188 protein-coding genes and 2 pseudogenes (1 of these 190 cut by a window edge) are annotated in these 230,686 nt (G+C 58.1%); 90 read left to right on the top strand and 100 right to left on the bottom strand.

Annotated features, from left to right (window positions below):
* The 4 genes from VJ369_RS13970 to VJ369_RS13955 form a co-directional block, all read right to left on the bottom strand.
* Nucleotides 1-921: the 5' portion of a hypothetical protein gene (locus tag VJ369_RS13970; protein ID WP_324092675.1), read on the bottom strand. Its footprint begins 3 nt before the window's first position; only the first 921 of its 924 coding nucleotides appear in the window; its start codon is at nucleotides 919-921; its stop codon lies off the left edge, out of view.
* Entirely contained in the window at nucleotides 918-2,915 is a 1,998-nt protein-coding gene (locus VJ369_RS13965; protein WP_324092674.1) for a hypothetical protein, read from the bottom strand. The genes VJ369_RS13970 and VJ369_RS13965 overlap by 4 nt, the downstream gene beginning before the upstream one ends.
* Nucleotides 2,916-4,517: a KAP family P-loop NTPase fold protein gene (locus VJ369_RS13960; RefSeq protein ID WP_324092673.1), complete on the bottom strand. Its 1,602-nt coding sequence runs from the start codon at nucleotides 4,515-4,517 to the stop codon at nucleotides 2,916-2,918.
* Nucleotides 4,518-4,791: 274 nt separating this feature from the next.
* Entirely contained in the window at nucleotides 4,792-5,157 is a 366-nt protein-coding gene (locus VJ369_RS13955) for a hypothetical protein (RefSeq protein ID WP_324092672.1), read from the bottom strand.
* Between the two features lie 848 nt (nucleotides 5,158-6,005).
* On the opposite strand from VJ369_RS13955, the gene VJ369_RS13950 reads away from it, so the two are divergent.
* The 3 genes from VJ369_RS13950 (at nucleotide 6,006) to VJ369_RS13940 (ending at nucleotide 10,267) form a co-directional block, all read left to right on the top strand.
* Complete coding sequence (locus VJ369_RS13950; RefSeq protein WP_324092671.1) at nucleotides 6,006-6,167, top strand: hypothetical protein; 162 nt, start codon at nucleotides 6,006-6,008, stop codon at nucleotides 6,165-6,167.
* 337 nt (nucleotides 6,168-6,504) lie between these two features.
* Nucleotides 6,505-8,532, top strand: coding sequence for an AAA family ATPase (locus VJ369_RS13945; protein WP_324092712.1), 2,028 nt, complete (start codon nucleotides 6,505-6,507; stop codon nucleotides 8,530-8,532).
* Nucleotides 8,522-10,267, top strand: coding sequence for a UvrD-helicase domain-containing protein (locus VJ369_RS13940; protein ID WP_324092670.1), 1,746 nt, complete (start codon nucleotides 8,522-8,524; stop codon nucleotides 10,265-10,267). The genes VJ369_RS13945 and VJ369_RS13940 overlap by 11 nt, the downstream gene beginning before the upstream one ends.
* Nucleotides 10,268-10,718: 451 nt before the next feature.
* Here VJ369_RS13940 and VJ369_RS13935 read toward each other — a convergent pair whose 3' ends face one another.
* On the bottom strand, nucleotides 10,719-11,045 hold the full coding sequence (locus VJ369_RS13935) for a hypothetical protein (protein WP_324092669.1): 327 nt from the start codon (nucleotides 11,043-11,045) through the stop codon (nucleotides 10,719-10,721).
* A 103-nt stretch (nucleotides 11,046-11,148) separates the two neighbouring features.
* Nucleotides 11,149-11,595, bottom strand: a complete 447-nt coding sequence (locus VJ369_RS13930) for an SRPBCC family protein (RefSeq protein ID WP_324092668.1) — start codon at nucleotides 11,593-11,595, stop codon at nucleotides 11,149-11,151.
* Between the two features lie 107 nt (nucleotides 11,596-11,702).
* Here VJ369_RS13930 and VJ369_RS13925 point away from each other — a divergent pair, with 107 nt between their 5' ends.
* Complete coding sequence (locus VJ369_RS13925) at nucleotides 11,703-13,370, top strand: alkaline phosphatase D family protein (protein WP_324092667.1); 1,668 nt, start codon at nucleotides 11,703-11,705, stop codon at nucleotides 13,368-13,370.
* A 674-nt stretch (nucleotides 13,371-14,044) separates the two neighbouring features.
* Here VJ369_RS13925 and VJ369_RS19195 read toward each other — a convergent pair.
* Nucleotides 14,045-15,035: pseudogene (locus VJ369_RS19195) on the bottom strand (PDDEXK nuclease domain-containing protein).
* A 130-nt stretch (nucleotides 15,036-15,165) separates the two neighbouring features.
* Between VJ369_RS19195 and VJ369_RS13910 the strand changes: the two are divergent.
* The 3 genes from VJ369_RS13910 to VJ369_RS13900 all read left to right on the top strand — a co-directional run bounded on the left by VJ369_RS13910 (nucleotide 15,166) and on the right by VJ369_RS13900 (nucleotide 17,416).
* Nucleotides 15,166-15,426: a hypothetical protein gene (locus tag VJ369_RS13910; RefSeq protein ID WP_324092666.1), complete on the top strand. Its 261-nt coding sequence runs from the start codon at nucleotides 15,166-15,168 to the stop codon at nucleotides 15,424-15,426.
* Nucleotides 15,427-15,826: 400 nt separating this feature from the next.
* Nucleotides 15,827-16,132 carry a helix-turn-helix transcriptional regulator gene (locus tag VJ369_RS13905; protein ID WP_324092665.1) on the top strand — a complete coding sequence of 102 codons (306 nt, stop codon included), beginning with the start codon at nucleotides 15,827-15,829 and terminating at the stop codon, nucleotides 16,130-16,132.
* Entirely contained in the window at nucleotides 16,133-17,416 is a 1,284-nt protein-coding gene (locus VJ369_RS13900; protein ID WP_324092664.1) for a type II toxin-antitoxin system HipA family toxin, read from the top strand.
* 178 nt (nucleotides 17,417-17,594) lie between these two features.
* On the opposite strand, the gene VJ369_RS13895 is transcribed toward VJ369_RS13900, so the two are convergent.
* Together VJ369_RS13895 and VJ369_RS13890 are read right to left on the bottom strand one after the other, a co-directional pair.
* Nucleotides 17,595-17,951: a hypothetical protein gene (locus tag VJ369_RS13895; RefSeq protein WP_324092663.1), complete on the bottom strand. Its 357-nt coding sequence runs from the start codon at nucleotides 17,949-17,951 to the stop codon at nucleotides 17,595-17,597.
* 836 nt (nucleotides 17,952-18,787) lie between these two features.
* On the bottom strand, nucleotides 18,788-19,810 hold the full coding sequence (locus tag VJ369_RS13890) for an Ldh family oxidoreductase (RefSeq protein ID WP_324092662.1): 1,023 nt from the start codon (nucleotides 19,808-19,810) through the stop codon (nucleotides 18,788-18,790).
* 506 nt (nucleotides 19,811-20,316) lie between these two features.
* On the opposite strand from VJ369_RS13890, the gene VJ369_RS13885 reads away from it, so the two are divergent.
* From VJ369_RS13885 to VJ369_RS13870, 4 genes are read left to right on the top strand one after another with little or no spacing between them, the layout of a single operon-like run.
* Nucleotides 20,317-21,741 carry a GntP family permease gene (locus VJ369_RS13885; protein ID WP_324092661.1) on the top strand — a complete coding sequence of 475 codons (1,425 nt, stop codon included), beginning with the start codon at nucleotides 20,317-20,319 and terminating at the stop codon, nucleotides 21,739-21,741.
* Nucleotides 21,742-21,772: 31 nt separating this feature from the next.
* Nucleotides 21,773-23,017, top strand: coding sequence for a CoA transferase (locus VJ369_RS13880; RefSeq protein ID WP_324092660.1), 1,245 nt, complete (start codon nucleotides 21,773-21,775; stop codon nucleotides 23,015-23,017).
* On the top strand, nucleotides 23,014-23,976 hold the full coding sequence (locus VJ369_RS13875; RefSeq protein ID WP_324092659.1) for a hydroxymethylglutaryl-CoA lyase: 963 nt from the start codon (nucleotides 23,014-23,016) through the stop codon (nucleotides 23,974-23,976). Before VJ369_RS13880 ends, VJ369_RS13875 begins: the two co-directional genes overlap by 4 nt.
* The gene (locus VJ369_RS13870; RefSeq protein ID WP_324092658.1) at nucleotides 23,976-24,965 is read left to right on the top strand and encodes a D-glycerate dehydrogenase; all 990 of its coding nucleotides are present in this window, start codon (nucleotides 23,976-23,978) and stop codon (nucleotides 24,963-24,965) included. The genes VJ369_RS13875 and VJ369_RS13870 overlap by 1 nt, the downstream gene beginning before the upstream one ends.
* Before the next feature lie 27 nt (nucleotides 24,966-24,992).
* On the opposite strand, the gene VJ369_RS13865 is transcribed toward VJ369_RS13870, so the two are convergent.
* From VJ369_RS13865 to VJ369_RS13840, 6 genes are all read right to left on the bottom strand, one after another.
* Nucleotides 24,993-25,796, bottom strand: a complete 804-nt coding sequence (locus tag VJ369_RS13865) for an IclR family transcriptional regulator (protein ID WP_324092657.1) — start codon at nucleotides 25,794-25,796, stop codon at nucleotides 24,993-24,995.
* Between the two features lie 343 nt (nucleotides 25,797-26,139).
* Entirely contained in the window at nucleotides 26,140-26,538 is a 399-nt protein-coding gene (locus VJ369_RS13860; protein ID WP_324092656.1) for a VOC family protein, read from the bottom strand.
* 949 nt (nucleotides 26,539-27,487) lie between these two features.
* Entirely contained in the window at nucleotides 27,488-29,458 is a 1,971-nt protein-coding gene (locus VJ369_RS13855; protein WP_324092655.1) for an acetoacetate--CoA ligase, read from the bottom strand.
* Nucleotides 29,455-30,063 carry a cupin domain-containing protein gene (locus tag VJ369_RS13850; protein ID WP_324092654.1) on the bottom strand — a complete coding sequence of 203 codons (609 nt, stop codon included), beginning with the start codon at nucleotides 30,061-30,063 and terminating at the stop codon, nucleotides 29,455-29,457. The genes VJ369_RS13855 and VJ369_RS13850 overlap by 4 nt, the downstream gene beginning before the upstream one ends.
* Nucleotides 30,063-31,079 carry a fumarylacetoacetate hydrolase family protein gene (locus VJ369_RS13845; RefSeq protein ID WP_324092653.1) on the bottom strand — a complete coding sequence of 339 codons (1,017 nt, stop codon included), beginning with the start codon at nucleotides 31,077-31,079 and terminating at the stop codon, nucleotides 30,063-30,065. Before VJ369_RS13845 ends, VJ369_RS13850 begins: the two co-directional genes overlap by 1 nt.
* 130 nt (nucleotides 31,080-31,209) lie before the next feature.
* A complete protein-coding gene (locus VJ369_RS13840) occupies nucleotides 31,210-32,124 on the bottom strand; it encodes a LysR family transcriptional regulator (protein ID WP_324092652.1) in 915 nt (304 codons plus the stop codon).
* Nucleotides 32,125-32,226: 102 nt separating this feature from the next.
* Between VJ369_RS13840 and VJ369_RS13835 the strand changes: the two genes are divergently transcribed.
* From VJ369_RS13835 to VJ369_RS13825, 3 genes are read left to right on the top strand one after another with little or no spacing between them, the layout of a single operon-like run.
* Nucleotides 32,227-33,498 carry a cytochrome P450 gene (locus tag VJ369_RS13835; RefSeq protein ID WP_324092651.1) on the top strand — a complete coding sequence of 424 codons (1,272 nt, stop codon included), beginning with the start codon at nucleotides 32,227-32,229 and terminating at the stop codon, nucleotides 33,496-33,498.
* A complete protein-coding gene (locus VJ369_RS13830; protein ID WP_324092650.1) occupies nucleotides 33,489-33,848 on the top strand; it encodes a 2Fe-2S iron-sulfur cluster-binding protein in 360 nt (119 codons plus the stop codon). Before VJ369_RS13835 ends, VJ369_RS13830 begins: the two co-directional genes overlap by 10 nt.
* 12 nt (nucleotides 33,849-33,860) lie before the next feature.
* Nucleotides 33,861-35,117, top strand: coding sequence for an NAD(P)/FAD-dependent oxidoreductase (locus VJ369_RS13825; RefSeq protein ID WP_324092649.1), 1,257 nt, complete (start codon nucleotides 33,861-33,863; stop codon nucleotides 35,115-35,117).
* 306 nt (nucleotides 35,118-35,423) lie between these two features.
* Here the strand turns inward: VJ369_RS13825 and VJ369_RS13820 are convergent, their stop codons facing one another.
* The 7 genes and pseudogenes from VJ369_RS13820 to VJ369_RS13795 form a co-directional block, all read right to left on the bottom strand.
* Nucleotides 35,424-36,251: an ABC transporter substrate-binding protein gene (locus VJ369_RS13820; RefSeq protein ID WP_324092710.1), complete on the bottom strand. Its 828-nt coding sequence runs from the start codon at nucleotides 36,249-36,251 to the stop codon at nucleotides 35,424-35,426.
* A 20-nt stretch (nucleotides 36,252-36,271) separates the two neighbouring features.
* Nucleotides 36,272-37,303 (bottom strand): fumarylacetoacetate hydrolase family protein, encoded by a 1,032-nt coding sequence (locus VJ369_RS13815; RefSeq protein WP_324092648.1) that lies wholly within the window; start codon nucleotides 37,301-37,303, stop codon nucleotides 36,272-36,274.
* Between the two features lie 29 nt (nucleotides 37,304-37,332).
* Entirely contained in the window at nucleotides 37,333-38,271 is a 939-nt protein-coding gene (locus VJ369_RS13810; protein ID WP_324092647.1) for a VOC family protein, read from the bottom strand.
* A 56-nt stretch (nucleotides 38,272-38,327) separates the two neighbouring features.
* The gene (locus VJ369_RS13805; protein WP_324092646.1) at nucleotides 38,328-39,833 is read right to left on the bottom strand and encodes a bifunctional 3-(3-hydroxy-phenyl)propionate/3-hydroxycinnamic acid hydroxylase; all 1,506 of its coding nucleotides are present in this window, start codon (nucleotides 39,831-39,833) and stop codon (nucleotides 38,328-38,330) included.
* A 106-nt stretch (nucleotides 39,834-39,939) separates the two neighbouring features.
* Nucleotides 39,940-40,066, bottom strand: a pseudogene (locus VJ369_RS19190) (aldehyde dehydrogenase family protein); the annotation flags it as partial.
* A 388-nt stretch (nucleotides 40,067-40,454) separates the two neighbouring features.
* Entirely contained in the window at nucleotides 40,455-41,873 is a 1,419-nt protein-coding gene (locus VJ369_RS13800) for an MFS transporter (RefSeq protein WP_324092645.1), read from the bottom strand.
* A 367-nt stretch (nucleotides 41,874-42,240) separates the two neighbouring features.
* The gene (locus VJ369_RS13795; RefSeq protein ID WP_324092644.1) at nucleotides 42,241-43,617 is read right to left on the bottom strand and encodes an aldehyde dehydrogenase family protein; all 1,377 of its coding nucleotides are present in this window, start codon (nucleotides 43,615-43,617) and stop codon (nucleotides 42,241-42,243) included.
* 145 nt (nucleotides 43,618-43,762) lie between these two features.
* On the opposite strand from VJ369_RS13795, the gene VJ369_RS13790 reads away from it, so the two are divergent.
* The 3 genes from VJ369_RS13790 (at nucleotide 43,763) to VJ369_RS13780 (ending at nucleotide 46,060) form a co-directional block, all read left to right on the top strand.
* Nucleotides 43,763-44,776 carry an ornithine cyclodeaminase family protein gene (locus VJ369_RS13790; RefSeq protein WP_324092643.1) on the top strand — a complete coding sequence of 338 codons (1,014 nt, stop codon included), beginning with the start codon at nucleotides 43,763-43,765 and terminating at the stop codon, nucleotides 44,774-44,776.
* Between the two features lie 29 nt (nucleotides 44,777-44,805).
* Nucleotides 44,806-45,825 (top strand): dihydrodipicolinate synthase family protein, encoded by a 1,020-nt coding sequence (locus tag VJ369_RS13785; protein WP_324092642.1) that lies wholly within the window; start codon nucleotides 44,806-44,808, stop codon nucleotides 45,823-45,825.
* 82 nt (nucleotides 45,826-45,907) lie between these two features.
* Nucleotides 45,908-46,060, top strand: coding sequence for a hypothetical protein (locus tag VJ369_RS13780; protein WP_324092641.1), 153 nt, complete (start codon nucleotides 45,908-45,910; stop codon nucleotides 46,058-46,060).
* A 51-nt stretch (nucleotides 46,061-46,111) separates the two neighbouring features.
* Here VJ369_RS13780 and VJ369_RS13775 read toward each other — a convergent pair whose 3' ends face one another.
* The 3 genes from VJ369_RS13775 to VJ369_RS13765 form a co-directional block, all read right to left on the bottom strand.
* On the bottom strand, nucleotides 46,112-46,585 hold the full coding sequence (locus VJ369_RS13775; RefSeq protein ID WP_324092640.1) for a DoxX family protein: 474 nt from the start codon (nucleotides 46,583-46,585) through the stop codon (nucleotides 46,112-46,114).
* 451 nt (nucleotides 46,586-47,036) lie between these two features.
* Entirely contained in the window at nucleotides 47,037-48,413 is a 1,377-nt protein-coding gene (locus VJ369_RS13770) for an MFS transporter (RefSeq protein WP_324092709.1), read from the bottom strand.
* Nucleotides 48,414-48,434: 21 nt separating this feature from the next.
* Nucleotides 48,435-49,694, bottom strand: a complete 1,260-nt coding sequence (locus VJ369_RS13765) for a substrate-binding domain-containing protein (RefSeq protein WP_324092639.1) — start codon at nucleotides 49,692-49,694, stop codon at nucleotides 48,435-48,437.
* A gap of 122 nt (nucleotides 49,695-49,816) precedes the next feature.
* On the opposite strand from VJ369_RS13765, the gene VJ369_RS13760 reads away from it, so the two are divergent.
* From VJ369_RS13760 to VJ369_RS13745, 4 genes are all read left to right on the top strand, one after another.
* Entirely contained in the window at nucleotides 49,817-51,325 is a 1,509-nt protein-coding gene (locus tag VJ369_RS13760) for a sugar ABC transporter ATP-binding protein (RefSeq protein ID WP_324092638.1), read from the top strand.
* Entirely contained in the window at nucleotides 51,322-52,281 is a 960-nt protein-coding gene (locus VJ369_RS13755; RefSeq protein WP_324092637.1) for an ABC transporter permease, read from the top strand. The genes VJ369_RS13760 and VJ369_RS13755 overlap by 4 nt, the downstream gene beginning before the upstream one ends.
* A complete protein-coding gene (locus VJ369_RS13750) occupies nucleotides 52,278-53,300 on the top strand; it encodes an ABC transporter permease (RefSeq protein WP_324092636.1) in 1,023 nt (340 codons plus the stop codon). The genes VJ369_RS13755 and VJ369_RS13750 overlap by 4 nt, the downstream gene beginning before the upstream one ends.
* Before the next feature lie 181 nt (nucleotides 53,301-53,481).
* Nucleotides 53,482-54,801: an NADH:flavin oxidoreductase gene (locus VJ369_RS13745; RefSeq protein ID WP_324092635.1), complete on the top strand. Its 1,320-nt coding sequence runs from the start codon at nucleotides 53,482-53,484 to the stop codon at nucleotides 54,799-54,801.
* 142 nt (nucleotides 54,802-54,943) lie between these two features.
* On the opposite strand, the gene VJ369_RS13740 is transcribed toward VJ369_RS13745, so the two are convergent.
* The 3 genes from VJ369_RS13740 to VJ369_RS13730 all read right to left on the bottom strand — a co-directional run bounded on the left by VJ369_RS13740 (nucleotide 54,944) and on the right by VJ369_RS13730 (nucleotide 57,511).
* Nucleotides 54,944-55,357 (bottom strand): hotdog fold thioesterase, encoded by a 414-nt coding sequence (locus tag VJ369_RS13740; RefSeq protein ID WP_324092634.1) that lies wholly within the window; start codon nucleotides 55,355-55,357, stop codon nucleotides 54,944-54,946.
* On the bottom strand, nucleotides 55,354-56,574 hold the full coding sequence (locus VJ369_RS13735; protein ID WP_324092633.1) for an acetyl-CoA C-acyltransferase: 1,221 nt from the start codon (nucleotides 56,572-56,574) through the stop codon (nucleotides 55,354-55,356). The genes VJ369_RS13740 and VJ369_RS13735 overlap by 4 nt, the downstream gene beginning before the upstream one ends.
* 355 nt (nucleotides 56,575-56,929) lie before the next feature.
* A complete protein-coding gene (locus tag VJ369_RS13730; protein ID WP_324092632.1) occupies nucleotides 56,930-57,511 on the bottom strand; it encodes a TetR/AcrR family transcriptional regulator in 582 nt (193 codons plus the stop codon).
* Between the two features lie 294 nt (nucleotides 57,512-57,805).
* On the opposite strand from VJ369_RS13730, the gene VJ369_RS13725 reads away from it, so the two are divergent.
* Nucleotides 57,806-58,759, top strand: a complete 954-nt coding sequence (locus VJ369_RS13725; RefSeq protein WP_324092631.1) for a helix-turn-helix domain-containing protein — start codon at nucleotides 57,806-57,808, stop codon at nucleotides 58,757-58,759.
* Between the two features lie 47 nt (nucleotides 58,760-58,806).
* Here the strand turns inward: VJ369_RS13725 and VJ369_RS13720 are convergent, their stop codons facing one another.
* Nucleotides 58,807-60,546, bottom strand: coding sequence for an FAD-binding oxidoreductase (locus VJ369_RS13720; RefSeq protein ID WP_324092630.1), 1,740 nt, complete (start codon nucleotides 60,544-60,546; stop codon nucleotides 58,807-58,809).
* A 95-nt stretch (nucleotides 60,547-60,641) separates the two neighbouring features.
* On the opposite strand from VJ369_RS13720, the gene VJ369_RS13715 reads away from it, so the two are divergent.
* On the top strand, nucleotides 60,642-61,418 hold the full coding sequence (locus VJ369_RS13715) for an SDR family NAD(P)-dependent oxidoreductase (protein WP_324092629.1): 777 nt from the start codon (nucleotides 60,642-60,644) through the stop codon (nucleotides 61,416-61,418).
* Between the two features lie 5 nt (nucleotides 61,419-61,423).
* Here the strand turns inward: VJ369_RS13715 and VJ369_RS13710 are convergent, their stop codons facing one another.
* The 3 genes from VJ369_RS13710 to VJ369_RS13700 are packed head-to-tail and all read right to left on the bottom strand — an operon-like array spanning nucleotide 61,424 to nucleotide 65,423.
* On the bottom strand, nucleotides 61,424-62,833 hold the full coding sequence (locus VJ369_RS13710) for an alanine racemase (RefSeq protein ID WP_324092628.1): 1,410 nt from the start codon (nucleotides 62,831-62,833) through the stop codon (nucleotides 61,424-61,426).
* Nucleotides 62,833-64,434 (bottom strand): FAD/NAD(P)-binding protein, encoded by a 1,602-nt coding sequence (locus VJ369_RS13705; protein WP_324092627.1) that lies wholly within the window; start codon nucleotides 64,432-64,434, stop codon nucleotides 62,833-62,835. Before VJ369_RS13705 ends, VJ369_RS13710 begins: the two co-directional genes overlap by 1 nt.
* The gene (locus VJ369_RS13700; RefSeq protein ID WP_324092626.1) at nucleotides 64,431-65,423 is read right to left on the bottom strand and encodes a pyridoxal-phosphate dependent enzyme; all 993 of its coding nucleotides are present in this window, start codon (nucleotides 65,421-65,423) and stop codon (nucleotides 64,431-64,433) included. Before VJ369_RS13700 ends, VJ369_RS13705 begins: the two co-directional genes overlap by 4 nt.
* A gap of 278 nt (nucleotides 65,424-65,701) precedes the next feature.
* Between VJ369_RS13700 and VJ369_RS13695 the strand changes: the two genes are divergently transcribed.
* The 4 genes from VJ369_RS13695 (at nucleotide 65,702) to VJ369_RS13680 (ending at nucleotide 70,493) form a co-directional block, all read left to right on the top strand.
* Complete coding sequence (locus VJ369_RS13695) at nucleotides 65,702-66,934, top strand: CynX/NimT family MFS transporter (protein WP_324092625.1); 1,233 nt, start codon at nucleotides 65,702-65,704, stop codon at nucleotides 66,932-66,934.
* Nucleotides 66,935-66,968: 34 nt separating this feature from the next.
* Entirely contained in the window at nucleotides 66,969-67,151 is a 183-nt protein-coding gene (locus VJ369_RS13690) for a helix-turn-helix domain-containing protein (RefSeq protein ID WP_324092624.1), read from the top strand.
* Between the two features lie 102 nt (nucleotides 67,152-67,253).
* Nucleotides 67,254-67,892 carry a TetR/AcrR family transcriptional regulator gene (locus tag VJ369_RS13685; RefSeq protein ID WP_324092623.1) on the top strand — a complete coding sequence of 213 codons (639 nt, stop codon included), beginning with the start codon at nucleotides 67,254-67,256 and terminating at the stop codon, nucleotides 67,890-67,892.
* Between the two features lie 42 nt (nucleotides 67,893-67,934).
* On the top strand, nucleotides 67,935-70,493 hold the full coding sequence (locus VJ369_RS13680) for an MMPL family transporter (RefSeq protein ID WP_324092622.1): 2,559 nt from the start codon (nucleotides 67,935-67,937) through the stop codon (nucleotides 70,491-70,493).
* A gap of 432 nt (nucleotides 70,494-70,925) precedes the next feature.
* Here VJ369_RS13680 and VJ369_RS13675 read toward each other — a convergent pair whose 3' ends face one another.
* The 4 genes from VJ369_RS13675 to VJ369_RS13660 form a co-directional block, all read right to left on the bottom strand.
* Complete coding sequence (locus tag VJ369_RS13675) at nucleotides 70,926-72,254, bottom strand: HipA domain-containing protein (RefSeq protein WP_324092621.1); 1,329 nt, start codon at nucleotides 72,252-72,254, stop codon at nucleotides 70,926-70,928.
* Between the two features lie 3 nt (nucleotides 72,255-72,257).
* Entirely contained in the window at nucleotides 72,258-72,476 is a 219-nt protein-coding gene (locus tag VJ369_RS13670) for a helix-turn-helix domain-containing protein (RefSeq protein ID WP_188683557.1), read from the bottom strand.
* Nucleotides 72,477-72,981: 505 nt separating this feature from the next.
* The gene (locus VJ369_RS13665; protein WP_324092620.1) at nucleotides 72,982-74,007 is read right to left on the bottom strand and encodes an Ldh family oxidoreductase; all 1,026 of its coding nucleotides are present in this window, start codon (nucleotides 74,005-74,007) and stop codon (nucleotides 72,982-72,984) included.
* A 90-nt stretch (nucleotides 74,008-74,097) separates the two neighbouring features.
* Nucleotides 74,098-74,571, bottom strand: a complete 474-nt coding sequence (locus VJ369_RS13660; protein ID WP_096254391.1) for a hypothetical protein — start codon at nucleotides 74,569-74,571, stop codon at nucleotides 74,098-74,100.
* A gap of 219 nt (nucleotides 74,572-74,790) precedes the next feature.
* Between VJ369_RS13660 and VJ369_RS13655 the strand changes: the two genes are divergently transcribed.
* The 11 genes from VJ369_RS13655 (at nucleotide 74,791) to VJ369_RS13605 (ending at nucleotide 87,596) form a co-directional block, all read left to right on the top strand.
* Nucleotides 74,791-75,477, top strand: a complete 687-nt coding sequence (locus tag VJ369_RS13655) for an HD domain-containing protein (protein WP_324092619.1) — start codon at nucleotides 74,791-74,793, stop codon at nucleotides 75,475-75,477.
* 22 nt (nucleotides 75,478-75,499) lie between these two features.
* Nucleotides 75,500-76,336 (top strand): IclR family transcriptional regulator, encoded by an 837-nt coding sequence (locus VJ369_RS13650; RefSeq protein ID WP_324092618.1) that lies wholly within the window; start codon nucleotides 75,500-75,502, stop codon nucleotides 76,334-76,336.
* Between the two features lie 126 nt (nucleotides 76,337-76,462).
* On the top strand, nucleotides 76,463-77,743 hold the full coding sequence (locus VJ369_RS13645; protein ID WP_324092617.1) for a cytochrome P450: 1,281 nt from the start codon (nucleotides 76,463-76,465) through the stop codon (nucleotides 77,741-77,743).
* A 23-nt stretch (nucleotides 77,744-77,766) separates the two neighbouring features.
* Nucleotides 77,767-78,846: a PEP/pyruvate-binding domain-containing protein gene (locus tag VJ369_RS13640; RefSeq protein ID WP_324092616.1), complete on the top strand. Its 1,080-nt coding sequence runs from the start codon at nucleotides 77,767-77,769 to the stop codon at nucleotides 78,844-78,846.
* Between the two features lie 38 nt (nucleotides 78,847-78,884).
* Nucleotides 78,885-80,753 carry a PEP-utilizing enzyme gene (locus VJ369_RS13635; RefSeq protein ID WP_324092615.1) on the top strand — a complete coding sequence of 623 codons (1,869 nt, stop codon included), beginning with the start codon at nucleotides 78,885-78,887 and terminating at the stop codon, nucleotides 80,751-80,753.
* Between the two features lie 143 nt (nucleotides 80,754-80,896).
* Entirely contained in the window at nucleotides 80,897-81,643 is a 747-nt protein-coding gene (locus tag VJ369_RS13630; RefSeq protein ID WP_324092614.1) for an SDR family NAD(P)-dependent oxidoreductase, read from the top strand.
* 37 nt (nucleotides 81,644-81,680) lie between these two features.
* Nucleotides 81,681-82,001: a 2Fe-2S iron-sulfur cluster-binding protein gene (locus tag VJ369_RS13625; RefSeq protein ID WP_324092613.1), complete on the top strand. Its 321-nt coding sequence runs from the start codon at nucleotides 81,681-81,683 to the stop codon at nucleotides 81,999-82,001.
* 2 nt (nucleotides 82,002-82,003) lie between these two features.
* Complete coding sequence (locus VJ369_RS13620) at nucleotides 82,004-83,305, top strand: NAD(P)/FAD-dependent oxidoreductase (RefSeq protein WP_324092612.1); 1,302 nt, start codon at nucleotides 82,004-82,006, stop codon at nucleotides 83,303-83,305.
* An 8-nt stretch (nucleotides 83,306-83,313) separates the two neighbouring features.
* Complete coding sequence (locus VJ369_RS13615) at nucleotides 83,314-83,982, top strand: HD domain-containing protein (protein ID WP_324092611.1); 669 nt, start codon at nucleotides 83,314-83,316, stop codon at nucleotides 83,980-83,982.
* Nucleotides 83,979-85,472 carry an aldehyde dehydrogenase family protein gene (locus VJ369_RS13610; protein WP_324092610.1) on the top strand — a complete coding sequence of 498 codons (1,494 nt, stop codon included), beginning with the start codon at nucleotides 83,979-83,981 and terminating at the stop codon, nucleotides 85,470-85,472. The genes VJ369_RS13615 and VJ369_RS13610 overlap by 4 nt, the downstream gene beginning before the upstream one ends.
* A gap of 240 nt (nucleotides 85,473-85,712) precedes the next feature.
* Complete coding sequence (locus VJ369_RS13605; protein ID WP_324092609.1) at nucleotides 85,713-87,596, top strand: FAD-dependent monooxygenase; 1,884 nt, start codon at nucleotides 85,713-85,715, stop codon at nucleotides 87,594-87,596.
* Between the two features lie 487 nt (nucleotides 87,597-88,083).
* Here the strand turns inward: VJ369_RS13605 and VJ369_RS13600 are convergent, their stop codons facing one another.
* From VJ369_RS13600 to VJ369_RS13590, 3 genes are all read right to left on the bottom strand, one after another.
* Complete coding sequence (locus VJ369_RS13600) at nucleotides 88,084-88,509, bottom strand: hypothetical protein (RefSeq protein ID WP_324092608.1); 426 nt, start codon at nucleotides 88,507-88,509, stop codon at nucleotides 88,084-88,086.
* 25 nt (nucleotides 88,510-88,534) lie between these two features.
* Complete coding sequence (locus VJ369_RS13595) at nucleotides 88,535-89,038, bottom strand: hypothetical protein (protein ID WP_324092607.1); 504 nt, start codon at nucleotides 89,036-89,038, stop codon at nucleotides 88,535-88,537.
* A 744-nt stretch (nucleotides 89,039-89,782) separates the two neighbouring features.
* On the bottom strand, nucleotides 89,783-90,490 hold the full coding sequence (locus tag VJ369_RS13590; protein ID WP_324092606.1) for a nitroreductase: 708 nt from the start codon (nucleotides 90,488-90,490) through the stop codon (nucleotides 89,783-89,785).
* 395 nt (nucleotides 90,491-90,885) lie between these two features.
* Here VJ369_RS13590 and rarD point away from each other — a divergent pair, with 395 nt between their 5' ends.
* The gene (gene rarD / locus VJ369_RS13585; RefSeq protein WP_324092605.1) at nucleotides 90,886-91,785 is read left to right on the top strand and encodes an EamA family transporter RarD; all 900 of its coding nucleotides are present in this window, start codon (nucleotides 90,886-90,888) and stop codon (nucleotides 91,783-91,785) included.
* A gap of 26 nt (nucleotides 91,786-91,811) precedes the next feature.
* Here the strand turns inward: rarD and VJ369_RS13580 are convergent, their stop codons facing one another.
* From VJ369_RS13580 to VJ369_RS13550, 7 genes are all read right to left on the bottom strand, one after another.
* Nucleotides 91,812-92,483 carry a FadR/GntR family transcriptional regulator gene (locus tag VJ369_RS13580; protein ID WP_324092604.1) on the bottom strand — a complete coding sequence of 224 codons (672 nt, stop codon included), beginning with the start codon at nucleotides 92,481-92,483 and terminating at the stop codon, nucleotides 91,812-91,814.
* 163 nt (nucleotides 92,484-92,646) lie between these two features.
* Nucleotides 92,647-94,053, bottom strand: coding sequence for an aldehyde dehydrogenase family protein (locus VJ369_RS13575; protein ID WP_324092603.1), 1,407 nt, complete (start codon nucleotides 94,051-94,053; stop codon nucleotides 92,647-92,649).
* 20 nt (nucleotides 94,054-94,073) lie between these two features.
* Nucleotides 94,074-94,925, bottom strand: a complete 852-nt coding sequence (locus VJ369_RS13570; protein WP_324092602.1) for a CoA ester lyase — start codon at nucleotides 94,923-94,925, stop codon at nucleotides 94,074-94,076.
* Nucleotides 94,922-96,022, bottom strand: coding sequence for a zinc-binding dehydrogenase (locus VJ369_RS13565; RefSeq protein WP_324092601.1), 1,101 nt, complete (start codon nucleotides 96,020-96,022; stop codon nucleotides 94,922-94,924). The genes VJ369_RS13570 and VJ369_RS13565 overlap by 4 nt, the downstream gene beginning before the upstream one ends.
* 12 nt (nucleotides 96,023-96,034) lie before the next feature.
* The gene (locus tag VJ369_RS13560) at nucleotides 96,035-97,342 is read right to left on the bottom strand and encodes a TRAP transporter large permease (protein WP_324092600.1); all 1,308 of its coding nucleotides are present in this window, start codon (nucleotides 97,340-97,342) and stop codon (nucleotides 96,035-96,037) included.
* Nucleotides 97,339-97,857: a TRAP transporter small permease gene (locus tag VJ369_RS13555; protein ID WP_324092599.1), complete on the bottom strand. Its 519-nt coding sequence runs from the start codon at nucleotides 97,855-97,857 to the stop codon at nucleotides 97,339-97,341. The genes VJ369_RS13560 and VJ369_RS13555 overlap by 4 nt, the downstream gene beginning before the upstream one ends.
* Before the next feature lie 37 nt (nucleotides 97,858-97,894).
* Nucleotides 97,895-98,929, bottom strand: coding sequence for a TRAP transporter substrate-binding protein (locus VJ369_RS13550; protein WP_324092598.1), 1,035 nt, complete (start codon nucleotides 98,927-98,929; stop codon nucleotides 97,895-97,897).
* A 515-nt stretch (nucleotides 98,930-99,444) separates the two neighbouring features.
* Between VJ369_RS13550 and VJ369_RS13545 the strand changes: the two genes are divergently transcribed.
* The 6 genes from VJ369_RS13545 to VJ369_RS13520 all read left to right on the top strand — a co-directional run bounded on the left by VJ369_RS13545 (nucleotide 99,445) and on the right by VJ369_RS13520 (nucleotide 106,074).
* A complete protein-coding gene (locus VJ369_RS13545) occupies nucleotides 99,445-100,362 on the top strand; it encodes an LLM class flavin-dependent oxidoreductase (protein WP_324092597.1) in 918 nt (305 codons plus the stop codon).
* Between the two features lie 345 nt (nucleotides 100,363-100,707).
* A complete protein-coding gene (locus VJ369_RS13540) occupies nucleotides 100,708-101,391 on the top strand; it encodes a fasciclin domain-containing protein (RefSeq protein ID WP_324092596.1) in 684 nt (227 codons plus the stop codon).
* A gap of 142 nt (nucleotides 101,392-101,533) precedes the next feature.
* Nucleotides 101,534-102,181: a sigma-70 family RNA polymerase sigma factor gene (locus VJ369_RS13535; protein ID WP_324092595.1), complete on the top strand. Its 648-nt coding sequence runs from the start codon at nucleotides 101,534-101,536 to the stop codon at nucleotides 102,179-102,181.
* Entirely contained in the window at nucleotides 102,182-102,925 is a 744-nt protein-coding gene (locus VJ369_RS13530; RefSeq protein WP_324092594.1) for an anti-sigma factor, read from the top strand.
* A 73-nt stretch (nucleotides 102,926-102,998) separates the two neighbouring features.
* Nucleotides 102,999-104,384, top strand: a complete 1,386-nt coding sequence (locus tag VJ369_RS13525) for a deoxyribodipyrimidine photo-lyase (RefSeq protein ID WP_324092593.1) — start codon at nucleotides 102,999-103,001, stop codon at nucleotides 104,382-104,384.
* Nucleotides 104,385-104,508: 124 nt separating this feature from the next.
* Nucleotides 104,509-106,074, top strand: coding sequence for a molybdopterin-dependent oxidoreductase (locus VJ369_RS13520; RefSeq protein ID WP_324092592.1), 1,566 nt, complete (start codon nucleotides 104,509-104,511; stop codon nucleotides 106,072-106,074).
* 89 nt (nucleotides 106,075-106,163) lie between these two features.
* Here the strand turns inward: VJ369_RS13520 and VJ369_RS13515 are convergent, their stop codons facing one another.
* Both VJ369_RS13515 and VJ369_RS13510 read right to left on the bottom strand, forming a co-directional pair.
* Nucleotides 106,164-106,457 carry an antibiotic biosynthesis monooxygenase family protein gene (locus tag VJ369_RS13515; protein ID WP_105677132.1) on the bottom strand — a complete coding sequence of 98 codons (294 nt, stop codon included), beginning with the start codon at nucleotides 106,455-106,457 and terminating at the stop codon, nucleotides 106,164-106,166.
* Between the two features lie 70 nt (nucleotides 106,458-106,527).
* Nucleotides 106,528-106,983, bottom strand: a complete 456-nt coding sequence (locus VJ369_RS13510; RefSeq protein ID WP_324092591.1) for a DUF6069 family protein — start codon at nucleotides 106,981-106,983, stop codon at nucleotides 106,528-106,530.
* A gap of 122 nt (nucleotides 106,984-107,105) precedes the next feature.
* On the opposite strand from VJ369_RS13510, the gene arfB reads away from it, so the two are divergent.
* The gene (gene arfB / locus VJ369_RS13505; RefSeq protein WP_324092590.1) at nucleotides 107,106-107,528 is read left to right on the top strand and encodes an alternative ribosome rescue aminoacyl-tRNA hydrolase ArfB; all 423 of its coding nucleotides are present in this window, start codon (nucleotides 107,106-107,108) and stop codon (nucleotides 107,526-107,528) included.
* Nucleotides 107,529-107,563: 35 nt separating this feature from the next.
* Here arfB and VJ369_RS13500 read toward each other — a convergent pair whose 3' ends face one another.
* On the bottom strand, nucleotides 107,564-109,795 hold the full coding sequence (locus VJ369_RS13500) for a sigma-70 family RNA polymerase sigma factor (protein ID WP_324092589.1): 2,232 nt from the start codon (nucleotides 109,793-109,795) through the stop codon (nucleotides 107,564-107,566).
* 585 nt (nucleotides 109,796-110,380) lie between these two features.
* Nucleotides 110,381-111,253, bottom strand: a complete 873-nt coding sequence (gene purU, locus VJ369_RS13495; protein WP_324092588.1) for a formyltetrahydrofolate deformylase — start codon at nucleotides 111,251-111,253, stop codon at nucleotides 110,381-110,383.
* A 440-nt stretch (nucleotides 111,254-111,693) separates the two neighbouring features.
* On the opposite strand from purU, the gene VJ369_RS13490 reads away from it, so the two are divergent.
* Nucleotides 111,694-112,350, top strand: a complete 657-nt coding sequence (locus tag VJ369_RS13490) for a GntR family transcriptional regulator (RefSeq protein WP_324092708.1) — start codon at nucleotides 111,694-111,696, stop codon at nucleotides 112,348-112,350.
* A gap of 80 nt (nucleotides 112,351-112,430) precedes the next feature.
* Here the strand turns inward: VJ369_RS13490 and VJ369_RS13485 are convergent, their stop codons facing one another.
* The 3 genes from VJ369_RS13485 to VJ369_RS13475 form a co-directional block, all read right to left on the bottom strand.
* Nucleotides 112,431-114,293 carry a BCCT family transporter gene (locus VJ369_RS13485; protein ID WP_324092587.1) on the bottom strand — a complete coding sequence of 621 codons (1,863 nt, stop codon included), beginning with the start codon at nucleotides 114,291-114,293 and terminating at the stop codon, nucleotides 112,431-112,433.
* Between the two features lie 299 nt (nucleotides 114,294-114,592).
* Nucleotides 114,593-115,807 carry a formaldehyde dehydrogenase, glutathione-independent gene (gene fdhA / locus VJ369_RS13480; protein WP_324092586.1) on the bottom strand — a complete coding sequence of 405 codons (1,215 nt, stop codon included), beginning with the start codon at nucleotides 115,805-115,807 and terminating at the stop codon, nucleotides 114,593-114,595.
* 129 nt (nucleotides 115,808-115,936) lie between these two features.
* Nucleotides 115,937-116,875, bottom strand: a complete 939-nt coding sequence (locus VJ369_RS13475; RefSeq protein ID WP_324092585.1) for a LysR family transcriptional regulator — start codon at nucleotides 116,873-116,875, stop codon at nucleotides 115,937-115,939.
* Between the two features lie 152 nt (nucleotides 116,876-117,027).
* Here VJ369_RS13475 and VJ369_RS13470 point away from each other — a divergent pair, with 152 nt between their 5' ends.
* The 3 genes from VJ369_RS13470 (at nucleotide 117,028) to VJ369_RS13460 (ending at nucleotide 122,311) form a co-directional block, all read left to right on the top strand.
* Complete coding sequence (locus VJ369_RS13470; RefSeq protein WP_324092584.1) at nucleotides 117,028-118,332, top strand: aromatic ring-hydroxylating dioxygenase subunit alpha; 1,305 nt, start codon at nucleotides 117,028-117,030, stop codon at nucleotides 118,330-118,332.
* On the top strand, nucleotides 118,329-119,720 hold the full coding sequence (locus VJ369_RS13465; RefSeq protein ID WP_324092583.1) for an iron-sulfur cluster-binding domain-containing protein: 1,392 nt from the start codon (nucleotides 118,329-118,331) through the stop codon (nucleotides 119,718-119,720). The genes VJ369_RS13470 and VJ369_RS13465 overlap by 4 nt, the downstream gene beginning before the upstream one ends.
* Nucleotides 119,721-119,791: 71 nt before the next feature.
* Entirely contained in the window at nucleotides 119,792-122,311 is a 2,520-nt protein-coding gene (locus tag VJ369_RS13460) for a GcvT family protein (protein ID WP_324092582.1), read from the top strand.
* Nucleotides 122,312-122,730: 419 nt separating this feature from the next.
* On the opposite strand, the gene VJ369_RS13455 is transcribed toward VJ369_RS13460, so the two are convergent.
* The 9 genes from VJ369_RS13455 to VJ369_RS13415 form a co-directional block, all read right to left on the bottom strand.
* On the bottom strand, nucleotides 122,731-123,828 hold the full coding sequence (locus VJ369_RS13455; protein WP_324092581.1) for a peptidase C39 family protein: 1,098 nt from the start codon (nucleotides 123,826-123,828) through the stop codon (nucleotides 122,731-122,733).
* 53 nt (nucleotides 123,829-123,881) lie between these two features.
* Complete coding sequence (locus VJ369_RS13450; protein ID WP_324092580.1) at nucleotides 123,882-126,023, bottom strand: iron ABC transporter permease; 2,142 nt, start codon at nucleotides 126,021-126,023, stop codon at nucleotides 123,882-123,884.
* Nucleotides 126,024-126,035: 12 nt separating this feature from the next.
* Nucleotides 126,036-127,103, bottom strand: coding sequence for an iron-siderophore ABC transporter substrate-binding protein (locus tag VJ369_RS13445; protein ID WP_324092579.1), 1,068 nt, complete (start codon nucleotides 127,101-127,103; stop codon nucleotides 126,036-126,038).
* A 45-nt stretch (nucleotides 127,104-127,148) separates the two neighbouring features.
* On the bottom strand, nucleotides 127,149-127,946 hold the full coding sequence (locus VJ369_RS13440) for an ABC transporter ATP-binding protein (protein ID WP_324092578.1): 798 nt from the start codon (nucleotides 127,944-127,946) through the stop codon (nucleotides 127,149-127,151).
* Nucleotides 127,947-128,108: 162 nt separating this feature from the next.
* Nucleotides 128,109-128,942 (bottom strand): AraC family transcriptional regulator, encoded by an 834-nt coding sequence (locus tag VJ369_RS13435; RefSeq protein WP_324092577.1) that lies wholly within the window; start codon nucleotides 128,940-128,942, stop codon nucleotides 128,109-128,111.
* 329 nt (nucleotides 128,943-129,271) lie between these two features.
* A complete protein-coding gene (locus VJ369_RS13430; protein WP_324092576.1) occupies nucleotides 129,272-129,748 on the bottom strand; it encodes a GNAT family protein in 477 nt (158 codons plus the stop codon).
* A 222-nt stretch (nucleotides 129,749-129,970) separates the two neighbouring features.
* The gene (locus tag VJ369_RS13425) at nucleotides 129,971-130,717 is read right to left on the bottom strand and encodes a siderophore-interacting protein (protein WP_324092707.1); all 747 of its coding nucleotides are present in this window, start codon (nucleotides 130,715-130,717) and stop codon (nucleotides 129,971-129,973) included.
* A 1-nt stretch (nucleotide 130,718) separates the two neighbouring features.
* On the bottom strand, nucleotides 130,719-131,711 hold the full coding sequence (locus tag VJ369_RS13420) for an iron ABC transporter permease (RefSeq protein WP_324092575.1): 993 nt from the start codon (nucleotides 131,709-131,711) through the stop codon (nucleotides 130,719-130,721).
* Entirely contained in the window at nucleotides 131,708-132,775 is a 1,068-nt protein-coding gene (locus tag VJ369_RS13415; RefSeq protein WP_324092574.1) for an iron ABC transporter permease, read from the bottom strand. The genes VJ369_RS13420 and VJ369_RS13415 overlap by 4 nt, the downstream gene beginning before the upstream one ends.
* A gap of 61 nt (nucleotides 132,776-132,836) precedes the next feature.
* On the opposite strand from VJ369_RS13415, the gene VJ369_RS13410 reads away from it, so the two are divergent.
* Complete coding sequence (locus VJ369_RS13410) at nucleotides 132,837-133,787, top strand: iron-siderophore ABC transporter substrate-binding protein (RefSeq protein WP_324092573.1); 951 nt, start codon at nucleotides 132,837-132,839, stop codon at nucleotides 133,785-133,787.
* A 790-nt stretch (nucleotides 133,788-134,577) separates the two neighbouring features.
* Here VJ369_RS13410 and VJ369_RS13405 read toward each other — a convergent pair.
* Entirely contained in the window at nucleotides 134,578-135,465 is an 888-nt protein-coding gene (locus VJ369_RS13405) for a bifunctional 5,10-methylenetetrahydrofolate dehydrogenase/5,10-methenyltetrahydrofolate cyclohydrolase (RefSeq protein ID WP_324092572.1), read from the bottom strand.
* A complete protein-coding gene (locus tag VJ369_RS13400) occupies nucleotides 135,462-136,073 on the bottom strand; it encodes a cyclodeaminase/cyclohydrolase family protein (protein WP_324092571.1) in 612 nt (203 codons plus the stop codon). The genes VJ369_RS13405 and VJ369_RS13400 overlap by 4 nt, the downstream gene beginning before the upstream one ends.
* Before the next feature lie 297 nt (nucleotides 136,074-136,370).
* Between VJ369_RS13400 and VJ369_RS13395 the strand changes: the two genes are divergently transcribed.
* Both VJ369_RS13395 and VJ369_RS13390 read left to right on the top strand, forming a co-directional pair.
* The gene (locus VJ369_RS13395) at nucleotides 136,371-136,589 is read left to right on the top strand and encodes a DUF2945 domain-containing protein (RefSeq protein WP_324092570.1); all 219 of its coding nucleotides are present in this window, start codon (nucleotides 136,371-136,373) and stop codon (nucleotides 136,587-136,589) included.
* Complete coding sequence (locus tag VJ369_RS13390) at nucleotides 136,586-137,134, top strand: DUF488 domain-containing protein (RefSeq protein ID WP_324092569.1); 549 nt, start codon at nucleotides 136,586-136,588, stop codon at nucleotides 137,132-137,134. Before VJ369_RS13395 ends, VJ369_RS13390 begins: the two co-directional genes overlap by 4 nt.
* 12 nt (nucleotides 137,135-137,146) lie before the next feature.
* Here the strand turns inward: VJ369_RS13390 and VJ369_RS13385 are convergent, their stop codons facing one another.
* On the bottom strand, nucleotides 137,147-138,052 hold the full coding sequence (locus VJ369_RS13385; RefSeq protein ID WP_324092568.1) for a LysR family transcriptional regulator: 906 nt from the start codon (nucleotides 138,050-138,052) through the stop codon (nucleotides 137,147-137,149).
* Between the two features lie 272 nt (nucleotides 138,053-138,324).
* Here VJ369_RS13385 and VJ369_RS13380 point away from each other — a divergent pair, with 272 nt between their 5' ends.
* The 3 genes from VJ369_RS13380 to VJ369_RS13370 are packed head-to-tail and all read left to right on the top strand — an operon-like array spanning nucleotide 138,325 to nucleotide 143,230.
* Nucleotides 138,325-140,652, top strand: a complete 2,328-nt coding sequence (locus VJ369_RS13380; RefSeq protein WP_324092567.1) for a PrpF domain-containing protein — start codon at nucleotides 138,325-138,327, stop codon at nucleotides 140,650-140,652.
* 10 nt (nucleotides 140,653-140,662) lie between these two features.
* Nucleotides 140,663-142,831: a tripartite tricarboxylate transporter permease gene (locus VJ369_RS13375; protein WP_324092566.1), complete on the top strand. Its 2,169-nt coding sequence runs from the start codon at nucleotides 140,663-140,665 to the stop codon at nucleotides 142,829-142,831.
* Nucleotides 142,832-142,858: 27 nt separating this feature from the next.
* Nucleotides 142,859-143,230, top strand: a complete 372-nt coding sequence (locus VJ369_RS13370) for a universal stress protein (RefSeq protein WP_324092565.1) — start codon at nucleotides 142,859-142,861, stop codon at nucleotides 143,228-143,230.
* A gap of 536 nt (nucleotides 143,231-143,766) precedes the next feature.
* Here the strand turns inward: VJ369_RS13370 and VJ369_RS13365 are convergent.
* The 3 genes from VJ369_RS13365 to VJ369_RS13355 form a co-directional block, all read right to left on the bottom strand.
* Nucleotides 143,767-144,975, bottom strand: a complete 1,209-nt coding sequence (locus VJ369_RS13365) for an acyl-CoA dehydrogenase family protein (RefSeq protein WP_324092564.1) — start codon at nucleotides 144,973-144,975, stop codon at nucleotides 143,767-143,769.
* Nucleotides 144,976-145,070: 95 nt separating this feature from the next.
* Nucleotides 145,071-146,420, bottom strand: a complete 1,350-nt coding sequence (locus tag VJ369_RS13360; protein WP_324092563.1) for an MFS transporter — start codon at nucleotides 146,418-146,420, stop codon at nucleotides 145,071-145,073.
* Nucleotides 146,421-146,825: 405 nt separating this feature from the next.
* Entirely contained in the window at nucleotides 146,826-147,632 is an 807-nt protein-coding gene (locus tag VJ369_RS13355; RefSeq protein ID WP_324092562.1) for an oxepin-CoA hydrolase, alternative type, read from the bottom strand.
* A 172-nt stretch (nucleotides 147,633-147,804) separates the two neighbouring features.
* Here VJ369_RS13355 and VJ369_RS13350 point away from each other — a divergent pair, with 172 nt between their 5' ends.
* The 3 genes from VJ369_RS13350 to VJ369_RS13340 are packed head-to-tail and all read left to right on the top strand — an operon-like array spanning nucleotide 147,805 to nucleotide 149,741.
* On the top strand, nucleotides 147,805-148,458 hold the full coding sequence (locus VJ369_RS13350; RefSeq protein WP_324092561.1) for a histidine phosphatase family protein: 654 nt from the start codon (nucleotides 147,805-147,807) through the stop codon (nucleotides 148,456-148,458).
* Nucleotides 148,459-148,509: 51 nt separating this feature from the next.
* A complete protein-coding gene (fabG, locus tag VJ369_RS13345) occupies nucleotides 148,510-149,268 on the top strand; it encodes a 3-oxoacyl-ACP reductase FabG (RefSeq protein WP_324092560.1) in 759 nt (252 codons plus the stop codon).
* Entirely contained in the window at nucleotides 149,265-149,741 is a 477-nt protein-coding gene (locus tag VJ369_RS13340) for a MaoC family dehydratase (RefSeq protein WP_324092559.1), read from the top strand. Before fabG ends, VJ369_RS13340 begins: the two co-directional genes overlap by 4 nt.
* Nucleotides 149,742-149,808: 67 nt before the next feature.
* Here VJ369_RS13340 and VJ369_RS13335 read toward each other — a convergent pair whose 3' ends face one another.
* Nucleotides 149,809-152,592, bottom strand: coding sequence for a helix-turn-helix transcriptional regulator (locus tag VJ369_RS13335; RefSeq protein WP_324092558.1), 2,784 nt, complete (start codon nucleotides 152,590-152,592; stop codon nucleotides 149,809-149,811).
* A 291-nt stretch (nucleotides 152,593-152,883) separates the two neighbouring features.
* On the opposite strand from VJ369_RS13335, the gene VJ369_RS13330 reads away from it, so the two are divergent.
* Nucleotides 152,884-154,086, top strand: a complete 1,203-nt coding sequence (locus VJ369_RS13330; RefSeq protein ID WP_324092557.1) for an acetyl-CoA C-acyltransferase — start codon at nucleotides 152,884-152,886, stop codon at nucleotides 154,084-154,086.
* Nucleotides 154,087-154,248: 162 nt separating this feature from the next.
* Here VJ369_RS13330 and VJ369_RS13325 read toward each other — a convergent pair whose 3' ends face one another.
* From VJ369_RS13325 to VJ369_RS13265, 13 genes are all read right to left on the bottom strand, one after another.
* Nucleotides 154,249-155,466 (bottom strand): cytochrome P450, encoded by a 1,218-nt coding sequence (locus VJ369_RS13325; protein ID WP_324092556.1) that lies wholly within the window; start codon nucleotides 155,464-155,466, stop codon nucleotides 154,249-154,251.
* A 14-nt stretch (nucleotides 155,467-155,480) separates the two neighbouring features.
* Nucleotides 155,481-156,497 (bottom strand): PDR/VanB family oxidoreductase, encoded by a 1,017-nt coding sequence (locus VJ369_RS13320; RefSeq protein ID WP_324092555.1) that lies wholly within the window; start codon nucleotides 156,495-156,497, stop codon nucleotides 155,481-155,483.
* A 196-nt stretch (nucleotides 156,498-156,693) separates the two neighbouring features.
* Nucleotides 156,694-157,953, bottom strand: coding sequence for an acyl-CoA dehydrogenase family protein (locus VJ369_RS13315; RefSeq protein ID WP_324092554.1), 1,260 nt, complete (start codon nucleotides 157,951-157,953; stop codon nucleotides 156,694-156,696).
* On the bottom strand, nucleotides 157,953-159,011 hold the full coding sequence (locus VJ369_RS13310; RefSeq protein WP_324092553.1) for a phosphotransferase family protein: 1,059 nt from the start codon (nucleotides 159,009-159,011) through the stop codon (nucleotides 157,953-157,955). The genes VJ369_RS13315 and VJ369_RS13310 overlap by 1 nt, the downstream gene beginning before the upstream one ends.
* Before the next feature lie 5 nt (nucleotides 159,012-159,016).
* Nucleotides 159,017-160,126 (bottom strand): ABC transporter substrate-binding protein, encoded by a 1,110-nt coding sequence (locus VJ369_RS13305; protein WP_324092552.1) that lies wholly within the window; start codon nucleotides 160,124-160,126, stop codon nucleotides 159,017-159,019.
* Between the two features lie 47 nt (nucleotides 160,127-160,173).
* Entirely contained in the window at nucleotides 160,174-161,178 is a 1,005-nt protein-coding gene (locus VJ369_RS13300; protein WP_324092551.1) for an NADPH:quinone oxidoreductase family protein, read from the bottom strand.
* A gap of 3 nt (nucleotides 161,179-161,181) precedes the next feature.
* The gene (locus VJ369_RS13295; protein ID WP_324092550.1) at nucleotides 161,182-161,403 is read right to left on the bottom strand and encodes a biotin/lipoyl-binding carrier protein; all 222 of its coding nucleotides are present in this window, start codon (nucleotides 161,401-161,403) and stop codon (nucleotides 161,182-161,184) included.
* 2 nt (nucleotides 161,404-161,405) lie between these two features.
* Nucleotides 161,406-162,800, bottom strand: coding sequence for an acetyl-CoA carboxylase biotin carboxylase subunit (locus VJ369_RS13290; RefSeq protein WP_324092549.1), 1,395 nt, complete (start codon nucleotides 162,798-162,800; stop codon nucleotides 161,406-161,408).
* 11 nt (nucleotides 162,801-162,811) lie between these two features.
* A complete protein-coding gene (locus tag VJ369_RS13285) occupies nucleotides 162,812-164,371 on the bottom strand; it encodes an acyl-CoA carboxylase subunit beta (protein ID WP_324092548.1) in 1,560 nt (519 codons plus the stop codon).
* A gap of 40 nt (nucleotides 164,372-164,411) precedes the next feature.
* Nucleotides 164,412-166,595, bottom strand: a complete 2,184-nt coding sequence (locus tag VJ369_RS13280; RefSeq protein ID WP_324092547.1) for an acetate--CoA ligase family protein — start codon at nucleotides 166,593-166,595, stop codon at nucleotides 164,412-164,414.
* Between the two features lie 329 nt (nucleotides 166,596-166,924).
* The gene (locus tag VJ369_RS13275; RefSeq protein WP_324092546.1) at nucleotides 166,925-167,833 is read right to left on the bottom strand and encodes a LysR family transcriptional regulator; all 909 of its coding nucleotides are present in this window, start codon (nucleotides 167,831-167,833) and stop codon (nucleotides 166,925-166,927) included.
* 442 nt (nucleotides 167,834-168,275) lie between these two features.
* Nucleotides 168,276-169,130, bottom strand: a complete 855-nt coding sequence (locus VJ369_RS13270) for an ABC transporter permease (RefSeq protein ID WP_324092545.1) — start codon at nucleotides 169,128-169,130, stop codon at nucleotides 168,276-168,278.
* 38 nt (nucleotides 169,131-169,168) lie between these two features.
* Entirely contained in the window at nucleotides 169,169-170,005 is an 837-nt protein-coding gene (locus VJ369_RS13265; protein ID WP_324092544.1) for a glucose 1-dehydrogenase, read from the bottom strand.
* Between the two features lie 355 nt (nucleotides 170,006-170,360).
* Here VJ369_RS13265 and VJ369_RS13260 point away from each other — a divergent pair, with 355 nt between their 5' ends.
* From VJ369_RS13260 to VJ369_RS13240, 5 genes are read left to right on the top strand one after another with little or no spacing between them, the layout of a single operon-like run.
* A complete protein-coding gene (locus VJ369_RS13260; RefSeq protein ID WP_324092543.1) occupies nucleotides 170,361-171,257 on the top strand; it encodes an ABC transporter ATP-binding protein in 897 nt (298 codons plus the stop codon).
* Entirely contained in the window at nucleotides 171,247-172,062 is an 816-nt protein-coding gene (locus VJ369_RS13255; protein ID WP_324092542.1) for an alpha/beta hydrolase, read from the top strand. The genes VJ369_RS13260 and VJ369_RS13255 overlap by 11 nt, the downstream gene beginning before the upstream one ends.
* Nucleotides 172,063-172,108: 46 nt before the next feature.
* A complete protein-coding gene (locus tag VJ369_RS13250; RefSeq protein ID WP_324092541.1) occupies nucleotides 172,109-174,022 on the top strand; it encodes an NAD(P)/FAD-dependent oxidoreductase in 1,914 nt (637 codons plus the stop codon).
* Nucleotides 174,023-174,059: 37 nt separating this feature from the next.
* On the top strand, nucleotides 174,060-174,923 hold the full coding sequence (locus VJ369_RS13245) for an alpha/beta hydrolase (RefSeq protein ID WP_324092540.1): 864 nt from the start codon (nucleotides 174,060-174,062) through the stop codon (nucleotides 174,921-174,923).
* Entirely contained in the window at nucleotides 174,923-175,630 is a 708-nt protein-coding gene (locus VJ369_RS13240) for an SDR family oxidoreductase (RefSeq protein ID WP_324092539.1), read from the top strand. The genes VJ369_RS13245 and VJ369_RS13240 overlap by 1 nt, the downstream gene beginning before the upstream one ends.
* Before the next feature lie 465 nt (nucleotides 175,631-176,095).
* Here the strand turns inward: VJ369_RS13240 and VJ369_RS13235 are convergent, their stop codons facing one another.
* The 6 genes from VJ369_RS13235 to VJ369_RS13210 form a co-directional block, all read right to left on the bottom strand.
* Nucleotides 176,096-181,207, bottom strand: coding sequence for an SdrD B-like domain-containing protein (locus tag VJ369_RS13235; protein WP_324092538.1), 5,112 nt, complete (start codon nucleotides 181,205-181,207; stop codon nucleotides 176,096-176,098).
* 546 nt (nucleotides 181,208-181,753) lie between these two features.
* Nucleotides 181,754-184,063 (bottom strand): helix-turn-helix transcriptional regulator, encoded by a 2,310-nt coding sequence (locus VJ369_RS13230; RefSeq protein ID WP_324092537.1) that lies wholly within the window; start codon nucleotides 184,061-184,063, stop codon nucleotides 181,754-181,756.
* Between the two features lie 330 nt (nucleotides 184,064-184,393).
* Nucleotides 184,394-185,776, bottom strand: coding sequence for an allantoinase AllB (gene allB, locus VJ369_RS13225; RefSeq protein WP_324092536.1), 1,383 nt, complete (start codon nucleotides 185,774-185,776; stop codon nucleotides 184,394-184,396).
* A gap of 138 nt (nucleotides 185,777-185,914) precedes the next feature.
* Nucleotides 185,915-187,708 (bottom strand): glyoxylate carboligase, encoded by a 1,794-nt coding sequence (gene gcl / locus VJ369_RS13220; RefSeq protein ID WP_324092535.1) that lies wholly within the window; start codon nucleotides 187,706-187,708, stop codon nucleotides 185,915-185,917.
* 252 nt (nucleotides 187,709-187,960) lie between these two features.
* Nucleotides 187,961-188,845 (bottom strand): 2-hydroxy-3-oxopropionate reductase, encoded by an 885-nt coding sequence (locus VJ369_RS13215; RefSeq protein ID WP_324092534.1) that lies wholly within the window; start codon nucleotides 188,843-188,845, stop codon nucleotides 187,961-187,963.
* Between the two features lie 51 nt (nucleotides 188,846-188,896).
* The gene (locus VJ369_RS13210; RefSeq protein WP_324092533.1) at nucleotides 188,897-189,697 is read right to left on the bottom strand and encodes a hydroxypyruvate isomerase family protein; all 801 of its coding nucleotides are present in this window, start codon (nucleotides 189,695-189,697) and stop codon (nucleotides 188,897-188,899) included.
* Between the two features lie 353 nt (nucleotides 189,698-190,050).
* Here VJ369_RS13210 and VJ369_RS13205 point away from each other — a divergent pair, with 353 nt between their 5' ends.
* The 4 genes from VJ369_RS13205 (at nucleotide 190,051) to VJ369_RS13190 (ending at nucleotide 194,333) form a co-directional block, all read left to right on the top strand.
* On the top strand, nucleotides 190,051-191,502 hold the full coding sequence (locus VJ369_RS13205) for a cation:dicarboxylate symporter family transporter (protein WP_324092532.1): 1,452 nt from the start codon (nucleotides 190,051-190,053) through the stop codon (nucleotides 191,500-191,502).
* A gap of 250 nt (nucleotides 191,503-191,752) precedes the next feature.
* The gene (locus VJ369_RS13200; RefSeq protein WP_324092531.1) at nucleotides 191,753-191,878 is read left to right on the top strand and encodes a hypothetical protein; all 126 of its coding nucleotides are present in this window, start codon (nucleotides 191,753-191,755) and stop codon (nucleotides 191,876-191,878) included.
* A 166-nt stretch (nucleotides 191,879-192,044) separates the two neighbouring features.
* Nucleotides 192,045-193,574 (top strand): NCS1 family nucleobase:cation symporter-1, encoded by a 1,530-nt coding sequence (locus VJ369_RS13195; protein ID WP_324092530.1) that lies wholly within the window; start codon nucleotides 192,045-192,047, stop codon nucleotides 193,572-193,574.
* 15 nt (nucleotides 193,575-193,589) lie between these two features.
* Nucleotides 193,590-194,333, top strand: a complete 744-nt coding sequence (locus VJ369_RS13190; protein WP_324092529.1) for an aspartate/glutamate racemase family protein — start codon at nucleotides 193,590-193,592, stop codon at nucleotides 194,331-194,333.
* Between the two features lie 138 nt (nucleotides 194,334-194,471).
* Here VJ369_RS13190 and VJ369_RS13185 read toward each other — a convergent pair whose 3' ends face one another.
* Entirely contained in the window at nucleotides 194,472-195,062 is a 591-nt protein-coding gene (locus VJ369_RS13185) for a GNAT family protein (protein ID WP_324092528.1), read from the bottom strand.
* 329 nt (nucleotides 195,063-195,391) lie between these two features.
* Here VJ369_RS13185 and VJ369_RS13180 point away from each other — a divergent pair, with 329 nt between their 5' ends.
* The 6 genes from VJ369_RS13180 (at nucleotide 195,392) to VJ369_RS13155 (ending at nucleotide 203,116) form a co-directional block, all read left to right on the top strand.
* The gene (locus tag VJ369_RS13180; protein ID WP_324092527.1) at nucleotides 195,392-196,375 is read left to right on the top strand and encodes a siderophore ABC transporter substrate-binding protein; all 984 of its coding nucleotides are present in this window, start codon (nucleotides 195,392-195,394) and stop codon (nucleotides 196,373-196,375) included.
* A gap of 91 nt (nucleotides 196,376-196,466) precedes the next feature.
* A complete protein-coding gene (locus tag VJ369_RS13175) occupies nucleotides 196,467-197,447 on the top strand; it encodes an ABC transporter permease (protein WP_324092526.1) in 981 nt (326 codons plus the stop codon).
* 4 nt (nucleotides 197,448-197,451) lie between these two features.
* Complete coding sequence (locus VJ369_RS13170) at nucleotides 197,452-198,501, top strand: iron chelate uptake ABC transporter family permease subunit (protein ID WP_324092525.1); 1,050 nt, start codon at nucleotides 197,452-197,454, stop codon at nucleotides 198,499-198,501.
* Nucleotides 198,498-199,253 carry an ABC transporter ATP-binding protein gene (locus VJ369_RS13165; RefSeq protein ID WP_324092524.1) on the top strand — a complete coding sequence of 252 codons (756 nt, stop codon included), beginning with the start codon at nucleotides 198,498-198,500 and terminating at the stop codon, nucleotides 199,251-199,253. Before VJ369_RS13170 ends, VJ369_RS13165 begins: the two co-directional genes overlap by 4 nt.
* Nucleotides 199,254-200,543: 1,290 nt before the next feature.
* The gene (locus tag VJ369_RS13160) at nucleotides 200,544-201,656 is read left to right on the top strand and encodes a PrpF domain-containing protein (RefSeq protein ID WP_324092523.1); all 1,113 of its coding nucleotides are present in this window, start codon (nucleotides 200,544-200,546) and stop codon (nucleotides 201,654-201,656) included.
* An 11-nt stretch (nucleotides 201,657-201,667) separates the two neighbouring features.
* Nucleotides 201,668-203,116 (top strand): SLC13 family permease, encoded by a 1,449-nt coding sequence (locus tag VJ369_RS13155; RefSeq protein ID WP_324092522.1) that lies wholly within the window; start codon nucleotides 201,668-201,670, stop codon nucleotides 203,114-203,116.
* Nucleotides 203,117-203,302: 186 nt separating this feature from the next.
* Here VJ369_RS13155 and VJ369_RS13150 read toward each other — a convergent pair whose 3' ends face one another.
* Nucleotides 203,303-204,520, bottom strand: a complete 1,218-nt coding sequence (locus VJ369_RS13150) for an MFS transporter (protein WP_324092521.1) — start codon at nucleotides 204,518-204,520, stop codon at nucleotides 203,303-203,305.
* 188 nt (nucleotides 204,521-204,708) lie between these two features.
* Here VJ369_RS13150 and VJ369_RS13145 point away from each other — a divergent pair, with 188 nt between their 5' ends.
* From VJ369_RS13145 to VJ369_RS13125, 5 genes are read left to right on the top strand one after another with little or no spacing between them, the layout of a single operon-like run.
* Nucleotides 204,709-205,362, top strand: coding sequence for a TetR/AcrR family transcriptional regulator (locus VJ369_RS13145; protein ID WP_324092520.1), 654 nt, complete (start codon nucleotides 204,709-204,711; stop codon nucleotides 205,360-205,362).
* A 9-nt stretch (nucleotides 205,363-205,371) separates the two neighbouring features.
* On the top strand, nucleotides 205,372-206,982 hold the full coding sequence (locus VJ369_RS13140; RefSeq protein ID WP_324092519.1) for a carboxyl transferase domain-containing protein: 1,611 nt from the start codon (nucleotides 205,372-205,374) through the stop codon (nucleotides 206,980-206,982).
* Between the two features lie 15 nt (nucleotides 206,983-206,997).
* Nucleotides 206,998-209,058: a biotin carboxylase N-terminal domain-containing protein gene (locus tag VJ369_RS13135; RefSeq protein ID WP_324092518.1), complete on the top strand. Its 2,061-nt coding sequence runs from the start codon at nucleotides 206,998-207,000 to the stop codon at nucleotides 209,056-209,058.
* Nucleotides 209,055-209,579: a MaoC family dehydratase gene (locus tag VJ369_RS13130; RefSeq protein ID WP_324092517.1), complete on the top strand. Its 525-nt coding sequence runs from the start codon at nucleotides 209,055-209,057 to the stop codon at nucleotides 209,577-209,579. The genes VJ369_RS13135 and VJ369_RS13130 overlap by 4 nt, the downstream gene beginning before the upstream one ends.
* On the top strand, nucleotides 209,572-210,378 hold the full coding sequence (locus tag VJ369_RS13125) for a CoA ester lyase (RefSeq protein ID WP_324092516.1): 807 nt from the start codon (nucleotides 209,572-209,574) through the stop codon (nucleotides 210,376-210,378). Before VJ369_RS13130 ends, VJ369_RS13125 begins: the two co-directional genes overlap by 8 nt.
* 30 nt (nucleotides 210,379-210,408) lie before the next feature.
* Here VJ369_RS13125 and VJ369_RS13120 read toward each other — a convergent pair whose 3' ends face one another.
* Entirely contained in the window at nucleotides 210,409-211,599 is a 1,191-nt protein-coding gene (locus VJ369_RS13120) for an MFS transporter (protein WP_324092515.1), read from the bottom strand.
* Between the two features lie 245 nt (nucleotides 211,600-211,844).
* Between VJ369_RS13120 and VJ369_RS13115 the strand changes: the two genes are divergently transcribed.
* Nucleotides 211,845-213,821, top strand: a complete 1,977-nt coding sequence (locus VJ369_RS13115; protein WP_324092514.1) for an ABC1 kinase family protein — start codon at nucleotides 211,845-211,847, stop codon at nucleotides 213,819-213,821.
* 92 nt (nucleotides 213,822-213,913) lie between these two features.
* Here VJ369_RS13115 and VJ369_RS13110 read toward each other — a convergent pair whose 3' ends face one another.
* The 3 genes from VJ369_RS13110 to VJ369_RS13100 all read right to left on the bottom strand — a co-directional run bounded on the left by VJ369_RS13110 (nucleotide 213,914) and on the right by VJ369_RS13100 (nucleotide 215,177).
* Nucleotides 213,914-214,330, bottom strand: coding sequence for a DUF6069 family protein (locus VJ369_RS13110; RefSeq protein WP_324092513.1), 417 nt, complete (start codon nucleotides 214,328-214,330; stop codon nucleotides 213,914-213,916).
* Between the two features lie 137 nt (nucleotides 214,331-214,467).
* Nucleotides 214,468-214,797 carry a DUF202 domain-containing protein gene (locus tag VJ369_RS13105; RefSeq protein ID WP_324092512.1) on the bottom strand — a complete coding sequence of 110 codons (330 nt, stop codon included), beginning with the start codon at nucleotides 214,795-214,797 and terminating at the stop codon, nucleotides 214,468-214,470.
* Nucleotides 214,794-215,177 (bottom strand): YidH family protein, encoded by a 384-nt coding sequence (locus tag VJ369_RS13100; protein WP_105676890.1) that lies wholly within the window; start codon nucleotides 215,175-215,177, stop codon nucleotides 214,794-214,796. The genes VJ369_RS13105 and VJ369_RS13100 overlap by 4 nt, the downstream gene beginning before the upstream one ends.
* 205 nt (nucleotides 215,178-215,382) lie before the next feature.
* Between VJ369_RS13100 and VJ369_RS13095 the strand changes: the two genes are divergently transcribed.
* Both VJ369_RS13095 and VJ369_RS13090 read left to right on the top strand, forming a co-directional pair.
* Entirely contained in the window at nucleotides 215,383-216,429 is a 1,047-nt protein-coding gene (locus VJ369_RS13095; protein ID WP_324092511.1) for an MBL fold metallo-hydrolase, read from the top strand.
* Nucleotides 216,426-217,775: an MFS transporter gene (locus VJ369_RS13090; RefSeq protein ID WP_324092510.1), complete on the top strand. Its 1,350-nt coding sequence runs from the start codon at nucleotides 216,426-216,428 to the stop codon at nucleotides 217,773-217,775. The genes VJ369_RS13095 and VJ369_RS13090 overlap by 4 nt, the downstream gene beginning before the upstream one ends.
* 39 nt (nucleotides 217,776-217,814) lie before the next feature.
* Here the strand turns inward: VJ369_RS13090 and VJ369_RS13085 are convergent, their stop codons facing one another.
* The 6 genes from VJ369_RS13085 to VJ369_RS13060 all read right to left on the bottom strand — a co-directional run bounded on the left by VJ369_RS13085 (nucleotide 217,815) and on the right by VJ369_RS13060 (nucleotide 224,691).
* Nucleotides 217,815-218,732 (bottom strand): LysR family transcriptional regulator, encoded by a 918-nt coding sequence (locus VJ369_RS13085; protein WP_324092509.1) that lies wholly within the window; start codon nucleotides 218,730-218,732, stop codon nucleotides 217,815-217,817.
* A 196-nt stretch (nucleotides 218,733-218,928) separates the two neighbouring features.
* A complete protein-coding gene (locus VJ369_RS13080; protein ID WP_324092508.1) occupies nucleotides 218,929-220,161 on the bottom strand; it encodes an acyl-CoA dehydrogenase family protein in 1,233 nt (410 codons plus the stop codon).
* Between the two features lie 50 nt (nucleotides 220,162-220,211).
* Nucleotides 220,212-221,438, bottom strand: coding sequence for an acyl-CoA dehydrogenase family protein (locus tag VJ369_RS13075; RefSeq protein ID WP_324092507.1), 1,227 nt, complete (start codon nucleotides 221,436-221,438; stop codon nucleotides 220,212-220,214).
* Nucleotides 221,439-221,677: 239 nt separating this feature from the next.
* Nucleotides 221,678-221,926, bottom strand: coding sequence for a hypothetical protein (locus VJ369_RS13070; RefSeq protein WP_324092506.1), 249 nt, complete (start codon nucleotides 221,924-221,926; stop codon nucleotides 221,678-221,680).
* Nucleotides 221,927-222,012: 86 nt separating this feature from the next.
* Nucleotides 222,013-223,074 (bottom strand): CdaR family transcriptional regulator, encoded by a 1,062-nt coding sequence (locus VJ369_RS13065; RefSeq protein WP_324092505.1) that lies wholly within the window; start codon nucleotides 223,072-223,074, stop codon nucleotides 222,013-222,015.
* Between the two features lie 108 nt (nucleotides 223,075-223,182).
* Nucleotides 223,183-224,691, bottom strand: coding sequence for an aldehyde dehydrogenase family protein (locus VJ369_RS13060; protein WP_324092504.1), 1,509 nt, complete (start codon nucleotides 224,689-224,691; stop codon nucleotides 223,183-223,185).
* 208 nt (nucleotides 224,692-224,899) lie between these two features.
* Between VJ369_RS13060 and VJ369_RS13055 the strand changes: the two genes are divergently transcribed.
* The 7 genes from VJ369_RS13055 to VJ369_RS13025 all read left to right on the top strand — a co-directional run bounded on the left by VJ369_RS13055 (nucleotide 224,900) and on the right by VJ369_RS13025 (nucleotide 230,648).
* Nucleotides 224,900-225,904, top strand: a complete 1,005-nt coding sequence (locus VJ369_RS13055; RefSeq protein ID WP_324092503.1) for an ABC transporter substrate-binding protein — start codon at nucleotides 224,900-224,902, stop codon at nucleotides 225,902-225,904.
* Between the two features lie 70 nt (nucleotides 225,905-225,974).
* Entirely contained in the window at nucleotides 225,975-226,751 is a 777-nt protein-coding gene (locus tag VJ369_RS13050; protein ID WP_324092502.1) for an ABC transporter permease, read from the top strand.
* Nucleotides 226,744-227,571 (top strand): ABC transporter permease, encoded by an 828-nt coding sequence (locus tag VJ369_RS13045; protein ID WP_324092501.1) that lies wholly within the window; start codon nucleotides 226,744-226,746, stop codon nucleotides 227,569-227,571. Before VJ369_RS13050 ends, VJ369_RS13045 begins: the two co-directional genes overlap by 8 nt.
* Nucleotides 227,572-227,616: 45 nt before the next feature.
* Nucleotides 227,617-228,423: an ABC transporter ATP-binding protein gene (locus VJ369_RS13040; protein ID WP_188683712.1), complete on the top strand. Its 807-nt coding sequence runs from the start codon at nucleotides 227,617-227,619 to the stop codon at nucleotides 228,421-228,423.
* A 2-nt stretch (nucleotides 228,424-228,425) separates the two neighbouring features.
* Complete coding sequence (locus VJ369_RS13035; RefSeq protein WP_324092500.1) at nucleotides 228,426-228,959, top strand: alcohol dehydrogenase catalytic domain-containing protein; 534 nt, start codon at nucleotides 228,426-228,428, stop codon at nucleotides 228,957-228,959.
* On the top strand, nucleotides 228,919-229,536 hold the full coding sequence (locus VJ369_RS13030; protein ID WP_324092499.1) for a zinc-binding dehydrogenase: 618 nt from the start codon (nucleotides 228,919-228,921) through the stop codon (nucleotides 229,534-229,536). Before VJ369_RS13035 ends, VJ369_RS13030 begins: the two co-directional genes overlap by 41 nt.
* Nucleotides 229,537-229,634: 98 nt before the next feature.
* Nucleotides 229,635-230,648 (top strand): ABC transporter substrate-binding protein, encoded by a 1,014-nt coding sequence (locus tag VJ369_RS13025; protein ID WP_324092498.1) that lies wholly within the window; start codon nucleotides 229,635-229,637, stop codon nucleotides 230,646-230,648.
* Nucleotides 230,649-230,686: the final 38 nt, after the last annotated feature.

Genomic DNA, 230,686 nt, shown 5'->3' with positions numbered 1-230,686 from the left:
GATGCCTTTCTCAGGATCGAGCTTGAGATATTCAAATACAATTCTTGATAAAGATGAACTGACGTTGTCGAACCTGCGAGCGTTAGGTTCTTCAATCGGCAAAAGGCCTGAGCACAGAGTAAGTAACTGCTCCAGCTTCGCAGGAAGTGCAATCTTTCGGTTGAAGTAGAGCGATTCGGTTTTCTCGCAGTACCAGACAAGCCGTCTTTCCTCATGGTTTTCGCCGGAAATAGAACGCCACAACCACGGGCCGATCCCTCGGTCTGTTCGGTACCAGATACCGTTTGATTGGATCCAATACTTCAGAAGACCATTTACACGTTGCCTGTAAAGGCCATTCGAGTCACCGTGAAGGCAAGAATCATACGATAGATTTCCAAGTTCAAATCGTTCGAGCGTACCTGTATCATAACGAGGAGGCGCAGCAATCTTTGTCAGATGCAAACCTTCATTAGCTGAGAGTACCGACAGCTCCATCTCAACATCTACGAAGCCACACCCTGTAGCCCGCTGGTAATCGAAATATCCTCGAATTTCAGGAGCTTCTACATACATAGTCTTGGGTAAGAATCGTGCAATCTGAGGGTCGGTCGAAGCGGAAACGTAGGTTGGCCAAAAACCGTGATCGTCACCCTCCTGCGCTGCTACCTCCCGGTTAAAGCACCCAGTAAGCAGCGCGAGCCCATCTCGACCCGGAATAATGACCAACTGCTGGCCAACTGCTTCCCACCCGTCGTTGGTTGATGTGCGTCGAATAAATCCTAAGTTCTCCAGCCCATTAATCAATGACCATACAAACGAATCTTCGAAATTGTCCCAGCGAGTCATCCATCTAATACATTGTTTTAATTCGTAAATGGATCCACGGCTCTTATTAGCGACCCAGATCACCAGTGCTTCCGAGTCATGTACTGGCGTCACTTGCATATACCCTTCACCATAGATATAAGAATACTTATTTCATCGATCCCGCTAGATGGAACGAGATCGAGAAAAGTTTGCCAAGTATCTGCACATGCTAATACTGATTCCCTTTCAATTGTTATGTCGCGATCGCCGACTCTCTCTACAACGGGACGACGAGTTTCGTGTAGCCCAACAATCCAGACGCAATCGTCTGGAATACTTATGACAAAACTTTGAAAGTTCGTCTCAAATTCATCTGCTGAGCTTTCTTTACTTCGAAGACTTAACCACGTGGGCTGGCCATAGTATGTCATCTCTTCCACGTCTCCGGCTTCGGAAATCGCGAAATAGTAACGATCACGCCTAGCCAACATCTTCCCTTCGAATGAATGGCCCGTCACTGCCGATTCATCAACATCAATTCTGGAAAAATTCCAGGCTTCGTGCCCAGATATGACACGATACTTCTCGTTCCAAATTTCGGGCACACTCAATGACCGAGTTCCCCGACCGGAGCTAAAACGCGAAATCGGAAGAGGCTGACCAGTCGCCTTCAACCCACTCTGCTGCTTATCGCGGTCGAGTACCAAGGTGTAGGAACCAACAGAGGCATCAACTACAAGGTCTGGTTCATATCCTTCTAAGTACGTCCTTGAACCTGATAATGATTTGATCGAGATACCGCCGTTCAAGACGAATTTAGAAGCGTTCTCCATGCCAGCAGGAATCTCACTGGCACCACTAATCAACTTCAGAAAGTTCTCTTGCCCTTCACGCGGAATGTCTACATAGAAATCCCAGCCATCGAAAACATTCTGATAATGCGCGAGGCCCGACAAGTCGAGCGGATGCTTGTCCAGTAGCGCACGAATAGACGCAGAAGGAATTAGCAGTGAGAACTGCGCCTCCTCGACTGCACCCTTGAAGCTCATGACGGCTTCACTGGAACTGACGTCTTGAAAAATCCAATATTTACGTTTTGAAATTACGACAGAATTGTCCTCGTCCGTCCATGAATGTTCAGATTTCAGACTTTTCGCCGTGATCTTCGGCAGTGAATCGACTGTCCATATTTCCGAAAGATAACTGTTTTGGACACAAAGCTCATGCCCTTCTCGGTCTTTGCCAATAAAACCCCATAAATGAGAGTCCTTTGGCACCACCCAAGAGAATTCTTGAGACGTAAAGTCGTACCATATTTCCGCTTCCGTTCTGCGGCTACGTCGGACGATTCCGTCGTGTTCCAAAAATGGAGCAGAGAATAAGGCACGGATCAAGAATCCATGAACTTCTTTGTCATCCCCGTCAACTGAAGCGCGGAAGGCAGGGGAAAATTGAGAACCAGAGTTTCTGCCTGCCCACAGTCGTATTTCGTCTAATAGTTCATTGGTAGTCGATTGCTTAAAAAGCGCAGGCCCTATCTTAGTTTTGATTAGACTGAGTATTTGCCGATCGCGTGAATTGATAGTTGCCTGCGATCTAGAAAAACCAATTCGAGACTGTCCGCCAAGTGAAGAAATCATACTCGGACCCAACAACGAATTCTTCTCTATCCATTTATGCAGATCTTCCCACATCGACACGACATCGTCGAAGTCAGCACTCAATTGAGCGCTGGATATCTTATGTTCCAGTAAAACAGCTAGGCGTGGGTAGTAAGCATTCGCACTGAATTTATCATCACTATGCATATTCTGCGCGGCAAGTATAGATGCACCTATGATCGAGAGTACTGGTGGTGCCGACTGCTGATCTCCAATTTTCCAGCTCGCTAGCTTGCGCCTTAGCGAATAGAAAATATTCTTCGGCTTATTTAGATCCAGTTCTTCGATCACCTGCCGGCTGATTGCGGAAGCCACGCTCGATGGGTCAAGACCACGCGATTGCAGGAATTCATCTTCTAGGCCAAGGTATACCGGTTCATTTACGCTCCGATTGCCAAACCACAGTGCTCCGAGAGTTTCTTCAATATTTGATATAAGCGGCATACCGGCTAAGTCCACCATCATCTACTTGATTTCATTCATATCTAAGATGAAATCTGCAAGCATCTCTCGGTTCACGAAGGCAACGTTGCTTGAATGTGCATAGTCCCTAGGGAAGCTGTAGCCCTCTCCGAATTCTAAAAGTGCTTCTGCAGCCTTGTGATTGATACTTTGAATCCGGAGCACTATTCCTCCGTCTGAGTTTCGCCAAGTACGGCTTTCAGAATCGAAAATAGCTCCTTCACCTTCAGCAATTCGCTTAAGCTCGCTCAATAATTCTGTCTCGAATTCTTCCCCCTTTCGAATTGACTTCTGGATTCGACTAGGAATCTCCGTGGCAGCAGCACCCTGAGTAACGTTAGCTGCGATTCGCATGATATCTAGCAGTTCACCGATCTGAAGCGAAGCGCCAAAGAATTCTTTTACATACTCCCCAAGTTCGTTTTTGTCTTGAGCAGACTCTGTCGCTTTAGGATCGTCAAGCTCCTGATTGAGATCGTCGTAATCCGACCCAGTCTGGCTCGTCAAAGTCTCATAAACCTTTGTATTTTTAACGTCCGATTCAGGGTTCTCGGAGTAGGCAACGAGATTCAAACGCCGTTCAAAGAACCTAAACTGCTTCGGCCATCTCAATTGCATCGCAATCGAAGCTGTAAGAATTAGATTGCTACGTTCCTCTTGGTCGCCCACGACATGTCTGGCAACCAAATATGAGTTTAATAAGCGCTTGATCTGTCGCGGGTTTCCACGCAAAGCCAGCTTAAAAATAGTCTGTAAGTGTTTAGCCTCGACGCCAGCAAACCACTCATCGCGCAGTTCATCCCATCTTGGGATCAGCGAATTGAGCAAATCGTCGTCTTCGATACGTAAACTTGGAATCCAGAATGGAACTTGCACGATCTTTTCAATGAATTTTTCCGGATCAGCATGCTGGTACTTCTGATGAATTGCATCAAGGAGGACCTCATAATCGATCGCTAAAACGAACACAAACCCTTCAACGTCCATCAGCAATCGTATAGTTTCGATCAGTTCTACAACACGATCTGGAGTGCAACGGTCAAGGTCGTCTATAAGTACAACGATTCTCCCCGAAATGCTCTCACCGAGAATTTGAAGCTGGTTGAAACTTTCCATGTATTGCTCGGTCGCATTGATCGCGACGTTTTGATTATTAGCGGGAGAATCCGCGTTTTCTGGCATCCTCAGAGTTACTCCAAGAAGTCCGAATTCCATGCCACGGATCAGTTTCCCGAGCGCGGATGCAGCCTTCTTTGCACTTGCTTTACTTATTTTTTTCGAGGCAGGGAGTTCTTCAATGGATTTAACCGCCTCTTGAATCGTCCAAAGAAAAGGAAGCATGACATTTTCGACACGCTCATGTCTCCACGCGTCGAATTTAACCACCAATGGCGGCTCATCACTATTTTTCAGGAGCGCATCTAACGCATGCAAAATCGAAGATTTGCCAGTCCCCCACGGCCCGTACAACCCAATGGTGTAGCGGGCCGGCGTGCCACCCAACACCGCCGCTGCGAGAGCTTCCACATACTTCTCAAAACCAAGCTTTGGAGTGTTTACCGGTAAGTCAACAACTACCGGAATTCTTTTCATAGGGGCACTCACGTTAACTCCTTCAATCTTCAATATTCGACCATTTAAATGCAGCATATAGAACTTTTAGCCGCCTGGCATCATATTTTTGTTTTTGAAGAGAATGTTTCAAATGAGTTTTGATTTTTTAATTTAAGCGGATCTTCAGAATTCAGATTCTAAACACAGTATGCCCCGGTCCTCAGACGTGACAGTGAGGATAGGACGCCTAACGTTAGGTCTGACCTAACGATGGCCAGAGAGTGGTCGTCCTCCAGCGATCGAGTTCGGCAACCTTAAACCATGGCTACCTGCCGGCGCGTTTTTTACGAGCTAAGTTACTCCGAGCTCGCTTCAACGCGACACACTCCCGCGCTGCAGCGACCATCACGTCAACGATGATCCCGAACCGTTCATTTGAAGTGCATAGCCAGAACCGTCCCGGGAATGATGCCGCCAGTTTACTGGCAGCATCATCGGGTAACGAGCCACTCATTTCATCATAATAAAGTTCCTCGAATTCCACCGGAGTGCAATACCCCAAGGTCGAATGCAATCGGCCAAAGTCAAACCAATGAACCCAGTTCAGCACGACATCCGCCACATCAGATTTAGTACTCAAAGGCCCAGTTATCAAGAGTGAATCCTTGGCTACAGCTTCGTTTTTGAACAATCCCATCACCGTTTTGACGGCTGTATTATCGGATCCCCGGTAGTGCCGATCGAGGGAATGAGACCCTACGTGGCCAGCATCTGTGTATACCGCTGGGAGGTATATTTGCTACCCGCGTCCCACTGGTGGACCGTAACAAATACTCATCTCACATGAGGTTTCGCTCGCTGCGACGTTGCTGTAGAGCAATTTGGAGAGCTTTCTCCACAAATTCCCATGTCACGAGAGGTCGATGACGCTCAGGGCAATATTCTGCGGGAGAACAGGTCGATTACGAAGGACACGAAAGCGAACTCGCCGCGAATCGGAACATACGTAAAATCGGTAATCCAAACTTTGTTAGGGGGCATCGGTATAAAAGTTCGGGTTCAACAGGTCTTTCGCCCGAATCTTGTCCTTAGAACGGATCGTTGTGGTCGTTCTGAGGCCACGCACCAGTTCCTTCATTCCTGCGATGCGCATCAGTCGGTCCGCGGTGTGCTTCGAGATTTCGGGGAATCCGTTGCGCTGCAGTCAGGCCCGCATTTTCCAGCGCCCGTAAAGCACCTCCGGCTTAGGGTTACCTGTATTCGTATCGGGTATCTTCGGGTCATGTAATGCATTCAAAATGAGTGCGTCAGTCACGACTCGTGAAGCATGTTCATCTGCATTCCAGCTGCGACACGTGCGTGCGGAGACCTTCACACCCTGAGTGTTCAGGACATCACAGATCTGCTGGACTGCGTAGCCGCGTTCGCTTTGCTGGTCGATGAACTCGGTAATCAGTGCCGGCGAGGGTCCAGCTCCCGTAACTAAAGAAAATCGCTGATGCCTTCAAGATATCGTTGGCTTCTTCAAGGCCTCACACCTTGGCTTTCAATGCTTTGATCTCGACGAGTTCTTCACTGCTTGGTCCGGTCACCGGGATCGGCTTGGGCTTGGTGGACCCGGCGGCGCCGGGTTTCTTTGCCGACGTTGAGCTTTGGCACCATGTCAGCGCACGCGGCCTAGACCGATTTGTAACGATCTAGGCGTTCCATGGCGTAGTCCACTGCGCGGTTCTTGACTTCGGGGGTGTACTACTTGGGCATGTTATCCATCCTCTCAAAAGAATACGGCATGAAATCCGGGACGATTCAGTTGAGAGTATCTGCCTGTGGGATGATCCTATTTTCATGAATCCGCTTGGTTACAGGGTGAGATACGACTCCTCATCGGCCTACGCTCACTGCTCTCAGACCCCAAGGAATTTGGCGAGGCTCGACCAGCTCCCGTATAGCGCTCCCACATTTGTTCCTCACCTGCGCTATTCTGTGCAAAAGCCACAAGAAAGTAGTCAGAATTGGGAGAGCCTTGAAGATCACAAAAGTGTGCGTTCAAAACTTTCGGCTTCTTCGGGATGTGTCCGTGCGATTGGACGCAAGCTCCACAGTAGTAGTCGGCCGTAATAATAGCGGAAAGACTTCCCTCGGTGAAGTCGTCAAACGGATCTTCGGAAGCGGTAATGCCACGTTCCACATTGAAGACTTCTCCAGCAGCAGCTGGCAGATCTTCCAAGACGCCATAACCGCCTACGAGCCCAGTGGAGACAATACCAAAATCCTTGTAACGCTCCCCCGCGTCGAGATTAGGTTCCACCTCGACTACTCGGACGATGCCGACGACTATGGCCCATTGGCACCGTTCATTATCGATTTAGATGACACTCGGACCGATGCCCTAATTGTCATCAGTTACGAGTTGGCTTCCGCAAACTTGGGTCGCTTCTTCACCGGCCTCACCGCGCCGTTGACGAAGGAAGACCGAGCCGGATTTTTCAAGGAACTTAACCACCGAATCACCCAAAACTATCGCCGCCGTGTTTGGGCGGAGGATACGCAGGATGCAACAAATATTCGGCATTTGGATTTCACGGCCGTCGAGAAGGTCATACAGATTGGTCACGTGGGCGCTCAACGCGGGTTGGATGATATAACCACGAAAGACAGCGATGTACTTGCCAAGGTAATGGAGCGTCTTTTCAACACCTCCATTACGGATGGGGAGTCGGCGGAAAGCACAACCAGCAACCTGGTAGACCAAGCCCTCATGGATGTCCACAAACAGATCGACGATAATTTCAACCAAAACCTGACAGCCCTTGAACCCATCTTCGAACTGTTCGGTTTTCCTGGCGCCGCGGGCACACGTATAGCTACCAAAACCACGCTTAACGTGCAAAACATGCTGTCAAACTACACGAAAGTCAGTTACCCAAACGAGCAAGGTCCGGCTCTCCCTGAGGCGTACAACGGGCTCGGTACACGAAACATGCTCCATATCCTTCTGCAGATTGTTGGCCATCACCGCAAGTGGATTCAGGACGGCAACGAAGCCGGCCTTCAATTGGTATTCATCGAAGAGCCTGAGGCTCACTTGCATCCGCAAATGCAAGAAATCTTCATTCGACAACTCGGAGAAATTGTCAAAAAACTCTCAGCGGACTCGACGACACCGTGGCCCGTTCAATTTGTGGTCTCCACCCATTCATCCCACATCGCCAATGCGGTGCCCTTTAAGGCAATCCGCTACTTCCTTGATAGGCACGAGACGAACGGAATTCGAGAGACCTCGGTCAAGGATCTTCAGCACGCGGCGGAGAAAAACCGTGAAATTGACTCCCAATTTTTGCACCAGTATCTAACACTTACCAGTTCTGACCTGTTCTTCGCTGACAAGGCAATCTTGATCGAGGGAACCACCGAACATCTGATTGTCCCCAAACTCATTGCCGAGATGTCAGGGCCAGCCCGCACGAATTACGTCACTATCCTCGAAGTTGGTGGCGCCTACGCACACAAGTTCTTCCCTCTCCTGGATTTCCTAGAACTCAAAAGCCTCGTGGTCACCGATCTGGATGCCGTTGCACTAAGCGACGCTCATCGTTGGGTGGCCTCCACGGTTCACGAGGCAGGGGCTACGAGCAACGAGGCCTTGAAACACTGGTTCGGTTCTGATCCGCGTTTGACTCCCGCACGGCTGTTGGCACTCGAATTCGGAGAAAAAGTTACACTTCGACGACGCGTGGCTTTTCAAATTCCAGAGAGCAAGGATGGGCCCTGCGGGCGCACCTTCGAAGACGCATTCATTCTCGCGAACGCACCGCTGTTTGAGCTGGAAGCGGCCGGACCGGATGACCAGGAGACTGCTGCTCGAGAGCAGGCCATCAAATACAAAAAGACAGATTTCGCCCTGAAATTCGCAGTCGATCAGTTGGACTGGGTCACTCCGCGCTACCTAAAAGAAGGACTGGAGTGGCTCTTCGACTCAACAGCTGATTCGGAAAGGGTCATAACGAACGCTCCGCGATCCCAAAATGACCCTTCGTCAGACATGGAGCTCGTAGATGAGCACTGAACTTGTTGCAACTGATGCTTTACAGGTGGCTGCAGCCGCTCAATATCGCATAGCGGACTGTCTTTCCCGATCGCGTAACTTCCTCGTCGAAGCAGGAGCTGGAGCCGGAAAAACAGAGTCGCTCATCGAAGCTCTCCGCTTCCTACGATCTTCGCCACCCAAAGTCCTGCAACGCGGTCGACGCGTCGCTTGCATCACTTTCACAAATGTGGCCAAGAAGGAAATCTTGGCCCGCACTGACTCCGACCCGAGGTTCTTTGTAGCCACCATTCACGAATTCTTTTGGTCAGTCATCCAGCCCTTCCAGAACGAATTGCGGGAGATGCTGGATCCCGAGAAGTTCGAAAAAGCGCTGCAGAAATCAGAGATCGAAAACTTTTCAGACCAGAAAGTTGAATACTCTCTGGGTTACCGACAAGTCAACGAATCCATCATCTCGATCCACCACGACGACGTCCCCGCTTTGGCCGCGCAGCTTCTTAGCCGCCCCAAGTTCGTCACTCGGCTAAAGAGCGAGTACCCCATCGTTCTAATTGACGAGTACCAAGATACAAATGGTGTTCTCGCCAAAGCCATCGTCGCTCATTGCATCACCCCTGCTAAAGGCCCTGTATTCGGCTTCTTTGGTGATGTTTGGCAACAAATCCATCCTGACTCAGTGGGACAAATAAGCCACAACAATCTTGAAGTCATCACCAAGGGAACAAATTTCAGGTCAGGCGAGCCAGTCGTGCGGGCCCTAAACGCAATGCGTCCTGAGCTCATCCAGGCACTTCCCAGCACCAAAGTCGAGGGAGGAACGCATGTTTTCCATACAGATCAGTGGTTATCAGGCCGGGTCTCTGGCCCACATACTCAGAATGATCTGAATCCAGAACTGGTGGATCTAGCACTCGAAAAAGTTCATGAGTTACTCAAAAAAGATGGGTGGGACTTTTCACCGGATAAGACTAAAACACTGATTCTGACCCATAAATCCATCGCAGCGCGCCAAGGTTATCCCCAGATCGAGAACATCTTTAAAAATAGTGATGACTTTGCGAAGCTCAAAAATCCGATCCTGCGGTTTCTGGTCGAAGACGTGAAAGTAGCCTTAGATTATTTTAGTGCGGGCCACACGGGGCAGGTCTTTGAAGCTCTCGGTATGAAACGTCCAGAGTTACGTCGTGCCTCAGACAAGGCTCACCTTCGAGATGCATTGCTCCAAGTCATGAACGAGACAAAAACGGGAACAGTGGGAACTGTCCTCACCCTGCTAAACGACGACCCCCTAGATCTGCCAGCGGATGTCCGCCAACGACTCAACGAACTTGCCGACTTAGGCGAGGACGAGGAACGATCTCCGAGGCAGGTCGAGTTAGAGACGCTGCTCGGCGTGAACTATCGCGAGATCGGTGCCCTCTCCGAATATATAGGTCATCACTCTCCATATGAGACGAAGCACGGAGTCAAAGGATCTCAGTTCGAAAACGTATTGATCCTTCTTGGGGGCGGCTGGAACATGTACAATTTTCCGCGCTTCCTCGCATATGCAAGCGATCCGAGCGAGGTTACGAAGGCGCATCAGGCGGGCTATTCACGTGCTCGAAATTTGTTCTACGTTTGCGCTTCGAGGCCAAAGACAAATTTGGCACTTTTATTCACTCAACAACTAAATCCCGCAGCCCATGACGTGCTTGAGTCATGGTTTGGAGCAGGGAACGTGCATTCGCTCGCATCTCCGGAAACTATCTGAATCGATCTGGTGTTATTATCGCCGTTTTGCGGGCGACGCGAAAATCAAGACATTTGAGTGTTGCCGGCCCCGGTATCGCTATTCTTGCCTTGCGCCGACGCAATTCTGTCGACTCGTACGTGCAAGGGGCATTAGCCCCGAGAAGTAGGCTTGGCAGTCTTCCGGATGGCGCGACGAGTCAGGCTCGCGCATTTAACCGGCGTCACCGCGTTCGCAGTTACAGCATCCGGACTTCTTGGACCAGCGGGGCGGCTTCCCTGACCCGCAACCCACCCTTTTGATGGCACCACGCCACCGCATCACTGACCCACAGCAATGGCTCTTCTGGTGCATATACACGAGGTCCCGGTACCCGCTTGTGTGCAAGTACTCGGCGATGAGGCGGCGGTCGGCTGAGGTCAGGGAATCGTGCTGGTCGAGGACGAGGCGCCGCGCGGTGTAGGCACATAAGTCATCCATCAAGGCACCCGGACAGGCGGGCCGTCACCACGACCACCGTGATCCACAGACCCACCGGCAAAAAGAAGTTGAGGTCGAAGAATGACAGGGCCTTGTCGAATTCGGCGCCCGCGGCAAAGGGCGCGAACGCGTTCTCGGCGAACCCGCGGTCCCGAAGAGCGCGGTCCAGTCCGAATAGCAGGCCCAGGCGTAGGCGTTTGTGCCACCTCAGCCGTTGAGCCGGCAGGCGTTCTTGGAGGCGACAGTCAACAGTGCGTCCACCAATGTGGGGAGCACCGGAACTTGCTCGATCGTGAAGGAGCCCGCGTTGATTCGCCACGGACTGCTGTGTCTTCCCAGCGGACCGCCGATGAGCTCGGTGATGCGTGGCGCTGCACGCTGTTTTGACTTGTCATCGACGAGCTACTCAGGGCAAAAGACCCTTACTCGGAGGCGTCGGGAAACTGCGCGGCCAGCCGTTCCAGGGTGCGTTCCATATTGGGCCCGGTGCTCCGGGTGAAGCCCATCAGCCGCAACAGCCATTGGTGCCGCACCCGGCTCGCGTCCCAGGTTTCGCTGACCAATGTCCCGGACCCCACAGCTTCCAGCTCGTAGCGCCACCGATGCCCGCTGAAGTGCCGCCAGGCGATCTGCCGGTCTTGCTCGAATTCCACCACGGTATTGCTGATCCGGTACGGGACACCCAGGCGCATCTGCATGCCGAACTCGCTGCCCAGGGTGAGCTTGCTTCCCTGGGCGTTCGAGGCCCGCACCGTTCCGGAGCCGTCGATGACCGGGTGCATGGCCGGATCCCTGAGCAGTTCGAAGATCTCTCGGGGCGCGGCAGCCACGAGGCGGCGGCGGGTTTGCAGATACGGGGATTCACTCATCAGCCCATCCTAGGCAGCATCTGCTCCCGTGCCCGGCAGCCGGGCCTATCCCCAACGATGTTGTTGTGCCATTCTTGGTTGACCTGCACCCTCAGGAAAGGAAATCGATGAGCCACCGAAGCGATCAGGACCTTTTACTTGGCCCGATGCTCCGCCACGTGGATGCCACCTCCGCCAGTATCTGGGTGGAGACAGCTCGGTCTTGCACCGTCGAGGTCCGTTGCGGTGAAGACACCTGGCGTGCGCCGACTTTTCGTGCCCACGGCCACCACTATGCGTTAGTTGAGGTGACGGGGCTGGAAGTTGGAAGCATCAATCCCTACAGTCTGCATCTTCAGGGGAAAGCTATCTGGCCGCGCGAGGACGGCTTCCCCGAATCGATCATCGCCACCATCGACCCCGCCAAGAATCCACGGCTGGCCTTCGGGTCCTGCCGCACCAGCATTCCGCACGACGCGGCTGGCAACCGCAAGCACGGAGTGGATGCGATGCGCGCTTACGCCCTGTCCATGGCGGGCCCGGCGCACGGACCGTGGCCGGATTTGATGCTCTTCCTCGGGGATCAGGTTTATGCGGACTCCACCAGTGACCAGATGCGCGAGTTCATCCGCAGCCGGCGCGATATCAGGGAAGAACCCGGGGCGGAGCTGAAGGACTTTGAGGAATACGCCCACCTCTACCGGTTGGCTTGGTCGGACCCGGCCAACCGTTGGCTTCTTTCCACCCTGCCCAGCGCCATGATCTTCGACGACCACGACATCCGCGACGATTGGAACTCCTCGCTGCGTTGGAAGCAGGACATGGAGCAGAGAAGCTGGTGGCACGAACGCATTGTTGCGGGCCTCGGCTCGTATTGGATCTATCAGCACCTGGGCAACCTCTCCCCCGACGAGCGCGCGGCAGATCCACTGTGGCAACGCATCGCGGCGCACACCGGTCCCGAAGAATTGGATATCGCTGCCGACTTGGACCGGTTCGCCGAGCGCGTCGATGCCGCACCGGAAGAATACAGCTTCAGCTACTGCCGCGACTGGGATACGGTGCGGCTGATCGTGGTGGACTCCCGTGCTTCCCGCAGCCTGGACCCCGAAGAGCGTGCCCTGCTCGATCCACCGGAAAATGCGTGGCTCGACGAGCACATGCAAGGCGGATTCCGCCACCTGCTGGTCGCTACCTCACTGCCCTTCCTGCTGCCCATGGGCCTGCATCACGTGGAAGCGTGGAACGAGGTCTATTCCTCCGGGGAGCGCGGCCCGGCCCGGGCGTGGCTCGGCGAACGGCTGCGCCGGGCCGTGGACCTTGAGCATTGGGCGGCGTTCCAACAAAGCTTCCAGGATGTGGCCCGGTGGGCCACCGAGGTCGCCGATGGCAAGCGCGGCCCCGCCCCGGCGTCCGTCACGTTCCTCTCCGGGGACGTGCATTTCTCCTACGTCTCCGAGGTCGAACGCGAGACCGGGAGCCGGATCCTGCAAGCGGTGTGTTCGCCCATCCGCAACCCGCTGCCCCGGTTTATGCGCTACTTTGCCGCAGCCTTGGCCTTGGGGCCGGCCGTCCCGTTCGGGGCCTGGATGGCGCGCAGGGCACATGTGCCGGACCCGCCCTTTGACTGGAACCTCATCAAGGGTCCCTGGTTCGATAACAATCTGGCCATCCTTCAGGACACCGAAGGCGGGCTGGTGATCAGCTGGCTCTCGGGGGTGGTTGAGCACGGAGACCACCTGCACCCGAGGTTGGAAACCGTCGAAGTGGCAGCGATCGAGCCGCGCGAGGGATGACGCGACCGTCAGGTATCGGGGGTATCAGCGGATTGCTATTCGCCGCAATCATAAATTTCGGGCTTTCACTGCTCTTTTGGCTATTCGCTCTCAAACTCATGTTTTGGCACTGGTGGACTGGCCTACTCTCGTTGGCCGCAATCGCACTGCTATTCGTCACACTGGACCAATATCCTTGGCCGCTGGGGTCCGTGTCTTGATGCTGCCTCGTGGATAGGATAAAGGGCGGTCCGGGCGGGTAGTGGAGGTGCCGGTGCCCAATTTTGACGGCGTAAAGGCGCCCGGATTGTTGGCCCAAGGAGAATACCTGATAAGAAATTGGAGCATCCCAATGTTGCTTTAGATCACCGGGAGAGACAGAACTGCCACTATCGGCGCGATCAGTATGGAAATCGCGAATTTTCTTGATTCTGTAGCCCCGGTGGCGGGTTCTTGGATGCAGGAACCCGCCACCTCTGGCTTGCTCCTAGCCCTTGCCGAGCGTGGATCCGGCCTTAGATTTGGCTGGCTTGCTCGAGGAATTCGAGGCGAGTTTTGCCCCCGCCTTGGAAAGCGCCGCTTTTGACGGTTTCGCTGATTTGCCCATGTTTACCTCCCCCCTTCCGGTGTGCCCCTGCATCTGGTGCAGATGCCCCAGACCCTACACCGCGACTCCGACGCTTCGGGGCTGGACGCTATTGGGTATCGTCAGGGAGCGCGTCGAGGGCCGCAGTGAGTTGGTCCGCGGCCGGCACCAACTCACGGTCAGAGCTGGTGAGCTGGTCGTAAGTGTAGGCGGCCACGGCCATCGGCGAGGTAGAACGTCCGAGCGCGTAGCGGACGGTGTGATCGTTTTTGCTGCCACAGATCAAGATTCCCACGTTGGGCGCATGGGCTTCGCGGCGTAGCTTGTCATCAACCAACGCGACATAGAAATTCAGCTTCCCCGCGAACTCGGGCTGGAACTTCCCCGTCTTCAGCTCGATGACGAAGTAGCGCAGCTGCTCGACGTGGAAGAACAGCAGATCGATATAGAAATCGTCCCTTCCACTTCCATGTGGACATGCCGACCGACGAATGCGAACCCTGGACCCATCTCCAGCGGCGTTTCCACAATAAGGTCCATGAGCGCCTGTTCCAGATCCCGTTCGGCCACCTCGCCGGAGAGCCCCAGGAAGTCAAAAGCATAGGGGTCCTTGGCAACCTGTTGCGCCAATTCCGAGTCCGCGGCCACCAGATTCTGGGTGAAGTTCGTCGGTGCGGTCCCCGTGCGCTGCATGGATCGGTTCATCATCATGTTCAGCAGTACGTTGCGGGACCACCCGTACTCGACCGCAGCTGCCGCGTACCAATCGCGTTCCTCAGGGCTCTGGGCCTTGTCGAGGATGGTGCGAATATGCCCCAGGGCAATTGCGCCACAACCTGTGGCACAATTGCCTCGGGTCGCCACTCGTTGGCCATGGTGTGCATGTATTGCAGGTTCCGTTTAGAAAAACCCTTCATATGGGAGAACTCCGCACGCAGGTCATCGGCCAGCCGGCGGATGATACCAACGCCCCAGCCCTGGCGGTCTTGCCGGATCAGGATTTGCTGGCCAATGCCCCAGTACAGGGTAATCAGTTCCGTGTTGACCCTGCGTTGGGCCGTGAACCGTGCCTGGCGTATCTGGTTCTTCAACGAGGCCAACGCGTGAACTGCATGTCCATGTAACACCCGTCGAGCCGGAAATGCAGGAAACCGACGGCGCCGGAATGTAGGAGCTATATGACGAGATCGCCCACGACCAGGTGCGCAACCTTTTGAACTCATCAAAAAATTGAGTACCACCACCCCGGTGATCAATCTTCACGGCAAACCCAGCAAGAAGGAACGCCAAGCAATCGGCACGCAGCTGATTAGACGAATTCAGCGTAAAGATGACGCGCAGTCAGTGATCCGCATCCACGACTTCGTTGATGCGGAGGTTCTCGTCTTCGCGCATATGGCCCGAAGCAGGCACGGGGTCATCGTCAAGAAGGGATTCAAGATCATCGTCACGGACGGTGATCACTCACAGCCCGCGCTAGATACGCTGTAAAGAGTCAGATCGAAGTGGCGTGGTTGCTACTTTCTGGTTCCTTCTCATCAAGGGCCAAACGAATCCCCACCCGTAAACGAGCAACTTCATGAATACCATTGGCAGACAGCGTCGGACGTGAACTAAGCACATTCCACACCGTCAAATCCTTCATGACCAAGCCCTTCACAGTTGGATTGGTCAGCTCAAAACGATCAACGCTTCCCGATGCACTTTGAGGTAATTCTTGGTTGGTCCGGCGATGGCGACAGTAGCAAATACTAAAAGTTGCGTTTGCATGCTTTGGCACATGTATTGGGCAAAACAACTGCTTTAGCAATTTTAACAACACCGCCAGTAATAGTTGCCAACGGACTTATTATCCTACCAAATCATTGTAAAAGTTGCTAAGGTAAGAGTTATGGAAACCATCGGTGATCTAGAGCATCGCGTAGGCCAATTGATCCGCGAAGCACGGCTAGGTAGAGACACCACCCAATCTGAACTCGCACGCGACAGCGACCTGTCCCTCAGTGCACTCCAAAACCTTGAAAACGGCCGCGGAGTGAAACTTGAGACATTTCTACGCGCTCTGAGAGCGCTTGACCGTCTCGACATCATCGATTCACTCGACGAGGGCTACAGCGAACTAAGCCCGATGGAAGCCCTCCGCCTCTCCAAAAACAAACCAGCACGCCCACAACGCGCCTCAAGGAGAACACGTTAAATGGCTTTCGAACGCGTAAACGTCATCGAAGTCAAAGCTTGGGGCAAAACAATCGGCGCGCTAAACCGCGGCAACGTCCGAAACGCCTACACCTTCGAATTCGCGCCCGGCGCCGAACCTAACCGAAGCTTCTTCCCGCTGAGCATGAAGCCCTCGCCGAGGAAAAGGACTTTCACCTTCCCTGGTCTCAGCGAAAACACGTGGAGGCAACTACCTCCCGGGATCGCCGACTCGCTTCCAGACAGGTTCGGCAATGCGATCATCAACGCTGAAATGGCACGCCGAGGAGCCGACCCAAAAAATGTGTCCGTCCTTGACCGTCTTGCCTACACTGGCAGTCGAGCCATGGGAGCCCTCGAATTCGAACCAGCAACCAGCCCTAGAGCATCAAAAGCCACCGTCTTGGTCCTCAGCGACCTCGTAGTTTCAGCACGCAAGGCAGTTGCAGGCACCCTGAACGACGACATCGAATCAGAAGCCGCTCTAGCTCAAATATTGGCAGTGGGAACCAGCGCCGGCGGCGCCAGAGCCAAAGCGGTCATCAACTTCAACCCTGACAACGGGCATATCACCCCCGGACAGGAACCTGTTGCCGGAACCGAATCTTGGTTACTGAAATTCGACGGTGTCCAAGACGAGAAACTCGGTGACACCATGGGGTTCGGACTTATCGAATACGCCTATTCGCTTATGGCTAAAGCTGCCGGAATCACCATGCCTGAAACGCGTTTGCACCACGAAAACGGTCGTTCACACTTCATGATACGAAGGTTCGACCGCCCTGGAGGGCTGGAGAAACTGCACATGCAAAGCTTGTGCGCGATGAAACATCTAGACTTCAACTTGGTCGGTACCCACGACTACGCACAGTTCCTGCAAACCATTAGCGAGTTGAATCTAGGCCAAGAGGCTAAGGCCGAAGCCTTCCGTCGCATGGTGTTCAACTATGCCGCTTGGAACTGTGATGACCACTCCAAAAACCACTCGTTTCTCATGGACGAGCAGGGTAAGTGGTCGCTCGCGCCAGCCTATGACGTCACTTTCTCTTACCGCGAGGATAGTGAATGGGTTGACCAGCATCTAATGGGGGTCAACGGCAAGTTCCTGCACATCACTGCCTCACAGATGCACCAGTTTGGAGAGCAACACGGCATCGTTGGTTATAAGAGCATTATTTCAGAGGTCAATGATGCCATTGACAATTGGAGCCAGTACGCGACAAAAGCGAATATCCTCCAAGCCGACCGCAACCTCATCGAACAATACATTGGCCCCGTAGCCTAAGCGCAAACCTCGAGCCCCATCAAGGGAAAATGGGGCTAGTGACCAGAGGGCCGAGATTCTTACAAACGCGCGATACCATCTGCTGGCTCACACCCACATATCCTGCGATCTCCGACTGATGCATTGGCATATCAGCCAACAACAGGCACCGTTCGATCGCCCAACTCCCCCACGGCACTTAGCGCGGGTTCTTCCGCTGAACAGAAGCAGCCTGCTCGAAAGGCTCAGGAGTGAAAACTGTACCTTTGAGGATCAGCTGCAGCGACTGCTCCGTGAGCACGTCAATCTGCCCCGCGCGCGCTTGCTCAAGAACAACATCGGTGGCTGTTCGGCCCGCAAACAGGGGACGTACCGGAGAACCTTGATGAGCAATAGAAATACGAATGGTGCGCGCAGAGACTCGTTCCACCGATGACACCACCGCCACCAAAAAGATTGCGTTCTCCGGCGAGCGCAGCATCCATGACCGTTCGCTAGTTCCTTCATCGATACGGAAATCTATTTCGCGAAGTAGAGAGACTACATCAAGACCCATAACCCACCATCTGTTACAACTATCATCCAATACTATGGGTTGAGAGTTGTTAGACAAGGAAATAAAAAAGCGGTATAAGCAAAAGAATTGTTTCAAGGTGCAGCGGTTGCGCGGAAGCCGTTACAGAGGCGGAACGTACCACCGATGGCAAACCCAGATCTGAGATGCATTCCTTCACGGACGCCGCGCGCCGCATGACACTTGAAGGATTGCGCAGGCTGCGCATGGACAGGCCCTGACTTGGGTGAGGTGGAGTTGCAATGAAGGGCTCGTCTCACTCAACCCTGGCAGACAGGGAATCTCGAATCGATATCGATGGCACGTAAACGATCCACCAGCTCGCCAAGGTCACCATATTTTGTCATGGTGTCTCTACCTCTACTACTGTCACTATTCGCACTCCTACTCTAACTACTCACTCCTCGTGTTGCGAGTAAATGTTGTGAGTAGTGAGAGTCTGCATAGGTCTTCGCAAATAATCCGGAACGTTGCAACTACAGATTCACGGCCTTACCATCAGCGATACAGAAGTCTACGATGCGTAATCATGCGCTCCGCTAGGAAATACCTGCTCACTCAATAAACCGCTTCGGTGTTCCTTCTGCGCAATTCGTCGACCCTCGGTAGCAATCGGTCCGGCAAATACTCATCACGATGAAACCAGATCGAGCTGACTACATCTACCATCGCGAAGCGGCCCTCAACCGCTTAGCCCCAAATTTGCGCGCCGCCGATTTGAACGGCCGCGATCCCTACCAAATTGAAGGCGAACGCGGCTACTAGATTTCTCGTACTCCAAGGGCCTTTCCAAGAACGAATCCTGAACTCGGGCGAGGTTATTCTTGGGATTCCGCGGGCATTTCCACCTTTAGCACTACGGCAACGCGTTGCATGTTCTCCCAGGTCTTCAAGTTCAGCGTGATGGCCGTGGCAGCTTCGATCTGTGCCGAAGACGGTGCACGTTCGCCCGGCACCCTGATGGGTTCGGTCGCATCTAGCAGTTCGCTGCCTTTGACGTAGCTAATGAATTCTTCAATCTGCGCCGTGTACTCATCCAGGTCACGCAGCTGAGCCACATCGATGGCGATGATCAGTGTTCCCTGATGGTCTGCGGTTTTTCGCTCGGAGACCGTCTGCGAACCAGAGAGAGCTCCGCCCAGCGCCTCAACCAGCAACCCCAATCCGAAACCCTTGAACCCGCCGAAAGGCTTCAGCAATCCGTCGGCGCCTACCCAATCCGCGGACAGTTTATTTCCACGGTCCCGCTCTTCGGCAAGACGCCCGCTGGCCACCGCACTGGTCGCGAAGTCGATCACCAGATGAGGTGCCTCGGCGCGAGGCACCCCGGCTGCCAACGGGTTCGTTGAGAGCCGTGCTTGGGTTCCGCCGGGCGGCACCACGATCTGTCCTGCGCCATTGTTGTTGCCAAAGATCAGCGTCACTACGCCGGCTTCGGCGGCCTGTTCGCAGAAGGGCGCTAGCCGCCCGGCATATTCGCTGCTGTGCACGGCGACCGCGGAAATTCCGTACTTCTTGGATCGTTCTACGGCGAGCGCTGTCGCATCACGCAGCGCAAAGTGCCCATAGGTTTCGTGCGCGTCCAGCCGCACCAAGGCTCCGCTGTCCAGGTCCACGGTCGCCTGCGCACCAGGCTTGGCGTGTCCGGCGAGAGCCCGATCCACATATTCGGGAAGGCGACGCAGTCCGTGCGAGGCGTGCCCCGCCAATTCGGAAGAAATCAACTGCCCGGCCATGTACTCAGCGTCCGTAGCGGATGCGCCAACTGCTTGCATGCAATCGGCAATGAAGCGGTGCAATTGAACCGGTGAGCTGGTCACCGTTGGAAGCTGGTTAGACATGGATTCCTTAGGAACGTTGGTGCCACCGTGCGCCGTAGTTGGACTCTTGGACGCAGCAAGGCTCGGTTGACTGGTCCTTCTAGCGTACGTAGTCGGCACCGGTAATATCGATTGTCGCTCCGGTGACGTATCGGGAACGCCCTCCGGACCTCCCTGCCTCGCCGCGCCGGACTTATACAGGGTTATTGCCCTGCGTCTAAAACATTATGGGCAGGCAGCCCACGTTTTCTTTAAGGCATCTGGGAACTCCGGCGCGGCCAGGAAACAGCGAGCGTCATTCTAAAGCCTCGGCCGATATCAGCACGTGGGACCCGAGTCCCCGGATTACTGCCGGGGAAAGCCCGGCATTGCCTAGCCCTGAAATACATCCCCCACCCCACCCGCTCCCACGACCAATTCAACAACTAATGTTTACATCGTGAGCTTGAACCCATAGTATGAGTTTAGCGAAGTGGTGCAGATCACCACGAAGGCAGACTCCCCCTCCTTTACGATCGGATCAACTCATGTCAGAAACCGCGATTCTGATCAACACCGCGGTGGCCGTGCTGGCCACCGTGCTGCTGATCGTGAGATTCAAGGTCAATCCCGTCATCGCCCTTGTTCTCGGTTCCCTGTATCTGGGCCTGTCGACGGGACTGGGCATCACCAAGACCATCGAAACCATCACCGGCGGCTTCGGCGAGATCATGGTCGAGGTAGGGCTGCTGATCGCCTTCGGTGTCCTGATGGGCTCGATCCTCAATGAGATGGGAGCCATCAGACGCCTCGTAGAGCATCTGCTTCGCGTCTTCGGCCCCAAAGCCCTGCCCTACACCATGGCCTTGGCCATCGGCACGGCGCTGCAGTCGATCTTCCTTGACGTGCTGCTGGTGATCTCCGCGCCGCTTGCCCGGCGCATGGCGCCGAAGATCGGCAAGTTCGGCACGGCCCGCATGGCCGTAGCCATGGCCATCGCACTGGAGTGCGGCATTGTCTTCATGGTTCCCGGCGTAGCCTCGCTGGCCTTGGCTGGCTTGCTCGGGGTCCCCTTGGGAAAAATGCTGGTCTTCGGATTCCTTGTCGTGGTGCCCACCATCATTGCCTCCATCGCCATCATGACCTTCCTCTTCAAGCGCGGATTCTGGAAAGCAGACCGCGACGAGCAGCACCTCTTCGAAGAAGAGGACTACCCGCAGGCCCAGCCACGCAAGCCCCAGGACTCCGGGACGTCGCCCACTACCACCGAAGCGCTGGAGCCGGCGCCGGGGACAGGCCCCGTGGCAGTGGCCGAGCGCGCCAAGCCTGAAGCTCCGCTGCTCTTGCTCTTCACCCCGCTGCTGCTCTCGCTGGCACTCATTGCCGGCGGCGCACTGGTGGAGATCCTGGGCGTAGAAATTGCCGCGCTGCAATTGCTGGGCAACCCGGTGGTAGCGCTGCTGATCGGCTTGATCGGCACCACCCTGGTGGGCCGCTACGCCATCGGCCAGAAGTCCGTCGAGAACGCCATCGCCACGGGGTTCAAGGAAAGCGGCCAGATCCTGCTGCTCACCGGTGTGGGTGGCTCGCTGGCCGCCACCGTCGCAGCGGCAGGCCTGGGCGATATCCTCGGTGGCTTCTTCTCGGCGAGCGCCGTCGCTCCGCTGCTGGTCGTCTGGGCCATCGCCGCCGTCCTGCACATCGCCGTGGGCTCCGTGACCCTCTCGGCCATCACCGCCGCGGGCCTGCTCGCGCCGATCGCCCCGGCGCTGGGAATCGACCCGGTGCTCATCGCCCTGGCCGCCGGCGCAGGCTCGCTGTTCATGGTCCATGTCACCTCGAACACCTTCTGGCTGCTGCAATCGCTGCTGGGCCAATCGGTCAGAGGCGCGCTGAAGACCGTCACCTTCGGAGTTTCCGTTGCCTCAGTGATGGCCCTGCTCATGGTCCAGCTCTTGTCAGTCTTCATCTAGTCCTCCCCCGAATAACCAAGGAAGTTTCCACATGCCTGAACAAGACATTGCCCCCCTGGCCGGAGTCCGGGTCCTGGAGCTCGGCAACTACATTGCCGCCCCCACCGCCGGCCGGCTGCTCGCAGATTTCGGCGCCGAAGTCATCAAGGTGGAGCGTCCCGGCACCGGAGACGAGCTGCGCAACTGGCGGCTGAAGAAGGGCAGCGTGTCCATGCTGTACCGGACCATCAACCGCAACAAGAAGTCAGTGGTGCTGGATCTGCGCAGCGCCGCCGGACGCGCCGCCGTGCTGGAACTGGTCAAGCAGTGCGACATCCTGCTGGAGAACTTCCGCCCCGGCACCCTGGAGAAATGGGGCCTTGGCCCCGAAATCCTCAATGAGGCAAACCCCGATCTGGTGATCACCCGGATCTCCGCCTTCGGGCAGACCGGCCCGCTCTCTGAGCGCCCCGGATTCGCGGCGGTCGCCGAGGCCTTCAGCGGCTTCCGCAACCTCGTCGGGGATCCGGACCGCGCCCCGGTGCGCGTCGGAGTCTCCATCGGAGACTCCATCGCCGGACTGTACGCGGCCTTCGGCTCGGTCATGTCGCTCTTCCAGCGTGAGACCCGGCGCGGCAGCGCGGTGAAGGTGCCGCTGGGCGAACGGGTGATCGACGTGGCCCTGCACGAGGCCATGTTCTCCATGATGGAATCGCTGATCCCCGACCTGGGTGCCTACGGCGACAAGCGCACCCGCGTGGGCGGGCGCATGGAGGGAATCGCCCCGTCCAACGCCTACGTCTGCAAGGACGGAGCGAGCATCGTGGTGGCCGGCAACGGGGATGCGATCTTCCGCCGTTATATGGACACCATCGGACGCCCGGATTTGGGCAGTGACCCAACTCTGCAGTCAAATGCGCAGCGTTGGGAACGGCGCATTGAACTGGACGCGGCCATCGGCGTATGGACCGCAACGCTGCCTTCGGCTCAGGCGCTTGACCTGCTCGACGCCGCCGGCGTGCCAGCCGGGCCCATCTACACCGCCGAGGACATCGTGCGCGAACCGCAATACGCCGCGCGCAACATGATCCAGTCCTTCGACGTCTCCACCGGCGAGGAAGTCATCAAAGACGTCGGTTTCCCCGGGATCGTCCCCGTGATCGGCGGCACCTCGCTGCCGATCCGGACCCTGGGTCCGGACCTCGGCGAGCACACGCAGGCGGTGCTCGGCGGCCTGCTGGGCATGAACGCCGAAGAAATCGCCAACGCCTCAAACCCCGAAAGGACCCCGGCATGAGCTATACCCTGGAACCCCGCGCCGTACTGCGCGACGTCACCCTGCGCGACGGCTTGCAGCTGACCGGCAAGATGCTATCCACCGAACGCAAGGTGGCCACCGTGCGCGAGCTGATCGCCCTGGGCGTTCCGGAGATCGAGCTGGGCTCCATGGCCCGCGCGGACCTGGTCCCGGCCATGGCCAACACCCTTGAGGTCGCCGCGGCATTGACGCCTGCGGAACTGGACAAGTGCTGGATCTGGGTGGCGACCCCCGGGCACGTCGCCAAGGCCGCAGCGGCCGGCATCCGCAACTTCCAGTACTGCCTCTCCGCATCCGACGCCCATAACCAGGCGAACATCGGACGCAGCACCGAGGCCAGCCTCGCCGCCCTGCCCCAGGCCATCGAGTACGCCCGGGCCGTAGACGGCCGCATCCAGCTGTGCATCGCCACGTCCTTCACCTGTCCGTTCGACGGGCAGGTGCCCGAGCAGCGGGTCCTGGACATCGCCAACGACCCGCGCGCGGAGGGCACCTGCGACATCGTCATCTGCGACACCTTGGGCCAGGCGGTCCCCGCGCAGGTGGCTAGCCTGATCTCCCGGGTCCGCGACGAGACTCCGGCGCGCCGCATCGTCTACCACGGCCACGACACCTGGGGCTTGGGCGTGGCAAATACGCTCGCCGCCATCGGCGCCGGTGCCGGCGTGGTGGACGGGGCCTTGGGCGGGCTGGGCGGCTGCCCGTTCGCCCCAGGGGCCAGCGGAAACACCTCCAGCGAGGACATCCTCTTCGCCACCCGCCCCGAGTGGCTGGATCCGAAGGCCTTTGCAGGGCTGGTGGAACTCTCCGAAGACCTCTTGGACGAACTGGGCGAACCCAACCGCTCCAAGTCTGCCCAGGGCGCGCGGTCCAAGGCCGCCGCATTTGACTGGGTCATCACTTCGGACCAGGTACCTGCCTGCGAGGGATCCCTGTAGTGGGGGCACGGATCCTGCTGACCACGCCCCTGCCAAACCCCGCACCGGAACTGCTGGCCGCCGCCGGGGAGCTCACCATTCTGACGGCGCCGCCCAGTTATGAGGAACTTGACGCGCTCTGCGCGAGCGGGGACTTTGATGTGGTGCTCACCCAGCTGCGCGACAGGATCGATGCTCAGCTGCTGGCCAAGGCACAGCTCAAGGGCATCTCCAACTACGCCGTCGGCTACAACAACATTGACGTTTCGGCGGCCACCCGGCACGGCATCGCGGTGGCCAACACCCCCGGGGTGCTCACCGATGCCACCGCCGACATCGCCATGCTGCTCATCCTGGGCACCGCGCGGCGCGTGATCGAGGCGGACCGGCTGGTCCGCGAGGGACGCTTCACCGGCTGGGAACCGGAACTGCTGCTCGGTTCCGACGTTTCGGGCAAGACGCTTGGATTGGCCGGGTTCGGGCGCATTGCCCGGGCCACCGCCCGTCGGGCCCTGGGATTCGGCATGGAAATCCTCTTTGCCCCGCGCCCGCCCGGGGACCGGGTTGTCAGCCAGGAAGAACTGGGCGAGTTCTCCGGCAAGGTGCGCCAGGTTCCCTGGTCCGAGCTGGTGGCCTGCAGCGACTACCTGTCCCTGCATGTTCCGCTGAATGCCGACACGCACCATTTGGTGGACGCGGACGTGCTGGGGCAGATGAAATCCTCTGCCATCCTCATCAACACGGCCCGCGGCCCCATCGTCGATGAGCAGGCGCTGGTTGCGGCACTGTCCACGGGCCAGATCTCAGGGGCCGGGCTGGACGTGTTTGAGAACGAGCCGCGCCTGGCCAACGGGCTGGCACAGCTGCCCAACACCGTGCTGTTGCCGCATGTGGGCAGCGCAACGGTTCCGGTGCGCGCCGAAATGGCAAGGCTCAGCGCCCTGAACGCCATCGCCATGGCCTCCGGTCAGGTTCCTGCGCATCTGGTCAATCAGGAGCTCTACGCCTGAGCTGGCGCATCGTCCCGGACAGGTCCTCTAGCTGCGCGAGGCCACGGCTTCTCCGGGGAACCGTCCGCCGATGAGCCGGGTCATGCGCTCCGCGGTTTCCAGCAGCGGCTCTATCCACCCCTCGCACACTGAGCGGGGCATGCGCATCGTCGGGCCGCTGATGGTCACCGCCGCGACAAGCCCCGCCGCCGCATCGAACACCGGGGCGGAGAGGCCCGAGGCGCCGTTCTCCCTTTCCCCGGTGGTGATCGCAACACCGTCGGCGCGCGTACGGGCAATCGCTTCGCGCAGATCCTCGGTGCTGGTGATGGTCGCGTCGGTGAAGTGCTCCAGCGGGGCATCAAGCACCGTGCCCAGCAGGTCGGGATTCCACGCCAACAGCACCCGGCCGGCGGATCCGGCATGAAGCGGCGCAAGTTTACCGAGGTGCATTTCACGGCGCAGCGCGTGCCGGGTTTCGGCCATTCCCACGCAGACCCGGTACTGCGCCTCGGCGCGGAACAGGCAGGCTGTTTCGCCCGTGATATCCCGCAGGTCCGCCAGCAGCGGGTTGATCACATCAAGGATTTCCTTGCCCCGCGTGGCCGGGGCGGCCCAGTAGGCCATCTTCATGCCGATGCGGAAGGCGTCGCCGTCCCGATCCAGGAATCCCTGCTCAACCAGGTTCGCCACCAGGCGTTGCACCGTGGAGGTGGGAATCGAGGTGACTTCCCGAATATCCGAGAGCGTCAGGACCGGCTGGCGAAGCGAGAAAGAATCAAGGATTGCGCTGATCTTGCCCAGCACAAGCAGTGGGTTCTGGTTTTTCGTGGGCGCATCGGTCTTCGACATGAATTTGACGCTAGACCATCGGACCGGGCTCGTCCAATCATCTTGCTTCGGATTGCAGATTCGGCCTTCGCCAGCCCCGTGGCACCGGCAATAGCGGTTGTTGCTGCGATGATATGCCGCGGCCGCTGGCCAAGAATGCGGCCAGCTCGGCGACCTCTGGTGGCACGCTCTGCAAGCTGCCCGAAAGATTCTCTGCGATGGGTCAGGCGTGCCGGTGATGATGTTGATCGCTCCACCAAGCATGTGCTTTTTTGGGTAATGGCGTTACTGCATAGATCAATAGGAGGCTGCTGATTTAGATCAATGTTTCAGGCTCAGCATTGTGCCCATGTATCCACTTCCATTATGAACAACGCCAATATTCGCGTTCGGCGTCGCTGCGCAGAATGCAAAATTCGTTGCCCTCCGGATCGGCAAGCACCACCCACCCGGTTCCATCCGGACTGCGAAGATCTTCGACTTCACGCGCCCCCAAAGCCAGCAATCGGACCAGCTCCTCGTCGCGGGTGCCACTGTCTGGTTTCAGATCAAGATGCACACGGTTTTTGAGCTGTTTGGCATTGGGCACCTCAATGAACAGCAAACGCTGAGCACCGTCCGGGGAGAAAATCATGCACTCTTGCTCCCCGGGAAGATTCGGGTCATCGGGGTCTTGATGAAAACCGAGAACTTGACCCCAGAATACCGATTGGGCGTAAGCATCAATGCTGTCAAAAGTCGTATGGGAAATGAGAGCCGTCATGGGCTTCAGACTAACGCCCGCCAAACCGCGGTCTGCAAACCCAAATACCTCTGGGCCAAATCAACAATCATCAGATCATTGAAGCAGACAAGCCGATGAGCCATGTGAGTTCTTGATGAACTAGCTCATTTTTAACGGTCAACGGCTCGGGTAATTTCTTCGAACTCTTCAGGATTCAGAAAACCCTTAGCAAATGAGACCACTATTTTGTCCCATGTTCAGGGGGATGCGTCCCTCATGACGAATGACGGCGTCCTGACCCTCAGTGTAGGGGAATCAATGAGGGGTCGGATCAGTTCTGCTCCGCTGGTGCCATAGGTAAAAGCCCAGAGAACGATCTCCTCAGGACTTAGTTCTAAGTGACCTTCCCTGCGCTCAATTGCTTTGAGTAAGCGGTGCACCTTGGCTTGGCCGGTTTCCAGCAGTGCCGCGATTTCTTTCTGGGCCAGGCCTCGGCCTGTCGCGTTTTGAGCAGCTCTAAGCCAATGACGAGCATTTCATTCAGCTCTTATCCTCGTGCTGATCCCGTATTAATAGTTTGCTCCATTGATTCACTGTGAATCACGCAAAGTCTTGGCATGGTCATGCTTCCCAAGGCAGTTCAACATTGGTACACATACCTTCTAACGGAGCTGGCACGCACTTTCGAAAAAGTCCCTCGGTCCAGGCCTGCGGCGAGCGCCGTGTCCCGCATTTAGGGTTCAACGATCCACAGGCTGTACCGGGCGCGCAATGGTCTCCCCGCAGCCGACACGATGTGTGGAGGTCATTGGTGCAATCGTTCTTGTGGCATCACTTGGGTGTCCGCAGCCCGCGGATGCTCCTGCCTGCAGGAAACCGTTGGGCTTGACCCGAAAAAGCGCAAGTTGCTGGTGAACCAATACATGGTTCACCAGCAACTTGCGCCTTGATCGTACTCAGCGATGTCAATGTCACCATCTGGCACAGGCTAGGACATGGCCGCCTGTCTCTCCTGAGCAAAGCGGGCGTATTGCCGCAACAACTCAGGATCGTCCACCGAGCCGAGATCCGCGACCATTTCCAGCTGCGCTCCTTGCACAAGCCGCTTGACTGGCACCTCGAGCTTCTTCCCGGTGCGCGTATGCGGAATTCCGGGCATGAAGACAATCTCGTCGGGCAGGTAGCGCACTGAAAGATGCTCGCGGATGGATTTGGTAATCGCCTCGTGGCCGGCCTCCGGTGTGGTGCCCTCGGCCAGCTGGACGAACAATGGCATGTAGTAATCGGTGCCCAACTCGGCGCCAACCACCAAGGCCTCGGCGACTTCTGGCAGAGCTTCAACCACCGCGTAGATGTCCGCCGAACCGAGCCGCAGCCCATTGCGGTTCAACGTCGAGTCCGAACGTCCGTGGATCAGGATCCCGCGCTTGGTGAATTCAATGAAGTCGCCATGGCGCCACATTCCCGGATACATCCCGAAGTAGCTCTCATGGTAGCGGCTGCCATCATCACCCCAGAAGCTCAGCGGCATCGAAGGCATTGACGCGGTCACTACCAGCTCGCCCTTACCTCGGGTCGGGTTGCCCGCTTCGTCCCAGGACTCCACACGCACCCCGAGGGCCGGGGCCTGGATGTAGCCAACGTGCACCGGAAGTGTCGGGGATCCTCCAACAAAGATGGAGGCGATGTCGGTGCCTCCGCTCATGGAGGCCAGCCAGATATCACCCACATGTGAGTAGACCCAGCGATACCCGTCGGCAGAGAGCGGTGAACCGGTAACCTGCAGGGATTTCAGCGCGCGCAGATCGTGCTCGCGCATCGGCACCAGCTCGGTCTTCGCGCAGGAGTGGACGAATCCTGCGCCTACGCCGAGCACGGCAACCCGTTCGGAGGCGGTGATCTGCCACACCCGATCGAGCGACGGGAAGGTCGGGTTTCCGTCGACCAGCACCGCCGTTGCCCCGACACCCAGAGCGGAGACAATGGCATTCCACAGCACCCAGCTGGTCGAGGCCACGTTAAAGTAGCGGTCCCCGGGACGCAGGTCCGAGTGGATGAGGAGCATCTTCATTTCCTCAAGCAGCGCTCCTCCGTGCCCGTGCACGATACCCTTGGGGATGCCTGTGGTCCCGGAGGAGAACAGGACCCACAGCGGGTGGCTGAACTCGACATCTTCGAAGACAAGTTCCGCCGGCGTTGACACCGCCTGCGCCCAGTGCACGGCGGGGGCCTGGGTGGGAACGGTCGGCACAGAGGTATGGCGGTCCACCCAGATCACGTGCTCTACGGTGGGCAGCTGGGCAAGGATTTCCTCCAGTTCCGCTCGGCGATCCCGATCCTTGCCGCCGAGCATGTAGCCCGGCGCCGCGATGAGGACCTTGGGATCAAGCTGGGCGAACCGAGAAACGATCGCGCCTGGCCCGAACTCCGGTGCGCAGACAGACCACACGGCACCGAGCGAGGCAGCAGCGAGCAGTCCGGTCACGGCCTCGGTGACGTTCGGCAGGATTGCCACGACCCGGTCCCCGCGGCCCACGCCGCGGGAGCGAAGGTGCGCAGCCAGTGCGGCTACCTCGTGCCGCAACTGCTCGAAGGTGACCTCCTGCCGGGTTCCGTCTTCGCTGATGCCGATCAGTGCAAGGCCCTCGTGGCGTTGCAAAAGGTGCCGGGCGAAGTTCAGTGTGCGTCCCGGGAACCAGCGCGTGTGCGGCATCGGATCGCTAGTGCGCACAGGCCCTGCAACTCCGCCGAACTCGACACCGGCAAACTGGGCGAAAAGTTCCCAGAACCTTTCGGGCTCATCCACCGACCACGCCCACAGTTCGTCGTAGCTGGTGCCGGTGTTGATACCTTGCTCGCCGACGAAGGCCGCGAAGCGGCCCACTGCGGTCTGCGCAGCGTCTTCAGGCGCCGGTTGCCAGATCACTTCGCCGTCTGCGGCACGGGCGTCGGTGATCATGCGCTCTCCATGGATCGGGCGACAGCCTGGCGCTGCTCGGCGATCTGCGCAGCGGATTGCGGTTCGGTTCCGATGAGGACAAAAAGGACCCGGGCCGTTTGCTGCGTGCGGTTGGACCATGCGTGGCTGGTAGCGCGCTGGATTGCGACATCCCCGGCCCGCATGGTGGCCTCGCCCTCGTCAACCAGGAGAGTGATTTCGCCTTCCAGAACTACCGCATAATCCAAGGATTCGGTGCGGTGGAACCAGAAGTGCTTTCCACCGCTGCGTTCGGCACCCGCATCGGCTTCTTCGTGACCATCCAGTTCGTCAAAAATCGCCGAGTTGGCATCCTTGGGGTACACAGAATCCGGCGGAAAATCTGCGATCCGCATAATCGTCTCTCCCGGAGCCGGGAAACTTGGAATCTCGGTGTCGGCGCCGGCCATGTCAGTGTCGCTGACGTGGTCGATGATACCGGCTTTGGTCATCCACGGAACAGTGGCTCCAAAGCCTGGAATCGTGTCCGAGGAGAAATGGTGCGGTGCGTCTGTGTCCGACAGGATGACGGCGAGACCTTGGTCATTGTGGCCGGTAACTACCCGGCGAACTGGTGGGCGGGACATTACGCAACCCAGTTTTCGTGCGGGTACTGGCGTGGCTCTGGCCACCAGGGAGCCTTCTCGCGTTCCTTGGATATTGGGGTTCGCAGCGTGCCAACGCCCTCGAGCTCGAGCTCAATGACATCGCCCGGCTTGAGGAACGTACCGATTTCTACACCGGCGCCGAAGCCCATGGTGCCGGACCCGATGAGGTCCCCCGGCTGCAAGCGGTCCGAGATCGAGACGTAGGCCAGCAGTTCTGCGGGGGTGTAGACGAAGTCTTCGACCTTAGTCTCCGAGAGCACCTCGCCGTTGACGCGGACCTGGCCGCGCAGTCCCTCGAGGGAGTCGATTTCGTCCATCGTTGTGACCCAGGGTCCGATGCCGTAGCCGAAGTCCTTGCACTTCTGCGGGCCCATGCCGATGGCCATTTCCGCGCCCTGGATGTCGCGGGCGCTGAAGTCGTTGAAGACGGTAATGCCGAAGAGGTGCTCCATCGCGTTATCCGGGGTCAGGTTGCTACCGGACTTGCCCACGACGTAGCCGACCTCCAGTTCCCAGTCCAATTGTTCGGTGAAGTCAGGGTAGGGCAGTTCCTGGTTATGTCCGTAGGACATTGCGGTGGTGCCCTTGAAGAAGCCCGGGCGGTCGTAGATCGAGCGTGCCGGCTGCGCCTTGGCAACAATCCGGTGGAAGTTCTGGATGTGCTTCTCGAAGGTCAGCCCGTCGCGGATGACCGGGGAGTCAACGGCCGCGCGCCAAGAGACTTCATCAATGGCAAAAGAAGCATCATCGGCTGCAGCCAGGGCGTCGTGCGCGGCGTCAAGGAAGATGGAACCTCCCCCGATTCCCGCGGCCAGGCTTCCGGGAAGCACCGCCAGAGCAAGTGCGCGGGCGCGGTCCGGCTCCGCGGCCTTGCGCTGAAGCGTCAGGGCGTAGGCGCGGGCAAGGTCAATGACCCGTCCCTGTTCAGGCTGGGCCGCGACGAGGCGGATCTGTTCGCCGTCTGGCGTTGGCACTGCAATTCTTCCCAGTTTCACGTTTGCTCCTTTGAAAGTCATTCATACGATACGTACAGTATCGCATTGATGTGACGTAGTTGGCAAGAGGAGAGAATAACCATGACGCGCGCGGGATGTTCAGTGGGCCCGCGCAGCCGAGCGCCAGCTCCTAGTGGGGGTCGGCGGCTTCCAACACTTCGACGGCATAGTCCAGCACGGCAGCAGCCCGCTTGCTGAGTTTTGCGCCGGCCGGCCAGATGGCCACGACGGAGGTCACGCCGCTGCGCGGGCGCAACGGGCGAGTGACCAGCGGCAGGCCCTCACTGGAGACGGGGATCTGGTGGGGTCGGGACATCAGCAGGCTGTATCCCAGTCCGCGGCCCACCAGCGCCCTAACCAGATCGATCTGCGGAACAATCGACCCAATGCGGGGCGTCAGGTTGCGCTGGGAGAACATCAGCTCCGTGTACCCGGTACTGGGGGCGGTGTCGAGCATGATCAGCGGCAGCCCCGCGAGATCCGCCAGATCAATGTCGATTTCCTGCGCCAGTGGCGCGGAGGCGGCAAGGACGGCCAACACCTCGGTCTCGTAGACCACGCTGCGCTGCAGTGACGCCGGCAGTCCGATGTCATAGACGATGGCCAGGTCCAGCCGGCCCTCTTCAAGCGCTGCCAGCAATTCGGTGTGGTCTCCCACGGTGATGCCGATATTCACCTCGGGATGACGGCGGCCCGCACCCTCGAGTACCGCAGGCAGGATATTGCTGGCCAAACCCGTATAGCAGCCAAGTGCGACGGGACCACGCAGTTCTCCGCGCACCTGGGCAAGTTCGCCGACCAGCGTCTCTGCCGAGCGCAGGATCTCCCGCGCCCCGGCCGCGAAGTGCCGGCCGGTGGGAGTCAGGTGCATGCCCCTGGCCTTGCGGCGCACGCACAACTGCTCGCCCACCGCCGCCTCCAGCTCGGACAGGGAATGCGAGAGGGCGGATTCGGAGACATGCAGCGCCTTCGCGGCGGAACTCAGGGTGGAGTGGTCGGGCAAGGCGGCAAACAATTCCAGCTGCCGCAAGGTGAACCGAGCCAAAACAATTCCTACTCTCTCGAAGAAGTACCGCTAATATCCGCAGTTTACTGCAAGAACTTTCATTGTGACACTGGTTACAACCAATCGACAAGGAGCCTCCAGATGACCAGCCCAGCGGCCCAGTGCCCGTTCCGCGATCCCACTGCGTCCAACACCACCACAACCGCACCCGTGCCGCAGGCGGCGAGCTCGAGTTCCGACTATCCGGTGGCCGACTGGCTGGATGTCGAAAGCCTCGCCGCGGATCCCTACGCCGTCTACGAACGGCTGCGCGAAGAATCCCCCATAGCTTGGGTTCCCAAACTGCAGAAGTTCCTGGTAACCAGCTATTCCGGCTGCCATGGCATCGAGCAGGACCAGGAAATATTCAGCGCCAACGTCTCCGGTTCAACGATGAACCGTGCCATCGGCGCCCAGCCGATGCTGCGCAAGGACGATCCCGAACACGCCATCGACCGGGCTCCCATCAATCCGGTGCTGCGCCCCAAGTCAATCAAGGAGGCCTTGGCGCCGGTTTTCGCGCGCAATGCCGAGACCTACCTCGACGCATTGGAGGACAAGGGACCGCAGCATGCGGACCTGAACGCCGACTATGCCGCTCCGCTGGCCTCGCAGAACCTCATCGACCTGCTGGGTCTGCGCGACACCGACGTGCACCAGGTCCGCCGCTGGTCCCATGACTTCATTGCCGGAATGGGCAACGTCCTTGATGATCAGAAGATCTGGGCGCGCTGCGATGCGTCCACCGCCGAAGCGGACGCGCTCTTGGCAGAACTCATCGAGTTCTACCGCAGGCACCCCGACGCCTCCATGGTTTCCGCCCTGGCCAACAGCGGGCTGTCCGCGCAGAACGTCGCCGCCAATGTCAAGCTTGCGATCTCCGGCGGCTTGAATGAACCCCAGCACATGGTGACCAACATGGTGTGGGCGCTGAGCCGGCATCCGGCCCAGCGCGAGGCGGTGCTGGCCGACCCCGCGCTGTGGGCCGCGGTGTTCGACGAGACGGTGCGCTGGCAGTCCCCCATCGGGATGTACCCGCGCCAGACCACCCGCGCCACGGTTCTGGACGGTGTCCAGCTCCCGGCCGGCGCCGGCATCGGCGTCGTGGTTGCCTCCGCAAACCGCGATCAATCCCAGTTTGGCGACACCGCCGAAGACTTTGACATTCACCGGCCCAAGCGCCCCCACCTGGCCTTCGGGTCGGGCGTCCACCTCTGCGCCGGGCACTGGGCGGCCAAGACCGCCATCGGCCAGATCGCCGTCCCCAAGGCCTACGAGCGCTTCCCCTCGCTGCGCCTTGATGAGGACCGTCCCGAAGCCTGGGGCGGGTGGGTCTTCCGGGGCCTGACCAGCCTGCCCGTCACTTGGAACTAAAGAAACTCACGATACGAGGAACCACCATGCCAACCATTACCTTTACCCAGCCCGACGGGGCCGAGCAGATTCTCGACGTCGCCGATGGAACCACGCTGATGCGTGCCGCAGTATCCAACTCGGTCGATGGAATCGTCGGCGAATGCGGCGGCCAGGCCATGTGCGCCACCTGCCACGTGTACGTCCGCCCCGAATATGCCGCCCACCTGCCCGAGCTCGGCGAGGACGAGGACGAGATGCTTGACTGCACCACGGCCGAGCGAACCGGCAACTCGCGTCTGGGCTGCCAGATTGCCGTCGGCCCAACGCTGGGCAGCATCGTCGTCGACATCCCCGCGGACCAGGTCTAGGCGGTCAGGGTCATGAGCATCGTCATCATCGGAGGCGGCCAGGGAGGCCTCCAAAGCGCGGATTCACTGCGCACCGAAGGATATACCGGGCAAATCACGATTGTCGCCGACGAGCCGGGACTGCCCTACCAGCGCCCGCCGCTGTCCAAGGACTACCTGACACCGGGAAAGGAAGCGCTGCCGTTGCCCTTGCGCGGCGAGGCCTTCTTCAACGACAAGAACATAAGGATCGTGCGTGGCGTGGCTGCCACCGCCATCAACCGCCAAAATCGAACGGTGTCTCTGGCCGACGGAACGACGCTGGACTATGAGCAGCTGGTCCTGGCCACCGGCACCCGCAACCGCTCCCTGACCTGCGCGGGGTCGCAGCTGCCGGGCATCCATTCACTGCGCACCCTTGCCGACGCACAGGCCCTGCATACGGCCTTGCCCACCGCCAGGAACGTTGTGGTCATCGGCGCCGGATTCATCGGCCTCGAATTTGCCGCGGCAGCCCGCGCGCATGGATGCAACACCACGGTTCTGGAATTCGCACCCCGCCCCATGGGCCGGGCCTTGACCCCGGTTATGGGTGACTGGTTCGCCGGCGCCCACGCACGCCTTGGCATCGAGTTGAAATTATCCGAGGGAATCGACAGGTTCGAGGCCGGGGAGCACGGCCGAGTTGCCACCGCAGTGTCCACCACCGGGGCAAGCTACCCGGCCGACCTCGTCGTGGTGGGCATCGGGGTGCTGCCCAACGACTCGCTGGCACTCGAAGCGGGGTTGGAGACCGGCAACGGAATCCTTGTCGATGCGAACCTGAGGACCTCGGACCCCGCCATTTTGGCGGTAGGGGACTGCGCCAATTTCCCCCACCCCCTTGCCGGAGGCAACATCCGGCTGGAATCGGTGCAAAACGCCACCGACCAGGCACGCCACGTAGCGCGCAGCATCATGGCAGTGGAGCGCGGTCAAACAGAGGCAAATCCGTATACGGATCTGCCGTGGTTCTGGTCAACCCAGGGCCCGTACCGGCTGCAGATGGCAGGGCTGGCTCATCCCCAGGACGACACGCTGGTGCTGGGAGATCCGGAAACAGCGAGATTCTCCGTGCTGTGCTTCCGCGACGGGGTCCTTGCCGCCGTCGAGTCGGTGAACCTTCCGGCAGACCACCTGGCCGCCCGCAAACTGCTGGGCGGCTCCACCCGGCTCTCCCGCCAGGAGGCGCAGGCCGAAGGCTTCACGCTCAAGTCCGCCGCGAAATCACTGCTCGCCGCACCAGCATAGGGCGATTCGCCCGCGTCGGTACCCCACCGCCGGATTGAACTGGTGGCGGAGCACGCAAACCAGACCGGCCAACACCTTCCCAGCGGGAGCGTAGTGGCCGGTCTGGTGTGCCATCCGGGCCCCGGCAAATAGGCAGCCTGGGGAGGAGAACCGCGCGGTTGATCAGTACGGACAGAGAACCCGCCCCTGGGCAGGGCCACACGGGCAAGGAAACAACATACAGAAAAGGCAGGGGCAGGGTCGATGGATTCGACCCTGCCCCTGCCTTTTGCTCTGGCGAAAATCACCAATGCACAACGCGTGCGCTCAGTTGCCGACCGCCGCGGAGCCGGCGGCGCGGATCAGCGGTTCGGCGTCGCAGAGGGTTTCCAGGGCGATGCCTTTTGGAAGCATGTCAAGGCTTCCACGGATCTGCGTGAGCAGTTCCAGTCCGCGGTGATCCACCTCAAGGGTGCGGGCGCGTGATTCCCAAGCGCTTGCTGCCCCTGCCTGATAGCCGCAGCGTTCAAGCAAGGCGATGCCTTCGGCATCGGCCATTGATTCCCCGGCCGCAACCCCGCGCACCAGGGCGCTGAGGTAGCGTTCCAGCTCCTGTGATTCGAGGATCTCGGCACGGACCACCAGCCCTTGGCCCGGAAGATCCGGCAGCAGCGCGTTGACATCAACCACCCGGGTGAACCCTGCCTTTTCAGCCAGCTTGCTGAACGGCGGCCCGAGCAGGGTCGCGTCCACCTGTCCGTCCAGCAGCGCATCCAGGCGTTCGCGCACGCCACCGACCACCACAAAATCAACCTCCACGCCGGCGTCGCGCAACAACCGCTGGGCGATGAGCGCGAACCCATTATCGGGCGCATCCACCGCAAACCGGCGTCCTGCCAGCTCTGCCAGCGTTTTCACCTCGCCTCCTGCATGGATTCCGAGCGGCGTGGTTGCCTCAACCTGCGCCATCAGGCGCAGGTTGGCCCCGGCGCGGGTCCATTCGAAGAGGTTGTCAATCGCGGTGACGACCATGTCTTGTTCCCCAGCCAGCAATGCCCGCAGCTGCTCGGCGCTCGAGGTGGTCCGGGTGGGCACCACCTCGACGGAGCGCAGGAATCCCAGCTCGGCCGCCAGCAGGTAGGAGACCGGAGGCACGAAGTGGCTTTGGCGCAGGATCACGAGGCCGCCCCACCTGCCGCAGCAACCGCGACCGGGCGGTCGGCATACCAGGGAGGCAGCTGCCCCGAAGGTCCTCGGACGCTCGAACGCTGGGTTCCGAGGCCCGTGATCTCCGCCTCCATCACATCTCCATCACGCAGGAATCGGCCCCAGTGCGATCCGTTGCCCGCAGGCGAACCGGTGATCAGCACATCCCCGGGCTGCAGCACGGCCACCGAGGAGGCATAGGCGATCAGGCTCGGGATGTCGAAGAGCAGGTCATCGGCCAGGGCATCTTGCATCAGCGTGCCATTGAGGCTCAACTGGATCCGCAGCTTTGCCGGATCGGGCACAAACCGTTTGGGAACCACATAGGGTCCGGTGGGGAAGAATGTTGGCTGGTTCTTCGACCTGAACCAGTCGGTGCCCATCATCGCGATGTCGTTGCGCGGTACTAGTGCGCGCGCCGTGACATCGTTGACGATGGTGTACCCGGCCACGTAGTCGAAGGCCTCTGCCACAGAGACCCGGTGCGCCTTGCGGCCAATGACCACACCAAGCTCCAGCTCCCAGTCAATGCTGCCGCCGACATCGGGCAATTGCACCTCGTCATAGGCGCCACAGACAGCCGAGGGAATCCCGGTCCAGACATACGGGTCGCCCGTGCGGCCGCGTTCATCGATTTCGGCCGCGGCGTCGGCTGCCAATTGCTGCGCATCGGCACCTTCTTTCCCCAGCTTGTGGGCCACGCTCATCTGGATGACGTGCTCACGGTAGTTGGCCCCGGCGGCGATGATGGTGCCCACCGGCTGCACCGGCGGGTGCACCTTCAGGCCCTTGAGCGGGCGGGCGCCGGCGGCGGCCGGGTCCAGCTGCTCGAGCGCATCCAGGTGGGCATCCCAATGGGCGAAAAGATCCCCGATCCGCGTGATACCCGGCAGCACACTGCGCAGATCCACGACCTTGTCGCCGAAGACGGCCCCGGGAAATTGCTCCGCGCTGTCCTCGAAGGTGCCCAGCTTAAATCCACTGATGAGAGTTTCCTTCATGAGTCCTCCATGTTCCATGATTTTCTTCCCTATACCGGTGGCGGGACGAATAAGCCCTTGTCCTTGTCGTTGAACATTTCCTTGGCAATGAATTCATCCATATCCCCGCCGGTGCCCCACTGGTCCGAGGTCATCGGATCCTGGGTGTCATAGATGCTCGGGTGCCAGGTGTCCTCGTCGATCGAATCAAGTTCGGTGGTGAATTCCATGGTGTTGCCGTTGGGGTCGTGGAAGTAGGTGAAGGTGTTGTCCCCGGCGCTGTGGCGTCCCGGTCCCCAGATCTTCTTGAATCCCGAGCGCAGCAGCTTGCCGCTGCCGCGCATGTACTCGTCAATCCCGCGCAGTTCGAAGGACGCGTGCTGCAGCGAGGCGTGCGGGCCGCGGGCAATGGCGATGGAGTGGTGCTGCGAGTTGCATCGCAGGAAATAGAACAGATCCCCCATGTGCGGGTGGTTCAGGGTGTCCGAGAGCCGGAAGCCCAGGTGCTGCTCATACCAAGCGAGCATCTTCTCCGGTTCCGGGGAGTTGAGCACCACGTGGGATAGGCGCACCGGGATGGCTTCGCGTTCCTCGATTTTGCGGTGCTTGCGCACCTCGACATCCGAGGAGACCTCGATGGTTCGTCCTTCCAGGTCGAAGAATCGGAAGCCGTACCCCCCGCCAAGCGTTTTGAGGTCATCGGGTTCGCCAATGAGCTTCACCCCCTTGGCAATGAGGTCCGAGGCAAGCTGGTCCACCGCTGCATTGTCGGATGCGCCGAACGCGACCATGTCAAGGCGCTTTTCTTCGGCCTCGCGGACGCGGACAGAGTATTGCTCCGGGGAACCCTCGGCGGCAAAGTAGGTCACTCCGCCGTCGTCCTGCATCTCGGTCAATCCCCAGTGGTTCTTGTAGAAGTCAACCTGCTTCTTGTAATCGGGAACCGCGATGTCGAAGTGACGCAGGTGTGTGATCGGGCTGAAGGCCATAATTTTCTCCTGTAATTCTGTCCGCCTGGGCGGATGTGGGTGTGGCGAAGGTTGGCTTAGAGATGTGCCGGCAGGTCGTGGCCGACCATTGGGATGCCGGCAACGAGGCGTTCGAGTGCTTCGGCGGTGTCCCCAAGGCCCAGGATGTAACGGTCCGGGCGAACAACCACGACCTTGGCGCCGGCGGCCTCAAGAATTTGGCCGGCCTTGGCAGGATCGAACAAAACAACAACGTCGTCGTTGTCCTCGAGCTGGTTGCGCAGCGCAGCCGGGACGGCGGAATAGAGCTCGGGGGTGGTTGCCACCAGAAAGCGGGAACCCACCATGTCATCCAGGCGTACCCCGTCGGCGAGAATCGGCTGCATCCCGAGTCGGCCGGCACGTTCATCGGTGCCGCCCTCGTGCAGTCCCGGGCCCAGTGCCGGGGCGACGGGTGCGGAGGCCGCAGGGTTCGTCCGGATGAAGGCATCACGCTGCTTGGCAACCTCCGCGTCGGTGGTCTGCAGGAAGCCGGCAGCCTTGGCCGCCTGCTCAACCCAGAATCGTGCGTGCGGCAGGCGTTCGGACTCATAGGTGTCAAGCAGACTGCCATCAGCAGCGCCGCGCTTGACGGCGTCCAGCTTCCAGACCAGGTTGGCCACATCGCGCATGCCGGCGCAGAGGCCCTGCCCAAAGAGCGGAGGAGCCTGGTGCGCGGCGTCGCCGGCAAGGAAGATATTTCCGGCACGCCATTGGAGGGAGATTCTTCCGCGGAACGTGTAGGTTGCCAGGCGGTCCGCGGTGAATTTATCTGCCGGGAGCACGCCGTGGCTAATCCGCTCAAGGCCGGCGGGAGTAGTAATTTCCTCGGGGTCGTCCCCCGGCATCAACATGAACTCCATGCGCACCCGCTTGCCCGGGAGGCGGATCCACAGGGCGGGGCGGGTGTGGTGACCCAGGAAAATCATGTCTGATGACAGGCCCGGACTGTCTTCAAGGATCCCGTCGGCGACCAGCCACTGCGCATCCTCGCCGATTGATTCCGTCTCGATGTTCAGCGCCTTGCGGCTCTGTGAGCGGGCTCCGTCCGCTGCGATGGCCCAGCGGGCCCGGATGAGGGATTCCTCGCCGGCCGCATTTTGCACCGCCACCTCGACGCCTTCTCCGACATTGCGTACCGAGAGCACGCTCATGCCGCGGCGAAGTTCGACACCGGGAAGATCCTCGACGACCTCCTGCAGCAAGTGTTCGATGTCAGGCTGGTGGAAAGTGAGGTCATCGTGCCAGCCCTGGGCACCGATCTGCCCGGTTGGAACTGAAATGAGGACCTCGCGCTGCTCGTTTTCAATATGGAACGAGGCCATCGGCAACGTGGCCTTGGCGAAACGCTCGGCAACCCCCAAGGATTGAAGGGTGCGGAAGATTTCTCCGTCGAAGTGCACGGCGCGGGCTGTGGGCCAAGCCTGCACTTCGCGCTCCACGCCGATGGCGCTCAGGCCGGCACGGCCGAGCATAGCCAAAGCGGTGACACCTACGGGTCCTCCCCCGACCACCACTACGTCAACATCAACGATGTCTGCCATTTCACTCCTTGGTATTCAGTACGTATCGTTTCGAATAAATGTAACACTCATCACTTCACTGCGCAAGGGTTCTGAATGCACCCGAATGCGCGCCAAGCCTTGAGGCTCAGGCCTTCCATACGGTCTTGAGATTGCAGAACTCCCGGATGCCGTCAGCGGCGAGCTCACGTCCGAACCCGGAGCGCTTGATTCCCCCCGAAAGGCAGCTCCTGATTGGAGACGGTCATGCCATTGAATGAGTCCTCCGCGCTCGGGAACCACGCCGTCCTGGGACCGAGTCGAGCTTCGCAGCAAGCGCGCCAATTCGGCCGCTTCCACGAGCCATTCAAGGAATTCAGACCGGATGCGCTTCGGTGATTATTCCGCTCAATCCCATGCCCGACACCCGTACGATTCCAACGCCAGAATGTCCCCTCAAGAGTGAAAGAATTTCTCTCTCCGCCAGCGCCACCTAACGGATATGCCCCAGGCACCACTATGCCTACAGAGAAAGGAGGTCTTTTCAATGAGCCACTCCACTAGATGAACCGCAACGCATTTGCTCTGGAGAGCTTGCCTTGGCCAGCCGTTACAGACCAGTCTCAATTTGGGATGGCGTATCGGCTACCTGGATATTGCCGGCTACTGCGGGACGGTATGGTCCGCTGAACTGTCTGAACGGACTTGTGGATTCTCTCCTGCCGAATCGCTGATGCCGATTGCGGAGTGATGCCGCTTAGTTGCACTCATGGCGCCAACGACGCCGACCATCACCGCGACTGGCAGTGCCAACACCAAGAAGAATCCGGAAAATCCGAGGCCCGCACCGAGGAGAGTGCCCCCAGTGATCCCGCCAGCCACCGAACCCACTCGTCCGGCCAAGCTTGCCGATCCTACACCCGTGGCTCGCACCCGCGCCGGGTATTCAATGGTTGCGAAAATGTTTTGCGTACCACCCAGAATCGTCGGAAGAACCAGGCCTGTCAGGCTCATCATCAACACCAAAAGAGGGAACTCCATGGAGGGATTACTTCCAATGATGACTAGTGACCCTATTGACAGCACCAGGAATGTTCCCACCACTCCGAAACGGGAGTATTTCCTTAGCAGCATTCCCAACAGAATATTGCCCACCATGCTCCCTGCACCGTACAACCCGACAACGAGACTGCTCTGCGCCGTTGTCAGTCCGGGAACCGGGGCCTGCAGAAGTGTCGGCAAATATTGCACGATAGTCATTTGCACACCAAGCCCGATGAAAGCGTAGGCCCATATCAGGCCGGTCACGGCCACGAAGCGTCGCGAAAGAATGGTTTTGAACGCCCCCTTGTTTTTCTGGGCAACGGCGGGAGCCACGAGTTGCACTGTCGAGGGCAGACTGCCTGGTACGAGTTTCTCCAAGGCACGTCGAGCCCGGCCCATAGATCCCCGGGCCGCCAACCAGGCAGGTGATTCAGGAACTAGCGCAAGAAACGGGATGATCAGAGCAAGAGGAATGATGCCGCAGATTGTCATCAAGGTGCGCCAGCCGGAATCGGGGATGACGGCACCGGCTAGGAACGCACCGAATGTGGTCCCGAGTCCAATTCCCGCGGAAACGATGGCCACGAGTTGACCTCTGTTGGCAGAAGGAACCAAATCGGCCAACAGGGTCATGATCACCGGCATCACTCCGCCCAAACCGAGGCTGGACACGATTCGCCAAAAAATGAACATCTCCATATTTGGTGCCGTTGCCATGGCTATGGTGGTCACGCCGAGCAGGATCAGCGAGAGAACGGTCAGTATCTTTCGACCGAACCGGTCAGCCATCCGCCCTCCAATGATGGCACCGAGCCCCATTCCGATAAAGCTCACAGTGACGATGAAGGTAATCTGGGTGCCGGTCGCTCCCCATTCTTTGACCAGCGATGGGAAAACATGGCTCACAATCGTGATGTCCATCCCGTCGGCCATGAGGACCAAGGCGATCACGCCGAAGACCAGCCAGTGCCGTGCTTTAAGGCCCCCGCTATCTATGAATTCTTGCGGTGTGACGGTCGATGCTTTGACAGTATTCACTTTGATTCACTCCTTTCGATTAAAAATGCAGAGTCAAGGCTGTCCGAGAGGAACTCGAACTGCCTTTTCGCCATGCCAATAATTGGCTTGATCTTTTGTAGATCCCTTGCGACCAGACGGGGCTCCGGGCGGCCGCATTTCGCGAGCTTAGAAGAGCACATGCTCGCAGTGCGCATCCACCTGCTGCTAATACCCCAGGGCAACGGATTTACGAGATCAGTGAGCACTTGCCGATAGATCTCGACGCCTGGTGAATTTCACCTACCCGAACAACGTTCAACGCGCTTCTTTTCACGTGAAGGGTGGATTAGTTACGCTGCCAGGCAAAGGTTCAGAATGCACCCGAATGCGCGCCAAGCCTTGAGGCTCAGGCCTTCCATACGGTCTTGAGATTGCAGAACTCCCGGATGCCGTCAGCGGCGAGCTCACGTCCGAACCCGGAGCGCTTGATTCCCCCGAAAGGCAGCTCCTGATTGGAGACGGTCATGCCATTGATAAACACCGCGCCGGCGTCAATACCGGCGGTAAACCATGCTTCTTCCTCGGCGTCGTTGGTCCAGACCGCGCTGGAAAGCCCGAAAGTCGTCTGATTAGCGATGCGCAGGGCATCTTCGCGGTCACTCGCTCGGTACAGCGAGGCAACTGGACCAAAAGTTTCTTCCTGGATGATGCGCATCGATTCGGTCAGGTCGGCGAGCACCGTGGGCGCGTAGAAGAACCCCGGCCCCTCGGGAACGGTCCCGCCGGTGAGCACCTGGGCACCTAGGGCGCGGGCGTCTTCAACGAGTTCGACCAGATCGTCACGCCCGGACGCCGTGGCCAGCGGTCCCACCTGGGTCGCCGGATCCAACGGATCCCCGACAACAAGCTCCGACATCAACTTCGCGAATTCGGCGGCGAATGCGGCATAGACCTCGGTGTGGACGATGAAGCGTTTGCCGGCAATGCAGGACTGTCCGTTGTTGCTGATTCTTGCGCGCACGGCCGTGGCTGCCGCAGCGGCGACGTCGGCTGAGGGCATGACAATGAACGGGTCGGAGCCGCCCAATTCCAGCACCGACTTCTTCACATGGTCCGCAGCAATGGAAGCCACCGAGCGGCCCGCGGGCTCGGAACCCGTGAGGGTCACTGCCTTGACCCGGGGGTCGGCAAGCACTGCGCCAACTTCGGCGCCACCGATCAGCAGCGTGCGGAAGGAACCCACCGGGAAGCCTGCCCGTTCAAAGAGCGTGTCGAGGAAGATCGCGGCCTGGGGCACGTTCGAGGCGTGCTTGAGCAATCCGGAGTTGCCGGCCATGAGCGCCGGAGCGGCAAAGCGGATGACCTGCCAGAGCGGGTAATTCCACGGCATGACGGCCAGGACGGCGCCCAGCGGTTCGTAGCGGGTCCATGCCCGGCTGGCACCGACGCTCGACGGATCTGCCAGCGGGGCATCAGCCAGGAATCCCTCGGCCTGGGCGGCATAGAAGCGCATGGCTTTGACGCACTTGTGCACCTCGGCCACCGATTGCGCGATGGGCTTGCCCATCTCCACGGTGATCATTTCACCCAGGCCCTCGGCCTGGGCTTCCAGATTCTCCGCAGCGGTGAGCATCCACGCCGCTCGCTGGGCAAAGGTGGTGCCACGTAGCACGCGCGCCGCTTCGGCGGCTTCGGCAATGCGGTCCTGGACTTCCTGGGCCGAATGCGGCTCGATGATCATTTCGGTCGAACCTGTGGTCGGGTTGATGGTTGCGATTGCCATGGGATGGGATCCTTTTCTTCGGAAGTGTTCTCTGTCACGACTATATAGGATACGATTCGTATCGGATACCATTTGTTTCCAGCACATGAATCCACCCCCATCCGCAGCGCGGCCACCGGCTGCCCGACACGCAAGGAGTGCCCCCGTGAGCACCAATGGCGAGCTTCCGAAGAATCTTCCACTCTTTCTCACCGACGCCGATGTGGCCAGTCTTTCGGATTGGTCCGGGGCGATCGAAGCCATCCGCGCCGCCTACCAGGCGCCCGGCGACGAGGCCGGAACCCCCGGTCGGATTTTCGCCCAGACTCCGCGGGAATGGTTGCGGATCATGCCTTCGGTGCCGCCCAGCGGGCAGCTGTTCGGTGCCAAGTCGATCGCCGGGTCCTTCGCCGACGGCCTGCGCGTCAGCTACCTGATTTCCCTCTTCGACAAGGACACTGCGGATTTGGTGGCGCTGGTTGACGGAAATCGCGTCACCGGCCTGCGCACCGCAGCGACCACGGCAGTGGGCACCTCCACGATCGTGCCGCAACGGCCGCTGATCGTGGGAGTGATCGGCTCCGGCTTCGAGGCGCGCTCCCACCTGGAGGCTTTTTCCCACGTGCTCCAGTTCGCCGAGATCCGCGTTTACTCACCAACTCCGGCCAACCGCGAGTCCTTCGCCGCGCAGTTCGACGGCGCCTTCGGCGCTCCGGCACATGCCGTTGGCTCGGCCCGCGAAGCCGCCTACGGTGCGGATCTGATCCTGTGCGCAGCCCGCTCTCGCGATGAATCACCGACACTGCAAGCAGACTGGGTCGGCCCTGACACCGCAGTGGTTTCCATTGGTTCCACTACTGCAGCCCAGCGCGAGCTGCCAGCCGAACTCATCGCCCGCGCCGCGGTGGTTGTTGTCGATTCCCGAGACGAGGTAGTCAATGACAGCGGAGATATGATCGCCGCCCGCGCCCACGGCGTCGACGTCGATTCACTCGTTGCCACCCTCAACTCGGTCCTCTCCGGTGAAACCGACATCGATTCGGAGCACGGGATCAGGATCTACAAGTCAACCGGGTCCGGTCTGCAGGACATCGTGGTTGCCGAGATGCTAGTGGACCGCGCCCGCGCTGAGGGCATCGGCACTACCTTGCCCGTCGGCATCGTCACCAGCCGCAAATAACACCTCACAGAAAATAAAAGGAGTACACCATGGTGGATTACACCAAGTCCGAAGCCCGTGCCTGGGCCAAGCAGAACTTCACCGGCACCGTCGCCGTAACGCACCCGTCCTTCACCGCTGATTTCTCAGGCATCAACGAGAACGCCATCCGCCACGACATCCTGCTCCTCAAGGAGCGTGGCTACGCCGGTTCGCTGATCATCGCCGAAGCGAATGTCACCCCGGAGGAGAACGCCCGGATCACTGCCATCGCCCGCGAGGCCGCAGGCCCGGACTTCGCACTGTTCTTCCATGCCATCTTCGGCACCCTGGAGGAGAACATCCACGCGGCAAACCTGGCCACCGAAGCCGGTGCCGATCGTGCCCTGCTGGCCTACCCATCATCGTTCTGGCCGACTTCCTACGACGAGGTGTTCAACTACACCAAGCGCTTCACCGACGAAACCGATCTGGCCACCATGCTCTTCCCGCTGCCGGCCTGGGGCTTTGAACGCATCCACCCCGCCGGGATGAGCGTGGAGTTCGTGCGCCGCGTATTGGACGCGATGCCAAGCATCGTTGCCATCAAGGCAGAGCAGGGCTACCCCGGCATCCCCGGCGTCATGGAGATGTACCACCACTTCCGCGACGAAGTGGTGATCTCCTGCCCCATCGAGGCCGAGCTGATCCCGCTCATGTCGGTATTGGACGTCCAGTTCTCCGGCACTGCAAACACCAACTGGATGGGCGACTACTACCCCAAGGCCTTCGAGCTGGCCCGCACCGGGAAGTGGGAAGAAGCCATGAAGCTTTACTGGCAGGCCCAGCCCGCACGAGCCGCCAACATTGCTGTGTCTTCCTCTTCCACCCCGGGCACCAGCGTTATCAACCGCACCCAGTGGAAGTACCAGGAATGGCTCTCCGGTTATAACGGCGGTGCCCTGCGTTCGCCAGCGCCCCGGCTTCCGGACCGTTTCATGAAGCAGCTGCGCGCAAGCCTTGAAGCTTCAGGGCTGCCCGTCACGGACTCCCCCGACTCCGAATTCATGCAAGGACGCGTCCGCGCCTAGAAAAGGCCGCCGCTGAGCGGCGGACGAAAGCCCCTGGGAAGAACAAACCGGATTGGTTCGGTTTTCCCAGGGGCTTCTTTGCATGCGGCAAAATGCGCTGGAGAAGGATGCCGCATCAGGACCGCTGACGGCACAGCTGACGGCACAGCTGAAGCAGTTTGCCGAAATTGCGGGGCCGCACCGTGGTCTATCTTCCGCATCCGGGATTCCGGCCTGTTCCCCGCAGTCGCAGTGAAGCCCGTCAATCGGCAAAAGGGTCCTCGGTTTCGGTTCTCGAAGAGATAGGTCAGTTCATCGACGCAACTTTTCGTGAATCTTCAGCACTCTTTCGCGTCCATCCGCCGTCCCAGCCAATCAGGCGATCGAGCGATGCCTGCCCCGGACCTGTCACCAGGAGAACGAACAAGCCGGCGATCAACAACACAGGAACTTGCATGCCACCGCTTTCTGCGGGCGCAAACCCCCGATTGATTTCCACCATGAAAATCGCGAGGAGCATATGTACAATCAGCGGAATTGTCACCAGCCTGGTGAGGAATCCCAACGCGATGAAGCTCCCGCCAACAAACATTAGTAGCGTCACGTACCAGCCGATCAGAAGAGGGAACGGCAGCCCCCACGCGCCTTGAACAATCGCGGCAAATTTTTCCGGCGAGAACTGGAAACCGTGGGCAATGAGCGTGGCACCTATCGCGAGTCGCAAGAGCAAGGGAACGAATGGTTCAAGTCGATGTAAGGGCGAGAAAAATAAACGAAACATGGGTTGAGTTCCTTAGATTGTTTGCCGAGTTGGGTGTTTTGTCGATTCAAGGGGAGTTCAAGGCGATAGGTCCGGAATCGAATACCCGGGACCTCCGCTGGACAACGCCTTGACCCGGATTGATACGACGCGGATACGAGGCGTATCAAGCCTGCCTTCTCCGCGGCGGTCTATTCCGGCGCGCTCATGATCAACTGGCACGCGCCGTCGTTTTTCTTCGTCCGTGAAACCTGCGGCCCGGTTTTCAGGCGGCTTGACGCGTATCGCGTATCGCGTATCAGACCACCACAACGATGCTTTCCACGGTGGGTGCCGAATCGGCATCCACCGTGGAGAGTTGTCTTCCACTACCGGGAAGATCCGCAGAACGCGGCGAATCGCGCATAGCTGGACTGCTCTCCAGGACATCAGAAGATCGGTGGCTCTTGGCGGCCCTTCCGCAGGGACGCCATTACTCCATCGCGGCCGCGCGCTCGGCGGGTCCTTCCGCTGGCACGGGGCCATTTGAATCGACGTCCGCTTGCTCCGGCAGCTGGGTCCGCCGTGACTGCGCACGAAGCCCCGTCAGTGAAGCCAGAAGCAGGCCAATGGGCAGCAGCAGAACCAGGAATATTGCCGAAAGTCCCATTCCTCCTGCAATCAGGGTGCCGCCGGCAGCACCGCCGGCGGCGGCTCCCAGCCGCCCGCCGAATTCCGTTACGCCGATTCCCGCACCGCGCATGCTGGCCGGGTAAGCCATGGCGGCCAAGACGCTCCGCGTGGGGCCAAAGGCCGTGGGCAGGATGAATCCGGTGATCCCCAAGACAACGAGCAGGGAACCGAAACCCGGATCAGGCAGAAGATAAACTACGACCGCCATGACGGCAGCCAATCCCAGGACACTTCCGATAGCCAGGAAACGCGACACCTTGGCCAGGATGGCACCAAGGACCAGCCCACCCAAAACACTCGCCAATCCGTAGACACCGACTATGGTGCTGCTCTGCACCGTATCGAGCCCGGGTTTAGGCAGCTGCAGCAATGTCGGCAGGTACTGGGCTATCAGCAATTGGGTGCCCAGGGAGAAGAAGCCAAAAAGCCACAGCAACAGTGTCGTCGGCGCCAGCGGACGGGCCAAGACTCTGCCCACCGAAGCTTCAGCCCCAGGCCGCCTGGCCCCCAAGCCCTTGCCGGCCAGCGACGGGGTGCCGTTGACTCGGCGCTTGGCCGAGAGGAATGCCGGTGATTCGGGAACTACTGCGGCAAGCACAGCGATCACCGCCAACGGAATCAAGCCGGCTACCACCAATAGCACGCGCCATCCGGCGGTGGGAATCAAGGTACCAGCCAGAATTGCACCGACAGTTGTCCCCAGCCCCACCCCGGCGTATGCGGCGGCAACCAGCGCCGCGCGCCGCCGTTCCGGGACCAGATCAGCCAACAAGGTGTTTCCGGACGCCATCGCGGCGCCCATTCCCAGACAAGCCAGGATCCGCCAGAAGGCGAAGGCCGTGAAGTCCCCGGAGGTTCCCCCCAGAGCGGTGGCCCCTCCGAAGAGAATAACGCTGCCGATCAGGACAGACTTGCGGCCCCACCGGTCGGACAGTCCTCCTGCAACAACGGCGCCGAGTCCCATGGACAGAAAGCCCACGGCGACCACAAAGGCGATGCCGCCACCGACGGAAACACCCCAGCCCTTGATGAGCGTCGGAAACACATGGGCAACGATCGTGACGTCCATGCCATCACAAAGCAGAACCAGGGTGATCAGGCTGAAGTAGATCCAGTGCCTAGCGGTCAGGCGCTCGGAGAGCGAGCCTTCGGCAGATCGTGCTGGTTCATTGTTCATGCTCAAGGCTCGCTCCCTCATTTATTTGCCCGGGTTCACGAAGAAGTTGTTCAGGCGCTCGGTCGGCAGATAGTCCTCCGGCGCTCCGGCCAGGTCGGTGAGATCATTGACATCCCAAGCAGGGTCAGCGACATCGGCGAGGTTTTCACGGGTGACAACCACCGAGGGTTCAACGATCTGGTTGATCTTCGGCCCCTCGCCCTTCAGAATGCGCAAGGCCACATCGACCACCGCCTCACCGGTACGCACAGACGGAGTCGTGGTGCCGTAGAACGGGTAGTCAGAATGGGCAAGAGCCCAGGAAGAGAATCCTTGGCTAGAACCGTCGTCGGCGATCGGCGGGACCTCCATGCCCGATTCCTCGAAGGCGTTGCGAATACCCACACCCATCGTTCCGGCCTGAAGCACTGCGTCAACGCCGGCCGGGTTGGTGGCAAGGAACTTCTGAACCTCGGTCTGGGCCGTTGCCGGCTGGAAGAAGCCAGTCACCGTACCGGCGATCTTGACGTCCGGGCAGTTCTCCAGGACCGCGTCGAATCCCAGGTTCGCAAACGTCGAGGTCGGGATGCCCGGGATGCCTTCGACACGCAGGACGTTGCCCTTGCCTCCAATCGAGTGCAATGTACCGCCGGCAACCTGCGCGATCGCCAATGGAACATTGCGCGTGACGCTCACGGCGAATTCGGAATCGATGGGAACCTGCGCTGCAACCAGCGGGATACCCGCCGCATGGGCGGCCTTGGCCAGGTCCACGGAGGGTTCTGGGGCGATGGCGGTGTAGATGATGACATCCGGCTTCAGCGAGAGTGCCTCGTTGAATTGCTGGAGCTGGAGAGGGACGTTTGATGGATCGTCAGGGGCGAATTCGCCGACAATCTCGACGCCCTTGGCCTCCAGCGTCTTACGGATTGACTCCGACATGGAAGCGATGAAGGGGCTGGCTGGCGGCATGCCTACGATGGCCGCGGTGAATTGCCCGGTCTTCTTCGACTTGTAGTCGGCCCAGGCCGACTTGCGGATCTCGTATGGGTAAAGGTCGTAGCCCGCTGCGATTTCCTTGGGAAAAGCGGCCAGCAGTCCACTGGGATCCTTGGCCGTGCCCGTGGGTACGGACCCGCAGGTTCCCGCCGCGGCAGAGGCTGCCGGCGCAGGTGCGGAGGTGCCGGAAGCCGCGGGTTCCGCCGGGGCCGATGCCCCGCAGCCGCTCAGGACGAGGGCTCCGATGCCCAGCATCGTGGCGCCAACCGTGGTGAAACGTGGGAAAGAGGAGGTCTTCTTCATGGTTTATCTCCTTGGCGAGTGAAACGGTGCGTACCGTATGGAATTAGAGTGCCACATGCGATACGATTCGTCTAGTTTCAAATATGACCCATGACACATTTTCGCCAGCAAGGAGAACTGCCGTGAACAACCAACCACTGGGACTGGTGCTCACCGGGGTGAGTAAAAGCTTCGGCGCAACCCGCGCCCTCATCGACGGCGACCTGCACCTGCGTCCGGGCGAAATCCACACGCTCCTTGGCGAAAACGGCTCCGGGAAGAGCACCCTGGTGAAGATCATGGGAGGCGTCCACCGCCCGGATTCCGGCACGCTCACCCTTGACGGTGTCCCCGTCACCAGCCGCTCGCCCCGGGCTGCCATGGATCTGGGGATCGCCACGGTGTTCCAGGAGGTCCTCACCGCAGGGAGCCAATCAGTGCTGGAAAACGTCTGGCTCGGGTCCCACGGAACCTTCCGCCGCGCGCTGCCCCGCGCCGAGCAGCGCACCATCGCCGAGGATATCCTGACGCGCATCACCGGCGGGCTGCCGCTGGATCTTCCCGCCGGACAGCTCTCACTGTCCGAAAGGCAATCGCTGTGCATTGCCCGCGCACTGGTACGCAAGCCCAAGGTGCTCATCCTCGATGAGTCAACGGCCTCCCTGGACGTGCGCACCCGCGACCGGCTCTTTATTGAAATGCGCCGGCTGGCGGCCGAGGGAACGGCCATCCTGTTCATCTCGCACCGCATGGACGAGGTAGCGGAGATCTCGGACCGGGTCACCGTCCTGCGCTCCGGGCGTACCGTCTCCACCGTGGAACGCTCGGAACTTTCGATCAACAAGCTGATCTCGGACATGACCGGAAGCACCGGCCACGATCCGACCCGGCGGCAGCCACATGAACCCGGGGAGATCATCCTTCAAGGTGCGGACATCAGCCTTGCACCGGAATCAGCTCCCATCGACTTCGCACTGCGCGCCGGGGAGATTGTGGGCTTAGCGGGGCTCGAGGGCCACGGACAGGACCAATTCATCAAACGCCTTGCCGGTGTTGCAGCCGGGTCCGGGCGCATTGAGCGGCTCATCGATGAAGGCGCCACCGCGCTCACCGAGCGAAACGGGGACGCACTGGGTGTCGCCTACCTGCCGCGCGAACGCCGCGGCGAGTCCTTGTTCGAATCCATGTCAATCCGGGAAAACTTCGTGCTCCCGACCCTGGGCAAGCACCGCCGCGGCGGGTTGCTGAGCAACCGAAGCATCTCGCGGAAATTTGAGGCCTTCGCCCACCTGCTGTCTCTGCGCTTCGGCGCGGCGCACGATGCCATCTCAACGCTCTCGGGCGGAAACCAGCAAAAGGTGCTGCTGGCCCGCTGGCTGGCCACCGATCCGAAGGTCCTGCTGCTCAATGACCCCACCCGAGGAGTTGATATCGGGACCAAGCGGGAGATCTACGCGATCCTCGACCGGCTGAGCTTGACCGGCATGAGCATCGTGGTCCTCTCCAGCGAGGTCGACGAGCTTGTGGACTTGGTTGACCGCGCCCTGGTGTTCCGGGATCAAACAGTCTTTGCCGAAATTTCCCATGCGCAGCTATCCACCGAATCAATCGTCGCTGCCTACTTCGGCCAACAAACAGAGGTGCTCTCATGAACCGCTTCCTGACCCTCTTCCAGCGCTGGCCCTTCGCCTTTGCCCTATTGCTCGCACTCGTGTTGCTGGTGCTGAACCTGATCGTTTCCCCCTCGTTCCTCTCCCCCGCCCGGCTGCCCGGCACCCTGGCTACGCTGGCGCCGTTCGTGCTGGTGGGATTCGCCTCTACGCCTTCGATCCTCGCCGGCGGCATCGACATCTCGGTCGGCCCCCTGGCCACATTCATCAACTGCTTCTTTGTCGCCATCCTCATCCCCGCGGGACTGGGCCACTGGCAGGTGGCTGCTCCCATCATCCTGATAGTGGCCGCCGGCATCGGCGCCCTGAATGGAATTCTGATCGCCGTGGTGCGCCTGCACCCGGTGGTAGCGACCACCGGAATGCTGTTCCTGCTCGTGGGCATGTCGCTGACCATCGCACAGAACCCGGTGGCAGCACCGGATAACTGGACCGAGCTCTTTGCCGGAGGCATCGGCATTCTCCCCGGAGCCCTGCTGACCATCGGCGCCGCTGGACTCATCTGGTTCACCCTGTGCCGCACCGCGTTTGTCAGCAATCTCTTGGCCACCGGCGAGAGCGATGTCTCCGCCTACGGATCCGGAGTGAACATCAAGATGGTGCGCATCCTGGCCTACACGCTCGGCGGGCTCTTCGCCGGAATCGCCGGAATCGCCTTGACGGCCATTGTGCAGTCATCGCAGTCATCGCTAGCCACCACCTATGCGCTGCTGGGGCTCGCCGCCGCGGTGCTGGGCGGCACCAGCCTGGCCGGCGGACGTGGCGGATTGCTCGGCGCGCTCTTCGGCGCGCTGTCCATCTACCTGCTGCAGCAATTGCTCACTGCCTCGGGCGTGGCCCCAAGTCTCATCCAATTCGCCTACGGCTCCGTCCTGGTCCTTGGCGTCGTGCTAGGCGCGACGCTGCTGGCCCCCCGCTTGAAGAGGAAAGTATCATGAGCGCAGACACCCTGTCTCCGGCACCGGCACCCGCTGTCAAGATTCCCAAGCCCTTCGCCAGGTTCAAGGCCTGGGTCTTCGAGGTACCTGCCCTGCAGGTCCTGGTCATCCTGGCGCTTGCGATCTGGCTGCTCCTCACCATCCCCGCCATCGCAAACCCCCGGTCCGTCACCTCGATCCTGGTCATCACCTCCCTGCTTGCTCTGGCCGCTATGGGCCAGACGCTTGTGGTGATCCTTGGCGGACTGGATCTGGCAGCGCCCGGCTACATCCTCTTCGGTGCATTCATGGCGGCGAACGTCGCGGGCAAGCTCGCCGTTCCGGCGATCGTGGCAGTGCTGATCACGGTTCTGGTCTGCGGCGGCATCGGCGCCCTGATCGGCTGGATCTGCCACCGCTTTGCCGTCCAGCCGCTGGTTGTCACCTTGGGCACCGGCGCGGCACTGACCGGCGCGACACTCTTCCTCGCCGACGGGGATTATTCCTCCGCCCCGCCGGCCGCCCTGCGGTCCCTGGCAAGCCTGCGCGGTACCACCTTCGGCATGCCGTTCCCTCCGATCATCCTGATCGTGCTGCTGTGCGGGGTGGGCATGTGGATCTTCCTGAATCGCACCGCCGCGGGGCGCCGATTCCATGCAACGGGCGTCAACTTCCGGGCCGCCAAGCTGACGAGAATCCGAACCTCCGTGGTGTGGACACTGGTCTTCGCAGCCTCCGGCGCCCTTGCAGGCATCGCAGGCATCCTCATTTCCGCCTACGGATCGGGCTGGTCGCAGACCATCGGCGAGCCATATCTATTCTCCGGTCTGGCCGCCGTCCTGGTGGGCGGAACCATCTTTGGCTCGATCCGCGGCAGTTACACGCGGACATTGCTCGGAGCTCTGACCCTCACGCTGCTGTCCACCATCATCGTGAGCAATGGACTCTCCGAAGCGCAGAGCCGGATCATCTTCGGAATCATCATCTTGGCCGTGGTTTCGCTCTATGGGCGCGAACGCCACGTCCGAGACAGGTTCTAGGTTCGGATTCAGCAAATCGAATAAGACCGCCAAGGATGCCCCGGCCTGCTGGATGTGCCCAGGTCAATGCAGCGCGATGGCCAATGAATTTCCCGCAATCCATATCCACACGAACACCCACACCATGCAATAAGGGACGAGTCACCTCATCCTGATTCCATTAAAAATTCAAGGAGAACAAATGCCCACCGTGACCCCCACCGCAGCCGAGGTGCTTTCCACTTCCTGGAAAATCGACGGCCTGAGGATTAAGAACCGCTATGTACTCAGCCCCATGGCGGTGCTCCATCCCACCAAGGACGGGCACCCCAGCGACCAGACCATCGAGTTTCTCACCACGCGTGCACGCGGCGGCGCCGGACTCCTGATCATCGGCGGCACCGTTGCCACCGAGCGCGGCAATCAGGAAGCGCCGTTCCAGCCACTGATGCGTTTCGATGACGACAAGTTCATTCCGGGCCTCAAGCGCATGGTCGACGCCGTGCACGAATATGAAGTTCCCATCTTTGCCCAGATCTTCCCGAGCTTCGGCGCCATGGGCGTGCCCGGCGAGGGCCGGTCAACGCGTGCGGCAAGCCCCAAGCCCGTCCGCATGGCAGCACCCCGACTGCCGCACGGCTTGTATATTCCCGGCGGGCGCACCAACCCCACTCCGGACGAGATCACCAAGGAAGAAATCCTCGAGGTCCAAAACGCCACCGTTGCCTCCGTGCTCAGGGCCAAGTCCGCCGGCTTCGATGGCGTCGAGCTCGGTGCGCACATGCGCTACCTCTATTCCTCCTTCCTTTCACCGCGAACCAACTGGAGAACGGACGAATACGGCGGAAGCGCCGAGAACCGCGCCCGCATCCTCGTGGACACGATTCGGGCAATCCGCGCCGAGGTCGGCGCCGACTACCCGGTGGGCCTGCGCATGAGCGTCAACGACCACCTCCCCGATGGCCAGGGCCCCGAGGGGTTCGCAGAGGTTGCGGCAATCATCGAAAAGGAAGGTCTCGGATACATCGCCCTCAGCGATGCAAACTACGAGTCCATGGACAACAACGTCTCTTCCGAATCGGGCTCAATCATCGAGCATGGAGAACCCCAGGCATTCCGGGCCGCCATGCCCAACGTTCCCCTGCTGCTGAGCAGCACCTACAACCCGCGGCAAAGCGCTGACGCCATCACCGCCGGATTCGCCGACGGCATCATGCTCGCCCGGCAGCTGCTGGCCGATCCGGATTTCCCCAACAAGGTGCTCCAAGGCCGACAGAATGAGATCACGTGGTGCGACCATGACAACTCATGCCTGCGCCGGCTGATCCTCAACGTGCCGGTTCGCTGCCACAAGAACCCGGCCATGGGCCGTGAGGCGGCTCTCGCTGGGACCAAGGAGCCGGTGTCGCTCAAGCTCAAGCGTCCGGTGGAGAGCCTGTTGATTGCCGCGACCGGTTCCCCGGTCCTCATGGGGATTGCCGACAACCTGGCGACCGCCGGCCAGAAGGGCTCCAAGAGCTGATCCGGCATCGCTTCGCCGGGCATCCATCCGCAATGGATGCCCGGCGAAGCGCTTTGGGCATCCATGCGTGTGCGCCCGAACTCCAAAGAGCTCGGGCGCACACGCATTTTGACCTAATTAACTGTTCCTGTTTTGAACTTTGCTAGCCGGCCGGGCGCAGCGCCCTGCCGGTTCCGCGGTAGATGGCTACGGTTCGATCCCCCGCGCGCACCATCACATCCACAATCATCCGGCGGCCCTCATGGAAGCTGACTTCGGCGGTGGCCACCAGCTCGTCGGCGATATGGGCAGGGGAAATGTAGGAGATGGACGCCTCGGCCGTCGCGATTCCGGCGCCAAAGGTGTTGGCGGCCATGGCGAACGCGGTGTCCGCCAACGCAAAGACCAGCCCGCCGTGGGCAATCCCATGCCCGTTGGCCATATCCGGGGTCACGGTCAGGACCGCAGTGGCGCGTCCCTCGTTGGCGCTGAGCACCTGGATGCGGAGGCCCTCCAGGGCCCTGTCGGCTTCAAGCATCGAGCGGGCCGGGTCGGCAATGAGTGCTGACGGGTTCATGAGAGTCGCTCCACTACCATCGCCATGCCCTGGCCGCCGCCCACACAAAGCGTGGCCAGGCCGAGCGAGCCGTCGGTGGTTTGCAGTCCATTGATCAGCGTTCCCACCAGCCGCGCGCCGGTGGCACCAAAGGGGTGGCCCAGTGCGATGGCCCCGCCAAAGGGGTTGACCTTTTCCGGATCCGCGCCGAGCTTGCGCACCACCGGGACCACCTGGGCCGCGAAGGCCTCGTTCAGCTCAACGATGTCGATGTCGTCAATCGACAATCCCAAACGCGCCAACAGACGGGTGGATGCATCCACCGGACCCAGTCCCATGATTTCCGGTGACAGTCCGCTGGCTGCACTGCCCAGGACGCGGGCCAATGGCTTCAACCCCAGTTCACCCGCGCGCTTGGCACTCATAACCACCAGTGCGGATGCGCCGTCATTGAGCGGGCTTGCGTTGCCCGCGCTGACAGTTCCGTTTTCATGGAAGACCGACTTGAGACCGGAGAGCGCTTCTAAAGTGGTTCCCGGGCGGGGACCGTCATCGGCACTGGCCACGAGGCCGGAAGCCGTGGTCACCGGCACGATCTCACGCGCGAAGTACCCGGAACTGATCGCCCGTTCCGCCCGGAGCTGGGACTCCAGAGCCCATTCGTCCTGGTCCCGGCGCGTGGTGCCGGTTTGCCGAGCCACGAACTCGGCGGTCTTGCCCATGGAGAGGTACACATTGGGAAGCTGTCCGGATTCGCGGGGGTCAATCCACTCCTGTCCTGATTCAAACACTTCGTCGGCACGGAGCGCCGCATCCGCGAAGGCGGGGTGCGGGAACTGGGTCACCGGCGGCGTGGAGCTGGTCGATTCGACGCCCGCGACAAGGAACGCTTCACCGTCACCTGCCTTCACCGCCTGGGCAGCCATCGCGGCGGCCTGCAATGAAGAAGCACAAAAGCGGTTAACAGTGACTGCCGGGACACTGTCCATTCCCCCCAAGACCATGACACGACGAGCTATGTTGTCACCCTGGGCCCCCTGAGGGACGGCACATCCCACGTAGGCATCGGCAAATTCGGAATGATCCAGCTGAGGAACCGCTGCCAGCGCACCTCGGATGGCGGCCAATGCAAGGTCTTCTGGACGCTCGGCGGCCAGCGAACCCTTGCGGGCGCGGCCGATGGGCGTCCTGCGGTAGGCGACGATGACCGCGTCATTAGGCGCGAGGGCGGTATTCACGATGGTGTTTCCTTTCATTGTGGACGACCCACCTAACGGGCAGGTTCCACGGACAGGGAAGGGATGAGTACCGGAATGGCTCGTCCTGCATGCCCCGGGGACAGCAAGGTCATTCATCCAACATCAACTGAATTATATACGAACCGTATCGTATTGCACAAGGTTCAGAGCTTTCCCAAGGGCGCTCCGTCATTGAACGGAACCACGGAAGGGGCTGGATCAGGGCGAAGCGATGTACAAAGGACTCGTCGCACAACAGGCGAAAGCGGGAGCGCTCAGGCGCTTCCAATTTCCGGTGCGAGCCCTTGGATCTTGGACCCGACAGTCACAATGGTTCCTCCGGGAATTCCAAGGATCACTTTCCGGCGGAGAGTCCCTCAAGGACCGTCTGCATAATGGCGTCGGTGGCTTTTGCATCCAAGGGGCCTGACTGGAAAAGCAGGCGGAAATAGATAGGAGCATAGAGCAGCTCCGTGACCACCTGGGCATCTAGATCCTTGCGCATCGACCCCTCGTTGATGGCTCGTGCCACCAGCGAGGTAGTGGCCTGCGCACGCGGGGTCCAGAAAAGCTTCTTGAACTCCGCCATCGTGGCCTCGTCCTGCTGGCACTCGCCAATAAGCTGCGCAATAAGCCGGCCCTCATTGCCCGCATAGACCTCCGCAAGCGAGGCCATGTGCTCACGGAGCGCGTCGATCGCCGGTACATCCTCACGCACCGGGGTGCGCGCAACATGGTTATCAAGGAAGGTATCGATAACCACGGCAACCTTGCTCGACCACCACCTGTAGATGGTGGTCTTACTGACGCCGGCTTCGCGGGCAATGCGCTCAATGGAGAGCTTCTGGACCGTAAACCCGTCCTGCCCCGAACCCTCAAGCAACTTCATCGTTGCTTCCAAAACGGCCCGACGACTATCTTCGCTTCTAATTGCCATGATTCAACCCTACTTGCAAAATAATCCAATACGAAACGTTCACAATCATGTGCCGACAAAGTGACATCACCACCTTGCGCAGCATTGTGATGCAGATTACGCTCAATACGAAACGGATCGAATCTGATTGGGAGGTGCCGTGTCCGTATTTTTGGCCACGGAGATCATGAAACTGGAAAAAGTCACAGGGACTCGGAGATTTGCGGTGGGCTCGGTTGCTGCTCGTTGCTCCACGTTCGGCGCGTACCTGTCTGCACTGCGGATAACCCACCAAACGTCCTGCCAGGTGGAGAAGTGAGTTCCGTACTGGACACCCGTGGGGTTCCTGCCGCCGAGCGCCGGGATTACTGGTCCGCTGGAATCGCCGAACGCTTCTTCCCGATGGAGCTCGAATCTGTCGGCGCTCCTTCCTTCGAAGCCCGTCTTGCCGGTGGTCAGATGGGGCAGATCGGGGTCCAGTCCATCCAAGGACTTGCCCACCGGGTGGCCCGGACTCAGCGCATGATCGCCCTCGCCGATCCCGAGTGCATCCTGCTCTATTTGTTGACCAAGGGCGAGATCCGGATCGAACAGGACGAACGCAGTTGCGCCCTGCGCCCCGGAGACCTTGCCTGCCAGGATACGTCGCGGACTTCCACCTTTGAGGGTCGGGAGGGTTTCGAGGTGCTCGTCTTCAGCATTCCCAAATGGTTCATCGGGGCGCAGGCCGAAGGCATCACCCGGCGTTCGGCGACACGGGTTGAGTCCGGCCAGGGCCGGCTGATCGGGCATGCCACCCCATTCCTCGCCCAACTTGCCCGAACCACCACGAGCGGCGGCGGCTTTTCTACCCGCGACGGCGAAGCCGCAGCGGACATGATGTTGCCCCTGGTCCGGAGCATGTACGGCGCACAGGAGATCACCGATCCGCGTTCGCGCCCCGAGGTACTGCTCGCACGAATGCAGCGGTACGTTATGGAGAACCTGCACGACCCGGAACTCGGACCCGAGTCAATCGCGCAGGCCCACTATGTCTCCACACGCTACGTGCACAAGATCTTTGCATCCTCCGGCACTGCGGTGTCATCCTGGATCCGCGAACAAAGATTACAAGGTGCGGTGGGCGAGTTGCGAAGGTCCCCGGAAACCACGATCGCCACCGTCGCGGCGAAGTGGGGATACCGGCATCCGGCCAGCTTCAGCAGGGCATTCCGCGAGGTTCATGGCTGCGCTCCGCGCGATGCTCGGCAGCTGCCGTTATCGGCGTGAAGTCCTGCTCCCCTTAAGGGGAGCAGGACTTCCTCGGCCCGGCACGATCACATCTGCTGCGGGAATCCAGCCTCGCGCATGCGAGTGCCCCAGATCCCCGACTTGCCCGGGGCGATGATCCCATTCGGATCAAGAGTGTCCTTGATCGTCTCGTTGAAGCGTCGCAGCGCGTGGTCGTTGAACCCGAACTGGTCTGCCGCCAGATCCATGAAGGACAGGTGCGCCCGGTACTCGCCGTAACCGCGCTTGCCAGCCTCGGCCACCATCCGCTTGGCCAGGGCATACGCATTGGCGACCTGTTCGGGATTCTTCGTGTCGAAGGCGATCACGTTGATGAACGTGGTCGATCGGGCGTTGATAGGGAGCATGCCGCCGAGGAAATCAAGTCCCGCCTCGGCGCACATCTCCCGCATCATCTTCTGCGCGGCAATCGCATTCTTCCCGGTGAGCGGAATGACCGGCGAGAAATCGACGTGGCCACCCTCTTCGCCACCGGACCAGCCGGCCATTTTGTAGAGGTCCTGGCTCGGTACGCCGATCTGCACCCGCTCGTGCGGGTTGGGCAGCGTTTCCCACGCCTCTTTTCCGTGCTTCTGGCCCACCAGGTCAACGCTCGGGATCTGCAGGAAACGCGCCTCAAGTTTGGCGAAGTTATGGTCGACCACGGCCTCGTCGCCATAGAGCGCGAAGCGCATCATCCAACGCCCAAGTCCCATCTCCTTGGCGATCTTGTCGATGACCTCTTCCGGCATCGGGCCCTCGCCGGCGTACCACTCGGCGCGGGTGGTGAGCATTGAAGCCATGCACAGGGTGTTGGACAGCTGCGGACGCATGTCGATGGTGCCGTCGAGCATAAGCTCGCGCAGCGCGTCCACCACTGCTGGCATCTGCTCCTCATCCCAGACGCGCAGCCACAATGGCATGTACGTTTCAGGCTTGGGCATCAGCCAGTAGCCCATCTTGGTGACGATGCCATAGTTCGACTGCATGAACATCTCGGTAGAGGTCGGGCCTAGGCCGCGCTTGTACAGCGGCCAGGTCGGGTTGTTGTCCATGGCGCCTGAGCCGGTGCGCATGAGGTCCCCATTGGGCAGCACCACCTCGAAGCCGCAGTGCGAGGCCTGGTCGATCGAGTACGGCATGTAGGTCAGCCCATGCTCCAGCGTATTGGAGACGACCCCTCCCCAACCGATGTCCACGATGGAGGCCACGAGGTTATGCCCGCCGGCCTCGATGGCGTCATGCAGGTCGTACCAGCTCACGCCCGGCTCCACGATGGCGTAGCCGAGTTCTTCGTTGATCTCCAGGACCTTATTCATCTCCCGGAAGGAGAGCATCACCGAGCCGCGCACCTGCGGTGCCGCACCGCCGTAGCCGTTGTTCTTGCCGCGGCCGATGGGCCACAGCGGGATCTTGTATTGGTTGGCAATCTTCACGATCGCCTGCACGTGCTCGGTGCTCCGGGGACTGACAACGCCGGAGGGCACATTGGTGGCAGTGCCCGGGACCTGGAAGGGATCCTGGAAGTCTTCCAGGGATTCGGCGTCGGTGGCGACATTCTCGGCTCCGATGGCCTCGGCGAAAGCTGCCAAGGCGTTGTCCAAGTCGGCTTCGGTGACGCCCGGAGGAAGCGGACGGGTAGTGGTCTCAGAGGTATTGCTCATCTTTTCAGGTCTCCTAAATAGCGCTAAAGGTGAAGCTATTGTGTGAGTTCTATGGTGCGCCAAGTTGCCCCCGTGTGGGGCAGCTCTCACTCGATGGTGCAGTGCGTGCACAGAAGTGTGCACGCACTGCACCATCGGTGCCTTGCGGGTTCCACCGGTGAAAAGAAGGTGATTGCATAAGGTCAACTACAGGCATCTAAGTAAATGGAGAAATCATCATGACCGATGGTCGTCTAGCTGGAAAAATTGTCCTGCTTACAGGTATCGGCGGTGGCATGGGCCGGGAAACCGCAAGGCTTTTTGCCCGCGAAGGCGCCACAGTGGTCGGTTGTGATCTCAACGAGGAAAGCGCGGCGGAAACGGTTCGGCTCATCGAAGCCGAAGGTGGCACTATCGATTCCAGCGCTCCGGTGGATCTGGGCAAGCGCGAGGCAATCGATGCCTGGATCAACGGCGCCGTCGAACGCTTCGGCAAGGTTGATGTGCTCTACAACAATGCGAGCATGCCTAAATTTGCGCCCTTCGCCCAAATGAGCGGTGAGGATTACCGCTTCACCATCCAGAACGAGCTGGATCTGGTCTGGCATGCCTGCCAGAGCGCGTGGCCGCATTTGGCCAAATCCGGCGGCGCTATTGTGAATATCGGTTCGGTGGCTGGAGTCCAAGGCGCGCGTGCCTTGCCGCAGGCGGCGCACGCGGCCGCTAAGGGTGCAGTCATTGCGCTGACCAAGCAGCTGGCCGCGGAGGGTATCGCGGTGGGCGTTCGAGTCAATTGCGTCAGCCCCGGCGTCATGGCCACCCCACCGATCCTGGCCATGTATGCCGAGCTGGGCGATAAAGCACCGGTAGCGCCGATCGTTGAACGCACGATCTCCGGCAAGCCGGGCGATCCACTGGCAGTTGCGTACGCCGGACTTTATTTCGCCTCAGATGAAGCCAAATGGGTCACTGGTTCACATCTGGTGGTGGACGGCGGAGCCCACGCGGTGATGTAGGAATTTCAGTCCAGAATCATCGAGTCGATATCGTCTCGAAGCCACCCCTGGCCACCGCTTCTAAGGTTGTTGGCTAGGGGCAGCTGGTGCGACGCGCTTTCGATAATATGCATCAGATACCCGCCGGTATTGGGAAATGCCACGAGGTCTCCCGCGGCAACGCCCTGCGGGAATTCGAAACGACGCCGCAAGATCAGCTCTTCCTCGATGCAGTAGGCCCCCACTAAAAACGCGCTGAGTGCGGCGCGCTCGCTTCGTGGCGTCCCTGTGTGAAGCAGCAACGGATCCAACAGGAAGTCCGCCGATGTTGAACGGCACTGCGTCCTGTTCATGTGCAGGCCCACTAGCGGCAGCCCATCGCTGCGGGTCTTAACAAAAGCGACCTTTGCAAGCGTCATCCCGCAACCGTCCAGCAGGCTACGACCGGGTTCGCAGCGCAGCTGAACGCCGCGTCGCTTGAGCATCTGCGCTACGGATTCATGTTCGCCTTCCGGATGGCTTGCAAGAATTTGATTCAGCCATTCTCCGCGGATCAATTTCTGGTGGTACGGATATACCGAGCCACTTGGCTCGGTTCCGTTGGCGCCCAGCCGATCGGATTTCCACGTCAAGGACTCATCCCCCGCGGGCAAGGCGGCAAGATCCTCCCAAAAACCGGTCCATTGCGCGGCATCATCCAGATAGGACATCGGGATCCCGCCTCCCATGTCCACGAATTCCGGGGTATGGCCCAATTCCCGCAAGGAGTCGATGAGCCGTAGCGATTCGGTCAGGACCAATGACCGCTGCTGCGCGCTGTACCCATTGAGGTGGAAATGGATGCCGCACACTTCCAAGCCCGTGGTTCGGTCCGCGGAGTCAAGAAACTCCAACCATTGCTCTGCACGGAGCCCGAACCGTGTGGGAGCAATGGCTGCGCTTGCGGAGGCGAGGCGCAAAGCGACCCGAACCCGGCGGCCGGACTGCGCCGCAATATCCAGCAGATACAGCGCCTCATCAACATTGTCCAGGCTCAGCACCACGTCATTTTCCACCGCCAATGTGAGCAGCTTTGCAGACTTGACCGCAGCCGTGACGATCAGCCGGTCTGCCGGGACCCCTCGTTTCAGGCACTGGTCGAGTTCGTGGAAACTCGCCACATCGACGCCGCACCCCTCCGCCGCTGCATGGTCGACGGCCCCGATCGTTTTGTTTGCCTTGCGCGCCAAATAGATCTGGAAATCTATTTCATGTTCAGCTGCGGCTTCTCGCAGCTCGGCAATATTCCTGCTCATGGGAGTGAAGTCATGGAGGTTCAGCGGTGACCCGTACTGCTTGATCAATTCTTGGCAGAGGACCGGATCCGCCAAGAGGTCTTCCATCCACGGTTCCAGGCGCGCGGTGAGCTGGGCAGTTCCGTACATCAGCGGTGGCATCAATGAGCTACTTTCTGGCTTTCGGTGGTGACTTTTTGTGCAATTCTTTGGGCCCAACCCCGGTACTCCGGGTGCAGCGTGCGATTCAGGGTGTCGTGCCCAAGTGTGGGGTCCTCGGTGGGTCTGCCCAAGGCGGCTAGCGACTCGTTGCGTTCTCCGCGCACATTCAGGCACGTGCCGTCGGTATCCGTCAATAATCCGCGTTCCCCCGAGCGGATCAGAACCTCGCCGTGGGCAAGCAAACCGTTGAACAAGGTGCTTGCTGGGTGTCCATCCGGCGCCGGCCCGGCGAGCACTCCTGCCGGCGCGGTCACGGCATCGATGAACACGGCACCGGCTTCAACCGGCTTATTAAAGAGTGCTTGGTTGAGCAATCCTGCATCGAACAGAGCCAACAGCTTAAACGCGGTGGGCTCGGGTGGGCCGAAGGCCATGCGTTCCAGGTTTGCGGCCAAGCAGCTGAAATGTTCACGCTCCCCTGTCCGCCAGGGGATTCTTGCTAGCGCGCTAACCAGCTGGGCATAAACCCCGGGCCAGACGATAGCCCAGACCCATTCGTGGGTGGGAGTTTCCAAACCGTGGTTTGCACGCAAGCTCCTGCGCAGCTGTTCGGCCGGGTCGCCCAGAGTTTGCATGTGCTCTGAGCACCCCGTCTGCAGGGTTTCCCACAAAGACTTCTTGCTGGCGGGAACCCCGCTGAGTTCCGCACAGTCTTTGGCACAGGCAAGCAGGATCTGCCACAACACGTTCACCTCGTGGGTAGCCCCATCAGTGGTGCCCCACAGGAGTACTTTCTCCTTATAGGCTTCAAGAGTGCTTTGCAGGTTCGCCGGAACACTTTGAGGCTTTGGACTCATAGGAATGTTATTCCGAGAGGTCATGGTGATTCGTTCTGGCTCATCCCCGCTAGGCAGATAACGCAGGCCCGGCAGACCGTTCGTTGTTTGGGCCGCCCAGGTTCCACCACGTCCCTCGGTCAGGGACAGGACTACGTCATAGGCGGTGAGCGCCGCTCCCCTGATAAGCACGTTGCTTCCCGCCGGCACCCCGTCCACATTGTTTGTCCCGCGTTCTACAGTGAGCCCGGCTGCTGCAAGTGAACCTTCCGGAGAATTCTCTGCCCGGTAACCGGCAAGCCCGTGCCCAGTGACGATCACTACCTCGTCATAGAGTTCACTACCTCGTTGTGTGGTGACCTCCCAGTACGAGCCGCTACGCACCAAGTTGCCGACGGCCGAACTTCGGTGGGCTATCTGCAGATTGCCCTGCTTCTTTAGACGTTCAAACTGCTCCCTCAGATACTCACCGACCAGCGCTCGTGGTGGATATGTATCCTCCTGCGCGCGAGAGCTATCCGCGCTCCTCCACTGGTTGAAAGTCTGCGGACACAGGCTGGAAGAGGCATCAATAATGCGCGCGTTGACGTTCAGCTTGAGTTCCCGTGGCTGCTCGGTATTCCAGACTCGTCCGGCACCGGGTGAATAGGGGTCATAAACATCAACCTGAACCGCCTGGGCAATTTGCTCGTCAAGGCAGTCGTTGAGCTCTAACAAAGCAAACAGGCATTTCGGGCCGCCGCCAATCATGGCTATGCGGGTCATGGAGCCGAAAGCTCTTCTCGCTGCAGAGCCTCTACGCTGTCTGGTTCTTCACCCAGTTGTTCGCGAACCCAGTCGTCGTTGTACACGCTATGCAGGTATGGAACCCCCGAATCATGAACCAAGAAGGCAATGCGTGATCCTTGGGGAATTTCCGGGAGTAGCTGCCCAATGGCGGAGACTATTGCCCCGGTGGATGCGCCGGCAAGAATTCCTTCACGGCGGGCAAGCGTCCGACAGCCACGCACCATGTCGATTTCCGGGATCCGGAACACCCGATCTGGCTTCGCCTGCAATGCCAGCTCCGGAACAATTCCTGCGCCCAGACCGGGCAAACGCCTGTTTCCGGATTCGCCACCGAATAGCACCGAGCCCATGGCATCCACAGCAATGAGCTTCGTCGAAAGTCCGTGCTCGCGCACATAGTTTTGGCATCCTAGAATTGTGCCGGTAGTGCTGGTGGCGACAAATAACATGTCCAGGCGGCCATCTACCGCCTCCATGATCTCCGGCATCGTAGAGGAAAAATGTGCTGCAGGATTGTGCGGTGAACCGTACTGGTTCGTGGTGACGGACCCAGGGTTCTCGGCCAGCAGTTGCGCAACCCGTTGCCGGCGAGCTGCGAGCTTGTTGCCGTCCGGCTGGTTGACCACCAGATCAACCGTGGCACCGTAGGCACGCATGATGTCCAACGCAGACTTGTTCGCGTTCTCATCGACTACCGCCACAAATTTGATGCCGCGAACTACGCATTGCCGGGACAGGGCAATGCCTAGATTTCCTGAGGTTGATTCAATGACCATTCCGCCCGGTTGCAACTGCCCCGATTGCATAAAGGAATCGATCAGGCTTCCTGCCGTGCGTTCCTTGGTGCTTCCGGAAAGCTGCAGTAAATCCAGCTTGGCAAAAATCTCAATACCTGGTGCATCAAACAGCCTGTCCAGCTTCACCGTTGGTGAGTTGAAAGGGCTCAGGGTTCCAACACTATCCATGATCATTTCTCGCATTCGTGCGTTGGCAAATTCAGCTGGCTTGTACTTCTTCCGTTGAGTTCGAGGACAAGTCCTCCTCACTCCATTTTTCGCAATTCTAAGTGCGAAAGATCGAGACTGGCTAGGAAATCCATGAAATCCCAAGGATTCTTAATTACTGGGCCGAACAGCATATGACGTTACAAAGCCAAGCTTTGGGATAGGTCGTGAAAGAATCCACGGTGTATGCCTTGGACCACGGTCGCTAGATGGCCTGATCCGACGTGGAAGGAAAAGTCATGAACTCAACGAACAATTCAGTCGATACTCACCAGCGCACCGACTCTGCATGGATTATCACTGTCTTCGCAGGAGTTATGGCGGCCCTGCATATTTGGAAGCTTCCAGCGGCGATTCCGGTACTGCAAGAAGAACTACAAATCTCGCTATTTCTTTCCGGAGTGCTGCTCGGTGTTGTTCAAGTTGCCGGCATGGTTGGCGGTTTGGCCATGTCGTTACTGGCAGAAATTCACTCCCAACGAAAGATCATGCTGCTCGGCCTGATATTGCTGGTTTGCGGTTCAATTCTCGGCTCGTTCTCCCCCAGCGCTGGCATGCTCCTAGGGACACGCATCATTGAAGGTGCCGGCGTCATCATGTGCAGCGTAATGGGCCCTGGCTTGGTCCGCGCCCATGCACCTTTAAAACGGATGAATCTTGCGGTGGGCTGGTGGGCCGCGTTCATGGGCACTGCAACGTTCTTCGGCATTCTGGGAACCGCAATTTCCCTGCAATTCATCTCATGGCAGACCTGGTGGTTCATCCTTGGACTGCTCACATTTGTACCGATTGCCCTGATTCTCAAATTCGTCTCAGCCACCGACCCGGGCGGAGGTTCGAGCACCAAATCCGCCTTCCGAAAAATCGCGGTCACCGCTTCTTCTGGCCGAGTATGGGTCAGCGGCCTCATCTTCGGCTGCTACACGGTGCAGTGGATGGCGATCGTTGGATTTTTGCCCACCATTTTCCGTGAAGACGGGCTGTCACCGATTCTCGGGGGATTATTCTCGGCTGTAGTCGGCGGGCTGAACGCCCTCGGGGCAATCATCACCGGAGTGCTGCTGCAACGTGGCATCGCCGGCAAACACCTGTTGTTGGGCTCATTTGTGATCATGGCCGTGACGGCCGTGCTGACTTTCGCGATCGACTACCCGAAAACCCTGGTCCTCGTTCAGGTGCTTTGCGTGGGGCTGTTCTCCTTATGCGGTGCCGCGGTTCCTGCCACGATGACTCGCTTGGCGGTGGATCTGGCACCGGAGGGCGGCTCGGCCCCGGCGGCCATGGGCCTGATGCAGCAGATTTTTAATATCGGGAACTTCACCGGTCCCATGCTTGTCGCGTGGCTGGTAGTCTTCACTGGAGGCTGGTCTTCCACCTGGTGGGTGAGCGTGTTCTTCGGAACCCTTGGCTTAGCCATGGTCTTGGTTCTATTGCCCAGGAACTCTCCGCTGAATTCAATCCAGCACGCCTAGTTCCACCGAATAATACTGTGCAGCGCACTATCGGATGCATGCGCGCACCTGCGCAGCGTTATATATCCACGCCAATACCTTGTATAACCGACTGGAGCGTATCGACAAGCTCATTGGGCCGGGGTGGAAAGATTCCTCACGAAATCTGGACCTCCAGCTGGCCATGCGCCTGAACCGGCTAATCAGCACCATTGTGCAACACCATGATGAGCGCTGAGCCCGGACTCTAATTCCGTCCGTGACACAGACCCGCGAGAGTCGCATCACACCCGCCGCTAGATAGTTGCACTGAATGCATCGATGCACTTAGTGTAATTAGGTGAATACTCCCCTGACGGCGGTTGACCGCCGTACCGAGATCAAGGCAAAGCATCGCCAGTCGATCATCGACGCCGCCTCGAGAATCATGCGCGAGCGTCAGAGCAGTGAGTTCTCCGTTGACGACTTGGCACTTGCAGCAAATGTCTCCCGCCGCACGATCTTCAACCATTTCGCCTCCCTCGATGACGTGATCATTGAGGCATGCGGCAAAGAACTCACACGGGTCGTTGAACACCTTGCCTCCATTTCGCCGGCGTCCGGCAGTGCCAAGGTCCCCATTTTTGATGACCTTGCACAGACCTTTCGCCAAGCAGATCTGATCACCGCCATGGTCTACCTGACAAAGGTCCTTGGCAGCGATGATCCCCGGCTTACGCCACGTCAGGCTCAAATGGCCGGACGCGCGTTTACCGAAATTAATGAACACCTCGGGCGGGAATTGCACGGCCGGCACCCCGATGCGGATCCGCTTGAGGTGGGTTTGTTGGTCAGCACCATGACCAACGGCTTGCTGGTGATTTACCTGCACTGGATCTCGGTCTGCGGCGCCGTCGACTCACCGGAATCCAGGAAGCTGTGGTCACAACTTGTCGACCGGCTGATTAGCTCGCTGCGCACCGGGTTTGGGTCCCACTAACTCCACTAAGAAGCATCTTTTACAACAAACTACGAAGGACTCATGGCTGAATTTCTGTATCGTCTTGGACGCGGCTCCGCCCGCCATGCACGAAAAATCCTGGCCGCGTGGTTCGCGGTACTGCTGGCCGTGGGCGTGGCCTTCGCGTTGGGTGGCGGAACGCTGTCAAACGCCATGTCGATTCCCGGCACCCCCACGGCGCAGGTCACCGACAAGCTTGCCGAGAAGTTCCCCGAGGCTTCGGGCGGCACCGGCAGCGTCGTAGCCCAAACCAGCGACGGCAAGGCCTTCACGCCGGCGCAGGAAAAAGCAATCAGCAAGATCATCACCAAGGCAACCACGATCAATGGCATCGAAACCATCGTTGATCCCTTTGCCAGCGAGGCCGAGCGCAGCAAGCAGGCCAAGGACATCAAGGATGGCAAGGCCCAAATCGCCGACGCCCGTGAGCAGCTAACTGCGGGCACCACCCAACTTGATGATGCCGAGGCCCAACTGAATACCGGGCGCGAACAGCTCGAGCAGGCCATCAGCCAGGCCAAGGCGGCCGGCATATACGAGCCGGCCAAGGCCCAATTCGACGCACAGCAAGCCCAGCTGGACGCCGGCGCCGCCGAGCTGGAGAAGCAACGCGCAGCACTTGAAGAAAACACCGCCGAGCTTGAGGCACAGCAAGAGTCCCTTGAGCAGGGCGCCTCACTGCTGGAGATGGCGGCCGAAATCCGCAACGTGTCCCAGGACGGCGCAGCCGCGGTCATCACCACGGTCTTCACCGAGGCACAGATGGATATCGCCCAGGAAACCAAGGATCAACTGGTTGCGGCATTCGACGACACCCCAGTTGCGGGCGTCAGCTTCGACTACTCCTCCGAGGTCTCCCAGGGCATCCCCAGCGTCTTTGGCGTAGGCGAGGCCATTGGCCTGCTGGTCGCCGGAATCGTCCTGGTAGTCATGCTGGGGACACTGATCGGTGCGGGGCTTCCGTTGCTGACGGCCCTGGTGGGCGTTGCCATCGGCGCCCTCGGCGCCATGTCGCTGTCCAGCGTGCTGGACATGTCCTCGGTAACCCCGATGCTCGGCTTAATGCTGGGTCTGGCGGTGGGCATCGACTACTCGTTGTTCATCATCAACCGCCACCGCCACCAGCTCAAGGACGGCTACTCGGTCCGCGAGTCGATCGCCTTGGCCAACGGCACCTCCGGCAATGCCGTGGTCTTTGCCGGCGCCACCGTGTTCATCGCCTTGCTGGCACTAAATGTCACGCGCATTCCGTTCCTGGGACTTATGGGCTCCGTTGGCGCGGTCAGCGTCCTGATTGCCGTGCTGGTGGCCATCACCATGACCCCGGCACTGCTTTCACTGGTGGGGACCAAGATCCTCAGCCGCAAGGAACGCACAGCGCTGGCTGCCGGTGTAGCGGCGCAACCAGTGCTCGCTCCGTCCCCGAAGAAGGCCGTGCGTGCAATGTCCACCAAGGGCGCCATCGGCACCGCGGTGGTCTCTATCGCGCTCTTGCTGGTGCTCGCGATTCCAGCACTAGACCTGCGGCTGAACCTGCCCGACGGGTCTTCCGAAGCCCACGACACCACGCAGTACCGCGCGTATTCGGCCATCTCTGAGCGGTTCGGCGAAGGCCAGAACGGTCCGCTGCTGGTGGTCGCCGACCTTCCCGCCACCAACACCGACGAGGCGGCGCTGGCTTACCAGCGCGAGATCGCCGAGGCGCTCTTCGCCCAGCCAGACGTGGTTGCTATTGCCCCGGCAGGCACCTCCACGGACCGCACGGTAGCCGCATTCCAGGTCATCCCTGCGCAGGGCCCCACCAGCGTTTCCACCGAAAACCTGGTGCACGACCTGCGTGGGCTCTCACCGCTGGACGGCAAATTTGAGATTGGCGTGGCCGGTGCGGCCAGTGGCAACGTGGACATCTCAGAGAAGCTTGCCCAAGCCCTGCCGATCTACCTGGGCGTGGTGGTGGGACTGTCCATGATCATCCTAATCCTGGTGTTCCGCTCGATTTTTGTGCCGGTAGTTGCCACGCTCGGATTTATCCTTTCCTACTTCGCGGCCCTCGGCGGCGTGGTGGCCATCTACCAGTGGGGCTGGTTCTCCGCGGTCTTCGGGGTTGACACCCCGGGGCCCATCCTGAACTTCCTGCCCACGCTGTTAGTCGGAATCCTCTTCGGGCTGGCCATGGATTACCAGCTGTTCATCGGCTCGGGCATGCGCGAGGCCTACGCCCATGGTGCCAGCTCGCGGCTGGCCGTGGTCCAGGGCGTTCGCGCCGGACGCGCGGTGGTATCCGCGGCCGCGATCATCATGATCTCGGTCTTCGGCGGCTTTGTGTTCTCACACAGCGCGATGATCCGGCCGATCGGCTTTGCCCTGGCTTTCGGCGTACTGGTTGATGCGTTTGTGGTTCGCATGCTTTTGATCCCGGCACTCATGCACTTAGCCTGCGACAAGGCCTGGTGGCTGCCGAAGTGGCTCAACAGGATCCTGCCGGATATTGATGTTGAAGGCGCTTCTTTGGAACGTCGTCATCCGCATGCAGAGGCCGAGGGTTCACCGGACCCGGCTGTGCCTGCCAAGAGCAGCTAGCTCGGTCCGCAGCTGGATCCCTCGGGGCGGTTGCCACCATCACGATGGTGGCAACAGCCCTGAGGCGTTTAATCGATCCGTGTTGATGCGAATCCATGAGGTAACTGTTCGGGGGTCGGCAAAAAGGGATTCAACGTTATTGCTAAGGACACTACCTACGCCTAGTCCGCGTTTGAGGACAACTGATCTTCTGCGACTCTCGGATCCGCTGGTCTCACACATCTAGGGGTGTTTGGCATTCAAACTGCTTCAGCATTTACCCCGTGAGGTTCCCTGTCGAAGGATTGATGTCATGGTGCCCTTGCACCTGCATCATCCAAGTGCGATATACGAGCGGAACCAGTAGCGCGACAGCGTCAAGCGTGAGAAGTTCGCTGTTGAGCGTTTCACCGGTTTGGGAATGGTAGCTCAGAGACCCCCTGTGTGGGATGGTTACGGCTTTCGCACTGGAGGAAGTTTCCAGATGGGTGCCAAATTGCTCAGGGCAATCGGCCCACTGGCAATTGCCGCTTTCCTGCCGTTCAGCAGATTTTTAGCATGGCCGGCAACCAGGAGGGGCAGCTTCTCGCTGCCGCCGCGTAGCTCGATTTCTTGGCTGGCATATCGAAGCTTTGCCAAAGTCTCATTGACAATTTCCAACGCCCGATTCTCTTTGAGCCCCCACGATGCAGCCTCCGAAATCAACCGTTCGCGGGTGACGTGCGGCTGATGCGAGATCCCGTCGATCTTCATCGAGAGTGTGACGGGTCGACCATAGTAAAGAATCTGAGGAGTGACGTCGTATAACGGAGCCAACTCGATACGCCCATCAGGCCTGTGGAGGATGGAGAAATTCTTTCCATGGGCGTCAGTGTTTCCGCAAACAACGTTTGCCACGACGTAGGCCAAAAGCTGCTCGCGGTCATCAAGGCCTTGCCCGAAAGCTGTGCGTCGCCGGCTCAAGATACCTGCCATATTTTTGAGAGTGGCACGGTAAGGGTGATTGTGCTCAAACTTCGAATCGGCATCCCACGGAAGACCGATCGCCTGAGCCAAATCTTCTTGGTGGACTCGCCCAATGACCCCTTGGTCATCGGTGAACCGATCGTATCTTTCGATCACCAAAGCGGAGGTGCCATCAAATATTGACACCTCGCTGGCGAAGTTCACCAGATCACACCTTCTACCGAGTTCCAGGCAGTACGCTTCATCAAAAAGTGCACGCAGTCCTCGGGCGGAGTCCTCGTCTACGCAAGGCTTCACTATGTGCGTACTCGGTGCACCATTCACTGCATCGTGCCAGGCTCCATCGATACGGGCCATCGTCATCTTTGGTTGATAGCCGGCCAGTGATCCTCCACCGCCTACTTGGCCTAACGTGTGGAGGTTGATGCGCCCGATTTTTTGTGCGACTTGGGCGTCGGTCATCGGCTCATAGCTACCTACCGATAGATCTGATATTTCACCAATTTGCAGTGCCCCGGCTACATCGAGTCCTGCGTATGCGAGATGTCCAAACACGTCGGGGCGCTCTGCCCCGGAATCTCGAACAAGGTTCTCCAGACCTTTACCCTCGGGAAGCAGTCCTCCAAAAAATGCTGTTGCCGCTCCTGGCAGAGACTGACGAGGGCCCAGCGGCAGGCTCAAGGAAACAATCGTCGAACCAATGCCAAATTTGGCCATTCCTTCACTGGTGGACTGATAGGTGATTTGATCGCGAGAAATGCGACGGATGTCGCCGACATAAACTCCGTAGATGTGGACTGGAAGGGTTGCATCCACTGGCTACCGGGCCTCCCTGAACGAAAGCTCAATTCCGAGCGCTGACAAGACTTCGAGGAGCCTGGCATTGAGCACTTTTGGCTTGCCCGTTTCCAGTTCAGAAAGGTAGCGTTGGCTGACTCCGAGACGCTCCGCAAGTTCTACCTGTGAGAGTCCGTGACGTTGCCGCACAGCCAACACCATCAACCCGAGGTCGGATGTCTTGCGGATGATCCCATGCATTTTCATTACCTTTACGTAGTAAAGAAGATTTCATTACCTTTTCGTAATCATACCACCGCTATGAGCTATTCGTAATAGGGGATGTATCCAAAGCAAACACCCACACCCAATACCGCGCCCAAGGACCGCCGGATTCCCCCGTCGAGCATCTGGCGTGCAATATGCAGGGTGTCTAACAAGCAAATATTCGCAGGAAAGCCGGGAAGCAGATAGCCATCCATGGTCGGATCGGGTTGTCCGGAGACAAAACGCGAAATCGCCGAGGAGTAGTCTCGGCACGTTGCACCAACACATTACCCACCGTCCGCTTTTAGGATCTCAGCAACACCAATGCCAATCGAACGAAAAATCACTTACCTCGTCAGGTTTTCACGCAATCCAACGAAGACTACTTGATCAGCTCCGAGAAGTCTGCAGCTTGCAGGACCCAGGTTCAGGCTCTATCTCTTCCTTCTGCGGATACAAGGCCACCCCTGTCCGGCACTTCAAGATCAACGTTGCAAACCTATCTGACCTGCGGTGCATCCACCTTCAGCTGCTCGGCAATCTGGAACAACGAAGCCGTGGTCACGGGGTTGAGCAAGATTGTATTATCCGCGGCGAGCTGTTCGGCACTTGGAGCATTTTCACCGGGAGCGCGCACCGCAGACTGACCGGCTTCCATTTCGGTGTCCTTCACATAGGCGATGAATTCTTCCACCTGCGCGGTGTACTCATTCAGGTCACGCAGTTGCGCCACATCGATGGCAATGATCAGCGTTCCTTGGGCTTCTTCGCTCTTGCGTCCTGAGACGGTGTCCGAACCGGACAGCGCACCGCCGAGAGCTTCAACAAGTAGCGCTAATCCAAAGCCTTTAAACCCGCCAAAGGGTTTGAGGTGTCCGCCGGCTCCGACCCATTGTTCTGATACCTTAGCGCCGCTGTCTTTCTCATAGTGCAGTCGTCCGGAGGCTACCGCGCTGGTGGCAAAATCAAGCACCATGTGCGGGGCTTGGGCACGCGGCACCCCGGCGGCGATGGGGTTGGTGGAGAGCCGCGGCTGCAGCCCGCCGGGCGGAAGCACCGATTGCAGTGACCCGTTATTGTTTCCGAAGATCAGAGTGATCACTCCCGCCTCGGCCGCCTGCTCGCAGAAGGGTGCAAAGCGTCCGGCGAAGTCGCTATTGCGCACGGTGACGGCACTAATGCCGTACTCCTTGGCGCGTTCTACAGCGAGCGCGGTGGCATCGCGTAAGGCAAAATGTCCGGGAGCACGGTTGCCGTTCAGCGCAAGCAGTGCCCCAGAAACTTTCTCAACGCTGGTCTTGGCTGACGGGTTTGTCTTGCCTTCCAAGGCCCGGCCCACGTATTCCGGTAGCCGGCGCAAGCCGTGGGAGGGGTGGCCCGCAATTTCGGAGGCCATCAGGTGATAGGCCATGTAGCTGGCATCTTCCACGCTGGCTCCCACGGCCTGCATGCAGCACACCGTGAACTCTTCGAGCTGTTGCGAGCTGAAGGCCGTGGACTCGTTCTGGTTTGCCGATTGACTCACTGCATCTCCTTGGCTGATTTGCGGTGCTGGCTGTAGCCAGCCACCATATCCGGATACTTCCCTACAACGCTGCTGAATTCAATTCGAGGTCTATTCGGCGAAGGCGGGGGTCTTCACCCGGCATTCCACGCGTTCTCCCACGGCACCGGTTTTTGTGCTGATCTCTTTTTCGCCGTCGAGCAGTACCCGGCAGGTCGCGCTGGCTCCCTTGCGCGGGGTGGCTGCAACACCGGCGTCGTCTTCGGCGGTAACTATCGTCGTTTCCCGCCAGGTTGCGGTGTCTGCATTCTTCGCGTCATTAACCGTCGCCGCCGTTTCCACGGTGGTTTCCGCCGAGGCCTCACCGCGCCCCGGGGATTCGAGGTAAACGATCTGGTCCACGGCGTTGATCGTCTCGCCGGTGACCGTGACCTCGTAGGTCACGCTCCACGCGTCGGCGGTCTGCTTGTTGAAGGATTCCACGGCTCCGCACCCGGTGAGCGATATCCCCGCAATGACCGCCATCGCGCAAACCGCCGCACGCTTGCCCGGCCGCGCCGTCTTCACCCATCCACCCAAATTCATTCGTTCCTCCTGATCAATTACGGGTACCGGGCTCCGGCCCCAATCTTCAGCCTACAAGTCCGCGCGTGCCCGACACCTCAACCGGCAGGTGGAAAATCCGTCGGCCCGGCTGCGACCAGCGAGGTAGCACCCGGCCATGGGCCGGGCCTCCTTTATACGGCATCCACTGGATGGAAGCACGCACTAGCCGTGCGGTGATTGCTCTGCAACTATTGCCCCATGACTAAGCTGCAGCCGGAAACAAATTTTTATGGCCACAATGTTTCAGCCTTTCTCGGACCAAGCCCGGCAACGCTCTTCGAGCAGCACCCGCTGCTAGCCAGTCTCTGGGAAGACGCTAAGGGGTATCTGCTGGTGCGCAGCAACGACGCGCACACCCTCTACGCGGTATCGCTGGCCAAGACGCTGCTCAGCCACCACCGGCACGCCGACCCGGATATTGTCTTGCCGGCCATACTGCTGCACGACATCGGCTGGTCATCCGTAGCGCCAGATTTGGTGCTCTCGGCCATCGCCCCGGGCGGCGGAAATAATGAGCTGGTCTTACAGCATGAAAAAGAAGGCGCCCGACTGGCCGGAGAACTCCTGGCAAAGCACGGGGTCGGCCCGGACGTCCTAGAGCTCATCAGCTACATTATCGATGGCCACGATTCCCGCAAGGAATCCACCAGCCTGGAAGACAGCCTGGTCAAGGACGCGGACAAGCTCTGGCGGCTGACTCCCCACGGGATCAACACGGTGATGGACTGGTTCGGGCTGACCCGGCTGCAGGCGGTGGACCTGTGCGAATCACGGGTCCTCGACCACCTGTTCACCGAGGCCGCGCGCATCATCGCCACCGGTTTGCTCGCGGTGGAACGCGCCAATCTCTTCGACCAACGGCTAGCCTTGGACTCACCAAGCTAGTTCTGCACCCAAGGAGCAACTCATGGCCGGTGGCACCTCGCAGCCCGGACGCAGCGTCACCTCTAAAATCTTGGCCATCCTGGCGGCTTTTGAAACAACCCGCCGCTCTCTGAGCCTGACCGAAATTGCGGCGTCCGCGGATCTTCCGCTGTCCACCACGCACCGGCTGGTCGGCGAGCTCATCGAGGCAGGCATGCTCAGCCGCACCCCGAATGGCGGAATCCAGCTGGGTTTGCGGTTGTGGTCCATCGCGCAGAACACCGGCCGGCAGCTGCGCGATACCGCCCGCCCCTTTGTCCAGGACATCTTCTCGCTCACCGGTGAGACCAGCCAGTTGGCCATCCGGGACGGCAACTCGGCGCTGTACATCGACCGGGTTTATGGCACCAAGCGCATTGCCCGGGCCTCACGTGTCGGCGGCCGGCTACCTTTGCACGCGACAGCCGTGGGCAAGGTGATCTTGGCTTTTTCTGAGCCCTGGGTGATGGACGCCTATCTGGACCATCCGCTGGAAGCGCTCACCGCGCATACCCATAACTCCCCCATTCAGCTGCGCAAGGAACTGGAACAAGTGAAGGCGAAGAACTACGCAGTCACGCGGGAAGAAGTCCGCTTGGGCACCTGCTCCATCGCAGTCCCGGTCTACCACACCGGTCGCTTAGGCTGCTCCATCGGCGTAGTAGTCCCTTCCTCCCACGCAGCGAATATGGAACGCCACCTGCCGGTTCTTAATGGGATTGCTAAACGCCTGGAGGCGGCGACAGTGCACATTCCACTGGAAACGCTGCTTGGCATCATTACCGGCAAGGACAAGAACATTCCTGAATTAGACGAGGATGACAGCTACCCCGAGGCCTAAAGACACCTTCCACTGGATGGAAGATGCGTCTTCCGTTCGGAAGTGCCGTGGACAACACTAGGGATCAGTAAACGTTACGTGGATCACAGATCTGCGTATCCGCAATTTCCCGAGGAGCCACATCTCATGACCAGCACCCCAGCAGTTTCCGGTGGATGCCCAATGGGCTTCGGTGCGCAGTCCCCGGCGGACCACCACGGCTACGAACCATTCGCCATGGAAAATCCGTTTCCGGCGTATGCACGTATGCGCAGCGAGCAACCGGTGATGTTCGATGAGCGAACCGGCCTGTACGTGGTCACCCGCTACGACGATGTCAAGGAAGTCTTCGAAAAATGGGAGACATTCTCCTCGGAGAACGCCCAGGCACCGGTGCGCAAGCGCGGACCGCAGGCCACACAAATCATGACCGAGGGCGGATTCACCACCTACTCCGGACTCTCCGCCCGCAGACCCCCAGAGCACACCCGCATCCGGGCCATTGCGCAGAAGGCCTTCACCCCACGCCGCTTTAAGGCCTTGGAGCCACTGATCCGCGAAAACGTGAAGGCCTCCATCAAAGCGATGCTGGCCCGCGGTGATGATCATGGCGACATCGTGGCGGATCTGGCCTACTCACTTCCCACGGTCACGATCCTGACCCTGATCGGCGAAGACACCTCCTCGGTGGACACCTATAAACGGTGGAGTGACTCACGCGCCGCGATGACCTGGGGAGATTTGAGCGATGAGGAACAAATCCCGCACGCGCACAATCTGGTCGAATACTGGAATCGCTGCCAGGAAATCGTAGCCCGCACGCATGCCGAAGGCGGCGACGACCTGACCGCCGATCTGGTCAAGGCGCAGTTAGAAGGCGGGGATATCAGCGACCACGAGATTGCCTCGCTGCTCTACTCACTGCTCTTCGCCGGCCACGAAACCACCACCACGCTCATTTCCAACTGCGTGCGCGTCCTGCTCGATCACCGCGAGGCCTGGGAAGCGGTGTGCGCCGATCCGAAGCAAATCCCCAAGGCCATTGATGAAGTGCTCCGCTATTCGGGTTCCATAGTCGGCTGGCGGCGCAAAGCACTTGAAGACACCGAGGTAGCAGGGGTGCCGATCCCCGAAGGCGGTGAGCTGCTGCTGCTGATGGGCTCGGCCAACCGCGATGAATCCCGCTTTGAAAACGGTGAGGACTTCGACATCTCCCGGGCCAACGCACGGGACCATCTGTCCTTCGGCTTCGGCATCCACTACTGCTTGGGCAATATGCTGGCCAAGCTCCAGGCCAAGATTGCTTTGGAAGAGCTGACCACCGCACTGCCAGATCTTCAGCTGCTGGACGGTGAGCACATCAGCTTCCGCAAAAACCTCTCCTTCCGCGTCCCCGAGCAAATCAACGTCTCCCTGAACGCGAACTGAATTTACTTCGAAAGTAGAACATCATGAGCAACAACGACTTCATTGAATTCTTCGACGGCGGCTTAGCTCCCACCTTGGACTCACTGGGCGGCAAGGGCGCTTCGCTGGTCACCATGACCGCCGCCGGTATGCCGGTGCCTCCCGGATTTGTGGTTAATACCAATGCCTTCCGTGCCTTCAAGGGGACCGGGCTGGATCAGATCATCAACGAGCATCTGGCGCAGCTTGACCCGGAAGACATCCAAGCGGTGGATCAGGCCAGTGCGGCGATCCGGGAACTGATTACCTCCCGCCCGGTCCCCGCCGATTTGGGCGAGGTCACCCGCGCCGCGTACGCCGATTTGCAGTCCCGCTTCGAATCCGAGGTTCCGCTGGCGGTGCGTTCTTCGGCCACCGCAGAAGACTTGCCAGATGCCTCCTTCGCCGGGCAGCAGGACACCTATTTGTGGCTCAACGGCTACGCTGCGGTAGCCGAGCACATCCGGGCCTGCTGGGCCTCGCTGTACACCTCGCGCGCCATCATCTACCGCCTCAAGAACAGCATCCCGGATGAGGGATTATGCATGGCGGTAGTGGTGCAGAAGATGGTCAACGCCAGAGTCGCCGGTGTCGCGATGACCTTGGATCCCACCAATGGGGATCGCTCCAAGATCACCGTGGACGCGTCCTGGGGCGTGGGTGAAATGGTCGTCTCGGGCACCGTCACCCCGGATAACATCCAGCTGGACAAGGTCACCTTGGCGGTGATCACCGAGCATATCGGCGACAAGCACGCCGAGCTCATCCCGGATCCGGCCACCAACTGCTTGGTGGAACGCGAAGTTGAACCGCAGCGCCGCAACGTCTTGTGCTTAAGCCGTTCCGAACTCGAAGCGGTGGCTCAAATGGCCAAACGCGCGGAGAAGCACTACAAGAGCCCGCAGGATATCGAGTGGGCCTTGGACGCCGATCTTCCCGACGGCCAGAACCTGCTGCTGCTTCAGTCCCGCCCCGAAACCGTGCATTCCTCCAAGTCGGCGGCTCCAAAAATCAGTACCGGTGGTTACGCCTCCTCGCTGGGCTTCGGCTCCATCACCTCTTCGCTGATGAAGACCGCCAACTAATCTCCCGCTCCACCCAAGTCCCTGAAAGGGTGCAAGTCATGACAATGAAGTCCTTCCCTAAACCATCCGATTTGCCGGTACCAGCCGGCGCCGAAGGATGGGAGGAGATCTACCCCTACTACCTGGTCTTCCAGGACGAGCTGAAGGAAGAAGAAGACGCCAAATTCTGGTTCTGCGATTCCTCGCACTGGCCCACGGTGTTTAAGCCCTTTGAAACCATCGGTGGCGAATTCGCGGTCAAATGCCTAGGCCAATACAACGCCCGCCACCTGATGATCCCGAACGCCAATGGCATCGACTTCCGCGTCCACCTTGGCTACCTCTACATGTCGCCCATCCCCGTCCCCGAGGAACAAATCGCAGCGCGGGTTCCAGAGTTCGAGGCCCGTATTGGCCACTACTTTGGCGACTGGGAGAATAAGCTGGCGGCTTGGCACAATAAGGTCAAAGGCACCATCGCCGAGATGGAACAGCTATGCTTTGACCCGCTGCCGGAGATTGTTCCCTTCGAGGACATCACCAACGGCGTGGGCAAGGACGGCTCGGAAAATCTGCTGGATAACTATGACCGGCTGATCTCGCTGACCTACCAGAACTGGCAGTACCACTTCGAGTTCCTGAACCTGGGGTACATTGCGTACCTGGATTTCTTCAACTTCTGCAAGGAAGTTTTCCCGAACATCCCGGATCTGTCCATCGCCACCATGGTGCAGGGTGTGGATATGGAACTGTTCCGCCCCGATGATGAGGTCAAGTCACTGGCCCTGCTGGCAGTTGAACTGGATCTGGTGAATCATTTCTCGCATACCGATGACCCGGCCGCGACCTTGGCAGCCATCACCGCAGCACCGGGCGGCGAGCGCTGGATCAAGCAGTGGGAAGAAGCCCATAACCCATGGTTCAACTTCACCATCGGCAATGGTTTCTATGCTCATGACAAGTACTGGAATGAGCACCCGGAGATCCCGCTGGACTTCGTCGCGGACTACATCCGCCGTGTGCAGGATGGCGCGCAGATCCTGCGTCCTACCCAAAAGCTGATTGCTGAGAAGGACCGCATCGTCCAGGAATACACCGAACTGCTTGATGATGAAACCGCTGCGGTCTTCGAAGCCAAGCGTTCACTGGCGGCTACCGCCTACCCCTACGTGGAGAACCATAACTTCTATATCGAGCACTGGACCATGGGTGTGTTCTGGCGCAAGATCCGTGAGCTGTCAAAGATGCTCGCCGATGCCGGAGTCTTCCAAGATCCAGAAGATTTGCTCTACCTGGGCCGCAACGAGGTACGTGACGTGCTCTTTGACCTGGTGACTTCCTTCGGCGTGGGTTCAGGCACCCCCATCGCTGCGGTAGCCCTGCCAAAGAAAATCGCCAAACGCCGAGGCATCGTCGACGCGCTGAAGACCGCTCGCCCGGCTCCCGCGTTGAACACCCCGCCGGAGGTCATCACCGAACCATTCACCCGGATGCTGTGGGGCATCACCACCGAACAGGTGCAGTCATGGCTGGGCAACGACGAGGACGCCGAGGAGAACGTGCTCAAGGGCATGGCAGCCTCCCCGGGACTGGTGGAGGGTCCCGCCCGAGTGGTCATGCACGCCGATGACCTCTCTTCCGTCCAGGCAGGTGAAATTCTGGTCGCGCCGATCACCGCCCCGTCCTGGGGTCCGATTTTCGGCAAGATCAAGGCCACGGTGACAGATATCGGCGGCATGATGAGCCACGCGGCGATTGTCTGCCGCGAGTACGACCTGCCGGCGGTCACCGGAACCGGCAGCGCCTCGACCACCATCAAGACCGGAGATCTGCTGCGTGTTGACGGGACCAAGGGCACCGTGCAGATCCTGACCGATGCGGATTTGGTGGCCGGGCCAGGAGCGCACTCCCACGCCCACCAGCACTAATCCCCCTTACCGGTGAGGCTTTCTCGGAAAGCCCCCCAAGCTCTTCCGAATTGCCCTCGCCTACCCCGGGTGCCGGCCCTTGCCCCAAGTGGCCGGCACCCAACCCCCAAACTTTTGATCATCTTCTGCAGAAAGGCAAAGCCATGAACAGTTCACCGACGGTACTCATCACCGGCGCGGCCGGCGGTCTGGGCCGGGCCTTCGCCTTAGGTTTCGCGGCCCGCGGCTACAAGGTGGCCGCCGCAGACATCGACCTGGCCGGCACCGAAGAAACCGCGGCCCTGCTCCGCCAGGCCGGAGGCGAGGCCGCGGCCTTCCAAGTGGATGTCACCGACACCGCGTCGACCAACGCGCTGGCCGCCGCCGCGGCGCAGTTTGCCGGCGGAACCATCGGCGTGCTGATCAACAACGCCGCCATCTACGCCACCGTGACCCGGTCAAAATTCGAAGACATCAACCCCGACGAATGGGACAAGGTGATGAACGTGAACCTGAAGGGGCCTTGGATGGTCTCCCGGGCGCTGTCCCCGCACTTAGGCGCGGGGTCCCGGATCATCAATCTAGCCAGCGCCACCGTGTATTCGGGCTCCGAGCAGTGGGCCCACTACGTAGCTTCCAAGGGCGGGGTGATCGCACTGACCCGCGTGATGGCCAAGGAACTGGGCCGCCGCGAGATTTCTGTGAACACCATCGCCCCGGGCTTCACCCTCACCGAGGCGAGCCTGAGCCTGATGGATGACGCCGCCAGCTACGGGGTGGACCGCGGAGCACTGAAGCGGGCCAGCCAGCCCGAAGACATTGTGGGCGCCGCGCTCTTCCTGGCCGGCCCCGACTCATCATTCATCACCGGCCAAACGCTCGTCGTCGACGGCGGACGCCAATTCATCTGAGCCCGCTCAGCTGCTGAACCCGAACAGGAGAAACATCATGGCGAAAGTACACTTCACCGATTTTGAAGGTGCCACCCAGGTCATCGAGGCCAACACCGGGGACTCCATCATGGAAACCGCCGTCCGCAACGGCGTGGAAGGCATCGTCGGCGAATGCGGTGGCTCGCTGTCCTGCGCCACCTGCCACGTCTTCGTCGCGGCCCAGGACTTTGAAGCCCTGGAGCCCATGGAGGAGATGGAAGACGAAATGCTCTACGGCACCGCGGTGGACCGTGAAGAGAACTCCCGGCTGTCCTGCCAGATCAAAATCTGCGCAGAGCAGGAAATCCACGTCACCACCCCGGAAACCCAGGTTTAGCCATGAGCACCCAGATACTCTCCCCCTCACTGGCCGGCGCCGACGCCCCGGCCCCGGGCACAGCCACCGGGCTGTTGATTGTCGGAGCCTCGCAGTCCGGGGTGCAGCTAGCCATTTCGCTACGCGCCCTGGGCTACAACGAGCACATCACCTTGCTGGGCGAGGAAGACCACCGCCCCTACCAGCGTCCGGCGTTGTCTAAAGAATTCTTGCAGGACAAGGTCGGGTCCGAATCGCTGATCTTCCGCTCCAACGACTACTGGATCGAGCACAACATCACCCTGGTTAAGGGCGAACGCATCGAATCGATTTCCGCGCACCCCGACGGCAGCGGTGAAGCAGTGGGAAGCTCCGGCACCGCCTACCCCTACGCCAGTTTGGCGCTGACAGTTGGCGCCAGGCCGCGGCTCTTCGAAGCCCCGGGAGCGCAGTTGAACGGAGTGGTGTATCTGCGCAATGCAGATGATGCGCTCAAGCTCAAGGCGCTGGCCCCGGATGCCACCGACGTGGTGGTCATCGGTGGCGGGTTCATTGGCTTGGAGGCGGCCAGCTCGCTGCAGGCCATGGGCAAGAAGGTCACGGTCCTCGAATACGGCCCGCGCCTGGTGGGCCGTGCCGTCGGTGAAGACACCAGCGAATATTTCCGCAAGCAGCACAGTGACCGTGGCCTGGATATCCGCATCGGCGCACGCATCGAGCAGATCGTTGATGATGGTAACGGCGCCGTGCAAGCGGTCCGGCTGGAGAGCGGCGAGGAAATTGCCGCGCAGATCGTGCTGATCGGCATCGGCGTCATTCCCAATACCGCGCTGGGCGAAAAACTCGGGCTGAAAATCGATAATGGCATCGTGGTGGACGAACACGCCGTCGCCTCGGACGGGCACACCATCGTGGTGGGCGACGTGGCCAATATGCCCAACCCGGTGCCCGGCTCGCCTTCCGGCGAGCGCATCCGCCTGGAATCGGTGAACAACGCGGTGGAGCATGCAAAGGTGGCAGCCTATTCGCTGATGGGCCAGCGCGAAGCCTACGCGGGCATCCCCTGGTTCTGGTCCAACCAGGCGAATATGAAACTGCAGATCGCCGGGCTGTCCATGGGCTTTGACTCCACGGTGCGCCGTGAAGTGCCCGATAAAGGCAAATTCACCGTGCTCTACTACCGTGCCGGACATATCATCGCCGCGGACTGCGTCAACGCTCCGCTGGATTTCATGGCGGTCAAACAGGCTCTCGCCGCGGGAAAGAACATCAACCCGGACGCCGCCAGCAACCCCGCCACCGCGCTCAAGACTTTGATTGCCTAAGGATCGATATGACAACCCTGAATGAGACCAGACCGCTGCCGGCCACCGGTGAAGTGAATACCGGGCCCATTGCCCTGGATATCCATGAAGATGGAGAACTTGATCGGCTCTGGGCCGCGGTGGTTCCCGAGACCCGCGCGCGTGGCAACGACATCCACCTGCCCATCTCCTTGTCCTTCGCCCGCCGATTGTGCGATGCCTACCCGGAGGCTGACCGCACCCTAGTGCTGGTGGCAACCTTGCTGCACGACACCGGCTGGGCCCACGTGGACAAGGACAAGATCATCTCCGACGGCTTCCGCGGCGACTGGCGCAAGGCAGACATCCGCTACGAGCATGAGCGCGAGGGCTGCGTGGTAGCCCGCCGGGTGCTGCCCCCGCTGGGTTTTGCCGAAGAATTCATCGAGGCGGTCTGCCTGATTATCGACGGGCATGACACCCGGCTGGTGGCCTATTCCTTGGAGGACGCGCTGATGCGCGACGCGGACCGGCTGTGGCGCTTTGACCACGCGGGCATCGCCCTGGCCTCGGGCTGGTTTGACCAGGATCCGGCGCGCTACACCGACCGGCTGGAAACCGAGATTATTCCGGAATTGATCACTCAGGCCGCGGTGGATATGGCCACCGCAGACCTGGCCCGCTCCCGCAAGCTGCTGCGCACGGAGGTCCTCAGATGAGCACCACCGCCATGACCCGAGAATCTTTAGCGATACCCTACCGCCATGTGGACACCCACTTCATCAATGGCCGCTGGGTCGCCTCAACGGGGTCCAAACGCATCGAAGTCACCGACCCTGCTACCGCAAAGGTGTGGGGTTCGGTGCCCGAAGGCACCGAAGGCGACGTGGAGGCGGCGGTCGGCGCGGCACACCGGGCCCTGCGCAGTTCAGCGTGGAAAGCCTTCACGCCCGCGGATCGAGCGGCCCTGCTGCTGCGCATCGCCGATGAGGTCGAAGCCCGGGCTACCGAGCTGTCGCTGACCAACACCTTGGAAAATGGCTCCCCCGTCTCGGAGACCGCAGGTGCGGCGGCTAACGCCGCAAGCATCTTCCGCTACTTCGCCTCACTGGCACCGCTGCTGGAAAACGAGGATCTGCGCCCCTTCCCCAACGGGACCGGGCAGTCGCTGGTGCGCCGCGATCCGGTGGGTGTGTGCGCGCTCATTGCCCCGTGGAACTTCCCCATCAACCTGATGGTCATCAAATTGGCCCCGGCACTGTTAGCAGGGTGCACCGTGGTGATGAAGCCGGCCAGCCCTACCCCGCTGTCTTTCCGCATCATCATGGATGCGCTGGCGGCTGCCCGAGTCCCGGCGGGCGTGGCCAATCTGGTCACCGGCCCGGGCCGGTTGGGAGATACCCTGGTGCGCCACCGATTGGTGTCCAAGGTGGCCTTCACCGGCTCAACCCCGGTGGGGCGCAAGATCGCCGGGGCCTGCGGCGAGCTGCTGCGTCCGGTCACCCTGGAGCTGGGCGGCAAATCCAGCGCGCTGGTCCTGCCCGATGCGGATCTGGATGTGCTGGGTTCGCGGCTGATCCGCTCCTGCATGCGCAATACCGGACAGACCTGCTACATTTCCACCCGAATCCTGGCCCCGGCGCAGCGCTACGATCAGGTGGTGGACGTGATTGCATCAACCATTGGCGCCGCATCGCAGGGTGACCCCTTGGACCCCGCGACCGTGTTTGGCCCCTCGGCCAACCGCAGCCAGTACAACAGAGTGCTCGAGCATGTGCAATCCGGACATGCCCAAGGCGCCCGTGCGGTCACCGGAGGCGCAAAAGCGCAGCTGCAAGGTGAGTTGGCGGACGGGTTCTTCATTCAGCCCACGGTCTTCGCCGATGTCGAACCCGAGATGAGAATCTCGCGTGAAGAGATCTTCGGCCCGGTGATTACCGTGCTCAAATACGAGTCGGAAGCCCAAGGAATCGAGCTGGCGAACAATACCGAGTTCGGCCTGGGCGGGTTGGTCTTCGGCGCGGATGAGGAACACGCGCTGCGGGTTGCCGAGCAGCTGGACACCGGAAGCGTGGGACTGAACTTCTTCGCCTCGAATCATGCAGCGCCCTTTGGCGGTCGCCACGATTCGGGTCTGGGCACCGAATACGGCCCCGAAGGCTTAGCCGCGTATCTGAGCTACAAGTCAATCCACCGGCAGGTGCGCTAACTAGGAACCCCCTAGCGGCAGCAGGCATCAGACCCCATTCAACGGGGCCCGATGCCTGCTGCCGTGCCTTTTTTAACTGCAGAAATCTGCAAATAATGGCCTGACAGAGCCCTTCCGCTGGATGGAAGTCCGGGCTGGTGAAACACCTGCCGGCCGAGCAGGATTACTAGCAGTTCACAACGTGTTCCGCGTCACCATCCGGAGATGAAGGACCACTTCCCCAGCTAAGGAGCCCACAAGATGCAGTACCACCACGACGGTTACATTGGCCGCGACCCGCGCATCAGAACCGCGCAGGGCACGGGCATTGATCGCACCGCCGAACTGCCTGAGACCATGGATGTGCTCATTGTGGGCGCGGGACCCGCCGGCATCGTGCAGGCCGCCCAGCTGACCGAATATCCAGATGTTCACACCCGCATCATCGAGCGCCGGCCCGACCGCCTGGTGGCGGGCCGCGCCGATGGGCTCTTTCCACGCAGCTGCGAAACTTTCCAGGCCTTCGAGTTTTATGAAGAGATCGCCCACGAAGCGGCGCACATGCGTGAAATGAGCTTCTGGGGCCCCAAACCAGATGATCCGACGCAAATTGCCCGCGGGGCTCGGGCCGATGATCCACCGGCCTACGTCAGTGAATTCCCCATCCTCACCGTCAATCAGGCCCGGGTCATCGACTACTTCGCGCAGCGTGCGGCCAATGGTCCGGCACGGATCAACGTCAACTACGGTTTTGAGTTCCTGGACCTGACCGTGCATGAGGAAGGTGAATATCCCGTTGAGGTGAAGCTGCTGGATGAGCACGGCGAGCAGCGCACGGTTCGCGCGAAGTACGTGGTGGGTTGCGACGGAGCACGCAGCAAGGTCCGCGATTGCATCGACGTGGAAGTAGTCACCGACCCGGCAGATCAGGCATGGGCCGTCATGGACATCCTTGCCAATACCGACTTTCCGGACTTCCGCACCCGCAGCGGCATCGCATCCGATAAGGATGGCTCAATCCTGCTCATCCCACGCGAAGGCGGCTTCCTGACCCGCTTCTATGTCTCGCTAGATACTCCTACCGGCGAAAACCGGGAGCGGGTCCGGGCCACGACCGCCGAGCAGGCCATCGAGCGAGCCAATCGCATCTTGTCTCCTTACACCGTGGACGTTAAAGAAGTGACCTGGTTCAGCATCTACGAGGTCCGCCACTCGGTAGCGCAGAGCTTCGACGATGTGGCAGCTCAAAAGAATCCATCGTTGAACCCCCATGTATTCATTGCCGGAGATGCCTGCCATACGCACAGCGCCAAAGCAGGTCAGGGCATGAATGTCTCCATCCAAGACGGATGGAACCTCGCCTGGAAGCTCGGCCAGGTATTGGAAGGACGCAGCGATGAGTCCCTGCTGCAGACCTACAATGACGAACGCCAGGATGTAGCGCAGAAGCTGATCGACTATGACAAGCAATGGTCGGCCATGATGTCGCGGAGCCCTGAGGAAATGGCGGGCCCGCATGAGATCGTTGACTTCTTCACCAGTACCGCTAACTTCCCCGGCGGCTTCGACACGAGGTACCCGTCCTCCAGCTTAATCGGTAGCAGCGCAAGACAGGATCTTGCCCCAAACTTCCCGCTGGGCATGCGCTTCAAATCAGCCGAGGTTTCGCGGGTCTGCGATACAACAACGGTGCAGCTTGGCCACCATTTCCGTGCCGACGGCCGCTGGCGGCTGTATGCTTTCGCGGACGAATCGGGTCAAGCCGTAGCCGAGCTGGCCGACTGGCTGGAAACCTCCGCTGATTCTCCGGTCACGCAGTTCACTCCCGAGGGAGTCGATATCGATAGCGTATTTGACGCCAAGGTGATCTATCAGCAGGGGTACCACGACGTGGACCTAGGCGCAGTTCCAGGCTTCTTCATGCCTAAGGTCGGGCAACGCAAGGTGACCGATTGGGAGAAGGTCTATGCCGCGATTCCGCACAACGACATCTTCGAGGACCGCAAGATTGACCGCGCAGGCGCACTGGTGATTGTCAGGCCTGATATGTATGTGGCGCACGTTTTGCCATTAAACGCACGGACAGAGATCACCGATTTCTTTGCGCAGAATATGGTGGGGGCCAAGGTAGTGAATTTCTCCTGACATTCGCCTCGCATGAGCGCAGGCTGTCGGGACGAGTGATGTTCAACGTTGCCTCGTCCCGATACCCCGCCGCTCAGATATCTCTATCGAACCTCAATAGCTCAATATCTCAATAGCTCAAAGTGAAGTTGAACTTTGCTCAGGGATAACCTTTGGCCCATTCAGCAGTCCAGCGGTTTGTGCCGAACAAACGTTGACACGATCAAAGAATTCATGCCGGAGTGACTTTACGGTTCCGCTGTCCAAAGTCAGCCGATGCCGACTAAGTGTTAAATGCCAGTTTCGGATAATCAGTGAAGGCTCCCCAGCAAAGACGCTGCAATACGGCGGACCATTCTCCAAAGCACCGGCCCTCAGCGATAGCTTCCAGCGGCTCTGAGTATCATCAACATCGTCATTAAAAAGATCTGCCCACCGACTAGAAAATCGGTGGACAGATCATCGAATGATCAACCGGCCTTTGGACTACATAGAACTACCGGCGGGTCTAGACGTCACTGCGAGGAGCTTTTTTCTCCAACCGGTTAATTACCGGAGAGAGCACCAAATATCCCAGAGTCGCGGTTACCGCTGCGATCAGAGCCGCTTGGTAAGAAGTCATCACGAGACGATAGCAACCAATCATGACGACAAAGGTCAAAAGCGTCTGCAAAGTTTGTACAGCGGCCTTGCTCGCGCTGTTGAAGACCCTTAGAACGATCCGATCACTAATTTCGCCCAAAACTAGAATTATCAAGACGAAAACAATGGTCAACAGCGCAGACCAGAGCAGTATTCCTGGCTTCGGAGCGCCGAACTGGGAAAACCATAGTGGCGCAAAAAAACCCAGAAGTACCGGCAGCCCGGTTACGAGCGTCACCATGGCTAAGTAGAATCCAAGCCCGAATTTTTCAGGGGTATTCAATTTGTTCATCGGAACCTAACGTAGCTGAGACCTCTTAGATACCACCGAAGACAACAACCCATGTGGCGACAGCCGAAGCTACGTCATAAGGGACGCCCAAGGCCATGAGACCGGTAATGATTGGTCCTTCTTGCCAGTTTTCGAGTTCCTCGAGGAAATTCGCAATCTTGTTTGCGTATGGTCGCAGTTTCGCGGGTATCTTATTTGAACTGTACCGAAGCGCCGCGATAGCTGCTTTTTTGGCCAGCGTTGTAATGATGTTGGCCGGCTGGGCTACATTTGTAGATCCCGCCTTGCGTGCTGCCATGGCATTTGCGGCTTGTGCCGAAGAAACGTCAGAGGCTGCGGAGGCTCTTTTCGCTACTTCTCTCCAGTCGCTAGCAGTCAAAGACCCTGACAAGGACGAAGCGCTCTGGCTAGTCACCGCTGGAGCGTTAGGCGGTGCGACCGTTCCTGCATTTGCGGCTAGGGGTGTCAGCACGAGGGCCGACGAAATGGATACCGCTACAGAAACGCGAAGGAATCTTGATTTTGACACGTGAACTTCTCCCTGAGAGGTGTTGGGAATCTTCCATTACCACCCTATGAAGTATCTCAATACGCTGTAAATAGTACTTTTGGATGAGGGCAGGCCACCGACCGAGGGACGCTAAGAGGGACCAAGAAAAGTGAATTACTCCCCCGAAGTTGAACTGAGAAATCAGAAACCAACATCTGGAGGCAGGCCAAAATCAACCTTCTACTTGTTGAAGGAATGCATCCGCGATTAGCGCCGAACGAAGAATAGGCGTTGCGATTAGTTGGCCTCACAGAGGGCAATTTGAAGCGGCGCCTCGAACCGTGACAGTGCGCAGCACGCGGGGTCACCCGTTGGCTTCCATGCACGGCGGCGGATCCATGCGGAGACCTTCTTTGATGGCACCACAGTTGGGCAGACCGCCAGAGATGACAGGATTCTCCGTGTTCAACCCCATCGATTCAGATGCACTGAAGTACCTTTGCTGGGCCGGTGTGAAAGCCTCCGTAAGCATACTGCGACGGCAGGTAGTCCGAGTCGAAAGCGCTGAAGATTCCCTCCACGGCTAATCGCAGCGCAAAATCTCGCACTACAAAAACGACTACCGCGCAGAGTAATTAAAATCGTGCAGTCCTAGGACCGTAGCGAAGGTTCCCGCGCGCAAAGAAAGTGGCGTTCCTATTTGTCGTTTTCGGAAGTTAGCGAGAACACGCATACCTTCCTTGGCGTCACGACGGCTCGCCAGATAGCAGGGCGCCGGACCGATTACCCATCAACCCACGTTACAACGTCCGTGAGGGGCGCGCGCGAGGTGCGGTAGCTGTTGGCGGGATGGCTTTCATCCGCATACCCGAAGGAAATACCGAGCAAGATCTTCCGGTCTTCGGGGATCTCAAAATGCTTGCGGATGAGGGCGGAATGTCCGGCGAGGGCAGCCTGTGGAATTGCCCCCAGCCCGAGACTCCGAGCGGCCAGAAGAAAGCTGTCAACGTACATACCTGCATCGACTGCTCCATAGACGCCATGGTCAGCATCCGTGGTAAGTATTGCGACATGGGGTGCGCCAAAGAATCGATAGTTTTCAAACGACTGTTGCGCGGAGGCTTCTCGGTCTCCTCTCGCTACGCCAACAGCCTCATACAATTGCCACCCACTTGCTCGCCGCCGCTCTCGGTAAACACCGCGGTATTCCGTGGGTTTTTCCAAATCAAACTTCGCCGGATTCTTACCGGCCGACTCCATCATGGCCTCGCGGAAGCGTTCGGTTCCTTGCCCGCTGGTCACGATGACCTCCCAGGACTGGGTATTACACCACGATGCAGTGCGCTGGGCCATCTGAAGCAAACGCTCGATGGTGGCCCGAGGGACATCCTCATCGAGGAATGCGCGGGAGCTCCAGCGCTCCGAAAGAAGTTTCCCGAGAATAACGGAATCGTCGACTTCTAGTGCAGAGGATGCGGCTGATGTCATCATGATTTCACCGTAATACACCACATTAGAACAATGGTTAACTGTTGAGTTCCTAAATATGGTTCCGAGCCACATTGCGAGGGGCGTTCCGCGGGCCCGCTACAGGCCACTACCATACTGCGATTGGGCGCTCTCTCCATGAGCCTTTTATCGTGGCAGAATTTTGACTCTAGACGGATCTATCAGCTTCAGCGGGCCTGTTCGGCCCGAAAATGTGTCTCGTACTAGGTCGCTGAAATCACCACACCAGTGCTGCTCCTGCATAGGAAGGCCGACCAAGGATTTACAATCGAAAACACCGTAATACGCTGCATCTCCCCTACGTCATTTCAGCTCGTTGTTCTCGACCGCCATGTTATATTCTGTGATTTGGGTTCAAATTGAAAGCAGTATCTGACATGAGCCAAAGTGGCAGCACGACGACGTTCAAGGGTGTTAGTGCGTCCCTTGGAGCCTCAATCATGTTTGGCGTCGTTTTTTATCTATCTGGCATCGTACCGACCGTCTCGGCCTCGGTGATTTTTGCATTCCGGATCGTACTGACGCTCGTATTCTACGTCTGCGTCCTCACCGTTCCGGCGGCGCGTACGGAAGCCAGTAGGGTGTTTGCGGTATTAGCGGCACATCCAAAAAAAATTGTGGTGCTGGTGGTGACAAGCTTGTTGGTGGGAGTTCAGTTGTGGCTGTTTGGCTGGGCACCGCGTTCGGGACATGCCTTGGACTCCGCTATGGGATTTCTGTTGATGCCCATAGTGCTCGTTCTTTCCGGACGTTTGATCTTCAAAGATTCCGTCAGACCACTTCAATGGCTGGCTGTTGTCTTAGCCTCGGTAGCCACCATCACCTCGTTGGTCTTCGGTGGCGCTCTATCGTGGCTAACTTTCGTGGTTTGTCTAGGCTATCCGGTGTATTTCATTATTCGGCGTGCTTCGAAACTTGATGGGCCCGCGGTATTTGGTGCAGAGGTGTTGCTGCTAGCTCCCCTAGCCGCCATCTTGGTGAGCAGCGCCAGCTTCAAATTTGATTCGATTCCAAATACCGCACTATTGGTGGCTCTAGGAATAGCGGGTGCGATCGCGATGGGCCTTTACCTAAATTCAGCTCAGTTGCTACCTCTGCCGCTTTTCGGGCTTCTGGGATACATCGAGCCATTATTACTGGTGCTCGTTGCAATAACGCTGGGTCAGGTGCCACAAATAGCAGATCTGTGGACATATCTACTGCTGTTTTTCGCCCTCGTATTGGTGGCTTTTGATGGTTTTGTTACTGCACGAAAAAGTACTCCACGCAAGAGATGAAAGGAAAGCTATCGGTGCCCTAGGACCTAGGACTCTATTTTTCCCAGAACCATCATCTCGTCCAACCAGTCGAAGTGCGCGTCAACAGCTTCCATAGCACGTTTTGGATCTTGCTCGCGAACTGCTTCATAGATATCCAGATGGATTGTTTGCAATTGCGCCTGGCGAGTATCGAATGAGACTTCATGAATCGTGGCCCACAATAAGTCGCGCATGATCTCGGCAAAAAACACTAGCCCAGACAGTCCAGAAGCATCAATGAGCGCGGTGTGGAAGAGTAGGTCAGCCTCGCGAAAGTCCTGCTGGTTGCTGTCCGGCCCCATCTGTTCTACGGCCATCATCATTCGAGCAAGATTGATATGATCTGCACGCATTGCTGCTCTGCGTGCCGCCTCGCGCTCAAGGCCCACGCGCACTGGAATCATTGCCGACGGTTCCAAGTCGCTGACTGCCATGCCAATGGCCAAGGTATCGCTGACGCGCTTGGCAGAGAGTCTCTTCAAGTACGTGCCCGAACCAGTGCGACGCTCAACCACGCCGATGGCTTCCAAACGCATGAGCCGGTCGCGCAGCGCGGTACGGCTGACTCCCAAGGTCTCCGCAAGATCCCGTTCGCTAGGCAGCCTTTGTTCCAATTCGAACCCACCAAGGTGCTGCACCAGACGCCCGGTCAGATTATCTGAAAATGGAAAGTCCACGGTGAGCTCCAGCCTCGAGATATTCACAACGTAGCCCGCAAAGTACTGCACACTATCGCCGTACGCGGGTAGTCATCTACCCCAATAAATTAATTCCGTTAGAAGGCCACAGGGGTGGGCAGGCGTTGAGCCCGCCCACCCCAGCGTAGTTCTAACTGGATCTTTAGTTATTGTATCCGCTGAACAGTACATCTTCCTTGAGCAAGTCGCCGAAGAGCTCTTCATCACTTGGGATCACCGGATTGACGATTGGCTTGGCCACCCACGTGGTGTTGATGTAATGCTTCACGGTGATGTTCTCGGAAACAATGTTTCCACCCCAAGTACCGCAACCAAGGTTAATGGTCAGCGGCATACCGGTGGTCCAGCCGCCGGCGTTCGACTTGGTGGTCGCCTGGCCTACCGCCACACGAGTGGTGTTGGTACGTTCGGCGAATTCCATGATGCGATCGTCGTTGGTGGAGTGGATGCCGCAGGAGTGGCCGGCACCGCTGTGCGCGTGAATTCCGTTGACCAGATCGATAGCCTCGGCAAATTTGTCCGTCTTGTACAAGGTGACGACCACCGAGAGCTTCTCGCCGGAGAATGGGTAGTCCGCGCCGAAGCCCGATTCCTCCACGATCAGCCAGTCGGTATCCTCAGCCACCTCAAAACCTGCAGCCTGCGCCATGACGGAGGCCGACTTGCAGATCACATCCGGGTTTAGATGTCCATCTTTAAACAAGCTGACCTGCAGCTTAGCCTTTTCCTCCGCGGTGCACACGTGCGCACCGGAACGTTTGAACGCGGCTACGGCTTCGTCATACACCTCGGACAGCACGATCACCGAGTTCTCGGTGGAGCAACCGATAGCGTAGTCGTTCATCTGCGAGAAGGCGACCTCGCCAGCTACGTAGTCAAGGTCTGCTGTTTCGTCCACGACAACCACTGCGTTGCCCGCGCCCACACCGTAGGACGGGGTACCCGAGGAATAGGCCGCGCGCACCATCGGTGCACCACCGGTGGCAACGACGAGATCCGAGGACTTCATCAGCTCATCGGTCGCGGCCAGGCTCGGCTTCTCAATGCACAGTAGTAGGTCTTCTGGAACATCCATACGGCGCAGCAGTTCCCGCAAATCGGCCACCACGCGCGCTGTGCTCCCCTTGGCTCGTGGGTGTGGGGAGAAGACCGTAGCGTTGCGCCCCATGATGGCGTTCATGGCACCCATGAAGACCACACCTTCGGGTACGGTGGTTGGCACCAACGATGCGACGACGCCTACCGGCTTGCCGATCTTGATCAGGTTTTTCTTCTCGTCGGTTTCGATGACGCCGACTGTGCGCACCTCCTGGTAATCGCGCATAAGGCCGCGGGCACGGCCTGCGGTGCGGTCGATTTTGCTCTGGCGACGGCCCATGCCAGTTTCGGCCAGCACAATATCGGCCCAAGCTTCTGCACGGTTTACGGCCAGCAGGCCAATGGCACCGGCAATGCGGCGCACCTGCTCCTGATCGTAGCCTGCCGCGATCTTCTGTGCGGCACGGGCGCGAGTGATCAGTTCTTCTACGGTGGTGTTGTTCTCGGACATGGAATTCCTCCTGAGTAGTTTTAGTCTTGTAGTTCTTTGGGAGCGGCAGCCAGAATGCGGCGGGCCTGGGCAGCGACGGGAGCGTCTATCATTTTTCCGTCCAACGCGCAGGCACCCCGGCCTTCGGCCAGCGACTGATCCAGAGCTGCCAGCACGCGGTGAGCCCACGTGACTTCTTGTGCGGTAGAACCGAAGCCTTCTTGCACTGTGGAAACTTGGCTTGGGTGGATGCAGGCTTTGGATGTCATTCCAAGGTTGCGGGCCGTAGCTACGTCGGCGGCTAACGCCTCGGTATTGGCTATCGCCAGATGAGGGGTGTCCATCGCAAACCGGTTGTAGGCCCTGGCGGCGATGGCCAGTTGCTGACGAGCCAGCATGATCTCGTTTCCCTGCTCGGTGCGGGAGATGCCCAGCTCCGCGGTCAGATCCTCAGCACCGAGCATCAGCCCGCTGACCCGAGGGTTGCTGGCAATACTTGCAACCTGCAGCAGACCACGGCAGGTTTCAACCAACGCGATTAGCGGCGGTGCGACCGCACCGGTGGCTTCGAATTCCTCCAGCTGGTTGGACAAGACCGATAAGGATGCTTCATCGGCCTTGGGCACCATGATGGCGTCCGGGTGGGCAGGCAAGATGGCCGCCAGGTCGTTGACCTGCAAACCGGTACCCACCGGATTGATGCGCACCCAGCGTTGCGCGGCCGAGTCCAGTTGCAGAGTTTGCACCACGTATTCGCGGGCGGTGTCCTTTTCCAGCGGACTCACCGCGTCCTCTAAATCCAGGATGATTGCGTCCACCGGCAGAGCCAAGGCCTTAGCCATCATGCGCTGCGAGCTGCCCGGCGCGAATAGTGCGGTTTGGAGCTGGCTCATGCGTTGACTGCATTCGGTTCAATAATCGCGCGAGCTACTTCCCGATTCGCTGCACGCTCCATGGCCAGCTGAGTCTCAGCCAGCGTGTAGACACGGTCGGTGAGGGTTTCGAAGGGGAAGCGGTGTCCTTCAGCAGCTAACAGGTTCAACGCACGCAACAGGTACCACGGCTGGTAGCGCAAGGTGCCACGCACCGTCAGGCATTTGCGGGTGATCAATCCAGGAAGGATCGAGACAGACTGGGACTCATCGACGCTTACGCTACCCACCTCGACCACCTGTCCACCCAAGCGAACTAGTCGAATCGCTTCGTTCAGTGCCGCCGGAACACCGGTCACGTCTACCACCACATCCGGTGCGCTACCGGTCAGTTCGGCAACCTTCAAGGCACGGCCTTCCATGGTTGGCACGTCGACCATGTTGATTACGTGGCTCGCGCCGAAACGCAGGGCCTCCTGAAGGCGGACTGCTACCGAGTCGATGACCACCACGGTGGCGCCCATCAGCGAGGCGATAGCGGAAGTAAACAAGCCGACCCCACCCGCACCCTGGACTACCACGGTGCGACCGCCGAGAGGACCGCACTGGTCCATCACGTAGAGCATCTGGGCGAAACCACAGTTGGCTCCCGCGGCCACCGCATCGCTGACAGCGTCCGGCACCTTATAGAAATACTGGTCTGCCTGCACCACGTAGTGGGTAGCGAAGCCGCCCGTGAAGTGAGGGGCATTGGCAGCAGGGGCACCCATGAAATCGCTACCGCGCTCACAAATGTTGAATAGGCCTTGCGTGCATGCTGCGCAGCGACGGCAGGTCTGGTAGTACACCGGAACAATGCGGTCACCTGGCTGCACCGGGGTCCCTGCGGAGTCGGTGGTGACACCTTCGCCGAGTTCCTGGATGACGCCGGTCATCTCGTGCCCCATGACGTGGTCGCGGAAAATATGCTTCCCTTCCCACATGTGGATGTCGGAACCGCAAATATTTGCCTTGGAAACCTGCATCAGTACCTGGCCGGAGGCCGGGGTTGGCAATGGGTATTCACGGATCTCAATGTTGCGCACACCGCTCATTGCGGCAAGTTTTCCTTGTGACATGGTTCTTCTTTCCTATTTCCACCAGAGCGTGAGCGCTGGAATGTATGTGATGAGCATCAGAACGCAGATCGCGCAGAGCACGAAAGGCCAGATGTAGCGGAGGGTCTCAGGCAAAGTCGCCTTATTTACCTTGAGCGAGACGAAGATGTTTGCTGCCAACGGAGGGGTAATCAGGCCGATTTCGATGTTGGTAACCAGAATGATGCCGAAGTGCACCGGATCGATTCCGAACTCCATTGCGGTTGGGAACAATAGCGGGGCCATGAGCAGCACCGCGGCATTTGTTTCCATGAACATGCCCACCAGGAAAAGCAGGATGTTGGCAAAGACAAGGAAGGTCATCGGATTATCGGTCAACCCGACGGTGAAGTCCGCCAGATCTTGTGGAACGCGCATCAGGGTCAGTACCTTATTGAAGATGCTGGTAAAAGCGATAACTACCAAGATGGCGCCGGATACTACCGCTGCACGGTAGAAGATGCTCGGTACGTCCTTGAGTTTCACCATCCGACCGATCAGGATAACAAGCAGTGCGTAGACACCAGCGATTGCCGCCGCCTCAGTGGCGGTGGTGACACCCGTGTAGATGCACCCCAGGATGATCACCGGCATGATCAACGCAGGCAGAGCGCGAATGACCTTGGTTTTGAACGGCGTCACGATCTCGGTGCGGGTCATAGTGGCACCGGGTCCGGGAGAACCCATGCCGCCCAATGTAGCTGTCGCTGGGTTGTACACGCTGCGCAGGCTGAGGGCGTGAACCAGCATGAAGGCCACGGTCATAATCAAACCCGGAACAAGAGTGGCGATAAACAGCTCAGATACCGACACACCTGCGGTTGCGCCGTAAACAATGAGCGGGATGCTTGGTGGGATCAGCACGCCGAGCAGGCCACTGCTGGCTACAAGCGCAGCCACGTAGCCACGCTTATAGCCCGAACGCACCATGCGCTCGCCGACGCTGGAGCCGATGGCCGCCACTGTGGCCACCGAGGAACCGGTCATCGCACCGAGGAATGCACTGGAAACCGTAGTGACATGCCCCAAGCGACCTGGCAACCAGGACAGCAGAGAATCGGCAACGTCAATCAAACGATCAATGAGCTTCCCGCGATTCATCAGTTCGCCAGCCAAGATGAAGAAGGGAATGGCAAGCAGCGGAACTGAAGCCACGGCGAAGAATGGGGCGTTGCCCACGATGCCAGCGGGAATTCCCGCCGCGCCTGCCCCGGCGATGCCGGCGATGGCGAAGCCGAAACCGATAGGGACACCGACAATCAGCAAAAAGAGTAAAGCGCCGATAATCACTGATAATTTCATTCGGGGATCACCTCGTCATTTTCCATTTCGAATTCGGCTCCAGGGGTGCGAAGCACCCTGAGGTCACGCACGAGGTTCATGAGTGTGTGGAAGGTGGCGAAGAGCAGTCCAATGACCATCGCCCCGAAGGGAACCGACAGCGGGATGCTCATTTCTGAGCTGACCCACGCACCGGTCATCGCAGCGGAAAGCAGCTTGAAAGCCTGGATTCCGAAGAGCACAACGAACAACAAGATTCCAACGTTGGCGATCTGGCGCAGGATGAATCGCAGTCGTTGCGATTTGGCAAGGGCTGCTACTTCGATGGAGATGTGTCCTCCGGTGCGCACAAGCAAACCGATGCAAAGGAAAGTCAAGGACGCGATCGAATACATAGCAACCTCACTGAGGTCTGGGATCTGCCAGTTAAAGTAGCGGACCGGTACCATGAAGGCGATCACGGCAAAGGCCATGATCATCAACAGCGTGACGACGAGTTTTTCACCTGCTACCAGCGATTTTTCAAGGGTGAACATTTGTGAGCTCCTGGGTTAGTGCGCGCTTCATCGGGCGCTACTTGAGGTTCTTTACTGCGTTGACTTCTTGTCGCAACTGAGCGATGCGATCGGCTCCGTACCGTTCTTCCATCTGCTGCCACACGGATTGGCCGACTGTTTGGAAGGCGGAGAGTTCACTTTCGGTAAGCTCAGTGACCTCAACTCCGTCCTCACGCATCTTCTTGATGTAAGAGTCGGTGAGTTTTCGCTCCTCGGCGACTTCCCAGGTCTGTGCATCCTGGGCAGCATTTTCAACAATCGCGGCTTCCTCTTCGGAAAGCCCTTCGTAAGCCTCTTCGCTCATGGCAATCGTTCCGGTCGCGTAGACGTGACGGATCATCGTGTAGAACTTGTTGATCTCATAGAAACGGTTGTCAAAGGTCAAGATCAGACCGTTGTCCTGGCCGTCTACTGTCCGTTGTTGCAAGGCGGTATACAGTTCCGGGAAGGGAATAGTGGTCGGGTGAGCGTGTAGCTGCTCGAAAAATGCGCGAATGGCGGCCGACCCAGGGACGCGAATTTTCTGTCCTTCGAGATCTTGCGGGGTGTGCACCGCGCCGTCTGAAGTTGAGACTCCGCGATATTCCAGTTCATACCATCCCAGCGCCCTAATATTGTTCTTGGCGAGTGTTTCGTGCATCGTGGTGGGGATGATTCCGTCACCGTAGAAGAGCTTGTCTGCCTGCGCGTAGTTCGCCGCAATATATGGCAGGTAGTGGAAGTCGAGCAGCGGGTCCATGCCGGCCATCGATCCTTGATTCAAGAAAGCGAAGTCCAACCCGCCCATGGACAAATCCTGACCCAACGATTCATCGCTGCCGATCTGTCCGGAGGGAAAGACCTCAACTTGAAGTTTTCCATCCGAATCATCGGAGATCTTTTTCGCGAACCGTTCCGCGCTCTTGTGCTGCACGCTGCCAGAGGCAGCAACCATGCCTAGGCGGAAGGTCTTGAAACCATCGTCTGATTCTCCGGCTGTGGCGCAGCCTGCCACAGAAAAGATCATGGCTGCTGCGACGAGGAGAATGCTGGCTCGTTTGCGCAGATTCATATTCGTGTCTCTCCGACGAATCGCTTTGACTCGGCTTTGGGTCAGGGGTGAAGGTCCCGGCTAAAAGTTTTGGTATTACCAATTAGCAATACGGTAGTACCAAACGTGAAGTTGTGTCAAGGAGCACAGTTCATCTTTGGCGCGCGAAACCAGTACCGGCTAACACCAAACAGCCATAAATTATGCGTCTCTGGGATTATGGATTCTCTTCGTATCAGATCAGCGCTGAAATTACTTGATTCTAGAGATAGCAATTTGACCGCTGAGGCGCAGAAATCCTGTATCGAAAAAATTGGAAGGGTCGGTGCACCCCAGTATTTTGATGGCACGACAAACTCGTTACTTGGACTAGACGCCTTTCGGTCGAAGGCTCCAATTCCATATTCGCCGTCAGCAGTGATGGATGCTCCTCGGGTACCAACCCGGTAAGCTCAGCCACGGACCCATCACCGTCGAGAGGACTTCATCATGCCGTTAAGCCTTAGCGCTAAGAATCAATTAGCAGATCGGCCGGCATGAGACTTTCAATTCTTGATCAGGTCCCGCTCACCGAGCACGCCCCCACGCGGCCTGAGGCATTAGCCAGCGGCCTGAATCTGGCGCAGGATGCTGACGCGCTGGGTTACCACCGCATTTGGTTTGCCGAGCACCACAATTCGCAGTCCTTCGCCAGCGCGGCCCCAGAAATGATGACGGCACTGGCACTGGAGCGCACAGCCAAGATCAGAATCGGTACCGGCGCGATTCTTCTGCCTTACTATTCGGCGCAAAAGGTTACCGAAGCGATGGGCCTGCTCTCGGCGGTTCATCCGGACCGTGTGGACACCGGTGTGGGGCGAGCCTCGCTCAGCGACCCGAACTACGCGGCAAAAATCGCTTCGCTGGTCCACGAGCTTGACGCCGCACACGCACCGTCGAATAGTGAACCTGCCGGACGCGTCTGGGTACTGGGCGCCGGTGGTTCTAGCGCACCGCTGCCGGGAACTCTCGGTGCCGGCTACGTGCACGGGCACTTCCTTCGCCCCACCGGCGGCGAGGCGGCGACCGGCGCTTATCGCGAGGCAGCACTGAGTTCCGGGCACACTCCGCATACGGTCTTGGCGGTCCGCTTCGTCACTGCGGAAACCGAGGAACATGCTCACGCGTTGGCCGAGGCTTTGCTGCTCTGGCGAGTACGTAAGGATTTTGGGCACGACGGCCCGATCCCTTCGACTGCCACCGCCGCACGTTACCAGTGGAGCACCCAGGAACGGGCACGGGCTGCGGAACGCAGTCAGGCACTGATCGTTGGAACCCCGGCCAAGGTCCGGGCCGAACTTTTGGCATTGGCTGCATCCCATCAGGCCGATGAACTGATGCTCAACACCTTGGTTAATGATCCCGAGGACCGGTTGAATTCTTACCGGCTTTTGGCAAATGATCTCATCGACTGATCCACCTGACCCATCACAGCTTGAGTGAGCACGAAAATTGCCCCTGTACCTTGACCCGGTGCAGGGGCAATTTTCTTGGGATCTAGAGCGCTCTGCCCAAAAAGTCTTCCGCAGAACGAACATCGACACTTCACCCAACGAACCGGGACGTCGCTTAATCGATGAACCGAAACTTTTCGTTTCCCCGTGATCTAGCCGATTATCAATGAAATTATGTGCCGCAAAAAAGTTTTCCAACTTATTTCAATCCTTTTCTCATCTCGCTCCGAATGCTTCATGACAGCCCGCACCAACAGGGTCGGGAAAATACGACGAGGTTTCTCGTCGTAAGGCAAGGAGATAGACATGCAGACACTCAACCGCAAATTTGTTGGAGCACTCTCGCTGGTCGCAGTTGCAGCAATGGGATTGACCGCTTGCTCAACCGGCTCCGAAACCGCAGAGCCATCAGCTTCCAGCTCCATGGCGGCCCCGAGCAGCTCGGCAATGGCCAGCGAGTCGCCAATGGCTGACTCGGACATGGACCCAGCAGCTAACCTGGTTGGCTCTGGTTGCGCGGCTTACGCCGAAGCAGTGCCAAAGGGTGACGGTTCGGTAGCCGGAATGGCTAAGGATCCGGTAGCCGTGGCAGCTTCGAACAACCCACTGCTCAAGACGCTGACCGCCGCGGTATCCGGAAAGCTGAACCCGAAGGTTGACCTCGTGGACACACTCAATGGTGATGAGTTCACGGTCTTCGCACCAGTTGATGACGCGTTCGCAGCAATCCCTGAGAAGGACCTCAACGCAGTGGTCAAGGACGCCGACATGCTCAGCAAGGTGCTGACCTACCACGTAGTTCCCGGCCAGATTAAGCCTGCAGATCTTTCAGGCGAACTGACCACCGTAGAGGGACAGGATGTTAAGGTCACCGGCAGCGGAGATGACCTGAAGGTCAATGGCGCTTCGGTCATCTGTGGTGGCGTGCAGACCGCCAACGCAACTGTTTACCTGTTGGACGAAGTGCTGATGCCACCAGCAAAGAAGTAATTAGAACCGAAAACCGGGAAGATGTTCCCCGCCAGTTGGCCGGTGCTAGGTGAAAGACCATCAGCACCGGCCTCACGGCGTTTAACGGCCCCCGCACTACGGCAGTGACTCGGGTCTTTCCGGCCCGGCCGGAACAGGAGACATGCACAACGCTGACACAACGCAATCGATGACCGGCTCCGGTGATACTCTCGAATCCATGGACAGAGCACCGAGCGGTACTGGAACGCGGGCAGAAGCCGACACCACCTCCAGCGGAGATTGGAACGGCGTCTGCCAGCGAGTGGCACAGGGAGACCATCAGGCCTTCGATTCGTTGTACCGGGAATTGTCCCCCGTGGTTTATGGAATTTCTGTCAGGCTGCTGCGAAACTCGGCCTTGGCCTCAGAGGTCACCCAGGAGGTGATGCTTGAAATCTGGAACAATGCACACAGTTTCTCACCAGGCACCGGGTCCATCTACGCGTGGGCCTCGACCATAGCCCGCCGCCGGGCAATCGACCGGATCCGTTCGGAAGAAGCCCGGACCGCACGCGAGGACCGCAACTTCACCGTAGACCGGGAAGTCACGGAAATTGATGACGAGCTGATGGCCCAAGTTGATTCGGAACGGGTTCGCAGCTGTCTGGAAACCCTGACCGACAAGGAAAAGCAGACGGTTATTGACACCTACTACGGTGGCAGCACCTATGCGCAAGTGGCCGAACGGCGGCAGATGCCCCTGGCCACGGTGAAGTCCAGAATCCGCAGCGCCTTGCAGCGCTTGAAGACATGTTTGGAGGTGGCATAAGTGGATCGCCGAAAGTATGACGGCTCATTGAGCACCGAAGACCATGAGCTACTGACCGGGCTGGCCCTGGAAGCCCTCGATTCACCCGGGGAACGCCAACGCGCCGAGGAATTGGCCGGCTCCAACGAGCAGGCAGCCCAATGGTTGCGCGGCTACCGCGAGACCCTCTCGCACATCGACCGTGCCACCGCGTTGACACCGCCGGCGGACCTGCGTGAAAAGATCTTCGCGGCGCTGCCGCCTCAGGATGCGCAAGCACCGATTTCGCTGAGCGAACGACGCGAACACAAGCGCCGCTCAATGCCGCGCTACGGCTGGCTCGCAGCAGCCGCGGCGGCAGTGGTCCTGGCCGCCGTGCCAACGGCAGTCGCGGTCAACCAGCACCAGCGTGCGGTGACCGCGGAATCCGAGAACAACGAACTGCTTTCAGTGCTTGATGGCGAGCAGGTCAAGGTGGTCAACGCCCAGATGGCCGAAGGCCAGGGCGCCATGACCTTGCTTGCTTCCTCGTCCGGGACCGTGGTGCTCGGCCACGATTTGCCAGCCATGGACCAAGAGCATGATTACCAGCTATGGACCATCGCCGAAGGCGGGTCGCCAGTTCCCTCAGATGTGGTTCCGCACGGCGACTGGAGCGCTCAACTGCCCGCGATTGAGGAAGGTACGACGATCGCTTTGACCGTTGAACCCACAGGCGGTTCAACGGCTCCCACCACCGATCCGGTGATGGCCCTCGTTGGCTAGGCTAGCGTGAACATCCAATAATTTACCTAGCCTAGCTAGGTATATATTAGGGTGTGTCTATGAGGCAGATCCAATGAACCAGCAAACGCAACCGCTCCAACTCGTGCTGTTCCGCGATGATCTCCGGACCATGGACAATCCCGCCCTGCTCGCCGCCCGCGCGGCCGGGCCTACCATCGCCGTCTTCATTCTGGACGAGCAGTCCGCGGGCATCAGGCCACTGGGAGCGGCCGCTCGCTGGTGGCTGCACCATGCCCTGGCCAGCCTCCACGATTCCCTGCACGCACTGGGCATACCGTTAATATTGCGCCGGGGCCCGGCGGTGGATATCGCCGCGGAACTCAGTGCCGCTTGCTCCCCGCAGACCGTCAGATGGAACCGCCGATACGGCGAAGCCGAACGCCTGGTAGACGCGCAGCTCAAGGAGCAACTGCGCGCCGGGGGCATCGGTGCACACAGTTACGCAGGCACGTTATTGCACGAACCGTGGGAGCTGCTGACAAAGAACGGGACCGGCTACAAGGTTTTCACGCCCTTCTACAACGCCCTGCGCAATTGGGAAATACGTCCGGCTCTGCCCGCTCCGGAAGCACAGGAACCCTTTGATTCCTCCGCTCTGGCCAGTGATGAGCTGGAGAGCTGGAAGCTGCTGCCCACCACGCCGGATTGGGCCGCGGGCTTGCGCGAGACCTGGACGCCGGGTGAACCGGCGGCCCGGCAACGGCTTGCCGAAGTCCTCGATTCCATTGCTGCGGACTATGCCAGCAGCCATGACCGGCCGGACTTAGACGGCACCTCCGCGCTGTCCCCGGCACTGCGTTGGGGCCATCTCAGCGCGCACCAGGTTTGGGAAGAATTAAGCCGCTACGCCGCAGAGTCCCCTGCAGCAGCCGAAGGAGCAACAGCCTTGCGCCGCCAAATTGCCTGGCGTGACTTCTGCTGGCACCTCTACTACCACCACCCGCAGCTTCCCACCGAAAACCTGCGCAAAGAATTTGATGATTTCGATTGGTCCTGGCCAGCGGATTCTGCAGAAGCTGCGCATCTGGTGGAAAGCTGGCAACGCGGCCGAACAGGTTTTTCGCTGGTAGATGCGGGAATGGCTCAGCTGTGGCACACCGGTTGGATGCACAATCGCGTGCGAATGGTCACCGCAAGCTTGCTGGTGAAGAACCTCGCGATTCATTGGCGAGTGGGCGAGCAATGGTTCTGGGACACCCTGGTTGACGCGGATCTCGCCAGCAATACAGCCAATTGGCAATGGGTGGCTGGCTGCGGAGCCGACGCCGCACCGTACTTCCGGATCTTCAACCCCGAGTTGCAGGCCAAAAAATTCGATCCACAAGGTTCCTACGTGTCCCGGTACGCACCTTTGGCCAGCGAACCGGTGATAGACCTTAAGCAATCAAGGACCCAAGCCCTAGAATCTTACAACCACATGAAATCACAGCAGCAATGACGTCGATGGCTTTAAAGATCTTGGCAAGCAGCCAATCCAAGACCGCTACGGCTCCGAATAACCCATAGGCACTCTCTTGGCCTAGTTGCAGACACGTGCAGAACAACGTATGAGGTGGTCGAAGATGTACGAGGCAAGCAGATCCAAGCGTTTTGAGCTATTCGCATTCGGGCTCGCCGGATTCATTTCCGCGGCGGTCCTCTTTGCTACCGCACAACTGGTCTCGGTATTTTTTGCGACCTCCTCGGCACCATTCGTCGCGTTGGGTTCGACATTCATCGACTTCACCCCGCCGTGGCTCAAAGATTTTGCCATTGCGACCTTCGGGACCAATGACAAGCTTGCGCTCTTTGTATCTTTGGGTGTGGTGGCCGCCATCCTCTCAGCACTCGTAGGCCTGCTGGCACGGCGCAGCTTTGCTGCCGCTGCCGTGTCCATCCTCATTCTGGCCGCGGTGATCGGCGCTTCGGTCATCACCCGCTCCGCGACCGACGCAATGGACTTGGTACCGGTAATTCTCGGAACACTGCTCGGCCTGGGAACCCTGAAATGGCTGACTTCGCTTGCCGCCGAGGACAGATCTCCGCAGCCAGAGGAAAAATCACCCGCCGGTCCATCTCGGCGAAAATTTCTCGTGGCCTCTTCACTTTCTCTGCTCGGGGCAGCCATCGCCGCCGGCGTGGGAACCTCCATCGCTGCAACACGCAATGCCGCAGAAGCCGCACGTCTCGCTTTAGGGTTGCCGGCACCAAAAGCTAAGGCTGCAAAGATTCCCACCGGTGCTCAGATAGACCTCAAGGGAATGCCAAAATTCGTCACACCCAATGAAGATTTCTATCGCATTGATACAGCGCTTTCCGTACCTCGCATTGACCCTGCCGAGTGGTCCCTTCGCGTGCATGGTTTGGTGGACAACGAATTCACGATGAGCTTTGATGAATTGCTCGGTGAGGAACTTGTCGAAAGCTACCTGACACTCACCTGTGTTTCAAACCCCGTCGGTGGAGACCTGGTCGGCAACGCCAAATGGCTCGGCTACCCCTTGCGCAAGTTGCTTGAGCGGGCCGGCCCTCAGGCAGGAGCCGACATGGTGCTGTCCACATCCATCGATGGGTTCAGCGCCTCCACACCACTGGAAATACTCACCGATGACCGCATGGCCCTCCTGGCGATCGGAATGAATGATGAACCGCTTCCACTGGAACATGGCTTCCCGGTGCGCATGGTGGTGCCCGGACTCTACGGCTACGTCTCAGCCACCAAGTGGGTTGTTGACCTTGAAGTGACACGGTTTGGCGAAAAAGACGCCTATTGGACTACCCGTGGATGGTCCGAGCGCGGACCTATCAAGATGTCATCCCGTGTAGACGTCCCACGGTCTTTCACCAAACTCCCGCCCGGAGAAGTTGTCATCGGCGGCACCGCATGGGCGCAGACCATCGGCATTTCCAAAGTCGAAGTCCAGGTTGATGATGAGCCGTGGCAAAAGGCCGAACTGGGCGAAGAAGCCACGCTGGATACCTGGCGCCAATGGCGCTACGTCTGGAAAGGCGGAACGTCTGGCAACCATTCAGTTACGGTTCGCGCGTATAACGCCGACGGGGAAATGCAAACCAGTGACCGCGCAGATCCGGTTCCCAATGGCGCCAGCGGCTGGCAGCGAGTGCAGTTCTCCATCTCTGACTCGTAACTCTGCTTGCGAAGTCTCACCCTGAACGTCTCGAAGCTAAAAAAATTGACCGGTGCAACAGCACCGGTCAATTTTTAGGATTGGAAACTCTAGAGCTCGACAATCTCGAATTCCATCAGGTCCGCGCCGGAAGCCACAGGCTTCTTGTCGCTTCCTGCATGGGCTGCCTCTGAGCGCTGATCCCGCCAATTCTCAAAGTCTTCGCGAGTGGCCCACTGGGTGAAAACAAAGTACCGGTCTTCGCCGGCCACGGGACGCAAAAGCTTAAAACCTTCAAAGCCTGGCGAGCTGTCTACCGAGTTTTTACGAGCGGCGAATCGCTTCTCTAGTTCGGGGCCCGCCTCGGCCGGTACCTTCAACGCGTTGATGACAACAATCGACATGTTTCTCCCTTCATTGCCCGGTTACTTTCGGGCCCTCGACGATTCCTCATCTCAGCCTACATCCCGCTTCCTAGGCAACGGCGTCTTGTTTCGCTTGCAGACGTGCAAGCTTGGATTGCCGGGAAATATGGTTTGAGTTGTTCACGGCGATGTACCACGAAGCACCAACAATAAGCAGGATCAAAGACATCCCGATACCACTGGCTAGATCGGGGGCAAACATTATTGGGTTGATGATGGAAACAACCACCACAACCACGCCGACCCACTGAGCGATCTTGGTGAAACCTGGCCGCGCACGGCCAATCAGAAAGGTCAGGAAACCTAGAATCAAGAATGGCAACGCGATGAAACGAACGATATGGATGAAGTCCACGTTCTGGAACATTCCGCCGGTGAATTTCATGGACGCGCCAGCAGCTTCACTGACTAAGAGAACAAAAACGCTCATGACCACCGCACCGAAGGTAGCGATAACCACTTGAACGTAGTTGAAAGGCATCTTGTACTTCATTTCAGCACCCATGGCTGAACATCTCCTTGGCAACTCGAAAATGGAGAACCCTCCAATTTCAATGTACTCCGATTTGGGTGCCTTGAACCCAAGAGTTTTTCTGTGCTTGCCGGTACCCGTGGGATGCTAGAAGTATGGATTTAGAGATCAGCCGCGCACTGAGCATTCCGGATTCGGAGCTCAACTGGCGGTTCTCTCGTTCGTCTGGCCCCGGCGGCCAGCATGTCAACACCTCGGATAGCCGCGTTGAGCTGTCATGGTCAGTTACCGGTTCACGCGCACTTAGCGATTATCAACGTGAACGCTTAGTGACCAGGTTAGATTCAAAGCTCATTGCTGGCGTCATTACCGTCAGCGCATCGGAGCAACGTTCCCAGCTACGCAACCGCGAGCTTGCCTTGCAAAAACTCGCCAAGATCATCGCCACCGCACTAGCACCAGACGGGCCAAGCCGGCGCGCCACGAAGCCTACTAAGGGATCGCAGCGGCGCCGACTGGCAACAAAGTCACGTCGTTCAGAAACTAAGGCACAGCGCAAGCGCCCTTCGGCTGACTAAACACGAATAACCCGTCAGTTTAGTCTGTATTTTTATCAACGGACAGAAAATTCATACCGTGCTGCTGGATCATTTGAATCACTGAAACTGATGTTTATGTTTCGGTGTCGCGGGAGTAGCGTGAGAGTCACCGTTGCTGGCGTATCAGTAGTATTTAGGCACTGAACACTCATAGTTTTTGATGATGTCGGTGTCGCCGTGCAACCTGCGCCAACGTTGATCCAGCCCCACAAATAGTGGTCCATCTCGACGTTGAAGACCAACTGCTTATTTTTCATCGGTTCGGTGGGAGTCACTGTGAACTCATAACGAGACAAGAATCCGCCATGAAGCTTATTCATCAATACTTCAAAACTTACGTTTGATTCACTTTCTTCAGGCTCTGAAGGCTCATCTGTTGGCTCCGGTGTCGGTTTCGTAGTTGGCTCAACCGTCGGTTCCACATGCGGTTCAGGCGTGGGTTCCGGTGTCGGTTCCCCAGTTGGTTCAATGCTCGGTTCAGGAGTGGGTTCCGACGTTGGCTCCCAACTCGACTCATCAGTTGGTTCAACCGTCGGTTCTAAACTCGGTTCCCCAGTTGGTTCAACACTCGGTTCCGTAGTTTGCTCAATCGTCGGTTCCGAAGTTGGCTCCCAACTCGACTCCTCAGTCGGTTCAACACTCGGTTCCGAAGTTGGCTCCCAACTCGACTCCTCAGTCGGTTCAACACTCGGTTCCGTAGTTTGCTCAATCGTCGGTTCCGAAGTTGGCTCCGGACTCGGTTCCCTAGTTGGTTCGATGCTAGATTCAAGCGTGGGTTCCGACGTTGGCTCAACCGTCGGTTTAACGCTCGATTCAAGAGTGGGTTCCGATGTTGGCTCTATCGTTGGTTCCTGCGTCAGCTCAGCACTAGGCTTTGGCACTAGCTCCGCTGAAGGTGAGGGCATTTCTTCAGGGGTAGGTTCTACCGTGGGTTTGGCCGTAACCTCAGCACTCGGCTCAAAGCTGGGTTCCACTGATGATTTCGACGTTGGTTCAGTTGTGGGCAGCGTACTCGATTGCAGGCCTGACACCGGCCCTGCGCTGAACAAAAATTCATTGACGCCAGACGGTCGTGTGGGTTCCGGGGATATTTTGCCCTCTTGCGAATCAGCCTCTGAGGTGTCCGATGGTACTCGAAAGGAGATTGAATCCCTGATGAAGTCCACAATCTCACTTCGTGCTTCAACATTTTCTGTTTCGAAGACTTGTTGCTGGGAGGCGTCCTCAATGTAGGGTTCGTTTTGACGGCCACCAAGCAACGGTGGCAAAATCCCTGCAGCGGAAGCAACCACTGCTAATACTGTCAGCCCACTTCCAACGCTCACCAAAACTGCTGTGGCGCTCGCCGCTCCGGTAGCAACAGTTGTCACGCTTGAACCAGCCACTACAGTGCCTGCCGATGCCCCGCCAGCGACAGTGCTCAGGCTAGCGCCGAGTTGCGTCACGCCACCGGCCGCCGATAATCCAAGCGCCGTGGTTCCACCAACTATCAAAGGAAGCACCACGCTTCGCATCAATCCGCCGATATGTTGTAATTCGCCATACACTAAGGCACAAGCGGGGCAACCTTTTATGTGCCCCTGGAGCGAGCGCCGTGCCTTGGCAGGAAGATTCCTGCGGATAAACGCCGGCATTTGCTTACGAGCAGTTTCACAACTCGCGGCAAGGTCCAATTGGTCGTTCAGATGTGCGGAGAGGTAGGACTCGCGTAGTCCTTCGCGGGCTCTCACCGCCAAGGCCGACACGGCATTGGGAGCAATCCCCAAGATCGCGGCAATTTCACGTGGTGGCATTCCATCAACTTCGTTATGCCATAAAACAGCCCGCCAGCGCTCGGGCAACGAGTTAAAAGCTCTACTGATAAGCAGAGCCTCATTACGTTGCATGGCCTCATCAGCCTGCGGATCGCCATGCCCGAATTCGGGCATTTCATCTGTGACGATATCTCGCTTGGCGGCATTGTTTCTCCCGAAGGCTTCCCGCGAGACTGTAGTCAACAAGTAAGCACGAAAGAATTCGGACGGGCCTTTTCCACGTGCTAGGCAAGTAAACACTCTTAAGAAAGCATCGGAAACAATATCTTCCGCTTCGGAAGGATTGTCTGTATGTCGGTAGGCTACAGCTAGTGCTACCTGTTTATGTCGCTGGTAAAGGCGTTCCTGGCAAGTCTCATTACCAATGCGGGCTCCTTCAATGAGATCCGAATCGCTTGCCCCGGCGAAATCGGCTCCTGGATCTACTGCCACAAAGTCCCCAAACTTTAGAAATCAATGCATCTTGCTCTAAACATGCGCAATGAATTAGTTCCCCAAGACCTTAGAATTGCACAGCCAGTATTCGTCGACTTCATCGACTATACCGACATACGGGTGTGTTTCACCGCCTCCTGTCACTTGTTCGACGGACCTCCTTGGGTCTCGCACGGCCTTCTTTATTACTTATAGCCACAGTGGCTGAATGGGTCTCCCCAAAAATAGCTAACCATCCAGCCACCACCGCTGCAGGTAAAAGTTCAAGCCCCCAAGACCCGAATCCTCACCTATGTACGTTAAGAGTCGGCGAACCGGGATTCGTGACGCAGTTATTCGAAAAACTTTAAATTTTTCTGGCTTTGCTCAGATCAGCCATAATTCAGCTTTAGGAATTCTGACCAATCGACCCGACAGGCACATTCAGTTCGGTGATGTATTTCGTCGCTCCGGCATCCGGGCACAGTGCTAGGCACGTCATTTTCTTCTCCCCGTGAAAAATGACGTGCCTAGTTATGGCTGCTTCTTACGTAGCCTCGCAGATGCACATTACTGTTTTAGAACTTCGTTTTACCGACCCTTTTAGCGCAACACCACTGTCCGCGACCCGTTGAGGAATACGCGGTCTTCACAGTGCCAGCGCACCGCGTCCGAGAGCGCCTTGCATTCGGTATCTCGGCCCGCTGCTACTAGATTTTCTGGTCCGTAGCTGTGGTCTACTTCTTGGACCTGCTGGGCAATGATTGGGCCCTCATCCAGTTCGCTGTTGACGTAGTGCGCAGTCGCGCCCACGGTCTTCACACCACGCTCGAATGCTTGGTGGTAGGGCTTCGCTCCTTTGAAGGAGGGGAGGAATGAATGATGAATATTAATTGCCCTACCAGTGAGCTTCCTAGTCAAGTCATCGGAGAGGACCTGCATATACCTAGCAAGCACCACCAGGTCGATATCAAAGCGGTCCACCAGTTCCATCAACTTGGTTTCCGCTTCGGGCTTTGTTTCAGCGGTGACCGGAATGTGGAAGAACGGTATCCCATTCCATTCAACCTGCTGACGGTGGTCTGGATGGTTTGAGACCACCGCAGCAATCTCCACTGGAAGTTCACCCATTCGGGCGCGGAACAGTAGATCATGCAGGCAGTGCCCGAATTTCGAGACCATGACAACTACGCGCTTTTTCTTTCCAGCAGCACGCATTCCCCACTGGGCTTGATACTCCTGCGCGAGCTCTTCGAGGCTCGCTTCAAGTCCGGCAATGTCTTGGGTGGTATCGGGCTCATTGCAGATTTCGAATTCAATTCTCATGAACAAGGTGCCTGACCTCTGGTCATCATGTTGCTTGAGTTCGCGGATGTCTCCCTGATGCTTCAATAGCAATCCGGTAACAGCATGAACGATTCCCGAACGCTCGGCGCAGGTGAAAGTCAGGACGTAGATATTGTTTGGTTCGGTCATTGTGCCGCTCCTTATTAGTTCACCGAGCTGACGGAGGCATCCGCCATAAGTCGTGTTTGAGTGAAGATGAGCCAAGATACTTCATTGCGCCTGCAAGGCCGGGCTAAAAGGTATGAGAGGAAAACCTGGCTTGAGTTTGGTGATGACCACCAGCAAAATCAAAATAAACCAAGTTAAGTACCGGATATAAAACTACTGATATATCAATGTTTGATCACAAGCTTAGGCGTGCGTCTATCCATCGTCAATAGGTATTTTCAATCATTTTTCACTGGGCTCACGCAGCAACGGTCGTCGTCGGATCCAGGCTAGAAAGACGACATGCTGGAGCACTATTCGAAACGAAAAACTCACCTTCAAGGTGACCAGAAGCGCTTCTGCGAGATACTCTTTGCTTATAGGCAACTGATATTTCACAAGTGAATGAGAGCAATGTTCTGATGCCACCTACGCCCACACAAACAACCACCAGTTCGATGGCCGATCGCGCCTACGACCTGCTAAGGGATCGACTTGTGCTGTTGGAAATCGCTCCGACGCATCCCATTCATGAACCTGCTTTGGCCGAGGAACTTACCGTGGGGCGTACCCCTATACGCGAAGCGCTGAAGCGTCTTGAAACCGATCATTTGGTTGTCTCCTACCCACGTCGCGGAACTTTTGCCACCGCCGTAGACTTTCACGAACTGAACCAAATTTCTGAGATCCGCCAGGTGCTCGAACCCATGGCCGCGCATAATGCAGCGGCAAATAAGGATCCCGAGATTCGCGCCGAACTAGCCGAATACCTGAAGAAGATTGATTCTCTGGACGAGTCCATGGATCAACGCTCGTTATTGCTCCTAGACGTGCACATTCACCGGTTGATTTACCGCGCCAGCGCCAATAAGCATCTCGAAGAAACGCTTGTACGCCTCGATAATCTAGTCACTCGCATTTGGTGTTTGGTTATCGACCAAATGCCACCCATAGCCGAACATATTATTGAGCATTCTGCTCTTCTGAAAGCCATCCTGGACGGCGACGGAACGAAAGCTGCACAGCTTGTCTCCGCTCACGTGGCCCACTTTGAGCAAGCCTTGCGAAAAGCACCATAAGCCCCGCGACACCTCGCGATGCTCGGAAGCAACCAGTTGGTTTTCACCCTAGGTCTGCTGCCGAGCATCTGAGTTTTCTATTACCTGCCGGCCGGTTCCGTTTGCGGATCCCGATCCTCATCGGTTTCCGCCCTATCGGTCGTTGACCGCATAGGTGCTTCCGCTGTACCGACCGCGGGATTAGCCTTGACTGTGACTATCGAATTTTCTCTTGTCATCAAGCTGAACTGTTCCCCGTCATGTCGTTCAAGGCCATCATCAACTGCCTGTTCAAGTACCTCCAGCGCTACCTTGCCGCGCAGCACCAGCGGATCACGGCTCAGGTCTTTCCAGATAGCCACGCAGAGCAGCAACATCACCAGAACAAATGGCAGTGCGGCGACAATGGTGATGTTCTTCAGACCATTCAGCGCTGCCGCCGGATGATCTCCACCGGCCAACAGCATCACCGCAGCCACGGCGCCTACCGAGACACCCCAGAAGATCACGGATTTCTTGCTCGGATCCTCGGCGCCTCGTTCGCTGAGCGCACCCATCACAATCGAGGCAGAATCCGCTCCGGTGACGAAGAAGATCGCGATGAGCACCACAGTAAGTACCATCAACACCGTTGCGAACCAGGCCGGGAAGGGTAGTTTGTCCAGCAGATCAAAGAGCACTGAATCAAAGACGATGTCCGGGGCGCCATCAACCATTTGTGCCATGGCTTGTCCCATGTCGCCGCTTCGTTCGGCACGTTCCTGCAACCCAATGGCTCCGCCACCAAAGATAGAGAACCAGATCAACGTGACGGTTGAGGGTACGAGCAAGACACCTGTAACGAATTGGCGAATGCTTCGACCCCGCGAAATACGAGCAATGAACAACCCCACAAATGGCGTCCAAGACACCCACCAGGCCCAGTAGAAGATAGTCCATGAAGACAGCCAGGTCGCCATGGTTTCATCACCCGAGGCAGCTGTGCGCGAAGCCATTTGCGGCAGGTCGCTGATAAAGGATCCTACGGCGTTCGGGATGATATTCAAGATAAATAGCGTCGGGCCACCGATGAAAACCACCAATGCCAAGATCACCGCAAGCACCATATTAATGTTTGAAAGCCACTGAATGCCGCGTTCAATTCCAGAGACCGCCGAGGCCACAAACATGGCCGTCAGAATCGCAATAATCAGCACCAACATGCCCGAGCCGACCTTATCCAGCATGCCGGCGGACTGGATACCGCCGCCGATCTGCAACGCTCCAAGACCTAGCGAGCAAGCTGAACCGAAGAGAGTCGCCAGAATCGCCAAAATGTTAATCGTCTTACCGCCGGCACCGTGAACTACCCGTTCACCAAAGACCGAACTGAACATCGAGGAGAACAATTGCGGACGTCCTAGACGGAAGCTTCCATAGGCCATCCCCAAGCCAACAATCGCGTACATAGCCCAGGGGAAAAGTGTCCAGTGAAAAAGCGTGGTGCCCATGGCTGTGCCCACCGCGGCCGAAGTCTGACCGTCAACCGTTCCCGGCGGTGGTGACATATAGAAGAACAATGGTTCGCCCACACCATAAAAGACCAGCCCGATGCCCATACCGGTTGCAAACATCATGGAGATCCATGAGATCGTGCTGAACTGCGGTTTCTCCCCATCCTTGCCTAACGGGATCCGGCCAAAGCTCTTAGCCGCCACAACAAGCACAAAAACCGTGAACACCGTCGCTGCAATGACGAAGACCCAGCCGGTATTCGTGATCACCCAGTCCAGGGCGGTACTTGCCGCACTCCCCAGGCCGGTGGGGGAAGAAAATCCCCAGATGATAAAGGCCAACGTCAAGATTCCGGCTATTCCGAAGACCCAGTAGTCTGTGCCCGCGGCAAGATATCTCTTCGGCTTTCGTCTGCGCGCGGAATGAAGCTCGCTCACCAGATCTTGGACGGGTTGCTCGTTATTTTTCATGGCTTTCCTTTGTTGGCGGAACTTTTTAACCGACACTCACTGAAGATTTTTTGCGTCAGTAGTTTTCATCTCGATGGCGACTGCATCCACCCGCCGAGACGATGTTCCGTAGCCTGATGTCTTGATGTCCGCCAGTGCCGTCGACCTGTGGTGGACCGGTGACCCATTTTTGGGCGCAACAAGTCCGGGCATGGACATCTTGGGATAATTCCGCCCCAGAAGATGCGAGTCTCTAGGGGTTGGATAACGGGCACGAACAGATCTAAAAACCTGCTCGTGCCCGGGAAACTGATGCGGGCTTAAGCGCGGATCATATTGTGTGGATCAAGGACAAATTTCTGCGCAGCGCCCTCGTCAAAGGCTGCGTAGCCCTGCGGTGCATCTTTCAAAGCAATCGCGGTCGCATTGACGTTTTTGGCGATGCTCACCTTGTCGGAGAGGATTGCCTGCATGAGCCCGCGGTGGTATTTCATGACCGGGCATTGGCCCGTGACAAAGGTATGCGATTTAGCGAACCCCAAACCAAAACGCATTGACAGCGAACCCTGCTTGGCCGCTTCATCTGCGGCTCCTGGGTCGCCGGTGACGTAGAGTCCCGGAATACCCAAGGCACCACCGGCACGGGTGATTTCCATCAGCGAGTTCAAGACCGTAGCAGGCTGCTCTGTCTTGGCGTTTTGGCCGTGTCCGCGCGCTTCAAAGCCCACGGCGTCAATTCCGCAATCCACCTCTGGAACACCGAGGATTTGTGCAATCTGCTCGCCCGGGTCGCCCAGCGAAACGTCTACCGTCTCGCAGCCAAAGCTCCTGGCTTGGGCTAGTCTGTCTGCGTTAAGATCACCGACGATGACCGTGGCAGCCCCCAGAAGTTGGGCCGAGGTGGCAGCTGCCAATCCAACCGGACCGGCACCGGCGACGTACACCGTGGAGCCAACCGTCACCCCGGCACCGATGGCGCCGTGGTAGCCGGTGGGAAAGATATCGGAGAGCATGGTCAGGTCCAAGATTTTCTCCATTGCCTGATCCCGGTCAGGGAATTTCAGCGCGTTCCAGTCCGCATACGGAACCAGCACGTACTCGGCCTGGCCACCAACCCAGCCACCCATATCCACGTAGCCGTAGGCCGAACCCGGCCGGTCAGGATTGACGTTCAAGCAGATGCCGGTTTGTCCGACCTTGCAGTTTCGACAACGCCCACAGGAGATATTGAAGGGTACCGAAACAACGTCACCTACCTTAAGGAACTCTACGTCACGGCCTACTTCTACGACCTCGCCGGTGATTTCGTGGCCAAGCACTAGCCCCTGCGGAGCCGTGGTGCGTCCGCGCACCATATGTTGGTCGGATCCGCAGATGTTGGTGGCGATGGTTTTCAGGATGACACCGTGATGCACCTGGCGCCCGATGTTAGCCGGGTGGACTCCCGGACCGTCCTTCAGTTCAAATTCTGGGTACGGGGTGTCGATAAGTTCGACCTTGCCTGCACCGGCGTAGCTGACTGCCAAGTTGCCCATGGATGACCTTTCACATGAAATATCAGTTGGATACTATTCGGACTTAGCCAAAGTCTGCTCATGAGTGTGATCTGTGTCAATAGCCAATGGAAAAATAGTTCTCCGGCCTCCGGCGCCTCGCGGCCTGGCCTAACCGTCCAATTCCTCAGTCAATCGCTGGGAAATAATCGCTTCCGCAGTGTGCTGCAGAAAAGTTAAAGATTCTTCGATGAGCGGCGAACCCCGCCCGCCTTTGCGGGTCACCGCAACGATGCGCCGCGAAGGTTTGGCAGTTCCGGAGATGCGTCGACGCACCACAGTTTCCACATTTCCCAACGTGGCCAACCGCGGCAGCAACCCCACACCTAAGCCGGCGCCGATAAAGGCAATCATGGTTTCCCACTCGATCGCTTCGTGCGCAATGTGCGGCGTGACTCCCAACGAGGTGAATGCCGAGATGAATAGCGAGCGATATACCGATTGTTCATTTTCAGTTATCCATGGATCCTCGGCCAATTCTTCCAGTGAAACGGTTTGGTTCAGCGCAAGCCGGTGTCCGGCTGGCAGCACCACGTCCAACGGGTCATCGAGCAACACGGTCTGCTCAAATCGGGCGCCCGCCTCGGCTGACCCGTGAGCCTGCGAAGCTACGATCACCGCCAGGTCGATTCGCTCAGCGAGCAAAAGATCCAAGCAACGCTGCGGGTGAGCTTCCATCAGCTGCACCTGAACGTGCGGGTGGACGGTGTGCAGCTCTTCCGCCAAGGGCGCGAGCAATTGGGCAGCGGCTGTGGAGAATCCACCCAAACCGAAGCTCGCTTGCACCTGTCCCTCACTGGCCAAGGCCGAGGCCCGCAACTGCTCCCATTGGGACACAATGCCGTCGAGTCCCGCCACAAAATGCCTGCCGGCAACCGTCAGCTGGATGCCGCGCCCATCCTTGATCAGCAGTTTAATCCCTAGTGAACGCTGCAGTTCACGCAGCTGCGCAGACACCGCGGAGGGCGAGTACCCGGTGAGCTCAGCGGTACGTGCCACGGTGCCCACCGAGGAGAAAACTCTCAGGGTAATCAGACGAGGATCAATCATGCACCTATTGTGCATGATTTCCTCCACTTTCTTGCGCTTTTCATGCGACTCTTCAGACTTTAGTCTCGACATATATGGTGATTCACTTCACAGATTTCTGCGGTGCATCCACCACCATGACAACACTTGGTTTCTGGCTTCTAGGAGTAAAAATGACAGCTTCGGTAAGTTCCCCGCATTCCATGCGAGGCAAGTTGGCTTCTTCGGTGACAGCCGAACAACTCACCGAAATTACCGAGCTCTTCCAGAACCGGCGCCTAGGGTATTCGCTCGACTCCCCGTTCTACACGGACCCAGCTGTTTTTGCGCTGGACATGCAGGCGGTCTTCGGAACGCACTGGCTCTTCGCCACGAGTGTCGCCGAGATCCCCGAACCCGGAGACTACGTGACCGTCGACTACGGCCCATATTCGCTGATCATCCTGCGCACCGACGACGGCGGAGTCAACGTCCTGCACAATGTCTGCCGCCACCGCGGTGCCCGAGTACTGACCGAAGCTTCGGGCAGCACCGGAAACCTTGTCTGCGGATACCACTTCTGGACCTACTCCCCTGAAGGAGACCTGATCCATGCCTCCGCTCCGGGGGAAGCAAAGTTCGACAAGAATTGCTTCGCCCTCAAGAGAGCCCACGGACAGATTCGAGCGGGACTCATTTTTGTCTGCCTCGCCCAAGAACCACCTGCGGATTTTGATCAGGTCGCCGAAATCTTTGAACCCTACCTTGCGCCGCACGACATCTCCCGCACTAAGGTGGCCTACCAGCAGAACATCATCGAAGAGGCCAACTGGAAACTGGTGATGGAGAACAACCGCGAGTGCTACCACTGCGATGGCCACCCAGAACTTGCCTGCTCGCTGTTCCCCACCTGGGGGCTGAGCGACGAAATCGTTCCGACCCATCTCGAAGAAGTGTGGGAACGCAATAAACAGGCTCAGTCAAGCCTCGAAGAACGTTGCCGCCGCTACGGCATCCCATTCGAAGTTGTCGAAGAATTAGATACCCGCATCGCCGGGATCCGCATCTCCCGTGAATCCTTGGACGGCGACGGTGAATCCTTCTCCCCCGACGGCCACCGGCTATCCAAAAAACTTCTGGGCGACCTACGCGATTTCCGCCTTGGACGTTGCTCCATGCACCTGCAGCCCAATAGCTGGTTCCACTTCCAAAGCGATCACATCATCACCTTCGCCGTCTTCCCTATTAACGAGCACCAAACCCTGGTACGCACCACCTGGCTGGTAGCCGATGATGCGTTGGAAGGCGAAGATTATGATCTGGACACCCTGACGCACACCTGGAAGCAGACAAACCTGCAGGACAAGGCGTTCGTGGAGCTGTGCCAAAAGGGCGCGGCCAGCCCGGTTTACGAGCCGGGCCCCTACATGTTGAGCGAATACCAGGTTGAGGCTTTCCTTAACTGGTACACCCAGCGCGTTTTGGAGCACCTGGCATGACCGAAGCCACCACCCGCACCGGTATCCCGGAAGCCCAGCGCATCCGCGGATTGGAAATGCCATGGAACCGGGTACTGCGCGGACAAGATGGACCGGCCAGTGCCGCCCGCGCGCTGGGCCCCTGGCACCCGCAGGAGTTCATGGCCGAGTGCGTGCAGACCATCGCCGAGGCCGGCGGATTGATGACCTTCGTCTTTCGCCGGGTCGATGGGGCACCGTTGGCTTTCCGTGCCGGCCAATATTTGAATATTGCCTTCCCCGTGCACGGCGAAGACCAAGACTCGGTGGACCGCAGTTATTCGATATCCAGTGCGCCCACCGTGCCGTGGACCTTTAATATCAGCATCAAAAGGGACACTAACGGCCTCGTCTCCAACTGGGCGCATCAAAATCTGCGCCCCGGAATGGTCTTGGACATGCTCGGCCCGGTAGGCGCATTCCATCTGGGAGACTCCGACCGGCGAGCGCGCTACCTGTTCTTATCTGCCGGTGCGGGAATCACCCCGATCATGTCCATGGTGCGCACCATTCATTCGCTGCCCGGGTTAGCGGACGTGGTGGTGCTCTGCCATGGCACGGTACCCGGGGACTTCGCGTTCTGGCCCGAACTGGAATACATCACTCAGGTTGATTCGCGGATCAAGGTTTCCTATTCCTTAGGCAATCGTGAAAAGCCCGCAAGTTGGGACGGTTTCAGTGGACGGCTCACCGCACAGATGATTGATGCGGTGGCACCGGACGCCAATGGGCGCAAGGTGTTCGCTTGCGGCCCCGAAGGCTATCTGAATCTGGCCACCAAACTCCTGCGCGAAGTGGGGGTGGATGACACCTCGGTGTTCATGGAATTCTTCTCCGGTGACCATAAGACAGTGCTGGAATACCAGCAGGAAATTACCTTGGCCGAGGGTATTGCCGAGGAAGTCGCCGAGTCGGTGGACCAGTTCTACGAAAGCCAGCCCCTTGAGCTGGTCATGTATGAACCGGAGTATGACTCAGCAGGAACCATCGAAGCTACGGGACAGAAATTAGAAGTCGTCGACTCCAATATTTCTTTGCCGCCGGCTAAACCCTTGGTGGAACCGGCCGGGCCGGTTGATCCTTCGACTTTCCCCACCGTTGGCAGCGGGAGCCTGACGATGACCTTTGTGCGCAGCGCCTTGAACGTGAAGATCAATGGCGACGAGCACATCCTGGGAGTCGCGCAACGTGCCGGAGTCCGCATCGGGGCGAACTGCCAAGAAGGCATGTGCGGTTCATGCAAGGTAGTCAAACTCGATGGTGAGGTTCAGATGAACCATCAAGGCGGAATCCGTGCCAGAGAAATCTCGGCCGGCAAGTTCCTCCCGTGTTGTTCCACCGCGAGCACCGATCTGGTCATCGACGCCTGAGCCGGCCGGTTCTTCCCGAAATACTCGCAGCATCTCAATTCTCCACACCACACAAGTTTTAGGAGTCCACCGTGTCTGTTTCATCCCCACGGGTAGTCATTATCGGAGCCGGAATCGTCGGCGCCAACCTGGCAGACGAGCTCGCCGCGCTGGGCCACACCAATACCTTGGTCATTGAGCAGGGGCCATTGAACCAGCCCGGCGGTTCCACCTCGCACGCCCCCGGACTCGTTTTCTCCTCAAATCCTTCTAAGTCAATGACCGAGTTCGCCCAATACACCATCGAGAAGCTCACCTCGCTGGTGGGTGCCGACGGCCGTGGCTCTTTCCTTCCGGTCGGTGGGTTGGAAATCGCCACCACCGAGGCCCGCCTGCAGGATCTGCACCGCCGGGCCGGGTGGAACCGCTCCTACGGTGTACAGGCCGAAGTCATCGAGGCCGCCGACTGCCTGAAGAAGTTCCCCATGCTCAACCCGGAGAAGGTACTTGGTGGCCTCTTCACTAAAAATGATGGGCTCGCCCTGGCTAGCAAGGGCACCTCGCTGGTCATTGAGCGGGCGCAGGCTGCCGGAGTTGAATTCCGCGGCGGCACGGTGGTCACCGATATTGAGCAGTCCGGCGGCAAGGTCACCGCGGTGATCTGCGGTGAGGACCGTTTCGAAGCTGACATTGTGGTTTCCTGCGCGGGATTCTGGGGACCAAATATCGGAAAGATGGTCGGTACTCCGATCCCGCTGTTGCCGTTGGGTCACCAGTTCGCATGGACCACTCCGGCTCCGAGCCTGGCCGGAATCAATGAACAACCTGCCGGGGCCACCCGGCCGATCTTGCGTTACCAGGACGGGGACCTCTACTACCGCGAGTGGGGAGACCGTATCGGTATCGGCTCCTACGCCCACCGCCCAATGCCAGTAGATCTTGACACCCTGGCCCGCTACGCCCCGGAGGAAATTACCGATGAGCGGATGCCTTCCAGCTTGGCATTCACCCCCGAGGACTTTGCTGCCCAGTGGGCAGCAACTCAAGAATTGCTGCCGGATCTGCGCAACACCCAGATCCAGCGCGGCTTTAACGGCATCTTCTCCTTCACCCCGGATGGTGGTTCGCTAGTCGGCGAGTCCCGTGAAGTGGACGGGTTCTTTGTTGCCGAAGCCGTGTGGGTCACCCACGCTCCGGGCATCGCCCGCGCGGTGGCGCAGTTGATTACCAGCGGTCAGTCCGAAACGGATCTGAGCGATTGCGATCTGAATCGTTTTGAAGACGTGCAAACCACCAAGGAATACGTCAGCGAAACCTCCCAGCAGAATTTCGTGGAAATCTACGATATCCGCCATCCTCTGGAGCCGCGCCTGAAGCCACGCAACGTGCGGACCAGTCCATTCTTCGCCCGGCAGCAAGAGCTCGGAGCCTTCTTCTTAGAGGGCACGGGCTGGGAACGCCCGCACTGGTATCAGGCCAATGCCGCATTGCTTGATCAGCTGCCCGCCGAGTGGGCGGCCCCGGCACGCGATGAGTGGTCAAATATGTTCCACTCCCCTATCGCTGCAGTTGAAGCGTGGAAGACCCGTACCGCGGTGGCCATGTTTGATATGACTCCGCTGAAACGTGTGGAAATCACCGGTCCCGGTGCCGGGCAAATGCTGCAGGGGCTCACCACCGCCAATATGCTTCGTGCCCCCGGCATGGTCAGCTACACCCTGTTGCTGAATTCGGCCGGCAGTATCACCAGCGATATCACCGTGGCTCGTATCTCCGAGGAGCTTTACCAGGCAGGTATTAACTCAAATGTTGATGTCGCCTATCTGTCCCGCGAGGCCCGCAAATTCAACGTGGCAAACCCAGGCCAGTGGGTGAGCGTCCGTGATATCACTGCCGGCACTTCCTGCATCGGGCTCTGGGGGCCGCTGGCCCCGAAGGTAATGTCCAAGGTCAGCGAAGACGATATGAGCAATGACGGTCTGAAGTACTTCCGCACCAAGCAGATTTCCATCGCCGGCATCCCGGTCACCGCGATGCGCCTTTCCTACGTGGGTGAATTCGGCTGGGAGCTCTACGCCACCGCGGATGTCAGCGCACGGCTCTGGGATGTCCTCTTCGAAGCCGGTCAGGAACATGGCATCATCGCCGGTGGACGCGAGGCGTTCAACTCCATGCGGCTGGAAAAGGGTTTCCGCTCCTTCAGCACCGATATGACCAGCGAGCACGAGCCGGAACAAGCGGGTCTGGGATTTGCTGTCAAAGCTGCCAAGACCGCTGACTTCGTGGGCAAGGACGCCTTGGCATCCCGCGCCGCCGCGGCTACCACCAGGCTGCGCTGTCTGACCATCGATGACGGTGTCTCGATGGTCCTGGGCAAGGAACCGGTGTATGTGAACGGTGTTCTGTCCGGCTACGTCACCAGCGCCGCCTACGGCTACACGGTGCGCCAACCCATCGCCTACGCCTGGTTGCCAACCTCGGTGCAGACCGGGGACAGCGTACAGATCGAGTACTTCGGCCTGCGCATCGCTGCGACCGTGGTTGACGATCCACTGTACGATCCGCAGATGGACCGGCTGCGTGGGGTCGACTTAGCGGTAACCCTGGGCTGAATCATGACCTAACTCAGCGATTTCTGTCCGGAAACGGTGTGGTTCACGGGGAGAACAGAGGAGGTGGCACGAGAAGTTCTCGGAGCTGCAGGGTTAATTGCTTGGTACTCAAGGCAAGTTGACCTGCAGCCAGTGACCCGCCGCGCCCCATTAGTGGTGATCCGTGCGATGCTGCACCATTCACGCCAGGGGGCAGACAAGAGGTGGGCGACTGATCTCTGGTCGCCCACCTTTTCGTATCAAGCGGATTTCTGGACCTGGCAAGATCAGTCGCAGCAGCTTAGGATCAGTGCCGCAGATGTCCCGCAGCCTGTGGGACATCTGCCCTTAGGCGGCAATCGAGTCCTGATCGACAAATAACTTCTACCAGGCAATAACGATCGCAAATTTATGGATATTTCAGAGCTCTCAACGGTCAGTTATTCAGAGAAGCAATCGGTCAAAATGAGTGCCGCCCGATAGCCATCGGCCTCAAGGCAAGACATGGAATCTAACTCCTGGAGAGGAATGGGAAGGCACGTTACGTCTACCCAGCTCTCTCCGCTAGGAGCATCAATCCACGAATCATCAATGATGATCACCGGCTTCTCTGTGGATCCCGCCGTCCCATGGCAAAGTATCCAGTGCGGGACGTCGTATCCGAGCATCTGCCGCAATGACACCAGCAGTAAGACCCGGGCGCTCTGACTTACGGCCTCGTGAATCTGCGAGATTTCCATGCGCTTAGAAGTCACCGGCAGTCCGGTCGCTTCGGCACGACGGCGCGATTCAGCCTGCAAAATGCCCCTCCAGCTGCGTTCGGCCTCAGGGTAGTAGTCAACAATTACTGGCTTGTCGGTATCCAAAGACACTTGGACGCGGCTTGCTGGCCAGCGCTCAGCGATGGCCAGCCCGAGCCCCACGGGTTCGCAAGCCATGAAATTAGTCGCTTGACGCCACAGCAGCAACTCGACGGAACGCAGTCGATCCATCGTTGCAATGCTGGTGGTTTCCCCGTGCGCGGCCAGCGCGGCAACCGCCGCGCAGGTGAAGTTCTCGCTTTGCTCGTAGTGCGCGGTGGGCAGATAGCAGGCTGGATGTAACCAGTGCACATAGCCGAATCGTGGAATCGAGGCCGAACCATCTGCGGTTCCGCGCGGAGCTGGCAATGATTGGAAACCCATTTGTTCAGCCAGATCGGCTAGCCACGGTTCTTCCGTCCAGCCTTCCCATTTCACGCAGGCCAGATCCTTTTCTTTGGCGTAGTCCAGCACCGCACGGACGAGCTCTTCATATGTTGCTGCGTCGCGGGCAAGAATCCCAGAGATCTTCACATATGCAGCCGCCGAACGAGCGGTAAGCAATGCGGCGCCGGTTACTGTGGCGTCTGACGACTGTATCGTGAGCAGCCGAGCGTTAACCGTTGCCACGCGGCTTTCCCACGGACCTGGCACGGAGCTCAGATGCCGCAGTTGCGCCGGGTGGTGTTCCGGGTCGAAGTCCTGGATTCTCGTGTACTGGGCAGAGCGTTGCGCCATGGTTCCTTCCAATTTGGTGGGGTGCGGAGCCGGTTAAGATCCTCGATTAACAACTAGCTGCGTGATCGGTACAGCAGCCAAATGAAGTACGGCGCGCCGAGTAACGACACGATCAGACCGGCGGGAATCTGTGCTGGCGCGATGACGGTACGGCCCAAGGTATCGGCGAGACAAACTAGCAATGCTCCGAAAACTATGGACACCGGGATCACCTTGTGATGGCGGGAACCCACCAACGACCGGGCCAGATGAGGGGCGATGAGTCCGACAAAGCCAACTACACCAACGGCCACGACGCTGAGCGCCGCGAGCAGTGCGGCAATGGACAATGCGGCTAATCGGGTGCGAATGGTCTTGATGCCCAGCACCCGTGGCAGGTCTTCGTCGATGGCCAGCAGATCCAGCTTGCGTCCCATGAGCAGCACGACCGGAAGGGCTAATGCCAGCACCGTCAGAACAGGGAACACGTCTGCGAACTGGCGTCCATAAGTTGAGCCAGACAGCCAGGTGTAGATGCGCGGAGTCTCCCACGAATTGATGCTCAGCAGCAGGTAGGTGGTGACCGCAGAGAGCGTATAGCCTGCACCGATGCCGATCAGCACAAAACGCTCAGGGGAGAATCCTCGGCGCCAAGCTAGCGCGGTGATGGCAGCGAAGGTCGCCAGACCGGCAATCACCGCAAAAATCACCAGTAGCGAGCGGGAACCGCCAAAGGCGGTGACCACTATAGCCGCACCCAACCCTGCCCCCGCGGTGATGCCCAAGATCCCGGGCTCGGCCAATGGATTGCGCACGGTGCCCTGCACCAGGCAGCCAGCCAGACCTAAGGCGGCTCCGGCACCCAGCGCCGCGGTGGTCCGTGGTGCGCGTTCGGAGAAGGCGCGGGCGATGAGCTTGGGCGCATCATCCTGGAACCACAAGGCGAGATCTCCCAGCTTAAGGAACATGCTCCCGGCCAGAAGGCCCAGAATCACGGCTCCCACCAGCAAACTAAGTCCCAGCGCCATGGTGAGAATGAACCGGCGGTTGCTGCGCAATTTGCTTGCTACCTGTAACGGGTTGCGGGAGCTGGATGCTTCGGGCAACCGGATTGCCAAGATGATGATCAGCACCCCGCCGAGGATCGCGGTGGGAACTCCGGTAGGAATGGAAGCCGCACCTTGAGCACCGAGCAAGGCACGAAGGGAAACATCGGCCAGCAGGATCAGCAGCGCACCAATCAGACCGGTGGCCGGCAGCAAGAAAAGTTGACGGCGCAACACCGTCAGTCGACGCGACAGCAGTCGGGCGAGCACCGGGGCGCCAAGCCCTACAAAAGCAATCGGACCGGCCAGCGAAACGGAGACACCGGTGAGCACCACAGCACACAGGACGGCCACGGTGCGGGTTGAGCGTACCGGGATGCCGAGCACCGCCGCGTTTTCATCCCCCAAGGACAGGACATCCAAGCGGCGAGAGAGCAGGAGACAGATGGCCAGCACCACCAAGATCACCGGGAGACTGCGCAAGAATGCATCGAGATTTAATTGGGCCAGCGACCCTGAACCCCAGGCATACAGTCCTGTCGTATTTTCCTTGAACAGCAGCAAAATGATTCCGCTGCCTGCTTCCAGCGCCATTGCGATGGCTGAGCCGGCGAGGATCAACCGGGTGGTGGCGGTTCCCGAGCTGCGCCCGGAGATTGCCAGCACGATACCGGCCGCGAGCAGCCCGCCAGCGAATGCGAGAGTGCTGGAAGCCAGCGTTGACATGCTTATTCCCAGGGCAGCAGCCACGCTCAACGCGAAGTATGCACCGGAGGTGACGGCCAACGTGTCCGGAGAGGCCAGCGGGTTGCGGGTGACCGATTGGAGCAGCGAACCGGCTACCCCTAAAGCCAGACCGACGGCGGCACCCGCACAGAGGCGCGGTAGCCGGGAGCCGGTGAAGATCTCGGCGGCGCCCACTCCTCCGATACGGGTGTCATCTCCGGTGAACGCGCGAAGCAGTTCACCCAGACCAATACCGGAGGTCCCCTGAGTGAGATGCCAAGCACCCACCAGCAGTACCGCTGCCGCTAAGGCGGCTAACAGACCCAGGCCAGCGGCGACACGGGTACCGGTGACCGGCGCGGGGGAATGATCCGTGCCGGTCATTTGGGTGCCGGCACCGCTGGCCACGATCTGTCGCTCTGCTGATTTTTCAGCGGTTTTCATTTCAGCTGTACGCTACTTGGCTTCCGAGGCGGAGGTCAGTGCATCGGTGAAGGCATCCACTGCTTGACTGGTGGACTTCGGCCCGCCGGCACCCCAGATGTTGGGGAACTGGAAGGTCCGGCCTTCCTTGACTGCGGTCAGGTTGTTCCAGATCTCGCTGGATTCCAGTTCGGCGGTCCATCCGGTGCCGGCGTCGTTGGAGTAAAACAGGTTTACGTCGCCAACGCCCGCTAGGCCCTCTATGTCGGTCTGGGCCAGCCCGTATTCTTTATTCACGCCGCCGGATCCGAAGGACTTGTTGATGTCATCGTTCCACGCTGGGCTCAGGCCCAGTTCCTTGCCGAGCTCTGTGAACAGAGCCCCGTCGGTGTAGGGACGGATCGTCAGGTTGGAGCCGTCAACCCAACCGTCGAAGAAGAGGAAGTCGGTGGTTTCCAGCTTCACATCGGAGACTTCCTGCTTTTTCTGCGCCAAATGGGCGTCGAATTCGTTGAGTACTGCGGTCGCGCGCTCGGTGCGTCCGGTGGCTTCGGCGACCTGTGAGAAGACATTCTTCATGTTGCCGATGGGATCCGCAGAATCGTTGCCCTTAACCGCCAATACGGGAACGTCTCCCTTATCAAGCTGCGACAGCACTGGGTCTTCTTCACTGAAGGCGTCCACGATGATCAAGTCGGGGTCCAGTGCGTAGATTGAATCCAGATCCGGCTCGCCGCGTTCACCCACCGAGGCAACGCCCTCAGGCAGCTCCTCTGCAGTGACGTAGGTGCTATAACCATCCGGGGAAGCGACACCCACCGGGGTGACGCACAAGCTCAGTGCATCTTCAATTTCCTGCCATTCGAGCACGACTACGCGCTCGGCTGGCTTGTCCAATTCCAGTGTGCGGCCCAGGTCATCGGTCATCGACACCGGGTCTGTGCTTGTGACGGTGGTGTCATCCGCGCAACTTGCGGATGCGGCGGCGGGGCTCTGTTCGGTGCCGGAACTGGTGGTGTCGGTAATACCACAGGCGGTGGCTGTGAGCAGCAATACTAAAGCGGCCACTGAAGTGACGGCATGACGGGCGAGTGCAGGCATAGGTTTTCCCTTGTAATTGAATGATTCGGTGGTAGGAAGAGGCGGTCAGCTCTGCCGGTGGCGGCTGACCGGTTCGATACGCAGCAATCCGCTCTGCTTATCTGCGTGGACCTTCACGGTGATCTCATAGACATCCGAGAGGTTCTCCGCGGTGAGGACCTCGGCGGGGGTTCCAGCGGTGTGCACCTTGCCGTGCTTCATCAGCACCAGCCGATCGGCCAGCGCGGCGGCTTGGTTCAGGTCATGCAGGACGATGCCGACGGCTAGCCTATTCTCACGGGCAAGATCATGGACCAGGTCCAGGGTCTCAACCTGATATCTCAGATCCAGGTGATTGGTGGGCTCGTCGAGAAGCACCACGTTGGTTTGCTGCGCCAAGCATACGGCCAGCCAGACACGCTGCAGTTCTCCACCGGACAGTTCCCCAGCAGCCTTACGTGACATCGCGGTGGTCCCGGTCAGCTTCATGGCCCAGGCAATCGCGGCCTGATCCGTCTCGGATAGCCCGGCGAATCCGCGCCGATGCGGGTGGCGGCCGAAGGCGACGATATCAGCCACGACCAACCCTTCAGGGGTGGCGTGGGACTGGGCGAAGAGCGTGACTTCATGAGCAAACGCTCGTCCGTTGAGTGTGCTAATTTCGCGGGGCTCCCCGTGGGTACCGGTGAGCGTGATGACTCCCGCGGCACGCTCGTGCAACCTTGCCATGGAACGTAGCAGTGTGGATTTTCCGCTACCATTTGGCCCAATAAGCGCGGTGACTTCACCCGGGGATATCCGGATGGAGGCGCCGTCGACCACAGTATTTTTCCCATAGCGCAGCACAACCTCCTGGGCGTGCATGTTTCCAGCTCCAGCGGGGGCTGCTGCGGTTGCTACGCCTAGCATGGGCGATGGGCAGACTGAATACGTCTGGCTTTGGTAAGTATTTTCACTTAGGTAAGTCTAAGTTAACTAATTAGTGTCAGCAATCGATGACTTCTGACAGTCAATCAGGTTTTTCTGTCAAATATTCAGCTTTGCCGACGTGAAGGCCCCAGGCGTGGAGCCCATGGTGCGTCGAAAAGCATCTATAAAAGTACTTGGCTGCGCATAACCTAACAGGTCTGAGACGTCCTGAACTCCCTCGCCATTGGTCAGCAGCTCCAGGGCGCGGTGAATTTTGACCGCTTGGCGCCACTGGGCAAAGGATAGACCGGTCGATTCGCGGAAGACACGGGTGATAGTCCGTGCACTGATTCCAGAATCTACGGCCCATAGTTCAAGCGACCGATTATCCGCCGGGTTGGTTATTAACCGGTTGGCGATGCCATTAATTCTAGGGTCCTCGGGCAGCCGCAGCGCTAGCTGGTGAGCGGAGGGTTTGAGCACGTCGAAAACCACGGCCTCCGCGCGCGCTCTGGCTTCTTGGCCCAGATCCCGATTGGATAGATGGATCAGCAGAGACTCAAGCAACGGCTCCATGACTATCACCGTAGGAGCTTTGAATGGGGTGGTGGTTCGTTCGGGGGCAAAGAAAGCACTGAAAAGTTTTACATGCGCAGTCAACCGTCCCCCGTGCAGCGCTCCGGTCGGAATCCATAGACCATGCCCCTCGGAGACTGTAAAAATCTGCCCTTCGATTTGAGCCGTCAACGTCCCGTTCTTGGTCCATAAAAGTTCATGGGCCTGGTGGGAATGCGGCTCCCACTCTGTAGAGACCTCAATGGTGTATGCCTCGCTCAGAATTACAAACGAGGAGGTGGCGGTACTAGGCAGCGCGGTTGCCCGCGCCAATGCAGTATCCGTTTCACGGGACCAGGAGCCAAGCCCTGCGGTCGGCTCAGGATAAAGAGTCATGGTAGCAGTATAGAAAGTTATCGACATGACGCGGCACGTACCCGGTTAGCTCAACCGAAGCAGTTGAGGCATGCACCCACTTCTAAGGCAAAGACGGCCTGCGGAACTCAAAAAACTTCGCCGCCCGGTTCAGCAACCACCAAGGGAGCTGACGGAACTGAAAATCGCCTTACTGAAAAGCTCATAGCTAAATCCTGCATAGCATGTATGCAGTTCTGGGCATTGACGGTCACTCCAAGTCCGGCCAGTCGAGTTGAGAGTCGAATCCAGTTTCAGCTCGCGCCGCGCACTGGTAGGAACCTAGGCTGCATTCGGCCCGGCGCAGATGCTTAGTCCAGTACGTAGTGCGCGAGCTGCGCATCAAGACTTTGTAGCTCAAAACCGCGGCGCGTGAGCAACGTGGCTGAGACCGTGTTAGCCGGAGCGACGCGGGCACTGAATTTAGTGATTCCGTAGATTTTGGGAATGGTGATCAGGGCACTATCGAGCATGGCTCCGCCAACTCCTCGCCCCCATTGATCTGGCGATACCCAGTAACCGATCTCCACACGAGTTTCTTGTCGCGTGGAAAATACGACGCCGACAGCTTCATTTGCTTCAGCCGCTAGGAACCATCGGGAGGCTCCCACGGTGTCGAGCGGTTCATGCTGAAGGGATTCCTGAACGCAGGCTGAGATAGTTTGCTGGTCCCATGCCTGGCCAAAGCCAATGAAGCGCGTAACACGTTCATCCGAGGCCAGGCTGGCAAAGAATTCGGAGTCCGCATTTTGGAATGGACGAAGGGTGATTGAGTGCTGGCGCAACATCCGGGGCCTTTCAACGTTGTGGATCTAAACAGCTTATAAAAGTATTAATCTGCCCTGAGCCTGCCGGAGCACTGCACTCTGAGACAGCATTAATGCCGGCTGTGTTAAGTACCGCCAATTTCGGCATGTGAAAAGAGGGCTCAAAAAATGCAGGATAGCCTCATGGGCAGTTGAGGCGCACCGCCGCAAACGGGAAAATCTGACATCTGCGTCTCCTGTTTGCTAGTCGGCCCGCCAGTACCCAGTAAATTGGATATTTTCCTTGCCCACCCCAAAGTCTTTAACGAGCACGCGGCGCATTCGTCCGACCCATTGCGCTTCGCCTGAAATCCAGATGAACGCCGATTCCATCGAGCAAGACTGGGCAATATCAGTGGCCGCGATCAGCTGAGTTGCGTGAAGGGGGCGTTCGAATACCGAGACCTCTCGCGGCCCTGTGAAAACCGGCGGCTCTAACGAAGTGGTGAGACCTACAAGGACCGTTTGACCAGGAGTATCCCCCGCTTCTTCGTGGAAGCGCCGAACTGCAGGCAGGGCACTGGGATCAGAAAATATGTAGGTGCGTGCAGCTTCGGCAAAACTCTTGCACATCCGCGGAGGAATGCACCAGAGAAACTGCCCGGGTGCTGCTTGCCGTGCCCACTGCGTTGCGATTCCCGCTTCATGCAGCAAAAAGTCCACGGTCACTGTACGCCGTTGTCTATCCACAAATAGAACAGTATATTCTCGCAGCTCGAAGGTTTCCGAAGTCAGTTCATCTGGCATGGAAGACGGGTGCACGAATTCATTGGGGAAGGACAACACGAGAACGTCGTCAAATCCGTGGGAATCAAAGTTCGCTTGCCCATAGTTGAATTCGACTCGCATGAATTGAACGTTCAGCCGTATCACCGAAGTCACCCAGAGCTGTGTCCACCGCTTTTCATGACGATGCTGGGCGCGCATCCTGGTTCGCCGGCGTTCCTCCATCTCAGCCACGGACCCTGCCTTGACGGAACAACAACCCGAGGAAAAACCCTCCACCAAAAATGATCGTGACCACTCCAACCGGCAATGCCACCGGCAACGCATACTGGGCGACCAAGTCGCTGAGCATGAGCAGGATTCCCCCGGTCAGCGCACAGACCAACAGGTTGCGCGAGCCGGTCAGCGAGTGGCTGATATGCGGGGCGACCAAGGCAACGAAGCCGATAGGGCCTGTGCAGAGGACAGCTAGCGCCGCCAAAACTGCGGCCGCGGCAAACAGCACTGCTCGAATTCTTGCGACATTCACTCCCAGTGCCGCAGCAAGGTCATCCCCCATCGCCAGCATGCGCAATTCGCGGTCGAAACATAACTGGACTAATACTAGCAACGCGACCCCTAGCACCAGCCAAGGCAGTTCGGACCAACCTCTGCCTTGCAATGTTCCCACCAACCACGTCTGTGCGATTTGGGCAGAGGGAACGAATACCTGCGTGAGCATGTAGTTGACCAGGGCCGTCGATAACGCGGCCAATCCGACACCGAGCAGGATTAGCCGGGTTCCATTGAGCCGGAACACCCGGACAGCCACCAGCAGGATCGAGGCAGCGGCGAATGCGCCAAGTAACGCACCAATCGAGGCATCGATAAGCGAGCCACCCAACAGCAAAATGACGACGCAGCCCCCCAGAGATGCGCCGTTGGTGATACCGATAATGTCCGGACTTGCCAGAGGATTACGCAACAGCTGTTGCAGCAAGCTGCCACTGGCAGCAAGAAGCATGCCAGCCATCAAAGCCACCAGCGCTCTGGGGATCCGTCGTTGCATGACGAAGAATTCAGTCATGGGAGCCGGAGGACTTCCCAGCATCGTATTCCCGAAGTCTGCCAAACTTACCCGGTATTCTCCGAAAAAAGCCGATCCTGCCACCAGCAGCAATGCCAGCGTCACCATGCCCGGTAGCCATCTGACACTTGTGTTAGTTCGGATCGCTGTCATGACATCTTCCTCATGCTGGGTCGAATGATCAGAATCATGAGTACCAGCGAGCCGATGATGGCGGTCATAATGCCAACTTGCACCTCGGCTCCATGGCCGATAAGCCGTCCAACGATGTCGCAAGCAATGACCAGAATGGGAGTCAAGACTGCGGAAAAGCGAATTACCTGTTTTGTATCATGACCTAAGACTAGGCGTACGAGATGCGGGACCACGAACCCGACGAAAGCGACAGGACCGGCCAATGCCGTAGCCGGTCCGCAAAGTAACGCCACAATCAGCAGAGCACCCAAACGGGTTTTAGCGGCTCCTGCTCCCAACGCGTTGGAGCTCTCATCACCCAGGTCAAGGACGTTTAATCGCTGACCAATGAGCCACGACAGCAGCAAGCCCAGGAAAATCAGAGGCGCCACCCACATGGCTACCTCAAGTGGCCTGGCAGCCAACGACCCGACCTGCCAGAACCGAAACTGGTCCAATAGATCTTCGTCCGAAAGAATCAGTGTCTGGGTGATGCCTGCCAGGATCGCGGAAAACGCCACCCCGCACAAGGTGATGCGCACGGCTGAATCCCGAAAGCTGGGGAGCGAAGCACAGGCAAAGAGGAACAGCGCCGCCGCACCGGCTCCCCCGAGTGAAAATGCGATACTGGCCATCGCTCCCGCAGAACCCAGCACGAGGATCCCTACCGCCATTCCCAACGCAGCTCCAGCATTGATACCCAAAATGCCGGGATCGGCAATCGGGTTGCGAATGACGCTTTGCATCATGGCACCACTGGCACCCAACGCCGCCCCAACCAATAAACCGTTAATACTGCGTTCCAGACGCAGACTGAAAACTATCTGTTGATCACCGGCACTTGCGGTGCCCTGCACCACTTGCAGCAACTCAGCGACTGAAAGCGGCTTGGCTCCCAAGCAGAGGCTGAGCAACAGAATTAATGCCAACGCGACAGCGGAGCCGAGATACGCCGCTGGCAAGGATAGGCGGAGCCTGTCGCTTTGGCCCGCGTGCGCTGCGCCGTTCTTGCGCGAATATGACGGCGCAGAATTATTTTTCACCAGTTAAGCATTTCATGTATTAGGGTTGGCTTGCTTACATTCCAATAATAGGGGAACACTCGTGATTGCTAAAAGAAATCGCAGCTTCGCTACGCTCGCCGCCCTCACCGCTGCCAGCATCGCAGCTTTGACCGGCTGCGCCAGCTCGGCAACAGGAACCGTGGCAGAGTCCTCCAGCCCCGAGTCGGCAACATACTCGGTGGAGCATGCCATGGGCACCACGGAGATCAAAGGAAAGCCAGAACGCATCGTCGTGATTGACTCACCGCATCTGGACGCATTGACTGCCCTCGACATAATTCCGGTCGGCGCCACCGAGTCGGGTGCCTCCCAGGGCTTCCCCGCGTATCTTCAGTTGCCCGAAGGCAAAACCACCAGTGTCGGACTGACCATGGAGCCCTCCGTAGATGAGATCGCCAACCTGAAGCCAGACCTAATCATTGGCGCAAAGGTACGCCATGAAGCCATCTACAAAGAGCTCTCTGCAGTTGCTCCAACCGTGTTCTCCGTCGATTCGGGAACCAACTGGCAAGAGCAGGCCCGTGTCACGGCCGCCGCTGTTGGCGAAAGCGCGAAAATGGAAGAACTGATCTCTGCGCTCGACGAACGGGCGGCGCAAGTCGGCGAAGAGGTCAACGCAAATGGCACCACCGCGTCAATCGTCCGTTTCCGCCCGGATAACTTCCGCCTCTACGGCCCAGAGTCTTTCTCCGGCTCTATTCTCAGCAGCGCCGGCTTTGATCTGGGTACCGAAGGCTGGAACGAATACTCCATGAAGGAACTTAGCCCGGAACAGTATGAGCAGATTGATGGGGATTTGGTCTTCTTTACCAACCCAGATGGTGACCCTAAGGCAACCACCATGGAAAAGGTCACCGGACTGTGGGCTTCCTTAGACCCAGTAAAGAATAATGATGTTCACGAAGTCTCTGACGAAACCTGGATGGTTGGCATCGGTGTCGTCGGCGCAAACCAGATTCTTGACGATGTACAGAAACTGCTAAAGCGGTAATCTCAGCAAAAGAGGTCACGGCAGGACCCTCAGGGTCCTGCCACCGTTATATCCGCGGTACCCGCCCGTCCTCAAATATCCGCCTGGGAAATAACAGAAAGTTGAATCTGCCCTCAAATTGCGTGGGCCGTTGCGCAAGGAGGCTTGCTCACTAGTCGACCCGATTTTCCTCGACATTTACTTTCATGGCTCAAGATAGAGAGCAAGCATGTAGCACCAAAACTGTTGCCAACCGGCTCATTTCGACCCCTCAAAGTCTAGGGCCAGCACGTGCGGGACTTATTATCAAAGGCCTAATCTATGCCCCGGAGCACGGCATGGTAGCTTTCACGGTTCCCGGAATGGCCGAGTTCATCAACCGACAGCACGACTCAACCGCGTAGGTCATGACAACCCCAGCATTCTCAGTGAACGTATACGAAGCGCGGGTGCCGGATGCCGGTGAAGTCTTCAATCAAGAGTCATCGCTGACGAGAATCAGGTAGGTTTTTAAGCTAGTTAGTTATGAGTTCCGACATGCAATTACGGGACACACGTTGCTGTTTCATTTGGCTACCGGTTCAAGCCGTGATGATCACGCTGCAGGCACTGCACCGCCGCACCATCGACCTTCCTCGCGATGATGCGGCGGCAAACATCCGACGCAGTGACGGCCAGCGATTCCACCAAGGATCCTGGCCCGCGCGTGGTGTCAGTTATGGGTCCACCAGTTACTTGCAGTTACCGCGTTCCTCCTCCGCGCCTGCGAGCTGGATTGCCCAGCAAACACGTCACGTTGGCGGTCTGACAACTACCGGCCTGCGCTCATCTGGCACTCCTCTCGGCGACGACGCTCAAGGAAATTGGCGGCCGCTTGAACCGTGTGCAAAAGCAGCAAAGCAGTGGTCACCGTGCCCACTCCCCCAGGCACCGGGCTCAATGCCGAGACCAGGGGCTGCACCGAGTCGGTTTGCACATCCCCGGTGAGCTCACCGGATTCACTCACGTGAGTTCCAACGTCTATCACCACCGAGTGCGCTGCCACCTCGTTGGCCGTGAGCAGGTGTGGCTGACCAGCAGCCACCACACACACCTCGGCCCGTCGGGTATGTTCGGCTAAGTTAACGGTGCGCGAATGACAGATGGTGACCGTCGCGTCACGTTGCAACAGTAGTTGCGCCAGCGGTTTGCCAACCACCGTGGAGCGGCCTATCACCGCCACATGCTTTCCGGACAGCGCGATCCGGTAGTGCTCAAGGATTTCCATCACCGACCGCGCGGTGGCTGGAGCGAAGGCAGCTTGTCCAACACTCAGCCGGCCGAGACTAACTGGGTTAGCTCCGTCAATATCTTTGGCCGGGTCTATCAGTTTGACCAGTGAAGAGACGTCAATTCCCTGCGGAAGCGGGGTTTGCAAGATGATGCCATGAATTAGCTCATCGGCATTCAGTGTCTTGATTGTTTCGGCAATTTCCCCTTCGGTAGCTTCGCCGAGATCAAACACTTCACAGGCCACTGCGAGCTTTGCCGCAGTCCGCGCGATCGATCCGACATACCAATTGGTGGCTTCATTATCCGTAGCTACGATGACAGCAACTTTGGGCGTGATGTGCTCAGTGGCTAACTGCGTGACGAGGTCACCGAGGCGCTGACGAACTTTTCCGGCTACCGGTCCACCGAACAATATGCGCGCGCTCATACGGTGACCGCCGCGCGAACCTGATCGCTGAGCAGTTCCGCTGCGGCGATGGTTGCCACTGCTTGGTTGACGGTGCCGATCAGCCGGTCGCGATGCTTCTGTGCGTTGAGTGCAGCGATATTCATTTCCAGGGTTGTGACCGCTGTACGCGTTGCTGCGCGGGCCGCTTCCGCCGCGGCCGCCACGTCACTGAGCACCGACGGATTGCCAATAGCTAATAAACGCTGAGCGAGCGTCACGACAACAGCCGAGATTTCGACGGTACTGACCAAAGGTTCACTGGCTACCATGGTTGCTTCTTGAATCGCAGCCGAACGTTGCCCCATTTGATCTTTTGGCATTCGATAAGCGCTACTCAGCTGTCCGAAGCAGCGTTCGTCTTCCTGCGCGGCATACAGTGCAGAGCGCATCAGAATGCGCGCACGCTTAGCGATTTGCCGGGCTTCCGCCTCCACGTCGCGAAAACGTGGGCCGGCGGTAAATTCGGCCGCCATGGACACCAAGGCCGCACCCTGCGCCACCTGCATGGCCGCGGCCGCACCGCCTCCCGGAGTCGGCGCTTTGGAAGCGAGCCGCTCAAGATAGCTGGTGACTGTTTCGCTGGACATCAATGTGGTCCCCTTCGGGCCGGATGAGGCGCTGATGCTGAATCGACTTGCAGTGCTGTCATGGCAATGCAGGCGCAGATACTCGATAGCGAGTACCAAGATGCCGGTCGATACCACCCTAATATTGTTAATATCCGACTGGTATATCAGAATACCTTGAAGCCTAAAACAGACACCGGTCACAGGTCAAGGATTTTTAATTTCGACTAGCCCTTCGACTGGCCGGGAAACTGGCAAGCCGCTTGATGACAGCACAAGACACAGATGCTTGAATGGAGAAAAGCGAAAGGAGCCAGCATGACGCAAGCATTTTCGAAAGGTGATCACGTCTCGTGGAATTCCGAGGCAGGCAGGGTATCGGGCAAGATCATCAAGGTGCACACTGCCGACTTCGACTACAAAGGCCATACCCACCGCGCCTCTGAAGAAGACCCGCAATATGAAATCAAGAGCGACAAGACTGACCACGTCGCGGCACATAAGGGCGGCGCGCTGAGACTGCTCAAAGACCAGTGAGCCACGTGGAAGCCACGCAGATCTTCACCATTGGACATTCAAATCGAACACTCGAAGAGTTCGTGGAACTGCTGCAGGAGAATGCGATTGAACAGGTTATCGATGTCAGAAAACTCGCCGGGTCCGCGAAGTTCCCGCACTTCAACTTTGACGCTTTAGCCACGTCTCTCGCGGCTGAGCGCATCGATCTGCGGCGCCTCGAACCGCTTCAGGGGCGACGCACAGTAAGCAAAACCATCCCCTTCGAGGTCAATGCATGGTGGGAAAACCGGAGTTTCCACAACTATGCCGACCATGCGCTCTCCCCGGATTTTGTGGTGGCGCTGGACGAACTCAGTCATCTGGGTGCCGCAGCCAACACGGTGGCCATGTGCTCCGAAGCCGTGTGGTGGCGCTGCCACCGGAGAATTATCGCCGACCACTTGCTGGCCCGCAAGATTCACATGCTGCATATTATGGGTCCGGGTAAAACCGCAGAAGCCCAGCTCAGCGCCGGCGCCGTCCTTGATGAAAACGCCACTGTCCGGTACCCGGAGCAAGCCTAACCCTCGGTGCTCCTACCGAATCCAGGTTTGACTCATTTCTACCAGCAGCGACTGGAACGCATTCTCCGCCGGCGCCCGGACTCGATCCCGGCGCTGGGCCAGAACCACGCTGCGCGGAGCGGCAGCTTGACCCAGTGACAGGATCTTTACGCCGGGATGATTATTCATCACCGCGGATTTCGGCGCCAAGGCAATACCCAAACCCACGGAGACCATTGCCTGAGCCTCTTGATAGTCATTTGCTTGAAATGAAATCTTCGGAGAAAACCCTGCAGTGTTACATGTTCGCTCCAGAAGTTCGGCCACCGGATGCTCGTTCGCGCGCACGATCCACTGTTCATGAGCCGTATCGCCCATATCAATCTCATCGAACTGCGCAAACGGATGTTCAACGCCAACCACAAGTACCGTCGGCTCCGTGAACAGCGTCGTCAGCTCAAAGTCCGCACGGTTCAATTTGTGCCACTCATATTCCCAGAGCAACCCCAAGGAGATTTCCCCCTTGGAGAGCAGCGATATGAGCTCTTGCAATCTGGTACTTCGCACATCAAGATTTACCGAGGGATACAGCTTGCGGAAGCGGCTAATCACCAATGGCATGAACGAACTGCCGAGGGTGGGAAAAGTCCCCAGGCTCAAGCTTCCGCTTTTAAGCCCTGCCAGCTGATCCAAGTCTGAAATCGCGGCATCCATGTGCTGCAAGATGCGCCTGGCATGGGAGGCAAGAACATGACCCGCGTCCGTAGGCGTCATGCCTCGCGCGTGGCGCTGAAGCAGGGGCTGCCCAACCTCCTCTTCGAGCTTGCGCAGCTGCTGGGAAACTCCCGACGGAGTATAGAAAAGTTCATCCGCAGCCGAGGTGACGGAACCACCTTCGACTACTGCGAGCAATATTTGTAATCTCTTTACGTCGAGCATGCCGCCTCCTTGTAGCAATACTTAAATATACTCCAGAACCACAACATTTACTGGATTTACATCTAAACTTTCAAGCACTTCGGCATCCGAATCGCACCCATAAGACGAACACGCCCCTCAGCAGCCCCTGCGTAGTCTACGAATTCAGCGATGCTTCAATCTAATGCAATTTTTGTAACTACTAATGCATTCATCTTTAACGGATCATCAGTACATAACGGACGTGCGGCACATCACAAATGGTGCTTGGCGCGATGATCTCGATAGATTAGGTGAATCCAATTAAACGATTAGTTAAGGCTACGTGGATGCGTGGGGGTACCAGCAAGTGCTGGGTGTTTGAACGAAGCGAACTCGAAGTCGCCGGCTTTACCGTTGACGAGGTTTTGCTTCGCCTCTTCGGGTCTCCCGATCCGCGCCAGATTGATGGCATCGGCGGCGGAAGCTCAACGACGAGCAAAGCCGTCATCCTGACCCCAAGCACCGAACCCGGCATCGATGTCGAGTACACCTTCGCACAGGTTGGCATCGACCAGGCTGTGGTGGATTGGGGCAGCAACTGCGGTAACTGCTCTGCAGTCATCGCACCCTATGCGCTCGACCGCGGTTGGGTCAGCGCCTCCAATGGCGAAGTCTCCGTAAGAATCCGCAATACCAACACCGGCCAAATCCTGCACGAGCGGCTTGCCGTTCCGCAGTCGCCGGCTCACCGAACCGCGGATACTTTCATTCCTGGCGTGCCTTTCCCCGGAGAACCGGTGGAAATCGGATTCGTGGATCCTGCAGGCGGCACCACAGGCAAACTGCTGCCCAGCGGAGAAGCCCGCACCGTACTCCAGGTGCCAACGGTTGCCGGCGGCCAATTCGAGAATCTCGAAGCTACCCTGGTCGACGCTGGCGCACCGGTGGTCATCATCAGTGCGCAGGACGCCGCGCTTGGCGAAGTGGATTTTTCTCTCTGGACCACCGAGTCAACCACCGAACTAGCGCGCTTGGACAGGATCCGCCGAGCCGGAGCCGTGGCCATGGGTCTGGCCGAAGACATCGTCTCCGCACAGCGGGCGATTCCCAAACTCGCCATCGTAGCCGCCCCGGAGGCCGGCTCGGAATGCGACTTCAAGGTCATGATGCTTTCAATGGGTGCACCGCACCCGGCGCTGGCCATCACCGGCAGCGTGGGACTCACTCTGGCCGCCAGAACCCCGGGTTCTATCATCGCTTCGCTATTGAGCGGCGCGGCGGAGGAAAAACTTCGTCTGCAGACACCTGCCGGAGCCATCGAAACCTGGTACCGGAGTATCGGCGGGTCCGAGGTCGTCGGAACCACGCGCACTGCGCGTCTTCTCGCCGAGGCAACCTTGAGCTTCGACCCGGTCACGGACCCAGCAGACGGCCCGGCGCAGATGCACCTGACCTCCGAACTGGTGGAAATCGATGAACCGCTGGTTCCGGACTTCGAGGAGACCCACCTGCCTGACCCCGCACCGCATAAGCGGCGCACGGTGCTCGCTTCGGTGGGTGTGTTCGCAGCCCTTGGTCTTGGCACGACGCTCATTGCCGGAGGACTGCTGAACCCACCAGCAACCACCACGGACGGCGACTATGCCGGAGAAACCCTGGAACTGGTCATCCCCCTGGCGGAAGGCGGCGGCACCGATACCTGGGCACGCTTCATCGGCCAGGAATTGATCCACCAGATCCCCGGCACTCCAGGCTTCGCCCCGACCAACGAATCAGGTGGCGAAGGAATCACCGGCAGCAACCGGTTTGCGACCTCCGCCGATGAGAACGGAACCGAGCTTCTGGTCAGCACCGCCACCACGGTAGTGCCCTGGGTTTTGGGCCGCGACGTGGTGCGCTACTCCTTCGACAAGCTGGAGCCAATTATGGTCAACGGCACCGGCGGAGTGATCTACGGACGCACCGAGGCAGGAATCAACGACGTGCGCGACCTGGTCGATAGAGACAAGCCACTGGTCTTCGGCGGAATCGCCGCCACCGGGTTGGATCTGACCACTCTGGTCGCCTTTGACCTGCTGGAAGCCGATGTGACCTCGACCTTTGGCTTCGAGGGCCGCGGTCCGGTCAACCTGGCCTTGCAGCGCGGGGAAGTCGATATCGATTACACCACCACCTCCTCCTATGAATCGGCCGTTCGCCCCATCGCCGAAGACGGCTCGGCAAAGGTGCTGATGTCCTTCGGCCAGCTCAATGAGCAGGGTGAAATCGTCCGCGATCCAAACTTCCCGAAGGTGCCAACCGTCGTTGAAGCCTACGAGGATATCCATGGCGAGGCGCCGGCAGGTCCAAAGCTTGAGGCCTACCGGACCCTGCTCGGCTTGACCTACACCTACCAGAAGGGACTTTGGGCCCCGGCTGAGGTGCCGGTTCAAGCACTTGACCTGCTGCGCGAGTCGGCGCATAAGCTCTCCGAAAACGAAGAATTCAACGACCGCGCCGAGGATATCCTCGGCGGCTACCCCATCGTTGCCGATGACAAGCTTGCCGAGCGCGTCAAGGAAGCTTACACCGTCAGTGAGGAGACCAAGAGCTACGTCACCAGCCTGCTCAAGGACTCCTACGGAGTAGAAATACACTAAGGAGCGAACAATGTTAGATTCTGCAATGTCCGCATTGGTTTCGCTGACGGACCCGAGCTTGCTGCTGATGCTGCTCGTTGGGGTTCTGGCCGGCTTAGTCATGGGACTTATTCCCGGCCTGGGCGGCACTGCCTCCGTGGCCATCTTGCTGCCGATTACCTTCGGCATGGACCCAGCCCCCGCGCTGGCGATGCTCATCGGTGCGCTCGCGGTAGTGCACACCTCGGATACCGTTTCCGCGGTGCTACTCGGAGCCCCGGGATCCGCTTCAGCCTCGGTGACAATGCTTGACGGCTATTCCATGGCGAAAAAGGGACAAGCCAAACGGGCGTTGAGCCTGGCGTTCCTCTCCTCCATGGCAGGCGGCATCATTGGCGCCGTCGGACTGACCCTGGCCATCCCGTTGGCTCGTCCGCTGGTCCTCTCCTTCGCCAGCCCGGAGCTGTTCATGCTCACGGTGCTCGGAGTCGCGTTGGCCGCCGTGCTTTCCCGCGGAAATGTCATCAAGGGCCTGACCGCAGGTGCCCTTGGACTTATGGTCGGCATGATTGGCACCTCGCCAACCACTGCCGAGGAACGCTTCACCTTCGGTTCGCTCTTCCTGGGCGACGGGCTCTCGCTGGTTGCGGTGGCGCTCGGCGTCTTCGGCCTGGCAGAAATCGCTTCGCGGGCAAGCCAGCGTCGCGGAGACACCACGCAGGTTAAGGTCGAGGGCGGCTGGGGTTCGGGCATCCGCGAATGGCTGACTCACTGGAGCCAGGTTCTACGCGGTGGACTCATCGGCATCTGGGCTGGAATCCTTCCGGGCGTCGGCGCCACAGCGGGCACCTGGCTGGCCTATGGCCAGGCGGTAGCAACCGCCAAAGACAAGACCCAGTTCGGCAAGGGCGACCCGCGCGGCATCGTCGGCCCGGAAAGCGCCAACAACTCGGTGGAGGCCGGCGATCTGATTCCGACCTTCTTGTTCGGAATCCCGGGCGGCGTTCCCTCGGCAATGCTGCTGGGCATGCTGCTGACCTACGGCATCCAGCCCGGTCCAAGCATCATCAACGAGCATCTTGATCTGATGTATCTGATCATCTGGTCCTTCGCGATCGCTTCGGTGCTCGGCGCGCTATTGTGCTTCCTGACCGTACGCCCGCTGTCCTCGCTGACCAAAGTACCGTTTGCCATCTTGGCCGCCGGCCTAGTAGTCATCATGCTGCTTGGCTCCTTCCAGGAGAGCGGCCAGATCGGCGACCTGTGGATCATGCTGCTGCTCGGCGTTGCTGGCTGGTTGTTGAAGTCAACCGGCTTCCCGCGGGCACCATTCCTCATCGGCTTTGTGCTTGCCATCCCGCTGGAGCGCTACTACTTCCTGACCGATAGCCTCTACGAAGGCTTCGATTGGATGCTGCGTCCGGGCACCATGGTGTTCATTGCAATCCTCGTCCTTCCAATTCTCTGGAATGTCTTCAAGTGGTTCCGTGCTCGCCGCAAGCTCAGCGCGGATGACGACCAGCTGGTAGATGCTGCTCCAGATGCCGAAGCCCCGTTGAAGAACTCGATTTGGTCGCTGGTGACCTCCGCTGTACTGCTGGTGATTTTCTCCGGTTCGCTGGTGCTCTCGGCAAGCTACTCCCCCGATGCACGGCTCGTTCCGCAACTCATCGGCTGGCTCGGAGTCATCATGGCCCTGGTCCTGGTGCTTCAAGAGCTGCGTTCACGCAAGCGCGTGCTCGCTTCAAGGCAGCAGGTTTCAGTGGAAGCTTCGCTCTACGCCACGGCTCCAAGTGAAGCTGCCGTGCATTCCACGGGAACAACAGCACTTCGTTCATCGGGTTCCGCCGCGGCGAGTGAATCGGTTGTCTCCTCTGGCCGGCTTTCGAGCGGTTCGATTCAGCCGCCTCAACCGGCAATTGCTCAAACCGGCAAATTTGGCTGGGGTGCCCGGTGGACGCAGGATGCCTCGTTCGCCTTCCGCACATTCGCTTGGATGGGAGGATTCCTCCTGCTCGCCGGACTCATTGGATACCTCGCGGCAATTTCTATCTTCATCCCCGCGTTCTTGCTTATGGTTGCCAGAGCGAAATTGAAGACAACGATTATCTACACCCTGGTGTTCTTTGCCCTCATGCTGGCCCTGCCTTCCCTGCTGCCGATTGATCTTCCACAGGGACTGTTAACTTCATGGCTGTAGCACCACGTTTTCGAAAAGGAGAAACACATGGCTATCTTGGCTTGTTATAGCAACACGGACTCGGGTCGCGCGGCAATACGGCGGGGTTTAGCCGAGGCCCATAAGTCCCACGACTCCCTGCTCGTGGTCAACCTCGAAAAGGAGCCAGTTACCGAGGAGCAGCTGGGAATCGACGTGAACACGCTCATGGATTTCGGGGTGCCGGTGCGCATCCTGGCGCACCCGGCAACGGTTCACGACGCCGCCGACGCCGTGCTTCAAGCCGAACAGGAACACGAAGTTTCGATGATCGTCTTGGGGCTGCGTAAACGCTCACGAGTGGGCAAACTACTGATGGGAAGCATCGCTCAGCGCATCTTGATTGAGGCTGACTGTCCGGTGCTGGCGGTCAAGAGCTAAGTGAAGCGAACCATCTAGTGCCGCACAATGGGGGCTTCGAGAGATGACAAATCTTCTCTCGAAGCCCCCATTGCCAATTTCCGATAATTCAACGGCGTCTGCGTTGCGTCGGATGAAAACCTCCGGGCAATAGACCCTCATCGTGCTGTCTTCCTCGCCGCAGGATGGAGCACCACATGCTGGTGAGCAGTCGCAGGCTTCTAGCGGATCTTGGCCCCTTTGCGAGTTTTGAGCAGCAACTTCCGTTGCGGGAGAAGTTGCTTCATGCGGATCCGATCCAGCTCCCAAATATTATGAGGAAGATCCGGCTCTTCGACACTGCCGTACCGCTGATATCCCACCAGCTAACGCACCCTTGGCCAGTTCTTCTGCCCGTTTCTTCTCATGCCGCATTCGGCTGATTCGTTGACATGCTAGTAAACCTCTCACGCAGCCAAGGCAACGAGTCGTGGCTCATAACGTGAATCCGGAAGTCCGGGTTCCCGCTACGGGCCTGTCACTGGCTCGGACACCGAACGGAAGCGTCTGAACAGTAATTATTTGTTTGACTGTTTCCGGGTGAAAGCCGAAATTCCGGTAATATCTCGTCCAACAATGAGTGCCTGCATCGAATCGGTGCCTTCATAGGTGGACACCACTTCCATATCCGTCAGATGCCGTGCCACATGGTTTTCCAAGAGCAATCCATTGCCTGCCATCATGTCACGGGCTTCGCGGCACATCATCAGTGCCTTGCGTGAGGTGGTCATCTTGATCATTGAAGCCATTGCGGCGGTTAATTCGTCGCGTTCCTGCAGTTGCGCCATGCGAGTACACATCAACTGCATGCTCGTTAGCTCCGAGAGCATGGTGGAGAGTTTTTCCTGAACCAACTGATAGCTGGCAATTGGCGCACCGAACTGCTCACGCTGCAGGGCATAACGTGTAGCCATTTCAAAGGCCGCCATGCCGTGCCCTACTGCTTCCCACGAAGCTCCGCCTCGGGTCGCCTTTAACACGCGGTTCACTCCGGCGAAGGATTCGCAGTGCTCCAGCTGGTTCTCTGCAGGTACGCGGAGATTTTCAATGAGAATATCGGCTTGCAAGATAGCTCGCTTGGCGATCTTTCCGGCTATGGGCGTGGGACGGTAACCGTCAGGGTACTGACCGTCTTCTGCTCGTTCCACGATGAATGCCTTGACGTTTCCATCTGCTTCGTCGCGTGCGTAAAGCACTATCACGTCGGCTTCATGCCCGTTGCCGATCCAGCGTTTGTGGCCATTGAGAACCCAAACGTCTCCCTCTCGACGAGCAGATGTTTCCAGTGAGACTGAATCCGAGCCGTGGTTTGGTTCGGTCAGTGCGAAAGCTCCAGTTTTTTCTAGACGCGCCATAGCTGGCAGCCACCGTTGGCGTTGCTCTTCATTACCGAGCATGTAGATGGATCCCATGCACAAATTTGAGTGCACCCCCAAGAATGTATTGACTGACCCATCAATACGTCCCATTTCACGAGCGACAATTCCCGCAGCATGACGGGTGAATCCGGGACAGCCATAGCCCTGGATGAAGGTGCCAACGATTCCAAGATCACGCAACCCGGGAATGAGTTCATGGGGGAAATCTGCTCGTTCCCAATAATCATTGATGATCGGTTCAATGCGCTGCAATCCGAAAGAACGCACACGATCTCTGAGTGCTAGATCAGTATCACTGAGCTCTGCATCCAGTAAAAGGTAATCCGGGTAATCAAGAAAATCTGTCATGAATCATCGTTCCTGTCGGGAAGGGTGCGCCGACGGTTGAGTGCCTTGGCGCTAGGGAGTATGCGCAATGCTCTGGGAGCGTTGAACGAAGGTATTTAACCGCGCAGTGCGTTTTCTGCCTCAAATTTTTTGGTGAGCAATAGCAGCCGTTCGCGTTCTCTGGCGGGGTCCAGAAGCAGACCGCCGATAACACCAAAGATGCAAATCAAGATGCCCACTATGAAGAAGCCGTTGGCGTACCCCTCCGTAGGGGTGGAGGCCAGCTCAACAATAATTCCCAGTCCTAGGGGCGCGATCATTCCAGCCAGGCTATACACGGCAATGATGCAACCGAAGAAAGCTGTGCGTTGACGCGCTGGCAAGAAATCCGAAGCTCCCGCAAACCCGACGGTAAATGCCACCGAGTTGATCGAGAAAGCGGCCACCACCATCACTAGCTGGAGCGGTCCGGGGGGAAGCTCGGCAAAGAGCATCATGCACACTCCGGAGAACAGCAAGAAGCCTGCGGTCAAAAAGGACCTTGCCACCCGGGAAGAATAGCCTCTCTTCAACAGACGTCCAGAAATTACACCCGCCGAGATGAGGATGATAATTGCCACCGCGTAAGGAATCGGGACAAGCAAGCCCACCGTTTCGCTGCTGTATCCAAGTCCCTCGTGGAGGAACGCGGGAAGCCACGTTACCTTCAACGAGCTAATGAGATAACCGGAGAAGGACAAGGCGGCCAGCCCCCAGAAGCTGCGGGACATCAGCAGGCGACTGAATGGAACGTTGATATCGGCGTTGCTGTCATAAACGTCTTGTTTTGCGTGCGCCATGGTTTTTGGCTTGAAGAACGGCAGTTTGTCGGCATAAGCCATCCAGACAATGAGCCAGAGAATGCTGATAGCCGACAAGAGGATGAATGAGGCGTGCCAGTCCCAAGTCAAAATAACCCAGGTAAGCGCCGGGGCGGCAAGCAAGGGGCCAACGGATGAACCGGAGTTAACGATAGCGCCGGCAAGAGCACGCTTCTCCGGCGGAAAACGTTCATGCAAGATCGACTGGACCAAGGCGTGCGCCGGGCTTTCGAAGAATCCCAAGAGGATGCGGCTTGTCAACAGAACACCAAAAGTCGTCGGTACCGTAATCGGCAGCATGCTCATGATCCAGGTGAGCATCAAGATGCCCGCCGCCCAGTTATAAGAAATTCGTTTAAGTACTGCTGTTAGTACCACCGCGCCAACGGCGAAGAGCCAAAAGAATGCGCTGGACAGCATGCCATACTGTGCCGCGTTCAAATTCATGCTCTCGCGAATCTGTTCGCTGGCAAGTCCCACGGCAGCTTTATCTGCGAAGTTCATGGTGAAGAAGATCAGCAGCAGTACTACCAGACCCCAGCTCTTGCTGTTTGTGGGCGTCTTGGCCACTTTCGTGTTACCGGTTAGCATCGCAGGTACTGACAAGGGATACACCTCTTCACTGTTCTTGGTTCATCGTCGCTTCGTAAGTTGCACGTCTTCTTAAAGGTCCTGACGGTAACGCGAAAATTCAGATCAATACCGAGAACAAAATGAGCCAGATCATGTAACGCACACCACATTAGCAACGAGGGCACCCGCAGCGAATCGCCCCAGTCCCTCCAATCGCAGCTAAGAACATACCCAAAGATGTGAGCCTTGACACGTTGGGTTTATTAGATTATACGTTCCCCGGCAAATCATGGGACCAAGCGATTTCGCTTGTTAACTAGCGGAAATCCAGCGCTGAACCATGATTTGCGGAGACTTTGCACTTCCAACGATGACCTAATTTCATGAGCTTGCATCGATTGCGCCGGTTGAAGTACCGATCACGGTGATACGTCGGCGTTAGCGCCGCAAACTTCTAAAGTCAGGCCGGCGGCGCTCCCTCACCGCCGCGACCCCTTCCGATGACTCGGTATCCACCAAGCTTGCGACCATCGCGTGGGCCTCGGCTTCCAGCTGCTGTTCAAAGCTGTTCGCGATAGCGCTTTGGCACAACTCCAGAATCCTCGCGGTCGCTCGCTGGGGACCGAGAGCCAGCTGTTTCCCCAGTGCCACAGCGGCCCGCTGCGCATCCCCCGGTTCGGTAAGTACGTTCACCACCCCCAGTCCATACAGGCGTTTTGCCTCGATGCGTTGCCCCAGCAGACATAGTTCGGTAAACAACTGACGTGGCAGGCACTGGGCGAGAGAAGCTGTCAGGCCACCATCTGGACTCAGCCCCGCCTTGATATAGGCGGCGCTGAAAAACGCGGTGTTGCTTGATACCAGTAGATCACCGGCGAGCGCTAAGGACATCCCCGCGCCGGCGGCGCCACCTTCCACCGCCATGATCACGGGTTTGGGGCATGACTTAATTTCGCGAATCAGCTCATGCAGCAATTCAAGCCGGGACCTTCGAACCATCGCAGTGGCCTGGCCGATCAGCTCCAACTGCTTCAAATTACCGCCGGAAGAAAAGAACCCGCCAGCGCCGGTGAGCACAATGGCGCCAATGCTCTTGCTGGCTCCGGCAGCTTTGATGCTTAGGGCAGCCTGGCGAAAAAATTCTGGTCCCACTGAATTGCGGGTGGCGATCGAGTTAATGCTCAAGACAAGCACGTCGCCTATGGTTTCGGTCAGTAACACGTCGGGTTCGGTTGGGCTATTCATCAGGGCTCCTCAGCATGATGGCGTTTTCCTTAGCAAGAAGGAACTTTGCGCACCAATCTATCGCTCGGCGCCCGCGCAGTGATCCACCCAAGGCGTAGGGTATTCCCCCTAGTTCGGTCCACAGCCCCGCTAAGGGTACTCATTGGCCAGTTTTGCCGATAGCGTCCTGAATGTGAGCGTCCTATATTTAGTCCGTCACGGACAAGCATCCTTCGGTTCCCAGAACTATGACCTGCTTTCTGAGCGCGGTCACCAGCAGTCACGAGCACTCGGCGTTCAGCTGCGCGCTCTGGGTATCAGCCCCTCACGGGTGCTGACCGGGAATATGGTTCGCCAACAGCAAACCCTGCAGGAGATTATCGGTGCTGCCGGGTGGGATCTGCCGGTGACTACCGATACCGGGTGGGATGAGTTCAGTGCTACCAACCTCATTGAGGCGTATCCCGAGCAGGATCCACAAGCTAAGACCGACAGCCGGGCTTTCCAGCGGATCCTCGAAAAGTCTTCAACACGCTGGGCTTCGGGAGCACACGATGAAGACTATGCGGAAACTTTCACGGATTTCACCACACGTGTTGGGACCGCCTTAACGACTGCCCTGACGAGTTTAGGATCCGGGCAGAGCGCCGTCGTGGTCTCCAGCTCAGGGGCGATCGCGTGGACCGCGGCGCAACTTATCAAGGGCGGCTTTGACCAGTGGCTCGCTTTGAACCGCGTCACGGTCAATTCGGGAGTCAGCAAGATCGTTTCAGGTTCGTCCGGAACCACCTTGGTCAGTTTCAACGATCACGGGCATCTACCGAGCACTTGGGTTACCTACCGCTAAAAACACTTTTTACACACTAATCCTGCCGGCAGGCAGAAGGAAGGTCTGATCATGATTGATGCAGAACGTACGGCAATTATTACCGGCGCAGGACGTGGCATCGGAGCTGAAGTGGCTCGCCGGCTGGCCGCCGATGGGATGAACGTCGCTATCATCGACCTGGATGAAAAAGGCATTAAAAACATCACCGCAGAACTCAGCGATCAGGGACACAAGGTGTTGGGCATCAAGGCGGACGTGTCTGATGAAAAATCGGTCTCTACGGCGGTGGAAGAGGTTGCAGCGCAGTTGGGCGCCCCTACCGTGCTGGTAAATAACGCAGGAATTATTCGAGACAATCTGCTCTTCAAAATGCAGGTCAGCGATTGGGATCTCGTCATGAATGTCCACTTACGTGGCTCATTTTTGATGTCCCGGGCAACGCAGAAGTACATGGTGGAAGCCAAATGGGGTCGAATCATCAACCTCTCCAGCACTTCGGCCCTGGGAAACCGCGGCCAGGCTAATTACTCGGCGGCTAAGGCCGGCTTACAGGGTTTCACCAAGACCTTGGCATTGGAGCTTGGCCCCTTCGGTGTCACCGCCAACGCGATTGCCCCCGGATTCATTGAAACGGAGATGACGGTGGCAACCGCCGAGCGTATGGGGATGAGCTTTGAGGACTTTACCGCGGCACGCGCGGCAGAGATTCCGGTACGCCGTTCGGGGAAGCCAACGGACATTTCCAACGCCGTCTCATTTTTCGCCAATGATGAGGCTGGTTTCGTCTCCGGTCAGGTGCTCTATGTGGCCGGTGGCCCGAAGGCATGAAAATCTTTGAAAGCATCGACGAGTTTGAGCAAGCTGTCGGCCAAGAACTAGGTGTGACCGATTGGCGGACCATCACCCAGGACGACATTAACTCCTTCGCTGAGGTGACTAATGACCATCAATGGATCCATACCGACCCCGCAAGGGCCGCTGCTGGTCCCTACGGTGCGACCTTGGTGCATGGCTACTTGACGTTGTCCTTGGTTTCGGGGTTCAAATTCGAAGCCTATGAGGTCAACGGGGTGGCAATGGGTGTGAATTACGGGTCAAACAAGGTCCGCTACCCAGCACCGGTGCTGGTTAATTCGCGGGTGCGCGGCCGGGTGAAGCTGTTGTCCCTGGATCGTGCCGAGCACTGGGCGCAGTCGGTAGTTCAGATTACCGTCGAACAAGAGTTAGGCGGCGAGATGAAAAAACCAGGTTGTGTGGCCGAGGTAGTTTCACGTCTTTACTACCCCGGCGAGAACAAATAGATCCTTGAGCGATTGTCCGTGGCCCGTGGCGGTTCTCCCTGCTTCCAACGGGCCACGGCTTCGCTGACTAGGACATTTGAAGATCGCCGCGCTCATAAGCCACGATCAGTTCAACGCGCGACGGGTACCCGCTCTTGCGGTAGAGCTTGGTCAGATAAGCCTCAATGGTTTTGTTGCTGTAGCTGAGTATTTCCGCCAACTGCTTATTGCTCAGCCCCTCGGCCAGCATGGTGACCAGCTGGCGTTCCACCGCGGTCAGCGTCCCAATCTCCGCGCGGCGGCTGCTGGTTCGCGCTATGAGAATTCCGTGATCCCGGGCGGCTGCTTCAACGCGTTTGAGCCATAAGGCCGCTTCCATGTTGTTGAACTTCTTCCACGCCGAGCTCAAGTTTTCCTGCACCTCACGCCCTGCCAAAGCCAGCGCGTACTGCCCTTGCGCCGCCAGGAATTCATCACCCTGTGTCTTGGCCCTGTTCACCAATATTTCTGCTTCATCAAGCTCCAGCCGGCATAGCGCACCGGACACGCTTGCCAAGCCTAGATCTCGTGGCATCTTGGTGTGCTGTGCATGTGCGGATAATTCTTCAGCTAGTTTCCGGGCTTGGCCTTTCATGGAACTGGCCAGATAGGCTTCGATCAGACTTGCGCTGGCCAACGAGATCACCTCATTCCAACCATGCTTCTGCGCATGCTCCAGCTGCTGTTCCAGCACTGGGATCGCTTGCTGTGTGCGTGCCATCGCCACGTCAAGTCCGGCTGCCGCACTCTGCCAGAGGGCAAACTCGCTCGTTCCCACAACGTGAGATTTATTGCGTTCGAGCACTTCTTGCGCCCGGGCAAATTCAGCTCGGCCCAGCAGGATCTGGACTTCCACCGTCCGCAGACGGGCCAGGTTGCTGCGAAGTCCAGAGAATTCCAGGTGCACCGCTTCCTGGGCAATGGTGTGCATTGCCTGGGTCCACTGGCCCTGCTGAAACAGGGCGAGACAGCGGGCCAACCCCGCCTGTCCACCAATATCTTCGAATCCCGCCAACAAGGAAGGCTTCTGGGAAAGCTTCAACAAGCGGATGCTGTTCGCGGTGTCTGATGCTAGCGCGGCGTTATGGGCCGCCGATTCAAAGGCGCTGGTCCTAGCCCCGCTGGGTAATTCCAAATCGTTGTGTCCTAGTTCTTCCAAAGAACTAACCGCAGTTCCAAGCTTGTCAAACGTTCCAACGCTGCATTCGGCCTGCCCCAGATAGGTGTAAGCGATCACTTGATCCGCAGGTGGGCAACTTGAAACCTGCTCCCACGCTTGGGCCATCAGTGACCGGGCTTGTTCATTCTCCCCGAGCCGGGCAAGCATTGCGGCCCGCTGCGCCAGATAGGCTGCCGGGTTCAGCACATGCGGTAACTGCTGGACAAGTAAATCATCGGCCTGCCGCAGTTTCCCCATCGAATTAAAACAATTCACCATGGTCGCCACCGTGCGGTCCAGGCTCCGCCCCGGCTGCAGAACATCTAGTGCCCGCTGCCCGGCAATGATGGCTTGGGTGGGCCGAGACCCTTTCCAGTAGGCAATGGACTGGCGGCTGAGCGCTTCACCGATCTGCTGGCTTCCCGGGGGAATCAACGCCAGAGAACGCTCATACCAACGCGCGGCTGACAGTGGCGAGGTCCGAAGCACCTGGTCCGCGGTGCGCAAGGCGGTGCTGATCGCGGTGGCATCGCCACGTGCCGCGCCCTCAACCAGATGCCGGTCCCGTTCCAGTTGCGTCATGCGCAGCCGGGGTGCGCCCACCGAGGTGTGCTGTGCAATGGCGGCGTGGATGGTGCGCCGATTCGCCGGCCCGATCCCCTCATAGAGCAGTTCGCCAATGAGCGGGTGGCTGAATTCGTACCATCCTCCGGTGGTCTCGCTGAGCGCACCGGTTCCCACCAACGCATCAAAGGAACTGGCCACCCGGCGCGAGGAAAACCCGGTGAGCTGTGCCAGCAGCGGCAAGTAGTCCAGGTCCACGCGGCCACAGACAGCAATGTGCCGGGCGACCTCTAATTCGGTATCGGTGCTGGAAAAAACTCTGCGTAATAACGCCTCCCGACGTGAAAACATGGGAGGAGAGTCATCAACCAGATACGCCGTGGACTGCTCAATGCGTACCGCTCCGGCACCTTGTAACGCTCGAAGTGTCTCCTGCACCAGCAATGCGTTGCCCCGGGTGCGTTCGGCAAGATACCCGCACAACCGGGCTTCCGGCTGGGCTCCAAGAATCGTGGCGGCCAGGGCCGCTAAGCTTTCGCCCGCGGCAGGGTGAAGCTCCAGCACCGTGCCTTCATGCTCGCTGACCAAATGGCCTATGGTGGCGTGCAAGGCCTGGCCGGTACTCCACGGGGAGGTGCGGGAGGCGAAGACCAGCATGAGCTTGCGTCCCACAAGATGCCGTGCTGCCAGCGTCAACGCCACCAGACTGTCTTCGTCTGAAAGGTGCGCATCGTCAATGACTAACAGCACCGGTGCCGCAAAACTCAAAGAACGCACCAAACGTGTGAAAAGCGTCAGGGGCGGACTGCGCAATTGCGTGGAAGTCACCTCGTCGGTGCTGGTCATGGCCAGGTCGTCCAGCGCAAGCTGCAGTTGTTCACTGATCCCGCGGACGTCTGCGGGTAATTCTGAGTTTTCAACTGTCGCTGCCACGTTGCGCAAGGTCGCATAGGCGATGTCCTGGTCGTAATCGTGAGCAGCTGCGTACATGGTTCGCCATCCGGCGTGGTCTGCGCGCGCAATCAGTGAGCGCAGCAACCGCGTTTTGCCGATGCCGCCTTCGCCGTGAATGAGAAATGTTGTTCCCGTGCCGGTCCCGACATGATCCATGGCGGCATCCAGGCATGCCCGTATTTCACCATGAATATCCATGCCAGCAGTCTATCTCCCAACCCGGACCGGCGTGCGGTGCAGGTCACATAGCTGGCAGTCCCGGCAAAAGAGGCAGGACCCGCGGTCAGCGGTGCACACACCCCTAGGGCCGTGTGCTCAAAAGTCTAGGAAGATCCCCATAGCGGCACGGTACTGCGCTCTGACAAGCTGATACACAAGGGCTCGCGGAAGATTACAAGACGAGCAAACTCAACATTTTCACTTCTTTCCCCAGCCAAAGGAATCAGTATGCGTCAAGCAGCGATTGTTTCGACAGCTCGCACCCCGATAGGAAAGGCCTATCGCGGTGCCTTCAACAACACCTCTGCACAAGAGCTGGCTGGCCATGCCATTTCCGCGGCAATTGAGCGAGCTGGCATAGCCCCGGAGACGGTGGAAGACGTAATCCTCGGGTGCGCCGTGCAGCAAGGCACTACCGGATCAAATATTGGCCGGCAGGGTGCGTTGCGCGCCGGGCTGCCTACCAGCGTGCCGGGACAGAGCATGGACCGGCAGTGCTCCTCTGGACTTATGGCAGTGGCCACCGCGGCTAAGCAAATCCTCGTTGATGGCATGCAAGTAGTCATCGGCGGCGGGGTGGAGTCCATTTCACTGGTTCAGAACGAACATCTGAACAACTACCGGCGCCAGGATCCGTGGATTGAAAAGCACCGTCCGGGGACCTACCTGCCGATGCTCCGCACTGCAGAGCTCGTCGCTGAACGCTACGGGGTCAGCCGCGAACGCCAAGACCAGATGGGGGCGGCCTCCCAGCAGCGTGCGCTCCATGCGCAAGAGCACGGAATATTCGCTCAAGAGATCGCTCCGATCCAGGTCACCACGCTGAAAACCAACAAGGAAACCGGTGAAGTCAGCGAGTTCGTGCAGCTGCTGAGCCATGATGAGGGAATACGTCCGGGAACGACTGAAGAATCATTAGCCGGACTTCGCACGGTGCTAAAACCCGGCGAGTTCACCGCGCAGCCCACGGTGACCGCGGGCAACGCCTCGCAACTCTCCGACGGCGCTTCGGCTCAGGTTCTGATGGACAGCGGATATGCCGCGTCATTAGGTTTAACCCCGCTGGGTTTTTACAAGGGCATGACGGTGACCGGCTGCGAACCAGATGAAATGGGTATCGGTCCGGTCACCGCAATCCCCAAATTGCTGCGTCTGCACGGCCTGAGAATCGAAGATATCGGAATTTGGGAACTCAATGAGGCATTCGGCGCGCAGGCGGTCTATTGCAGGGACTTCCTTGGCATCGATCCGGAGAAAATGAATGTGAATGGCGGAGCCATTGCCCTGGGCCATCCCTACGGAATGACCGGTTCGCGCGCGTTGGGCAGTGCGCTTTTGGAAGGCCAACGACGTGATGAGCAGTTCGTGGTGATTTCAATGTGTGTCGGTGGCGGAATGGGCGCTGCCGGCCTCTTCGAGGTCGCGCGTTAACGGACCACCAAAGTACTTTCACGAAACCTGGCCGGTCGGCTCATTCCCGTGTGGAGATGAGCCGACCGGCTTTGCCGTGTGCCAGCTGGTTACCGGCCCCGGCAGCACCGAAGCGTTCCTCACTGGAAAATCCAGCGAGGAACGCTTCGGTGGCAGAACTCTTTAGCTAAGGGTCAAACGCAGCGGCACCGCACCCCACCCGCGCAAGGCGTTGTTGTGGTTGTACTCAACTTCTCCGGACAGCTCAATGCGTTCCACGCGTTCTATCAACTTCTCCAGCAGGCAGGCTGCCTGAAGGCGCGCTGCGTGCTGGCCCACGCATTGGTGGATTCCCATGCCGAAGGCCAGGTGCCCTGACGGATCACGGCTCAGATCAAATTTGTCCGGGTTCTCCCAGCGGCGCGGATCCCGGTTCGCTGCCCCGTAGCTGAGCAGCACGCGGGTTCCCTCGGGAATCACATGGGAGCCGATACGCACATCGGTCCCCGCCTTGCGGAACAGGTACTGCACCGGGGCAATCCAACGCAGCGACTCATCAAAGGCAACGCGGGCCAAGCCCGGATTCTCTTTCAAGGCAGCCCACTGGTCGGGGTTGGTAGCTAGTGCATAAAGCAATCCGGTAATTCCATACACCGTGGTGTCCACTCCCGCACTGAGCAGGGAACGGGTCAGCAATGGAGCGAATTCGTGGGTGATATCCCCGCGGTCGGCGGCGGCCCAGATATCTGCCCCGAACCCCTCGGGCTTCAACGCATCACGTTGGCATTTATCATTAGCCCACTGGCCCAGTTCTTCGGCCCGGCACTCGCCTTTTTTATACAACTCGTTGCGCGGTCCTCCCGCGTTGAAGATATGGTCCGCATAGGGAACCAGGTTTTCGCGCCCTTCTTCGGAAATGCCCGAGGCATCAGGGAAGAAGTTCACCGGCATCACCGAGGCAATATCATGGTACGCGTCAAGTTCCACCTGGCCCCCGCCGGCTACGCCTTCGAGCAGCGGAGAAATCACCGAATCCGCACGCTCCAGGCAGGATTCGCGCAGCGCCCGCAAGGCTCGCGAGGAGAGTATCTCTTGCAGCACCTCGCGCGGGGCATCATGTTCTGGCGGATCCATCTGCAGCAGGCCGCGGGCGCGCCAAGGTTCGTGCATGCCCACACCGGAGCCGGAAATCATTTCCTGCCAGTTCTCCAGCGTGCTCGTGAGTTCCGCAAAGCGTCCAATGGCGTACACCCCGTATTGCGGCAGGTAGGCGACGGGGCCGGCTTCACGCAGCCGCTGCTGGAAAGGCAACGGATCTTCAAGGTTCTCAAAGGAGAACGGATCGTCCTCAAGTTTCGGAGCGCTGGTGTGGTGCGCCGGGCAATTTGAAATAGTCGACATGGTTTTCCCTTACCTTAAAGATCCAATACGAGACGGTCGGAGACCGCACGCGAAACGCAGACAAACATTCGGTCGTTTTTTGCCCGTTCGCCGTCGTTGAGCAACGAGTCCCGGTGTTCTGGCGTGCCGCGCAGCACGCCCACCTCACAGGTTCCGCAGACCCCTTCCATGCACGAGGCAAGCACCGGAATGCCAGCATCCGAAAGGGCGGCGAGCACCGTCTCATCCGGCTTCACTGTGACCGTTTTCCTGGACACCTCAAGCTCAAGTTCAAATGGCTCGGTGCGCACCGGGGCTTCCAAGGTTGCGGCCACGAAACGTTCAAACCGTACCGCCCAGTCCGGCCAGTTCGCAGCGGCGCCCTTGACCGCGTTGAGCAGCGGCTCCGGTCCGCAGCAGTACACCCGCCCGCCCTGCGGCATGGTTTCCAAGAAGCTCAAGTTCAGGTGGCCCATTTCATCCTGCGGCCAAATGGTGACTTTGTCTGCAAAGGCTTCAAGCTCTTCAAGGAAGGCCATGGAATCACGGTTACGTCCGCCGTAATGCAAATGCCAGTCGATCCCCAATTTTTCAGCTGCGGCAATCATTGCCATGATTGGCGTGATCCCAATTCCTCCGGCAATGAACTCAAACCGTTCGGCTTGGGAAAGTAGAAAATTATTACGTGGGGTGCCAACGGTAATCAGATCCCCTTCGGCGAGCACCTCATGGATGTAGCGTGAACCTCCACGGGAATTAGGTTCGTTGAGCACCGCTACTTCGTAGGCATTCGGCTCCCAGCGGTCCCCGCACAGCGAGTAGTGCCGGGAGAGCGATTCCCCCTCTGATACCGGCAGCACCAACTCGATGTGTGCGCCGGGGCCCCAGTCCGGAACACGCGCCCCGTGAGGATCTTCGAGACGCAAGCGAACCACGCCTTCGGCGAGCAATTCCTTGCGGGCCACGCGTAGCGACCGAACGCCAGGGCGGCTTCGATTGGGCTGGGCGGCCGCCGATTCATCGGTCTGGTTCGAGGCAACATTAGTAGGCATGACTAGAGCTTGCTCCTTTTGAATAGCTGTAAGCAACATCACACGACCTATCGTCGCGATAGATCACTCTTGCACCCCTTCGGGAACCAGGTATCGCGCCGCTCATTTGAGGCCATGCACGGAGTCCTGAAAGTGCGTGGCGTGCGAAAGATCCTCCGCCAGCAAGCTGGCGGAGGATCTTTCAGCCGAAAAGAGCTTAGCTCACCGGCTGCGCACTGCGTTGCGTCAAAGCTTCGCGACGTGCCCGCTGGGCCTTGAGCTCATTTCGAGCCAAGGCGTTCTTGTGCACCTCATCAGGCCCGTCGGCGAAGCGCAGGGTACGCACGTAAGCCGCGGATTCGGCAAGGATGAAGTCCTGGGACAGCCCGCCGGCCCCATGGACCTGGATCGCCTTATCGATGATCCACTCCACCGCTGCTGGTGTGGCGATCTTGATCGCCTGGATTTCGGTATGAGCACCCTTATTTCCCACGGTGTCCATCAACCATGCGGTCTTGAGCACCATCAGACGCAGCTGTTCAATGCGGACCCGGGACTCGGCAATCCAGTCACGGATCACCCCCTGTTCGCTGAGCTGCTTGCCAAAGGCGACTCGTGCATCGGCCCGCTCGCACATCATATCGATGGCGCGTTCGGCCATGCCGATGGCCCGCATGCAGTGGTGTATACGGCCAGGGCCCAGACGGGCCTGGGCGATCGCGAACCCTTCGCCCTCGCCGCCGATGAGGTTGCCCACCGGAACGCGGACGTTGTCGAAAAGCACCTCCGCATGCCCACCTGAGTGGTTATCGCTGTAGCCCAGAACTTCCATGGCACGCACCACGGTCACCCCAGGGGTGTCGCGCGGAACCAGGATCTGGCTCTGCTGGCGGTGGCGGTGAGCGGACGGATCGGTTTTTCCCATGACGATGAACAACTTGCAATTGGGGTTCATCGCACCAGAAATAAACCACTTGCGCCCGTTGATAACGTAGTCGTCGCCGTCGCGTTCAATACGCGTCTCCACGTTCGTGGCATCCGAAGAGGCCACATCCGGTTCGGTCATCGCAAAAGCCGAACGGATTTCACCTTCCAGCAGGGGGCCAAGCCACTGGTTCTTCTGCTGTTCGGTGCCGAACATTGAAAGCAGTTCCATATTTCCGGTATCCGGAGCGGAACAGTTCAACGCCGCAGGCGCCAAGAACTTGCTGCGGCCTGTAATTTCGGCCAATGGCGCATACTGCAAGTTAGTAAGCCCGGCTCCCTCTTCTCCCGGCAGGAAGAGGTTCCACAGGCCGCGGCGTCTGGCTTCGGCCTGTAGCCGCTTCATCGTGGGAGAATCCGTGAACGCATGGGTATTTTCCATGCCAGCTAGCTCTTCGGCGTACCCAAGTTCTGCGGGGTACACGTGGGATTCCATAAAGTCGGTGAGCTCCACCATCAGCGCTTCGGTGCGCTGGTCATGTGCGAATTCCATTACTTGTACTCCTTCAATGATTCAAGACCAAGCTCCAGTAGCAATGGCACGGTGTTTCCGCTATCTTCAAATCCTTCGCCGACCATTTGCCCGTTCAGGTGCCGGTAACGCACGCCTTCGGCGATGCCTGCCAATTTGAAGCAGGCCAGCCCCAGATGGAAGCCGAACCCGTCCAGTGACCGGCCGCTCTCCCGTTCGTAGATGGCCATGATCTCTTCTTCCGAAGGGTAGCCATCGGCCAAGGTGACATCCTTTTTGTCCGGGGCGGCAGAATCCCAGGTTGAGATGATGCGTGCCCGGCGCTGGTAGGTGAGCATCAAGGCCAGATCCAGCAATGGGTCCCCCAAGGTAGCCATTTCCCAGTCAATGACCGCCGCCGGCAGATCATCTGGCCCCATCAACACGTTGTCCAGGCGGAAATCACCATGCACAATGCCTGTGGCTGATTCGGCGGGAACCAGCTGCACCAGTTTGCTGTACAGCTCCTCGGCTCCGGGAAGCTCCCGGGTGAAGGAAGCATCCAGTTGCTTCTTCCACCTGCTGACCTGGCGGGAAAGGAATCCTTCGGGCCGGCCGAAGTTTTCCAGTCCCACCGCGCCAGGGTCGACACGGTGCAGCTTCGCCAAGGTGCGAATCAGTTCGGTACCGATATCCGCGGTGCGTTGAGCACCCAGCGTGCTGATCTCCGCGGCATAGCGGTAAGGCACGCCGGCCACGCGTTCCATCACGTAGTATTCCGCGCCCACCACGTCCTTTTCACTGCAGTAGGCGATCATCCTGGCCACCGGAACGTCCGTGGACTCCAGGGCCGCCGCGATCGTGTATTCGCGGCGCATATCATGAGCGGTAGCCATGATTTCGCCCAGCGGCGGACGGCGGATAATCCAGTTATTCACGCCATCGCTGAGGTCATAGGTCAGATTTGACCGTCCTCCTTGGATCAGCGAGGCACTGAGCGGGCCCGTGACCAAACCCGGACACTCGGTATCCAGCCAACGGCGCAGTTTCTCCAGATCCAGTCCGGTCGGTGAGAGAATAGTTGTTGAATTTTCACCCATCACGCTCACGCCCTCGCAAATTCGGGAACGAGCGTCTCATAGCTGATCTGCCCCTTCTTGATGCTTCCGAAACTCTGCGCAACCGCTGCCATCTGGGCCACGGTCTCCTTCTTGGCCTTGAATAGCTCCTGGAGGTTCGGGGCGATGGACTGGGCGTAGTGCTCAATATAATCGCGGGCGATATCCGGGGCTGAATTCGCCAGGGAACTCTTATTCAGCAATGCCGCGGCCTCATGTGGTTTGTTCAGGATCCACTGATGGGCATCCCACTGGCATTCCAGCCACTGCTTAACCAGTTCCGGCTGCTGCTGCGCCATCTCTTCGCGCACCGCAACCGCCAGTACGGCTTGTTCACGCAACTTCCCTGGGACGTCTTGTTCGGCGAAGTCCAGCAGCACCGAACCTCCTGATTCCTTGGCAACATAGCGCGTGGAGGTCCACTGCACCGTCACATAGGCATCCACGCGCTTCTGCTTCAGATTCGGGATGGCGTTTGCCGTCGTTCCCACCGCCAGCGCGGTGACATCCGAGTACTTCATAGCGGCTAATTCCAACGCAAGTTTCAGTTGCAGGTCGCTACCGGAACCAACACTTGTCACCCCGACCTTCTTGCCTTTCAGCGAGGCCATTTTTTCCTCGAAGCTTGCCGAAGCCGGCGGAGCCGAGAATCCTTCGCCGGCGACAATTCCATAGGAGGTCTCGGGGGTGCGGAAACCGATGAGTACCGGTCGTTTACCTTCGGAGCTATTGGCATGTGTTGCCATCAGCAGGCCGGTATCGGATGCCAATCCATCAATGGCCCCTGCCACCAGCAGCTGGTAGGACTGCACACCACTTTGCGGGGTCAGATGCTTTGGAACATCAAGTCCGTGGTTGGCATAATCCTTGTTGGCCAGGTTCGCCGTGTCGATGAAGAATGAGTCACCGGGGAACGCTGCCACACCAAACTTTGTCAGGTCACCACCTGCGGACCCACCGCACGCGGTCAGCAATGACGCCGAGCCCACAGCCGCAGCTCCAAGCCCGACAAATTTCAATAACGAGCGGCGAGATACCGCGCCGTTGAGCATCTGCAGCCCGCCTGCAGCCGGCCTTGGGTTTCCTGAGTCAAACATTTCTACTCCTGTAATGTGATGCCTGCGGTGAATACGTGCATTGAGCTTTAGGCGGACTCCATGACTACCCGGCCCACTGTCTGTCCATCAGCCAGCCGTTGCAAGGCCTGGGGAACTCCGTCCAGGGTGAAACGTTCAGAAACGAATGGGCTGATCAGACCCGCATCCGCCAACTTGAGCAATTCGGCATGGCATTGATCCACCAGCTCTGGTTTACGGTCGTTATACAGGCCCCAGTGGATCCCCATAATCGAGTAATTCTTCACCAGTGCATGGTTGAGTTTCGCGCTCTGGATTTCGCCGCCGGCAAATCCGACCACGATAATCCGTCCTTCGAAGGCAATGCATTTGGTGGACCGCTCATAGGTTTCTCCGCCTACCGGGTCATAAATGACGTCCGCGCCGCGGCCCCCGGTGGCCTCCTTCACAATCTGCACAAAGTCTTCGCTCCGGCGGTCGATCACCAGGTCGGCACCGAGCGTCCGCGCATATTCTGCCTTGGCTTGACCGCCGACCACACCGATGACCCTGGCACCGGCTGCTTTGCCTAATTGGATGGCGGCGGAGCCCACACCTCCGGCAGCTGCATGGACCAGCAGGGTCTCTCCCGGTGCGATGCGTGCCAGCCGGTGCAAGGCAAACCATCCGGTCTGGTAGCCGATAAAGAGGCAGGAGGCTTGGGCGTTGTCCAAGGAGGAAGGAGCCTGATGCACCTTGGACTGATCCATCAGCGCATACTGGGCGAACCCTCCATAGGGCAAGGTAGTCAAACCCAGGACCCGATCACCCACCGCGGCGCGAGTCACCTCGGGGCCGATGGCCACCACCTCGGCACAGACTTCCCGCCCAGGGGTAAAGGGTAGCTCTGGCTTCACCTGGTAAATGCCGCGGCACATGAGCACGTCGGGAAAATTTGCGGCCGAGGCAAGGACACGGACCGCGATTTGGCCGGCACCGGGTGTCGGCGCGTCGACATCACGCAGTTCAAGGACCGATGCGGGTTCGCCCAGCTCGGTGACCGACCAGGCTTTCAGCGTGCTTGGAAGAGCCATGGCTTACTCCTCCTCGAAGTCGAGCAGTGCTTGCCCGCTGGCCACCACATCACCTTCGGCCACATGGACGCGCAGCACGGTACCGGCTTCCTCTGCCATCACGGGAATCTCCATCTTCATGGCTTCGAGGATCAAGAACACCTGGTCCTCTTCGACCTGCTCCCCTTCTTTGACCAAAATCTTCCAGACGTTTGCACCCATGTCTGAATTGATTGTCTCTGCCATGATCAGGCGCTCCTTTGTGCGAGTTTTTCGAGTTTTGCTTGGGCTTTGAGACGCTGCTGGATTGTTTCAACCAGCCCGGTATCGTAGTTCCCGGCAATGAATTCTTCGGTTTCCAAGATGGATTTCAGGAAGGGCTGGTTGGTCACCAATCCTTGGATGGCAAAGTTCTCCAGGGCTTGCCGGACACGCGCCAGGGCTTCCTCACGGTTCTCCCCCCATGCACAGACCTTGGCTACCAGTGAGTCGAAGTGCTGGGTGACCTCGGTGTCTGCCTGATATCCGGAATCCACGCGGATGCCCGGACCCGTTGGCTCGTTCCATCCCTCGATGGGGCCGGGTCGTGGGAAGAATTTTTTCGGGTCTTCCGCGCAGATCCGCAATTCAAATGCGTGGCCCTGCTGCTGCGGGGCAAAGCCGCTGGTAGGGCGGCCCGTTGCGGCAATGCTCAGCTGCTGCTCGATCAGATCAACACCGTGGGTCATCTCGGTGATCGGGTGCTCCACCTGAATACGGGTATTCATTTCAAGGAACACAAAGTCACCGCTGACGGTGTCCAGCAGGAATTCCACGGTTCCCGCGTTACGGTAGCCCACCGATCCGGCTGCCGCGATCGCGGCTTCACGCAGCTGTTCACGAACCGCTGGGTTCAGGTGCGGTGCCGGGGATTCCTCAATCAATTTCTGGTGCCGGCGCTGCGTGGAGCAGTCACGTTCGCCGAAAGCGATGATGGTTCCGTCGTCCAGGCCGAGGACCTGAATTTCCACGTGGCGGGCCGAGGCGACAAAGCGTTCAACAAAAACACGGTCCGAGCCGAAGCTGCGGCCGGCCATCGATTTTGTGTTTTCGAAGGCCACCCGCAGCTCCTCCGGGGTGTGGGCTACGGCCATGCCGATCCCGCCACCGCCGGCGGAGGCCTTGACCATGACCGGGTAGCCGACACGTTCGGCTTCGGCCACCGCCTCGTCACCGGTTTCCAAGGCGGCTCCCGCATCCCCGCTGATCGGCACTCCGGCCTTGGCCACCGCACGCCGGGATTCAACCTTGTCACCCATCACCTCGATGATTTCGGCTGAGGGCCCGACCCAGGTCAGCCCGGCTTTGGCCACGGCCCGGGCAAATCCTGCGTTTTCGGCTAGGAAACCGTAACCTGGGTGCACCGAGGCCGCGCCGGTTGTCTGGGCGATCTTCACGATCTGTTCAGCATCCAGGTACGCCTGGACCGGAATCTCACCGGTCAGCTCGACCGCTTCGCTGGCCTCGGCCACGTAGGGAAGGGATGCGTCAACCTTGTGGTAAAGGGCGATGGTGCGGACGCCAAGCTGGTTGGCGGTGCGGATGATGCGCCGGGCGATTTCGCCGCGATTGGCAATCAGCAAACTTTCGGGAAAAGCACTCATGGTTCTGCTCCTTAGAAACTCGTTGGCCAGGTGCGCAGCAGGTGCTCTCCGACACCGTTGCTCCGGGCACGGTAATGGTCGTTCAGCGCACCGAGGATGTAGTCGCGGGTCTCGGCAGGATCGATGACCTGCTCGAATCCGAAGACCTGGGCGGTGTCATAGGCAGTGGTGCCCTTGTTCATTTCCGCCAGGCGCAGCTCGTAGAGTTCGGGATCGCTTTCCTTGTCGATGCCGTGAACCACCGAAACTGCGGAGGTCGGATCCATGAAGCTGACTTCCGAAGACCACCAGCCTGCGGTGGAATCTGCGGTGCCGCCGCCACCCATGTTGATCAGCGCCTGGCCGTAATTCTTGCGCATGGTCACCGCGATCTTCGGAACTGTCACCAGTGACAGGGCATTCATCCAATTAATGATCTTGCCCGCTACCTTGCTGCGTTCGGCTTCCAAACCGATGAGGAAACCTGGCTGATCCACCAGGTGGATGATCGGGATGTTGTACGAATCGCACATCACCAGGAAGCTCGTTGCCTTGTCGCAGGCCGCCCCGTCCAGCGCGCCGCCCTTGAACTGCGGGTTGTTCGCGATGATGCCCACCGATTGCCCGCCGATGCGGGCCAAGGTGGTCACCAGGGATTTGCCGTAGCGGGCCTTGATCGGGAACATCGAGCCGGTATCAACGACCAGTTCGATCACCTTGCGCACATCATAGGTTTTGGTGCGTTCTTCGGGAACGATGCCGCGGATCTCATCCGCGCGGTCCCCCGAACCGGTGGGGACCGGCGCCAGCGGCGCGGTTTCCCCATTGTGCGAGGGCAGGTAGGACAGGAAGCGGCGGATCAGCTCGACGGCTTCTTCATCGCTGGAGGCCACCGCGTCGGCAAATCCGGTGACTTCCGAGTGCATTTTCCAGCCACCGAGCTCTTGCGGGTCAACCTCTTGCCCGGTGGCGCGCGCAACCAGGTTGGGGCTGGAGACCGCGAGCACCGCCCCCTTGCGGAAGACCGCGAAGTCCGAGGCCATGGTGTGCCAGGCAGCCGAACCAAAGCAGTAGCCAAAAGCGGCCGAAACCCATGGGCTTTCACGCTGGCGCAGGAAACGGGTCTTCCCGTTGGCGCTGCCCATGCCGGAGCCGCCCATCGCATCCGGCATGCGCACCCCGGTGGATTCGGACAGGTAAATCAACGGCTGACCGGTTTTGACTACCAATTCCTTAAAATGGGACATCTTCTTGTTGCTGGTGGGCGACGAGGAGGACCCCTTGACGGTGAAGTCATAGGCTATGACGCTGGCGCGGCGGTTATCAATCTCTCCGCTGCCGGTGATCTTTCCATCGGCGGGCGTCTTGTCCCGGTCCCCGGGGACCGAGGAGGTGACAAACAACCCTGATTCGCGGAAGGTGCCCGGGTCCAGAAGCAAGGCGATGCGTTCGCGGGCGTTGAGTTCGCCCTTGGCCCGCCGGGCTTCGAGCTTCCTGCTTCCGCCCATGGCCAAGGCGGCCAGCCGGCGGTTTTCATGCTCCTGCTCGCGAGTGAGATTTTCTTCCTCGGGCTTAGTTGCTTGCTGTGTCATGTTTTTGATCCTTCGTGGTGCTTCGCGGGGCCGAAGGCTTTTATCGGCTTTGTTCAAGTACTGCTCGCGCAGCAAGGGCTGCGTCTTCAAAGGTGGGGAAAACCGGGATGCCGGCGGTGCGGGCACGATGCGCATAACCGTCGATGAGCTCTTCGGTTTGTGTGCTGCCGTCGCTTTTGAGCACCAGCAGCTGGTGGGTTTGCCCGTTCGCTGCATCGCGGGCGGCGGCAATGGACTCGATGATGTTTCCGCTCACGTCCCCATGGGTGGCCCCGAGGTTGCGTTGGATAATTCCCACGTTCAGGTGGGTTATGAGCAGCGACGGATTGCTGCCGGCCAGGACCGCACCGAGGATGTCCGCGGCAACCTGGCCATTTTTGACTGCCAGTGTTCCGGCCGGCACGTCGATCGGGTTGTGGAAGCCATTGCCCGGCGGTAAATCCATGGATTCAAGCTGGTCAATAACTTCTTCTGGAAGCGCGGAGGTGCGCACCCCCTGGCGGTCCAGTGCGTCTGCGCCCAGCACCGAGGCCCCGCCGCCGTTACCGAACAGCACGGCCTCGGATCCGGTGAGCTTGACCGACATGTCCAAGGTGGATAGCGCATGCAAGGCGGTGGAGAAGTCGGTGAGCGAATCCACCAGGGTGATTCCCCCCTGGCGGGCGATAGCCGGCCAGAGCCGGTGGTTGCCCGCCAGCGCACCGGTATGGCTGGTGGCGGCCCGCGAACCTTCGGCGGTGCGTCCGCCGGCCAGCAGTACCACCGGCTTGCGGTGTGTGGCGGCGTTGAGCACCTCCATCACCTCGCGGGCCACTGCAATCGATTCGAGGTAGAGGCCGATCACCTGAACCTGATCATTCTCAAGGTGGGAGGCGACAAGTTCTGCGGCGTTGACGTCGGCACTGTTGCCGATGCTGACCACCGAATGGAAATCAATGCCGCGCATCGCTCCCACCCGCAAGATGTCCACGCTTAACCCGCCGGACTGGGAGACCACCGCGGTGCTCCCGGGGGTGAGCGGCGCTTCGGGAAGAAATGAGAGACGGCCGGCGGACGCGTGGGTGCCCAGGCAATTCGGTCCGATCAGCCGGATTCCCGCCGTGCGCACGGTGTCCACCAGCTCGGCTTCCAGCTCCTTGCCCTCGGCGACCTCGCCATAACCTGAGGAGATCACCTGGGCGAAACGCACCTTGCCTGCCCCGGCGGACAAAGCCTGGGCAACCCGTGTTCCGGGCATGGCCACGTAGGCATAGTCGACCGGTTCGCCGAGTTCGGCCAAGGAGGCGATGGCGGGCAGACCCTCGATGGTGTCCGCGCCGGGGTTGACCGGGATGATGGTGCCGGTGAACCCGTTGGCCGTCATATTGCGGATGAACCGGTTTGCCATATTGGGGCGCTTGCTGCTGGCCCCGACGACGGCAACGCGCCGGGGGGCGAACAGCGCGGAAAAATCGGTGGGAGCCGCGGCATCCACTGCACCGGAACGCGCCGGGGCCTGCTCGGCCTCCCCCACCACAAACCTGGCGTCGACGGCGACCGCTCGGTTCTCCGAGACGATGACCGGGTTCAGATCGATTTCGCGTACCTCGGCTGGCAGCGTGGCCAGCAACCCGGTGGGCCCGGACAGCCGCGAAATAAGTTCAACCAAGGCGTTGACATCTGCCTTGACGCCACCACGGGCGCCGTTGAGGATTTTCATCCCGCGCAGTTCACTGAGCATGCCGTGGATTTGGGATTCGCTCAGCGGGGCCAGGCCAAAGGCAACATCTTCGAAGACCTCAACCATGACGCCGCCCAAGCCGACCATCACGCTCCAGCCCAAATCTGGAACACGAACCGCACCGACGATTATTTCGTGGCCGGCGGGAATCATCTCCTCAACGAGCAGCCCGGCAAGCTCGTGGCCGTGAGCCGCGAGCGACTGGCTCATGGCGGCGCCGACCGCATCGATTTCACTGTGCGCTACTCCCACGCGGACGCCGCCGGCGTCGGACTTGTGAACCAGGGTCGGGCAGATCGCCTTCACCACCAACGGTTCACGCAGGTTCGCCGGTGCTTGCTGACCGAGTGAAATTTCTATGCCCCGCGGAGTGTCAATTCCGAAGGCGTCGAGCACAGATTTGCCCTCGGCTTCGGTGAACATCGCGGATTCCCGGGTCTTCGCCTGGGCGATGAACTCCTCGACGCTGCGTGCGTTACTCGTCTTTGCTGTTTCGACTGACAACTAACTACCTCACTGGACATTGGAGCTGAGCGCCGATTCGTGCGCTAAGTGTGTTCCAAGTCTCTCTGGGGTTCGCTAGCGTGTGAAGCCGAAATACGCTGGCACGGTGATATGACTGCGCTATCGACACCCTTTTCGCCGCCGGTGCAAATCATAGATTTACAAGTCAAGTACCTTTTAGCAGCTTCCCTCCGGGGGACGCTTCGGGTGGCGGGCAGCCCGCGGCGGTACCCAGCCGAGGGCAGGGACAGCCCGGGAGATACCCCGAGCAGGTACCGGGCTGTCCGCAGATGCCAGCTGGCAACGCGCCAAAGGCGCCGCCAGAAGAGTTAAAAATCTGCTGACTTTGCCGTCTCGCGCAGCAAACGCAGAAACGCCTGCACCGCCGAAGAACGGGACTCATCCTTGCGCACTACCGCGGACAGCTTCGCCGAAGCCCAGGGGTAAGGCAGCGGTATCAAGGAGATCCCGCCACCGCTCTGCGTGGAGTCGAGCAAGGTATTGGCAATCGAGACGCCCACCCCGGCGCGTGTCATGGCCCGCGTTGCCTCGGCATTAGGTGTGGTGTAGACGATCTTGGCTTCGACGCCCTCGAGCAAGCGCTCAAAAGCCACACGGAGGATGCTTGATTCGGCCGGGAAGATCAATGGTTGGCCTTCCAGATCCTGAGGATTAAAATCGTCTTTGAGCGCCAACGGATGATCTTCGTGCACCGCCAGCACCAACCTGCCGGATAGCAGATCTATGTGATGCAACAGCGCGTCTTCCCCGGCGGTCAGTTCAATGCCGGGAAGCCGGGTCACGAGCCCCACATCAAGATTTCCTGCCAGCACTCCTTGAACCACTAATTTCGAAGGTCCCTCATCTACGTCGAAACGCACGTTGGGAAATTCTGTCAGCAGGCGTTTGACGGTGCGTGGCAGGATCGTCTGAGAACCCGAGGGCACCGTGCCCAGCCGGACGGTACCTAATTTAAGTCCGCCGATAGCACTAGCTTCCTCGCGCAGCATACGCTCGGCCAACACAGCGGCTTCCACGTGAGGCAGAATTCTTTCAGCCGCATACGTCGGACGAACGCCCTTGGCCCCGCGGGTTACGAGAATGACGCCCAAGTCCTCTTCGAGCCGCTGGACCTGGTTGGTGATCGTGGGCTGGGAGATATCCAGCTCCTTCGCCGCTTGGCGGAATGAGCCTGTCCGCAGCGCTGCTTCCAGATATCGTAATTGTGCAAATCTCAAGAATGTGTCTCCTCGTTGAGCGCGATCTAACCCGGCCGTCAGATGACGTTACCGCGATCACATTCGTTTAGTTCAATTGTCACATGGGTTCACGAGCCAACACCGGTCCACACCGGAAGGTTTCCTGCGCAGCGCCGGCAGGAGCCACCCACGCAGTGAGGAATATTCCCGAGGCTACGACGTTGGTCCGAATCCCATCGGGCTCGCGCTGCAACCATGGGAGTCAGCACAGCCAGGGGTTTCACCTTGACCTCCGCGCCGCACCCACCACCAGGATTTCCCTGTCATCGGACCGGCAGAGCACCAGAGGCTCGATTTCTCTGGCCGGAACAGGATGCTGCGGGTGAGAAGATTGCCAGCCGGGCGCTTCCGTTAATTCAACGCCGCAGCCCGGAAAGCTGAATCGCTTGCCGGGCTGCGGGCCATACATAGTGAATAGTGTTTAGCGACTGCGCTTGGACACGTTCTTTTCCATCACCGAGATCGACAGATCCATGAGCATGGACAACAGGCCCATCGCCAGCAGGATCGCGAAGGTCTGGTCAACATGGAAATTATTGGTGACCACCACGAGCCGTTGACCAAGGCCGGTATAGGAGCCGACCATTTCAGAGACGACCGCGCCGAGCACCGAGTAGACTGCGCCCAGGCGCAATCCGCCGACAATCGCCGGCAAGGCCGACGGGAACTCGATTTTGAAGAAACGCTGACGCGCACTCATACCCAATGATGTGGTCAACTGCTTGATGTCGTGATCGATACCCACCAAGGCACCCAAGGTGCTGGTCAGCAACACGAAGTAGACCACGCTGAAAGCTACCAAGGCCTTGGGTCCGAATCCGAGCCCAAACCACAGGATAAAGATCGGGGCCAACGCCGGACGTGGAAGGCTGTTGATAAGAGTCAGCAGCGGCTGCGCCGCAGTGTGCAAAACCGGTACGTGGGCAAAGAGCACGCCCGAGAGAATTCCGAGTATTGCGCCGGTGATCAAACCAACCAGTGCCCCCGAGAAGGTGGCGAGCACATCTACCCAGAACGTACTGTCGGTCAGCTGGACAATGAACGCGGTAGCAACATCCAAGGGGGTGGAGACCAAGGTGGAATCCATAAGTCCCGTCGAGGTGACAAATTGCCACACTGCAACAAAAATTCCCAGAACTCCTACCCGCAGCCCCCAAACGAGCGAGTTGTTCTTCTGCTTGGTCCGGCGCCTTTCGACGAGAATTGTGCTGTCGTCATAGGCCAGAGGTTTTTGAATTGTCGCGGTCATGCCATTCGATTGTGCCTGGGGTTCCATGGTGATTCCGTTCCTACCGGTTAATTCTGCCGAGTCGTCTAAGCGTTGCTGGTTTGCCGCACGAGCTTGCCATCCAGTGGCGAAGAAGTATGCGGTCCGCCGGTCACCTGAAGCACGGTGCCGGTAATGAAACTTGCCGCGTCAGAGGATAGATAAATGCAGGCATCTGCCACTTCTTCGGGCAGACCTACCCTCCCCAAGGCCAAGAACTCTCCGAACTTCTTCTCGGTGTCCCCCTGCGCAAATCGCGAGGACGGGGTCAAGGTCGCTCCCGGTTCAACACAATTCACCCGGATTCCACGGTCCGCCCATTCCCAGGACATGGTCTTGGTCAACGAGGCCAAGGCTGCCTTGGCTGCGGCGTAGGCCCCCCGCATCGGGTGGGCATAATTCGCCGACCCCGAACCGACGTTGACGATTACCCCGCCGCCCTGGGCTTCGAATACCGGAAGCACCGCGCAGGCCATGTGGAATGGCCCGTTCAGATTGGTCCCAATGGTCGCATTCCAGGCGTTCGCCGAGAGATCTTCGAGGCGGCTGGAGAAGTTGCCGCCGGCGTTATTGATCAGCACGTCAATCCGGCCAAAATTCTCCAGCGCGGCCTGCACAATCCGCTGGGCAGTTTCGGGCTCCTTGATGTTGCCGGTGACAACGACCGCCCTGCGCCCGGTAGCCTCAATGGCCTCGGCCCGCTCTTGCAGCGACTCGGCTTTTCGTCCGTGGATGACCACATCGGCGCCGGCCTGCGCGTATTTCAGAGCAAGCGCTCCACCGATGCCGCCCGAGGCTCCGGTGACGATGACAACTTGGTCGGTGAAATCGTAAGAGACGGTTCCGGCCTTTTTGCTGGCGGCGGTAGTTGGGGTGTTCGACATTGAGTGTCCTCCTGAATGGTGCACGCCGATCATGGGCACAGTGCCCGGTGTCGGAACGGCAGAAAACCTAATACATTGCTTCTGGAAAAGCTTGCTGTGACTCAGACCACGTTTCAAGTTTCCAGTGACTATCGTGGCGATAGCCGCGCATAGGCCCTCTTTTCCTTGACCTCAGCCCCTGAAGTGAAAGACGATTCATTAACCACAGGGTGACGCACGGCACATGAGCCGTTGTGCGCATCCATGACCTTCCAGCACTCACTAGCACCGGCAACCGGTTCAAATGGCGTGCCGATCCAGCATCCCTTGGCCAGCATCCGGGGGTCCTAGCCTGAAATATTCGATTGGAGCGAACATGCCTAATCCACCAGTCAGCTCGGTGCGCGACAGTGAGTCGCCAATGACCGGTTCACTCACTAAGCCGACCAAGCCCCAGGGAGCCCGAGGTGTTTCGGTGCAGTTCCAAGGCGTAAACCACAGCTTCCTGCATGGAGACCGCCCGGTACGGGTACTGAACGACTTCAACCTCGACATTCAACCGTCGGAATTCGTCAGCCTTGTCGGACCCTCCGGGTGCGGTAAAACCACCGCACTGGGAATGCTCGGCAACCTGGTCTCGCCGCGCGCCGGCCAGGTGCTGATCGACGGTTCCCCAGTTAGCCCGGGTAGCAACGAGGCGGCCTTCCTCTTCGCCCGAGATGCTTTGCTCCCTTGGCGCCGGGTCCGCTCCAATGTCGAGCTCGGCATGGAGGTCCGCGGGGTACCGCCGCAGCAGCGCCGCGAACGCGCCGAAGAGTGGCTGCACAAGGTTCGCCTGCACGAATTCGCCGAGTCCGATGTGCTGCACCTTTCCCAAGGAATGCGACAGCGCGTAGCCATTGCGCGCACGTTGGTGCAGAATCCCAAGGTGCTGCTGATGGACGAGCCCTTCGCCGCGTTGGATGCGCAGACACGCGCCATTCAGCAAGAAGAGTTCACCAAGCTTTGGGAGGCCGAACGTCCCACGGTCATCTTTGTGACACACGATCTGGAGGAAGCTATCCTGATGAGCGACCGCGTGGTGCTCATGGCCAGCCGGCCTGGCCGTATCGTGGCGGACATGAAAATTGAACTTGAACGCCCACGCAGCCAGGAGATGCGCCGAGAGTCTGCCTTGTTTAAGGAATACTTCCACGAGATGTCGGACCGTCTGCGCGACGAGGTTGAGATGGCCGAGCAGCGACTTCGTGAAGAGAGTAAAAATGCCTCCTAAGACACTGAACAAACTGCGCGGATCCGATGGCTCGACCGTTGCATACCGTCGATATGGCACCGGCGAAAGAGTACTCACCGCCTTGCATTCCCTCGCCTTGGACGGCTCCTGGTACGAGCCGCTGGCCGCATCCCTCGGAGCACAGTACAGCATCCTTGCCCCGGATTTCCGGGGCCACGGGCAAAGCACCCAGGGTCATTCGCCGGTAAGCCTGGCTTTGATAGCCAAGGACGTCGCGGCCATGTGGGCAGCCGAAGGGGTGGAACATAGCGTGGTCCTGGGCATCTCCCTCGGCGGGATGGTCGCCCAAGCGGTATCGGGCAGTTTCCCTCAAATGGTGGACGCCCAAATCCTGATGGCGACCCGCGGGGCCTTCGACGAAACCGCCGCCCAGGGCACCCGCGCCCGCGCAGCCGAGGTGCGTGCGCCACAGGGGCTGGCTCAGGCTCTTGAAGCGACCATGCACCGCTGGTTTGGCGATGAATCCGCCAATACGAGGTCGCCTCTGGTGAGCCAGGCCCGCGAGCAATGGCTGCAAGCTGGCGGTGACACCATTGCCGACTACTTCGAAGCTATGACACAGGTCGGTGAGTTCCAGCTGGAGACTCCCCCACCCACGCTGGTGGTGGCCGGTGCCGACGATCGAAGCACCGCCCGCCCAGTGATCGAGGCACTCGCCGCGCAAATTTCTGGCGCCGAACTGGTTGTAGCCGACGGCGGGCACCTAGTCGCATTCGACAACCCAGCCGAGGTGGTCCGCGTCATCCGGCCATTCCTGGACGGTTTGGACTGCTGGCCGCGCTAGCCACCGAATTTTGTATCTTTTAACTTCATTGCACTACGGAGACGACATGAACACCACGCTGGAACGACACTACGCGCAGCTACTCGAAGAAGATCTGCGCGCGCATCACAACGGGTTTCAATCCCCGGCGCTGATCATGCTCACCGCCCACATCACCGCAGACGCCAGCGTGCTGCGCGATGAATGGCGCCCAAGCATTCCCGCGCTTCCGGTCAGTGGGCTGAGCCCAGAGATCGAGACCGAAGCCATCAACTATTGCATCGAGCGCCTGGCCCCGTACCTGGATACTCAAGCAAACTGGGCCGCGGAACCCACCGATCAGATGCGACTGGCCATGACCAAATGGCTGCTGAGCGCGGACAATGATGATGCCTATGCGCTCTCTGAGGTTTCCTTTGTCCCCAATGACACAGATCCACGCCAGCCGGAATGGACACTGAACGAACTTCAGCCTGGCACCAAGCTGACCGCCATCGTAATCGGGGCAGGCTTTTCCGGACTGTTGGCCGGGTTGCGCCTGAAACAGGCCGGCGTCCCATTCAAGATCATTGAAAAGAGCCACGACGTGGGCGGCACCTGGTGGGAAAATACCTACCCTGATTGCCGCACCGACGTACGCAGCCACATTTACACCTATTCGTTTACCCAGCATGACTGGGAAACTCACTTTGGACGCCAAGATAAAATCCATGAATACCTGCACAAGTTCGCCGCCGACAACGGCCTGTTGGAACACATGGTCTTCGGCAAGGAAGTTACCGCTACCGTCTGGAATGAGAAGAGCAGCACCTGGCAGCTCACTACCCGCCAGGCGGACGGCGGCGAAGAAAAATTTGAATCAAATCTCGTGGTCAGCGCGGTAGGCCAGCTCAATCGCCCATCCGTCCCGAATCTGCCGGGCTTGGACAGCTTCGACGGACCGGTAGTGCACTCGGCCCGCTGGGACCATGAGCTGGATTTCACCGGCAAAAAGGTCGTGGTGATAGGCACCGGCGCGAGCGCCTTGCAGTTCGCCCCGGCCGTCGCGAAGGCCGCCGAACAGATGACGATCTTCCAGCGCAGTGCTCCGTGGCTGCGCAAGACCCCGGTGCTGCGCCAGAATATCGAAGAAAACGAACGCTGGATACTGCTCAATCTGAACCAGTACCGCGCTTTCTACCGGTATTCGCTGTTCTTGCCACGGGTGGTGGGCAACTTAGCGGCAGCCACGGTGGATCCGGACTACCCGCCCACCGAGTTCGCCGTTTCCGCCGCCAACGAACGGCTGCGCGCTGACCTGACCTCCTATTTGGAGGAACAGGCCGGGGATGACGAAGAGCTACGCAAGGCAATCATCCCGAACTACCCTCCGGCAGCCAAGCGCATCATCTGCGATGACGGAACCTGGGTGAAGACCCTCAAACGCGACAACGTCCGATTGGTCAGCCAAGGAGTGAACCGCGTTGATGAAACCGGCGTCTGGCTGGGTGAAGAACATATCGACGCGGACATTATCTTGCTGGGTACCGGATTTAAGGCCTCGGACTTCCTGGTTCCCATGAGCGTTAGCGGAATCGACGGGAAGGATCTGCACGAAACCTGGGGCATCGACGCCAGCGCCTACATGGGCACTGCGCTGCCGGGCTATCCGAACTTCTTCTGCATGTACGGGCCGAATACCAACACCGTTATCCACGGCAATCTGGTCTTTTTCCTCGAATGCCAAGCCAACTATATTGTCGACGCCATCAAGACGTTGGCAGTAACCGGAAAAAGTTCACTGAATTTGAAAAACGACGTATTCGAAGCCTACGACCAGCGAGTAGTCTCCGAAAGCGCCAAGCGCACCTGGGGCTGGTCCAAAACCCACAGCTGGTACATGAACGCCGAAGGACGCTCCACCATCATGTGGCCGTTGCCGGCGCGCGAATATTATGAGGGCACGCTCGCGCTGAACGCCGACGATTACGAACTTCGCTAAACCATCAGATTAAGAAACTGCTTCAACGGAGGTTATTTTGCTTACCGAAACTACAGAAATCACCGAGAACTTGGACCTCGTCTCCGACCTGGAAACCCGCTATCTCTCCGGCGGACCGCAGAATGCTCCGGTCATTGTGTTCATGCACGACGGCGCTTACGGCGGAGCGTCGGATGTGACGTGGGGAAAGATATTGCCCGAAGCCGCGAAGAAATACCGCGTGATCGCTCCGGATCTGCTTGGGTACGGTGGCAGTGCCAAGTCCGTTCGCGCGGATGTCTCCCCGTTTGCCTTTCGCATTCGGCACATTTTCTCGCTGCTGGATCACCTCGGCATCACCGAGCCGGTGCATTTTGTCGGAAACTCATTCGGCGGCTCTATTGGACTACGTGCCTTGGCTGACGAGCAATACCGCCACCGCATCGCCTCGGTAAGTACCTTCAATGGTTCAGGGGGACCCTGGAAAGCGCCTGATATGACCAAGCTCGGCGCGTTCGACGGCACCCGCGAATCCCTCGAGCAGCTGGTAGACCTGTTATGCGACCCGGTCGATGACAAAGCAGATCACCTGGCGGCCCGCTACAAGTGGGCGATTACGCCGGGGCACTTCATCACCATGCGGGCCCCGCATACCCAGCTACCGGAGGCACTCAAGGTCGAGCGTCCGGCGGATACCTTCCCGGCCCAGCTGAAGGAAGTAAACACCCCAGCATTGCTGGTCGAGTGCTCCAAGGACACCTTGCTCCAAGAAGGCTGGTCCAAAAATCTAGCTGAGTCGATGGGTAACGCCCGTCGTGAGGTATTGAATCGAAAGCATTGCCCGAATATCACTCACCCAGAGGAAGCATGGGATCTCATCGATGATTTCCTGACCTCGGTTATCGAAGGTAGCGCAAACTAATGGCAGAAACTAAAGCACCTGCGCTGATCCTTTCCGGAGGTTCTTCAGGTATCGGGGCGGCGCTGGCCGCAGATCTACGTGTCGATTGGGATGTCATCTCGGTGTCCCGCTCACTACCCAAGGATCCACTAGATCGGATCACCTATGTTGCCGGGGATGTGGCCGGTAATGCGCCAGACGTCGTCCGCGAGTCGCTCAAGGCTCAGGGGCGAGATAGCGTCCACTCGATCGTGCACTGCGCCGGTATCGGGGTATTCGGTCCGTTTATGGATATGCCCAAGGCCGACTGGGAACGTGCGTTGTTACTTAACCTGCACGGCACGTTGAACTTTATTCAGGGAACCGCTGATTTGGTAGAGGACGGCGGTCGTATCGTGCTGTATTCCTCGGGCACAGTTTTCAAGGCTCCCGCCGGAGCCGCGGCTTATGCCGCGTCAAAGGCAGGAATCATCGGTTTTTCTCGGAGCCTGGCCGCCGAGTTGGGCGCACGGAATATCACCGTCAACGTGATTGCTCCCGGCCTGGTGATGACCCCGCTGGCTACCGACCTTGCCGGCGGTGAGGAAGCAAATATTGCTTCGCGTGCAATCAAGCGCGCCTCCATCACCGACGACTATGTGGGACCGACCCGCTTCTTCCTCTCCGAAGGCGCAGGCTTTGTGACCGGACAAACCTTGGTAGTTGATGGCGGCTCAATCCGCCGCTAGGCCATATAGTTCTACTCATAAACCCTCAGGTCACTTCTTCGTGAAGAAGCGACCTGAGGGTTTCTACGCGTGATTTGACCTGGAGTGCACGAGGCGAACGAATCATGGAGTTCAGCAATGGTCAGCGATACAGTGCAGCCGCTAGCCCGCCTTGACTAGGTTCTGGTAAATTCTGGGTCCATGCAGCTGCGATGCACCCAAGGCGTTTACCGACTCAAATTCCAAAAATAGTACTAGAGAACCTTTCGACAGTCGGCATATCCCTGATGCTAATAAATTGCTAGAGATGAGGTTCAACTCGAAGTGTTCTCAACTACGTCGAAGTTGAAAAAGGAAGACATGGCCAAGAATTATTTCCGGCTTCCCGACACATCATTCAGGCGCAGGATTGATCAATTAACCAGGTAGTGCCCGGATCCCTTTAAAGGGATCCGGGCACTACCTTTTTGTTACCTCAACAGCGCACTAGCTGTGGCGGCCGCGAGTACGGCGAGCCAAAACTACACCGGCTGCTGCCAGGAGCAGACCAAGAACTAGCAGTGACATGGTCTTGAAACCAGTGTCAGCCAGATTGTCATCATTCTTTGGCTTCTGCGTCTGCTTTGGTTCCTCAGAACCATCCACAGATTCGGAAGCCGAAGGCTGATCAGACTTCTCGGTAGGAGCTGCATCCTGCGAAGGATCCTCGCTCGTATCTGGCGACTCGATTGGATCTTTCGAAGGCGCTTCCGTTGGGTCCGTAGGAGTCGACTCACTCGGAGCCGGCTCAGTTGGATCATCCGAAGGATCCTCGGTTGGTTCCGTTGGAGTCGGTTCAGGATCTTCGTCTAGATAGAAGCCGAAGTCGAGGGTCCCGTCGTGATCCCCATCTTCGGTCAGGCCTTCAGACTTAGCTTCCCAAGTCGAAGAGTCCTTATCCCGGTCGGTACCATTTTCCTTGGTTGGCAGGTAGCCATCCAGAGCATCAGCGGATTTATCCCGATCAATGACCACCGTGTAAGACTCTCCATCCTTCAAGACCGGAAGGTCCTTGAAGTTGTAGTAGCCATTCTCGTCAGTGGTTACCGGACCGACTGGGTTGCCGTTGATGTCAACAACTTCCTTGCCGTCCGGGCCGATCAGTTTCAGCACGACACCCTCAATTGGGTCTTCGTCCTTATTCTGAATTCCGTCACGGTTCTTATCGACCCATACGTAGTCGCCCAGGGAAACCGAAGGTTCCTCAGTCGGCTCCGTAGGCTCAACCGTAGGTTCAGTCGGCTCCGTTGGTTCGACAGTCGGCTCAGTCGGCTCCGTTGGTTCCGTCGGCTCAACCGTAGGTTCAGTCGGCTCCGTCGGCTCAACCGTAGGTTCAGTCGGCTCCGTAGGCTCCGTAGGCTCCGTAGGTTCCGTAGGTTCCGTTGGTTCGACAGTCGGCTCAGTCGGCTCAACCGTAGGTTCAGTCGGTTCTGTTGGCTCTGTTGGCTCCGTTGGTTCAACAGTCGGTTCAGTCGGCTCTGGTTCTGGCTTCAGAACCACACCGGCATCCCACGTTGGGTCGATACCTTCAGTAGCCTTGAACTCCTGATCGGCGTAATCCTTGGTCAACGAAGAATTCTCGTCATCCAAAGTGAACTTGATAGTCAGGCCAGACTTCGGATCAGCATCCGAGTCATTCGCATCGTCTTCCCCAGCATCCTGAGAAGTAAATTCATACTTCTCAGCCTGCTCGGCAGTCAACTCGAACTTGACCTGGTAATCGCCGGCTAGCAGCTCATCAAAGATGTAACGGCCATTGTTATCGGTAGTTGTTGAGGAAACTTCCTCACCATTACCGTCAAGCAGAATTACCTTGACGCCACTAAGAACTTCAGAATCGCCTTGCAGGCCATCATCGTTCTTATCAACCCAGACAAAGTCGCCAATGGCGTAAGTCTTGACCGGCTCAGGCTTCAGTACAAAACCGAAGTCCAAGGTTGGATCATGCTCCCCATCTTCAGTCAGACCCTGCGACTTGGCTTCCCAAGTCGACGAGTCATTCTCACGGCTATCGTCGGTCTCAATCGTTGGCACGTAAGGAGCCAACGGTTCCTTAGATGCTTCTCGGTCGATGCTCACCGTGTAGGACTTGCCTTCTTCGAGTACAGGAAGATCCTTGAACTCGTAGAAACCGTTCTCATCGGTAGTAGTCGGTTCAACAGGATTACCATTGACATCCACTACAGGTTTGCCATCTGGACCAACAAGAGTCAGAACAACATCCTTGATGCCCTTTTCATCCTCATCCTGTAGTCCGTCGTTGTTCTCATCAACCCATACGTAGTCACCTACGGAGACCTTTGGCACTGGCTTCAGAACAACACCGGCATCCCAGGTTGGGTCGATACCCTCAGTAGCCTTGAACTCCTGATCTTGGTATTCCTTGGTCAACGAAGCATTTTCGTCATTCAAGGTGAACTTTTCAGTCAGACCGGTAGTTGGATCAGCATCTGAATCTACGCCATCATCTTCACCCTTATTCTGGGCAGTGAAATCGTACTTCTCAGCTTGTTCCGGAGTCAGCTCGAACTTGACCTGGTACTCACCAGCAGGCAGCTCATCAAAGATGTAGCGGCCGTTCTCATCGGTAGTCGTCGAGGAAACTTCCTCACCGTTACCGTCGAGCAAGGTGACCTTTACACCTTCAAGAACTTCAGTGTCACCTTGTACGCCATCATCATTCGCATCAACCCATACGTAGTCACCCACGGCATAGGTCTTTGGAAGTTCAATAACCGGATCATTGAAGAAAGTGACAGCGTTAGAAGAACCGTTTTCGTCAACGACTGCAACGATTTCGTCTTCGGAAAGTTCGTAACCTTCCGGCGCCTCTACTTCCTTGATGATGTAGGTACCGGTCTCCTTGACCTTGACTGCCTTGATGTTTCCGTCGGCGTCGTGGACACGTAGCTGGCCATCGGATACGAAGACATCGTCAACAACAACGTTGTTTTCCTGGTCAAGGACTTGGAATTTAGCGTCGAGGTCGGTGATGATGTTATCCGAATTTACGGCATCAATCTTGCGAATGCTCAGCGGGTAACCGTCGGTTGGGGTGATCGAAGCATCAACGTTGCCAATCGAGTTAACGATCGATTCATCGCTCGAGAATTCTGTGATCCGCACGAGAATATTTACATTCGGAGCACCCTTGGATGCATCCAGTACGGTTCCATCCTTCTGATACATGACTACAGAGCCCTGTGGAGCGCTATCACTTGGTGCATCAAAACGAGCCTGAACGTTACCGGATAGATCCTGCACCGAAGTGCTTGGGTTTAGCCCGTCATCAACGTTTGCGTCGGCAACGAAGCCGACAAACTCGATTCCCGAAGGAAGATTATCGACAACCGGGATAATCGGCACACCGGTGTATTCGCCGTGAGGTACCAACTTCACGTTGTATACAAACAGGTCTTGTACGAGGTTACCCTCGGCATCGGTCTCGGCACGCAAGTTGTTGGTCCACGCCTGGTTAGGCGTATCTCGGATTGCCTTGCGAACTTCGGCTTCGTCACCGTAGGAGGTGGTTTCTGTATAAACTTCGTCCCAGTAGTCTGCCTTACCATCTTCCCCGAACAAGGTTGCCTTGTTGGTGATCTGGAAGGTTTCCTTACCGATCAGTGGTTTCGTAGTCAGCGGCACATTCAGTTCGAACTGCTTGTCACTTCCAATGGTATTAACAAAATCGATACCAGCAGCGGTGAGCTTGATGATCAGGTTGCTCGACTCGTCCAAGGACACATCGAACATCTCTGGACCCATCTTCTGCCACCAATCATAGGTACCGGTAAGACCGGCCTTGATAGCATCCAGATCCGAAATGTTGAACATCGTTGGATCTACATAATCAACGATGTAGCTCTTAGTGATGTCAATCTTTTTGCCTGCACCCACGGTGAACTTGTAGTCCACGATGACCTCGTCACCAGGTGCAGCCGTGTGATCAGCGGCGGTCGCCTTGTTGAAGTACGATTCGTTTTTGAATCCTTCTTCGTTTTCAACTGCGGTCTCCAACTGATGATTCAGGTTGTAGCCGGTGTCATAGGCATGCGTCATGGTTCCGCGATTGGTGGCCCGGTATCGGGTCACATTCGGGTTACCGGTATCAACCTTTGCCATGCCAGTCACAGAAACTATTTGAGCTTTGAGTTTGACGGCAGTTACCAGCGTGTTATCCATACCGATATTGACATATACGGTCTGGCCATCTACGAAGTACTGTCCCACGTACTTTGCATCTTTGAAGGCAGTTGCCTTAGCAGATTCGGTACTACCTGCAGGTGCTTCGGTCGCCTCCGTCAGCGTAAGGCCTTTAGCGGTGATGAAGTCAGCTTCCTCGCTCTGCCATTTTCCCCATTCCGGCAATGCATCGCGCAGGACCACGTTTGAGGTCAACTTGCGCTTATCAATCTTTCCATCCCACACAGTGAGATCAGCATTCAATGAGTAGACGACATCCTTCGCAGAAACAATGTTCCCCTCTGCGTCAACGTCGACAGCAGCAACCTCGTTTCCGAACGTCGAGGTCTTGGAGAACGCCTTACCGAGGTCGATCCCTACATTGCCGGTGATACGTGGACCATCCACGTTAAACGTGACGTCTCTCGTTTCTTCACCAAAGGTTGCGGTGTTCTTCAGCGCGATGCTGTAGTTTTCTTGTTCTTTGCCATTGGCAACATCGTAAGCAGCCTGTAGTTCTTCCTGCAGCTTCAGCCGATCGGCTTCAGTGGTAACTGCAGCTTGATAGGTGATCTTCGCCTGCGAAGGACCGGCAAGATCAATGGTGCCTGAGAAACTGTTGCCAGCGATGATTGGGTCAAAATCAGGACCTGCTACATCACGCTGAACGTTCATGCCGTTCACATCCCAGATGGTCTGGGTAACCTTGAAGGAGTTTGCAATGTAATGCAGACCAGCCGGAAGCTGATCAGAGATGTTTAGCCCATTGCGGTCTTCCGCCGAATCGACACCCAAGGTGTAGTTGATCGGCTTATTCAGCACATCTGCTGAAACCTGCACTTTTCCGTCAACGACCTTGACGTAGGAGTTGAGAGTTCGGTTTTGAGCAAGACCCTTACTGGTGCCATTCTTCACGTTGGCGAATTGGTCACCGTTATTACGGATAATGATGTCGCGCGTAGTTTCTTCGCCGTCAACCGACCATGAGATAGTCTCTTGACTACTGGCGTCTACCTTGTTGACTTTGACCTTGAAAGCTAAAACGCCCTGGTTAACATCCGATGGCCAAGGATCCTTGAACTTAATCGTCACCTTGTTGGGGTTTGCCGGATCCACCGTCACGGATTCAACGGCAAGGTTCCCAGCCGGAATGGAATCGAAACTTATTGGTCCATCGAGTTCCAGAACTACTTCTTTGCCGGCACCAACTTCGACACCGTACTGGATTCTCATATCCAGTACTCGTTCTTCGTTAAGAACTGGCGTTCCACCATAATTTTCGGTGGACTCTTCGACGGTGATTTGAATACCGTCGACAGCATGAGCAGGTGCAATTGCACCGACCATGAGTGCGCCAAATGCAAGTGAAACTGCCACCACAAAAGCCAGAGCAGTTCTAAGAGCTGTCGTGAACTTTGTTAGTGCGTTTAGGTCACTTGCGCGCGCACCCCCAAAAAACCTATTCATTTATTCCCCAATGGTATGGCCAAGTACCCCTGCAGTAGTCGCAGCTCCTCGTTTGGTTGAGTCAACCAATTGTCAATGACGCGGACGGAAAGGCACCGGCAAAAATTTCTCTCCAAGCCGGAACGATATCAACAGCAAATTTCCGTCAAATCGGAATTAAAGCGGCGTGAAAGTGAGGAGCATTACCCGTAAAAAACAAAAATCAAGGTCTATCTTCACCGCCGAAAACGACATTTAGTTCAGAAATCGTCATTTCATTGCACGATCTACAACAAACAAGCGGGTTTTCCAGATAATATGCTCGCCATCAAAACGGGACTCACTGAGACCTAAACGAGACCTCCGCGAATATTTTTGCCCCGATGCGATGAATGCCAGAGGACCCTACAATCGGTCAATCTCGCTAATTAACCCGAAATTTAACCCTTTCAGGTCCAAAGGCCACTGTAGATCCGACTACAATCCCCAGATTCGAGCTTGTTCAAGCATCTGTTCCAAATCATTAGACTCAAGCTTTCGATACAGGCTACGCATTTGGGCTTTAACTGTATTTTCTGACCTGAACGTTTCTTCAGCGATCTCACGACGCGACATTCCCGAGCGGAGCTGTGCCAGGATTTCGCGCTCTCTCGGAGTCAACGAAGGACGCTTGCGCGGCGGGGGCCCAGAATCTTCTTTTACATCTTCCAAGATCACCTTCGAAGATTGGTCCAACTTGATGATCTCTGAGATCTCTCCCCAGCCAGGAATAAGCATCAGCATCGCTAACTCAGATAGAGATCCGGAGTCGTGATGCATGCGTGATATTTGTTCTTTCAGCTTGGAGACCGGAAGGTTGGCATTCTGCGCGATGAGCTTTAAATAGGCGCCGAGATTTCCCCTGCTTCGTATGTCCGTCATCGACTTGGGCATTTGCAAGACAGCTAATGCCGAGTCCGGTTGACCATCTCGCAAATACCTCAGTGCGACCAAAATAGGGTCGACTGTGTTTGGGTCAATTGCTTGAGGAAGGTATGTGCGCTCGAGCATGGAAGCAACATATGCGGCGTCGTCTAATAATTTGCGGCTAAATGCTGCTTCAGCTGCATTGTGGCGCTGTTGTCTAATTGTTGAGATTAGTCGGCTAGCTGCTTCAGGCAGGTTTTCTTGCGTCTTATGCATTGCCAGAAGATATGCATGCACTGCCCAGAATTCGTCAGCGTCTGGCATCTCTGGTATGTCCTGTAGTACTTGGCGCGAGGTATGGAGATCAAGTTCGGTCAAAGCCAGATAACTTCTTGATAGCGCAGCTGCTCTAGCAATCGTCGGGCGGCCCCACGTGGTTCTAATGATGGCTCGATCGTGTTGGATTAGAAATATTTTTGCGGCAGCAAAGTCGCCTTCTAATACATTGAGCAACGCAATTTTTCCCGCAGAATCAGCTAGCAGGAAGGGTTGATCCAACGCTCTGGCAGCCACAAGAGACATTTCGAGCGCCTGCCGTGCAGCTACCTGGTCCCCTGCAATCAACAATGTGATACCGACTTGGAGTTGCGCCATCGCCGCCAAGATTGGATTGGTCTTATCCGAATTGACCGACCGACGTAGTACGTCGTGCATTCGAATCGCAGCGGCCCCAGCCTCCACATACATTCCCCGGCTCCGGAGATACACGACTTCCAGAATGCCGACGGTCAGTGCCCGATTGCTGGGTTTTCGGTAAAGATATACCGTGTCTTCGAGAAGTTTATGAGCCACTTGATCCGTTGAATAGTCCGGGGTGAAGCCGGGTAGCTTAGTTTCGGTACCCCCTTCAACAGCTGTGATGAGCAAGCGAACCGCAAGCCATAAAAAACGCTCTTGAGCTGTGATGAATGGCGGGATTTGTTTCACTAGTCCAACCAGTTCTGTTGGATTCTCGAGAAACAGCTCGATCCAGTTATCTATGAGTAGCCGAAGCAGCATCTCCCATTTTCGATGTTCCGCTAACGTTGCCGCCGTTTCTCGGATCCCATAGATCCCCACAGAAGCTCTGATCAGCGCATTTTCCAAGATTTTCATACGCTCAGGTCCGGAGAGCGACACTCTTTCGGTCAGTGCCTGCCGGAACATTGCGGGCATCATCCATGCTTCGTCGCCATTGGGGCGAAGCAGCCCAGCATCGGCTAACTGTTTTACCCCGCGAGAGTGCACCGATATTTCCCCGAAAAACGCTTCGATAATGTCTTCATCAAATACACTCAGACAAACTGCTTCGGAAAGCTCTCCGTTGGGATCTGTTGCTTTGAGCCACATTGCCAGTCCGCTTCTTATTGCCTGCAGTGCTGGCTGTGTCGCTTCAGCGTCCTGAGCGAGCAATTTAGCGGCAGCGAGCCATCCACCACATTGTTCAAAAATTTCTAGACTTCTGCCGAGGGATAATTCTGCGGCGGCTGGTCCGACTTCAACAATTTCAGCCGGGTCAAGTAATAAGTCTTGTTGCTGAGCAATAAGAATCAGATTGGGCCACGGCATGCTCCAGATCAGATGCGTAGGTTTCAAGATGATTGCGAGATGCAATTCCGGGTCTCTATCTAGACGCTGAACAAGGGAAGAGATCTGCTTGGCTTCGTTGAAGTCCTTGCGAGTCCAATCGTGCACTTCGCCATGTCGATTCGCAATCCATGACCGAGCGAACCATCTACGTCCGGTTCCAGAAGCGGCTTTAACCAGTAATAGCCGGGAGGACGAATCAGCCCATTTGCTAAAACGGGCGAATGCCGGGTGCTGGTTGGGATGAAGTGACAATCTGTATTTCTTCTCGGTTTGTTATCGGGAGTTCATCATGTCAGCCCTGATCTTCTTGGCAACCAAAGGTTCTTTTCCCGTGTTGATGAGCACCATGCTACCCATTATTCGCTGTGCGGGTAACTCGATCATGGAACTACGGGATTCTGTATTCTCCGAGAACCTCGATAATTTAGAGCCAGTTAGAAACTTATGACATGTCAAAATCTCTTTCCACGGTCGCGGCCTCAAGACCAGAACCGTTGGTTTTAATATGCGAACGGCTGGTGCGTGAAGCAAGCTCAGGAGCTTGCTTCACACACCAGCCGTAAAATTTCGACTTTATGCTGTTTATGCCTCGTCGCGGCGAATCAGCTTCCCCTTGGGAATCTTGAAATCCACGTCTGCACCGGCGACGAGTGCCGAACGCACTACGCCAGCCAAGGTTTTGCCCTGGTACGGGGAGATTGGGTTCTTGTGATGAAGCTTCTTCACATCTACTTCGAAGGTTGCTTCCGGAGCAAAGAGCGCAAAATCTGCATCATTGCCCAGCTTGATAGCACCCTTATTTGCCAACCCGGCGAGCGCCGATGGCTTAGCCGACATCCACTCGATCACCTGTTCCAGCGCGATACCACGCTTCTTGGCTTCGGTCCAGATCAGCGGCAGACCCAGCTGCAATGAGGCAACGCCACCCCATGCCACGCCGAAGTCACCGTTTTCTACGTCCTTGAGGTCAATGGTTGACGGTGAGTGGTCTGAAACGATGCAGTCAATGACACCATCTTGCAGTCCCTGCCATAGTAGTTCGCGGTTAGATGACTCGCGGATCGGTGGGCAGCATTTGAAGGCGGTTGCACCATCAGGGATATCTTCGGCTAGCAGCGTCAGGTAATGCGGGCAGGTTTCAACGGTAAGTTTCACACCCTCCGCCTTGGCTTCCCTGATCATCTCCAACGCATCAGAGCTGGACAAGTGCAGGACGTGGGCACGTACCCCGGTCTTCCGTGCGCGTTCAATAACCTGGGCTATGGCGGTGTTCTCTGCATCGCGTGGCCGCGAGTCTAGGAAGCCAGAGTATTTGCCGCCGCTGGCTTCCGGGGCATGGTCAATGATGTCTGAGTCTTCGGCGTGCACAATCATCAAGGAGTCGAAGGACTTGAGCACCTCCATGTCCTCTTCCATCTCGTCAACGCTCAGCGAAGGGAATTCATCAACACCTGAGTGAAGCAAGAAACACTTGAAACCGAAAACCCCGGCCTCGTGCAGGTCTTTCAGGTCTTCTTTGTTGCCCGGAATCGCTCCACCCCAGAAGCCCACGTTAACGTAGGCCTTGGTGCTGGCAGCCTCGCGCTTGATGTTCAGAGCTTCCAGGTTCACCGTCGGGGGGATGGAGTTTAGCGGCATGTCCACAATCGTGGTGACGCCACCGGCGGCGGCTGCCTTGGTAGCAGATTCGAAGCCTTCCCATTCGGTACGCCCTGGCTCGTTGACGTGTACATGGGTGTCGACCAATCCGGGCAGCAGCACCTCGTCTTCACTGACGTCAATGGTTCGTGCGCCTTGCAGGTTCTTGCCCAGTTCTTCGATGGCGGCGATTTTTCCGTCGCGGACACCGATTTCGCGGGCTGCAATTCCCGAGGTGGTCAGGACGCGTTCACCGCGGATGACTAGATCAAATTCCACTTCAGTGCTTCCTGTGGTGCCACGTTCAACAGCTTCGTTGATGCTCATGAGTCGTTCCCTACTCGTTACGTTTAAAGCAATAGATAAAAACAAGTACTGCACGGTGCGGTTATTTCCATGATCTCCTATCTTGGAAATAACCGCACTCGCTTTTACTGCAGATGCCAATGACAGCGACGACTGAGATTAGGCATTTGCCTTGGCGCCAGAAGTCATGGGGACCAACGCGGTAGGTGCATCCCCAACTTCCAAGGCAAGATCTTCAAATTCATTGACCGCATCTAATTGCGCGCCCATGGAAATGTTCGTGACCTTTTCCAGGATCACCTCCACCACTACCGGAACCTGATGCTCATCAGCCAGCCGGTTGGCCTCGGCAAAGCCTTCGGCGAGTTTCGCCGGGTCAATGACGCGTACCGCCTTGCACCCCAGTCCTTCGGCGACCTTGACGTGGTCCACACCGTATCCGTTGGTCTCCGGGGAGTTGATGTTATCGAAGCCCAAGGACACGTGATAATCCATCTCGAAGGGCCGCTGCGACTGGCGAATCAAACCAAGGTAGGAGTTGTTGACTACCACGTGCACATAGGGCAGTTTGAACTGCGCGCCGACTGCTAACTCCTCGATCATGAATTGGAAGTCGTAGTCTCCAGATAAGGCGACCACCTTTTCACCTGGCTTACCCCGCACCACACCCAAAGCTGCTGGTCCGGTCCACCCCAACGGGCCTGCCTGACCGGCGTTGATCCACTTGCGTGGACCGTAAACGTGCAGCATTTGTGCACCTGCAATCTGGCTGAGCCCGATGGTGGACACATAGGTGGTGTCCTGGCCGAAAGCCGCGTTCATTTCCTGGTACACCCGCTGGGGTTTGATGGGGATGTTCTCGAAGTTCGTCTTGCGGTGATTTGTTGACTTACGGGCGGTGCACTGACTTGCCCAGTCGGAATAGTCCGGGATGTCGCCAGCACTCTTGCGCTCGCGGACAATTTCCAAGAGCAGGTCCAGTGCTGCCGACGCGTCCGAGGTGATTCCCAAATCTGGGGAGAACACCCGGCCTATCTGAGTTGGTTCGATATCTACGTGGATGAACTTGCGTCCGGCACGGTAAGTGTCCAAACCGCCGGTATGACGATTGGCCCAACGGTTGCCAATGCCCAGAACCACATCCGACGCCAAGAAGGTCTCATTACCGTATTTAGTGTGCGTCTGAATTCCCACCATGCCCGACTGCAGCCGGTGGTCATCGGGAATAGTGCCCCAACCCATGAGGGTCGGGGAGACTGGAATGTTCAGCTCTTCGGCTAGCAGTACCAGCTTGTCGCTGGCATTCGCGTTGATGACGCCACCGCCGGCAATGATGATGGGACGCTTGCCGCTCAGCAGCAAATTCACGATTTTCTCTGCTTGACCTCGGGTGGCGTGCGGTTTGGTCGGTGCCAAGGGCTCATAGGCGTCGATATCAAAATCAATCTCCGCCAGCTGCACGTTAATTGGCAGGTCAATCAGCGCCGGGCCCGGTCGGCCTGAACGCATGATCTGGAAGGCCTTGGCAAAAGTACCTGGAACCAAGCCCGGTTCGAGCACCGTGGTGGCGTACTTGGTGACCGGCTTGGCGATCGATTCGATATCCACCGCCTGGAAATCTTCCTTATGCAAAACATTGGTTGGCGCTTGACCGGTGATGCACAGCATCGGGATCGAATCCGCGATGGCTGCATACAGCCCGGTGATCATGTCGGTGCCTGCCGGTCCGGAAGTACCAAGGCACAATCCGATCTTGCCACTGGCCCGCGAGTATCCGTCTGCCGCGTGGCTGGCGCCTTCGACGTGGCGGTGCAGGGTGTGGCGGATTCCGCCGTGCTGCCGCATGGCCGAGTACAGCGGGTTAATTGCTGCGCCGGGCAAGCCGAACGCTTCGGTAGCATCTTCCTTTTCCAGGATCAGCACGATGGCATCTACTGCGCGCATCATAGGCATTTAAATCACACATCCATATCGATGGTTCGGCCCCGAACGGAGCGGTATAAGAGAAGAAAATTGAGGTAGACCTGTGGCGGGTCGACAAATTGAATTGTCATCACACACCGCCCCGAGCACCGGAAGCCGGACCCGAACTGGAACGAAGGGAACCATCCGAGGCGAAAAATCGCCCAAGAATGGAACGGCTGCCGAAGGCAGGCGTAGAACCCGCCACAGGAAGTATTGGGGAACAGAGGGTAAGTAAGGGTATTACTCGCTCTGGCCCGATAGGCGTTGTACGCCGCGGAAGAGTCCGGAATGATCCAGCGCTCCGTCGCCACTGGCTACGGTGGAACCGACTAGCTGGGCTACAAGTGCTCCTAGGGGCAGCACCACCCCGGCCTCGCGTGCCGCGGAAGTCACGATGCCCATGTCCTTGTGGTGCAAGGCAAGCCGGAAGCCTGGAGTAAATTCTCGATCCAGGAGCTTTTGGCCCTTCTGGTCCAGAACCTTTGAGCCGGCAAGACCGCCGCCGAGGACCTTCAACGCCGAGTCGGTGTCCACTCCATAAGCCTCGAGGAAGACTACCGCTTCGCTCAATGCCTGAATATTTGCCGCGACGATTAGCTGGTTAGCCGCCTTGACCGTCTGCCCTGACCCCGAGGGGCCTACCAAGACAATGGTTTTTCCCACGGCTTCGAGTACCGGCTGCGCATCGGCGAAGTCAGCTGGTTCGCCACCGACCATGATGGATAGCGCACCGTCAATCGCACCTTGCTCGCCACCGGATACCGGGGCGTCCAGTGGACGAAGCCCGGCCTCGCGGGCCTGCTTAGCCAGGCTCACTGCGACGTCTGGTCGGATCGAGGAATTATCAACCCAGATTGCGCCGGCCTTGGCGTGTGCAAACAATCCCTCGGCACCGGTGGTCACCGCTTCGACATCCGGGGAATCGGGCACCATCGTGATGACGACGTCCGCATCCGCCACGGCCTGCGCAATAGATTCAGCCCCGTGCCCGCCGGCGGCGATAAGCTCCTTGGTGGCCTTATCACTGCGGTTGAATCCGGTGACGTTAAAACCGGCGGCAATCAAGTTCTTTGCCATGGGCAATCCCATGATTCCCAAACCGATAAAGGCAACGTTCTGCGACATTTGATACTCCAAAGTTTGTTGGCGGTCCGCGCTCATGGCGCAGAAAATAGGTTAGGAAGCTTCGACTTCTGCGGTGCGCAGCCAGTCAAAGGCTGTATCGGCACTCTGCTTGTATTCCAAAGCAACGAGACCGGCGTAGCCAAGCTCTCTGGATCGAGTAATCCAATCCAGCAGCGGCAGATCACCGGTTCCCGGTGCGCCGCGCCCTGGTGCATCGGCTATTTGGATATGAGCGAAGACCTTGGCATGCTTTTCAATCACTGCCGCTACGTCATCGCCGTTAACTGCCAGGTGGTAGAAGTCGGCGAGCAGGCCAATATTTTCGCCACCCGCCTGCTTGACCTGACGTACCACCGCTAGCGCGTCGTCCGCGGTTTTCAGCGGATAGGCTTCGGTTCCTGAGACCGGCTCAATCAATACGTTTCCGCCAATGCGTGCCACCCCTGCGGTGGCGATCAACAGATTCTCAATGGCTAGCTCGTCCTGGGCCTGTGCCGAAGAATCCTTGTGGCGATTGCCGTAGAGCGCGTTGAAGGATCTGCAGCCTGTAGCTTCCCCGATGGCGGTGACAACATCTACGTTGTCGCGGAATTCTGCGCCGCGCCCCACCCACGAAACGAGGCCGCGGTCCCCGGCTGGCATATCGCCGGCGAAGAAGTTCAATCCGTCTAGCTGCACTCCGGCGTTCTTGATTGAGCCGACAAACTCATCAACCTGTTTGTCTGTTGGCACTGCAACAGCAAACGGCCACCAAAATTCAACGCTGTCGAAGCCCGCTTGTTTGGCTGCGTCGGCACGCTGGTTGATAACTAATTCGGTGAGCAGAATCGAGCAGTTCAGAGTGTAAGACACTGGATTTCCCTTCGAAACCTTTTTTCAAAGATTCCACTTCATGGAATCTTTGTCTTGCTTTATGAAAACTGTAGATCTGAATTTGAGTCACTGTCAACCCCTATCGAGCAAGCATTGCTCGTGAACCCTTCCCTCTCGAAGGTTTGCGCCACAAACACTCACGGAAGTGTTAAGGTTCGACACAAACGGGTTCACGACCTAAGGGGAACGTTTAACTTCCGCAATGCGAGATGAATGCTTCTCGCATTGCGAAAAGTAGTTTTTTCCTTGCGGAAATCATGTGATCCGCCTTACAGTTGGTGCAGTCATTCGACGGGCATATACCTCGCGAGAAATTACCCTCTGGAGCAGCCGTGAAAATCTCATCCCCCAATGACTTTGCCAACGCAAAGCCAAAACCCAAGAAGCGCTTCTACAAGTCACTGTTCGTGCAACTCGGATTTGCGGTCGTGGCAGGCGTCCTCATTGGTCACTTCTGGCCAAAGATCGGTTCAGAACTCAGACCACTGGGTGACGGCTTCATCATGCTGATCAAGATGATCATCGCACCGCTGATCTTCCTGGTCATCGTCACCGGCATTGCCGCCGTGGGCGATGTGAAAGCAGTGGGTCGAGTCGGCATCAAAGCTTTGCTCTACTTCACTAGCGCAACACTTTTCGCGCTAGTCTTCGGACTTATCATCGCGAACATCTTCCAGCCCGGCGCAGGACTGAACATCGACCCATCCACGTTGGATGACTCATCGCTCAAGGAGAAAACCGGCGAGGCCAAGGGCGCAGCCGACTTCATCCTTGGAATCATTCCAGTCAGCGTCATTGGCGCGTTCGCCGAGAACAATCTGCTGCAGGTGCTGTTCTTCTCAGTCTTCTTTGGCGCAGCCATTGTGGTAGTTGGCAAGGAACGCTGCATGCCACTGATAGCCGTGTTTGAAAATGTCCTCGAGCTGATCTTCAAGATCATGAGCTGGGTAATGAAGGTTGCCCCGCTGGGCGCCTTTGGCGCCATGGGATTCATCATCGGCCAGTACGGCATCGCCACCTTGGGCACCTACGCGAAGCTGATCATTGCCTGTTACGTAGCAGCACTATTGTTCATCGGAGTTTTGTTCATCATCGCCTGGGCTTTCGCCCGAGTGCCACTATGGCAGTTCATCCGGTATACCCGCGAGGAATTCCTGCTGGCTCTGGGCACGGCATCCACGGAATCGGTGATGCCACGCATCATGACGAAGCTTACCAATGCCGGTTGCTCACGAGCCACCACGGGCCTGGTGGTACCCACCGGGTATTCGTTCAACCTCGATGGCGCGGCAATTTACCTGTCTATCTCATTGCTTTTCCTAGCCCAGGCTTTCGGACACGACTTGAGCCTCGGTCAGCAGCTTGCAGCACTGGGCGTCTTATTGCTGACATCCAAGGGCATGGCCGGCGTACCCGGCTCCTCGTTTTTGGCCTTGTCGGCCACCGCCGCGGCACTGGGCATCTTCCCAGTGGCCGGCGTGGCACTATTGCTGGGCGCGGACCGCATCATGGATTCCATGCGCGTTGTAGTCAACCTGCTCGGAAACTGTGTAGCGACCTTTGTCGTGGCCAAGTGGGAAGGCCAGTTTGACCGCGAGGTCATGAAGCGCGCGTTCGCTGGTGAAATCACCAACGAAGACACCGCACGGATGCTTGGCAAGGAAGAAGAGTTTGCCGCCGCCGAGGTTAGCCGACTGGCCGCAGGCGAAGAGCCATCGCCCAAGTTTGGCGGCGGGCCAGCAGCGGATTCTATCCCTGAATTCGAGCTTCGCAAGCGCAGCTGATTTTTCTCTGAGCAGCAACACCGCGGGCCTGGCACAGTTGTGCCAGGCCCGCGGCGTCAGGCCATGCATCGGTAACGACAAAGTGTTTTTTGGTCTTTTGCTTCAAAACGCTAGTCACCTCGATTTCAGTAGATTTCCGCACAACGAAATTCAGATTCTCTATTGCGGTAATGTGATGTACCGCATACAGTTATTGAATCATTGATGTGGCACACATCTCGGAGTGTATTTCACTAACTCAGGAGCAGCCATGAGCCAACAACTCATTGGGAAGCACGCAGACAAGCCAGCATGGCGCCTGCAGCACGAAGCCCAGCCCGTGGTGGGCACACCGGCCGAGTTCTACGTGAACTTCGGCCAGCCTATTTACCCGTAACGCGTCAGATTCTCCCCATCCTGGGACACGAACACAGTTACCCCGTAAGGCAAATACAGGCACGTTTCATTCATGCGCGCTGTCGATAGCTCATTCCCTAGTGACCCATTCTTGGTCACCGAAACAGCCTCGACCTTCAGCGCGCTCCTAAGAATAGGACACCACCATGGCGCACCAATTACCGGAGGCCACCTCCGCGCCGACGATCTTCACCCAAACGCATACTCAAGGAATTGACCCTGCAAACCCGCATGAGCTCAGCGCTTCGCTGTACAACGAAGACCTGGCGCCCACCACCCGCAAGGGGCGCACCTGGAATTCCTACAGCATCTTCACCCTCTGGGCCAACGATGTGCACTCGCTGGGCAACTACGCATTCGCTATCGGCCTGTTCGCACTAGGTATGAGCGGATGGCAGATCCTGGCGGCGCTTGGCATCGGCGCAGTCCTGCTTTTCGCGCTATTAAATCTGTCCGGGTTCATGGGTGAAAAGACCGGCGTGCCCTTCCCCGTTATGAGCCGCATCGCTTTTGGTATCAACGGCGCACAGATCCCGGCCCTGCTCCGTGGGGCGGTGGCCATTGCCTGGTTCGGCATTCAAACCTTCCTTGCTTCACAGGTACTCAGCGTCATGGTCATCGCCTTAGCGCCGGGCATGGCCAGCCTGCAGGAAACCAGCTTCCTAGGACTCAACACCCTCGGCTGGATTTGTTTCGTCACCCTGTGGGCAGTCCAACTCGTGATCGTCAGCTACGGCATGGAAATGATTCGCAAGTATGAGGCCTTTGCCGGTCCGGTCATTCTGGTGACATTCTTGGCCCTGGCCATTTGGATGCTTTTCGAATCCGGCTTCAACGTCTCGATGACCACCGGAGATACCCGTTCCGGTCTCGACATGTGGGTGGGTATCTTTGGTGCCGCCGCCCTCTGGGTCTCTATCTACGGAACGTTTGTGCTGAACTTCTGCGATTTCACCCGGGGAGCTTCGTCAAAGAAAGCCATCGTGCGCGGAAACTTCTTCGGCATTCCGTTGAACATGCTGTTTTTCGGTGCAATTGTCGTCGTGCTGACTGGAACCCAGTTCTCCATCAACGGTGCGGTCATCAGCTCACCGTCAGATGTGGTGGAAGCGATCCCCAATACGCTGTTGCTAGTCCTCGCCTCCGGAGCGCTGCTCGTTCTCACCATTGCCGTGAACCTGATGGCGAACTTCGTCGCTCCGACCTACGCGCTGACCAACCTATTCCCCAAAAAACTGAACTTCCGCACCGCCGCCTTGATTTCCGGCGCTATCGGGTTGGTAATTCTTCCGTGGAACTTGTACAACTCACCGGAAATCATCAACTACTTCCTCGGCGGCCTCGGGGCCTTGCTTGGCCCACTCTTTGGCATCATCATGGCCGATTACTGGATCGTTCGCCGTGCTCGGATCAACGTGGTTGACCTCTACCGCAGCAATCCCGAAGGCACCTACTACTTCACTCGCGGGGTTAATTACCGTGCGGTGGCCGCCCTGGTTATTAGCTCGGTCATCGCATTGCTGCTGGCCTTCGTTCCCGCACTGCACGTAGTGGGGCCGTTCGCCTGGTTCTTGGGCTCCGGCGCCGGCGCCATCGTCTACCTGATTCTGGCAAAGCACCGTTTGGATCTCGCAGACATTGATGGCGAAGCTATCGCGGTCACCCCGAAGCACTAAGAAGAAGGAATCCCAATGCGCATTCTTGTTGTCAACGTCAACACCACCGCTTCGATGACTCACGCAATCGGCGAATCGGCCCGCAAGGTCGCCTCGCCAGGAACCGAAATCATCGAATTAACCCCGGATTTTGGGGCCGACTCCTGCGAGGGAAACTTCGAAAGCTACCTTGCGGCCATTGCGGTCATGGATAAGGTCCTCAATTATCCCGGCGAGTACGACGCGGTGATCCAAGCCGGCTACGGCGAGCACGGCCGCGAGGGCCTCCAAGAACTGCTTGACGTTCCGGTCGTTGATATCACCGAGGCCGCCGCATCCACCGCGCAATTCCTGGGCCACAAGTATTCGGTGGTGACCACCTTGGACCGCACGGTTCCCCTGATTGAAGACCGTCTGAAGCTTGCGGGGCTGACCGATCGGCTCGCCTCGGTGCGCGCCAGCGGGTTGGGGGTCCTGGAACTTGAATCGGATCCAGAGCGCGCCGTCGCCGCAATTGTTGAGCAGTCACGCCAAGCGGTAGAAAACGATAAGGCCGAGGTCATCTGCCTTGGGTGCGGAGGCATGGCAGAGCTGGAGGCAAGAGTCAGTGAAGCAACCGGCGTGCCAATTGTCGACGGAGTTCGCGCCGCGGTGACCATTGCCGAGTCACTGGTGCGCATGGGGCTGAGCACCTCGAAGGTGCGCACCTACGCCACTCCGAGGCCCAAAAAGATTACCGGCTGGCCGCTATCTCAGGCCGCACGCACCGTGCACGCCTGAAACCTCACCGAGGCTAAGCTGTAGCCAACTCCAAGGCGAAACCCAGCTTATTCTCAGAGTGAGTACCTAGAGTCGTAAGTACCTCTTGAAGGTGCGAGTGATGACAAGTTGCCCCTGACGCGATCCGCGTTAGGGGCTTCACTCTTTGGCGGGCCATTCATCGGCGAGAACCGCGTAAGTCATTCCGTCTAGCCATTGCCCGTCGCGGTGCAAACCACTACGCACCGAATAACCCTCACGCCGCATACCGATGCGTTCCATCAAACGCCACGATGGTTCATTAGCCGCAAAGCATTCGGCGACGACTCGTCGTAGGCCCAACGGCCCAAAGCATAGATCCACTACGGAACGCACCGCTTCGCTGGCATACCCTTGACCGCCGTAGCTGGGATCAAAGCTCCAGCCTATTTCGGCTTCAACTGCTCGCGCCTCGTCGGCAATTTCGGTTTGCCCCCAGCCATCTTGCACCTTGAGCATCACTGTCCCAATCAGTCGTGATTCCCCATTTGCTTGGTTCAGCTCAACTGCCATGTCATGCGCGTACCGTTTGGCGAGCATGAATTGACCAAGATATTCGTCAAAAGTTTGCGCACCGGAGGTGATCCAACGCTCCACCTCGGGCAGCTTCTGGTATTCCCAGGTTGCCTGAGCGTCTTCGGCTTCGAGTCGACGCAAATTCAGTCGCGCGGTGCGTACCGGCCAACTGGCCGCGTCCAGAGAATCGTTCATTGACGCAGTGTACCGCCAAGGCAGGCAGTCGAAAATGTGCTCCAGAGAATTCGTGACCTTAAATGACGCTCACCGGCCAGGCGCTGCCGGGACGTACAAAATAATTGGACAACGCTTCAGTTCACTATATAGCCCCTGGAAATAGCTTGCCTCGCCTAACTAAACGCGGAAATATGCCGGCGAAACGTGCTTTCCGCACCCTTACCTGACAATTAGTGAACTAGGTAACACCACTTTGGCTTATTGGATTTAGGTCAGCTTAGGCTAGGCTAATTACTAGCTCATCCACTTGCGCGGCCATTCGAGGCCGCTTCTCCACGAAGGACGACATGGCCTCCATGAAACTTCGCGCCGCAGCTCTGCTTGGCGTAGCAGCACTGACCTTGACCGCTTGCGGTTCAAACACCGCGGCTCCGGCCGAGTCTGCCCCAGCTTCCAGCTCTTCAGTGACGTTCACCGACAACAACGGCGAACACACCATCAACACCCCCGCGAAGTCGGTAGTCGCTACCGACAACCGCACCTTTGAAACTCTGGAAGCCTGGGACATCAAGCTCACCGCCGGCGCGGTCGCACTGATGCCAGACACCATCAGCTATGCGAAGGATGAAAAGGTCGTTGATCTTGGCAGCCACCGCGAGCCGAACCTCGAAGCAATCGTTGAGGTAGCTCCAGATCTGATCATCAACGGTCAGCGCTTCACCCAGCACGCAGAGAAGATTTCCAAGCTGGCTCCCGAGGCCACTATCGTGAATCTTGACCCACGCGAAGGCGAGCCTTTCGACCAAGAGCTCAAGCGCCAGACCACGGTGCTCGGAGAAATCTTCGGCAAGCAGGCAGAAGCCAAGGCACTGAACGATGACTTCGACAAGTCGGTAGCGCGCGCCAAGGCTGCCTACAACAAGGACGACAAGGTCATGGGCTTGATCACCTCGGGCGGCGAGATCAACTACTCGGCACCGGGCAGCGGACGCAGTGTCGGCCCAGCCTTCGACATTCTTGGACTGACCCCAGCACTGGTTGTCGACGACGCCTCCACCGACCACGAGGGTGATGACATCTCTGTGGAAGCTATCGCAGGCTCGAACCCAGACTGGATGCTGGTGCTTGACCGTGACGGCGCAGTCGCAGCAGACGAATCAGGCTATACTCCAGCCGCAGATCTGCTCAAGAAGTCCGAAGCGCTGGCTAACGTCACCGCTTCAAAGGAAGGCAACATCATTGTGATGCCGGCCGATACCTACACCAACGAAGGCATCCAGACCTACACCGAGTTCTTCAATGACTTTGCAGATGCGCTGGAATCCAAGTAATTCCCGCGCTAACTAGCGTCTACGTGGCGCAGCCGATCACCGGCTGCGCCACGTAGCCGTATCCACCACACACCACATATATGGCGGCATCATGACGACTACGACCCCCGCGGTCAAACCCAAAGGCAGGCTCCTGGAGCCCAAGCTACTGCTTGGAATTCTCGGCGTCCTAGTGCTCTTGGGTTTTTCCCTGTTCACCGGTGTTTATGACATCTTCGGCACCGATGACGGAACAGCGATGTTCGCCATAACCCGCATTCCGCGCACCATCGCCCTAGTCCTCGCCGGGGCTGCGATGGCAATGAGCGGGCTGGTGATGCAGCTGCTCACCCAGAACCGCTTCGTAGAACCCACCACCACCGGAACCACCGAGTGGGCCGGTCTGGGCTTGCTGACCGTGCTGATCATCAACCCAGAAGCCTCGCTGCTGGCGAAGATGACCGTGGCGATTATCTTCGCGTTCATCGGCACCATGGTGTTCTTCCTCTTCTTGCAGCGCGTCTCACTGAAGGCTTCGCTGACCGTGCCGATTGTGGGAATTATGCTTGGCGCCGTGGTGGGCGCCTTCTCTTCCTTTATCGCGTTGCAGACCGACATGCTCCAGTCCTTGGGCATCTGGTTTGCCGGTTCCTTCACCTCGGTGATTCGTGGGCAGTACGAGGTGTTGTGGATTGTGGCAATCGTGGCCATCGCGATCTTCATCGTGGCGGACCGCTTCACCGTGGCCGGTCTAGGCGAAGAGATCGCCACCAACGTGGGGTTGAACTACCGTCAGGTGATGCTGTTGGGTACCGGCTTGATCGCTATCGCGACCGGCGTGGTCACCGTGGTCATCGGAAACCTGCCGTTCCTAGGACTAATCGTGCCCAACATCGTCTCAATGTTCCGCGGTGATGACCTGCGTAGTAACCTGCCGTGGGTATGCCTGTTGGGCATTGCTATCACCACCGTCTGTGACCTGATTGGCCGAACCATCATCATGCCTTTTGAGGTTCCGGTTTCGTTGATCCTAGGCGTACTCGGCGCGGCAGTCTTCATTACCCTGCTCCTAAGGCAGCGCAAACTTGGCTAATCTCATGGCACCCCCACGCACCACACCTAAGCTTCCCGGGAAGTCGCTGTTCAATCGCGCCTCGGGAGCATTACCCACCAGGAAGACCCGCACCCGCTACTGGGTAGTCTTCTCCATTATGTTGGCCCTCGCGCTTAGCTTCGCCTTCGGGTTGCTGGCCTGGGATAACCCGATGCCGGTTGGCTCGGACGGATTCTGGCTGATCGCCCAGATGCGCGGTAGCAGCATTTTGACCATGGCTATCGTCGCGTTCTGTCAGGCGGTCGCGACGGTGTCCTTTCAGACGGTGACAAATAACCGCATCATCACCCCGTCGATTATGGGCTTCGAATCCCTGTATATCGCGGTGCAAACCGCCTCGGTATTCTTCATGGGCGCCGCTGGCGTCGTGGCGTTGCAGGGGATCTGGAAGTTCACCTTGCAGGTGGCCATCATGGTAGTTCTCGCCTGCCTGCTCTATGGCTGGTTATTGTCCGGAAAACTGGGCAATATCCAGATCATGCTGCTCGTCGGCATCATTCTAGGTGCGGGCCTCGGCTCGATATCTACGTTTATGCAGCGCATGCTGAGCCCCAGCGAATTCGATATTCTCACCGCGAAGCTGTTTGGCTCCATGAACAACGCGGATATGAGCTACATGCCGGTAGCCATCCCGCTGATCCTCATTGCCGGGTTCTTCCTGATTTCAAACTCCCGGAAAATGAATATCGTGGCCTTGGGCCGCGATACCACCGTGAACCTTGGTATCAATCACCGCACCGAGGTAATGCGCACCTTGTTTTTCGTATCCATCTTGATGGCCGTATCCACCGCCCTGGTTGGTCCGATGACCTTCCTCGGCTTCCTGGTGGCAACCCTTGCCTATCAGCTAGCAGATACCTACGACCACCGTTTTGTCTTCCCCGTCGCGTTCCTCACCGGTTTTGTGGTGCTCTCCGGTGCGTACTTCGTCATGAAAAACATCTTCTATGCCCAAGGCGCGGTGAGCATCATCATTGAAGCCGTGGGCGGCATAACCTTCTTGATCTTCATCCTGCGAAAGGGCCGGCTGTGATTACCCTCAAAGAAGTACACAAAAAATACAGCTCGGAGGTGACCATAGGGCCGGTCACTCTCGAAATCCCTACCGGCGGTATCACCGCACTGGTGGGCCCCAACGGTGCCGGCAAGTCCACCATGCTCACCATGGTCGGCCGCCTGCTGGGGATCGATTCAGGCACCATCGAAGTCGCCGGCTATGACGTCACCTCTACCGCATCGAAGGACCTTGCCAAGATCGTTTCGATCCTGCGCCAGGAAAACCACTTCGTCACCCGGCTCACGGTACGCCAGCTCGTAGCCTTTGGCCGCTTCCCGCATTCCAAGGGACGCTTGACGACCACGGATGAAGAGATCATCTCGCGGTCTATCGACTTCCTGGATCTGGCAGAACTCGAAGGCCGCTACCTGGACCAGCTTTCCGGCGGCCAGCGTCAGCGCGCTTACGTCGCTATGGTGCTGGCTCAGGATACCGAGACGGTACTGCTCGATGAGCCTCTGAACAACCTGGACATGAAGCACTCGGTGCTGATGATGCGGCACCTCAAGCGTGCGGCACAGGAACTCAACCGGACCATCGTGATCGTGTTGCACGATATTAACTTCGCCGGTCACTACTCCGACTACATTTGCGCGATGAAGCACGGCAAGGTCGTCCAGTTCGGAACCCCGGAACGCATTATGAACGACGAGATCCTTAGCGAAGTTTTCGAGACCCCGGTGCAGGTGATCGACGGACCGAACGGTCCCCTGGCGGTGTACTACTAAGCAGACGCCGGCTGCCTTGTGGTCGCGGGGCTTTCGGCGGTGCGCGATGGAACTGCGCTGCGGAGAATATGCGATGCCTTTGACGAAGAGCGAGGATCACACATCGTACAGCCGCATCGTGATCCACCGCCATGGCGTTCACGTGTTCTACTTCTGAAGGATCCCTCCACCCTCACGGGCCGGACATAATTCCGAATCTAGTTAAGCCCTGCCCTGCTCGGTAGCTGGCTGCGCGCCCTAGGCTGGAAATGTGGAATTTGTAGCCACATGCCACATGCCACATGACGTTACCGAATTCTGCAGCTGGTTCTATAGTGCAATTTTCCCGATACCTCCTAGTCAGCTAAAGATTATTGGGCGAACGGACGAATTTCATTTAACGCGGGCTATGCGCGAGTCGAAGGGGCAATGCCAGCATCGCGGCCAGCCAAAACTCCGAGCATCACTCCGGCTCCGGAATGCTGCAGGCTCGGATCTGGTTCCTTCTTGCACCTTCATACAGCCCCCGCACTTTCGAGGCCTGCTCAATCCGAACGTGGAACAAAGCCAACCAAGGCTATCTGCGATGCTGGACAACCGACACCTAGTCTCCGGGGCCAACCGAACCAGCGTCATCGTTCCAACCCAAAACATGCTTGCGGGCGTTCAGGTCCTTAAATATTCTCGTACCGCCTAGGATCCACTGCCAGCAGGAGTACTCGATGCGTGCAGAACCGGCGGTGGCAATCTCGGAAAACGGTGCCTGTCGACAGGCGCATGGCGTTCAGAGAACAAATCTCGTTGACCCATTCGGTCCTCACACAATCGCTCAGTTTTCTTTATTTCAGAGCTCGCGAGCTCCTCTTCTTGGCCATGTAGCTGCCCCAAACAAGTCTCCTATCGACCTGATTTGTATGCTCTATCGAAAAATCGCTATGGCTTCAGCCACGGACTTCGACACGCGCAAGGCGGCGAGACAAGCCCACTGTCTCCCACTGTGACAAATTTTTTTCCGTCGAAACCCGGCGTAGGCATAAGCAGCACTTCAATGAATTGTGCTTTTGGTTCATTCTCTAAAACCTCTGGTCGCGAGACTCGATATTCACCTGCCACGCATTCGCCCAAACGCGCAATTGCAACGTCATGGACGCGGATTCTAGGCAAATTAAGTGAAACTACATACCCCCTCCACGAGCAGTACATGGTCTTCATTTGTGATCTGGATTATTGTTTTTTGGAAGCCGGATCATCAAAAATTCGGACCAAGTGACCGGGATTTTGCACGCGGCACAACGAGATCTAGGAATGAAGATGAACATACAAGCCGAATGGATGCGCGGAGGCACCAGCAAGTGCTGGGTCTTTGAATCCGATCACTTGGACTTGACTACAATAAGCCTAGACGAGCTGCTACCGCGGCTATTCGGCAGCCCGGATAAACGGCAGATTGACGGTGTCGGCGGGGCAACCTCGACAACCAGCAAAGCCGTGATCCTGCACCGATCCGCTGATCCGGATATCGATGTGGAGTTCACCTTCGCCCAGGTTGGCATCGAAGAGGCCACCGTGGACTGGGGCAGCAACTGCGGAAACTGCTCCGCGGTTGTCGGGCTTTACGCCATCGAGAATGGCTGGGTGGCTCCTCACGGAGACATCACCGAAATCACCACGCGCAACACGAACACCAATCAGATCATCATTCAGCGGGTAGACACCCCCGGGGGCGCATTGCCCATCGTTCCGCGGGCTCAGATGCCTGGCGTTGCATCTGCCGGTTTCAAGGTCGGACTTGGTTTCCGGGATCCAGCGGGAATGACCACCGGAAGCCTGCTGCCCACCGGCAACACCGCGGATTCGCTGACCGTGGACGGTAGAAGCTGGACCGTTTCCATGGTGGATGCGGGAGCACCTGTCGTTGTGATCCGTGCCGAAGACCTCGGTCTGGATGCCGGGCAGTTTGACTCCTGGACCAGCACTGTCGAAATGCAGCTGGGCACCTTGGAAAAGATCCGCCGCGAAGCAGCCGTGCGGATGGGCCTAGCGGCTACTACCGAGCAAGCTGCACGAGCCATTCCCAAGGTGGCCATTGCCGCCGCGGCGGATGGCCGGGAATGCGACGTGAACGTCATGATGCTCTCCATGGGCAAGCCCCACCCCGCCTTGGCGATCACCGGCAGCATCGCGCTGACCCTGGGCACTCGGACCCCGGGAACGGTGCTGCACAGCATCACCTCAGGGATCCACAGTTCCGTGCTGCGCCTGCGCACCCCTGCGGGAGTCATCGAAACCTGGAGCGAAGAACGCGACGGATCAATGACCATCGGCGTCGACCGCACCGCCCGCAGCATCGCCAGTTCTATCATCCACCTCCCCGAGACCCTCGGCAACGCCGCCGAAGACTCGCTTGCAAGTGCTAGTTACTGAGGAGACGAACCATGACAAAAACAGCCTCTGAGTCTCGTCCATCGACGGATAACGACGAGATCAGCTTTCATACCGTGAAGCCGCGGCGCAGCCGCCGCACCACGGTGATTATCATTGCCACGATCGCCTTCCTCGGTCTGCTGGCCGCCCTGGTCGGTCCTGGCCTCTTGAGTTCATCCACCAGTTCGGACCCGGCAACCACGATGACTCCGGAACAGATCATCCCGCTGGTAGTTCTGGTGCTGATGTTCATCGTCGCCACCAAGTGGCCGGTAAATATCGGCGTGATGGGTCTGGTGGCTGCCTTTGGCATCGGCTACTTCATGCTCGGCATGAGCGACAAGGAAATCCTCGCTGATTTCCCTGCAAGCATCGTGCTGACCATCATCGGCGTCACCTACTTCTTCAGCATGGCCCAGCACAACGGGACCATCGACATCATCGTGCGCAACTGCGTGCTGCTGGTGCGTGGCAAGACAATGCTGCTGCCGTGGGTGTTCTTCCTCGTCGCCGCTGCGCTGACCTCGCTGGGCACCTTCTCCCCCGCAGCGGTCGCGTTGCTGGCCCCGGCCGCCATCGGCTTCGCCTACGAGTCGCGGATCAACCCGCTGCTCATGGGCGCCTTCATCATCAACGGCGCTCATGCCGGCGGCTTTTCGCCGCTGTCCGTTTCCGGGGTTTTGGTGCACGATATTGCGCTGGAAAATGGGTTCCCCATCTCTCCTATCGCACTCTTTGTCGCCAGCTTCGTGATCAACTTGATTCTCTCGGTATTAACCGTTGCGGTGTTCGCCTTGCTCGGCAAGATACGCGAAGGTGACGGCGTGGCACACACCGACCTTGACGATACCCGCAGCACTCGCCCACGTGGCCAGCAAATCTACACGTTGCTGTTGATTGGAGCGATGCTCGTATGCGCGCTGGGCTTCGGATTGCCGATCGGCTTCGTCGCCCTGAGCGCCGGCCTGCTGCTGGCGCTGCTGAACATCAAGGATCAGCATAAATTTGTCGCCGGGATCTCTTGGTCAACGGTCCTGCTCGTAGCCGGCATGATCACCTATGTCTCACTGCTCACGCACGTTGGCGTCATCGACACCCTGGCTCACAAGGCCCTGGCTTTGGGCGCACCGATACTGATCGCCCTGGTGCTGTGCTACGTCATTGGCGTTGGTTCGGCTTTCGCCTCCTCCACCGCCCTGTTGGCCGCTTTCATCCCGCTCGCCGGACCGCTGCTATCTGTCAGTTCGCTCAGTGCCACCGGCACGGTCGCTGCCATCGCCATCGCGGCAACCGTCGTGGATGTCTCGCCCTTCTCCACCGCTGGCGCCCTGGTTGTTGCCAACGTGAAGGAAATTCACCGTCAGCGCATCTACCGCCAGCTGATGATGTACGCAGGCGCCGTAGTGCTGGTCGCACCCGCACTGGCTTGGGCCTTGCTGGTGCCAACCGGTTTCATGTAAACATGTAACGAATTCTCATCCAAGTGAAGGCAGGATCCCGCACACGGGACCCTGCCTTCACTTGTTCTGCTAAGCCGCGGATTTCTGAGGCAATACAGTTGACCGCGAGCCAATCGCGGTGCACTCTGCTCGCAGAACGACAGCTAGACAGGGCCTTCGCCGGGGGCTGGGAACTGTGGATTAGGACTACATCGGCTGGCGCAGCTCTTTCGTCCGCAGCACTGGTGAACATACCAAAACGATCACCCCGACCAGTGGCACCAAAAGCAGCCCGGTACGCAGCCCCCAGTTCTCCGCGATGAGACCAACCAAGGGCGGCGATCCAAGGAAACCTAGACGCATCAACCACGACACCACGCTCAGCCCGGTTCCGGGCTGCAGCCCCGGCAGCCTGTCTGCGTGCTCCATGGGGGCGGGCACCAAGGTCGCCACGCCAAATCCAGCAGCAGCAAAGCCGAGAATGCCTCCTGGTACCGAGGGAAAAGCCAGCGCAAGGCCCATGCCGAGCACTACACATAGCGCGCCAATTTGCGCAACGAGCCGCTGGCCCAGCCGGTTAACCATTCCATCGCCGAGGATGCGACCCACAAATTGTGCACCCACCAGAGAAATGTAACCGAGCGCGGCAAAAGCCGCCGGAGTTCCCAGTGAGTCGGCGAGATACAGTGCCGCCCACGAATTTCCAGCGTCCTCAACCATGACTCCGGCCGTTGAAATCAGCACCAAAGCCGTCATGATCCACACTGTGTGATTTTGCCGCTGGGTCACGGGAGCAGAGCTGCCAGGCGCATTGTCCGGCACGGCGACTTCTTCGGCGCCGCTCATTGCAGACACCTCCGTCAGGCAAAACCTCAGCGCAATCAGCGCCACCGCGGCAAAGACGAGGAATGAAATTCCAAAGTGCACACTCAACGAGATTTTCAGTGCCATGGCTCCGGCCGCCATGAGACCGCCTAAGACGGCACCCACGGACCAGAAGGCGTGAAATGAGTTCAGAATCGAACGGCCATAACGCCGTTGGACTAGCAGTCCATGCGAATTCTGTGCCACATCGGTAATGGCATCCATGGCTCCGCCGAGTAGGAATGCTCCGGCGAGCAGGGACAAGCTGGGTGCGTTTCCTGCCCCGAGCAATGCCAACCCGGTAATCATTGTTCCCACGACCGCCACGAGCGCAGAGCCGAAACGTCGAATGAGCCTGCCTGCGGCAAGCCCGGCAATCAGTGCGCCGATAGGCCATGCGGTGACCAAGAAGCCGTAGCTTGCCTCCCCCAGCTCAAATTCGCTTTTCAGCTCGGGAAGTCGCGGCGCCATATTGGCGAAAAGTGCCCCGTTGGTGAGAAAGAGCGCGGCCACTGCCGCGCGTGCTCGGCGGTTAATAGGCGAAACCTGTTCGACGCTCAACAAACACCCCAGATCCGCAGAATTATATGGAAGGACTCCTAATTGACTCTCCCGTGGGAGTCTACCGAAGAAAACAGTTAATCTCGGCTCATTGAAGCCCAAGCATTGACACAGATCACATTTACGACTGTAATGAAAATCAATCAATCGATTGATAGACGCAAGTTTTGAGGAAGTGGCACTGACCGATGGACATTGATCAGGTGCAGCGCGCTGCAGTCGCACGCTTTGCCCAACAAGGCTTCGCAGCCACCGGAATCCGTGAACTTGGAACCGCAGCTGGCATCAATTCGGCAACCCTCTACCACTACGTTGGCAGCAAACACGATCTCTTGGTCCGCATCATCAGCGATTGCCTCAAAGCCATGATCAACGGCGGACGTGAGGCACTGAGCACCGCCCAAACGCCAACACTTCAGCTCGCCCAGCTCATCGCCTTCCACGTCGCTTTCACCGCGACTAACCCACAGACCGCACGGGTAGCCGAATACGAAATGCGGGCTCTGACCCCGGTGGCCCGCGACGAAATGCAACAACTACGCGACGAGTATGAAGCCCTCTTCACCACCGTACTGAGCGAAGGTGAGAAGACCGGCGAATTTAACACCGCTGATCTCACCATGGCCAGGCTCGCGGTCATGGAAATGGGTACCGGCGTAGCCCATTGGTACCGCCCCCACGGCCGGCTTTCTCTGGATCAAGTGCAACTAAATTTTGTTGCCATGGCCTATAGAATTCTGGCCGTCCCCGAAACGTTCAAACCTTCGAACACCCCGCTGCCGAGCGCACAAAAGCTGCCTAGCGAGCCCACCGCGCAACCTGCCACGCAGACCGTCAACTAAGGAGCACCAGTGAAGACCCTGCCCTCACAGCTCGATACTTCCTCGGAAAAATACCAGCAAAACGCGAAGCAATACACCGCGCTGACTGAAGAACTGCATCAGCGGCTAGAGACCGCCGCGCGTGGTGGATCCGAAAAGTCGCGTCAACGGCATCTGGACCGCGGCAAGCTTCTGCCGCGCGACCGCGTGAATCAGCTGCTCGATGAGGGCTCGCCTTTCCTGGAAATCGCCCCGCTTGCGGCAGAGGGCATGTATGGCGGGGCCAGCCCCGGCGCTGGGGTAATCGCCGGAATTGGCATGGTTCACGGACGCCACGTTCTGGTCATTGCCAATGATGCGACGGTCAAGGGCGGAACCTACTTCCCGATGACTGTCAAAAAGCATTTGCGCGCGCAAGAAATTGCACTAGAAAATTCTCTGCCCTGCGTTTACCTCGTCGACTCGGGCGGAGCATTTTTGCCAATGCAGGATGAGGTCTTCCCAGACCGCGACCACTTCGGGCGAATCTTCTTCAACCAAGCGAACCTATCAGCTAAAAAGATCCCTCAGCTCGCCGCAGTCTTGGGCTCCTGCACCGCCGGCGGCGCTTACGTTCCGGCAATGAGCGATGAAACGGTTATCGTCCGCAATCAAGGAACTATCTTCTTAGGCGGCCCACCGCTGGTGAAAGCAGCTATCGGTGAAATAGTCACTGCGGAGGAACTCGGTGGCGGAGATCTGCACGCCAAAACCTCCGGAGTGGTGGATCACCTAGCCGAAAACGATGAACACGCGCTGATGATCATCCGTGACATCATTTCAACCCTCCCTGATAACCCCACCCCGGCCTGGCACATCGCCCAACAAGTTGCCGAACCGCTCTACCCAGCCAGTGAACTTCCAGGCATTGTGCCGGTAGACGTCAATGCGCCCTACGATGTCCGGGAAGTCATCACACGGTTAGTTGACGGCAGTGAATTCCACGAATTCAAGGCTGACTACGGAACCACGCTGGTGACCGGTTTCGCACATATCCACGGGCACCAGGTAGGCGTCATCGCCAATAACGGCGTGCTGTTCTCCGAGTCAGCGATGAAAGGCGCGCACTTCATCGAGCTATGCGACCAGCGTGGCATCCCGCTGCTCTTCCTGCAGAACCTCGCCGGTTTCATGGTGGGCCGTGACTACGAAGCAGACGGCATCGCCAAGCACGGTGCGAAGATGGTCACCGCGGTAGCCACCGCACGCGTCCCTAAGCTAACCGTGGTCATCGGTGGTTCCTTCGGTGCCGGTAACTATTCGATGTGCGGACGCGCTTACAGCCCGCGCTTCTTATGGATGTGGCCAGGTGCTCGCATCTCCGTCATGGGTGGCAACCAGGCTTCTTCGGTGCTTTCTACGGTGAAACGCGACGGCATCGAAGCCTCGGGCGGCACTTGGAGCGCGGAAGAAGAGGAATCTTTCAAAGCCCCCATCCGAGAACAATACGAAAATCAAGGAAACCCCTATTACTCCACCGCAAGACTTTGGGACGACGGCGTCATCGACCCAGCCGATACCCGCCGTGTACTAGGACTTGCTCTTGAAGTATGCGCCCGCCAGCCATTACCGGAGACTTCCTTCGGTCTATTCCGGATGTAATGCGAGGAGACAACCATGAACACTGAACTTTTTGACACGGTGCTCGTCGCCAACCGCGGCGAAATCGCCGTGCGCATCATCCGTAGTCTACGAACCCTGGGCATCTGCTCGGTCGCCGTGTATTCGGACGCTGATGCCGGGGCACTGCACGTAAGCGAAGCGGATACAGCAGTACGAATTGGACCCGGTCCAGCCAATCAAAGCTACCTGAACATCGACGCGATACTCAAAGCATGCAAGGACACCGGAGCCCAAGCGGTCCACCCCGGATATGGTTTCCTCTCCGAAAACGTGGACTTTGCCCGAGCCTTGGAAGAGGCCGGGGTCAAATTCATTGGCCCTTCGGTGAAATCGATTAATCTCATGGGCGATAAGATCCGTTCCAAGAACCACGTTGTCGCTCACCAGGTGCCCGTGGTGCCCGGCATTGCCGAGCCTGGGCTGAGCGATGAACAGCTGTTGGCCGCGGCCGGACAAGTCGGTTTTCCGTTGCTCATCAAGCCCTCGGCAGGAGGCGGCGGCAAGGGAATGTTCGCCGTAGAAACACCGGAGCAGCTTCCCGAAGCCTTAGCTAGTGCCCGGCGTACCGCACGTAGTGCCTTTGGAGATGACACCTTGTTCTTAGAACGTCTGGTGCGCAACCCACGGCATATAGAGGTGCAGGTGCTAGCTGATCAGTTCGGTCACACCGTACATCTGGGCGAACGCGAATGCTCCTTGCAGCGGCGCCACCAGAAGGTCATCGAGGAAGCTCCAGCACCATTGCTGGAAAATCTCGAACATGGGGCGCAGATCCGCGAACGCATCGGAGCGGCTGCTGTCGCCGCGGCGGCCTCGGTAGATTACGTCGGGGCCGGAACCGTGGAGTTCTTGGTTAGTGATGAGAACCCTGAAGAATTTTTCTTCATGGAAATGAACACCCGGCTCCAGGTCGAGCACCCGGTTACCGAACAGGTAGTCCGTGTGGATGGCCAGAAGTTAGATCTAGTGGATTGGCAGGTTCGCATTGCTGCCGGCCAACCCTTGGACTTTGAACAGCACCAGGTCTCTTTGCAGGGCCATGCAATCGAAGCACGTCTTTACGCCGAAGACCCTTCGGCTGGGTTCCTCCCCGCAATCGGCACGGTGCTCCAGGTCATCGAGCCAACCGGTGAGCATGTGCGAGTGGATAGTTCACTGCGCGATGGCTTGGAAGTCAGCGCCCATTACGATCCAATGCTCGCCAAGCTCATTGCCTGGGATGAAGACCGCAGTGCTGCGCTTGGCCGTTTGGACCGTGCCCTGTCGCAAACCGTGGTGCTAGGCGTGCTGACTAACGCCGAATATCTGCGCCTGCTACTGGCGGACGTTGACGTGGCCGCGGGGCGTTTAGACACAAATCTCATCGAGCGGAAAATGCAGGAGTTCACCTTCCGCACGCCAAGCGCGCGGGAACTGGCCCTAGCCGCTCACCTCGAAGGCCGGCGCAGACCAACATCCGGTTCCCCGTGGGGCCAAGGTGATAGATGGCGTCTAGGTTCTGCGTTAGCCACGCAACAGTACTTTGAGGTGAACGGTGAACAGCTGCAACTTTCCGTGCAGCACACCGCAGGACAGAGCACCGTAAATATATCCGGAGAAGAATATGTTGTGCAGTCGTTGGGCGACAATGGGTTGTCAATCAATGGCGTACGAGTCTCCTCCCACCATGCATTCGCCGCTGACGGCACACTATGGCTCAGCGAAGAAGGCTGGAGCGGCTCGGTTCGTCGACTTACCCGACAGGAAATCCTCGAAGCAAAATTAGTCACCCTGGCTAAAGAGTCCGGAACTTTCTCACCTCACGTTGAATCCCCCATGCCCGGCACCGTGATCTCGGTGCAGGTCAGAGACGGCGAGCAGGTCAGTGCCGGTCAGCTGCTCCTGAGTATCGAAGCGATGAAGATGGAACATCAGCTGCTTTCACCGGCCGATGGCACCGTACGCATGAGTGGCCTGACCGTCGGGGATCTGGTGAAAGCCAAGCAGGTGGTCGCTACCGTGGAACCAGCAGAGCTTGAACGCGAAACAACCATAAATCAGGAGCAGAACGCATGAGTGACCAAGGCCCAGAACTCATTGAACAACGCGGACTTTATCTGGACGAGCTGAAGGTAGACGCCATCTATGTTCATAAGCCCGGACGTACTCTGACTGAGGCGGACAATGTTCAGTTCACCACGATGACCATGAACAATCAGGGACTGCATTTGGATGCGGCTTGGACTGCTACCCAACCGTTCGGAAAGCCACTGGTCAATTCCTTACTGACCTTGAGCACCATGATTGGACAGTCCGTGCCGCAGCTTACCGAAGGCACTATCATCGGACAGCTGGGTCTCAATGATGTCAATTTTCCGCACCCAATGTTCCATGGCGATACGCTCTATACGCAAACCGAAATCACACAGGTGCGTGAGTCGAAGTCACGGCCCGGACAAGGCATCGTCTCGATGAAACATACCGGACGCAACCAGAATGGGGTGGTCGTGGCTACCGCCACCCGAACCTGCCTCATGTGGAGCAAGGCTGCGCACCTGGCCTCGTTGGAAACTAGCGACGGTGGCACTCATGGCTAATTTCCCCTTTGGCCCTGCGATCCTCTTTTGTCCGGCGGACCGTCCCGAACGCTACGGAAAAGCTGCTGAGAGATCCGATGCCGTCATTATCGATTTGGAAGACGCGGTGGCTGCTGAGAACAAGGAGCTGGCCCGAACCGCATTGTTATCCAGCACTTTGGATCCCGAACGCACCATCGTACGGGTCAATCCGGTGGACTCCGAGTTTTTTGTTTCCGACATGGTGGCCTTGCAGCAAACAAAGTACCGCACGGTGATGCTCCCTAAATGTGAGTCCGCCGCGGATCCGGCACAGCTTTCCGGTTATCAAGTGCTCGCCCTTTGCGAAACTGCCAAAGGGATCACCAACATTGCCGAGATTGCTGCGGCAGCAAACGTCATCGCGCTGATGTGGGGTGCCGAAGATCTGATCGCATCGCTCGGCGGAACCTCGTCGCGCACTTTCCAAGGAAAGTACCGTGAGGTGGCAAGCTTCGCAAGATCCCAGACGCTGCTGCATTCGGTCGCGGCCGGCAAGGCAGCCATCGATTCGGTGTATCTTGATATTCCTGACACCACCGGGTTACTGGAAGAGGCCCGTGATGCGAAGGCCTCAGGTTTTAGCGCCAAGGCGTCAATTCACCCCACTCAGATGCCAGTCATCCGTGAAGCCTTCCTGCCTACCGAAAAGGAAATCGAGCGGGCCAAGCGGATTCTCGCTGCGGCAGAGAAAAACCCTGGCGTTTTCTCGTTCGAGGGCCAGATGGTGGATGAACCGTTGCTGCGGCAGGCCCGGGCTACGGTCCACGCACCCCGGTAGCGGACAGACCGGATGCCTCTGCCAAAGCGCTCAGACAGAATTTTTTCGAGGCATCCGGCCCGTGCGGTACAACCACATGATGAGCACTAGTGACAGGGCCACGACCACCGCTGACGTGAGGAACGCTTCACGCAGGGTCCACAGTGCTGCGATAGTTCCCAAAATCCACGCACCGAGCGCGGTACTGACGTCGAGTGCGAAAAAGTAGGTTGCGCTTGCCCGGCCCCGCGCTTCGGGGCGAGCGCTGAGCACCGATATTGAGTTCATTGACGGGCTCACCACTCCGGTACTGAATCCAAACAAAGCGCCTGCCAACAGCAGCAACCCGAGTTTGTCCGCAAAATAGATGCAGAGCATCGCACCGACGTTCAGCACGACTCCGCCCACCACGATGCCAGTCAGCGAGAGCACCTTGCGCATGGTTCCGATCAGAAGCCTGGAAACTGCCAGCATGAGCCCGCTCATCACGAAGAACAGGCCAATATTCTCCATCCCCTGGCTCAAGGCATAGGCCGCCAAGAAAGTATTCACGCTAGTAGTCCCAAACATAAAGCACAGCATCACGGTGGCCGGACGCCACGAGTCTTTTTCCACCAGATTTTTCAGGTGGAAACCCGATCGATTTCGTCCAGGAATCGTGGCAGCCTTCGCGCGGCGCCGCGCGTCAATAACTTGGGCTTCCTTAGCCAAAGCCATGCGCACCAGGAAGTTTAGAACGCAGCAACCCAACGCCACCGCAAAGGCCACTTCATATCCGGCGTGGATTCGCAGCGTCAGAGCTAGCCACGGCGCGAAGATTGTCACCACCGTCTGTTCAAGACTGAGAATGCCGAGTCCCTCGGCAAGCTTCTTTTCCGGAATGATGTCGGTGGCCAAGGTTGAGACCGCAGTACCGTTCAGGCTGAATCCAGCACCTTGCACCGCGCGTAAAGCAAGGAAGAGCCATACCGGCAACGAAAGCAGATAGAGACCGGTGGCAGCGGTAAATAGCGCCACGCCCAGCAGCATAATGACCCAGCGGCCGCGCGAGTCGACCAGCCAGCCAGAAACGGGTCTGGTCAGTGCAGCAGTCGCAAAATAGAGTGTGGAGGTCAGCCCCACTTGAACCGGAGAAAGCCCTAAATCGAAGGCATAAAGAGGTACAAGGGTCACCAGCATCATCGTTGCAATGCGCAGGCTAGCGTTGGATAGCATCAACGCGAAAAATACCCTTGTGTACAAGTTCTCTCCTTCTTTACTGCAGTACCCTCAGAAACCCTACCTTGACGACCGTAATTTTGATTCCCTAATTTTTATATCTCGGAATGCCTGATCAACCGCAGCTAGGAACCTCTGATTGGTTTGATACCGCTAGAAATATAGTCCGTGCCCGGTACAGATCTCCTTTCACCGCAAACTGACGCTCCGGATCAATTAGAGTTTGGACAAGAAGGGTAGTTAGCAAAAAGCCTCAGGAGTTAGTGCGCATGGAATTTGCCGAGATCGCAGGCCGGGTCCTGCTTGCTTCGCTCGTCGCTGTCATTTTTATCGTGGTGCTGGCAATGTTTGTCCGCAGACTGCTTGGCGTCGCGGTGGGTTTAGGTCGAATCATCGTCGCTGGTGTGCTTGGCCTCGGAGCTGAAGTAGCTTTCGAGTCCCGCTTCATCTGGCAGGATCCCAATGCTTCGTGGCAGCTGATTCCGGTCCAAATTGGTATCGTCTTGCTCGTTGCTTCGCTTTTCCTCATGATTGCGGAGCTGGTGATCCCCACCGGAACGATTGTGCGTCCCGATAAATGGGTTACTTCAACCAAAAATCGCTTAGCCCGTACCCGACGCTATAGCGAAGTGACTCGAATAGCCTTGTCGCATGGGCTCCTTCCCGCACGCCGGCCAAACCGTGCAGACACTGCGCAGGCTGCCGACGAGCGGACCGCCGCCGGCCGGTCCTTGCGGATGGCTCTGCAAGAATCCGGGGTGACCTTCGTAAAATTCGGGCAGGTCCTCTCGACCCGCCCAGAGCTACTTCCCACCGAATACATAGACGAGCTCTCTAAGCTGCAACAAAACGTGGCTCCCGAACCGTGGGAAAACATCCGCGAGGTCATTACCGCAGAGCTCGGGATGGAACTTGAAGAAGCCTTCGCGCATTTTGATCCGGAGCCTCTGGCCGCTGCGTCAATTGGCCAAGTGCACACCGCACGTCTGCATGGTGGCGAGGTAGTTGCGGTTAAGGTTCAGCGTCCCGGAGTCCAGCCCCTGGTCGAACGTGATTTAGACATCGCGTTGCGGATGGCGCAGACACTGGAGCACTCCACCGAATGGGGCAGGTCTTTGGGTCTTTACAAGGTTGCCCAGGGGTTTGCCGATTCATTGCGTGACGAGTTGGATTATGAACTCGAAGCAATGAATATCCTGGCCTTGCGCACCACTGCCCTGCAATACCCGCAAACCGAACGAGTTGGCATTCCAGAGCATTACCCGCGCTGGAGCAGCAAAAGGGTTCTGGTCATGGAAATGGTGGCCGGGCATACACTCAGCGAGCCAGGAATCTTGGAACGCTACTCAGATACCGTACGCAAGGCGCAAGCCAGCGCATTATTCAGGTCGCTCATGCACCAGATCATGGATGATGGGGTGTTCCACGCAGACCTGCATCCAGGAAATATCGTGCTGCGGCCAGACGGCAGTGCCACCCTCCTGGATTTTGGCTCCGTAGGGCGTCTTGATGCCGAGCTACGCGAGCTGATCTCCGAAGTGCTCTTGGCTTTTTACCGCGGCGATTCCCGCGCCATCGCAGATGCCTTACTCGGCATGGTTCCGATCCCGGAAGATTTTGACGAGTTGTCGCTACGACGCGAGTTGAGCCATTTCATGTCTCGGCATATGGGTCCTGGAGCCGAGCTGAAGGCCGAAGTTTTCACGTTGATGGTCGGCTTATTGGCTAAGCATCGGCTGGCAGTTCCTGCGGAACTCACCTTGGCTTTCCGCGCAGTCGCGGTGCTGGAGGGCACCCTGCGATTGCTGGCACCTGGCTTCGATCTACTCACTGAGGCGAAAGAGTACGGAGAAACTCGGCTGCGTTCGAGCCTGCGCCCGTCATCAATCACCGAAGCATTGAACAACGAGGTGCTCACCTTGCTGCCAATGCTGCGCCGGCTGCCGCGAAGAATCGATACACTCACCTCAGATCTGGAGTCTGGCCGGCTCAGTATCAATATGCGACTCTTGGCGCACCCGCAGGACCGAACGTTACTCGTGTCCCTGGTCCACGAAGCGATCCTCACATTCCTTGCCGGGGTGACCGGCATTATGGCCACAATCCTGCTGGTCAACGGCGGCGGCCCGATGGTGACCACATCGATGAGCTTGTTTCAGCTCTTTGGGTACACTCTGGTGGCGGTGGCCTCGGTATTTATCCTGCGCGTGGTCTTCGATTTGTTCCGGCGAAGAAAAGGCGACTAGCTCGCAGACTGTCTAAGCACTAGTTAAACTCGTGGCCGCCTGTTCAGGCGGCCACGACGGTTAACTGAAACTCTTTTTACCGAGCAACGTGATTACTTGGTGTGCAGGGCCTTGTTGCCGTAGTGCACGGCAAAGAACCAGCCGGCAGCGGTGATCAAGTGGATGACGCTTAGCGTGATCACTGCGGCAATGTTCCCGGCAACCAAGACGGGGAACACGATCGAAAGAACGGCGATAGCTACGCCGATCCACTGTGCCACCTTGCAAATTCCCGCCCTGCCACGGCCAAGGAGGAATACGATGAGACCAAAGAAAATGATGGGAATCATGGTGAAGGCCAGTACCTGCGCAAAGCCCACGTGTTCGCCGGTGATCTCATCAATCACCATGTCGGCTCCTGCGGAGCTTCCGATGAAAAAGGCAATCACGTTCAGGTAAGCGGTGCCTACTGCGGCAATCAAAACCTGGATAAAGTTAAACGGGCTTTTGGGCTGAGAATCTGGATTCATCCGCTAGGAGTCCCCTCGAAATTAGTTGGGTTATTTCAACTAAGTCTAAAACTCGAGATTACTCACCGTCCCCTCTGCGGCCAGTGAAATCGCTAACACTTCCCGCGAGGCAGGACGTTCAATCGTTAAGACAGTGGTCAGTGTCGGCTAAGCACTAAAAACAGCCCAAAGGCACCCAGAAGAAACAGGGCTATGGTGGTCATCAGTATCGCCACGATGTCCGCGCTAATACGTTCATTCTTAATTCCGAGAGCCATGCGCCGGTACCGGGCACGCTGCGAGGAAAAGATCCCAAATGCCATGACACCCGAGATGCTGATCATCAAGATAATCCCGTAGCCATAGTGCGGAAGCCAGCGCAAAAACACGGCACTCACTACAAGAAATGAGACCAGTGTCCGGGTCCAGGCAAATACCGTTCGCTCTGGCTGCAACCCCGGATCGGTGATCTCGATCGGTTCGTTCATGAGATTCGAGAACTAATAATCATCGCCACCGCGGCTAGTGAAGCGACCACTGCGCCGAAGCCCAGCAGTGGCACAATCGCCGGAATTGGCAGCGGTTTACCCGTACGCATGCTGCGTTCTACGCGAACCCAGCGCACCGCGGCGCCAGCGGCAATAAGCATTCCCACACCAATAATGAGAACCGCAAGCCAGGTACGCACCGGCGAGGGGAACGCTTCTGCAGCAAAGGCTTCCAAGGCAGTACCGCCTGCAAGAAATGCCAGTGAAGTGCGAATCCAGGCGAGGAAGGTGCGCTCATTCGCCAGAGTAAATCGCGGGTCAGGCTCCTGGCCCTTAGGCAAGACCCAGCGCGATAGTCGGCTTCGTTCGTGCTCTGACATGCCCCTCCTTCGGGTGTGGCTTCCGCCCTTAGTACACCATGGGCGCCGCTGATTCTTCGACTGTGTGCAGTTTAGCGTCGCTTTGAAGCATACCGCCCCATTCATAAGAGAAACCGGTGTAGTTTGTAGATAAAAACAGTTTTACGAATGTGATGCAGCGCATAACAATAGAGGAAGGTACTGGAACAACGAAAGGTCGCAGACCATGACCTCCACAAATTTGAATCCCCACGTCGTTACGCTCGGCACAGCCGGTGGACCGCGTTGGTGGACCGGCGAAAACGCAGGCAAGCGCGCAGGCATTGCCACGGCAGTCGTTGTCGGCGACAGCGTCTATCTCGTAGATGCCGGAACCGGGGTAGGCAACCAGCTCATGAAGGCAGGGTTCAGCCCGGCCAATCTGCGTGGCATCTTCCTCACCCACCTGCATTCGGATCACACCATCGACCTCGCCTCGCTGGCGATTTTCGGGCTGTTCACCCTGCCGGCCGATAAAGAGCCGATAGTCATCCTTGGCCCCGGCGAGCGCGGCGCACTTCCACCGGTCTCACCGCGAGCTACCGTGCCACCGGCGGCCTTGTACCCGCAGAATCCAACGCCCGGTACCGCGTCAATGTTTGACCATCTAATGCAGGCCTACGCCACAGACATTAACGATCGAGTCATCAATGCGCTGCGCCCTTCACCACTGGATCACTTCAGCGCCCAGGACATTCAAATTCCTGAAAATACCGGTTATCACCCCAACGATAATCCGACCCCTGAGCAGTTCGAACCCTTTGTCATCTACACCGATGAGCTGGTCACGGTCACCGCGACGCTGGTCAAACATCCACCGATCGCGCCGGCTTTCGCGTTCCGCTTCGATACCGCAGAAGGCTCTGTCACGATTTCTGGAGACACCTCTCCGTGCCAGAACCTGGTCACGCTCGCCAAGGACACCGATTTGTTACTGCATGAGGCTATCGATTTCGACTGGGTGCAACGCGCTTACGGATCCATTGGTACCTTGGAGGCACAGGCCTCCATGGACCACCACCGGCGTGCACACACCTCCGCCGAACAAGCCATTGATCTCGCCGAGCAAGCTGGGGCACGCACCCTCGCCTTGCACCACCTGGTACCCGGCACAACCCCGCTATCGGTATGGCTGGGACATGCGGACAAGTTCTCCGGAAATTACTTGGTTCCCAACGATCTCGATACGATTTCATTCAGCCGGACTTTTAGTGAAATGGCGGCAACCCGATGAGCAACACCATCAACACCCAGCAAAATGCAGCAGGTGAGGAATTGAAGGTTCCATCCCTGAACTCCCCGCAGATGCGTCGCATTCTTGCGTCAAGCTTCATCGGCAGCGCGATCGAGTTCTATGACTTTATCCTCTACGCCACCGCCGCTTCCTTGGTCTTCAACAAGGTGTTCTTCGTCGGACTCACACCGTCCGTAGCGCTTTTCGCTTCCTTCGCCACGCTTGCGGTAGGTTACCTCGCCCGCCCGCTGGGCGGAATAGTCTTTGGCCACTTCGGCGACAAGATTGGCCGCAAGGGTGTCCTGATTACTTCGATGGCAATGATGGGCGGCGCTTCGACATTGATCGGTTTGCTGCCACCAACTGCTCAAGTGGGCATGATTGCACCAATCGCCCTCATCGCACTGCGCATTATCCAGGGTTTGGCCGTGGGCGGCGAATGGGGTGGCGCCATGTTGATGGCATTGGAACACGCGCCCAAGGAACGCCGCGGATTTGCCGCGAGCTTCGCCAATATGGGCGGCCCGGCTGGTGCGGTGCTGGCAACCCTCGCCGTATCAGCTGTCACCCTCATGCCTGAGGACCAGTTCCTCTCCTGGGGTTGGCGCATCCCGTTCCTGATCAGTATTGCGCTGGTTGGCATCGGTCTGATTATTCGTCTCAAGGTCGCCGAATCCCCACTTTTCCTGGCATTGGAAGACAAGGCCGAGGAGCGCAAGACTCCGTTCATGGAAGTCATCACCAAATATCCACGTTCGGTCATTCGCGGAACGCTGGTGGGCATGAGCTCGTACACCGTTCAGGGACTCATGACCGTCTGGGCTATTTCATATGTAGTCGAAGAAGTGGGCATGGACCGCACCGCGGTACTGAACATCAAAGCAATCGGCGCGGCACTGACCGTAGTGGGTATCTGGTTTGCAGCCCGCTATTCCGACAAGCTGGGACGCCGACCGGTGATGATGGCCGGTATCGCCGCCGGAGCAATCATGGCTCTGCCGATTATGTGGATGCTGCAAATGGGAGAACTATGGCTCTTCGCTATCGCACTGTTCATCGCTAACGGCATTATTCAAGCCACAATCTTCGGGCCATTTGGCGCCTTTACCGCGGAGCTGTTCCCCACCCGTATCCGTTATACCGGTGCGTCGCTGGTGTACCAGCTCTCTTCCACGGTGGGTGCCGGGTTTACTCCGATGATTGTCGCAGGGCTGGTCCTGCTTGGCGGAGGAACCCTCTGGATCGCTGGCGGGGTATGGGCCGCAACATTTATTGTTGCCGGACTAGCCATGCGAGGAGTCAAGGAAGGCCGCGAGGCAGACCTCGAGGCTGAAGAGATCTCGTAATACGACGCAGAATTCAGGGTTGGTTGGAGCCGTCGGGCGCTAACCAACCCTGTTTTCCTTTTCTGCGCCAATTTCCTCACAGAAATCAAGGAACGCACGCAACCTCAAACTCGGTCGGGCCGACGCCGTATAGGCGACACAAATGTCACTTTCACCGACCTGCCCTTCAATTTCCAGCGCCGCCAGCGGCAGGCCGTCATAGCTAAGATCTACCGGAGGACGTTGCACCAGAACCGTGTAGCCAAGTCCCCGCGCCACCAACCCGCGTACCGCTTCAAAACTCTGCGAGCTCCAACGCACCTTCGGATCCAGTCCGGACATTCGCAAATTGACCAGTTGATTGTCACGCACCGTGGGGATGTCCAAGGAGACGAAGTCATCCTCGGCTAATTCTGAGAGCCGGACGCTTTTGCGCTGAGCCAACCGGTGATTGCCGCCGACCAGCACGTAGGGACGCCCAGACATCACCCGGCGAAACTCAACGTGGGGCACTAAGTGCCGCGTATGAGTCAACACCGCGTCGAGATGCCCTTGGAGCATTCGTTCTTGAAGCTCTGCGCCATCGCCTTCAACCAGGGTCACCTGCAAATCAGGATTCATGTTGGTAAAACGTTCGCAGATCACCGGAATCCAGAACGCAGCCAAAGAGGAATAGCACCCTATGACCAGCGGTCCGGAGAGTTTTGTTTGGCGCTCAACAATTTGATCTTGCACTTCTTCAGCATGGCGCACCAGTTGTCTGGCGTCGTGGAGGAAATCGGTGCCTACCGCCGTCAAGACCACCCCGCGTGCCCGGCGCCGCACAAGCAGTTGGGAACCAACTACCCGCTCAAGTTCATCCATGGCTTGGGACATCGCTGCCTGCGAAATATGGCTCGCAACAGCCGCTGCAGAGATGGAACCCGTCTCTGCAACAGCGACGAAGTACTGCAGTTGACGCAGGGTGTAGTTGATCACCACCACAGTCTAGCCAGCGTCACGCCACTGCTCTCATTTCCACTTAATCTCGTGGAGTACTTCAATAAATTCATAGCCAGAGGCAGAGGCTTTCCCCTTCGGATCCAACAGATCCTGAACCCAAAAAATCTGAACTTTTAAACCAAGAATGCCCCCGATACCTTGTCAGTGTCGGGAGCATTCATGGTTTAGCTGTTTACTTCGAAGCGCCAATCGCCCACACGCGTGGCAGTTCCGTACCGTTGACCGCGAGGTCACCGATCAAGCGGGCCTTGAATACCCAAGGATTATGGTTGCCTGCGGTACGCGCATTGCGCCAATGCCGATCCAGGTTCTTCGAGGCGCTCGTCGCCGAGGCAGCGAGTGCGTCAAAGGCATGCGTGATGGCTGTGAGCACCAATGGGGTCAACGCCACCTGGGCTTGTGCGGAGGTAAGTTCAGCATAGTCATTTGCTGCTTCATCTTCTTCGGCTGAAATGACTCCAGTCTGCAGCTGAAGCGCACTGTCATAAGCACCCTGCAAAGCATTGGAAACACGTTCCACCGTGGCGGTAGCGGCAAACGCTGCCGCCGACACTTCCCCGATAACCTGCAGGAGTTGCGGATCTTCGCTGGCCACATTTGCGGCCGCGTGGCTGAAAGTACGCTTGCGGTTCTTTAGCTCCAAGGCGAACTCACGCTCCGCAGCCTTGGCGGAACCGGCAAGCACAGCAAGCAATACCTGCTGGTAGAAGGCAGTCTGATATTTAAAGCGCGTGTCAAAGTCGATCAGATTCTCTTCCTCCACGCTCGCGTCGGTAAAAGTTGATGTTCCGGTGCCGGTGGTGCGCTGGCCAAACCCGTCCCAATCCTCAGCCAAAGCGACACCGGGCTGATGAGCATGCACCGCAGCGATCACGCGCTTGCCGGTATCGGTGCGTTCGGCATAGGTGTCAAGCCAGTCGGCAAAGATTGAACCGGTGGAATAGTATTTGGTGCCATTAATCTTGAAGCCGCCGTGACCATCGGGTGTCACCTTGGTGATGACATCCCCTACCTTGACGGTTCCGATTTCGGTCCATGAGTTTCCGACTAACTCGCCGGCCGCAAATCGCGCCAGCCATTTGTCACGGCCTGGCCCGGGAGGAGAAATTAGCCGGTCCTCCACGAAGGCGAAGTGGGAACGCAATGCCTGAGCAATATTTGTATCGGCAGCAGCCAAGTCCACAAAAAGTTCAAAAAGTTCGGGCAGCGTAGCTCCCGATCCCCCATCACTTTCTGCGATGCGCACCGCACCAAAACCTGCGGCAGCAAGTTCGGCAATTTCGGCTCGTGGCAGTTCACCGGAACGATCACGTTCCGCCGCTCCAGCTGCGATCTTCTCAAAGATTGGGTTGAAACGTTCGCGTAGTTGCTTCAGACGGTTGCGGGTTGCGGTCAGGGTGCTCATAAATTCTCCAAAAATCTGCTGTGTACTGTGCTTGATCTGCCGGTGGTGGCTTAGGTGTACAGCGAAATTGGCTGCGCTTCACCGTGCAAGAAATACTGACCCACTTCGATCTTCTTGTAGTCCACCGGATCATGCAGGGAATGTGTGCGTACGTTGCGCCAGTACAGATCTAGCCCAACGTCATTACTAGCTGATGAGGTTCCGGTAACCTCGAAGATTCGATTCGCCACCTCTACTCCGGTTTCGGTGGAAACGATCTTCGCTTCGGCAATCGCTACTGCTAATTCGGCGCGTTCTTCGGCGGTGACTTCTCCAGCCTTGGCTATCAGCAGGTCATAGGCGCGGCCGAGTTTTTCAACGAGCGCTGCAACCGCTGCCGTCCGCGCCTTGAGCTCACCCAAGGTCCGCTGGAAGATCACGTCTCGTGAATAGGTCGGTGCGGAGGAAAGGAACCACGCGTTTTTGCGTCCCAATAGGAGCTGCTTGCCGCGTTCCAACGCCCCTTGGGCAATTCCCAAATAGAAGTTTGCAAAGGCAAGCTGCAATCCAGGAATGAGTAAGGTGGAGACCGGCTCTTCGGTCACTTCACCAAGGATCTCAGTGGTATCAACTCGCACGTTGCTATAACGTACCGAATTCGAAGCGCTGAGCCGCTGTCCCAAGTAATCCCAGTCATCAACGAGTTCTAATCCCTCGCGGCCGGTAGGCAAAACGAAGGCCAAAACCTTCCCATCGTTTTCGCCTCCCTGAACCAGAGCGTTGACGATAATTACTTCACCCACTCCCGAACCGGTGGAAAAACGCTTGGCACCATTAAGCCGGTATCCATCGGCGTCAACGGTGAGCAACAGGGTCGGGTCAACAGGATTGACCGAATCGCCCCACAACCACCCCTGAGCCACGGTACGTTCCCACCAAGCGCCCTGCTGTTCAGCTGGTGCGTAGAACGCGATACCGGTCTGGTTGAAGTAGTGATAGGCAAGCAGCTGTGCAATCGATCCGTCGGCAGTCGCCAGAATGCGTACCGCTTCGAAGGCAGTCTCAAAGTGTCCCCCTGCGCCGCCAAATTCTGCTGGCACCAACAGGTCAAGCAAACCTGAGGATCGCAAGAGCCGCGCCTCGGCATGTGGCTGCTCGTTTTTACGGTCCCGTTCCAGAGCATCTACTGCCAGGCCCTGTGCAACCTCTGTTGCGACCGCACGCCAACGCGTCAGCTCTTCAGGTGTGGCATTGCCGGTAAATGGGGTACGTGCAAGTGCTGCGGTGGCTACTGACATGAGCAAGCTTCCTATTCTCGGGTGGTTGATGGCTTAGACGCTACTGCGTAATCACCGGTCCGTCAGGTGCGTTAGTCATCTGCTTACACCGGCTGTCACCAGACTTCTTATGGCGTCATATTGCTGCTTAGCTGACCGATCTGAGGTCGAAAATTCGACATAAAACGACTCATATAACTGCTCGTTAACTCCCCTTAGGCCGCATGCTTGACAGCAGGAAATCTTCTCGCTTAAAAGAGTCAAGAGACGAGCACCGGTGAGGTCCTCGTCTCTTGAAAAGTATTGGTGCGCCTTAGAGCAGGATCGCCCCAAGAATCCACACGGTGATAAAACCTGCGGTGCCCTGAATAGCGGGTAGCAACACTTAGCGTCTTGTATGCGGTGATCACCGGAATGCGGATCAACTGCGAGACCACCCAGAAGTAGGAGTCATTCGCAGGGGAAACCACCATGGCGCCGGCACCAATCGCAAGGACAGTGAGCACCATACCCATAGGCGCACGAAAAGCAGCACAGGACGGAGTACATCCTGATGAGTTAAGAGCTCGTGACCAGAAGTTAGTTCGTATTGACCTTAGAAAACGTGCAGCTGCCCTAAGGCAATCGAGGCGTAGAGAGAATGCTGCAGGCGCAAGAATTGCGCAGAGTGCCGGATATCAATTCCGGTCAACTGACCCACCCTGTCGATGCGCTGCACGAGTGTGTTTCGATGGATATGCAGATACTCAGCCGCCTCGAGCATGCTATTCGCCGAGGCAATCACCAACAGTGTTCGAGCCTGTTCGGAGTTCACGCTGATGGCTAGATCTGCCAGGGTTTCGAGGTTGCGCTCCGGAGTACGTGCAATGGCCACTGCCACTTCCGGATTCCAGATGCGGCGCGATTCTCGACGAGGTATTAAGTGCGGGCGCCGGCTTAGTATGCGCAACATTTCGGCTTCATTGAGAAGCTGGCTCGCTTTCGCACTTTTCGCTGATTCCAGGTATTTATCGCCATGTGCGATACACGTTTCATCGATGGTCGCCTGGCTTGTACGCAGCCGCCAGTATCCCCCGGAAAGGTAGATCCAGGAGGTTCGCTGCCCGTCGATAGCTTGCTGCTGACTTAAATCCGGACGCGGTTCTTGCGGGATCCACAGTTCCAAGATCCAGGGGGCTCGCAAACCATGGGCGGCCAAGCGTCTGTCGATAAGATCCGCATCGGCGCTGCCAGCGAGTAATGCAGAAATGACGTCGCGAGCTTCGGTTTCACGCCGGCTGCTTCGTCCATGCTCGCGTTCTTGCGCAAAGAGCAATTGCACCGTCAAGGCAATCAAGTTTGCCAGTGGCCGTACTTCACGGGGTGCACCGGTAACGCCAACTACTCCACACAATTGGTCATTGATCACTAAAGGCGCATTTACTCCGGGCTGAGTTCCGGCGGCAGCATCCATCTGCTCAACGTCGACGATACGGTTGCTTCGAATCGCTTCCAGGCTTCCCTCATGGTGCGAGCCGACCCGGGATTGGTCGCTGGAGGCAATGATCGTGCCATGGGAATTCATGATGTTCACGTGACGATTGATGGTCGGGGCAATAGTATCGACGACTTTTTGCGCTAAATCTCCGCTTAGCCTGATCGGTTCTTGCTCTTCCATAGATTCATCGTAGCTGGCTCGCCGGCGGCACCCGCGCTGCGAGGTCTCGGGCAGTACCCGGCTGCTGCTGTTGGCCAGCCCGGGCACCACTGGCGGAAATTGCTAGTGTTAGTCGATTTTGACGGTGACCGACTTTAACGAGGTATAGGCTTCGATTCCTTCTCGTCCGTTTTCATGCCCCCAACCGGAATGCTTAAATCCGCCGAATGGCATGTTCGCGTCCATACCGGATCCGGTATTCACTCGCACGTTTCCGGCCTGAATTTTCTTAGCGAACATCAATGCCTTAGAAATATCCTGACTGAAGATGATTGAGTTCAGACCATAATCGTTGTCGTTTGCACGACGTAGAACGTCCGCCAGCGAGTCTTCATCACTAAAAGTACTCACCGATAGCACCGGGCCAAAGATCTCTTCCTTGGCCACTGTCATTTCAGGCCGCACATTCTTCAGAACCGTTGGCTGCACGAAGAAACCCTCTCCCTCTGCCTTCTCACCACCGGTCACCAGCTCAGCACCATCGGCAATTCCCGCAGCAATATAGCCTAAGACTCGTTCGCGCTGCATTTCGGAAACTAGTGGGCCCAGCTGCGTTGCAGATTCTAGCCCGGAGCCAATCTTCATGCTCTTCGCAAATACTGCTATGCCCTCGATAACCTTGTCTGCCACATCTTCGTGAACGTAGAGACGTGAACCAGCGGCGCAGACCTGTCCCGAATTCGCGAAAATACTCATCGCGGCTCCTGGAATGGCCTTGGCGAGGTCCGCATCGGGATAGATGACCACCGGAGACTTTCCGCCCAGCTCTAAACTCAATCGTTTGAGGTTTCCGGAAGCCGAAGCAAGCAGCCGCTTACCGACTGCGGTTGAGCCAGTGAATGACACCTTGTCCACATCAGGGTGATCGGCAAGCGCCTGTCCGGCGACCGGTCCGAGCCCCTGAACTACGTTGAGAACGCCGGCTGGGATTCCCGATTCGAAGGCAATCTGAGCCAATCTGACCGCGGTCAGCGGGGTTAGTTCTGCCGGCTTGAGGACCACCGTGCAGCCGGCGGCCAGAGCCGGGGCAATCTTCGACATCGCGATGGTGAAAGGCACATTCCACGGAACGATGAGTCCCGCGACACCCAGTGGTTGGCGCAGTGTGTAGGCATGCCAAGTTCCCGGCAAAGAGACCTCCCGCGTCTCTCCGTTGAGCTTCGTCGCCCAACCCGCGTGGTAACGCAGGATCTCAATGCCCATAGGAAGTTCGCCGAAACGAGCCACGTTATATGGCTTGCCGCAATTCAAAGATTCAAGGGTCGCTAATTCTTCAAGATTCTCTTCAAGCGCATCCGCGAAACGATGCAGTGCTCGCTGACGTTGGGCCGGGGTGAATTCAGCCCAGGGGCCCGAGGTGAATGCCTGACGAGCTGCGCTTACGGCGTTGTTCACATCCTCTACCGTGGCCGCGTTGGTCATGGCCAGCAACTTGCTGGTGGAAGGGTCCGTCACTTCCAAATGCTCGCCGCCGCCCGAGATGGATTCACCGTTGATGAACAGCGGAAGCGGAGCCGAGGAGAGCTTTTCGCGTAATAGGTCTGCCATGGGGGCGATGGTGGTTTCGATAGCTGACATCTGAGTTCTCCTAATTCCCTGCGCGAAGCCAAAAGTTCTTCGCATTCAATTTGCTTGTGAGCCTTGCCACATAATCTACTAGAAGATATATTGTGAAACAAGAAATAGATTTTGGTTCGATGTTTGTTTTCACTGTTCCGGATGCAGGGCACACCGGGATTCACTCGCAGGCCAATTATTGGCCGGCCATTTCCAAGGAGACTTTCCCATGGTCAAGAATCGATTCATCACTCGCAAGGCCTTCTCTGCGCTGGCAGTCTCGGCACTCGCAGTGGGCGCATTATCCGCCTGCGGTAGTAGCGAAGAAGCCACCGCGGATGGCCCGACCAAGCTCCGTGTTGCCGTCGCACCCATCCAATTCGAAACCGCATATGTTGCAGATTCTCAGGGATTCTTCGAAGAACAGGGGCTCGATGTTGAAATCGTCAACGGCGCCGATCCCGCAGCCCTGCTAGCTCAGGTGGTTTCCGGGGACGTAGATGTTTCCATTGGTTCATGGATCAACGTCGCGACGTCCTACTCCCAGGGTGTCCCGATTCAGGTCATCGGAGGCAACGGCATGGTCGATGACAAGTCCGATAACTCCGGCGTCTTAGTTGCCAAGGATTCTGATATCAGCTCTCTAGCTGATTTGAAAGGCAAAACCATTGGCGTCGTTGGCGTAAAATCCGGCGGTGACATCCCAGTTCTTCAGGCTCTGGAGGGCGCCGGGGTGAAACTCGACGAAGCCAAGGAAGTAGCAATCCCTTACGCAGGCATGGAAGCCGCACTGGAACAGGGCACCGTGGATGCGGTAGTTCCAGCAGACTCCTTCTACCACCAGATGCTCGATTCGGGATACAAGTCGATCTCCAACCCAGTTCGCGAATACCAGGGCAATATGCCGGTGACCGTCTGGACCGCAAAGAAGGATTGGCTGGATGCAAACGCTGAGACCGCTAACAAATTCCTTAGTGCGATGAAGGAGGCAGTTGCCTTCTACGAAGACGAGGCGAACCTGAAGACCGTTCAGGAAACGCATGCAAAGGTGAATCAGATCGACGTGGCGAAGGCGCCTAAGGAATTCGTTCCTGCAGATGTCACCTTCAACAAGGCCGAAGCGCAGTCCGGCATCGACGCAATGGTCCACTTTGGTCTCGTAGCCAACCCCGTCAGCGTTGATGATGTGCTCTGGGATCAGGCTCCAAGCCGCGAATCCGCAGACAGCAAGTAATTACCGAACTTGGGTGGCGCAAGGGTAATCCCCTTACGCCACCCACTCCCATATCTTTCTAAGGAAAACAATGAAAGAGTCAACGATCTCTCCAGGCCTACTCACGGTCCAGCGCATCGTGGCCATCGGCGTCCTGTTTGGAATCTGGCAGCTGGTCATCGCCTCGGGAACCATGCCTTCAATGCTCCCCGGGGTAACCCAAATTTTCTCCGGGATCGGGGAAACCATCATCAGCCCGCTATTTTGGGAAGCCCTGGGCAAAACGCTCCTCGCAGCCCTCACCGGCTGGGTACTCGCATCCGTCATTGGCGTGATTCTGGGACTGACCATCGGTTCGGTCCGCTTCCTCGATCGCTCCAGCAATATCCTCATTGATTTTGGACGCTCCTTTCCGGTGCTCGCTCTGATGCCAGTGGTGATCATGCTTCTAGGCAGCAACTCGATCATGGAAATCGTGGTCGTGGGACTTTCCTGCTTGTGGCCGGTACTGGTGCAAACGATTTACGGTGCGCGCCGCCAAGAAGCGGCAGTTGCAGATACTGTCGCGGTCTTCCGGATTCCAGTCATGCTGCGTTTCCGTCGAGTATTGCTGCCCTCGGCGATGCCATTCATCGCCACGGGTGTCCGGATTTCCGCGTCCATAGCGATCCTTGTCGCGGTAGGCGTTGAAGTTATTAGCCAGGCGCCAGGCATCGGACGTCAAATCACCTTGATGCAGCAGGCTCAGCGCTGGGACATGGCCTTCGCCTATTTGTTCTTCGCTGGCTTGGTGGGTTGGGGCATCGCTGCGCTGCTGCAACTGGGCGAAAACCGTCTACTGAAATGGAAGAGGCAGAACGATGACTAATTCGACGCTCAAGGCTCCGGCCCCGGCGCTTACTCAACCTCCAGCCCGTAAGCTATCAAACGGCTCGGGCAAGAAGTTAATGACGTCCACGTGGCTCATCGTTGTGGTCGTAGTGATCTGGTGGTTCGCCTCGGCTAACTCAACAAATTTCTTCATCCCTTCATTACAGGAAATCCTCGAATCCTTGGTTCGAGATCTAGGCAATGGAGTGATTCTCGGCGGCGCGTTGTACTCTCTGACAAACCTCTTCGTGGGACTTGCCATCGCGGCGGTTCTGGGCATTGGCGGAGGACTGCTGTTTGGTGAACTCCACTGGCTGCGGCGTATCTTCGATCCGATCATCCACTTCTTCCGCTCGGTTCCACAGGCTGCCTTGGTGCCAATGATTATCGGTGTTTTTGGCATGGGACAGGGCCCCAAAATGGGCACCATTGCCTTCGCCTGCATGTGGCCAATTCTGCTTAACACCATCGATGGCGTGCTCGGCGTGGAACCCACCATCCGGAAATTCTCCAAGGTCTACCGCATTCCGCGGATGTTGCACTTTCGCCGCGTCGTATTACCTGCAGCGTTACCGCAAATTATGGCTGGTGTCCGCGTCGCGCTACCTATCGGCATCACTGTCATGGTGGTCTCGGAAATGTTCGCATCCATTGAAGGTCTTGGCTTCTTCATCTTGAATTCATCGGCAACCTTCAAGGTCCCAGAAACTTGGGCCGGCGCACTGCTTGTTGGCGTTATTGGTTACCTCATTTCTATCCTTTTCGTCTTCGTGGAAAAGCGAGTGCTGCGTTGGTATCACGCCTCCGGCGCGCAGTAGCCAGCCATGATCCCCGAAGATAATTCTTTCCCACAAGGAGCTAACATGACCACCCAGACACCGACCACCGAAGCAACACAAACCGCACCCCTGCTCATGAAGGTTCGCGGCATGTCCATGAGCTATGGCGAGGGTGCCCAAGAAAACAAGATCATTGAGAATCTTGATCTAGATGTCGAATTTGGACAGTTCATCTCGATTGTCGGGCCGTCTGGAGTCGGCAAAACAACCCTGTTGCGTTGCCTCTCCGGCCTCTTGCGTCCGAAGGCCGGCACCATTGAAGTTTCCGGTACTCAGATCTCCGGCCCACACCCAGATCTAGCGGTGGTCTTCCAGGATTATTCCCGTTCGTTGATGCCATGGATGACAACCCGTGAAAATGTTGCCTTCCCGCTACAGGGAAAAGGTATGGGCAAGACCGAACGAAACAACCTTGCTGATGAAAACCTTGCAGCAGTCGGGTTGGCAGGACAGGGAGATAAGTTCCCTTGGGAAATGTCAGGTGGCATGCAACAGCGCGTAGCTATTGCCCGCGCCTTGGCCTACAACGCCAAGGTACTGCTAATGGACGAGCCATTCGCCTCCGTTGATGCGCAGACGCGTTTCGACCTAGAAGATCTGGTCCTAGACCTGCAGCACAAACTTGGGGTCACGATCTTGCTGGTCACCCACGACATTGACGAAGCCTTGTATCTTGCCGACAAGGTTGTGGTGATTGCGGAGAAGCCTGCGACTGTCGTTGATGAAATCATCACCGACTTTGGAGACACCCGCGACCAGTTGGCCACCAAGGCAGATCCACGCTTTGCCGAAGCCCGTGCCCGCATTCTTGTGCGACTGCGTAAGGATTAAAGATGCCAACAATTGCTCGTGCAGCGCTGGCCCGAGGCTTCGACGGAACATTTAGTATCGAAGAAATTCAGATCGATGATCCGCAAGGAGCCGAGGTCCTGATAGAGGTGCGCGCGGTGGGCTTGTGCCAGTCAGATGCGCATCTTTCCAGTATCGATCTGGGGATCCCTGCACCATTGTTGATGGGACACGAGATCTCTGGAATCATCACTGAGGTCGGTGTGCAGACTGCCGGATTAGAAGTTGGCGACCATGTGGTGGCCACCTTGATCCAATATTGCGACAGCTGCACGGCATGCCTCGCCGGTGAGGTCTACCGCTGCGAACAACGTAACCACACCCTGCGGGCAGCGCACGACAAACCGAGGATTACCAGCGATTCAGCGCCGGTTACCCAAATGTTCGGCACCGGAGGTTTTGCCAGTTATGCCCTGGTGCATAGCCATCAGGTAGTGAAAATCCCAAAGAACTTCCCTTTCCCCCCAAGCTGCGGTCATGGCATGTTCTACGTTGACCGGAGCGGGTGCGGTATTTAATACCGCGAAAGTGCGTGCCGGAGAAGCGGTGGCAGTCATCGGCGCAGGAGGTATTGGCCTGAACGCGATTAATGCTGCTCGGATCGCCGGCGCAGCGATCATCATCGCGGTGGATCTGGCGGATGAAAAGCTGGATCTTGCGCGTAGTTTCGGAGCCACCCACACCATCAATGGTGGCACCGAGGATGCTGTCCGTGCGGTCATTGAGCTTACTGCGGGCGGGGTGGACCATGCTTTTGAAATGATCGGACTAGCACCAGCTAGTCTGCAGGCAATCCGCATGACGCGGGTGGCCGGCGATGCTTACCTGGTTGGCCTGCATAAACCGGGTGCGGAACTCGCGTTGGACGCCATGACCGACATCATCCAACCACAACGCACGCTGCATGGAATCTATATGGGCTCATCGAACCCGGAGCGGGACATCCCCCGCTATGTAGAGCATTATCTGGCAGGGCGTCTTGAGCTTGATGGATTGGTGGCTCGGGAGCTGCACATCGACCAGATTAATGAGGGGTTCGCAACCATGAAAAATGGTGGAGCCGTGGCGCGCAGTGTGATCACCAGCTTCAGTTAACCAATCAGGCCTCACCGAGCTAGCTAGCTCGGTGAGGCCTGAAGCAAAGAACTAACAAGCAAATTACCGGGCCACCAGTTTCAGCTGCAAGGAGCATCATGTCATCTAGAAGTTACTCGCCTCGATTCCGCCGTGGAACTACGCTTGCACTCGTTTCCGCACTTGCCCTCATGGGGTTGAGCGCATGTGGTTCTGCGGAACAGTCCGCTGCCGCAGATGGGCCAATCAAATTACGTGTCTCGGTGGCAAATATTCAGTTTGAAACCGCCTATCTTGCCCAGTCTGAAGGTTTCTTTGGGGATCAAGGGCTGGACGTGGAAATCGTCACTGGAGCAGATCCTGCGTCTCAGATTGCACAAACTATCTCCGGAGAAGTCGATATCGCCACGGGCGCTTGGACGAACGTGGCAACTTCGGCTGCTCAGGGCGTCCCGATCAAGGCTGTTGCCGGCAATGGCCTTGTCGATGCGGATATTGATAATTCAGGGGTCATGGTTGCCAAAGACTCTGAAATTAGCTCACTGGAAGACCTCAGAGGTAAAACCGTCGGGGTGGTTGGGATCAAAACCGGAAGCGATATCCCGCTATTTCAGGCGCTAGAGGCCGCAGGGATCAACGAAGGTGAGTTCAGTGAGGTCAGCGTTCCTTACGCCGGCATGCAGGCAGCCTTGGAACAGCACACGGTTGACGCAGTACTCCCGTCCGGAACGTTCTACCAGCAAATGATCGATGCCGGCTTCACGTCGCTCGCAAATCCGATTCGTGAGTTCCAGGGCAATCAACCGGGCACCTTATGGGTTGCCACCGGTCAGTGGCTAGGAACCAATACAGAGACTGCCGAGAAGTTCGTGGACGCGATGCGTGACGCGGTGAGTTTCTATCAGGATCCGGAAAATCTTGAAGCTGTCCGCAAGACGAACGCCGAGGTGAACCAGATCGACATCGACAAGGCACCAACTACCTTCGTCCCGGCGAGCGTTGATTTTAATATTGCTGAATCGCAGTCAGGTTTGGACGCAATGTCGCATTTCGGACTCATTGAGAAACCGGTAACCACCGAAGAAGTGCTTTGGGACAAGGCTCCGCGCAGAGATTCTGCCAGCACTAAATAGTTCTTTTTCTAATGGCGGTGGGGGCTTCGCAAGCGAAG

Origin of the sequence: Glutamicibacter sp., assembly GCF_035257265.1 — a bacterium.
In the GTDB taxonomy this organism is placed as follows: domain Bacteria; phylum Actinomycetota; class Actinomycetes; order Actinomycetales; family Micrococcaceae; genus Glutamicibacter.
The sequence above is the reverse complement of the archived record's forward strand: the minus strand, read 5'-3'. Positions and strand labels throughout refer to the sequence as shown.

What these genes read in the sequence shown, in the direction of transcription:
- VJ369_RS13965 (WP_324092674.1), bottom strand. Translation starts at nt 2,915, where the DNA reads ATGATGGTGGACTTAGCCGGTATGCCGCTTATATCAAATATTGAAGAA.
- VJ369_RS13940 (WP_324092670.1), top strand. Translation starts at nt 8,522, where the DNA reads ATGAGCACTGAACTTGTTGCAACTGATGCTTTACAGGTGGCTGCAGCC.
- VJ369_RS13930 (WP_324092668.1), bottom strand. Translation starts at nt 11,595, where the DNA reads ATGAGTGAATCCCCGTATCTGCAAACCCGCCGCCGCCTCGTGGCTGCC.
- VJ369_RS13925 (WP_324092667.1), top strand. Translation starts at nt 11,703, where the DNA reads ATGAGCCACCGAAGCGATCAGGACCTTTTACTTGGCCCGATGCTCCGC.
- VJ369_RS13905 (WP_324092665.1), top strand. Translation starts at nt 15,827, where the DNA reads ATGGAAACCATCGGTGATCTAGAGCATCGCGTAGGCCAATTGATCCGC.
- VJ369_RS13900 (WP_324092664.1), top strand. Translation starts at nt 16,133, where the DNA reads ATGGCTTTCGAACGCGTAAACGTCATCGAAGTCAAAGCTTGGGGCAAA.
- VJ369_RS13895 (WP_324092663.1), bottom strand. Translation starts at nt 17,951, where the DNA reads ATGGGTCTTGATGTAGTCTCTCTACTTCGCGAAATAGATTTCCGTATC.
- VJ369_RS13890 (WP_324092662.1), bottom strand. Translation starts at nt 19,810, where the DNA reads ATGTCTAACCAGCTTCCAACGGTGACCAGCTCACCGGTTCAATTGCAC.
- VJ369_RS13885 (WP_324092661.1), top strand. Translation starts at nt 20,317, where the DNA reads ATGTCAGAAACCGCGATTCTGATCAACACCGCGGTGGCCGTGCTGGCC.
- VJ369_RS13880 (WP_324092660.1), top strand. Translation starts at nt 21,773, where the DNA reads ATGCCTGAACAAGACATTGCCCCCCTGGCCGGAGTCCGGGTCCTGGAG.
- VJ369_RS13875 (WP_324092659.1), top strand. Translation starts at nt 23,014, where the DNA reads ATGAGCTATACCCTGGAACCCCGCGCCGTACTGCGCGACGTCACCCTG.
- VJ369_RS13865 (WP_324092657.1), bottom strand. Translation starts at nt 25,796, where the DNA reads ATGTCGAAGACCGATGCGCCCACGAAAAACCAGAACCCACTGCTTGTG.
- VJ369_RS13860 (WP_324092656.1), bottom strand. Translation starts at nt 26,538, where the DNA reads ATGACGGCTCTCATTTCCCATACGACTTTTGACAGCATTGATGCTTAC.
- VJ369_RS13855 (WP_324092655.1), bottom strand. Translation starts at nt 29,458, where the DNA reads ATGATCACCGACGCCCGTGCCGCAGACGGCGAAGTGATCTGGCAACCG.
- VJ369_RS13850 (WP_324092654.1), bottom strand. Translation starts at nt 30,063, where the DNA reads ATGTCCCGCCCACCAGTTCGCCGGGTAGTTACCGGCCACAATGACCAA.
- VJ369_RS13835 (WP_324092651.1), top strand. Translation starts at nt 32,227, where the DNA reads ATGACCAGCCCAGCGGCCCAGTGCCCGTTCCGCGATCCCACTGCGTCC.
- VJ369_RS13825 (WP_324092649.1), top strand. Translation starts at nt 33,861, where the DNA reads ATGAGCATCGTCATCATCGGAGGCGGCCAGGGAGGCCTCCAAAGCGCG.
- VJ369_RS13815 (WP_324092648.1), bottom strand. Translation starts at nt 37,303, where the DNA reads ATGAAGGAAACTCTCATCAGTGGATTTAAGCTGGGCACCTTCGAGGAC.
- VJ369_RS13810 (WP_324092647.1), bottom strand. Translation starts at nt 38,271, where the DNA reads ATGGCCTTCAGCCCGATCACACACCTGCGTCACTTCGACATCGCGGTT.
- VJ369_RS13805 (WP_324092646.1), bottom strand. Translation starts at nt 39,833, where the DNA reads ATGGCAGACATCGTTGATGTTGACGTAGTGGTGGTCGGGGGAGGACCC.
- VJ369_RS13795 (WP_324092644.1), bottom strand. Translation starts at nt 43,617, where the DNA reads ATGGCAATCGCAACCATCAACCCGACCACAGGTTCGACCGAAATGATC.
- VJ369_RS13785 (WP_324092642.1), top strand. Translation starts at nt 44,806, where the DNA reads ATGGTGGATTACACCAAGTCCGAAGCCCGTGCCTGGGCCAAGCAGAAC.
- VJ369_RS13780 (WP_324092641.1), top strand. Translation starts at nt 45,908, where the DNA reads ATGCGGCAAAATGCGCTGGAGAAGGATGCCGCATCAGGACCGCTGACG.
- VJ369_RS13775 (WP_324092640.1), bottom strand. Translation starts at nt 46,585, where the DNA reads ATGTTTCGTTTATTTTTCTCGCCCTTACATCGACTTGAACCATTCGTT.
- VJ369_RS13770 (WP_324092709.1), bottom strand. Translation starts at nt 48,413, where the DNA reads ATGAACAATGAACCAGCACGATCTGCCGAAGGCTCGCTCTCCGAGCGC.
- VJ369_RS13765 (WP_324092639.1), bottom strand. Translation starts at nt 49,694, where the DNA reads ATGAAGAAGACCTCCTCTTTCCCACGTTTCACCACGGTTGGCGCCACG.
- VJ369_RS13755 (WP_324092637.1), top strand. Translation starts at nt 51,322, where the DNA reads ATGAACCGCTTCCTGACCCTCTTCCAGCGCTGGCCCTTCGCCTTTGCC.
- VJ369_RS13750 (WP_324092636.1), top strand. Translation starts at nt 52,278, where the DNA reads ATGAGCGCAGACACCCTGTCTCCGGCACCGGCACCCGCTGTCAAGATT.
- VJ369_RS13745 (WP_324092635.1), top strand. Translation starts at nt 53,482, where the DNA reads ATGCCCACCGTGACCCCCACCGCAGCCGAGGTGCTTTCCACTTCCTGG.
- VJ369_RS13740 (WP_324092634.1), bottom strand. Translation starts at nt 55,357, where the DNA reads ATGAACCCGTCAGCACTCATTGCCGACCCGGCCCGCTCGATGCTTGAA.
- VJ369_RS13730 (WP_324092632.1), bottom strand. Translation starts at nt 57,511, where the DNA reads ATGGCAATTAGAAGCGAAGATAGTCGTCGGGCCGTTTTGGAAGCAACG.
- VJ369_RS13715 (WP_324092629.1), top strand. Translation starts at nt 60,642, where the DNA reads ATGACCGATGGTCGTCTAGCTGGAAAAATTGTCCTGCTTACAGGTATC.
- VJ369_RS13710 (WP_324092628.1), bottom strand. Translation starts at nt 62,833, where the DNA reads ATGCCACCGCTGATGTACGGAACTGCCCAGCTCACCGCGCGCCTGGAA.
- VJ369_RS13705 (WP_324092627.1), bottom strand. Translation starts at nt 64,434, where the DNA reads ATGACCCGCATAGCCATGATTGGCGGCGGCCCGAAATGCCTGTTTGCT.
- VJ369_RS13700 (WP_324092626.1), bottom strand. Translation starts at nt 65,423, where the DNA reads ATGGATAGTGTTGGAACCCTGAGCCCTTTCAACTCACCAACGGTGAAG.
- VJ369_RS13695 (WP_324092625.1), top strand. Translation starts at nt 65,702, where the DNA reads ATGAACTCAACGAACAATTCAGTCGATACTCACCAGCGCACCGACTCT.
- VJ369_RS13690 (WP_324092624.1), top strand. Translation starts at nt 66,969, where the DNA reads ATGCATGCGCGCACCTGCGCAGCGTTATATATCCACGCCAATACCTTG.
- VJ369_RS13680 (WP_324092622.1), top strand. Translation starts at nt 67,935, where the DNA reads ATGGCTGAATTTCTGTATCGTCTTGGACGCGGCTCCGCCCGCCATGCA.
- VJ369_RS13670 (WP_188683557.1), bottom strand. Translation starts at nt 72,476, where the DNA reads ATGCATGGGATCATCCGCAAGACATCCGACCTCGGGTTGATGGTGTTG.
- VJ369_RS13660 (WP_096254391.1), bottom strand. Translation starts at nt 74,571, where the DNA reads ATGAATTTGGGTGGATGGGTGAAGACGGCGCGGCCGGGCAAGCGTGCG.
- VJ369_RS13655 (WP_324092619.1), top strand. Translation starts at nt 74,791, where the DNA reads ATGACTAAGCTGCAGCCGGAAACAAATTTTTATGGCCACAATGTTTCA.
- VJ369_RS13650 (WP_324092618.1), top strand. Translation starts at nt 75,500, where the DNA reads ATGGCCGGTGGCACCTCGCAGCCCGGACGCAGCGTCACCTCTAAAATC.
- VJ369_RS13645 (WP_324092617.1), top strand. Translation starts at nt 76,463, where the DNA reads ATGACCAGCACCCCAGCAGTTTCCGGTGGATGCCCAATGGGCTTCGGT.
- VJ369_RS13640 (WP_324092616.1), top strand. Translation starts at nt 77,767, where the DNA reads ATGAGCAACAACGACTTCATTGAATTCTTCGACGGCGGCTTAGCTCCC.
- VJ369_RS13635 (WP_324092615.1), top strand. Translation starts at nt 78,885, where the DNA reads ATGACAATGAAGTCCTTCCCTAAACCATCCGATTTGCCGGTACCAGCC.
- VJ369_RS13630 (WP_324092614.1), top strand. Translation starts at nt 80,897, where the DNA reads ATGAACAGTTCACCGACGGTACTCATCACCGGCGCGGCCGGCGGTCTG.
- VJ369_RS13625 (WP_324092613.1), top strand. Translation starts at nt 81,681, where the DNA reads ATGGCGAAAGTACACTTCACCGATTTTGAAGGTGCCACCCAGGTCATC.
- VJ369_RS13620 (WP_324092612.1), top strand. Translation starts at nt 82,004, where the DNA reads ATGAGCACCCAGATACTCTCCCCCTCACTGGCCGGCGCCGACGCCCCG.
- VJ369_RS13615 (WP_324092611.1), top strand. Translation starts at nt 83,314, where the DNA reads ATGACAACCCTGAATGAGACCAGACCGCTGCCGGCCACCGGTGAAGTG.
- VJ369_RS13610 (WP_324092610.1), top strand. Translation starts at nt 83,979, where the DNA reads ATGAGCACCACCGCCATGACCCGAGAATCTTTAGCGATACCCTACCGC.
- VJ369_RS13605 (WP_324092609.1), top strand. Translation starts at nt 85,713, where the DNA reads ATGCAGTACCACCACGACGGTTACATTGGCCGCGACCCGCGCATCAGA.
- VJ369_RS13600 (WP_324092608.1), bottom strand. Translation starts at nt 88,509, where the DNA reads ATGAACAAATTGAATACCCCTGAAAAATTCGGGCTTGGATTCTACTTA.
- VJ369_RS13590 (WP_324092606.1), bottom strand. Translation starts at nt 90,490, where the DNA reads ATGATGACATCAGCCGCATCCTCTGCACTAGAAGTCGACGATTCCGTT.
- rarD (WP_324092605.1), top strand. Translation starts at nt 90,886, where the DNA reads ATGAGCCAAAGTGGCAGCACGACGACGTTCAAGGGTGTTAGTGCGTCC.
- VJ369_RS13575 (WP_324092603.1), bottom strand. Translation starts at nt 94,053, where the DNA reads ATGTCCGAGAACAACACCACCGTAGAAGAACTGATCACTCGCGCCCGT.
- VJ369_RS13570 (WP_324092602.1), bottom strand. Translation starts at nt 94,925, where the DNA reads ATGAGCCAGCTCCAAACCGCACTATTCGCGCCGGGCAGCTCGCAGCGC.
- VJ369_RS13565 (WP_324092601.1), bottom strand. Translation starts at nt 96,022, where the DNA reads ATGTCACAAGGAAAACTTGCCGCAATGAGCGGTGTGCGCAACATTGAG.
- VJ369_RS13560 (WP_324092600.1), bottom strand. Translation starts at nt 97,342, where the DNA reads ATGAAATTATCAGTGATTATCGGCGCTTTACTCTTTTTGCTGATTGTC.
- VJ369_RS13555 (WP_324092599.1), bottom strand. Translation starts at nt 97,857, where the DNA reads ATGTTCACCCTTGAAAAATCGCTGGTAGCAGGTGAAAAACTCGTCGTC.
- VJ369_RS13550 (WP_324092598.1), bottom strand. Translation starts at nt 98,929, where the DNA reads ATGAATCTGCGCAAACGAGCCAGCATTCTCCTCGTCGCAGCAGCCATG.
- VJ369_RS13545 (WP_324092597.1), top strand. Translation starts at nt 99,445, where the DNA reads ATGAGACTTTCAATTCTTGATCAGGTCCCGCTCACCGAGCACGCCCCC.
- VJ369_RS13540 (WP_324092596.1), top strand. Translation starts at nt 100,708, where the DNA reads ATGCAGACACTCAACCGCAAATTTGTTGGAGCACTCTCGCTGGTCGCA.
- VJ369_RS13535 (WP_324092595.1), top strand. Translation starts at nt 101,534, where the DNA reads ATGCACAACGCTGACACAACGCAATCGATGACCGGCTCCGGTGATACT.
- VJ369_RS13525 (WP_324092593.1), top strand. Translation starts at nt 102,999, where the DNA reads ATGAACCAGCAAACGCAACCGCTCCAACTCGTGCTGTTCCGCGATGAT.
- VJ369_RS13520 (WP_324092592.1), top strand. Translation starts at nt 104,509, where the DNA reads ATGTACGAGGCAAGCAGATCCAAGCGTTTTGAGCTATTCGCATTCGGG.
- VJ369_RS13515 (WP_105677132.1), bottom strand. Translation starts at nt 106,457, where the DNA reads ATGTCGATTGTTGTCATCAACGCGTTGAAGGTACCGGCCGAGGCGGGC.
- VJ369_RS13510 (WP_324092591.1), bottom strand. Translation starts at nt 106,983, where the DNA reads ATGGGTGCTGAAATGAAGTACAAGATGCCTTTCAACTACGTTCAAGTG.
- arfB (WP_324092590.1), top strand. Translation starts at nt 107,106, where the DNA reads ATGGATTTAGAGATCAGCCGCGCACTGAGCATTCCGGATTCGGAGCTC.
- purU (WP_324092588.1), bottom strand. Translation starts at nt 111,253, where the DNA reads ATGACCGAACCAAACAATATCTACGTCCTGACTTTCACCTGCGCCGAG.
- VJ369_RS13490 (WP_324092708.1), top strand. Translation starts at nt 111,694, where the DNA reads ATGCCACCTACGCCCACACAAACAACCACCAGTTCGATGGCCGATCGC.
- VJ369_RS13485 (WP_324092587.1), bottom strand. Translation starts at nt 114,293, where the DNA reads ATGAAAAATAACGAGCAACCCGTCCAAGATCTGGTGAGCGAGCTTCAT.
- fdhA (WP_324092586.1), bottom strand. Translation starts at nt 115,807, where the DNA reads ATGGGCAACTTGGCAGTCAGCTACGCCGGTGCAGGCAAGGTCGAACTT.
- VJ369_RS13475 (WP_324092585.1), bottom strand. Translation starts at nt 116,875, where the DNA reads ATGATTGATCCTCGTCTGATTACCCTGAGAGTTTTCTCCTCGGTGGGC.
- VJ369_RS13470 (WP_324092584.1), top strand. Translation starts at nt 117,028, where the DNA reads ATGACAGCTTCGGTAAGTTCCCCGCATTCCATGCGAGGCAAGTTGGCT.
- VJ369_RS13465 (WP_324092583.1), top strand. Translation starts at nt 118,329, where the DNA reads ATGACCGAAGCCACCACCCGCACCGGTATCCCGGAAGCCCAGCGCATC.
- VJ369_RS13455 (WP_324092581.1), bottom strand. Translation starts at nt 123,828, where the DNA reads ATGGCGCAACGCTCTGCCCAGTACACGAGAATCCAGGACTTCGACCCG.
- VJ369_RS13450 (WP_324092580.1), bottom strand. Translation starts at nt 126,023, where the DNA reads ATGAAAACCGCTGAAAAATCAGCAGAGCGACAGATCGTGGCCAGCGGT.
- VJ369_RS13445 (WP_324092579.1), bottom strand. Translation starts at nt 127,103, where the DNA reads ATGCCTGCACTCGCCCGTCATGCCGTCACTTCAGTGGCCGCTTTAGTA.
- VJ369_RS13440 (WP_324092578.1), bottom strand. Translation starts at nt 127,946, where the DNA reads ATGCACGCCCAGGAGGTTGTGCTGCGCTATGGGAAAAATACTGTGGTC.
- VJ369_RS13435 (WP_324092577.1), bottom strand. Translation starts at nt 128,942, where the DNA reads ATGACTCTTTATCCTGAGCCGACCGCAGGGCTTGGCTCCTGGTCCCGT.
- VJ369_RS13430 (WP_324092576.1), bottom strand. Translation starts at nt 129,748, where the DNA reads ATGTTGCGCCAGCACTCAATCACCCTTCGTCCATTCCAAAATGCGGAC.
- VJ369_RS13425 (WP_324092707.1), bottom strand. Translation starts at nt 130,717, where the DNA reads ATGGAGGAACGCCGGCGAACCAGGATGCGCGCCCAGCATCGTCATGAA.
- VJ369_RS13420 (WP_324092575.1), bottom strand. Translation starts at nt 131,711, where the DNA reads ATGACAGCGATCCGAACTAACACAAGTGTCAGATGGCTACCGGGCATG.
- VJ369_RS13405 (WP_324092572.1), bottom strand. Translation starts at nt 135,465, where the DNA reads ATGAGCGCGCGCATATTGTTCGGTGGACCGGTAGCCGGAAAAGTTCGT.
- VJ369_RS13400 (WP_324092571.1), bottom strand. Translation starts at nt 136,073, where the DNA reads ATGTCCAGCGAAACAGTCACCAGCTATCTTGAGCGGCTCGCTTCCAAA.
- VJ369_RS13395 (WP_324092570.1), top strand. Translation starts at nt 136,371, where the DNA reads ATGACGCAAGCATTTTCGAAAGGTGATCACGTCTCGTGGAATTCCGAG.
- VJ369_RS13385 (WP_324092568.1), bottom strand. Translation starts at nt 138,052, where the DNA reads ATGCTCGACGTAAAGAGATTACAAATATTGCTCGCAGTAGTCGAAGGT.
- VJ369_RS13375 (WP_324092566.1), top strand. Translation starts at nt 140,663, where the DNA reads ATGTTAGATTCTGCAATGTCCGCATTGGTTTCGCTGACGGACCCGAGC.
- VJ369_RS13370 (WP_324092565.1), top strand. Translation starts at nt 142,859, where the DNA reads ATGGCTATCTTGGCTTGTTATAGCAACACGGACTCGGGTCGCGCGGCA.
- VJ369_RS13365 (WP_324092564.1), bottom strand. Translation starts at nt 144,975, where the DNA reads ATGACAGATTTTCTTGATTACCCGGATTACCTTTTACTGGATGCAGAG.
- VJ369_RS13355 (WP_324092562.1), bottom strand. Translation starts at nt 147,632, where the DNA reads ATGAATAGCCCAACCGAACCCGACGTGTTACTGACCGAAACCATAGGC.
- fabG (WP_324092560.1), top strand. Translation starts at nt 148,510, where the DNA reads ATGATTGATGCAGAACGTACGGCAATTATTACCGGCGCAGGACGTGGC.
- VJ369_RS13340 (WP_324092559.1), top strand. Translation starts at nt 149,265, where the DNA reads ATGAAAATCTTTGAAAGCATCGACGAGTTTGAGCAAGCTGTCGGCCAA.
- VJ369_RS13335 (WP_324092558.1), bottom strand. Translation starts at nt 152,592, where the DNA reads ATGGATCATGTCGGGACCGGCACGGGAACAACATTTCTCATTCACGGC.
- VJ369_RS13330 (WP_324092557.1), top strand. Translation starts at nt 152,884, where the DNA reads ATGCGTCAAGCAGCGATTGTTTCGACAGCTCGCACCCCGATAGGAAAG.
- VJ369_RS13325 (WP_324092556.1), bottom strand. Translation starts at nt 155,466, where the DNA reads ATGTCGACTATTTCAAATTGCCCGGCGCACCACACCAGCGCTCCGAAA.
- VJ369_RS13320 (WP_324092555.1), bottom strand. Translation starts at nt 156,497, where the DNA reads ATGCCTACTAATGTTGCCTCGAACCAGACCGATGAATCGGCGGCCGCC.
- VJ369_RS13315 (WP_324092554.1), bottom strand. Translation starts at nt 157,953, where the DNA reads ATGGAATTCGCACATGACCAGCGCACCGAAGCGCTGATGGTGGAGCTC.
- VJ369_RS13310 (WP_324092553.1), bottom strand. Translation starts at nt 159,011, where the DNA reads ATGGGTGAAAATTCAACAACTATTCTCTCACCGACCGGACTGGATCTG.
- VJ369_RS13305 (WP_324092552.1), bottom strand. Translation starts at nt 160,126, where the DNA reads ATGTTTGACTCAGGAAACCCAAGGCCGGCTGCAGGCGGGCTGCAGATG.
- VJ369_RS13300 (WP_324092551.1), bottom strand. Translation starts at nt 161,178, where the DNA reads ATGGCTCTTCCAAGCACGCTGAAAGCCTGGTCGGTCACCGAGCTGGGC.
- VJ369_RS13295 (WP_324092550.1), bottom strand. Translation starts at nt 161,403, where the DNA reads ATGGCAGAGACAATCAATTCAGACATGGGTGCAAACGTCTGGAAGATT.
- VJ369_RS13290 (WP_324092549.1), bottom strand. Translation starts at nt 162,800, where the DNA reads ATGAGTGCTTTTCCCGAAAGTTTGCTGATTGCCAATCGCGGCGAAATC.
- VJ369_RS13285 (WP_324092548.1), bottom strand. Translation starts at nt 164,371, where the DNA reads ATGACACAGCAAGCAACTAAGCCCGAGGAAGAAAATCTCACTCGCGAG.
- VJ369_RS13270 (WP_324092545.1), bottom strand. Translation starts at nt 169,130, where the DNA reads ATGGAACCCCAGGCACAATCGAATGGCATGACCGCGACAATTCAAAAA.
- VJ369_RS13265 (WP_324092544.1), bottom strand. Translation starts at nt 170,005, where the DNA reads ATGTCGAACACCCCAACTACCGCCGCCAGCAAAAAGGCCGGAACCGTC.
- VJ369_RS13260 (WP_324092543.1), top strand. Translation starts at nt 170,361, where the DNA reads ATGCCTAATCCACCAGTCAGCTCGGTGCGCGACAGTGAGTCGCCAATG.
- VJ369_RS13255 (WP_324092542.1), top strand. Translation starts at nt 171,247, where the DNA reads ATGCCTCCTAAGACACTGAACAAACTGCGCGGATCCGATGGCTCGACC.
- VJ369_RS13250 (WP_324092541.1), top strand. Translation starts at nt 172,109, where the DNA reads ATGAACACCACGCTGGAACGACACTACGCGCAGCTACTCGAAGAAGAT.
- VJ369_RS13240 (WP_324092539.1), top strand. Translation starts at nt 174,923, where the DNA reads ATGGCAGAAACTAAAGCACCTGCGCTGATCCTTTCCGGAGGTTCTTCA.
- allB (WP_324092536.1), bottom strand. Translation starts at nt 185,776, where the DNA reads ATGAGCATCAACGAAGCTGTTGAACGTGGCACCACAGGAAGCACTGAA.
- gcl (WP_324092535.1), bottom strand. Translation starts at nt 187,708, where the DNA reads ATGCCTATGATGCGCGCAGTAGATGCCATCGTGCTGATCCTGGAAAAG.
- VJ369_RS13215 (WP_324092534.1), bottom strand. Translation starts at nt 188,845, where the DNA reads ATGTCGCAGAACGTTGCCTTTATCGGTTTGGGAATCATGGGATTGCCC.
- VJ369_RS13200 (WP_324092531.1), top strand. Translation starts at nt 191,753, where the DNA reads ATGAGCCAACAACTCATTGGGAAGCACGCAGACAAGCCAGCATGGCGC.
- VJ369_RS13195 (WP_324092530.1), top strand. Translation starts at nt 192,045, where the DNA reads ATGGCGCACCAATTACCGGAGGCCACCTCCGCGCCGACGATCTTCACC.
- VJ369_RS13190 (WP_324092529.1), top strand. Translation starts at nt 193,590, where the DNA reads ATGCGCATTCTTGTTGTCAACGTCAACACCACCGCTTCGATGACTCAC.
- VJ369_RS13185 (WP_324092528.1), bottom strand. Translation starts at nt 195,062, where the DNA reads ATGAACGATTCTCTGGACGCGGCCAGTTGGCCGGTACGCACCGCGCGA.
- VJ369_RS13180 (WP_324092527.1), top strand. Translation starts at nt 195,392, where the DNA reads ATGGCCTCCATGAAACTTCGCGCCGCAGCTCTGCTTGGCGTAGCAGCA.
- VJ369_RS13175 (WP_324092526.1), top strand. Translation starts at nt 196,467, where the DNA reads ATGACGACTACGACCCCCGCGGTCAAACCCAAAGGCAGGCTCCTGGAG.
- VJ369_RS13170 (WP_324092525.1), top strand. Translation starts at nt 197,452, where the DNA reads ATGGCACCCCCACGCACCACACCTAAGCTTCCCGGGAAGTCGCTGTTC.
- VJ369_RS13160 (WP_324092523.1), top strand. Translation starts at nt 200,544, where the DNA reads ATGAACATACAAGCCGAATGGATGCGCGGAGGCACCAGCAAGTGCTGG.
- VJ369_RS13155 (WP_324092522.1), top strand. Translation starts at nt 201,668, where the DNA reads ATGACAAAAACAGCCTCTGAGTCTCGTCCATCGACGGATAACGACGAG.
- VJ369_RS13145 (WP_324092520.1), top strand. Translation starts at nt 204,709, where the DNA reads ATGGACATTGATCAGGTGCAGCGCGCTGCAGTCGCACGCTTTGCCCAA.
- VJ369_RS13135 (WP_324092518.1), top strand. Translation starts at nt 206,998, where the DNA reads ATGAACACTGAACTTTTTGACACGGTGCTCGTCGCCAACCGCGGCGAA.
- VJ369_RS13130 (WP_324092517.1), top strand. Translation starts at nt 209,055, where the DNA reads ATGAGTGACCAAGGCCCAGAACTCATTGAACAACGCGGACTTTATCTG.
- VJ369_RS13125 (WP_324092516.1), top strand. Translation starts at nt 209,572, where the DNA reads ATGGCTAATTTCCCCTTTGGCCCTGCGATCCTCTTTTGTCCGGCGGAC.
- VJ369_RS13115 (WP_324092514.1), top strand. Translation starts at nt 211,845, where the DNA reads ATGGAATTTGCCGAGATCGCAGGCCGGGTCCTGCTTGCTTCGCTCGTC.
- VJ369_RS13110 (WP_324092513.1), bottom strand. Translation starts at nt 214,330, where the DNA reads ATGAATCCAGATTCTCAGCCCAAAAGCCCGTTTAACTTTATCCAGGTT.
- VJ369_RS13105 (WP_324092512.1), bottom strand. Translation starts at nt 214,797, where the DNA reads ATGAACGAACCGATCGAGATCACCGATCCGGGGTTGCAGCCAGAGCGA.
- VJ369_RS13100 (WP_105676890.1), bottom strand. Translation starts at nt 215,177, where the DNA reads ATGTCAGAGCACGAACGAAGCCGACTATCGCGCTGGGTCTTGCCTAAG.
- VJ369_RS13095 (WP_324092511.1), top strand. Translation starts at nt 215,383, where the DNA reads ATGACCTCCACAAATTTGAATCCCCACGTCGTTACGCTCGGCACAGCC.
- VJ369_RS13090 (WP_324092510.1), top strand. Translation starts at nt 216,426, where the DNA reads ATGAGCAACACCATCAACACCCAGCAAAATGCAGCAGGTGAGGAATTG.
- VJ369_RS13080 (WP_324092508.1), bottom strand. Translation starts at nt 220,161, where the DNA reads ATGAGCACCCTGACCGCAACCCGCAACCGTCTGAAGCAACTACGCGAA.
- VJ369_RS13075 (WP_324092507.1), bottom strand. Translation starts at nt 221,438, where the DNA reads ATGTCAGTAGCCACCGCAGCACTTGCACGTACCCCATTTACCGGCAAT.
- VJ369_RS13070 (WP_324092506.1), bottom strand. Translation starts at nt 221,926, where the DNA reads ATGGTGCTCACTGTCCTTGCGATTGGTGCCGGCGCCATGGTGGTTTCC.
- VJ369_RS13065 (WP_324092505.1), bottom strand. Translation starts at nt 223,074, where the DNA reads ATGGAAGAGCAAGAACCGATCAGGCTAAGCGGAGATTTAGCGCAAAAA.
- VJ369_RS13060 (WP_324092504.1), bottom strand. Translation starts at nt 224,691, where the DNA reads ATGTCAGCTATCGAAACCACCATCGCCCCCATGGCAGACCTATTACGC.
- VJ369_RS13055 (WP_324092503.1), top strand. Translation starts at nt 224,900, where the DNA reads ATGGTCAAGAATCGATTCATCACTCGCAAGGCCTTCTCTGCGCTGGCA.
- VJ369_RS13050 (WP_324092502.1), top strand. Translation starts at nt 225,975, where the DNA reads ATGAAAGAGTCAACGATCTCTCCAGGCCTACTCACGGTCCAGCGCATC.
- VJ369_RS13045 (WP_324092501.1), top strand. Translation starts at nt 226,744, where the DNA reads ATGACTAATTCGACGCTCAAGGCTCCGGCCCCGGCGCTTACTCAACCT.
- VJ369_RS13040 (WP_188683712.1), top strand. Translation starts at nt 227,617, where the DNA reads ATGACCACCCAGACACCGACCACCGAAGCAACACAAACCGCACCCCTG.
- VJ369_RS13035 (WP_324092500.1), top strand. Translation starts at nt 228,426, where the DNA reads ATGCCAACAATTGCTCGTGCAGCGCTGGCCCGAGGCTTCGACGGAACA.
- VJ369_RS13030 (WP_324092499.1), top strand. Translation starts at nt 228,919, where the DNA reads ATGGCATGTTCTACGTTGACCGGAGCGGGTGCGGTATTTAATACCGCG.
- VJ369_RS13025 (WP_324092498.1), top strand. Translation starts at nt 229,635, where the DNA reads ATGTCATCTAGAAGTTACTCGCCTCGATTCCGCCGTGGAACTACGCTT.